This is a genomic window from Pseudomonas sp. LBUM1672 (assembly GCF_059695655.1).
Window position 1 is genome coordinate 1,313,222 of record NZ_CP166781.1, and the last position, 224,162, is coordinate 1,537,383.

The 224,162-nt window shown below is 59.9% G+C and carries 213 protein-coding genes, 4 tRNA genes, 1 pseudogene and 1 riboswitch (2 of these 219 running past the window's edge); of the genes and pseudogenes, 110 read left to right on the top strand and 108 right to left on the bottom strand.

The window, feature by feature from the left end; translation table 11 throughout:
* The 3 genes from ACA053_RS05825 to ACA053_RS05835 all read left to right on the top strand — a co-directional run.
* Window positions 1-138, top strand: partial view of a tRNA-uridine aminocarboxypropyltransferase gene (locus tag ACA053_RS05825; RefSeq protein ID WP_497394716.1) — the end only. 621 nt of this gene lie to the left of the window's left edge; the window shows 138 of its 759 coding nt (coding positions 622-759); its start codon lies beyond the left edge, outside the window; the stop codon is at window positions 136-138.
* A 209-nt stretch (window positions 139-347) separates the two neighbouring features.
* Window positions 348-998 (top strand): response regulator transcription factor ErdR, encoded by a 651-nt coding sequence (erdR, locus tag ACA053_RS05830; protein WP_010462704.1) that lies wholly within the window; start codon window positions 348-350, stop codon window positions 996-998.
* Window positions 999-1,073: 75 nt separating this feature from the next.
* On the top strand, window positions 1,074-1,436 hold the full coding sequence (locus ACA053_RS05835) for a diacylglycerol kinase (protein WP_008010143.1): 363 nt from the start codon (window positions 1,074-1,076) through the stop codon (window positions 1,434-1,436).
* Here ACA053_RS05835 and ACA053_RS05840 read toward each other — a convergent pair.
* Entirely contained in the window at window positions 1,433-2,359 is a 927-nt protein-coding gene (locus tag ACA053_RS05840; RefSeq protein WP_219096809.1) for a LysR family transcriptional regulator, read from the bottom strand. The genes ACA053_RS05835 and ACA053_RS05840 overlap by 4 nt on opposite strands.
* 122 nt (window positions 2,360-2,481) lie before the next feature.
* On the opposite strand from ACA053_RS05840, the gene fpr reads away from it, so the two are divergent.
* On the top strand, window positions 2,482-3,261 hold the full coding sequence (fpr, locus tag ACA053_RS05845; RefSeq protein ID WP_003443014.1) for a ferredoxin-NADP reductase: 780 nt from the start codon (window positions 2,482-2,484) through the stop codon (window positions 3,259-3,261).
* Between the two features lie 132 nt (window positions 3,262-3,393).
* Here fpr and tsaA read toward each other — a convergent pair whose 3' ends face one another.
* From tsaA to rimO, 6 genes are all read right to left on the bottom strand, one after another.
* On the bottom strand, window positions 3,394-4,092 hold the full coding sequence (tsaA, locus tag ACA053_RS05850; RefSeq protein ID WP_497394717.1) for a tRNA (N6-threonylcarbamoyladenosine(37)-N6)-methyltransferase TrmO: 699 nt from the start codon (window positions 4,090-4,092) through the stop codon (window positions 3,394-3,396).
* A 192-nt stretch (window positions 4,093-4,284) separates the two neighbouring features.
* Window positions 4,285-5,055, bottom strand: coding sequence for an SDR family oxidoreductase (locus ACA053_RS05855; protein WP_497394718.1), 771 nt, complete (start codon window positions 5,053-5,055; stop codon window positions 4,285-4,287).
* A 136-nt stretch (window positions 5,056-5,191) separates the two neighbouring features.
* A complete protein-coding gene (locus ACA053_RS05860) occupies window positions 5,192-5,662 on the bottom strand; it encodes a YehS family protein (protein ID WP_497315983.1) in 471 nt (156 codons plus the stop codon).
* Window positions 5,663-5,737: 75 nt separating this feature from the next.
* Complete coding sequence (locus ACA053_RS05865) at window positions 5,738-6,448, bottom strand: rRNA pseudouridine synthase (protein ID WP_497394719.1); 711 nt, start codon at window positions 6,446-6,448, stop codon at window positions 5,738-5,740.
* Window positions 6,449-6,636: 188 nt separating this feature from the next.
* Window positions 6,637-7,110, bottom strand: coding sequence for an acetyltransferase (locus ACA053_RS05870; protein ID WP_497394720.1), 474 nt, complete (start codon window positions 7,108-7,110; stop codon window positions 6,637-6,639).
* 113 nt (window positions 7,111-7,223) lie between these two features.
* Window positions 7,224-8,561, bottom strand: a complete 1,338-nt coding sequence (gene rimO / locus ACA053_RS05875) for a 30S ribosomal protein S12 methylthiotransferase RimO (protein ID WP_007907296.1) — start codon at window positions 8,559-8,561, stop codon at window positions 7,224-7,226.
* Between the two features lie 289 nt (window positions 8,562-8,850).
* Between rimO and ACA053_RS05880 the strand changes: the two genes are divergently transcribed.
* On the top strand, window positions 8,851-10,752 hold the full coding sequence (locus ACA053_RS05880) for a potassium transporter Kup (RefSeq protein WP_497315989.1): 1,902 nt from the start codon (window positions 8,851-8,853) through the stop codon (window positions 10,750-10,752).
* 185 nt (window positions 10,753-10,937) lie between these two features.
* Here ACA053_RS05880 and ACA053_RS05885 read toward each other — a convergent pair whose 3' ends face one another.
* Complete coding sequence (locus ACA053_RS05885; RefSeq protein ID WP_497394721.1) at window positions 10,938-11,261, bottom strand: DUF3077 domain-containing protein; 324 nt, start codon at window positions 11,259-11,261, stop codon at window positions 10,938-10,940.
* A 402-nt stretch (window positions 11,262-11,663) separates the two neighbouring features.
* Here ACA053_RS05885 and ACA053_RS05890 point away from each other — a divergent pair, with 402 nt between their 5' ends.
* The gene (locus ACA053_RS05890) at window positions 11,664-11,954 is read left to right on the top strand and encodes a type II toxin-antitoxin system Phd/YefM family antitoxin (RefSeq protein ID WP_497394722.1); all 291 of its coding nucleotides are present in this window, start codon (window positions 11,664-11,666) and stop codon (window positions 11,952-11,954) included.
* Between the two features lie 230 nt (window positions 11,955-12,184).
* On the opposite strand, the gene ACA053_RS05895 is transcribed toward ACA053_RS05890, so the two are convergent.
* The 4 genes from ACA053_RS05895 to ACA053_RS05910 form a co-directional block, all read right to left on the bottom strand.
* On the bottom strand, window positions 12,185-13,480 hold the full coding sequence (locus ACA053_RS05895; protein ID WP_497394723.1) for a virulence factor family protein: 1,296 nt from the start codon (window positions 13,478-13,480) through the stop codon (window positions 12,185-12,187).
* Window positions 13,480-16,122, bottom strand: a complete 2,643-nt coding sequence (gene mprF, locus ACA053_RS05900; RefSeq protein WP_497394724.1) for a bifunctional lysylphosphatidylglycerol flippase/synthetase MprF — start codon at window positions 16,120-16,122, stop codon at window positions 13,480-13,482. Before mprF ends, ACA053_RS05895 begins: the two co-directional genes overlap by 1 nt.
* A 278-nt stretch (window positions 16,123-16,400) precedes the next feature.
* A tRNA-Met gene (locus tag ACA053_RS05905) sits at window positions 16,401-16,477 on the bottom strand.
* Between the two features lie 207 nt (window positions 16,478-16,684).
* Window positions 16,685-16,761: transfer RNA gene (locus ACA053_RS05910), tRNA-Met, on the bottom strand.
* Between the two features lie 301 nt (window positions 16,762-17,062).
* Between ACA053_RS05910 and dinB the strand changes: the two genes are divergently transcribed.
* Window positions 17,063-18,124 carry a DNA polymerase IV gene (gene dinB / locus ACA053_RS05915; protein ID WP_109628261.1) on the top strand — a complete coding sequence of 354 codons (1,062 nt, stop codon included), beginning with the start codon at window positions 17,063-17,065 and terminating at the stop codon, window positions 18,122-18,124.
* Window positions 18,125-18,259: 135 nt separating this feature from the next.
* Here dinB and ACA053_RS05920 read toward each other — a convergent pair whose 3' ends face one another.
* The 4 genes from ACA053_RS05920 to ACA053_RS05935 all read right to left on the bottom strand — a co-directional run bounded on the left by ACA053_RS05920 (window position 18,260) and on the right by ACA053_RS05935 (window position 23,034).
* Window positions 18,260-19,213, bottom strand: a complete 954-nt coding sequence (locus ACA053_RS05920; RefSeq protein ID WP_497394725.1) for a hypothetical protein — start codon at window positions 19,211-19,213, stop codon at window positions 18,260-18,262.
* A 17-nt stretch (window positions 19,214-19,230) separates the two neighbouring features.
* Window positions 19,231-20,946: a proline--tRNA ligase gene (locus ACA053_RS05925; RefSeq protein ID WP_109628263.1), complete on the bottom strand. Its 1,716-nt coding sequence runs from the start codon at window positions 20,944-20,946 to the stop codon at window positions 19,231-19,233.
* 130 nt (window positions 20,947-21,076) lie between these two features.
* On the bottom strand, window positions 21,077-22,636 hold the full coding sequence (locus ACA053_RS05930) for an AmpG family muropeptide MFS transporter (RefSeq protein ID WP_109628264.1): 1,560 nt from the start codon (window positions 22,634-22,636) through the stop codon (window positions 21,077-21,079).
* A 44-nt stretch (window positions 22,637-22,680) separates the two neighbouring features.
* Window positions 22,681-23,034 carry an MGMT family protein gene (locus ACA053_RS05935; protein ID WP_109628265.1) on the bottom strand — a complete coding sequence of 118 codons (354 nt, stop codon included), beginning with the start codon at window positions 23,032-23,034 and terminating at the stop codon, window positions 22,681-22,683.
* A gap of 162 nt (window positions 23,035-23,196) precedes the next feature.
* Here ACA053_RS05935 and ACA053_RS05940 point away from each other — a divergent pair, with 162 nt between their 5' ends.
* On the top strand, window positions 23,197-24,204 hold the full coding sequence (locus ACA053_RS05940) for a DUF481 domain-containing protein (protein WP_497316016.1): 1,008 nt from the start codon (window positions 23,197-23,199) through the stop codon (window positions 24,202-24,204).
* A 110-nt stretch (window positions 24,205-24,314) separates the two neighbouring features.
* On the opposite strand, the gene ACA053_RS05945 is transcribed toward ACA053_RS05940, so the two are convergent.
* Window positions 24,315-24,524: a cold-shock protein gene (locus ACA053_RS05945; protein ID WP_002554837.1), complete on the bottom strand. Its 210-nt coding sequence runs from the start codon at window positions 24,522-24,524 to the stop codon at window positions 24,315-24,317.
* Window positions 24,525-24,878: 354 nt separating this feature from the next.
* On the opposite strand from ACA053_RS05945, the gene dcd reads away from it, so the two are divergent.
* Both dcd and ACA053_RS05955 read left to right on the top strand, forming a co-directional pair.
* The gene (gene dcd / locus ACA053_RS05950) at window positions 24,879-25,445 is read left to right on the top strand and encodes a dCTP deaminase (RefSeq protein WP_010462661.1); all 567 of its coding nucleotides are present in this window, start codon (window positions 24,879-24,881) and stop codon (window positions 25,443-25,445) included.
* A 106-nt stretch (window positions 25,446-25,551) separates the two neighbouring features.
* A complete protein-coding gene (locus ACA053_RS05955) occupies window positions 25,552-25,761 on the top strand; it encodes a hypothetical protein (RefSeq protein ID WP_109628267.1) in 210 nt (69 codons plus the stop codon).
* A gap of 57 nt (window positions 25,762-25,818) precedes the next feature.
* On the opposite strand, the gene pdeM is transcribed toward ACA053_RS05955, so the two are convergent.
* From pdeM to ACA053_RS06010, 11 genes are all read right to left on the bottom strand, one after another.
* A complete protein-coding gene (gene pdeM, locus ACA053_RS05960; protein WP_497394726.1) occupies window positions 25,819-26,475 on the bottom strand; it encodes a ligase-associated DNA damage response endonuclease PdeM in 657 nt (218 codons plus the stop codon).
* Window positions 26,475-28,961, bottom strand: a complete 2,487-nt coding sequence (locus ACA053_RS05965; RefSeq protein ID WP_497394727.1) for a ligase-associated DNA damage response DEXH box helicase — start codon at window positions 28,959-28,961, stop codon at window positions 26,475-26,477. The genes pdeM and ACA053_RS05965 overlap by 1 nt, the downstream gene beginning before the upstream one ends.
* 180 nt (window positions 28,962-29,141) lie before the next feature.
* Window positions 29,142-29,906, bottom strand: coding sequence for an ABC transporter ATP-binding protein (locus ACA053_RS05970; protein WP_109628270.1), 765 nt, complete (start codon window positions 29,904-29,906; stop codon window positions 29,142-29,144).
* Window positions 29,907-29,919: 13 nt separating this feature from the next.
* Complete coding sequence (locus ACA053_RS05975) at window positions 29,920-31,038, bottom strand: succinylglutamate desuccinylase/aspartoacylase family protein (protein WP_497394728.1); 1,119 nt, start codon at window positions 31,036-31,038, stop codon at window positions 29,920-29,922.
* A gap of 22 nt (window positions 31,039-31,060) precedes the next feature.
* Entirely contained in the window at window positions 31,061-31,771 is a 711-nt protein-coding gene (locus tag ACA053_RS05980) for an ABC transporter permease (protein WP_109628272.1), read from the bottom strand.
* Window positions 31,768-32,496, bottom strand: a complete 729-nt coding sequence (locus tag ACA053_RS05985) for an ABC transporter permease (protein ID WP_109628273.1) — start codon at window positions 32,494-32,496, stop codon at window positions 31,768-31,770. Before ACA053_RS05985 ends, ACA053_RS05980 begins: the two co-directional genes overlap by 4 nt.
* 56 nt (window positions 32,497-32,552) lie before the next feature.
* Window positions 32,553-33,335, bottom strand: coding sequence for a transporter substrate-binding domain-containing protein (locus ACA053_RS05990; RefSeq protein ID WP_109628274.1), 783 nt, complete (start codon window positions 33,333-33,335; stop codon window positions 32,553-32,555).
* 389 nt (window positions 33,336-33,724) lie between these two features.
* A complete protein-coding gene (locus ACA053_RS05995) occupies window positions 33,725-35,413 on the bottom strand; it encodes an ATP-dependent DNA ligase (RefSeq protein ID WP_497394729.1) in 1,689 nt (562 codons plus the stop codon).
* Window positions 35,410-36,444 carry a ligase-associated DNA damage response exonuclease gene (locus tag ACA053_RS06000; protein WP_497394730.1) on the bottom strand — a complete coding sequence of 345 codons (1,035 nt, stop codon included), beginning with the start codon at window positions 36,442-36,444 and terminating at the stop codon, window positions 35,410-35,412. Before ACA053_RS06000 ends, ACA053_RS05995 begins: the two co-directional genes overlap by 4 nt.
* Before the next feature lie 264 nt (window positions 36,445-36,708).
* A complete protein-coding gene (locus tag ACA053_RS06005) occupies window positions 36,709-39,159 on the bottom strand; it encodes a penicillin acylase family protein (RefSeq protein WP_497394731.1) in 2,451 nt (816 codons plus the stop codon).
* Window positions 39,160-39,443: 284 nt separating this feature from the next.
* Entirely contained in the window at window positions 39,444-40,088 is a 645-nt protein-coding gene (locus ACA053_RS06010; RefSeq protein WP_497394732.1) for a glutathione binding-like protein, read from the bottom strand.
* Between the two features lie 145 nt (window positions 40,089-40,233).
* Between ACA053_RS06010 and ACA053_RS06015 the strand changes: the two genes are divergently transcribed.
* Window positions 40,234-40,791: a cysteine hydrolase family protein gene (locus tag ACA053_RS06015; protein ID WP_497396132.1), complete on the top strand. Its 558-nt coding sequence runs from the start codon at window positions 40,234-40,236 to the stop codon at window positions 40,789-40,791.
* A gap of 181 nt (window positions 40,792-40,972) precedes the next feature.
* Here ACA053_RS06015 and ACA053_RS06020 read toward each other — a convergent pair whose 3' ends face one another.
* The 4 genes from ACA053_RS06020 to ACA053_RS06035 form a co-directional block, all read right to left on the bottom strand.
* Window positions 40,973-41,182 (bottom strand): SEC-C metal-binding domain-containing protein, encoded by a 210-nt coding sequence (locus ACA053_RS06020; protein WP_007906737.1) that lies wholly within the window; start codon window positions 41,180-41,182, stop codon window positions 40,973-40,975.
* Window positions 41,179-41,673: an LEA/WHy family protein gene (locus ACA053_RS06025; protein WP_109628279.1), complete on the bottom strand. Its 495-nt coding sequence runs from the start codon at window positions 41,671-41,673 to the stop codon at window positions 41,179-41,181. The genes ACA053_RS06020 and ACA053_RS06025 overlap by 4 nt, the downstream gene beginning before the upstream one ends.
* Before the next feature lie 157 nt (window positions 41,674-41,830).
* Entirely contained in the window at window positions 41,831-42,307 is a 477-nt protein-coding gene (locus ACA053_RS06030) for a YchJ family protein (RefSeq protein WP_497316032.1), read from the bottom strand.
* A 4-nt stretch (window positions 42,308-42,311) separates the two neighbouring features.
* The gene (locus ACA053_RS06035) at window positions 42,312-42,809 is read right to left on the bottom strand and encodes a DUF6231 family protein (protein ID WP_497316034.1); all 498 of its coding nucleotides are present in this window, start codon (window positions 42,807-42,809) and stop codon (window positions 42,312-42,314) included.
* A gap of 189 nt (window positions 42,810-42,998) precedes the next feature.
* Here ACA053_RS06035 and ACA053_RS06040 point away from each other — a divergent pair, with 189 nt between their 5' ends.
* The 4 genes from ACA053_RS06040 (at window position 42,999) to ACA053_RS06055 (ending at window position 45,675) form a co-directional block, all read left to right on the top strand.
* The gene (locus ACA053_RS06040; RefSeq protein WP_497394733.1) at window positions 42,999-43,694 is read left to right on the top strand and encodes a PA1041 family peptidoglycan-binding anchor lipoprotein; all 696 of its coding nucleotides are present in this window, start codon (window positions 42,999-43,001) and stop codon (window positions 43,692-43,694) included.
* Window positions 43,695-43,784: 90 nt separating this feature from the next.
* Entirely contained in the window at window positions 43,785-44,498 is a 714-nt protein-coding gene (locus ACA053_RS06045; RefSeq protein ID WP_109628283.1) for a PA1041 family peptidoglycan-binding anchor lipoprotein, read from the top strand.
* A gap of 147 nt (window positions 44,499-44,645) precedes the next feature.
* Window positions 44,646-44,924 carry a DUF1145 domain-containing protein gene (locus tag ACA053_RS06050; RefSeq protein WP_497316040.1) on the top strand — a complete coding sequence of 93 codons (279 nt, stop codon included), beginning with the start codon at window positions 44,646-44,648 and terminating at the stop codon, window positions 44,922-44,924.
* The gene (locus ACA053_RS06055) at window positions 44,917-45,675 is read left to right on the top strand and encodes a collagen-like triple helix repeat-containing protein (RefSeq protein WP_109628285.1); all 759 of its coding nucleotides are present in this window, start codon (window positions 44,917-44,919) and stop codon (window positions 45,673-45,675) included. Before ACA053_RS06050 ends, ACA053_RS06055 begins: the two co-directional genes overlap by 8 nt.
* 166 nt (window positions 45,676-45,841) lie before the next feature.
* Here ACA053_RS06055 and ACA053_RS06060 read toward each other — a convergent pair whose 3' ends face one another.
* Window positions 45,842-46,306 (bottom strand): CopD family protein, encoded by a 465-nt coding sequence (locus ACA053_RS06060; protein WP_102594168.1) that lies wholly within the window; start codon window positions 46,304-46,306, stop codon window positions 45,842-45,844.
* Between the two features lie 99 nt (window positions 46,307-46,405).
* On the opposite strand from ACA053_RS06060, the gene dinG reads away from it, so the two are divergent.
* The 5 genes from dinG to pdxH all read left to right on the top strand — a co-directional run bounded on the left by dinG (window position 46,406) and on the right by pdxH (window position 54,426).
* Window positions 46,406-48,550 (top strand): ATP-dependent DNA helicase DinG, encoded by a 2,145-nt coding sequence (dinG, locus tag ACA053_RS06065; RefSeq protein WP_017336806.1) that lies wholly within the window; start codon window positions 46,406-46,408, stop codon window positions 48,548-48,550.
* Window positions 48,551-48,644: 94 nt separating this feature from the next.
* The gene (locus ACA053_RS06070) at window positions 48,645-51,155 is read left to right on the top strand and encodes a beta-galactosidase (protein WP_497394734.1); all 2,511 of its coding nucleotides are present in this window, start codon (window positions 48,645-48,647) and stop codon (window positions 51,153-51,155) included.
* Between the two features lie 215 nt (window positions 51,156-51,370).
* On the top strand, window positions 51,371-52,516 hold the full coding sequence (locus tag ACA053_RS06075; RefSeq protein WP_497394735.1) for a serine hydrolase domain-containing protein: 1,146 nt from the start codon (window positions 51,371-51,373) through the stop codon (window positions 52,514-52,516).
* Between the two features lie 113 nt (window positions 52,517-52,629).
* Window positions 52,630-53,754 (top strand): OmpA family protein, encoded by a 1,125-nt coding sequence (locus ACA053_RS06080; protein ID WP_497394736.1) that lies wholly within the window; start codon window positions 52,630-52,632, stop codon window positions 53,752-53,754.
* A gap of 24 nt (window positions 53,755-53,778) precedes the next feature.
* Complete coding sequence (pdxH, locus tag ACA053_RS06085; protein ID WP_109628291.1) at window positions 53,779-54,426, top strand: pyridoxamine 5'-phosphate oxidase; 648 nt, start codon at window positions 53,779-53,781, stop codon at window positions 54,424-54,426.
* A gap of 5 nt (window positions 54,427-54,431) precedes the next feature.
* Here pdxH and ACA053_RS06090 read toward each other — a convergent pair whose 3' ends face one another.
* Entirely contained in the window at window positions 54,432-54,668 is a 237-nt protein-coding gene (locus ACA053_RS06090; RefSeq protein WP_497316047.1) for a hypothetical protein, read from the bottom strand.
* A gap of 165 nt (window positions 54,669-54,833) precedes the next feature.
* Here ACA053_RS06090 and ACA053_RS06095 point away from each other — a divergent pair, with 165 nt between their 5' ends.
* Entirely contained in the window at window positions 54,834-55,298 is a 465-nt protein-coding gene (locus ACA053_RS06095; protein WP_008056824.1) for an outer membrane lipoprotein, read from the top strand.
* 90 nt (window positions 55,299-55,388) lie between these two features.
* On the opposite strand, the gene ACA053_RS06100 is transcribed toward ACA053_RS06095, so the two are convergent.
* The 3 genes from ACA053_RS06100 to nhaA all read right to left on the bottom strand — a co-directional run bounded on the left by ACA053_RS06100 (window position 55,389) and on the right by nhaA (window position 58,186).
* The gene (locus ACA053_RS06100; protein ID WP_497396134.1) at window positions 55,389-55,694 is read right to left on the bottom strand and encodes a colicin E3-like toxin immunity protein; all 306 of its coding nucleotides are present in this window, start codon (window positions 55,692-55,694) and stop codon (window positions 55,389-55,391) included.
* Complete coding sequence (locus tag ACA053_RS06105; protein ID WP_497394737.1) at window positions 55,651-56,877, bottom strand: S-type pyocin domain-containing protein; 1,227 nt, start codon at window positions 56,875-56,877, stop codon at window positions 55,651-55,653. Before ACA053_RS06105 ends, ACA053_RS06100 begins: the two co-directional genes overlap by 44 nt.
* Before the next feature lie 121 nt (window positions 56,878-56,998).
* Entirely contained in the window at window positions 56,999-58,186 is a 1,188-nt protein-coding gene (gene nhaA / locus ACA053_RS06110; protein WP_497394738.1) for a Na+/H+ antiporter NhaA, read from the bottom strand.
* 247 nt (window positions 58,187-58,433) lie between these two features.
* Here nhaA and ACA053_RS06115 point away from each other — a divergent pair, with 247 nt between their 5' ends.
* The gene (locus tag ACA053_RS06115; RefSeq protein ID WP_497318191.1) at window positions 58,434-59,531 is read left to right on the top strand and encodes a PLP-dependent cysteine synthase family protein; all 1,098 of its coding nucleotides are present in this window, start codon (window positions 58,434-58,436) and stop codon (window positions 59,529-59,531) included.
* Window positions 59,532-59,664: 133 nt separating this feature from the next.
* Here the strand turns inward: ACA053_RS06115 and ACA053_RS06120 are convergent, their stop codons facing one another.
* The 3 genes from ACA053_RS06120 to ACA053_RS06130 form a co-directional block, all read right to left on the bottom strand.
* Window positions 59,665-61,278 (bottom strand): NAD(P)/FAD-dependent oxidoreductase, encoded by a 1,614-nt coding sequence (locus tag ACA053_RS06120; RefSeq protein WP_497316051.1) that lies wholly within the window; start codon window positions 61,276-61,278, stop codon window positions 59,665-59,667.
* A 94-nt stretch (window positions 61,279-61,372) separates the two neighbouring features.
* Window positions 61,373-62,026, bottom strand: a complete 654-nt coding sequence (locus ACA053_RS06125) for a COG3650 family protein (protein ID WP_497394739.1) — start codon at window positions 62,024-62,026, stop codon at window positions 61,373-61,375.
* A 59-nt stretch (window positions 62,027-62,085) separates the two neighbouring features.
* The gene (locus tag ACA053_RS06130; RefSeq protein ID WP_497394740.1) at window positions 62,086-62,685 is read right to left on the bottom strand and encodes a short chain dehydrogenase; all 600 of its coding nucleotides are present in this window, start codon (window positions 62,683-62,685) and stop codon (window positions 62,086-62,088) included.
* Window positions 62,686-62,790: 105 nt separating this feature from the next.
* Here ACA053_RS06130 and ACA053_RS06135 point away from each other — a divergent pair, with 105 nt between their 5' ends.
* Complete coding sequence (locus tag ACA053_RS06135; RefSeq protein WP_109628299.1) at window positions 62,791-63,705, top strand: LysR family transcriptional regulator; 915 nt, start codon at window positions 62,791-62,793, stop codon at window positions 63,703-63,705.
* A gap of 136 nt (window positions 63,706-63,841) precedes the next feature.
* Here the strand turns inward: ACA053_RS06135 and ACA053_RS06140 are convergent, their stop codons facing one another.
* The 9 genes from ACA053_RS06140 to ACA053_RS06180 all read right to left on the bottom strand — a co-directional run bounded on the left by ACA053_RS06140 (window position 63,842) and on the right by ACA053_RS06180 (window position 71,578).
* Window positions 63,842-64,336, bottom strand: a complete 495-nt coding sequence (locus tag ACA053_RS06140; protein WP_497394741.1) for a DoxX family protein — start codon at window positions 64,334-64,336, stop codon at window positions 63,842-63,844.
* Entirely contained in the window at window positions 64,333-65,094 is a 762-nt protein-coding gene (locus tag ACA053_RS06145) for an HvfC/BufC N-terminal domain-containing protein (protein WP_497394742.1), read from the bottom strand. The genes ACA053_RS06140 and ACA053_RS06145 overlap by 4 nt, the downstream gene beginning before the upstream one ends.
* Window positions 65,091-65,945, bottom strand: coding sequence for an MNIO family bufferin maturase (bufB, locus tag ACA053_RS06150; RefSeq protein ID WP_497394743.1), 855 nt, complete (start codon window positions 65,943-65,945; stop codon window positions 65,091-65,093). Before bufB ends, ACA053_RS06145 begins: the two co-directional genes overlap by 4 nt.
* A 26-nt stretch (window positions 65,946-65,971) precedes the next feature.
* The gene (locus tag ACA053_RS06155) at window positions 65,972-66,280 is read right to left on the bottom strand and encodes a BufA1 family periplasmic bufferin-type metallophore (RefSeq protein WP_109628303.1); all 309 of its coding nucleotides are present in this window, start codon (window positions 66,278-66,280) and stop codon (window positions 65,972-65,974) included.
* A gap of 295 nt (window positions 66,281-66,575) precedes the next feature.
* Window positions 66,576-67,277 carry an ABC transporter ATP-binding protein gene (locus tag ACA053_RS06160; protein ID WP_109628304.1) on the bottom strand — a complete coding sequence of 234 codons (702 nt, stop codon included), beginning with the start codon at window positions 67,275-67,277 and terminating at the stop codon, window positions 66,576-66,578.
* Window positions 67,278-68,045 (bottom strand): high-affinity branched-chain amino acid ABC transporter ATP-binding protein LivG, encoded by a 768-nt coding sequence (gene livG / locus ACA053_RS06165; RefSeq protein ID WP_109628305.1) that lies wholly within the window; start codon window positions 68,043-68,045, stop codon window positions 67,278-67,280. It lies immediately after the preceding gene.
* Window positions 68,042-69,298 carry a high-affinity branched-chain amino acid ABC transporter permease LivM gene (locus tag ACA053_RS06170; protein ID WP_010462580.1) on the bottom strand — a complete coding sequence of 419 codons (1,257 nt, stop codon included), beginning with the start codon at window positions 69,296-69,298 and terminating at the stop codon, window positions 68,042-68,044. The genes livG and ACA053_RS06170 overlap by 4 nt, the downstream gene beginning before the upstream one ends.
* Window positions 69,295-70,218: a high-affinity branched-chain amino acid ABC transporter permease LivH gene (gene livH, locus ACA053_RS06175; RefSeq protein ID WP_010462578.1), complete on the bottom strand. Its 924-nt coding sequence runs from the start codon at window positions 70,216-70,218 to the stop codon at window positions 69,295-69,297. The genes ACA053_RS06170 and livH overlap by 4 nt, the downstream gene beginning before the upstream one ends.
* Window positions 70,219-70,450: 232 nt before the next feature.
* Window positions 70,451-71,578 (bottom strand): branched-chain amino acid ABC transporter substrate-binding protein, encoded by a 1,128-nt coding sequence (locus ACA053_RS06180; RefSeq protein ID WP_109628307.1) that lies wholly within the window; start codon window positions 71,576-71,578, stop codon window positions 70,451-70,453.
* A 350-nt stretch (window positions 71,579-71,928) separates the two neighbouring features.
* Here ACA053_RS06180 and ACA053_RS06185 point away from each other — a divergent pair, with 350 nt between their 5' ends.
* Complete coding sequence (locus tag ACA053_RS06185) at window positions 71,929-72,234, top strand: DUF2288 domain-containing protein (protein WP_497394744.1); 306 nt, start codon at window positions 71,929-71,931, stop codon at window positions 72,232-72,234.
* Window positions 72,235-72,537: 303 nt separating this feature from the next.
* Here the strand turns inward: ACA053_RS06185 and ACA053_RS06190 are convergent, their stop codons facing one another.
* On the bottom strand, window positions 72,538-74,733 hold the full coding sequence (locus ACA053_RS06190) for a hypothetical protein (protein ID WP_497394745.1): 2,196 nt from the start codon (window positions 74,731-74,733) through the stop codon (window positions 72,538-72,540).
* Window positions 74,734-74,931: 198 nt separating this feature from the next.
* On the opposite strand from ACA053_RS06190, the gene ACA053_RS06195 reads away from it, so the two are divergent.
* The gene (locus ACA053_RS06195; RefSeq protein ID WP_497316071.1) at window positions 74,932-75,828 is read left to right on the top strand and encodes an NAD(P)-dependent oxidoreductase; all 897 of its coding nucleotides are present in this window, start codon (window positions 74,932-74,934) and stop codon (window positions 75,826-75,828) included.
* Here the strand turns inward: ACA053_RS06195 and ACA053_RS06200 are convergent.
* Together ACA053_RS06200 and ACA053_RS06205 are read right to left on the bottom strand one after the other, a co-directional pair.
* Complete coding sequence (locus tag ACA053_RS06200; RefSeq protein ID WP_497316073.1) at window positions 75,719-78,001, bottom strand: putative bifunctional diguanylate cyclase/phosphodiesterase; 2,283 nt, start codon at window positions 77,999-78,001, stop codon at window positions 75,719-75,721. The two genes, ACA053_RS06195 and ACA053_RS06200, sit on opposite strands and share 110 nt — an antisense overlap.
* Window positions 78,002-78,132: 131 nt before the next feature.
* Entirely contained in the window at window positions 78,133-78,498 is a 366-nt protein-coding gene (locus ACA053_RS06205) for a YkgJ family cysteine cluster protein (RefSeq protein ID WP_109628311.1), read from the bottom strand.
* Between the two features lie 282 nt (window positions 78,499-78,780).
* On the opposite strand from ACA053_RS06205, the gene ACA053_RS06210 reads away from it, so the two are divergent.
* Window positions 78,781-80,130 (top strand): spinster family MFS transporter, encoded by a 1,350-nt coding sequence (locus ACA053_RS06210; protein ID WP_497316077.1) that lies wholly within the window; start codon window positions 78,781-78,783, stop codon window positions 80,128-80,130.
* 172 nt (window positions 80,131-80,302) lie between these two features.
* On the opposite strand, the gene rapA is transcribed toward ACA053_RS06210, so the two are convergent.
* Window positions 80,303-83,149 carry an RNA polymerase-associated protein RapA gene (rapA, locus tag ACA053_RS06215; protein WP_109628313.1) on the bottom strand — a complete coding sequence of 949 codons (2,847 nt, stop codon included), beginning with the start codon at window positions 83,147-83,149 and terminating at the stop codon, window positions 80,303-80,305.
* Between the two features lie 218 nt (window positions 83,150-83,367).
* On the opposite strand from rapA, the gene ACA053_RS06220 reads away from it, so the two are divergent.
* The 3 genes from ACA053_RS06220 to ccoM all read left to right on the top strand — a co-directional run bounded on the left by ACA053_RS06220 (window position 83,368) and on the right by ccoM (window position 84,201).
* A complete protein-coding gene (locus tag ACA053_RS06220) occupies window positions 83,368-83,709 on the top strand; it encodes an aspartate-semialdehyde dehydrogenase (protein WP_497394746.1) in 342 nt (113 codons plus the stop codon).
* Between the two features lie 72 nt (window positions 83,710-83,781).
* Window positions 83,782-83,943, top strand: a complete 162-nt coding sequence (locus tag ACA053_RS06225) for a hypothetical protein (protein WP_178082285.1) — start codon at window positions 83,782-83,784, stop codon at window positions 83,941-83,943.
* A 144-nt stretch (window positions 83,944-84,087) separates the two neighbouring features.
* Window positions 84,088-84,201, top strand: coding sequence for a cytochrome c oxidase subunit CcoM (gene ccoM / locus ACA053_RS06230; RefSeq protein ID WP_010462558.1), 114 nt, complete (start codon window positions 84,088-84,090; stop codon window positions 84,199-84,201).
* 704 nt (window positions 84,202-84,905) lie between these two features.
* Here the strand turns inward: ccoM and ACA053_RS06235 are convergent.
* Both ACA053_RS06235 and ACA053_RS06240 read right to left on the bottom strand, forming a co-directional pair.
* On the bottom strand, window positions 84,906-86,381 hold the full coding sequence (locus ACA053_RS06235) for an inorganic phosphate transporter (RefSeq protein ID WP_497316082.1): 1,476 nt from the start codon (window positions 86,379-86,381) through the stop codon (window positions 84,906-84,908).
* A gap of 377 nt (window positions 86,382-86,758) precedes the next feature.
* The gene (locus tag ACA053_RS06240) at window positions 86,759-86,959 is read right to left on the bottom strand and encodes a hypothetical protein (RefSeq protein ID WP_007935837.1); all 201 of its coding nucleotides are present in this window, start codon (window positions 86,957-86,959) and stop codon (window positions 86,759-86,761) included.
* 681 nt (window positions 86,960-87,640) lie between these two features.
* On the opposite strand from ACA053_RS06240, the gene pcaR reads away from it, so the two are divergent.
* From pcaR to pcaC, 11 genes are all read left to right on the top strand, one after another.
* Window positions 87,641-88,483, top strand: coding sequence for a pca regulon transcriptional regulator PcaR (pcaR, locus tag ACA053_RS06245; RefSeq protein ID WP_010462552.1), 843 nt, complete (start codon window positions 87,641-87,643; stop codon window positions 88,481-88,483).
* A gap of 127 nt (window positions 88,484-88,610) precedes the next feature.
* A complete protein-coding gene (gene pcaK / locus ACA053_RS06250; RefSeq protein ID WP_497394747.1) occupies window positions 88,611-89,957 on the top strand; it encodes a 4-hydroxybenzoate transporter PcaK in 1,347 nt (448 codons plus the stop codon).
* Between the two features lie 270 nt (window positions 89,958-90,227).
* Window positions 90,228-91,085, top strand: a complete 858-nt coding sequence (locus ACA053_RS06255) for a CoA transferase subunit A (protein WP_059407998.1) — start codon at window positions 90,228-90,230, stop codon at window positions 91,083-91,085.
* The gene (locus ACA053_RS06260) at window positions 91,085-91,864 is read left to right on the top strand and encodes a CoA-transferase subunit beta (RefSeq protein ID WP_109628317.1); all 780 of its coding nucleotides are present in this window, start codon (window positions 91,085-91,087) and stop codon (window positions 91,862-91,864) included. Before ACA053_RS06255 ends, ACA053_RS06260 begins: the two co-directional genes overlap by 1 nt.
* Window positions 91,861-93,066, top strand: a complete 1,206-nt coding sequence (gene pcaF, locus ACA053_RS06265; protein ID WP_497394748.1) for a 3-oxoadipyl-CoA thiolase — start codon at window positions 91,861-91,863, stop codon at window positions 93,064-93,066. Before ACA053_RS06260 ends, pcaF begins: the two co-directional genes overlap by 4 nt.
* Before the next feature lie 35 nt (window positions 93,067-93,101).
* Window positions 93,102-93,806 carry a protocatechuate 3,4-dioxygenase subunit beta gene (pcaH, locus tag ACA053_RS06270; protein WP_497316091.1) on the top strand — a complete coding sequence of 235 codons (705 nt, stop codon included), beginning with the start codon at window positions 93,102-93,104 and terminating at the stop codon, window positions 93,804-93,806.
* A gap of 1 nt (window position 93,807) precedes the next feature.
* Entirely contained in the window at window positions 93,808-94,374 is a 567-nt protein-coding gene (pcaG, locus tag ACA053_RS06275; protein WP_497316093.1) for a protocatechuate 3,4-dioxygenase subunit alpha, read from the top strand.
* A 192-nt stretch (window positions 94,375-94,566) separates the two neighbouring features.
* Window positions 94,567-95,871, top strand: a complete 1,305-nt coding sequence (locus ACA053_RS06280; protein ID WP_497394749.1) for an MFS family transporter — start codon at window positions 94,567-94,569, stop codon at window positions 95,869-95,871.
* Window positions 95,872-95,916: 45 nt separating this feature from the next.
* Window positions 95,917-97,281, top strand: a complete 1,365-nt coding sequence (locus ACA053_RS06285; protein WP_497394750.1) for a 3-carboxy-cis,cis-muconate cycloisomerase — start codon at window positions 95,917-95,919, stop codon at window positions 97,279-97,281.
* A gap of 11 nt (window positions 97,282-97,292) precedes the next feature.
* The gene (pcaD, locus tag ACA053_RS06290) at window positions 97,293-98,084 is read left to right on the top strand and encodes a 3-oxoadipate enol-lactonase (protein ID WP_497394751.1); all 792 of its coding nucleotides are present in this window, start codon (window positions 97,293-97,295) and stop codon (window positions 98,082-98,084) included.
* A 10-nt stretch (window positions 98,085-98,094) separates the two neighbouring features.
* Window positions 98,095-98,487, top strand: a complete 393-nt coding sequence (gene pcaC, locus ACA053_RS06295) for a 4-carboxymuconolactone decarboxylase (protein ID WP_497316099.1) — start codon at window positions 98,095-98,097, stop codon at window positions 98,485-98,487.
* A gap of 156 nt (window positions 98,488-98,643) precedes the next feature.
* Here pcaC and ACA053_RS06300 read toward each other — a convergent pair whose 3' ends face one another.
* The 5 genes from ACA053_RS06300 to emhA all read right to left on the bottom strand — a co-directional run bounded on the left by ACA053_RS06300 (window position 98,644) and on the right by emhA (window position 107,232).
* The gene (locus tag ACA053_RS06300) at window positions 98,644-99,459 is read right to left on the bottom strand and encodes a methyltransferase domain-containing protein (RefSeq protein WP_497394752.1); all 816 of its coding nucleotides are present in this window, start codon (window positions 99,457-99,459) and stop codon (window positions 98,644-98,646) included.
* A gap of 301 nt (window positions 99,460-99,760) precedes the next feature.
* The gene (locus ACA053_RS06305) at window positions 99,761-101,020 is read right to left on the bottom strand and encodes an OprD family porin (protein ID WP_497394753.1); all 1,260 of its coding nucleotides are present in this window, start codon (window positions 101,018-101,020) and stop codon (window positions 99,761-99,763) included.
* 444 nt (window positions 101,021-101,464) lie between these two features.
* Window positions 101,465-102,925, bottom strand: a complete 1,461-nt coding sequence (gene emhC, locus ACA053_RS06310; protein WP_497394754.1) for an efflux RND transporter outer membrane subunit EmhC — start codon at window positions 102,923-102,925, stop codon at window positions 101,465-101,467.
* The gene (gene emhB, locus ACA053_RS06315) at window positions 102,922-106,071 is read right to left on the bottom strand and encodes an efflux RND transporter permease subunit EmhB (protein ID WP_497394755.1); all 3,150 of its coding nucleotides are present in this window, start codon (window positions 106,069-106,071) and stop codon (window positions 102,922-102,924) included. Before emhB ends, emhC begins: the two co-directional genes overlap by 4 nt.
* Before the next feature lie 3 nt (window positions 106,072-106,074).
* Window positions 106,075-107,232, bottom strand: a complete 1,158-nt coding sequence (gene emhA, locus ACA053_RS06320; RefSeq protein ID WP_497394756.1) for an efflux RND transporter periplasmic adaptor subunit EmhA — start codon at window positions 107,230-107,232, stop codon at window positions 106,075-106,077.
* A gap of 266 nt (window positions 107,233-107,498) precedes the next feature.
* Here emhA and emhR point away from each other — a divergent pair, with 266 nt between their 5' ends.
* Window positions 107,499-108,131, top strand: coding sequence for an efflux system transcriptional repressor EmhR (gene emhR / locus ACA053_RS06325; protein WP_497316111.1), 633 nt, complete (start codon window positions 107,499-107,501; stop codon window positions 108,129-108,131).
* A gap of 201 nt (window positions 108,132-108,332) precedes the next feature.
* On the opposite strand, the gene ACA053_RS06330 is transcribed toward emhR, so the two are convergent.
* The 5 genes from ACA053_RS06330 to ACA053_RS06350 all read right to left on the bottom strand — a co-directional run bounded on the left by ACA053_RS06330 (window position 108,333) and on the right by ACA053_RS06350 (window position 112,163).
* Window positions 108,333-108,833, bottom strand: a complete 501-nt coding sequence (locus tag ACA053_RS06330) for a hypothetical protein (protein ID WP_497394757.1) — start codon at window positions 108,831-108,833, stop codon at window positions 108,333-108,335.
* Between the two features lie 36 nt (window positions 108,834-108,869).
* Window positions 108,870-109,376 carry a hypothetical protein gene (locus ACA053_RS06335; RefSeq protein WP_497394758.1) on the bottom strand — a complete coding sequence of 169 codons (507 nt, stop codon included), beginning with the start codon at window positions 109,374-109,376 and terminating at the stop codon, window positions 108,870-108,872.
* A 223-nt stretch (window positions 109,377-109,599) separates the two neighbouring features.
* Window positions 109,600-110,649 carry an alkene reductase gene (locus ACA053_RS06340; RefSeq protein WP_109628332.1) on the bottom strand — a complete coding sequence of 350 codons (1,050 nt, stop codon included), beginning with the start codon at window positions 110,647-110,649 and terminating at the stop codon, window positions 109,600-109,602.
* A gap of 23 nt (window positions 110,650-110,672) precedes the next feature.
* Window positions 110,673-111,839: an MFS transporter gene (locus tag ACA053_RS06345; RefSeq protein ID WP_497394759.1), complete on the bottom strand. Its 1,167-nt coding sequence runs from the start codon at window positions 111,837-111,839 to the stop codon at window positions 110,673-110,675.
* A gap of 3 nt (window positions 111,840-111,842) precedes the next feature.
* Window positions 111,843-112,163: an ArsR/SmtB family transcription factor gene (locus tag ACA053_RS06350; RefSeq protein WP_109628334.1), complete on the bottom strand. Its 321-nt coding sequence runs from the start codon at window positions 112,161-112,163 to the stop codon at window positions 111,843-111,845.
* Between the two features lie 171 nt (window positions 112,164-112,334).
* Between ACA053_RS06350 and ACA053_RS06355 the strand changes: the two genes are divergently transcribed.
* The gene (locus ACA053_RS06355) at window positions 112,335-112,913 is read left to right on the top strand and encodes an acyl carrier protein phosphodiesterase (protein WP_497316117.1); all 579 of its coding nucleotides are present in this window, start codon (window positions 112,335-112,337) and stop codon (window positions 112,911-112,913) included.
* A gap of 123 nt (window positions 112,914-113,036) precedes the next feature.
* Here the strand turns inward: ACA053_RS06355 and ACA053_RS06360 are convergent, their stop codons facing one another.
* Entirely contained in the window at window positions 113,037-113,828 is a 792-nt protein-coding gene (locus ACA053_RS06360; protein ID WP_109628336.1) for a lysophospholipid acyltransferase family protein, read from the bottom strand.
* A complete protein-coding gene (gene olsB, locus ACA053_RS06365) occupies window positions 113,828-114,583 on the bottom strand; it encodes an L-ornithine N(alpha)-acyltransferase (protein WP_010462503.1) in 756 nt (251 codons plus the stop codon). The genes ACA053_RS06360 and olsB overlap by 1 nt, the downstream gene beginning before the upstream one ends.
* Window positions 114,584-114,738: 155 nt before the next feature.
* Between olsB and ACA053_RS06370 the strand changes: the two genes are divergently transcribed.
* The 5 genes from ACA053_RS06370 to ACA053_RS06390 all read left to right on the top strand — a co-directional run bounded on the left by ACA053_RS06370 (window position 114,739) and on the right by ACA053_RS06390 (window position 119,095).
* On the top strand, window positions 114,739-115,626 hold the full coding sequence (locus ACA053_RS06370) for an acyl-CoA dehydrogenase middle domain-containing protein (RefSeq protein WP_497394760.1): 888 nt from the start codon (window positions 114,739-114,741) through the stop codon (window positions 115,624-115,626).
* A gap of 157 nt (window positions 115,627-115,783) precedes the next feature.
* Entirely contained in the window at window positions 115,784-116,878 is a 1,095-nt protein-coding gene (locus ACA053_RS06375; protein ID WP_497394761.1) for a serine hydrolase domain-containing protein, read from the top strand.
* Window positions 116,875-117,198, top strand: a complete 324-nt coding sequence (locus tag ACA053_RS06380; RefSeq protein WP_497316127.1) for an amidase — start codon at window positions 116,875-116,877, stop codon at window positions 117,196-117,198. Before ACA053_RS06375 ends, ACA053_RS06380 begins: the two co-directional genes overlap by 4 nt.
* Window positions 117,199-117,345: 147 nt before the next feature.
* Window positions 117,346-117,936: a YceI family protein gene (locus ACA053_RS06385; RefSeq protein ID WP_497316129.1), complete on the top strand. Its 591-nt coding sequence runs from the start codon at window positions 117,346-117,348 to the stop codon at window positions 117,934-117,936.
* Between the two features lies 1 nt (window position 117,937).
* Window positions 117,938-119,095: a phospholipase D-like domain-containing protein gene (locus ACA053_RS06390; protein ID WP_497316131.1), complete on the top strand. Its 1,158-nt coding sequence runs from the start codon at window positions 117,938-117,940 to the stop codon at window positions 119,093-119,095.
* Window positions 119,096-119,227: 132 nt separating this feature from the next.
* Here the strand turns inward: ACA053_RS06390 and bglX are convergent, their stop codons facing one another.
* Window positions 119,228-121,519 (bottom strand): beta-glucosidase BglX, encoded by a 2,292-nt coding sequence (gene bglX / locus ACA053_RS06395; RefSeq protein WP_497394762.1) that lies wholly within the window; start codon window positions 121,517-121,519, stop codon window positions 119,228-119,230.
* A gap of 236 nt (window positions 121,520-121,755) precedes the next feature.
* Here bglX and ACA053_RS06400 point away from each other — a divergent pair, with 236 nt between their 5' ends.
* The 4 genes from ACA053_RS06400 (at window position 121,756) to ACA053_RS06415 (ending at window position 125,316) form a co-directional block, all read left to right on the top strand.
* Complete coding sequence (locus tag ACA053_RS06400) at window positions 121,756-122,367, top strand: LemA family protein (RefSeq protein WP_497316135.1); 612 nt, start codon at window positions 121,756-121,758, stop codon at window positions 122,365-122,367.
* A gap of 43 nt (window positions 122,368-122,410) precedes the next feature.
* Window positions 122,411-123,166 (top strand): TPM domain-containing protein, encoded by a 756-nt coding sequence (locus ACA053_RS06405; RefSeq protein WP_497394763.1) that lies wholly within the window; start codon window positions 122,411-122,413, stop codon window positions 123,164-123,166.
* 28 nt (window positions 123,167-123,194) lie between these two features.
* The gene (locus tag ACA053_RS06410) at window positions 123,195-123,812 is read left to right on the top strand and encodes a TPM domain-containing protein (RefSeq protein WP_109628344.1); all 618 of its coding nucleotides are present in this window, start codon (window positions 123,195-123,197) and stop codon (window positions 123,810-123,812) included.
* A 289-nt stretch (window positions 123,813-124,101) separates the two neighbouring features.
* The gene (locus ACA053_RS06415; protein ID WP_497394764.1) at window positions 124,102-125,316 is read left to right on the top strand and encodes a class I SAM-dependent methyltransferase; all 1,215 of its coding nucleotides are present in this window, start codon (window positions 124,102-124,104) and stop codon (window positions 125,314-125,316) included.
* 69 nt (window positions 125,317-125,385) lie between these two features.
* On the opposite strand, the gene ACA053_RS06420 is transcribed toward ACA053_RS06415, so the two are convergent.
* Window positions 125,386-126,291 carry a DMT family transporter gene (locus ACA053_RS06420; protein ID WP_497394765.1) on the bottom strand — a complete coding sequence of 302 codons (906 nt, stop codon included), beginning with the start codon at window positions 126,289-126,291 and terminating at the stop codon, window positions 125,386-125,388.
* A 340-nt stretch (window positions 126,292-126,631) separates the two neighbouring features.
* Here ACA053_RS06420 and ACA053_RS06425 point away from each other — a divergent pair, with 340 nt between their 5' ends.
* The 3 genes from ACA053_RS06425 to ACA053_RS06435 all read left to right on the top strand — a co-directional run bounded on the left by ACA053_RS06425 (window position 126,632) and on the right by ACA053_RS06435 (window position 128,042).
* Window positions 126,632-127,213 (top strand): DJ-1/PfpI family protein, encoded by a 582-nt coding sequence (locus tag ACA053_RS06425; protein WP_109628347.1) that lies wholly within the window; start codon window positions 126,632-126,634, stop codon window positions 127,211-127,213.
* A 14-nt stretch (window positions 127,214-127,227) separates the two neighbouring features.
* Window positions 127,228-127,533 carry a ribbon-helix-helix domain-containing protein gene (locus tag ACA053_RS06430; RefSeq protein ID WP_008025707.1) on the top strand — a complete coding sequence of 102 codons (306 nt, stop codon included), beginning with the start codon at window positions 127,228-127,230 and terminating at the stop codon, window positions 127,531-127,533.
* A 164-nt stretch (window positions 127,534-127,697) separates the two neighbouring features.
* Window positions 127,698-128,042 carry a YegP family protein gene (locus tag ACA053_RS06435; protein ID WP_109628348.1) on the top strand — a complete coding sequence of 115 codons (345 nt, stop codon included), beginning with the start codon at window positions 127,698-127,700 and terminating at the stop codon, window positions 128,040-128,042.
* A 143-nt stretch (window positions 128,043-128,185) separates the two neighbouring features.
* On the opposite strand, the gene ACA053_RS06440 is transcribed toward ACA053_RS06435, so the two are convergent.
* Both ACA053_RS06440 and ACA053_RS06445 read right to left on the bottom strand, forming a co-directional pair.
* Window positions 128,186-129,073, bottom strand: coding sequence for a dihydrodipicolinate synthase family protein (locus ACA053_RS06440; protein ID WP_497394766.1), 888 nt, complete (start codon window positions 129,071-129,073; stop codon window positions 128,186-128,188).
* A gap of 29 nt (window positions 129,074-129,102) precedes the next feature.
* A complete protein-coding gene (locus ACA053_RS06445) occupies window positions 129,103-129,885 on the bottom strand; it encodes an aldolase (protein WP_497394767.1) in 783 nt (260 codons plus the stop codon).
* A gap of 109 nt (window positions 129,886-129,994) precedes the next feature.
* Here ACA053_RS06445 and ACA053_RS06450 point away from each other — a divergent pair, with 109 nt between their 5' ends.
* Window positions 129,995-130,537 (top strand): helix-turn-helix domain-containing protein, encoded by a 543-nt coding sequence (locus tag ACA053_RS06450; protein ID WP_109628351.1) that lies wholly within the window; start codon window positions 129,995-129,997, stop codon window positions 130,535-130,537.
* Between the two features lie 127 nt (window positions 130,538-130,664).
* On the opposite strand, the gene ACA053_RS06455 is transcribed toward ACA053_RS06450, so the two are convergent.
* Complete coding sequence (locus tag ACA053_RS06455) at window positions 130,665-131,684, bottom strand: DUF4917 family protein (protein ID WP_497394768.1); 1,020 nt, start codon at window positions 131,682-131,684, stop codon at window positions 130,665-130,667.
* 156 nt (window positions 131,685-131,840) lie between these two features.
* Between ACA053_RS06455 and yiaY the strand changes: the two genes are divergently transcribed.
* Window positions 131,841-132,989, top strand: a complete 1,149-nt coding sequence (gene yiaY, locus ACA053_RS06460) for an L-threonine dehydrogenase (RefSeq protein WP_497394769.1) — start codon at window positions 131,841-131,843, stop codon at window positions 132,987-132,989.
* Here the strand turns inward: yiaY and ACA053_RS06465 are convergent.
* Both ACA053_RS06465 and ACA053_RS06470 read right to left on the bottom strand, forming a co-directional pair.
* On the bottom strand, window positions 132,986-134,152 hold the full coding sequence (locus tag ACA053_RS06465) for an MFS transporter (protein ID WP_497394770.1): 1,167 nt from the start codon (window positions 134,150-134,152) through the stop codon (window positions 132,986-132,988). The genes yiaY and ACA053_RS06465 overlap by 4 nt on opposite strands.
* Window positions 134,153-134,170: 18 nt before the next feature.
* Window positions 134,171-135,403: an 8-amino-7-oxononanoate synthase family protein gene (locus ACA053_RS06470; protein WP_497394771.1), complete on the bottom strand. Its 1,233-nt coding sequence runs from the start codon at window positions 135,401-135,403 to the stop codon at window positions 134,171-134,173.
* Between the two features lie 202 nt (window positions 135,404-135,605).
* Here ACA053_RS06470 and ACA053_RS06475 point away from each other — a divergent pair, with 202 nt between their 5' ends.
* The 4 genes from ACA053_RS06475 (at window position 135,606) to ACA053_RS06490 (ending at window position 140,381) form a co-directional block, all read left to right on the top strand.
* A complete protein-coding gene (locus ACA053_RS06475) occupies window positions 135,606-136,514 on the top strand; it encodes a LysR family transcriptional regulator (protein WP_109628356.1) in 909 nt (302 codons plus the stop codon).
* 240 nt (window positions 136,515-136,754) lie between these two features.
* Window positions 136,755-137,948, top strand: a complete 1,194-nt coding sequence (locus tag ACA053_RS06480; protein WP_109628357.1) for a CaiB/BaiF CoA transferase family protein — start codon at window positions 136,755-136,757, stop codon at window positions 137,946-137,948.
* Window positions 137,945-138,883 (top strand): hydroxymethylglutaryl-CoA lyase, encoded by a 939-nt coding sequence (locus ACA053_RS06485; protein ID WP_497316153.1) that lies wholly within the window; start codon window positions 137,945-137,947, stop codon window positions 138,881-138,883. Before ACA053_RS06480 ends, ACA053_RS06485 begins: the two co-directional genes overlap by 4 nt.
* Window positions 138,884-139,049: 166 nt before the next feature.
* Window positions 139,050-140,381: an MFS transporter gene (locus ACA053_RS06490; protein WP_497394772.1), complete on the top strand. Its 1,332-nt coding sequence runs from the start codon at window positions 139,050-139,052 to the stop codon at window positions 140,379-140,381.
* A 120-nt stretch (window positions 140,382-140,501) separates the two neighbouring features.
* Here ACA053_RS06490 and ACA053_RS06495 read toward each other — a convergent pair whose 3' ends face one another.
* Complete coding sequence (locus ACA053_RS06495; RefSeq protein ID WP_497316157.1) at window positions 140,502-140,990, bottom strand: DMT family transporter; 489 nt, start codon at window positions 140,988-140,990, stop codon at window positions 140,502-140,504.
* A 77-nt stretch (window positions 140,991-141,067) separates the two neighbouring features.
* Here ACA053_RS06495 and ACA053_RS06500 point away from each other — a divergent pair, with 77 nt between their 5' ends.
* From ACA053_RS06500 to ACA053_RS06525, 6 genes are all read left to right on the top strand, one after another.
* Entirely contained in the window at window positions 141,068-142,009 is a 942-nt protein-coding gene (locus tag ACA053_RS06500) for a LysR substrate-binding domain-containing protein (protein ID WP_497394773.1), read from the top strand.
* A 10-nt stretch (window positions 142,010-142,019) separates the two neighbouring features.
* Entirely contained in the window at window positions 142,020-142,457 is a 438-nt protein-coding gene (gene fos, locus ACA053_RS06505) for a fosfomycin resistance glutathione transferase (protein WP_497394774.1), read from the top strand.
* A gap of 43 nt (window positions 142,458-142,500) precedes the next feature.
* A complete protein-coding gene (locus ACA053_RS06510) occupies window positions 142,501-143,139 on the top strand; it encodes a LysE family translocator (protein ID WP_010462451.1) in 639 nt (212 codons plus the stop codon).
* A gap of 84 nt (window positions 143,140-143,223) precedes the next feature.
* Window positions 143,224-144,573, top strand: coding sequence for a sensor domain-containing protein (locus ACA053_RS06515; RefSeq protein ID WP_497394775.1), 1,350 nt, complete (start codon window positions 143,224-143,226; stop codon window positions 144,571-144,573).
* Between the two features lie 117 nt (window positions 144,574-144,690).
* Window positions 144,691-144,849 (top strand): KGG domain-containing protein, encoded by a 159-nt coding sequence (locus tag ACA053_RS06520; protein WP_010462447.1) that lies wholly within the window; start codon window positions 144,691-144,693, stop codon window positions 144,847-144,849.
* 75 nt (window positions 144,850-144,924) lie between these two features.
* Entirely contained in the window at window positions 144,925-145,428 is a 504-nt protein-coding gene (locus ACA053_RS06525) for a DUF4142 domain-containing protein (protein ID WP_109628364.1), read from the top strand.
* 67 nt (window positions 145,429-145,495) lie between these two features.
* On the opposite strand, the gene ACA053_RS06530 is transcribed toward ACA053_RS06525, so the two are convergent.
* The 3 genes from ACA053_RS06530 to ACA053_RS06540 form a co-directional block, all read right to left on the bottom strand.
* Entirely contained in the window at window positions 145,496-145,906 is a 411-nt protein-coding gene (locus ACA053_RS06530) for a low affinity iron permease family protein (RefSeq protein ID WP_109628365.1), read from the bottom strand.
* Between the two features lie 262 nt (window positions 145,907-146,168).
* A complete protein-coding gene (locus ACA053_RS06535) occupies window positions 146,169-146,708 on the bottom strand; it encodes an AidA/PixA family protein (RefSeq protein WP_497394776.1) in 540 nt (179 codons plus the stop codon).
* A 124-nt stretch (window positions 146,709-146,832) separates the two neighbouring features.
* Complete coding sequence (locus ACA053_RS06540; RefSeq protein WP_090181110.1) at window positions 146,833-147,336, bottom strand: inclusion body family protein; 504 nt, start codon at window positions 147,334-147,336, stop codon at window positions 146,833-146,835.
* A 394-nt stretch (window positions 147,337-147,730) separates the two neighbouring features.
* On the opposite strand from ACA053_RS06540, the gene tam reads away from it, so the two are divergent.
* Window positions 147,731-148,501, top strand: coding sequence for a trans-aconitate 2-methyltransferase (tam, locus tag ACA053_RS06545; RefSeq protein ID WP_497394777.1), 771 nt, complete (start codon window positions 147,731-147,733; stop codon window positions 148,499-148,501).
* A 261-nt stretch (window positions 148,502-148,762) separates the two neighbouring features.
* Here tam and ACA053_RS06550 read toward each other — a convergent pair whose 3' ends face one another.
* Complete coding sequence (locus tag ACA053_RS06550) at window positions 148,763-149,491, bottom strand: class I SAM-dependent methyltransferase (protein WP_497394778.1); 729 nt, start codon at window positions 149,489-149,491, stop codon at window positions 148,763-148,765.
* A 416-nt stretch (window positions 149,492-149,907) separates the two neighbouring features.
* Complete coding sequence (locus ACA053_RS06555) at window positions 149,908-150,177, bottom strand: short-chain dehydrogenase (protein WP_403098904.1); 270 nt, start codon at window positions 150,175-150,177, stop codon at window positions 149,908-149,910.
* Window positions 150,178-150,297: 120 nt separating this feature from the next.
* Between ACA053_RS06555 and ACA053_RS06560 the strand changes: the two genes are divergently transcribed.
* Together ACA053_RS06560 and ACA053_RS06565 are read left to right on the top strand one after the other, a co-directional pair.
* Window positions 150,298-151,460 (top strand): IS3 family transposase gene (locus ACA053_RS06560; protein WP_497394283.1). Its coding sequence is split into 2 segments (ribosomal slippage): window positions 150,298-150,553 and window positions 150,553-151,460, totalling 1,164 coding nucleotides; the frame shifts between segments, so codons are not numbered across the junction.
* 319 nt (window positions 151,461-151,779) lie between these two features.
* Window positions 151,780-152,043, top strand: coding sequence for a DUF6500 family protein (locus tag ACA053_RS06565; protein ID WP_497394779.1), 264 nt, complete (start codon window positions 151,780-151,782; stop codon window positions 152,041-152,043).
* Between the two features lie 203 nt (window positions 152,044-152,246).
* On the opposite strand, the gene ACA053_RS06570 is transcribed toward ACA053_RS06565, so the two are convergent.
* The 13 genes from ACA053_RS06570 to ACA053_RS06630 form a co-directional block, all read right to left on the bottom strand.
* On the bottom strand, window positions 152,247-153,791 hold the full coding sequence (locus ACA053_RS06570) for a Fic family protein (RefSeq protein ID WP_497394780.1): 1,545 nt from the start codon (window positions 153,789-153,791) through the stop codon (window positions 152,247-152,249).
* A gap of 281 nt (window positions 153,792-154,072) precedes the next feature.
* Window positions 154,073-154,146, bottom strand: a tRNA-Gly gene (locus tag ACA053_RS06575).
* 161 nt (window positions 154,147-154,307) lie between these two features.
* Window positions 154,308-155,192 (bottom strand): alpha/beta fold hydrolase, encoded by an 885-nt coding sequence (locus ACA053_RS06580; RefSeq protein WP_109628374.1) that lies wholly within the window; start codon window positions 155,190-155,192, stop codon window positions 154,308-154,310.
* A 312-nt stretch (window positions 155,193-155,504) separates the two neighbouring features.
* Window positions 155,505-156,197: a pseudouridine synthase gene (locus ACA053_RS06585; RefSeq protein ID WP_497394781.1), complete on the bottom strand. Its 693-nt coding sequence runs from the start codon at window positions 156,195-156,197 to the stop codon at window positions 155,505-155,507.
* A gap of 57 nt (window positions 156,198-156,254) precedes the next feature.
* Window positions 156,255-156,449 (bottom strand): cysteine-rich CWC family protein, encoded by a 195-nt coding sequence (locus ACA053_RS06590; RefSeq protein WP_094468699.1) that lies wholly within the window; start codon window positions 156,447-156,449, stop codon window positions 156,255-156,257.
* 6 nt (window positions 156,450-156,455) lie between these two features.
* Window positions 156,456-157,943 carry a sensor domain-containing diguanylate cyclase gene (locus tag ACA053_RS06595; protein ID WP_497316179.1) on the bottom strand — a complete coding sequence of 496 codons (1,488 nt, stop codon included), beginning with the start codon at window positions 157,941-157,943 and terminating at the stop codon, window positions 156,456-156,458.
* A gap of 191 nt (window positions 157,944-158,134) precedes the next feature.
* Window positions 158,135-159,907, bottom strand: a complete 1,773-nt coding sequence (atzF, locus tag ACA053_RS06600; protein ID WP_497394782.1) for an allophanate hydrolase — start codon at window positions 159,905-159,907, stop codon at window positions 158,135-158,137.
* Between the two features lie 25 nt (window positions 159,908-159,932).
* Window positions 159,933-163,562, bottom strand: a complete 3,630-nt coding sequence (gene uca, locus ACA053_RS06605; RefSeq protein ID WP_497394783.1) for an urea carboxylase — start codon at window positions 163,560-163,562, stop codon at window positions 159,933-159,935.
* Window positions 163,563-163,872: 310 nt separating this feature from the next.
* Entirely contained in the window at window positions 163,873-164,514 is a 642-nt protein-coding gene (locus ACA053_RS06610; protein WP_497316185.1) for an urea amidolyase associated protein UAAP2, read from the bottom strand.
* Window positions 164,515-164,525: 11 nt separating this feature from the next.
* Window positions 164,526-165,251: an urea amidolyase associated protein UAAP1 gene (locus tag ACA053_RS06615; protein ID WP_008036212.1), complete on the bottom strand. Its 726-nt coding sequence runs from the start codon at window positions 165,249-165,251 to the stop codon at window positions 164,526-164,528.
* Window positions 165,252-165,263: 12 nt separating this feature from the next.
* Complete coding sequence (locus ACA053_RS06620; RefSeq protein WP_497394784.1) at window positions 165,264-166,052, bottom strand: ABC transporter ATP-binding protein; 789 nt, start codon at window positions 166,050-166,052, stop codon at window positions 165,264-165,266.
* Window positions 166,049-166,864 carry an ABC transporter permease gene (locus ACA053_RS06625; protein WP_497297815.1) on the bottom strand — a complete coding sequence of 272 codons (816 nt, stop codon included), beginning with the start codon at window positions 166,862-166,864 and terminating at the stop codon, window positions 166,049-166,051. The genes ACA053_RS06620 and ACA053_RS06625 overlap by 4 nt, the downstream gene beginning before the upstream one ends.
* Window positions 166,865-166,879: 15 nt before the next feature.
* Window positions 166,880-167,947, bottom strand: a complete 1,068-nt coding sequence (locus ACA053_RS06630; RefSeq protein ID WP_497316189.1) for a putative urea ABC transporter substrate-binding protein — start codon at window positions 167,945-167,947, stop codon at window positions 166,880-166,882.
* 62 nt (window positions 167,948-168,009) lie between these two features.
* Window positions 168,010-168,110, bottom strand: a riboswitch (guanidine-I (ykkC/yxkD leader).
* Between the two features lie 276 nt (window positions 168,111-168,386).
* On the opposite strand from ACA053_RS06630, the gene ACA053_RS06635 reads away from it, so the two are divergent.
* Together ACA053_RS06635 and ACA053_RS06640 are read left to right on the top strand one after the other, a co-directional pair.
* Window positions 168,387-168,629, top strand: a complete 243-nt coding sequence (locus ACA053_RS06635) for a hypothetical protein (RefSeq protein WP_109628384.1) — start codon at window positions 168,387-168,389, stop codon at window positions 168,627-168,629.
* Between the two features lie 167 nt (window positions 168,630-168,796).
* Complete coding sequence (locus ACA053_RS06640; RefSeq protein WP_497394785.1) at window positions 168,797-169,240, top strand: hypothetical protein; 444 nt, start codon at window positions 168,797-168,799, stop codon at window positions 169,238-169,240.
* A 117-nt stretch (window positions 169,241-169,357) separates the two neighbouring features.
* Here ACA053_RS06640 and dspII read toward each other — a convergent pair whose 3' ends face one another.
* Window positions 169,358-170,470 carry an enoyl-CoA hydratase/isomerase DspII gene (dspII, locus tag ACA053_RS06645; protein ID WP_497394786.1) on the bottom strand — a complete coding sequence of 371 codons (1,113 nt, stop codon included), beginning with the start codon at window positions 170,468-170,470 and terminating at the stop codon, window positions 169,358-169,360.
* 132 nt (window positions 170,471-170,602) lie between these two features.
* Here dspII and ung point away from each other — a divergent pair, with 132 nt between their 5' ends.
* Window positions 170,603-171,295 (top strand): uracil-DNA glycosylase, encoded by a 693-nt coding sequence (gene ung / locus ACA053_RS06650; RefSeq protein ID WP_218495106.1) that lies wholly within the window; start codon window positions 170,603-170,605, stop codon window positions 171,293-171,295.
* Window positions 171,296-171,322: 27 nt separating this feature from the next.
* On the opposite strand, the gene ACA053_RS06655 is transcribed toward ung, so the two are convergent.
* From ACA053_RS06655 to ACA053_RS06670, 4 genes are read right to left on the bottom strand one after another with little or no spacing between them, the layout of a single operon-like run.
* Window positions 171,323-172,363: an AbrB family transcriptional regulator gene (locus tag ACA053_RS06655; protein WP_497316196.1), complete on the bottom strand. Its 1,041-nt coding sequence runs from the start codon at window positions 172,361-172,363 to the stop codon at window positions 171,323-171,325.
* On the bottom strand, window positions 172,356-173,870 hold the full coding sequence (locus ACA053_RS06660) for a tripartite tricarboxylate transporter permease (protein ID WP_497316198.1): 1,515 nt from the start codon (window positions 173,868-173,870) through the stop codon (window positions 172,356-172,358). The genes ACA053_RS06655 and ACA053_RS06660 overlap by 8 nt, the downstream gene beginning before the upstream one ends.
* A gap of 1 nt (window position 173,871) precedes the next feature.
* Window positions 173,872-174,330, bottom strand: coding sequence for a tripartite tricarboxylate transporter TctB family protein (locus ACA053_RS06665; RefSeq protein WP_497394787.1), 459 nt, complete (start codon window positions 174,328-174,330; stop codon window positions 173,872-173,874).
* 60 nt (window positions 174,331-174,390) lie between these two features.
* Window positions 174,391-175,368, bottom strand: coding sequence for a Bug family tripartite tricarboxylate transporter substrate binding protein (locus ACA053_RS06670; RefSeq protein ID WP_109628390.1), 978 nt, complete (start codon window positions 175,366-175,368; stop codon window positions 174,391-174,393).
* Window positions 175,369-175,759: 391 nt separating this feature from the next.
* On the opposite strand from ACA053_RS06670, the gene ACA053_RS06675 reads away from it, so the two are divergent.
* Together ACA053_RS06675 and ACA053_RS06680 are read left to right on the top strand one after the other, a co-directional pair.
* Entirely contained in the window at window positions 175,760-176,431 is a 672-nt protein-coding gene (locus tag ACA053_RS06675) for a response regulator (protein WP_038358340.1), read from the top strand.
* Complete coding sequence (locus ACA053_RS06680) at window positions 176,424-177,812, top strand: sensor histidine kinase (RefSeq protein ID WP_497316202.1); 1,389 nt, start codon at window positions 176,424-176,426, stop codon at window positions 177,810-177,812. Before ACA053_RS06675 ends, ACA053_RS06680 begins: the two co-directional genes overlap by 8 nt.
* A 75-nt stretch (window positions 177,813-177,887) precedes the next feature.
* On the opposite strand, the gene ACA053_RS06685 is transcribed toward ACA053_RS06680, so the two are convergent.
* Window positions 177,888-178,709 carry an HDOD domain-containing protein gene (locus ACA053_RS06685; RefSeq protein ID WP_497316204.1) on the bottom strand — a complete coding sequence of 274 codons (822 nt, stop codon included), beginning with the start codon at window positions 178,707-178,709 and terminating at the stop codon, window positions 177,888-177,890.
* A gap of 35 nt (window positions 178,710-178,744) precedes the next feature.
* Window positions 178,745-179,686, bottom strand: coding sequence for a CAF17-like 4Fe-4S cluster assembly/insertion protein YgfZ (gene ygfZ / locus ACA053_RS06690; protein WP_497394788.1), 942 nt, complete (start codon window positions 179,684-179,686; stop codon window positions 178,745-178,747).
* Between the two features lie 149 nt (window positions 179,687-179,835).
* Here ygfZ and ACA053_RS06695 point away from each other — a divergent pair, with 149 nt between their 5' ends.
* Both ACA053_RS06695 and ACA053_RS06700 read left to right on the top strand, forming a co-directional pair.
* Entirely contained in the window at window positions 179,836-180,090 is a 255-nt protein-coding gene (locus tag ACA053_RS06695) for an FAD assembly factor SdhE (protein WP_007944081.1), read from the top strand.
* A complete protein-coding gene (locus tag ACA053_RS06700) occupies window positions 180,074-180,526 on the top strand; it encodes a protein YgfX (protein ID WP_497394789.1) in 453 nt (150 codons plus the stop codon). Before ACA053_RS06695 ends, ACA053_RS06700 begins: the two co-directional genes overlap by 17 nt.
* Here the strand turns inward: ACA053_RS06700 and nadB are convergent.
* On the bottom strand, window positions 180,495-182,111 hold the full coding sequence (nadB, locus tag ACA053_RS06705; protein ID WP_109628395.1) for an L-aspartate oxidase: 1,617 nt from the start codon (window positions 182,109-182,111) through the stop codon (window positions 180,495-180,497). The two genes, ACA053_RS06700 and nadB, sit on opposite strands and share 32 nt — an antisense overlap.
* A 558-nt stretch (window positions 182,112-182,669) precedes the next feature.
* Here nadB and rpoE point away from each other — a divergent pair.
* From rpoE to ACA053_RS06725, 4 genes are all read left to right on the top strand, one after another.
* A complete protein-coding gene (rpoE, locus tag ACA053_RS06710) occupies window positions 182,670-183,251 on the top strand; it encodes an RNA polymerase sigma factor RpoE/AlgU (RefSeq protein WP_007944079.1) in 582 nt (193 codons plus the stop codon).
* A gap of 30 nt (window positions 183,252-183,281) precedes the next feature.
* Entirely contained in the window at window positions 183,282-183,869 is a 588-nt protein-coding gene (locus ACA053_RS06715) for a sigma-E factor negative regulatory protein (protein ID WP_109628396.1), read from the top strand.
* Between the two features lie 8 nt (window positions 183,870-183,877).
* On the top strand, window positions 183,878-184,834 hold the full coding sequence (locus ACA053_RS06720; protein WP_109628397.1) for a MucB/RseB C-terminal domain-containing protein: 957 nt from the start codon (window positions 183,878-183,880) through the stop codon (window positions 184,832-184,834).
* Window positions 184,835-185,016: 182 nt separating this feature from the next.
* On the top strand, window positions 185,017-186,444 hold the full coding sequence (locus ACA053_RS06725; RefSeq protein WP_109628398.1) for a DegQ family serine endoprotease: 1,428 nt from the start codon (window positions 185,017-185,019) through the stop codon (window positions 186,442-186,444).
* Between the two features lie 79 nt (window positions 186,445-186,523).
* Here ACA053_RS06725 and ACA053_RS06730 read toward each other — a convergent pair whose 3' ends face one another.
* Complete coding sequence (locus ACA053_RS06730; protein ID WP_497394790.1) at window positions 186,524-187,957, bottom strand: M48 family metalloprotease; 1,434 nt, start codon at window positions 187,955-187,957, stop codon at window positions 186,524-186,526.
* A gap of 98 nt (window positions 187,958-188,055) precedes the next feature.
* Between ACA053_RS06730 and ACA053_RS06735 the strand changes: the two genes are divergently transcribed.
* Both ACA053_RS06735 and ACA053_RS06740 read left to right on the top strand, forming a co-directional pair.
* The gene (locus ACA053_RS06735; protein ID WP_007898654.1) at window positions 188,056-188,295 is read left to right on the top strand and encodes a sulfurtransferase TusA family protein; all 240 of its coding nucleotides are present in this window, start codon (window positions 188,056-188,058) and stop codon (window positions 188,293-188,295) included.
* 31 nt (window positions 188,296-188,326) lie between these two features.
* Window positions 188,327-189,397 (top strand): AI-2E family transporter, encoded by a 1,071-nt coding sequence (locus ACA053_RS06740; protein ID WP_109628400.1) that lies wholly within the window; start codon window positions 188,327-188,329, stop codon window positions 189,395-189,397.
* 145 nt (window positions 189,398-189,542) lie between these two features.
* On the opposite strand, the gene ACA053_RS06745 is transcribed toward ACA053_RS06740, so the two are convergent.
* A complete protein-coding gene (locus tag ACA053_RS06745) occupies window positions 189,543-190,016 on the bottom strand; it encodes a peroxiredoxin (protein ID WP_497394791.1) in 474 nt (157 codons plus the stop codon).
* A 10-nt stretch (window positions 190,017-190,026) separates the two neighbouring features.
* Window positions 190,027-190,587 carry a glycine cleavage system transcriptional repressor gene (locus ACA053_RS06750; protein WP_109628402.1) on the bottom strand — a complete coding sequence of 187 codons (561 nt, stop codon included), beginning with the start codon at window positions 190,585-190,587 and terminating at the stop codon, window positions 190,027-190,029.
* 328 nt (window positions 190,588-190,915) lie between these two features.
* Here ACA053_RS06750 and dapA point away from each other — a divergent pair, with 328 nt between their 5' ends.
* The 5 genes from dapA (at window position 190,916) to ACA053_RS06775 (ending at window position 194,605) form a co-directional block, all read left to right on the top strand.
* Window positions 190,916-191,794, top strand: a complete 879-nt coding sequence (dapA, locus tag ACA053_RS06755; RefSeq protein WP_109628404.1) for a 4-hydroxy-tetrahydrodipicolinate synthase — start codon at window positions 190,916-190,918, stop codon at window positions 191,792-191,794.
* Window positions 191,795-191,811: 17 nt separating this feature from the next.
* A complete protein-coding gene (gene bamC / locus ACA053_RS06760; protein ID WP_497316217.1) occupies window positions 191,812-192,927 on the top strand; it encodes an NlpB/DapX family lipoprotein in 1,116 nt (371 codons plus the stop codon).
* Between the two features lie 4 nt (window positions 192,928-192,931).
* Entirely contained in the window at window positions 192,932-193,690 is a 759-nt protein-coding gene (locus ACA053_RS06765) for an MBL fold metallo-hydrolase (RefSeq protein ID WP_008153089.1), read from the top strand.
* 28 nt (window positions 193,691-193,718) lie between these two features.
* On the top strand, window positions 193,719-194,432 hold the full coding sequence (gene purC / locus ACA053_RS06770; protein ID WP_008034929.1) for a phosphoribosylaminoimidazolesuccinocarboxamide synthase: 714 nt from the start codon (window positions 193,719-193,721) through the stop codon (window positions 194,430-194,432).
* A gap of 83 nt (window positions 194,433-194,515) precedes the next feature.
* Window positions 194,516-194,605, top strand: a tRNA-Ser gene (locus ACA053_RS06775).
* 133 nt (window positions 194,606-194,738) lie between these two features.
* On the opposite strand, the gene ACA053_RS06780 is transcribed toward ACA053_RS06775, so the two are convergent.
* Window positions 194,739-195,029 carry a DUF3077 domain-containing protein gene (locus ACA053_RS06780; protein WP_497394792.1) on the bottom strand — a complete coding sequence of 97 codons (291 nt, stop codon included), beginning with the start codon at window positions 195,027-195,029 and terminating at the stop codon, window positions 194,739-194,741.
* A gap of 548 nt (window positions 195,030-195,577) precedes the next feature.
* Between ACA053_RS06780 and ACA053_RS06785 the strand changes: the two genes are divergently transcribed.
* The 3 genes from ACA053_RS06785 (at window position 195,578) to ACA053_RS06795 (ending at window position 196,796) form a co-directional block, all read left to right on the top strand.
* Window positions 195,578-195,901: a hypothetical protein gene (locus ACA053_RS06785; protein WP_497394793.1), complete on the top strand. Its 324-nt coding sequence runs from the start codon at window positions 195,578-195,580 to the stop codon at window positions 195,899-195,901.
* Between the two features lie 248 nt (window positions 195,902-196,149).
* Entirely contained in the window at window positions 196,150-196,515 is a 366-nt protein-coding gene (locus ACA053_RS06790; protein WP_497316221.1) for a hypothetical protein, read from the top strand.
* Between the two features lie 23 nt (window positions 196,516-196,538).
* Window positions 196,539-196,796, top strand: coding sequence for a hypothetical protein (locus ACA053_RS06795; RefSeq protein ID WP_162556185.1), 258 nt, complete (start codon window positions 196,539-196,541; stop codon window positions 196,794-196,796).
* Between the two features lie 145 nt (window positions 196,797-196,941).
* Here ACA053_RS06795 and ACA053_RS06800 read toward each other — a convergent pair whose 3' ends face one another.
* Together ACA053_RS06800 and ACA053_RS06805 are read right to left on the bottom strand one after the other, a co-directional pair.
* The gene (locus ACA053_RS06800; RefSeq protein WP_497318193.1) at window positions 196,942-197,541 is read right to left on the bottom strand and encodes a cupin domain-containing protein; all 600 of its coding nucleotides are present in this window, start codon (window positions 197,539-197,541) and stop codon (window positions 196,942-196,944) included.
* Window positions 197,542-197,608: 67 nt separating this feature from the next.
* Complete coding sequence (locus ACA053_RS06805) at window positions 197,609-199,570, bottom strand: oxidoreductase (RefSeq protein ID WP_497394794.1); 1,962 nt, start codon at window positions 199,568-199,570, stop codon at window positions 197,609-197,611.
* Window positions 199,571-199,840: 270 nt separating this feature from the next.
* Between ACA053_RS06805 and ACA053_RS06810 the strand changes: the two are divergent.
* The 18 genes and pseudogenes from ACA053_RS06810 to ACA053_RS06895 form a co-directional block, all read left to right on the top strand.
* Window positions 199,841-199,999 (top strand): annotated as a pseudogene (locus tag ACA053_RS06810) (ABC transporter substrate-binding protein); the annotation flags it as partial.
* Between the two features lie 84 nt (window positions 200,000-200,083).
* Window positions 200,084-200,863 (top strand): class II aldolase/adducin family protein, encoded by a 780-nt coding sequence (locus ACA053_RS06815; RefSeq protein ID WP_497394795.1) that lies wholly within the window; start codon window positions 200,084-200,086, stop codon window positions 200,861-200,863.
* Window positions 200,864-201,032: 169 nt separating this feature from the next.
* Window positions 201,033-201,680: a TetR family transcriptional regulator C-terminal domain-containing protein gene (locus ACA053_RS06820; RefSeq protein ID WP_109628416.1), complete on the top strand. Its 648-nt coding sequence runs from the start codon at window positions 201,033-201,035 to the stop codon at window positions 201,678-201,680.
* 92 nt (window positions 201,681-201,772) lie between these two features.
* Window positions 201,773-202,489, top strand: a complete 717-nt coding sequence (locus tag ACA053_RS06825; protein ID WP_109628417.1) for a response regulator — start codon at window positions 201,773-201,775, stop codon at window positions 202,487-202,489.
* Window positions 202,490-202,494: 5 nt separating this feature from the next.
* Window positions 202,495-203,268, top strand: coding sequence for a substrate-binding periplasmic protein (locus ACA053_RS06830; RefSeq protein WP_109628418.1), 774 nt, complete (start codon window positions 202,495-202,497; stop codon window positions 203,266-203,268).
* Complete coding sequence (locus ACA053_RS06835) at window positions 203,265-205,529, top strand: ATP-binding protein (RefSeq protein ID WP_497394796.1); 2,265 nt, start codon at window positions 203,265-203,267, stop codon at window positions 205,527-205,529. Before ACA053_RS06830 ends, ACA053_RS06835 begins: the two co-directional genes overlap by 4 nt.
* Window positions 205,530-205,719: 190 nt before the next feature.
* Entirely contained in the window at window positions 205,720-207,132 is a 1,413-nt protein-coding gene (locus ACA053_RS06840; RefSeq protein WP_497394797.1) for an amino acid permease, read from the top strand.
* Between the two features lie 332 nt (window positions 207,133-207,464).
* Window positions 207,465-208,256, top strand: a complete 792-nt coding sequence (locus ACA053_RS06845) for an enoyl-CoA hydratase/isomerase family protein (protein WP_497316234.1) — start codon at window positions 207,465-207,467, stop codon at window positions 208,254-208,256.
* A 52-nt stretch (window positions 208,257-208,308) separates the two neighbouring features.
* Window positions 208,309-209,469 (top strand): acyl-CoA dehydrogenase family protein, encoded by a 1,161-nt coding sequence (locus tag ACA053_RS06850; RefSeq protein WP_497316236.1) that lies wholly within the window; start codon window positions 208,309-208,311, stop codon window positions 209,467-209,469.
* 18 nt (window positions 209,470-209,487) lie between these two features.
* Complete coding sequence (locus ACA053_RS06855; protein WP_497394798.1) at window positions 209,488-211,587, top strand: acetate--CoA ligase family protein; 2,100 nt, start codon at window positions 209,488-209,490, stop codon at window positions 211,585-211,587.
* 10 nt (window positions 211,588-211,597) lie between these two features.
* Entirely contained in the window at window positions 211,598-213,205 is a 1,608-nt protein-coding gene (locus ACA053_RS06860; RefSeq protein WP_497394799.1) for a 5-guanidino-2-oxopentanoate decarboxylase, read from the top strand.
* A gap of 40 nt (window positions 213,206-213,245) precedes the next feature.
* A complete protein-coding gene (locus ACA053_RS06865; RefSeq protein ID WP_497394800.1) occupies window positions 213,246-214,436 on the top strand; it encodes a pyridoxal phosphate-dependent aminotransferase in 1,191 nt (396 codons plus the stop codon).
* Window positions 214,429-215,844 (top strand): aldehyde dehydrogenase family protein, encoded by a 1,416-nt coding sequence (locus ACA053_RS06870; protein ID WP_497394801.1) that lies wholly within the window; start codon window positions 214,429-214,431, stop codon window positions 215,842-215,844. Before ACA053_RS06865 ends, ACA053_RS06870 begins: the two co-directional genes overlap by 8 nt.
* 105 nt (window positions 215,845-215,949) lie before the next feature.
* Complete coding sequence (locus ACA053_RS06875; RefSeq protein WP_497394802.1) at window positions 215,950-217,551, top strand: ABC transporter substrate-binding protein; 1,602 nt, start codon at window positions 215,950-215,952, stop codon at window positions 217,549-217,551.
* Window positions 217,552-217,718: 167 nt separating this feature from the next.
* Window positions 217,719-218,678 carry an ABC transporter permease gene (locus ACA053_RS06880; RefSeq protein ID WP_497394803.1) on the top strand — a complete coding sequence of 320 codons (960 nt, stop codon included), beginning with the start codon at window positions 217,719-217,721 and terminating at the stop codon, window positions 218,676-218,678.
* A 3-nt stretch (window positions 218,679-218,681) separates the two neighbouring features.
* Window positions 218,682-219,509, top strand: coding sequence for an ABC transporter permease (locus ACA053_RS06885; RefSeq protein WP_497394804.1), 828 nt, complete (start codon window positions 218,682-218,684; stop codon window positions 219,507-219,509).
* Between the two features lie 2 nt (window positions 219,510-219,511).
* On the top strand, window positions 219,512-221,167 hold the full coding sequence (locus ACA053_RS06890; protein ID WP_497394805.1) for an ABC transporter ATP-binding protein: 1,656 nt from the start codon (window positions 219,512-219,514) through the stop codon (window positions 221,165-221,167).
* 9 nt (window positions 221,168-221,176) lie between these two features.
* Complete coding sequence (locus tag ACA053_RS06895; protein WP_109628432.1) at window positions 221,177-221,881, top strand: NAD(P)H-dependent oxidoreductase; 705 nt, start codon at window positions 221,177-221,179, stop codon at window positions 221,879-221,881.
* A gap of 191 nt (window positions 221,882-222,072) precedes the next feature.
* Here ACA053_RS06895 and ACA053_RS06900 read toward each other — a convergent pair whose 3' ends face one another.
* A complete protein-coding gene (locus tag ACA053_RS06900; RefSeq protein ID WP_010462174.1) occupies window positions 222,073-222,264 on the bottom strand; it encodes a YegP family protein in 192 nt (63 codons plus the stop codon).
* A gap of 277 nt (window positions 222,265-222,541) precedes the next feature.
* On the opposite strand from ACA053_RS06900, the gene ACA053_RS06905 reads away from it, so the two are divergent.
* Both ACA053_RS06905 and ACA053_RS06910 read left to right on the top strand, forming a co-directional pair.
* Window positions 222,542-223,510 (top strand): glycosyltransferase family 2 protein, encoded by a 969-nt coding sequence (locus ACA053_RS06905; RefSeq protein WP_497394806.1) that lies wholly within the window; start codon window positions 222,542-222,544, stop codon window positions 223,508-223,510.
* 2 nt (window positions 223,511-223,512) lie between these two features.
* Window positions 223,513-224,162, top strand: partial view of a class I SAM-dependent methyltransferase gene (locus ACA053_RS06910; RefSeq protein WP_497394807.1) — the 5' portion only. 61 nt of this gene lie beyond the right edge of the window; only the first 650 of its 711 coding nucleotides appear in the window; it begins with the start codon at window positions 223,513-223,515; the stop codon falls past the right edge of the window.

Sequence of the window (224,162 nt, forward strand, 5' to 3'; positions counted from 1 at the left end):
TCGGCGCTGGACGCTTATTTCGACGTGTTCAGCCAGCATTACTTGGACGCGAAACATCAGTTGGACATGAACGTTGCAACGCCGGCCCACACCGAACTGATGCCTTTCGTGCAGAACGCGGCCACGGTCATCTGCTGATTGTCGCCCATACTGCAAAGAACTGTACCGGCCATGCACCTTGACCACCCCGGTTTCGCTGGGCATGCTTGGCGCCGATTAGGGCGCGGCCAAAGTTTGATACGCCGTATTCTTTGCGTGATAACCACGTAATTGGCGTTGAACGTGCCCTGTTGGTGCAGCTCCGTGGCTGTGCCTTGAGTTGTTAGAAAAACAGGATCATTTGAAAAATGGCCACATACGAAATCCTGATTGCCGATGACCACCCTCTTTTTCGTAGCGCCCTGCATCAAGCGTTGACCCTGGGCCTGGGTCCGGATGTCCGTCTGGTGGAAGTGGCGAGCATTGCCGAGCTGGAAACCCGACTGGACGAAAAGTCTGACTGGGATCTGGTGCTGCTGGACCTCAACATGCCAGGGGCCTACGGTTTTTCCGGGCTGGTGCTGCTCCGCGGTCAGTACCCTCAAATTCCGGTGGTGATGGTATCGGCCCAGGAAGAAGCCTCGATCATGGTGAAGTCCCGTGAATTCGGCGCCAGCGGCTTCATTCCCAAGTCCAGTGACCTGAGTGTCATCCAGAAAGCTGTGCGTGCGGTGCTGGATGGCGATGTGTTCTGGCCGCCTCAGGCATTTGAAGCCGTGAGCGTTTCCGCTGAGGCCAAGGCCGCCAGTGAAGGCCTTGCCAGCCTGACGCCGCAGCAGTTCCGGGTGCTGACCATGGTCTGTGAAGGGTTGCTGAACAAGCAGATTGCCTACGAGTTGAGCGTTTCCGAAGCGACCATCAAGGCGCATGTCACGGCTATATTTCGTAAGCTGAATGTGCGGACTCGCACCCAGGCTGCGTTGCTTCTGCAACAACTTGAGTCAATTTCGAGCCACTAAGAGTTGGCCTGTTCACGCTTTTTTGACTTTGGTTGATCTAGCTTTCCCACTCCTTTTTGGTCAGTTGCCTACTCTATGTCTCCTTTCAAAGGCCAAACCGGCCTCAAACGCATCCTCAACGCATCCGGCTATTCGCTGGACGGCTTGCGCGCAGCCTTCACCGGGGAGGCTGCTTTTCGGCAACTGGTGTTGCTCAACGTCATCCTGATCCCGCTGTCGTTCTTTTTGAACGTCAGCCGTGTCGAACAGGCGTTGCTGATCGCGGTCTGCCTGTTGGCCTTGATCGTCGAGTTGCTGAATTCGGCCGTGGAAGCGGCCATCGACCGCATTTCCCTTGAGCTGCACCCGCTGTCGAAGAATGCCAAGGACATGGGCAGCGCCGCTCAGTTCGTGGCGTTGAGCATGATCGCGCTGGTGTGGGCGGTGATTCTGCTTTAAGCGATGCTGGGCAGCACGATCTCGTCGCTGCGCTGAACCCCGGCGGTGAAGGCGCGGCACAGGTCGAGAAATTCGCGCATCGCCGACGTCTGATATTTCTGTTTGTGCCAGATGAAATAGAACTGCCGCGCCAGGTCCAGATCCGGCGTCTCCACCGGCACCAGGCTGCCGCGGCGGAACGCATCGCGCAGCGCCAAGCGTGAAATGCAGCCAATCCCCAGGCCTGATTCCACGGCGCGCTTGATCGCTTCGGTGTGTTCCAGCTCCAGACGGATATTCAGCGCGCTGCGATGGTGACGCATGGCCTGGTCAAAGGTCAGTCGCGTGCCGGAGCCTTGCTCCCGCAGGATCCACGCCTCGTGACTCAGCTCTTCCATGGTCGCTATGCCGCGTTTGGCCAGCGGATGCTGAGGCGCGCAGAACACCACCAGCTCATCCTCGACCCAGCTCTGCACTTCGATGTCCGGATGGCTGCAATCGCCTTCGATTAGACCCAGATCAATTTCATAGTGCGCGACTTGCTGCACGATATTGGCAGTGTTCTGCACGTGCAGCTTCACCTGGCTTTCCGGGTGGCGCTGCATGAAGCTGCCGATCAGCAAAGTGGCCAGGTAATTGCCGATGGTCAGGGTCGCGCCGACCGCCAGAGAGCCGAAACCGGACTTGCCGTTGAGCAGGTCTTCGATTTCCTTGGCCTGGTCGAGCAGGGCCACCGCTTGCGGCAACAGCTGTTTGCCAAGGGCGTTGAGGCTCAGCCGTTTGCCGGCGCGATCGAACAGCTGACAGCTGCACTGGCGCTCTAGCTCGGTGATCGAGGTGCTCGCCGCCGATTGCGAAAGGTTGAGCGTCAAGGCAGCACGGGATACGCTTTCCTGCTGGGCGACGGCGACGAATACTTGAAGTTGACGGAGAGTAAATCGCATATCTATATAACCGATAACCCTTATCTTAATAATCCATTTAACAGATATTGTCGCTGCCATTAGAATGCGATGCAATTGCGCACATCAGCGGCGCAGGCAAAATCTCCAGGAGTCCCACGTACATGAGCAACATGAACCACGAGCGTGTCCTCAGTGTTCATCACTGGAACGACACTCTGTTCAGCTTCAAGTGCACCCGCGATCCGGGCCTGCGCTTCGAGAACGGTCAGTTCGTGATGATCGGCCTGCAACAGCCCAACGGCCGGCCGCTCATGCGCGCGTACTCGATTGCCAGCCCGAACTGGGAAGAGCATCTCGAGTTCTTCAGCATCAAGGTGCCGGATGGCCCGTTGACTTCCCAGCTGCAGCACCTGAAGGAAGGCGACGAGATCATCATCAGCAAGAAGCCTACCGGCACGCTGGTGCTGGATGACTTGAAGCCTGGCAAACATTTGTACCTGCTCAGCACCGGTACCGGTCTGGCGCCGTTCATGAGCGTCATCCAGGACCCGGAAACCTACGAGCGTTTCGAAAAAGTGATCCTGTGCCATGGCGTGCGCTACGTCAACGAAGTCGCTTACCGCGAATTCATCACCGAGCACCTGCCGCAGAACGAGTTCTTCGGCGAGGCGCTGCGTGACAAGTTGATCTACTACCCGACCGTGACCCGCGAGCCGTTCGAGAACGAAGGCCGCCTGACCGACCTGATGCGCAGCGGCAAGCTGTTCAGCGACATCGGCCTGCCACCGATCAACCCGCAGGACGACCGTGCCATGCTGTGCGGCAGCCCGAGCATGCTCGACGAAACCAGCGAAGTGTTGAACAGCTTCGGCCTGAAAGTTTCGCCGCGGATGCGCGAGCCGGGTGACTACCTGATCGAGCGAGCGTTCGTCGAGAAGTAAGCACAACGCCTGACGGCTTTGCTTTCCCTGTGGGAGCGAGCCTGCTCGCGATAGCGGTGTATCAGTCAGCATTACTGTCGACTGACACACAGCTATCGCGAGCAGGCTCGCTCCCACAGTGGTTTCTGGCATTCAGGCTTTTGCGGGAATGACTTCCAGGACTCGGATCACACCCGTCTCGGGGTAATGCCAGCGCACATCCAGATCCCAGAACTGCGCGCCATATTCCCGTTCAGGCGTGGGAATCTGGTACGCCGGGCGTGGGTCTTGTGCCAGGCATTGCTCGATCAATGCCACCAACGGCTCTTCAAGGCGCTGAGCATGGTCATGAGCCTGTTGCAGCGCCGCATCCGTCCACTGCACGGGAATCAATAGTGGCGCAGCGCTGGCGATGCTATTGGAGGCTGTGTCAATGATGTCTGCGTATGGCACGTAGGGTTTGATATCGAGAATCGGCGTCCCGTCGAGCAGGTCGATCCCCGAGATCCACAGCCGATGGGCTTCAACCTTGTCTAGCTTCACCACAGATTGGCCGATGCCATTGGGTCGATGCGTGGCGCGGGTGGCGAATACGCCCATGGATTTGTTGCCGCCCAGGCGAGGAGGGCGGACCTTCAGGCGTGGCTTTTCTTCCAGGGCCTGATGAAACAGGAACAGCAGCCAGACATGGCTGACCTGCTCCAGACCTTGCACCGCATCGCCCTGATCGAACGGCGCCACCAGTTCCAGCACACCGCGAGCGGCCGGGGCCAGTTGCGGCTGACGCGGGATGGCGAACTTCTCCTTGAAGCAGGAGCGCACGAAGCCGATGGGGGAAACGCTGTAGGTCATGGTTTGGGGTCGAGGCGGCAATGAGGGCGAACATGATAGCCCATGCGCACTCTGTGGCGAGGGAGCTTGCTCCCGCTGGGGTGCGAAGCGCCCCCAAACACCTTCACCGAGTTTCTCCAGGGGAAACTCGGTGCTGTAGGCGGTTGCTTCGCAACCGAGCGGGAGCAAGCTCCCTCGCCACAAAAGCGGGTATCAGAGACTGAACCCGCCATCCAGCGGAATGATATTCCCGGTCATGTATGCCCCAGCCGTACTCGCCAGACTGATCGCCAACGCCGCCATCTCTTCCTCGCGGCCCCAGCGTTTCATCGGAATCAACGCCGTATCCTCCGCCAGCGCCTGCTCATCATTGCCAATGTGCTGGGTCATCTTGCTCGGGAAGCGCCCCGGTGCAATCACGTTGACGTTGATGTGCTGGCTCACCAGCTCCCGCGCGAGAATCCGCGACAGTTGATGCAGGGCAGCCTTGCTCGGGCCGTAGGCATAGGCCTGTTCGCCAAAGGAAGAAATCCCCGCCACCGAACCGATGTTGATGATCCGCGCCGGATTCGCTTCTGAACCGGCCTTGCGCAGCAAAGGCAAGAACTGCTGGATGCAGTTGAACACCGAGGTCACGTTGAGCTGCATGACCTTTTCCCAGCCCTTGACTGGGTAGCTTTCCAGCGGTGCGCCCCACGTGGTGCCGGCGTTGTTCACCAGAATGTCCAGATGAGGAATCTGTTCACCCAGCCGCGTGGCGAGTTGCAACACGCCTTCTTCATTGGCCAGGTTGGCCGCCACGCCGTGGCACGTCCCGAAGGCGCTCAGCTCATCAGCCGTTTGCTGACACGCTTCGGCATCCCGGGCGCAGACGTACACGGTGGCGCCGGCCTCGACAAAAGCCTTGGCGATCATTTTGCCGATACCACGGGTGCCGCCGGTCACCAGAGCGGTGCGGCCTTGCAGGGAAAAGTACGGGTGCATGGCGAATCCTGAGAGCTGAGGGTCAATACACCCTAGTCGTCAGCTGCCAGAAGCGGAGCCACTATTTTTGCGAGGAATGAAGGTCTATACAGCCTGGCCTTGAGCCGCAGGCGTGCAGCTCAAGGACGGCGTGGGCTTACTGCGGGCGAATGCGCAGAGTCAGGCCCTTGAGGAAGTTGCGCAGCAACTGATCGCCGCACGGACGATAGTTGGTGTGGCCGAACTTGCGGAACAGCGCGCTCAGCTCAGGTTTGGACACCGGGAACTCGGACGCCTTGAGGATCGCGTGCATGTCGTCTTCTTTCAGTTCGAAGGCCACGCGCAGTTTCTTCAGGATGATGTTGTTGGTCACCGGCACTTCGATCGGCTGCGGCGGACGGCTTTCGTCCTTGCCGCGCTTGAAGATCACCAGGCCGTCGAGGAAGTGCGCCATGACTTCGTCCGGGCAGCGCACGAAGCCTTCCTCGTCTTCCTCTTTCTTGTCGAGGTAGGTGAGCAGGTCTTCCAGGGACACGTCCATGCCGCCGATCTTGATGATCTCGATGACTTTCTTGTCGCTGATGTCGAGCATGTAGCGCACGCTGCGCAGTACGTCGTTATGAATCATGGTGTGCAATCCTGATATTCAGCAGTGGGCGCCGCATAAACAGCGGCGCCGGAATGTGTGGCGGCGTGAAAAGTCTCAGAACTTCTCTTTGCCGGACAGGTAACGCCATTGCCCCAACGGCACTTTGCCGATGGACACGCCGCCAATGCGGATGCGGCGGATGGCGACGACCTTCAGGCCAACGGCCTGGCAAAACAGGGCGATCACGCCCGGTTGCGGGTTCTTCATCGCAAAACGCAGGCGGTTTTCGTTCTGCCAGCTGGCCTTGACCGGCGGCAGTTCCTTACCTTTGTAGGTCAGGCCGTGGTTCAGGCGGTTGAGGCCGTGAGCCACCATGTCGCCTTCTACCTCGACGACATATTCTTGTTCGATCTTGGCGGAGTCGGCGGTGAGCTTGCGCAGGATCTTCCAGTCCTGGGTGAACACCAGCAGACCGCTGGCGTTGGCCTGCAAGTCGGTGCTGGCGGTCAGGCGCAGGAAGTGGCCCTTGAGCGGACGTTTGCTGAAGCGGTGTTCTTCGCTCAGGGTCTCGGCGCTGATGGTCGCCATCGCGGTTTCCGCGTCCATGCCCACGGGCACGTTCAGCAGGATGGTCACCGGCTCGGGCGCAGTGGCCTTGGCCTCTGGGTCGAGCTCGACTTTCTGGGTGCCGACCTTGAATTGCGGCTCGTCGATGACTTCGCCGTCCACGGTGACCCAGCCGCCCTCGATGAACAGCTCAGCCTCCCGACGGGAACAGCCGACGAGTTCGATGAGGCGTTTGGAGAGACGAATCGGGTCAGTCATGACAGGGCCGTAACAAAAAAGGGGTGGGCATTGTACCTGCGTGGCGCCGGTTAATCCCGGCTCCATTTCAATGCGGTTGCATTTCCTGTGGGAGCTGGCCTGCCAGCGATTGCATCACCTCGGTGTATCTGACGAACCGTAGCGTCTGCATCGCTGGCAGGCCAGCTCCCACAGAGTTCTATGTTGTGTCAGCCATTGCGTGTCTTTTGTTGCGCCTGGCGCAAACGCATGTGCAGCAATGGATACGGCTGCCCCATGCCATCGACCTCCGAACGGCCGATCACCTCGAACCCTTGCTTGAAGTAAAACCCCAAGGCCTGCGGATTCTGCTCGTTGACGTCCAGCTCGTTGGCGTTCATGTGTTCCATGGCGTAACGCAGCAACTGCTTGCCCAAACCCTGACCCCGGTGGGACGGGTCGATGAACAGCATTTCAATCTTGCCAGCGGCCACCCCGGCAAATCCGGTGATGCGCTGGCGCGAGTCCTTGGTGCAGATCAGCATTACCGCGTCGAGGTAGCGGGTCAGCACCAGGTTCTTCAGCAATTCAATGTAGCTGTCCGGCAGAAAGTCGTGGGTGGCGCGCACCGAGGCTTCCCAGACTTGCGTGAGTTCCTGATAGTCGCTCTGTTTCGGCGTGTGGATGACCGAATGTTGGCGCATGGCCGAATGCCCCTTTTACCGTGGAGTGTGCGAGTCCTTTCTCCCACAAAACGATAGACCTAAAAAAGCCCCGCATCTCGTCAAGAGAGCAGGGCTTTTCGTATTTTTTGCGTTTAGATCTGTTCAGCCCACAGGTCGTATTCGTCGGCGTCGGTCACTTTGCACCAGACCTTGTCGCCGGGCTTGAGGTTGCTGCCGTTGTCGATGAACACATTACCGTCGATTTCCGGGGCATCGAAGAAGCAGCGGCCAACGGCGCCTTGCTCGTCGACTTCATCGACCAGCACTTCGATTTCACGGCCGATGCGCATTTGCAGGCGCGCCGAGCTGATGGCCTGTTGGTGCGCCATGAAGCGGTCCCAACGGTCTTGCTTGACGTCGTCCGGCACGATGGCCGCGTCCAGCAGGTTGGCGGGTGCGCCTTCGACCGGCGAGTACTGGAAGCAGCCGACGCGGTCGAGCTGGGCTTCGGTCAGCCAGTTCAGCAGGTATTGGAAGTCTTCTTCGGTCTCGCCCGGGAAGCCGACGATGAAGGTCGAACGGATGATCAGGTCCGGGCAGATCTCGCGCCAGTTCTTGATGCGCGCCAGGGTCTTGTCTTCGAAGGCCGGGCGTTTCATGGCTTTCAGGACTTTCGGGCTGGCGTGCTGGAACGGGATGTCCAGGTACGGCAGGATTTTCCCGGCGGCCATCAGCGGGATCAGCTCGTCGACGTGCGGGTACGGGTAAACGTAGTGCAAGCGAACCCAGACGCCGAGGGTGCTCAGGGCTTCGCAGAGTTCGGTCATGCGGGTTTTCACCGGCGCGCCGTTCCAGAAACCGGTGCGGTATTTCACGTCGACGCCGTAGGCGCTGGTGTCTTGCGAGATCACCAGCAGCTCCTTGACGCCGGCCTTGACCAGGCGCTGGGCTTCGTCGAGCACGTCACCGACCGGACGGCTGACCAGCTTGCCGCGCATCGACGGGATGATGCAGAAGCTGCAACTGTGGTTGCAGCCTTCGGAAATCTTCAGATAGGCGTAGTGGCGCGGGGTCAGCTTGATGCCTTGCGGCGGCACCAGGTCGATCAGCGGGTTGTGATCCTGGCGCGGTGGCACGGCGTCGTGCACGGCGTTGACCACTTGCTCGTACTGCTGCGGCCCGGTCACGGCCAGTACGCTCGGGTGCACCTTGCGGATGTTGCCTTCTTCGACGCCCATGCAGCCGGTCACGATGACCTTGCCGTTTTCCTTGATGGCTTCGCCGATCACTTCCAGGGACTCAGCCTTGGCCGAGTCGATGAAACCGCAAGTGTTGACCACCACGACATCGGCGTCCTCGTAAGTGGACACGACGTCATAGCCTTCCATGCGTAGCTGGGTAAGGATGCGCTCGGAATCGACCAGTGCTTTGGGGCAACCCAGGGATACGAAGCCAACTTTTGGATTGGCCGGCGCAGGAGTGGTGGACATGTCTAACCTCGGTATTTGGGACGCCTCCAGCCGAAGACGGCAAGGCGACAGACGGGCGCTATGTTGCGCCTCTGGTCAAAAAGTGCGCAATTCTAGCGATGAGACGCGCACTTGACCAGCTTTATGCAGGGAAATGCGACGAGTGCTGCGCTATGCTTCGCGCCGTTACGCTTTACCGATTTTTTACAGTCAACAAAACGTCTGTAACGTCATGTAAAACAGCGCATGCTGCGTGGCAAAGCATAGTGCTTCTTATAAGAAGTCCGGGTCTGAGTAGTAGGAGTTTTGGATGGGGCAGGCAAGTAGTCAGGCGGCGGGTGCCGAGCATTCGGCGGCAAAGCCGATCGGCATGCTGGTGGCAGCGGTCGGGGTGGTTTATGGCGATATCGGTACGAGCCCGCTGTACACCCTTAAAGAGGTGTTCTCCGGCCACTATGGGGTACCGGTCAATCATGACGGAGTCTTCGGGATTCTGGCGCTGATTTTCTGGTCGTTGATCTGGGTCGTTTCGATCAAGTACGTGCTGTTCGTGCTGCGTGCCGACAACCAGGGCGAAGGCGGGATCATGGCTTTGACCGCCCTCGCTCGGCGGGCTGCGGCCGGGCATCCGAAGTTGCGCACGTTGTTGGTGGTCTGCGGGCTGATCGGCGCGGCGCTGTTCTATGGCGACAGCATGATCACTCCTGCGATTTCCGTTCTTTCGGCGATTGAGGGGCTGGGGCTGGCGTTTGACGGCATCGACCATTGGGTGGTGCCGCTGTCGTTGGTCGTGCTGGTGGCGCTGTTCCTGATTCAACGTCATGGCACCGCGCGGATCGGCATTCTGTTCGGGCCGATCATGGTGACCTGGTTTGTCGTGCTGGGGGCGCTGGGTGTCTACGGCATCGTGCAGCACCCGGAAGTGTTGCAAGCGATGAACCCGATCTGGGGCGTGCGTTTCTTCATCGTTCACCCGGGCATGGGCGTGGCGATACTTGGCGCGGTGGTGCTGGCGCTGACCGGTGCCGAAGCGCTGTACGCCGACATGGGGCACTTCGGGCGCAAGCCGATTGCTCGGGCGTGGTTCATCCTCGTGCTGCCGGCGCTGGTGCTGAACTACTTTGGCCAGGGCGCCTTGCTGCTCGGTGACCCGGAAGCCGCTCGCAACCCGTTCTACTTATTGGCTCCGAGCTGGGCGCTGATTCCGTTGGTGGGGTTGTCGACCCTGGCCACGGTCATTGCTTCTCAAGCGGTGATTTCCGGTGCGTTCTCCCTGACTCGTCAGGCGATTCAGCTCGGTTACATACCGCGCATGCACATTCAGCACACCTCCAGTGCCGAACAAGGCCAGATCTACATCGGCGCGGTGAACTGGGCGCTGATGGTCGGCGTCATCCTGTTGGTGCTGGGCTTCGAGTCCTCCAGCGCGCTGGCTGCGGCTTACGGGGTGGCCGTGACGGGCACGATGCTGATGACCACCATCCTGGTGTCGGCGGTGATATTGCTGCTGTGGAAATGGCCTCCGGTCCTCGCGGTTCCGCTGTTGCTTGGATTCCTCTTGGTGGACAGTCTGTACTTCGCTGCCAACGTGCCGAAAATCATTCAGGGCGGGGCGTTCCCGGTGATCGCCGGTATCGCGCTGTTTGTGCTGATGACCACCTGGAAGCGCGGCAAGCAACTGCTGGTGGAACGCATGGACGAAGGCGGGCTGCCGCTGCCGATTTTCATCAGCAGTATCGCCGTGCAGCCGCCGCATCGCGTCCAGGGCACCGCCGTGTTCCTCTCCGCGCGCCCGGACGCCGTGCCCCACGCGCTGTTGCACAACCTGCTGCATAACCAGGTGCTGCATGAGCAAGTAGTGCTGCTGACCGTGGTCTACGAAGACATCCCGCGAGTGCCGCCGACGCGGCGTTTCGAGGTTGAATCCTACGGCGAAGGGTTCTTCCGCGTGATCCTGCACTTCGGCTTCGTCGACGAACCGGACGTGCCGCAAGCGCTGAAACTGTGTCATCTCGATGATCTGGACTTCAGCCCGATGCGCACCACCTACTTCCTCAGCCGCGAGACGGTGATCGCCTCCAAACTCGAAGGAATGGCCCGTTGGCGTGAGGCGTTGTTTGCGTTCATGTTGAAGAATGCCAATGGCAATTTGCGGTTCTTTAATCTGCCGCTGAACCGGGTGATTGAGTTGGGTACACAGGTCGAGATGTAAGCCCCCATTGAAAAGCCCCCGTTGCCATGAAGGCAGCGGGGGCTTTTTTGTGCCCGTTGATCCGAGTTCACTGACAATCCCTGTGGGAGCGAGCCTGCTCGCGATAGCGGTCTGTCAGTCGACAACAATGGTGGATGTCAGTCCGCCATCGCGAGCAGGCTCGCTCCCACAGGGGATCTGCGGTGTTACTGGCTTTCGGGCAGGTCTTCTGATTCAGTCTTTGTCCGAGCGGGTCTTGGCGTCAGCACCTTCACCACATCATCAATCACCGCCTTGCCCATCGCCGTCAGGTAATGCGCGGCCCAGGCATGCCGGTCGGTGTCTTTTGCGTAGGCGGCATCCTCGGAAAATGATTTGGCGAGGAACAGCAGATCGGAGGCTTGTGACAATGCAGTAACGATGGGGACGCCGGCGCGGACGTTGAATAACGCCTGATCCGAGCAGTAGATAAGTGGGGTGAAGCCTATGGTTTTTAGTTCTGAAATCGCGGACGAATCTGTTTTTGTCATGTTGTAATTCCTTGGTTTGAGGAGCCGCCACGTTCGTTTCCAAGCGAATGGGTGACAGCTGTACGCAGGTTGGAAAACCGGGAACCAAGGAACCGGCACGCCCAAAGGCGTCCCACGCACAGCCGCCATAACTCAGGATTGCAGGCGTAAAAACTTCCGCATTCATGATAGGGCGCTGGTGCGCTTTTGATTCGACGGGTTTCCAAGCCCGATCGCTGAAAGGTCAGCGACGACCGAAGACTATCCCGTCGAAGAAAAGCACAACAAGGCGGCAAAGTGCCTAAACACAAGATTCGGAGTTTGCCTACAAGGTCCGCGGGCGTCATCTGATATTGCGACACCTTAAGTAAACGATACGTTGAGCTGCGTGTTCAGATTTGCACGATGTGAAGAGAGGTGAGTATGACGGCATCATCAGTGCGTGGTGTCCAAGCAGTATCGACGACTGCAATGGTCAGGGGCTTCAGTACGAGACTCAAGGGGATCTCTGGCCATGCCATTGAGTGCATGGTCATTGTCAAAAATAATCAGCCAGTAGCGGTCATTATCAATGTCGATGCCTATCAGGAAATGCTCGACGAGACTAAGGATCTTCGCGTTGAAGCAGCAGCTGCGGAGCGCTTGACCGGTTTTGATCAGGCCAATGCAATTTGTCACGACGATATGAGGACACGGTACGCCAGGAAAGACTAAGTACCAGTATCGAGGGCGGTAGACGCATCTGCTCAAGCGATACGCAGTTCCTGTGGGAGCGGGCTTGCCCGCGATGACGGCGGCAGGTCCAACATTGATGTGACAGACATACCGCTATCGCGGGCAAGCCCGCTCCCACAGGGATCTGTGGTGCTTGGTTGAATCGGTAAATATGAAAAAGCCCCCGCAACCAAACGGCTACGGGGGCTTTTTCGTGGGCGGGCCTCAGATCACTCCTGAGCCGTCTCACCCTTGGCCTGGCGCTTCTCGATGATGTCCACCAAGCGCTTGGCCAGCGCCGGGTAGTTCTCGTCGAAGTGGTGGCCGCCAGGCAGTTTCATCGCCTCACCCACGGCGGTCTTGTCGGTGCAGCCGCTTTCGTCGACTTCTTCTTCACCGTAGATGCACACCACTTTCTCCGGTGGCAGCTTGGCCATTTCCGGGCCGGTGGCGGCTTCTTTGCCGGCGTTGCCGAGCCAGCCTTCGACTTCGATTTCGAAGCTGCCGGTGCGGGCGAAGGCGAGCAGGATGATGGCGTCGACGCGCTGCTGTTCTGCGGGTTCCAGGCGGTTGTAGATCGCCGGCAGGACGTCGGCGCCGAACGAGTAACCAGTCAGGATGAAGCGCTTGGTGCCCCATTTCTGCCGGTAGTGTTGCATCAGTTCGGCGAGGTCCAGGGCGCTTTGCTCCGGGCTCTTGTGCTGCCAGTAGTAGCGCAGGGTGTCGATGCCGACCACCGGGTAGCCGATCTTGGCCATCTCGCCCGCGACGTCGCGGTCGAGGTCGCGCCAGCCGCCGTCGCCGGAGAGGAACAGGGTGACGGTGTCCTTGGCCTGGCCGGCCGGGACTTCGACCACGGGGATCTGCAGGCCGCCAGCGGCTTTGTCGCCACCGACGAGGAGCTTGCGCAGTTCGTTGTTCAGCACTTGCGGCAGGTTGATGTCGTAGTCGCTGATGCTGGTTTCGGCGTTGGCTTGGTCGCGCACGAAGCCGGCGCTGGTGTCGTCCGGGTTGTCGTTCCAGGCCACCAGCCAGTGACCGTGAGCGGCGCTTTTCGGCAACAGGTGGGTGCAGCCGGGTTTTTCCAGGGCCAGGTCGACGGAGACGGCCTGGGCCTTGTCGTCCTTCTGTTCGGACAACCAGCGCCACGCCAGCACGGCGCCCGGGCCGATGCCGCTGACGAGGGTCGCCGGGCCTTTGAGTTCGCGCAGGCCCGATTGCAGGGCGCGGCTTTGCAGCAGGCAGTCTTTTGGCAGAATGACCTGAACGATCTGTGCCGAAGCGCTGCGGCTCAGGGTCATCAGTTGTTTGTCACTGAGCTTCTGGTCTTCGTTGACCGCCACCAGCACCTGGGCGCGAGGTGTGTTGCCGGGGATGACGCGGGTCATCGCCGCGCCATCGGCCGGGGTCAGCTGTTCGAGGGTCGGTTCGGGTGCCGGGCGTTTCAGGTACCAGTAACCGCCACCGAGAATCAGGGCCAGCACGACCATCGTGCCCAGTACGTACCGCAAGGAGCGTTGAATCATCAGCGTTTCACCAATCCAGTCAAGCCGCCCGCAATCAGGGCAGCAGTATCGGCCAGGGCGACCAGCGGATCGAGTCCGGCGGGCACGGCCATATAACGGGGTTCCCAGTCAGGCTGGAATTTGTCTTTGAAGCGGCGCAAGCCTTGGAAGTTGTAGAGCTGCTCACCACGGCGGAAAACCATCGAGCCCAGACGCTGGGTCAGCGGTGCGCCACGCCGGGGTTGCAACCCCGACAGCGGCACCATGCCCAGGCTGAAGCGCGCGTATCCATGATTTTTATAATGTTGAATCAGGCCGACCATCATGAACTCCATGGTCAGCTTGGGGGCGTCCGGGTGCGCGCGCATCAGGTCGAGGCTGGCCAAGTCGTGGCCGTAGGTCTCGAGCAAGTTGGCGAACGCCACCGGGCGCCCTTCGAAACGAATCACCGCCACGCGAAAATGCTTGAGGTAGTCGTCGCTGAAACGGCCGAGGGAGAAGCCTTTCTCGCGCACGTTCTTGCCGGTCAGCCAGGCATCGGAAATGACCCTGAGCTCATCCATTGGCGCATGGCCCGGCTCAAAGATCTCCAACGACAGGCCATCGCGGGTGCCGCGGTTCCAGGTGTAGCGCAGGTCTTTCATCTCTTTGCCCTTGGCTTCGAGATCAAAGCGCTGCAGATCGACCCGGGCTTCTTCGCCGAGCTTGATCGCGGTCAGGCCGATGTCCATGTAGTAAGGCAGGTTCTCGGCACGGACTTGATAGAACACAGGGCGGGCGTGGTGAAAGTCGCAGAGGTCGCGGAACTGCCAGATCATTTCCGCCCGTTGCTGGGTCGGGCCGATCGGGTCGTACAAGGCCACCAGGCTGCGGCCACGGCGGGCGTACATCAGGAACGCCTCGTCGTTGGGGTGAAACAGCAGCGCCTTGTCACCGGTCAGGGCCAGGCCACCGTCCGGTTGGGCGGAGGCCATCAGGATCTTTACCGCACGGTCCAGCTCGTCAGGCGTCGGCAGATGAATTACCGGGCGCGCGGTGCGCAGCAGCCAAGTCAGCGACACGACCACCAGCAACACGGCGGCGCCCAACAAAGAGCGCAAGCCACGCGGGGCGTCGGCGTCGAGGGTGAACTGCCACCAGAGTTGATGGCTGTACGGAACGTCCTGGTACGCAAACAGCAGCAACCAGATCGAGGCGCCGAGCACGCACAGACTCGACACCAGATACAGCGGCGAGAACGGCAATTCGGTAAGGCGGCTCGGGCGATAGAACGAACGCCGGAAAACCCCGAGCAGGCTCGCCGTCAGCGTCATGAGGCAGGCTTCTTCCCAGTCAAAGCCCTTGAGCAGAGAGAGCAGGGCGCCGACCAGCAATAGAATGGTGGTCAGCATCCACGCGGCGGACAACCGACGACGCAGACCTTGCGCCAGCAGCAGGCACAGCACGCCGACCAGGCTGGCACCGAAGTGCGACGCGTCGACGAGGCGATGGGGAATCAGAAAACCGATGTGTTCCAGGCGCGTGTCGATTTCCGGGGTCACGCCGGAGAACAGCAGCACTACGCCGGACAGGAACACCAGCACCGCCAGAATCGGCGCCGCCAGACCGGACGCGGCGCGCAGGGACTGGCGCGACTGAAACAGGCGCTGGCCTTCATTGATCAGCAGGAACACGCAGGCCACCAGCAGTGGCAGCACGACATAGATCAGGCGATAGAGCAGCAGCGCAGCGGCCAGTGGGGCGGCGCCGAGTGTGTCGGCAAAGGCGGCCAACAGGATGGCTTCAAATACGCCGACCCCGCCCGGCACATGGCTGAGCACGCCGGCGGCCAAAGCCAGCAGGTACACCAGCAGGAACGCACCGAAGGGCGGCGCTTCCGGCAGCAACAGGTAGAGCACAGTCGCGGCGGCGGCCACGTCCAGGGCGGTGATGATCAGTTGCAGGAAGGTCAGGCGGCGGCCGGGGAGACGCAAGGTGCGGCGTCCGACCTTGACCAGCAGGTTGTCCGGGGAGGGTTGTTCCGGAAGGCGGCGGCGATAGATGCCGATGGCCAATACGCTGAAGAGCAGCAACACGGCCGCGGCAACACCCCCCAGCAAACCTTCGGACAATCCCAGTGCCGCCGAGGCGGCAGGCAGGTTGCTGAGGGTTGCGAGGGCGGCCAGCGGTGGCAGGGCGCAGCCGAGCGAGAGGCTGGCGAACAGGGTCATGTGAGCGACTTCTGAAGCGCCCAGGCCATGCCGTGCATATAAGCGGTAGCGGACCGAGCCCCCCGAGAGCATTGAAAGGCCGATGGCGTTGCCGATGGCAAATGCCGTGAAGCCACCCAGCGCCAGGATGCGCGGCGCGAGTGTCACGCCTGCGTAGCGGCTGGCGGACCATTCGTACCCCAGCAAAATGATGAAGCCGATCACGGTCGCAGCCAATGCGCCCAGCAAGGCCGGTTTTGGTACTTCCATAATGGAGTCATGCAAAGCGTACAGATCGAGTTCGCTCAGCAGGTGACGGCAGGCAATCAGCGCGATAGCGAACAACAGCAACGTGAGCGCCAGGCCGATGGGCTGACGGTACTTGCTGACCAGATCCAGCCAGCGCAGACGCTCGGCCTTGATCGGTTGTGTCGCTGTGACGGTGTCTTGTGGATCAGACGAGTTGGCGCGCATCAATCACCTCTTGGATTGTGCGCGACAGGATGGAGGTATCCAGCCAAGTTACCAATCCCTGTAGAAAAAAATAATCACAAATATTAACGCCTCTCACCGGGTGGCGGCGATGGCATGTCATTGGGCGTAGAGGGTTCTGTCTGCGATTCAGCATAGTCTGAACCCGCAGCCAGGGTGATCCCGAACGCTTCACTACACAGTGACAGGTCATTGTTGCGAAAGGACTTTTTCAGCAGATACAAAAAAGGCCACTCTTTCGAGTAGCCTTTTTTGATGTTTGGTTGCGGGAGCCGGATTTGAACCGACGACCTTCGGGTTATGAGCCCGACGAGCTACCAGACTGCTCCATCCCGCGTCTGTGTGGCGGCATTCTATAGAGATACGCCGGTGTGTCAACCGTTAATCTGGAACCGGGTCAAATAAGTGTGAATAAGCGGCGAACGGTCGCAGGGCAGACTTAAGTTTCGGAATCAGAACGATTTCTCACTTCTGGTAGAAAAGAGCGACACAAAACAGACGCGCACAAAAAAGGCCACTCTTTCGAGTAGCCTTTTTTGATGTTTGGTTGCGGGAGCCGGATTTGAACCGACGACCTTCGGGTTATGAGCCCGACGAGCTACCAGACTGCTCCATCCCGCGTCTGTGTGTCGGCATTCTACAGAGGATCGCCGGGCTGTCAACCTTCAATCCTGATAAAACCTCTTCTGGTTCAATCGCTTAGCTTGAAATAAGGGGAGGGCGATCGTCTGCGAGTCAGGTATGGCAAGGCTTGCAGCTCTATCGGGCGGAGCTTTTCGATTGAGAAAATAAATTCACCGGTTACTTTTCCTGCCAGTGGGCAAGAAGATTCAGACTACTGGTGCTATATACAGGTGTCAGTGAGATACTGCCGATCCGACACGCTAATACGCCATTTCTTCACCATGAACACCGCTTTTATATGACCCAGCGAAAAATCATCCACGTCGATTGTGACTGCTTCTACGCTGCCATCGAGATGCGTGACGACCCGCGCCTGGCGGGTAAACCCCTGGCGGTAGGTGGTTCGGCGGATCGACGCGGGGTGATTGCCACTTGCAACTATGAGGCGCGGGCCTACGGCGTGCGCTCGGCGATGTCTTCCGGGCATGCCTTGAAGCTGTGCCCGGACCTGACCATCGTCAAGCCGCGCATGGACGCCTATAGAGAAGCGTCGAAGGAAATTCACACGATCTTTAGCGATTACACCGACCTGATCGAGCCGCTTTCCCTCGACGAGGCTTACCTCGACGTGTCGGACTGTGCACATTTCGGTGGCAGCGCCACGCGCATCGCCCAGGACATTCGCCGCCGAGTCTCCAATCAATTGCACATCACGGTCTCGGCCGGCGTCGCGCCGAACAAGTTTCTGGCCAAGATCGCCAGTGACTGGAAGAAGCCCAACGGTTTGTTTGTGATCACGCCGGATCAGGTCGAGGACTTTGTCAGTGGTTTGCCGGTGAGCAAGCTGCACGGCGTGGGCAAAGTGACCGCCGACAAGCTGGGCAAGCTCGGCATTGTCGATTGCTCGCATTTGCGCGAGTGGGACAAGTTGGCGTTGGTGCGCGAATTCGGCAGTTTTGGCGAGCGACTCTGGAGCCTGGCCCGTGGGATTGATGAGCGCTTGGTGCATAACGACAGCCGTCGGCAGTCGATCAGTGTCGAAAACACCTACGACGTGGACCTGCCGGATCTGGTGAGCTGCCTGGATAAATTACCCGAGCTGCTGGAAACCCTGGCCGGTCGCATGGCGCGGATCGACAGCAGCTACCGGCCGGGCAAGCCGTTCGTCAAAGTGAAATTCCATGACTTTACCCAGACGACGCTGGAACAGGCCGGGGCAGGGCGGGATTTGGGGAGTTATCAGTTGTTGCTGACTCAGGCGTTCAATCGAGGGGGGAAACCGGTGCGGTTGTTGGGGATTGGCGTGCGACTTGAGGATTTGCGGGGCGGGTTTGAGCAGATGGAGTTGTTTGAGCGGTAGTGGCAGGGTTTTGATGCGGCGGTGAATGTCAGGCCGTCATCGCGAGCAGGCTCGCTCCCACATTGGATCTGCTGTGGACACAGAATGTGTGACCGCCTCAAATCCCCTGTGGGAGCGAGCCTGCTCGCGATGCTTTTAATTCGGTCCCGGATCCGCCACCAGTCGCCCGGCATCCTTGGTCAACGACTTGAGGAATTCGGTCTGCAACTCTGGATCGTTGCGGGTCAGTTCGATCAGACTCTGTTCAAGTTCGCTGGCTTCTTCTTCCAGACCCAATTCCGACAAACGCTTGACCCGGTGTACCCACTGGCTCACTTCGTCGTCTTCGAGGTCGTCATAAATCAAGCCGTGCGCTTCGAGCAGCTTGCCGCGCAAGCCACTGCTGACCGCCAGGGACGAGTCGGTGTGCACATCGTCCTGACCGTCTTCGACGCTGATCAACAGTCGGCTCAGATGATTGATGTCATGTTCGGCGAACGGGCTGTCCAGCAGGTTCAGGCGCAGAACACCGTTTTTGTCGGTGCTCAGATCAAACGTTTCTTTGCCCGCTTTCACCACCACCGGACGCTCGCTCCACGGCAGGCTCGAGTATTCGGTGCGCTTGTCGAGCTGGATTTCGTCGATCCCGGCCAGGTTCTGCTGCGCCCGACCGTTGGACTGCACGTTCATGAACGGGTTGAGCCCGGCAAAACCGTAGCTCAGCCAATCCTTGGTGACGCTGTCCGGCAGGTTGCCGAGGGTGAACACGTTGACCACGTTCGCACCGACCCCGCCGACCACCGCCACCGCGCCCAGCGGGATCTCGTAGACCTCCCGCCAGGGTTGGTAAGGCGTGTAGCGATCGTAGTGACGCGTGACTTCGAATTCGGTGACTTCGAAGGTCTTCTGCTCGTGGATTTTCACCCGACGTTGCGGCAACTCAAGCACCTTGGGCTCGCCGACATCGATCTGCAGGCTGTGATCGAGCAATTTACGCTCGACACGCTCCTCGTGCTCGCTGCGTTGCGACATGTGATTGGCGCAGCCGCTGACCAGCAGGGTGCCGCACAGGGCGGCACCACCGAGGCCTAAGGTGTTTCGCTTGAACATGACTTCTCTATCTGGTGTCAGCGGCGGATACGGGCCTGGAGGAAAGACAGTACGTCGGCAACCGGCAGCGCTTGCGCTTCAGGTTCGGTACGGCTCTTGTATTCCAGATTGCCTTCGGCGAGGCCGCGGTCACTGACCACGATCCGGTGAGGAATGCCGATCAGCTCCATGTCCGCGAACTTGATGCCCGGGCTGGTTTTCTTGTCGCGATCGTCCAGCAGCACTTCGAAGCCGGCCGCAGTGAGTTCTGCGTACAGTTTGTCAGTGGCCTCGCGAACCTGTTCGGTCTCGTAGCGCAATGGCACCAGGGCAACCTGGAATGGCGCCAGTGTGTCGCTCCAGATGATCCCGTTCGCGTCGTTGTTCTGCTCGATGGCCGCAGCCACCACGCGGGACACGCCAATGCCGTAGCAACCCATTTCCAGGGTCACCGGCTTGCCGTTCTCGCCCAGCACTTCGCACTTCATCGCCTTGCTGTACTTGTTGCCCAGCTGGAAGATGTGCCCGACTTCGATGCCGCGCTTGATTTCCAGGGTGCCCTTGCCATCCGGGCTTGGGTCGCCGGCGACAACGTTACGCAGGTCGGCAACGGTCGGAACAGGCAGGTCGCGCTCCCAGTTCACGCCGAAGTAGTGTTTGTCGTCGATGTTGGCACCGATGCCGAAGTCGCTCATCAGCTCGACGGAACGGTCGATGATGATTGGCAGCGGCAGGTTCAGCGGGCCGAGGGAACCGGCGCCGGCGCCAATGGCGTCGCGCAGTTCGCTTTCGGACGCCATGACCAGCGGGCTGGCAACGCCAGGCTGGTTGCCGGCCTTGATTTCGTTCAGCTCGTGGTCGCCACGGATGATCAGGGCAATCAGCTTGCCTTGCTCTTCAGCGTGAACCACCAGGGTCTTGATGGTCTTTTCGATCGGCAGGTTGAAGCCTTCGACCAGTTGCGCAATGGTCTTGGCGTTCGGTGTGTCGACCAGGCGCAGCTCTTCGGTCGGCGCGGCGCGTGAGGTCTCGCGCGGCACGGCTTCAGCTTTCTCGATGTTTGCGGCGTAGTCGGAACCGTTGCTGAAGACGATATCGTCTTCGCCGGACTCGGCCAGTACGTGGAACTCGTGGGAGCCGGCGCCGCCGATGGAGCCGTTGTCGGCTTCTACAGGACGGAACTTCAGGCCCAGACGGGTGAACACGTTGCAGTACGCCTGGTGCATGCGGTCGTAGGTGATCTGCAGCGAAGGCTGATCAGCATGGAACGAATAGGCGTCCTTCATGATGAATTCGCGGCCGCGCATCAAACCGAAGCGTGGGCGGATCTCATCACGGAATTTGGTCTGGATCTGGTACAGGTTGATCGGCAGCTGTTTGTAGCTGCTCAACTCGTTGCGCATCAGATCAGTGATGACTTCTTCGTGGGTCGGGCCGGCGCAGAAATCGCGACCGTGACGATCCTTGAAGCGCAGCAATTCAGGGCCGTACTCTTCCCAACGACCGGATTCCTGCCACAGCTCAGCCGGTTGAGTACTCGGCATCAACACTTCGAGAGAGCCGGCGGCGTTCATTTCTTCACGAACGACGGCTTCGACCTTGCGCATCACTCGCAAGCCCATCGGCAGCCAGGTGTACAGGCCCGAGGCGAGTTTGCGGATCATGCCGGCGCGCAGCATCAGCTGATGGCTGATGACGACCGCGTCGGAAGGCGTTTCTTTCTGTGTGGCGAGCAAAAATTGACTGGTGCGCATGGTTGGCCGTTGTCGGTTGCTGATGACGAGAAATGACGGAGCATTGTACGGGCGAGATCCGCTGGCGTACAGGCGTGCGGTCGGCGGTGTGGCACGAGGGCGGGAATCGTCGCGCCCTCTGCGAAATGTCCTACGATTCTTCTGCGACCTGGGTCGGCACCGGTTCGGGTGTCGGCGTCGGACCTGCACGGCGGCTCTCCTGGAACCAGTGCAGGGCGATCAACAGCAGGGTCGGAACACCCAGCAGCGCCGTGATCAGGAAGAAGTTGTGGTAACCGAATTTCTCTACCATGACTCCTGAATAACCGCCGATCAGGCGTGGCAGCAGGAGCATGATCGAGCTGAGCAGGGCGTATTGGGTGGCCGAGAACTTGAGGTTGGTCAGGCTCGACAGGTAGGCGACGAACGCCGATGTCGCCAGGCCCGAGCTGAAGTTGTCCAGGGAAATGGTCAGGATCAGCATGTTCAGGTTGGCGCCCATGTCGGCGAGCATCAGGAACAGCAGGTTGGTGCCGGCCGACGCGATGCCGCCGATCAGCAGGATCGGCAAGATGCCGAAACGCACGATCAGCAGGCCGCCCATGCCGGCGCCGACCAGGGTCATGATCAGGCCGAAGATTTTGCTGACGCTGGCGATCTGATCCTTGGTGAAGCCCTGGTCGATGTAGAACACGTTGGCCATCACCCCCATGACCGTGTCGGACATGCGGTAGGTGGCGATCAACCCGAGCAACAGGAACGCCTGCCAGCGGTACCGCAGAATGAAGTCGTTGATTGGCGTCAGCACCGGCGCCAGGCCGCGGCGTCCCATGGCCGACAGGCACATAAACGTAAGCGTGGTGTAGAGGATGGCCCGCAGGAAGGCGCGGTCTTCGAGCAGCAGGTCGAGCGGGCTCACGCCTTCGAACAGCACGCTGGCGAAATCAGTGTTGTAGAGCTGGGTGAACATGGCGGGCACGGACACCAGCAGCACGATCAGCACGAATACCGACATCAGTTGATGCATGAAGCTGTAGCGACCGGCTTGAAGTTGGGTGCGCAGGGGCACGGGCGGTTCGCGCATGAACAGCGTGGTCAGCAGTGCCGGAACCATCAGGGCGCCAAACAATACGTAGGTGCCGGCCCAGGCCGAATGCTTGTAGTTGAAGCCGGTGGAGCCGAAGCCTTCGGCAAAGAACAGCGCGCCGGCCGTCGCCAGCAATGCGGCGATCCGATAGCCAGACATATAGCTGGCTGCGAGCGCGGCCTGGCGAGTGTCGTCGGCGATTTCCAGGCGATAGGCGTCAACCGCGATGTCTTGCGTCGCCGAGGCGAAGGCAACGACCACGGCGATGGCGATCAGCCAGGACAAATGCTTTTGCGGGTCGCAGAAACCCATCCCGATCAGGCCTAGGATCACCAGAGCCTGGGACAGCACCAGCCAGGAGCGTCGTCGACCGAGCTTGCCGAGGAATGGCAGGCGCCATTGGTCGAGCAACGGGGACCAGACCCATTTAAAGGCATAGGCCAAGCCGATCAGGCTTGCATAACCGATGGTTTCGCGGGCCACACCGGCCTCACGCAGCCAGACGGAAAGCGTCGAAAACACCAGCATGTAAGGCAAGCCGGCGGCGAAACCAAGCAACAACAACACAAGCGTCGAGGGGCTGGCATAGGCGGCGAGCGCGGCGCGCCAGGTTTTAGGGGGCATGGGCTGGAGTCTGCCTCAAGAATTACGGAAACAAAGCGCGCACTCTAACCGCTGTGCTCTACCGGGCGCCAGCCATGGCGCTGAATATCAACACGATTGTTCAGGATACTGACACCTTCGGAGCGCAATCGCGCGCGCTGTTCATCCCCCGAGGGACTGCCCACGGGCAGGCTGATCCGGCCACCGGCCCCCAGTACGCGATGCCACGGCAGTTTAGTGTCGCCGGGCAGTTGGCTTAATGTGCGTCCGACCCAGCGCGCGGCGCGGCCCAATCCGGCTAGCTCGGCCAGTTGACCATAGCTCACCACTTTTCCCTCGGGCACCTGCGCGAGTGTCAAGTAGAGCGCCGTGCGTCGAATTTGCGCCGCACTTTCGGTTTCAACGGTTGGGTCGGTCACGTCCGTGGTTCCTGAAAAGGTCGCCTTACCGTTTGTAGAGTAAGTCGTGGATTGGCAATTGAGAAATGAACTCAATAGAAATAGTCGGGTCAGTCCTTGCTAGGGTCTTATTCTCAGGGATAATGCCGACTTTTTTTCGCAAACTTGAGCCTGTATCTGCTTATGGTGTCCAGAACCCTGCTGTGCCTCGCTGTCCTCAGTGCCTCCACGCCGTTGCTCGCTGATACCGTCTGGTTGAAAAACGGTGACAAATTGAGCGGCAAAATCACGCTGTTCGATGGCGGTAAATTGCTGATCCAGACCGAGTATGCCGGTGCGGTCCCGATCGACTGGAAACAGGTCAAGACCCTGGAAAGCGATCAGGAATTGTTGGTCAAGCAGGATGCCTACACCGGCGAGAAAGCCAAGTCGCTGCATGCGGCAGACGATGGCAAGGTGACGCTGGAAAACGGCGAGGCACCCAAGACGGTCGAGTTGGCCAGTATCCAGCAGATCCTCAAGCCCAAGCCGGTGGTCGAAGACCTGGTGTGGAAGGGGAATATCGACGCGGCGCTGGATTACCAGCGGGCGGAAAAAGATACCGATGACTACGACATCGACTTCAAAACCACTGCGCGCCATGGCAAATGGCGTCATATCGCGGAAGGCGAGTACAACCGCGAATTCCAGGATGACGTGGTCACCACTGATAACTGGCGGGGCGAATACTCGCTCGACCGATTCCTGACCGAGAAGTGGTTCTGGCAGGGTCGCGCGGTCTATAAACGTGACAAGGTTGAAGACCTCTCCCGTCAGCGCACGGTGGGTACCGGTCCGGGTTACCAGTTCTGGGATGACGAACTAGGCGCATTCTCCCTGGGCTCGCTGGTCAACCGTACGGACTATCAGTTCTCCGACGGCAGCAAGGAAAACTTCTATTCCCTGGCGATGAAGTGGGATTACAACCGTTACCTGATCGGCAAGAAGGTTGAGTTCTTCACCAATGGTGAAGTGGGCAAGCCGCTGTCGGGCGTGGCCGATTACGCGCTCGATGCCGAAATGGGCTTGCGCTACAAAGTCACCGAGTGGGCATCGCTTAACCTCAAGGCTGAGCGAGATATCATCAGCGGCACCGACGATGCTGATCTGGACAAGACCCGCTACACCGCAGGGTTTGGCGTGGCCTGGTAAGGCATAAAAAAATCGCAGCCACTGGCTGCGATTTTTTTTGCCTGCAAAACACACAGGCACAAAAAAGCCCCGCTTTTGAGGGCGGGGCTTTTTACTAAAGCAAGTACAAGTTAGATAACTTGAACTTCTTCAGCTTGCATGCCTTTCTGACCGCGGGTAGCGATGAAAGAAACCTGTTGGCCTTCTTTCAGGCTTTTGAAGCCGTCGGATTGGATAGCTTTGAAGTGAACGAACAGGTCGTCACCGGATTGTGGAGTGATGAAGCCGAAGCCTTTTTCATCGTTGAACCACTTAACGGTACCAGTTTGGCGATTAGACATGGTGTAACTCCTTGAACAAAGATAACTGCGACGCAGGAAGAACCCTGGCCGAGACTGAGTGCAAAGAGCAGGAAAAATTCTTGTAGATGGTTGGATCGAAATTCAACATATCGTGTAGAGATTCTCAGTGACACAAGCAGCACAGTGGCGCCACCTTAACCCTTTTTCAGGGACGTGCCAATGCTTCCTGCGAAGGTTTCTCTGTTTTCATGACTGACGGTCCGTTGGATTAAGGCGAAGGCCCAGTTATCACGGGGGATCGGCGAGAATTGTGCCCCGAACTTTGAACCCGGAGCGCGCGCCCGGTAAGATGCCGGACAGAATTTTTCCACCTCGCTATTCAGGACACCTGCCATGAGCATCAAATCGGACAAGTGGATTCGCCGCATGGCGCAAGAGCACGGCATGATCGAGCCGTTCGTCGAGCGCCAGGTGCGCGGCAGCGACGATAACCGTGTGATCTCCTACGGCGTGTCGAGTTACGGCTACGACGTTCGTTGCACGAGTCATTTCAAGGTGTTCACCAACATTAACTCGGCCATTGTTGACCCGAAAAATTTCGATGCCGGCAGCTTCGTCGACATCCATAGCGATGTTTGCATCATCCCGCCGAACTCTTTCGCCCTGGCCAGCACCGTCGAATACTTCCGTATTCCGCGCAACGTATTGACCATCTGCCTGGGTAAAAGCACCTACGCCCGCTGCGGCATCATCGTCAACGTCACCCCGCTTGAGCCTGAGTGGGAGGGGCACGTGACCCTGGAGTTCTCGAACACCACTAACCTGCCGGCGAAAATCTATGCCAACGAAGGCGTGGCGCAGATGCTGTTCCTTGAATCCGACGAAGAGTGCGAAGTGTCCTATAAGGACCGTGGCGGCAAGTATCAGGGCCAACGTGGCGTGACTCTGCCACGCACCTGATCCATTCATCTGGCAGGTCGCGGGAATTCTTCAGCGGGTAGACACTCTATTGGGTGTACTGCCCGGTTCGCGTACAGCGGACGGGGCCATCGCTCAGGAGTGCTTTATGAAGATCGATCCGCAAATAAGTGCCGAACTGGCAAGGCTTGAGCCCAATCAGATTGGCGTGTTGGCCTGGTCCTTGTTGGCACATCCACCTATCAGCATGGCAGGGGGTATCCCCGGCCAGCCTGATCCCGATACGCCCAACGAGCAACCTACCGAGCCCGGTGAGCCCACCCTGCCGGATGAGCCGCCTCCCGCGCCCGTAGCCTGATCTGCCGTATCTGCCGTCGAAAATGAAATGGCCAGTCAGCTGTAGTCCCTGAAGACTTCAGCTGACTGGCCATATTTCGTTGTCGCCGATGACAAAAATCCTGCAGCTGTCGTCCCGATCGACCTGATACCCACCAGTGAACGCGCCAAAAGCCGGAAGCAGGCTGATCTGCTCCCCCAATCTGAAACACGCCAGGCGCAAACGCTGCCGACCTCTGCCGTTCAGCCGATAGACCGGATGCACATGCCCTGCGAGCACATGCCGCTGCGGATGTGGATCGGGCTCATGTTGCAAGGCAAACGGCCCAAGCAACAACGGCTCAGGCACCACGCGTATGTGCAACGAGGCTGGCGGGTCCCCGGCGCGTTTGTCGTGGTTGCCGCGGATCAGCGTCATCGGCAGGTCCGGGTGCCGCGCCCGCCAATCCGCCAGTGCGCTTAACGTGCCGGTGGCATGGGAGCCAGGTCCGTGCAGAAAGTCCCCCAGGAAAATCAGCTGACGGCAGGGCAGAGCGGCCAATAGCCCGTCCAGCACTGCGACATTGCTGGCAGTGGTGCCATGGGGCACTGGCTGACCCAGGCTTCGATACGCCGCCGCTTTACCAAAATGCACGTCGGCGATCAGCAGGGTTTGTTGCGCCGGCCAGTAAATGGCTTTTTCTGGCAGCAGCCACAGTTCTTCACCGGCCAGATGCACTGGATAAGGCGTACTCATCAGGTTTTTCCGGTTTCGGCGGTTTTCTCAAGGTCGGTGACCATGCGACGGATACGGTCCGCGAGTTTTTCCGAACTCATGCTTTCCCGCATGCGCTCAACCAACAGGGGAAACCCCAGCGGTGTTGGACGCTTGATCGGGTGCAGGTCTATCTTCAGTTGATTGATACGCGCCAACGTCTGTTCCAGACGTTGAATATCCAGTTCTTCCCGTAGGACTTCTTCCCCGGCCTGGGCCAGTAACAGATTTCCGGCGTCGTACTGCTTGAACACCTGGAAGAACAGTCCGCTGGAGGCTTGAACCTGCCGCGTGCTTTTCGGCGCACCGGGGTAACCGGCAAACACCAGCCCGGCAATTCGCGCGATTTCCCTAAAGCGACGAAGCGCGAGTTCGCCGGCATTCAAACTGGCGAGCACGTCTTTCAACAAATGCTCGGGACTCAACAGTTCGGGGTTCAAAACTTTCGACCAGTCCACAGCCGTGGCGCTGAGCAATTCCAGCCCGTAATCGTTGACCGCGATGGAAAACGTTACCGCCTGCTGCTGGCTGACCCGCCACGCCAGCAAACTCGCCAGCCCCAGATGCACTTGGCGTCCGGCAAAGGGGTAAAGGAACAGGTGCCAACCTTCCCGGGATTTCAGCGCTTCGGCCAGCAACGACTTCGAGGTCGGCAGCCCGGACCAGCGCTGCTGCACTTCCAGCAGTGGACGCAGCGCGCGCATTTCCGGGCCGATGAACTCGCCTTGCTCCGCCGAACTGAAACGCGTGACCACTGCCTGCGCCAGTTCGTTGGAAAGGGGCATCCGCCCGCCATTCCAGCGTGGCACCGCAGCTTTTTTCGCGGTGCTGCGTTTGACGTAAGCGGTCATGTTTTCCACCCGCACCAACTCCAGCAAGCGCCCCGCGAACAGAAAACCGTCGCCCGGTTTGAGCCGCGCAATAAAGCCTTCCTCGACACTGCCCAACTGCTTGCCACCACCACCCTTGCTCCAGAATTTCAACTGGATGCTCGCATCGCTGACGATGGTGCCGATGCTCATGCGATGTCGTCGCGCCAGCCGCGCATCCGGTACGCGCCAGACGCCCTGCTCGTCAGGCTCGACCCGGCGGTAATCCGGGTAGGCTGTCAGAGAAAGTCCGCCATGGCGTACGAACGCCAGCGCCCAGGTCCAATCCTCCATGGTGAGTTCTCGATAGGCCCAGGCACCACGGACTTCTTCATACAACTCATCAGGCACAAACCCACCGCCCAACGCCATGCTGACCAGATGCTGAACCAGCACATCCAGCGGTTTGTGCGGCGACTGGCGAGGCTCGATACGGCGTTGCGCCACGGCGTCTTGAGCCGCCGCCGCTTCGATCAGCTCCAGGCTGTGCGTCGGCACCAGCGTCACCCGTGACACACGGCCCGGCGCATGACCCGAACGCCCGGCCCGCTGCATCAGGCGCGCCACGCCTTTGGCCGAGCCGATTTGCAGCACCCGCTCCACCGGCAGGAAATCCACCCCCAGGTCCAGGCTTGAGGTGCAGACCACCGCTTTGAGCTGACCGTCCTTCAGCGCCCGCTCGACCCAGTCACGGGTGTCCCGCGACAGTGAGCTGTGATGCAAGGCGATCAGCCCGGCCCAATCGGGGCGCGCCTCCAGCAAGGCCTGATACCAGATCTCGGATTGTGCGCGGGTGTTGGTGAACACCAGGCTGCTGGGACTTGAATCAATTTCGGCGACGACCTGCGGCAACATCTTCAAGCCAATGTGCCCAGCCCATGGAAAACGCTCGATGGCCGGCGGCAGCAGCGTGTCGACCCGCAGTTCCTTGGACGTCTGGCCTTGAACACTGATGCCGTCACCCTGAGGGATCAATACCTGTTCGGCGTGGGACTGATTACCCAGCGTCGCGGAAACGCCCCACACGATCAGCTCCGGATTCCACCGACGCAAACGGGCGAGAGCGAGTTGCAGTTGCACGCCACGCTTGTTGCCGAGCAGTTCGTGCCATTCGTCGACCACCACCATGCGCAACGTCGCTAGCGCGGTTTGCGCATCGGCACGGGCGAGCATCAGGGTCAGGCTTTCGGGTGTGGTGATCAGCGTGGTGGGCAGGCGCCGGCTCTGACGCGCACGTTCGCTGCTGCTGGTGTCGCCGGTGCGCAGGCCGACGCTCCACGGGATCTGCAGGTCTTGCAGCGGCGCTTCCAGGGCGCGAGCGGTGTCGGCGGCCAAGGCGCGCATGGGCGTTATCCACAGCACGGTCAGCGGTTCGGACAGCGGTTTGCGTTTGCGAGGGGGGTCTACAGGAGCGATCGACTTGGCGAAGCGATTGAGCGCGGCAAACCAGACTGCATAGGTTTTACCGGCACCGGTGCTGGCGTGGAGCAACCCGGACTCACCGCGTTTAACGGCCGTCCACACTTGCTTCTGGAAGGCGAACGGCTTCCAGTCGCGGGCGCTGAACCAGTATTTTGCGTAGTCGGGGAAGGATCCCATGCCGGCGGTGTGCGCTCTGAAAGTGTTCTTTCAGTGACCGCGGCGGAATGTAACAAGTTTAATTGCTTTGTTTTTTGTGGGAGCGGGCTTGCTCGCGAAAGCGGTGTAACAGACACATCGATGTTGGATGTGCCATCGTCTTCGCGAGCAATCCCGCTCCCACAGGGTCTTTTTGTTCTGTTACTTGAGATTGCCGCTGAGGAACTGCTTTAGCCGCTCGCTCTTTGGATTGCCCAGCACGTCTTCCGGCGCGCCTTCTTCCTCGACCAGGCCCTGATGCAGAAACAACACCTGGCTCGACACCTTGCGGGCGAAGCTCATTTCGTGGGTCACCATGATCATGGTCCGGCCTTCTTCCGCCAGGCCCTGGATCACTCGAAGCACCTCACCCACCAGCTCCGGGTCGAGTGCCGAGGTCGGTTCGTCGAACAGCATGACCTCCGGTTCCATGGCCAATGCCCGCGCAATCGCCACGCGTTGCTGCTGGCCACCGGAAAGAAACGCCGGGTATTGATCCGCTACCCGTGCCGCCAGGCCGACCTTGTCGAGATAACGTCGCGCGCGGTCTTCGGCTTCCTCTTTGCTGCAACCCAGCACCCGGCGCGGGGCCATGGTGATGTTTTCCAGCACGGTCATGTGGCTCCACAGGTTGAAGTGCTGGAACACCATGGCCAGGCGCGTGCGGATTTTTTGCAATTCATCGGGATCGGCCACGTGCATGCCGTGACGATCCTTGATCATGCGGATGTTCTGGCCGTCCAGTGTCATGGCGCCGTCGTTCGGCTGCTCAAGAAAGTTGATGCAGCGCAGAAAGGTACTTTTGCCCGAGCCGCTGGCGCCGATCAGGCTGATGACGTCGCCTGTATTGGCCTTGAGTGAAACGCCTTTGAGCACATGATGATCGCCATAGCTTTTATGCAGGCCTTCAATGGTCAGTTTGTACATGGGGCATGCATCCTCAAGGCGAAAGTAGGTAGCCGCTGCGATAGGCCTCGGTGCCCGCGACGTGCGCGATCACCATGCCGGCAGTGGCCATGCGCCGCAGCGAACGGGCGTACATCAGGCCGGCGGCGGTGCAATGAACGGGGGTGACGCGATCGTTGATCGGGTCGATGATTTCGGCGATCAGTTGCCCGGCCTCGAGGTATTCCCCCGGCAGCGCGGTGAACACCAGCAGGCCGCCCACCGGTGTCGACACCGGCTCGACGCCGGCCAGCGGTGTGGCCGGGTAGGGCAGCTCGGGCAATGGCGCCGCTTCGCCGGCAATGGCGCCGAAGTGAATCAGGTAATCGATCAACGCCTGGCAATCGAGGCTGGCCAACGGGTGATTGACGTCGCCCTGGCCGCGCAATTCGACGGTGACCGAGAGGCTGCCGAGCGGAATGTTGAAATGCTCGCCGAAGCGTTCTTTCAACTGCCACCAGAGCAGGGTGAAGCATTCATCGAACGATTGACCGCCGGAATCGGTGGCCAGCAGGCTCGCTTCAGCGCCGATGTAGCGCGCCAACGGTTCGACCTGGGGCCAGGCTTCAGGGGTGGTGTAAAGGTGGGCGACTGCTTCGAAATCGCAATGCAGATCCAGCACCACGTCCGCATCGCAGGCCAGCCGTTGCAGGGTCAGGCGCTGGGATTGCAGTTGCGTGCCGGCAGTCTGCGCCGCCAAGGCATTGCGCAGGCTGGTGCGGATGAGTTCGAGGTTGTGCTGCGGATCATCGCCAAGCTGGCCTTCGATCTCGTTGCCCACCGCTTCGCTCAAGTCGACGAACCAGCGATTGAAGTTCTGCCCGCTTTCCAGCTCGTAGCGGCCCAGCGGCACGTCCATCAGCACTTGTTCCAGGCCAACCGGATTGGCCACTGGCACCAGCACGATTTTACTGCGCAGGCGGCCGGAGGCTTCAAGTTCCGCCAGACGCTGCTTGAGGTGCCAGGCCACCAGCATGCCGGGCATTTCATCGGCGTGCAGGGACGACTGGATGTAGATCTTGCCTTTGGCCGACGTCGGGCCGAAGTGGAAGCTGTGAATCTGTCGAGCGGTCCCCGGCAGCGGGGCCAGCAAGTCATGTATCTGGTGGCGCATGTTCGTCTCTTTATTCCTGGTCCTAGTGGGTCGGTCCGAGGAACGCCAGCCATCGGCGTTCGGCGAGGCGGAACAGGCCGACCAGCGCAAAGGTAATCGTCAGGTAAATCAGCGCGGCGATGCCGAACGACTGGAAAGTCAGGAAGGTCGCCGAGTTGGCGTCCCGTGCGACTTTCAGGATATCGGGGATGGTCGCGGTGAACGCCACAGTGGTCGAGTGCAGCATCAGAATCACTTCGTTGCTGTAATAAGGCAACGAGCGACGCAGGGCTGATGGCATGATCACGTAGGCATACAGCTTCCAGCCTGTCAGACCGTAGGCCTTGGCCGCTTCGACTTCACCGTGGGCCATGCTGCGGATCGCCCCGGCGAAAATCTCCGTGGTGTAGGCGCAGGTGTTCAGGGCGAAGGCCAGGATCGTGCAGTTCATCGCATCGCGAAAGAACGCATCCAGTACCGGTTGTGCACGTACTGCGGCCAGGCTGTAGATACCGGTGTAGCAAATCAGCAGCTGGATATACAGCGGCGTGCCGCGAAACAGGTAGGTGTAGAACTGCACCGGCCAGCGAATGTAGAAATGCGGCGACACTCGGGCGATGGACAGCGGGATCGACACCAGGAAGCCGATGACGATCGAGGCGGTCAGCAGCCACATGGTCATGGCCAGGCCGGTGATGTTGTAGCCGTCGGTATAAAGGAAGGGTTTCCAGTATTCCTGCAAGAGTTCGATCATCGTACGGCCTCCCGGGAACCGGCGGCGTAGCGGCGTTCGAGCCAGCGCAGGACGAAGTTCGAGGCGCTGGTGATGGCCAGGTAAATCAGCGCGGCAAGCACCAGGAAGTAAAACAGTTGATAGGTGCTTTTACCGGCGTCCTGCGCAGCCTTGACCAAATCGGCGAGGCCGATGATCGATACCAGCGCGGTGGCCTTGAGCATCACCATCCAGTTGTTACCGATACCCGGCAGGGCGAAACGCATCATTTGCGGGAACACCACGATTCGAAAACGCTGGCCGCGTTTGAGGCCATAAGCGGTAGCGGCTTCGACCTGACCCCGAGGCACCGAGAGAATCGCCCCGCGGAAGGTTTCGGTGAAATACGCGCCGTAAATGAAGCCCAGGGTGATGACCCCGGCGCTGAACGGGTTGATCTCGATGTATTCCCATTCCATGAAATCGGTAAACGACGTCAACCAGGTTTGCAGGCTGTAGAAAATCAGCAGCATCAGCACCAGGTCCGGCACGCCGCGAATCAGCGTGGTGTAGATCTGGGCCGGAACCCGCACCAGTTTGACTTTTGACAGTTTGGCGGTGGCGCCGAGCAGGCCGAGCAATACGGCCAGCAGCAGCGACAATGCCGATAATTTGATGGTCATCCAGGTGCCTTCCATCAGCAACGGACCGAAGCCCTTGAGGCTGAAGGCTGAGAGCCCCAGGTTTTGTAATAGGTTTTCGAACATAAATCAGCAACCTGATCGGGTGAAAAAAGCGCCCATCGCGAGATGGGCGCCGGGCATTATTTGCCGCTGTACAGATTCAGATCGCCAAAGTGTTTCTTCTGAATGGTGGCGTAGGTGCCATCGTCGTGTAACGCTTTGATACCTTTATTCAAAAGTTCTTTGAGGTCTTTGTTACCTTTAGAGATACCGATAGCTGTTTTGGACGGCAGCAATTCGCTGTCAACCGGCTTGCTGACTTCGTAGCCTTCACCCTTCGGCGACTTCAAAAAGCCCAGTTCGGCTTGCAGCATGTCCTGGATCGCTGCGTCGAGACGACCCGACATCAGGTCGGAATACACCTGATCCTGGTTCTGATAGGCCTGGGTTTTCACACCGGCCTTGTCCAGCACGGCCTTGGCGTAGGCTTCCTGAATGGTGCCTTGCTCATAACCGACAGTCTTGCCCTTCAGCGAAGCCACGTCTTCGCTCAGGCCGGAACCCTTCTTGAACACGTAAGCGGTTGGACCGGAGAACAGCTCATCGGAGAAGTCGATGACTTTTTCGCGAGCCGGGGTGACGGTCATCGAAGAGATCACACCGTCGAATTTATTGGCCTTCAGGCCCGGAATCATGCCGTCGAAATCGCTTTCGACCCATTTGCACTTGACCTTCAGCTCGGCGCAGATCGCGTTCCCCAGATCGATGTCGAAGCCCACCAGGCTGCCGTCGGCCGCTTTCGACTCAAACGGAGCATAGGAAGGGTCAACGCCAAAACGCAGCTCTTTGTATTCCTTTGCCATGGCGGAACCAGCAGCCATGCACAACGCCAGTGCAGAAAGGGTCAGCAATGCTTTTTTCATTATTCAATCCCTAAGAACCAATATGAGCGCTTGTGGCGCAGAATTATTGTTACTGGAAAGCGTAAGACCTAATGAAAGTAGCAATTTCCGAACCAGAGTCCCGAACAAGCGTTTAAAAGGTGATACAAGAAGTGGCAACAGGGGATTTGTGCACGAAATCGGGCGTCGAAAAATAGCTGCACCAACTTGGTTCGCAATGGCACAAAACTATGTGGGAGTGAGCCTGTGTGGTGAGGGGATTTATCCCCGTTCGGCTGCGCAGCAGTCGTAAAACCAGTGAATGCGGTGTTGCCTGGTACACCGCGGTTGCAGGTTTGGGGGCCGCTTCGCAGCCCAACGGGGATAAATCCCCTCACCACACAAGCTCGCTGCCACAGGGGGAGATTGGGTCAGCCAAGTAAATCTTGCAGCGTTGCGAGGTTGTCTGCTTCTTCCACCGACTTGTCCTGCCGCCACCTCAGCATCCGCGGAAACCGCACGGCAATCCCGCTCTTGTGGCGTTTCGACAGGGCAATACCCTCAAATCCCAGCTCAAACACCAGGCTCGGTTTCACACTGCTCACCGGCCCGAATTTCTCCACTGTGGTCTTGCGCACGATGCTGTCGACCTGACGCATTTCCTCGTCGGTCAGCCCGGAATAGGCTTTGGCGAACGGCACCAGCGTTCGTTCGCTGGCGTCCGGCGGACCGTCCCAGACCGCGAACGTGTAATCACTGTAGAGACTCGCCCTGCGACCATGACCGCGCTGCGCATAAATCAGCACGGCGTCGACGCTGAAGGGGTCGACTTTCCATTTCCACCAGATGCCCATGTCCTTGGTCCGGCCGACGCCATACAGCGCATCCCGGGCCTTGAGCATCATGCCTTCGACGCCTAGGCTGCGGGAGGCTTCGCGTTGTTTGGCGAGGTCAAACCAGTCTTCGCCGGTCAGTACCGGTGAGGTGAGTAACACCGGGTTGTTGCAGGTGCCGACGAGTTGATCGAGTTGCGCGCGGCGTTTGGCCTGAGGCTGACTGCGCCAGTCCTCGCCTTGCCATTCCAGCAGGTCGTAGGCGAGGACCACCACCGGCACTTCTTCGAGAATTTTCTTGTCCAGGGTTTTGCGGCCGATCCGCTGCTGCAACAGGGCGAACGGCATGACCGAGGGAGCGGCCGGCGATTGCGGGTTGAAGACATCGTCAGTATTCGGTCGAGGAGTTTTCCAGGCGACGATTTCACCATCGATCACTGTCCCGTCCGGCAAACCGTGCAACAGGCTGTCGAGTTCGGGAAAGCGCTCGGTCACCAGTTCTTCGCCGCGTGACCAGATCCACAGGCGCCCCTCGCGCTTGACCACTTGAGCGCGGATGCCATCCCACTTCCATTCCACTTGCCACTGGCTCGCCGGGCCGAGCACGGCTTCGAACTGCTCGACCGGTTGTGACAGGGCGTGGGCCAGAAAAAACGGGTAGGGCTGGCCACCGCGTTGGGCATGTTCGTCGCACGATTGGGCCGCGATCAATTTCAGATAACTGGCCGCGCTCGGCCGATTGGACAGGTCGGTGTAACCGACCAGCCGCTGGGCCACGCGTTTGCTGTCGAGCCCGGCCATGGCGGCCAGGGCACGGGTTACCAGCAGCTTGGAAACCCCGACGCGGAAACTGCCGGTGATGAGTTTGATACAGAGCATCAGGCTATGGCGATCCAGTTGCGCCCAGAGCGCGGGCAGTCGCTCGACGAGGACTTCCGGGGACTCACCGCGCAGTGGCAGCAGCTTGTCTTCGATCCATACCGCCAGCCCGTCGGTGGAGCTGTGCAGGGTTTCGGGCAGGACCAGCGAAATCGTTTCCGCCAGATCGCCGACCGCTTGATAACTCTCTTCGAACAGCCAAGGCTCAAGTCCGGAAAAATCGACCGCCAGCTCACGCAGCACGCGTACCGGCACCAGTTGCCGTGGGCGTCCACCGGACAAGAAGTACACCGCCCACGCGGCGTCTTCGGGGGCGGCCTGGGCGAAGTAGGATTGCATCGCAGCCAGTTTGGCATTGCTTGAAGTGGTAGCGTCGAGTTCGGCATACAGCTCGGCGAATGCCTTCATGACAGCACCTCGGCGGTCTCGGGTTCGACGGCGGCGTTGTCGTCCTCATCGTCGCCATACTCCGTGCTGAAACCCATGGCATCGAGGCCTTGTTCGCGCAGATGACGCACCAACACCCCGACCGAACCGTGGGTGACCATCACCCGTTCGGCGCCGGTCTGTTCGATGGCCCAGAGCAGGCCCGGCCAGTCGGCGTGGTCGGACAATACAAAACCGCGGTCGACACCGCGTCTGCGCCGCGTGCCGCGCAAGCGCATCCAGCCACTGGCGAAGCCATCGCTGTAATCGCCAAACCGGCGCATCCAGGTGCTGGCGCCGGCCGATGGCGGGGCGATGACCAGCGCCTTGCGCATCATCGGGTCGCTTTTCAGGACATCGCCGGCATAGATCGTGGGCGGTATAAAAACGCCGCTGTCGCGATACACCCGATTCAGTGGTTCGACGGCGCCATGCACCAAGATGGGGCCGAGGCTGGCGTCGATGCCGTGGAGAATCCGCTGGGCCTTGCCGAAGGAATAGCAGAACAGCACGCTGGTTTTGTCGACGGCGGCATTGGCCTGCCACCACTGATTGATCTCGGCAAAGACCTGCGCCTGGGGTTGCCAGCGATAGATGGGCAGGCCAAAGGTCGACTCCGTGATGAAGGTATGGCACTTCACCGGTTCGAATGGCGTGCAGGTGCCGTCAGGCTCGATTTTGTAATCCCCGGAGGCCACCCAGACTTCGCCGCCGTATTCCAGGCGCACCTGGGCGGAGCCGAGGACGTGGCCGGCGGGGTGAAAACTCAGGGTGACACCGTGGTGCTGCAAGCGCTCGCCATAGGCCAGGGTTTGCAGGTTGATGTCCTGGCCCAATCGCGCACGCAAAATCCCTTCGCCGGGTGCGGCCGCCAGGTAATGCTGGTTGCCGGTACGGGCGTGGTCGCCGTGAGCATGAGTGATGACCGAACGCTCGACTGGCCGCCACGGGTCGATATAGAAATCGCCGGCGGGGCAGTACAAACCTTCAGGACGCGCGATAACAAGATCCATGTTGTTACCAAAATGGGGGGACTTGTTAGCTATGAGGTTTGCGCGAAGCCAGAAGTTCTATCGAGATTTCAAGGATGAGTAAGATCCCAGTGTGGGGCACCTGTGGCGAGGGGGCTTGCCGGAACGCCGCATCGCCCCGTTCGGCTGCGAAGCAGTCGTAAACCGTTGAATGCGGTTTGACTTTGAAATGCCGGGGCCGCTTCGCGACCCAACGGGGCAAGCCCCCTCGCCACAGGTCGCTCCCACATTGGGTCGGTGGTGACGTTACTTGCCGGGTGTCAGGGTCAATCGAGTTTTGCCATAAACCTTGTCAAAGTTCTGCGGCTGCATCGGCAGGCTCATGTATTGCCCCTTCAGCCATGGATCAATGCTGTCGAGATAATTCGGGCTCGCCGGGTTGCCGGACTGACCGGTGCCGTTCTGCCCCATCAAAGGCTCCGCCTGGCCGAAATCAACGATAAAGCGCATGGCCGGCGCCAGCGTGGTGTTGAAGTCCTGACCCCAGGTGAACGCCGCCGTGTTCAGCGTCGTGTGATCGCCCCCCGCCGCCAATGGACCGCGAACTGTCTGGCCATTGGCATTCTTCCATTCATAGCGGTGCAATTTTCCCCACTGCCAGGCTTTGTGATCGCCGCCCAATTGGCTATCACCGGCGCTGATCGCCGCCGCCAGACTGCGGGCGAGGATCGCCGGCTTGTCTTCTTTCTGCGGCGTGCGCGCGTCATCCCAGAACGGACTGTCTTCACGGCCCAGCAGGTGATCGGCCTGCGCGGCGTAGGACAACTTGCCGTTGGCGATAAAGGCTTTCCACGCCGGGCTGCTTTCCGGGCCCAGTTCGTCGAGGAAAATCTGCTTGGTACTTTCCTGCAGGAACAGCTCGTAGATCGCCGCATCCGCGGAGGTCGGGCTGAGTTTGCCGTCGAAGGCCATCAAGCGGGTCAGCGCCTCGCGAGCCTTGCCGCGCTCGGCCACCGGCAGCGCTTCGATGGCCTGTTTGAGCGGTTGGGCCATGCCCGGGGCTTCAAACATTTTCTTCAGTTTGGCGGCGAACGTCGTGGTCTGGTCGTATTGCATCGCGATCACGCTGCGCGTGTCGTGTTTGCCCACACCCGCCAGTTCGGCCAGGCGTTCGCCACGCTCCGGCGCCGACCAGGAATTGGACAACTGCATGCCGTAGCCATGGGGAATGACCCGCTGGTTGGCGGTGCCGAGCCAGCCTTGGGCCGGGTCCTGGTCATACGGGTGGAGCATCGGGTCGGCGTAACCGTCCCAATCGTAGCGACCTTCCCAGCCCGGCGACGGCAGCAGGCCTTCACCTTCGCGACGGTTCGGGTAACGCCCGGTGACTTGCCAGCCGATGTTGCTGGCGTCGGCGAACACCAGGTTCAAGGCGATGGCGCGGATTTCGCGGCTGGCGTCCGAGGCTTTCTCGACGTTCTGCGCCCGGGACAGGTCGAAAAACGCGTCCAGGGTTTTGTCGTCGGTGAAATTCGGCGTCTGCAAGGCCAGTCCGAAACCGTTGGCCAGTGTCGTGCCTTGAGCGCTGTTGAGCAGTGGACCGTGGCGGGTTTCGTAGACGACTTCGCGAATCGGCCGCTGGCCTTTGACGAAGTAGGTTTCGTTGCGCACGATCGCCGGCTGCCATTTGCCGCCGACCTCATACGTGAGGCCGTTGCCCTGGCGTTTGATTTTTTCCAGGAACAGGTCCTGGTTGTCTCCCATGACCGAGGTCATGCTCCACGCCACTTTGCCGTTGAAACCGCCGAGCACCATGGGCAAACCGGCAATGGTCACGCCGGAAGCCTGGTATTTCGGTGCGCGAATCTGCACGTAGCTGTACCACGAAGGCACGCCCAACGGGCCATGGCTGTCGCTGGCCAGCAGGCTTTTGCCACTGCGGCTGCGTTGCGGGCCGATGGCCCAGTTGTTCGACGAGGTAGCGCCCAGCAGGTTCAGGTCGGACAGTTGCGTGGTGGCTTTGCTGATGTCGGCCAGGCCCGGGATGGCGCCATTGAGCTTGATGCCCTGAAGTTTTTCGGCTTCGCCCTGCGGCAGTTTTTCGTCAGGCGCGGACGGCGTCAGCCAGCCGAGTTTGTCGGTGGTGACGGTTTGGGCCAGCATCAGCGCGGCAATTTCTTCCGGCAGGTTGGCGGACTGGCTGAAGTTCAGCAGGCAGAAAATAAGCGCCGAATCTTCCGGTTTCCAGTATTCAGGCTTGTAGCCGGTGGCGGCGAGGTCGGCCGGCAGCTTGTCGCGGAAACGGAACAGGTAGGCGTTAACGCCGCGCGCATAGACTTCGAAGAAGCGTTTGAGACGCGGCGAAGACGCCTTATATAGCTCGCCGGCGCTTTTCTTCAGATTGACGGCGCGCATGTAGCGGTCGGCGTCCAGCAAATCCGAACCGGACATCTCCGACAAACGACCCTGGGCCAGCAGGCGCAGGGTGACCATTTGCGTGAGGCGGTCGCTGGCGTGGACGTAGCCGAGGGCGAACAGTGCGTCGTGGAAGCTGTTGCTTTCGATCAGCGGCATGCCCATGGCATTGCGGCGCACCGAAACGTTCTGAGCCAGGCCTTTGAGCGGCTGCACGCCGGTGGTTGGCGGGAGGGTGTCCTGGGTGTTCCAGGTCTGACAACCGGTCAGGCTCAAAACACCGGCCACTGCTGCGGCAACGCCGAACCGGGGAAGAAAATGTGTAAGGGCTGGCGAGGCCATGGCAAAGCTCCTGCGGGGTAGAGGCGCAATAAAGGCGCTACGTTAGAGAGCAGGAGGAGGGCGCGCAAGCGGGGTATCAGGTTATTTCGGGATTTGTCCGATAAACACAATCTCCCGGGCGATGCATTACCTGTGGCGAGGGGACTTGTCCCCGTTGGGTCGCGAAGCGGCCCCGGCATTCTTTCAGACAACCACATTGTCAGGTTTTACGACTGCTACGCAGCCGAACGGGGACAAGTCCCCTCGCCACATTGAGTACCTCACCACAGGGGAGTGCGTCGGGGTCAGGGTTTGGGTGGGTTGACTCTGGCCGCCAGGGCATAGGCTTTTACCGTCGCCGGGCGGTTCTGGATGTGGTTGAACCAGCGCAGCACGTTGGGGAAGTCTTCCAGGTTCTGGCTCTGCCACTTGTGGGAAACGATCCACGGGTAAATCGCCATGTCGGCAATGCTGTACTCGTCACCGGCGACAAACTCATTGTTGGCCAGTTGCTTGTCCAGAACCCCGTACAGGCGAGCCGACTCATCAATGTAGCGCTTGATCGCATAAGGGATTTTCTCCGGTGCAAACTGGCTGAAATGATGATTTTGCCCGGCCATCGGCCCCAGACCGCCCATCTGCCAGAACAACCACTGCAGCGCCTGCTGGCGACCGCGCAGGTCTGTGGGCAGGAACTGGCCGGTTTTCTCCGCCAGGTACAGCAAAATGGCCCCCGACTCGAACACCGACAACGGTTCACCGCCATCCACGGGCTCATGGTCGACGATGGCCGGGATTCTATTGTTTGGGGAGATTTTCAGAAAGTGCGGCTGGAACTGCTCGTTCTGGCTGATGTTGATCGGGTGCACGTTGTACGGCAGGCCGGCTTCTTCCAGGAAAATCGAGATTTTGTGGCCGTTGGGGGTGGTCCAGTAATACAGGTCGATCATGCAGTTCTCCACATCAAGAGACGTCGTAGGGTCGGACAGCGACCGCGGGCATCAGGTCGTCCTGTTTGCATTCGATGGCTTGCCTGTAAGAGGAGGTGATGCTGAAGTGCGTGAAATTCAATGACCTCGTGTGAGAAAAGTCGACATGGAGCTCAAGACCAACGCAGCACTGATCATCATCGACCAGCAAAAAGGCATTCTGCAGCCCAGGCTCGGTCCGCGCAATAATCCTCAGGCCGAAGAACGAATCCTCGATTTGCTGAGTCATTGGCGGCGAACCGGGCGGCCGGTGATTCATGTGCAGCACCTGTCCCGCTCACCGGATTCAGTGTTCTGGCCTCAGCAATCGGGTGTAGAGATTCAGGAACGTTTCCAGCCGTTGGCCGGCGAGCAGTTGATTCAGAAGCAGGTGCCGGATGCGTTTTGTGCGACCGGGCTGGAAGCGCGTTTGCGCGAGGCGGGGATTGAGCAGTTGCTCATCGTGGGCGTTGCGACCAACAACTCGGTGGAGTCCACGGCGCGAACAGCCGGGAACCTGGGGTTTGAGGCGTGGGTGGCGGAGGATGCGTGCTTTACGTTCGACAAGGCCGATTATTTTGGCAATGCGCACTCAGCCGAGGAAGTGCACGCGATGTCGCTGGGGAATTTGCACGGGGAATATGCGACGGTGGTCAGCACCGCACAGATTCTGCAGCCTGGCTGAAACCCTGTAGGAGCGAGGCTTGCCCGCGAAAGCGGTGTAACCGACACATTGATAGTGAATGTGCCGACGTCTTCGCGGGCAAGCCTCGCTCCTACAGGGTTATGTGCGCACAGAACCAATGTGGGAGCGAGCTTGCTCGCGATGGCGATTCAACTGGCGAAAAAATTATCCGCCCGAAGCATCAAGCGCCGTGGCACTTCTTGAATTTCTTGCCGTTGCCGCACGGGCAAGGGTCGTTGCGGCCAACGTCTTTCAGGGCGTTGCGCACCGGTTCCTGGTGAGCGTGGCCGCAATTCGGGCCGTGGACATGGCCATGGTCGTGATCATGGTGGTCGTGATGGTCATGATCGTGGTTGCAGTCAGGGCCATGGACATGGGGTTGCTGGGTCATCGGTTTTGCTCCGGAATTAAATCGGCGGGGATTATCACGCCATTGCGCGCCAGGTGCACGTAGTGCGCGATGAATAAACCGGTTTCCATTTCACCTTCCAGCCGATAGGGGATGGGCTGATCGGGTTTTTTCAGCATTTTCACCACGTCCCGCACCTTGGGCCACAGGTTGGTGCGGATCGGCACCTTGAAATAGGCACTGCGTTTGGGGCCGACGGTGAACCAGTGTTCATGCTCGCCTTCGGTCAGCAGCATGTCGCCCAGGTGAATGCGGTATTCGAGGCCGCGCACCGTGAGGTCGCTGTCGTTGGGGTTGTCGACGCGAAAGTGCAGGATGAATTTCTGCTCCATCAACTTGGCCCGGACCACTTCGACCTTGACCAGATGCACTTGCGGATCCGGCAGATCGTCACCGAACCAGGACGCGCAGCCGCCGAGCCCCAGAAAGAGGAGCAGAGTGAACAGATAGAGTGCGAGTCGCCGGGTGATCATGGTGACGTCTCTCCCTTGTAGCAGCTGGCGAAGCCTGCGTTCGGCTGCGCAGCAGTCGTAAATCCTGCTGGCTTGGTCTGCCTGAAACACCGCGTTTACCTGATTCACGACTGCTACGCAGCCGAACGCAGGCTTCGCCAGCTGCTACAGGGTTCGCTCAACTGCCGAAATACCCCGCACAACACTTCTTGAATTTCTGCCCGCTGGCACATGGGCAGGCATCGTTGCGTCCGGCCTTGAGTTGCACGGTGGGGTCGATGAAGTACCAGTGCCCGGCGTTCTGCACGAACGAGGAGCGCTCGCGGTGGCTGTGTTCGCCGCCCCCGTCATGCCAGCGCGCGGTGAAGGTGACGAACGCGTGTTCCGGTTGGCCGCCCAATACCTCGGAGCGTTCCACTTCGAGCCCCAGCCAGGTGCTTTGCGCGCTCCAGTCGCTGATTGACTGACGATCCAGGCCGGCCTGTTGCGCGGGCAGGGTGGTCGCCACCAGATAGTCGATCAGCCCCAGCACATACGCGCTGTAGCGCGAGCGCATCAAGGCTTCGGCGCACGGCGCCGGATGCCCGTCATGGTAATGGCCGCAGCAGGCATCGAGCAGGGTGCCGCTGCCGCAAGGGCAAATGGATGTACTCATTGCGTTACCACCAATATTTCCCGAAGTTTTCCGGATTGGCCCAGAACCGCGAGTTGAGCCAGTCGGGCACCTGTTTATAGTCAAGCAGATCGTAGGTGAACAGCGTCAGCACTTGATCGTCGCGCTGGAAGCGTTCGCTGGCCTGCAAGGCCAGGGAAAAGAAATCCGTCTCCTGCCAGCCGCTGGCCGGCAAATCCGCCAGCACCGCAATCCGGCTGGCGTTCAGGTTACGAATCCCGCCTAACAGATTCAGACCGTCACGCTTTGGCAGGTGTTCAAGGCAATCGACCACTAGCGCCAGGTCAAACCGGCGTGCCGCCAGTTCGGCCGGCAGTGGGCCGGGAGCAGCGAACGCCACGCAGCAATCCGGGTGCGCGAGCTTGAACGCCTCAAGCGCGGGAAACTCGCTGGCGCCGATCAACAACAGGCGTGCGGGGGCGTATCGATCCAGCAAAGCGGCCAACGCCTGCTGGGGCGTGCGCGAAGAAATACCTGCAATCATCAGAAATCCTCAATCAGAGCACCAAGACTAGCCTGCCCGAAGGTCCGGGCCTAGAGCGGGTTTGCGCCAAAATCGGCGAACTGCCGTGAATGCGGGGGGAAACAGCGGTGGCCTATTGCTGGCGGAGATTAAAACTCGGGTCTTTACTCCCTGAATCGGTTCTAAGCCGATCCCTCAGGAGAAAACTAGATGAGCATAGTTCGGACAGCATTACCCTTGGTTCTGCTAACCAGTGTGTTGACTGGTTGTGCAGGTTTGCAGAAAACCGACTGGCCGACCTGTGCGGCGGTCGGCGGTGTCATTGGTGCCGGTCTCGGTGCGACCGAAAGTTCGGCATGGGCGGGGTATGGCGCGCTGCTGGTCGGCGGTACGGCAGCAGCCTATTGCTGGGTTCACGGTGATGGAGACGAAGACGGCGATGGTGTGCCGGATAGTCGCGACAAGTGCCCGGGTACGCCTCCAGGCGTGAAGGTCGATGCCGACGGCTGCCCACCACCGGTGCCTGCGCCAGTGGTCGAAGAGGCCGTGGTGGTCAAGGAAGAAGTCATTGTCATCCGCGATGTTCACTTCCAGTTCGACAAAGCCACACTCACGCCTTCCGACAAAGAGGTACTCAACACCATCGCCACTCGCCTGAAACAGGAAGCCTCCACCGCACAATTGACCGTGACCGGTCACACCGACAGCGTGGGCAGCGATGCCTACAACCAGAAACTGTCGGATCGTCGTGCGCACTCGGTGGTGGAATACCTGATTTCCCAAGGCGTGCCACGCAGCAGCTTCGTGTCTGTGGCCGGTGCCGGTGAAAGCCAGCCGGTTGCCGATAACAAAACTGCAGACGGCCGTGCACTGAACCGCCGCACGGAAATCAAAATCAACCGCTAAGCCCCATCCGCTCCGCGGCTTGTGCAGTCGCGGATGCGGGTCTTTACTCCTGTGTAACCGGTATGGGCCGGTAACACAGGAGCTTTCCATATGAGCGTTCTCACACGGACCGTCTTGCCGGTTCTGCTAATAGGCAGCCTGTTGACCGGTTGCGCAACTCACAGCGATGGCACCGCCCCACTCAATCAACGCACCTGGCCGATCTGCAGCGTCATCGGCGGACTGGTCGGCGGAGGCTTGGGCGCGATTGAAAGTGCCGGTTGGGCAGGCGGTGGAGCAGCGCTCGGTATCTTGACCGGTGGCTTGATCTGTTACGCCCAGGACGGCGATGAGGACGACGACGGCGTTTTCGATCGACGTGATCGTTGCCCAGATACGCCCGCCAATACGCCTGTCGAGCATCATGGTTGCCCACTGCCGCAGTATCCGGTCAGCGTGAAACCGGTCGAACCCGTGCAACCCGAAGTCATCATCCTGCCCGGTGACGTGCTGTTTGCCTTCAACAAGTCTGACCTGAGTCCCTCCGCGCAGAGTCAGCTGGATGCACTGATGAGCAAATTGCAAAACGCCGATGTCGTGAGCATCAAGGTGATCGGCCATACCGACAGTGTGGGGTCGGATGCTTATAACCAGGCGCTCTCGGAGCGTCGTGCCAGCAGCGTGGCGGCCTATCTGTTGAGCCAGGGCCTGGCGCCGGACAAACTCACCAGTGAAGGCAAGGGCGAAAGCCAGCCGGTGGCCGATAACGAAACGGATGAAGGACGCGCGAAAAACCGTCGAGTGGAATTACACATTAATCGCTAAGCCCCGAACTAGAGCCGTCGGACAACATTTTCGGTTGATCCGACGGCCATTCGGCAGCCTTCATGAAGAATTTTCTGTTGCCCTCTGGCTTATCCCTCGCGGAAGCCGTTACTGTGCGCGCAAAGAATAATTCTCAATGGGGGGCGTATGAAGGTGATTTGGGGACTGGGGAAGTTGTTGACCCTGCTGTTCTGGCTGGTGGTGCTGGTCAATTTGCTGATGCCGTTTGTCAATCCGCTGCACCAGTTGGTCGGTCTGGCTGGCGGCGTGTTGGCGTCCCTTCATCTGCTTGAGGCGGTGCTCTGTTTCCGCAGCCTCAGGGGGCGCGCCCACCCTTGGCGTGATCGCTTGAAGATCCTGTTTTTCGGCGTATTCCACCTGCAAACCCTCCCGGCTCCGACCGCATCGAAGGCTTCCCATGCGTAAACTCTGTCTGCTCGCCACACTCATCAGCCCATTGGCCTGCGCTCAGGTGGTCAGTGTCGAAACCAATTCGTTGATGCGCCTGCCCAACACTGCCAGTACCTTGCAGCTTGAACGCCTGGAAGTCGCCGATTACGGGACCTTGTTGATTCCTTCGAACGTGACCGAAGTTACCGTCGGCGAATTGCACCTGGGGCGTGAGGCGCGGATCGCCATCGTTCCAAGTGAACAGGCACTGGAATTGAAAGTCAGCCGTGCCGAGTTGTCGGAAGGCAGCCAGATCACCGCTCGCGGGGCACCGGGGACTTACCTCAAGGCTGCCCGCTCGGGACGCAACCTGAATGTGCAGATCAAGGCGCTGAATGCACCGCAGTTGTTGGTGGACGCTCGCGGTGGCGCGGGCGCGCCAGGTTTTGTCGGCCTCGACGGGGCCAACGGTCAGGCACCGGGTTGCACCTGGGGCCAGGCCGGTCGCGGTGCCGATGGCAGCAATGGCAGTGATGGTCAGCCGGGGGCGCCGGGAGCGCTGGTCAGGCTGGAGGTGCCACGTGATTATCCGGTTGAGCAAATCAAGGTTCACGTGGAAGGTGGTGCCGGCGGCGTTGCGGGGCCTGGTGGTAAACCGGGTGCGGGCGGCAAGGCCAAGGGTTGCTTCGTTTACGAGGCCGATGGCGGCAAAAGCGGCCGACCTGGGGTTGATGGCCAGCCGGGGCCTGCGGGTGCGGCGGGTTCGGTAACCGTACAGCGGTTGTAAGAACGACCGATGTCCTGTGGCGAGGGGACTTGTCCCCGTTCGGCTGCGAAGCAGTCGTAAAACCTGTGAGTGCGATGTATCTGTAGGAATGCAGGGGACCGCTGCGCGCTCCAACGGGGACAAGTCCCCTCGCCACAGAGCCCCTCGCCACAAAGGCTGCGGGGCTTTAGAACATCGGCCGTGCCGCAGCAATCGCGACCAGCACCAACCCGACAATCAAATTGATCCCCACCAACTTGCGAATCTTCCCAAGCGTCGCAGCCCCGGTCGGCCAATCCTGCGCGGCCACCGCCGTGCGCAACTCCGGCAACAGCAACGCCTGAATCCGGATAAACAGCGCGGTCATCACCACGTAAAGCCCCATCATCACCTGCACATACCGCGGCGCAGCCTCAAACCCGGCGTATTGCAGATGAATCATCCCCACGCCGCTGATCGGCAACAGCACCACCGCGACCCAGACCCAGCGGAAAAAACCTTGAAACACTTCCACCCACAGCTTTAACCGCGCGGGACCTTCCAGGGCCTTCATCGCCGCGGGTCGCAAGACCATCCAGGCGAAAAACATGCCGCCCACCCACACCAGGGCGGACAGGACATGCAGGGTGTAAACGATGCCAAAAGGTGTCATTGGGGTACTCCGTTCTGCGCGGGATTAATTAGCGCGGTATGATAGCCGCCGATCCGAACCACTGAAAATTTATCCAGCGTTTTTTGCGCCCGACAATCCATGATCAGCACCGAACTCAAAACCACGATCCAGGGCGCCTACTCGCGTTTTCTTGAAGCCAAGAGCCTCAAGCCGCGCTACGGCCAACGCCTGATGATCGCCGAAATTGCCAAAGTCCTCGGTGACATCGACACCGACGACGAAGGCCGGCGCAGTGGCGACCCCGCAATTGTCGCGGTGGAAGCCGGCACCGGTACCGGTAAAACCGTGGCCTACAGCCTGGCGGCGATCCCCACCGCCAAGGCCGCCGGCAAACGCCTGGTGATCGCCACGGCCACCGTGGCCCTGCAAGAGCAGATCGTCTACAAGGATTTGCCCGACCTGATGCGCAACAGCGGGCTGAATTTCAGCTTCGCGTTGGCCAAGGGCCGCGGGCGCTACATGTGCCTGTCCAAGCTCGACATGTTGCTCCAGGAAGGTCACGCACAAACCGCAACCGCGCAGCTGTTCGAAGAAGAAGGCTTCAAGATCGAAGTCGACGAGGCCAGTCAGAAGCTGTTCACCAGCATGATCGAGAAGCTCGCCGGCAATAAGTGGGACGGTGATCGCGACAGTTGGTCCACCGCCCTCGAAGACGCCGACTGGGCGCGCCTGACCACCGATCACAGCCAGTGCACCAACCGCCATTGCCCGAACTTCGGCCAGTGCGCCTTCTACAAGGCCCGCGAAGGCATGGGCAAGGTTGACGTGATCGTCACCAACCACGACATGGTCCTCGCGGATCTGGCGTTGGGCGGCGGCGCCGTGCTGCCGGACCCGCGCGACACCATCTATGTGTTTGACGAAGGTCACCACCTGCCGGACAAGGCCATCGGCCACTTTGCCCATTACACGCGCCTGCGTTCCACTGCCGACTGGCTGGAAACCACCGCCAAAAACCTCACCAAACTGCTGGCCCAGCATCCTCTGCCGGGTGACCTGGGCAAGTTGATCGAGCAGGTGCCGGAGCTGGCCCGGGAGATCAAGACCCAGCAACAGTTCATGTTCTCTGCCTGCGAACAGGTTGCCGACTTCAAACCCGGCGAAGACGTCGAGGGCCGTGAACGGCCGCGTCATCGCTTCGTCGGCGGGGTGATTCCCGAGCACATGCGCGAAATGGGCGTCGAGTTGAAGAAAGGCTTTGCCCGTCTCACCGACCTGTTCACTCGGCTCACCGAACTGCTCAAGGAAGGCATGGACGGCGAGGTCAACATCGGCATCGCCAGCAACCAGGCCGAAGAGTGGTATCCGCTGTTCGGCAGCCTGTTGTCCCGTTCTTCGGGCAACTGGGAATTGTGGGTCGCGTTTACCGCCGAAGACCCGGAAGACAACCCGCCCATGGCCCGTTGGCTAACCCTGGCGGAAAGTGGCTCGCTGTTCGACATCGAGGTCAACGCCAGCCCGATCCTCGCGGCGGAAATGCTCCGGCGCAACCTGTGGAACGTCGCTTATGGCGCACTGGTGACCTCGGCGACCCTGACCGCGCTCGGTACCTTCGACCGCTTCCGCATGCGCGCCGGTCTGCCGAAAAAAGCCGTGACCGCCGTGGTCCCGAGCCCGTTCCATCACGCCGATGCCGGTGTGCTGCGGGTGCCTGACCTGAAAGCCGACCCGCGTGATGCACCGGCCCACACCGCGGCGATCATTCGCGATTTGCCGCAACTGGTGGAAGGTTCGCGTGGCACCCTGGTGCTGTTCTCCTCGCGCAAACAGATGCAGGACGTGTTCGACGGCCTGGACCGCGACTGGCGCAAGCAAGTGTTCATTCAAGGCAATCTGTCGAAACAGGAAACCCTGAACAAGCACAAGGCCCGCGTCGATGGCGGAGACTCCAGCGTGCTGTTCGGCCTGGCGAGTTTTGCCGAAGGGGTCGACTTGCCCGGTGCGTACTGCGAACACGTAGTGATCGCGAAGATTCCATTCTCGGTGCCGGATGATCCGGTCGAGGCGGCGCTGGCCGAATGGATTGAAGCCCGTGGCGGCAATCCGTTCATGGAAATCTCCGTGCCGGACGCCTCGCTGAAACTGGTCCAGGCCTGCGGTCGCTTGCTGCGTACTGAAGAAGACCGCGGCACCATCACCTTGCTGGATCGGCGCCTGGTCACCCAGCGTTATGGCAAAGCGATCCTCAACGCACTCCCGCCATTCCGTCGCGAAATTTCCTGAAACACCGGTGGGCTTTTTAGCCCGCCGCGTTGTCTATCGTTCAGTCATCACTTTTCCATTGGCCCACTTGGTCGTTAGGGAGAACCACGTTCCTATGATTCGCCGTTCGTTGCCTGCTGTATTCGCCTTGATCTTCGCAGCCCCGTTGCTGGCAGCCCCTGCCGGCCAACAGACGCTGTTCAACTTTGTGCGCCCCGCTGACGTGGTTCAGGTGGCGACTCAGGATGCCAGCCTGCCGCAATCCAACGCGGAGCAAACGGCCGAAGGCGAAGTGTTGCGTCGGGTGACGTTCAACCCGGTGGCGCAACCGACCTTGCGTCTGACCCCGCAAACCGGCGCTTGGGACTGGTCGCAGTCAGGCGTGATGAGCTTGCGCATCCAGAGCGCGATGGACTGGGCCGTGACCCTGTACGTGAAAATCCAGAGCAACGATGGTAAGACCCTGATCAGTCGGGTCGATTTGCCCGCCGGGCCGGCGCAGACCCTGCTGGTGCCGCTGCAAGCGACTTCGCCGCTCAGCCAGGGCATGAAAGCCGGGCCGCCGATGCCGATGACGTTTGACGGCCAACGCGTGTTGCTGGCCAGCAGCGCCGGTGAACTGGATCGCAGCCAGGTGGTGTCGGTGACATTGTCGATGGACCAGCCGAAAGTGGCCCAAAGCATCTTGCTTGAGCGCTTCGGCGTGCAGGACGGTGAAGCGGTGACCAAGGCGGCTTATGGCGGTCTGGTGGACGCCTACGGTCAATCGACCCGGGCCAAATGGCCGGAGAAGGTCAGTAGCGATGAGCAACTGAAAAGCGCCGCCGCCAAGGAGCTGCAACAGACGAACACCTGGCTCGCCGAGCGCCAGAAGTTGTCCCTGGACAAGTTCGGCGGCTGGAGCAAAGGCCCGGCGTTCAAGGCCAGCGGCTTTTTTCGCACTGAAAAGCGTGACGGTCGCTGGTACCTGGTGACCCCGGAAGGACATCCGTTCTATTCGCTCGGGGTCAACACCGTTACCCCGGACGTCAACCAGACCTACATCGCCGGCCGTGAGTGGATGTTCGAATCCCTGCCAAAACCGGAGGAGCCGTTGGCCAGCCATTTTGGCGAAGGCGACAACCGTGGCGGCAACGGCGCCGACCAGGGCCGTGGCTACAACGCCGGGCGCTGGTACGATTTCTATGGCGCTAACTTGCAGCGCCTGTATGGCGCGCCATGCGTGCTGGGCAGCGACACCAAGGCGGGCGTTGCCGAAGCGGCCAAGGCTGACGCGGTCGAGGCCACGGCCGATAAGGCCGCCGAGCAACCTGTCGTGCCTACGACTGCCGAATCCGGCGTCGCCGAAGCCGCCAAGACCGGTGCCGAGGAAGCGACCGTCGCCAAAGCCGTTGAGCAAAAACCTGCTGAGCCCTGCAAAGCAGTGGTAGATGAAAAACGCTGGACCAACCACACCCTGGATCGCTTGCAAGCCTGGGGGTTCAACACCATCGGCAACTGGAGCGCCCCGGCGTTGGCCAATGCTGATCGCGTGCCGTACACCTTGCCGCTGTCGATCGTCGGCGATTACGCCAGCATCAGCACCGGCACCGACTGGTGGGGCGGCATGCCCGATCCGTTTGACCCACGCTTTGCCATGGCCACCGAACGCGCCGTGGCCATCGCTGCCCGCGACCATCGCGACGATCCCTGGCTGATCGGTTACTTCGCCGACAACGAACTGGCCTGGGCCGGTCCCGGCGACGATCCGAAAGCCCGTTACGCATTGGCCTACGGCACGTTAAAAATGACCACCGACGTGCCGGCCAAGCGTGCGTTCCTCAAGCAATTGCGCGACAAGTACCGCAATCAGGCCGGCCTTTCCAAGGCGTGGGGCATCGACTTGCCCGCCTGGGAATTGATGGAAGACCCGGGCTTCGTTCCGCCGCTGCCGAGCGCTGAGTACCCGGAGATCGAGGCCGACTTCAAGTACTTCCAGAAGGTCTTCGCCGATACCTACTTCAAGACCCTCTCCGATTCGCTCAAGTGGCACGCGCCGAACCAGCTGTTGCTGGGCGGTCGCTTCGCCCTCAGCACCCCGGAAGCCGTGGAGTCCTGCGCGCAGTATTGCGACGTGGTGAGTTTCAACATGTACACCCTGAAACCGCAGGACGGCTATGACTTTGCCAAATTGCGCAGCCTGGACAAACCGGTGCTGATCACCGAGTTCAATGTCGGCTCGACGGATCGCGGCCCGTTCTGGGGAGGCGTGACTCAACTGGTCAAAGAAGAAGACCGTGGCCCGGCGTATGCCAACTTCCTCAAACAGGCGCTGATCGAACCTTCGATTGTCGGTGTGCACTGGTTCCAGTACCTCGATCAACCGGTGACAGGCCGCCTGCTGGATGGCGAGAACGGTCACTTTGGCTTGGTGGGCATTACCGATCTGCCGTTCCAGGGCTTCGTCGACAGCGTGCGCAAGAGCAACCTGGCGACCGTCGATCAGTTGGGTAAAGAGGCCGAGAAGGCCAAGGCTGAAGCGGATAAAGCCAGCCATGAGGGCGAGGGCGGCCGGAAAGCTGACGGCGGCAAAGATGCAGGGAAAGGTGCGGACCATGCGGGCGGGCATTCCGCCAACGGCCACTGATCGCCGATATTCCTGTGGCGAGGGAGCTTGCTCCCGCTGGACTGCGCAGCAATCCCTTTTTTGGGCCGCTTCGCAGCCCAGCGGGAGCAAGCCCCCTCGCCACAAAGGTTCTGATTAATTCTATGGGCGGGTACACCGCCCAGCCCACACCTGTTCCCAAATCCCCCAAGGGCTGGAACAATGCGGACCACTTTGTAGAATTCGGGGAGTTGCGGGTGCAGATTCAGGGTCATTACGAGCTTAAGTTCGAAGCCGTACGCGAAGCGTTCGCGGCGTTGTTCGACGATCCTCAGGAACGTGGCGCGGCGTTGTGCATCCGGGTCGGTGGCGAAACCGTACTCGACCTCTGGGCCGGTACTTCCGACAAGGATGGCCTTGAAGCCTGGCACAGCGACACCATCGCCAACCTGTTCTCCTGCACCAAGACCTTCACCGCCGTCACTGCCCTGCAACTGGTGGCCGAAGGCAAGCTGCAACTGGACGCCCCGGTGGCCCGCTACTGGCCCGAATTCGCCGCCGCCGGCAAAGAATCCGTCACCTTGCGTCAATTGCTCTGCCATCAGGCCGGCGTGCCGGCGCTGCGCGAGTTGCTGGCGCCAGAAGCGCTTTACGACTGGCACACCATGGTCGATGCCCTGGCGGCCGAAACGCCGTGGTGGACACCGGGTCAAGGCCACGGTTACGCCGCGATCACCTATGGCTGGCTGGTGGGCGAATTGCTGCGCCGTGCCGACGGTCGTGGGCCAGGCGCATCGATCGTGGCGCGGGTCGCGAAGCCTTTGGGGCTGGATTTCCATGTCGGCTTGGCCGACGAAGAGTTCCACCGCGTGGCGCACATTGCCCGCGGCAAGGGCAACGTTGGCGATGCCGCGGCCCAGCGCTTGCTGCAAGTGACCATGCGCGAGCCGACCGCCATGACCACCCGGGCGTTCACCAACCCGCCGTCGATCATGACCAGCACCAACAAGCCCGAATGGCGCCGGATGCAACAACCGGCTGCCAATGGCCACGGCAACGCCCGTAGCCTCGCGGGTTTCTACGCCGGCCTGCTCGACGGCAGCCTGCTGGAAAGCGAGATGCTCGAGGAGCTGACCCGCGAACACAGCCTTGGCGACGACAAGACTTTATTGACCCGGACCCGTTTTGGCCTGGGTTGCATGCTCGATCAACCGGAGGTTCCGAATGCGACCTATGGCCTCGGCCCACGGGCATTCGGCCATCCGGGCGCTGGCGGCTCCATCGGTTTTGCTGACCCGGAACACGATGTGGCCTTCGGATTTGTGACAAACACCCTGGGGCCGTACGTCTTGATGGATCCGCGCGCGCAAAAGCTTGCACGGGTACTGGCCACTTGTCTGTAAAACGCACTCTCGGGCTCCAGGGCCGGAACCCGAAGGCTTTTATGTTTTCCAAGCGTCTGTTTATCCGGGTCACGCCGGCCTGATTTTTTATGACTTCATTTTGTGGATATCCAATGTCATTCAATAAAACCACCCTTGCCTTGGCCCTGTGTGTTGCTATCACAGGTTGTGCACAGACCCCACAAAGTGATTCGGATGGCAGCAGCTGGTGGCCGTTTGGCTCCTCCGACAAAGTCGCGGCGAAAGAGCCAGCCCCAACTTCTGCTCCAGCCCCTTTGAAACCTGCCGTCGCCGCTCCAGTGGCCAAGGCTGAAAGCTCCAGCCCTTGGTACTGGCCGTTCGGCTCCGATGAAGTGCTCGACAAGAAACCGGAAGTAAAATCCGCAGCCAAGCCAGTCGAAGCTGCCAAACCGGTTGAAGTGGCCAAGGCTGAAGCCGATGCCGGTGGCAAATGGTGGTGGCCGTTCGGTGGTAAAGATCAACCGACCGCCAAAGCCGTACCGATGCCGGATCCTAAAGTCACCCAAGCCTGGCTCGACGATTACGAACCACGCCTGCGTGAAGCGATCAAGGACAGCAACCTGCAACTCGAGCGCCGTGAAAACGTATTGGTCGTGACCGCGCCGGTAGAGGGCTCGTTCAACCCGGACCGTCCAGCGATGCTGCTGCCGGTGACCCTCGGCCCGTTCACTCGCGTCGCGAAAATCCTGGAAGTCGATCCAAAGACCGCCGTATTGGTACTGGGTCACAGCGACACCTCGGGCGCCGCACCGGCCAACGTCAAACTGAGCCAGGAGCGTGCACAATCCGTCGCCGCGATCTTCCGCCTCAGCGGTTTGCAACGTGATCGTCTGATGCTGCGCGGCATGGGCGGTGAAGCCCCTCGTGCAGCCAACGACAGCAATGAAGGTCGAGCCTTGAACCGTCGTGTGGAGTTGCTGGTGACCCCGCAAAACACCATGGTTGCGCTGCTGAGCAAGTACAACATGCCGGCGCCGGCGCCTGTTCGTCTGGTCGCTGCCCAGGACGTCAAACCAGTGGTCAAGCCTGTCACTCCAGCACCTGCAGCGAAAAAAGCGGCTGTACCTGCTGTGAAAAAAGCCCCGGCCAAGAAAGCCGCCAAGGCTCCAGCGAAGAAAACACCGGCTAAAACCGCAACCCCGGCGAAAAAGACTGCCCCGGCAAAAGCCGCCGCCGCTGACAAGAAAGTCGTTGCTGCCGATGCTGTGAAAAAGTAATTCGTTAACCAAAAGGAATGCGCCATGACCCAGGGCCTGGCTGATATGCGTCGCGACTACACCCGTGATGGCCTGACCGAGGCGCAAGCCCCGGCCGAGCCGTTCGGGCTGTTCCATCAATGGTTCGCCGACGCGGTGAAAACCGAGCAACCGCCGGTGGAGGCCAATGCCATGACCCTGGCCACGGTCGATCAGGACGGTCGACCGCATTGCCGCATTCTGCTGCTCAAGGGCCTGGACGAGGAGGGCTTCACCTTCTTCACCAACTACGACAGCGCCAAAGGCCAGCATCTGGCGGCGAACCCGTTCGCCGCCATGACGTTTTTCTGGCCGACCCTGGAGCGTCAGGTGCGCATTGAAGGGCGGGTGGTGAAGGTCACGGCTGAAGAGTCAGACGCCTATTTCCAGGTCCGCCCGCTGGGCAGTCGTCTCGGTGCCTGGGCTTCGCCCCAGAGCCGCGTGATCGCCGATCGTGCTGAACTGGAAGCGCTGCTCAAGAACACCGAGCAACGTTTCAGCGACACTCAACCGCACTGCCCGGAACATTGGGGCGGTTACCGCTTGCTACCCGAGCGCATCGAGTTCTGGCAAGGCCGTCCGAGCCGCCTGCACGATCGCCTCAACTACCGTTTGCAAGGCGCCAACTGGATTCTTGAACGTCTGGCACCTTAAGCAGTCTACCGATGGGGATAGCCTGCCGCAGCGGCTTCAAGCCACTGGGGCAGGTCCCGGCGCTTGATCTTCTGCGCCTGGGCGCGGGCCAGTTGCTCGAGCATGAACGCTTTTTTCTGCTCGTCTTTACCCGCCAGTGCCAACGCCAGATCGCGGTCCATCCAGCGTTTGATCCGCATGTACAGCCACCAGTGGAAGTACAAACCGGCGACAGTGGTGACGACAATGATGAAGTAATCCATGAAAATCCTTGGGTCAGTGGCGCAGATTTTTCAGTTTGCCGCTACTGTGTGGTGAGTCCGAGGCGCCTGTACCGGGCCTGAATGAAACCATTTTTATCCCGGCGATGCCGTGACAGGCGTCAAGCTGCGGAGTTTAATGAATACCTGTCCTTTGGAGTTGATGCTATGCGTAAGTCTGTTCTGCTGGTTGCTTCCTTTTCCACGATGGCGATGTTGCTCACCGGCTGCCAATCCAGTCTGACCGGTGACTCCTACTCCCGTGACGAAGCGCGTCGTGTGCAGACGATTCGCATGGGCACCATCGAAGCGTTGCGCCCGGTGAAAATCGAAGGCACCAAGACCCCTATCGGCGGCGCAGCGGGCGCAGTGGTCGGCGGCGTCGGCGGTAGCGCTATCGGTGGTGGTAAAGGCAGCATCGTCGCTGCTGTCATCGGCGCCGTCGCTGGCGGCCTGCTCGGTTCGGCCACCGAAGAAGGCCTGACCCGCACCCAAGGCGTTGAAATCACCGTCCGCGAAGACGACGGCAGCATGCGCGCTTATGTGCAACAGGTTCAGGAGAACGAAGTGTTCCGTGTAGGCGAGCGGGTGCGGATTGCTACTGTGGATGGCACGAGCCGCGTTTCGCACTAAGCGGGAACGAGCGGTAAAAGAAAACCCCGACCGGGTGACTGGTCGGGGTTTTTTGTGTCTGCTGCCATCGCCGCCAGCGTTATTTTTCGATTACCAATTTTCGCGGTAGTCAAAAGAGATTTGGTAGTCACAATCGGTAATTTCAATCGTGTGGCGAAAGTAAGGTTGGATAGTGGCGACCCATTGGCTAACAACATTAAAACCTCCGTTGTTAATGTTGTTCTCTACAGGGATTCCGAGAGCATTAAGTATTGATTCATCATCGCCCAGATCATCAGAGAACTCTTCGCCTTGAAAATTTTCCGTTTGCTTGTCAAACCATTCCAGCCTTAGTTTTAATCCCATCGTTGTCTCACAAGTATTTTTTAGGAATGTTTCGTTTAGATTGAGCATCATCACGTCGCTCACCTGTTACAGGATCAAACGCTCCCAGGTGGCTGCCATCACTTGCGCGGTACTCTTCCAGCTCGCCATGCATAGAGTCCCACTCATAGATCTTTTTACCTTTCGCATCTGTCCACCTCGGTCTTAACCCCCCACCCCCTAGTACAGGGTTCATTTTCTTGGCTGGTTTAAGGCCAGGAAATGCAATGATTTCTTCTGTCTTCGGTACTGGATGGTAGCTGTGACCTGCATCTGGCAAACCTTTACGAGGAGTACTGAGGACAATATAAACCGGCTTCACCCCCGAATTCGCCGGAAACACAAGAATGAAATCCTTGTAATCAGGCGGATAAACCGGATCGACGATGATGCTGTCAGCCGCTTCCGTCGGTGGATACACCCAAATATGCGGCGCTTGCGGTGCTGCTTCTAAAGCGGGAATGCCAAGGATGTCCGAACCATCTACAGCCGGTGTCCAGATCAGCTCAACCCCATCCCCTAGATCCGCCACCTGCTGACTGTCGCGCAACGTGAACTGCACAACATCAACCATTTCCCAGCCGCGGTTCTTGCCGGTGTAGAAGGCGTAGCCCTTGAGACTGCCATCAGCCTGTTGCTCGACCTGAAGGCGAACGCGGGTGCGGGCCTGTTTCAGGGCGCGCAGTTGATCTTCGGTATAGAGCGCGCTATCGCTCAGGCTCGGGGTCCAGAACAGCGCGACCACCGTGGCCAATGCAGCAGTCCCGGCAGCGCCGATTGCCGCGACCGGAGCAGCGAGCGCCGGAGCACTGAGTGCAAGTCGGCCAATGCCAAGCGAGACGGTACTGCCGCTGATGGTTTCAAGATTCAGCAGCCCGGCATCGTCTGCTTTTCGAGCGCCGAGCCAGGCGATTTCCCCGTAATCCTTGAGGCTGTCGGTGGGCACCATGCCCGAAGGATTCGAATAATCGATGATGGCGTCCGGCAGCTTGCAGGACTTGGCGAAGACGCATCCGGCACGAACGGACTCATCCTTTTTGGCGACGACCTCACGACTGCGCTCGAAGGCATCTTGCCTGGCGAGCATCGCATCGTAAGCGTTTTGTCGGGCGTCCCGCTCGGCCAGTTCGGTGGCCGTCATGAAGCGGTGGGTGACGTGATGTCCGTCGCCGGACGGCGGGTTTTTAACCCTGGGGATATCCTTGTTGCCAGCCACTGATCTTCCTTGCGTTCGTCCATCGACAGCCCCCAAACAAGGGGCTGTGCGACGTTAACGAACAAGGTCAAACGTGGCTGTAGGACGAATCCTGAATGTCGTTAAGAGTGTTCTCTATCACTCAGGATTGCAGCGCGGTGCGCTTGCGGCTCGCTGCCGCCGTCACCGCATAACCGATCAATGCCGCCAGAATCGAACCGGTCAAAATGCCCATCCGGTCCATCCCGGCGTATTCACTGACACCCGGTTCAAAGGCCAGGGAGCCGACAAACAAACTCATGGTGAAACCGATCCCGCAGAGGATCGCCACACCCAGCACCTGGCCCCAGTTGGCGCCTTGGGGCAGGGCGGCGATGCCGATTTTCACGGCCAGCCAGGTCAGGCCGAACACACCAAGTGTTTTGCCCAGCAGCAGGCCCACGGCAATGCCCATCGGCACATGGTGGGTGAAGCTTTCCATGGTCACGCCGCTCAGGGACAAGCCGGCGTTGGCGAAGGCGAACAGCGGCAGGATGCCGTAGGCCACCCACGGGTGCAGGGCGTGTTCGAGGGTCAGCAGCGGTGACGGCTCGGCGTTTTTCGTGCGCAATGGAATGCAGAACGCCAGGGTCACACCGGCCAGTGTCGCGTGGACGCCGCTCTTGAGCACACAGACCCAGAGGATCAAGCCAATGATCATGTACGGCCCGAGCTTGACCACGCCAAGCCGGTTCATCGCGATCAGCGCGACGATGCAGGTTGCGGCCAATGCCAGGGAAAGTGTCGACAGCGTGCCGGAATAGAAGATCGCAATGACGATGATGGCGCCGAGGTCATCGATGATCGCGAGGGTCATCAGGAACAGTTTCAGCGACACCGGCACACGCTTGCCGAGCAGGGCGAGGACGCCGAGGGCGAAGGCGATGTCGGTGGCCATCGGGATCGCCCAGCCATTCAGGGCGGCCGGGTTGTCACGATTCAAAAACCAGTAGAGCAGCGCGGGAACCACCATGCCGCCAATCGCTGCGGCGCCGGGCAGGACGATTTGCGAAGGTTTCGTCAGTTGCCCATCGAGGACTTCGCGCTTCACTTCCAGGCCGATCAGCAGGAAGAACAGGGCCATCAGGCCGTCGTTGATCCACAGCAGCGCCGGTTTGGCGATTTGCAGCGCACCGACCTGCGCCACCACCGGCGTGTCCAGAAAACTGCTGTACAGCCACGACAACGGGGAGTTGTTGATGATCAGGGCCAGGGCTGCAGCGGTGATCAATAACAGACCGCTGGCAGCTTCCAACTGAAAGAAACGCGTGAAAGTGCTACGCAGAGGCAAGGTCGCTCTCCATCGAATAATCAAAAAGGTGGCACACCCTAACCGGTACCGTTAGTTGTTAAAATAAAATTTATATTCTTTTTTGTTATATGCCGTTGCAACGCGAAGGGCAGACACGGACCTGAGCCTAGCAGTTGCCAGACGTATTGGGCCTCAGCTGTATCTGTGCTTCACGTGGGATTTTTCCTAAGCTTATTGGCTGAGCCCTGCGACAAGGCCGACTCTTGTCCGATTCAACGAGAAAACCATCATGAGCGACAACCGACAGTGGGCCCGCGAAGCCATACGGATCATTGAGGCCGACTTCCAGCGCAGCGCCGATACCCACCTGATCCCCTTGCCGCTTCCGGGTTTTCCGGGCATCGAGCTGTATTTCAAGGATGAGTCCAGCCATCCCACCGGCAGCCTCAAGCACCGGCTGGCGCGCTCGTTGTTCCTCTATGCCTTGTGTAACGGCTGGCTCAAACCCGGTGCGCCGGTGATTGAAGCGTCCAGTGGTTCGACGGCGATTTCCGAGGCCTACTTCGCAAGGTTGCTGGGATTGCCGTTCATTGCGGTAATGCCGGCGACCACGTCCAAAGAGAAGATCGCGCAGATCGCTTTCTATGGCGGCAAGAGTCATCTGGTCGACGATCCGACGCAAATCTATGCCGAGTCCGAGCGTCTGGCTCGCGAACACGACGGGCATTTCATTGACCAGTTCACCTACGCCGAACGCGCCACCGACTGGCGGGCGAACAACAACATCGCCGAGTCGATCTTCCAGCAAATGCGTTTCGAACAGCACCCGGAACCGAGCTGGCTGATTTCCAGCCCCGGCACCGGCGGCACCACCGCGACCCTCGGCCGATACGTGCGTTATCGCCAGCATTGCACCCGCGTGCTGTGCGCCGATGCCGAGCGTTCGGTGTTCTTCGATTACTACAAGACGGGCGATGCCACGTTGCGACTGGATCACGGTTCGCGGATTGAAGGCATTGGCCGGCCACGCGTCGAGGCGTCGTTCCTGCCCAAGGTGATTGATGCGATGGTCAAGGTGCCGGATGCGTTGTCGCTGGCGGCCATGCATTACCTGGCGCAGCATTTGGGGCGGCGTGTCGGCGGGTCGAGCGGAACCAACCTGATCGGCGCCTTGATGGCAGCTCAGCAGATGGCGGTAGCGGGGGAGTCGGGGTCGATCGTGGCGATTCTGTGCGACGGCGGCGAGCGTTATGAGACCAGCTATTATGATCAGGACTGGCTCAAGGCCCAGGGTTATGAGTTGAGTGGGTTGATGGATGTTGTGGCGGCGAGTGTGGAGCGCGGTGAGGCTTTGCCAGCCACCGTGCTGCGCGCCAATATCTGACACACCAAAAACCAATGTGGGAGCGGGCTTGCTCGCGAATACGATAGATCAATCAACATCTCTGTTGAATGAGAATCCGCTTCGCGAGCAAGCCCGCTCCCACAGGGTTATTTGGTGTGTCAGGAGATGTCGATCAGGCCTCAAGGCCGAGGATGTCGCGAGCCACGGCTTCGGCAATCCGAATCCCGTCGACACCCGCCGACAGAATCCCGCCTGCATAACCCGCACCTTCACCCGCCGGGAACAGACCTTTCACGTTCAGGCTCTGCATCGACTCGTTACGGGTAATCCGTAATGGTGACGACGTACGTGTCTCGATCCCGGTCAACACCGCGTCATGCAGCGAGTAACCGCGAATCTGCTTCTCGAATGCCGGCAAGGCTTCACGAATGGCTTCGATGGCGAATGCCGGCAGTGCCAGCGCCAGATCACCCAAGGCAACGCCCGGCTTGTAGGACGGTTCAACACTGCCCAACTCGGTGGACGGCTTGCCCGCAATGAAGTCGCCCACCAGTTGCGCTGGTGCTTCGTAGTTGCTGCCACCCAGCACGTAAGCGTGGGATTCCAGGCGTTCCTGCAACTCGATACCCGCCAGCGGGCCGCCCGGGTAGTCGACTTCCGGGGTGATCCCGACGACGATCCCGGAGTTGGCGTTGCGCTCGTTACGCGAGTATTGGCTCATGCCGTTGGTGACCACGCGGCCCGGCTCGGACGTCGCCGCCACCACGGTGCCGCCCGGGCACATGCAGAAGCTGTACACCGAGCGACCGTTCTTGGCGTGGTGCACCAGTTTGTAGTCGGCCGCCCCGAGTTTCGGGTGGCCGGCGTATTTGCCGAGGCGCGCGCGGTCGATCAGCGACTGCGGGTGCTCGATGCGGAAACCCACCGAGAACGGCTTGGCCTCCATGTACACACCACGGCTGTGGAGCATGCGGAAGGTGTCCCGGGCGCTGTGGCCCAAGGCCAGAATCACGTGTTTCGAATGAATCTGTTCGCCGCCATTGAGCTCGACGCCGATCAGTTGGCCGTCCTCGATCAACACGTCGGTGACCCGCTGCTGGAAGCGTACTTCGCCGCCCAGCGCGCGAATCTGCTCACGCATGTTTTCCACAACGCCGGTCAGACGGAACGTACCGATGTGCGGTTTGCTGACGTAGAGGATTTCTTCCGGCGCGCCTGCTTTTACGAACTCATGCAGGACCTTGCGACCGATGAATTTCGGGTCCTTGATCTGACTGTAGAGCTTGCCGTCAGAGAACGTTCCCGCGCCGCCTTCACCAAATTGCACGTTCGACTCGGGGTTGAGCACGCTTTTACGCCACAGGCCCCAGGTGTCTTTGGTGCGCTGGCGGACTTCGGTGCCACGTTCGAGGATGATCGGCTTGAAGCCCATTTGCGCCAGCAGCAGCCCGGCGAAAATCCCGCACGGACCGAAACCCACGACGACAGGACGTTGCTCAAGATCAGCCGGGGCCTGGCCGACCACTTTGTAGCTGACATCCGGCGCTACGTTGACGTTACGGTCATCGGCGAACTTGTGCAGCAATGCGGCCTCATCCTTGGCGGTGAGGTCGATGGTGTAGATGAAGCACAGTTCAGAGGACTTTTTGCGCGCATCGTAGCTGCGCTTGAACAAGGTGAAATCGAGCAGATCATCGCTGGCGATGCCCAGGCGCTGCACGATGGCAGGGCGCAGGTCTTCATCGGGATGGTCGATCGGCAACTTGAGTTCGGTGATTCGTAACATGACAGGATCCGGTTCGCGGGGCGCACAACTGCGCCAAGGCGTTTGAAGGCGGCGATTATAAGCCCCAAACGCCGGTCCCGTGAGGCAAAAACGATCAGTCGTTACGCGAGCCGCCGAAATACCCGCAACCGCGTTGCACCTGGCCATCGATGCGCAGTTCGGCGCTCATGTGCTGGACGCTGCCGGTGCTGCTGTCGACGCAACGTTGCGGCGCAACCCACAGTTCGATGTGCTGGTTATTGGCTTCGGTGCTGAGATTGAAACGGCCATCGCCTAGCTGTTCTTCAACGTACGGCACGGCCAGGGGCGGCTGACCGGCGCGGTCGATGACCATGCCTTTGCCGCTGACCTTGACGTTCCACTCGGGTGAGTGGCCGGCGGCGCGCAGGATCAACAGTTTGAAGTTGGGATCGTCGCAGGCGGTGCCCGAGCGTTCGACGCGGTACAGCTGCTCAAGATCAAGGCGGCTTTCGACGATTCGTCCACGCACGTCGGCAAACAGCTTGCCCTGGGAATCGGCGAGGGTCGCGGCCTCTTGCAGGACGCTGGTGCCGCCGCTGTCATTGACCACATAGCTGCGTTGTTCATTGCACGGCTGGAACAGCAGCTTGCCGTCCGCCGCCGTCAACTGGCCCTGCATGCGGGTCTGGCCCACGTGGGAGGCATTTTCACGCGAGCCCTCCAGCAAACTGCAGGCAGCGAACAACGGAAGCAGGGCAACAAGGACTAAGGAACGGGCAACACGCATCTTTGGCTCTCCAGACAAGTGTCGCCACGTTACGCAGCCTGACCGTTCATCACAAGGGTTTAGCCCACGTGAAAGGTCTGGCCTGTTTGCAGGCCTTCCACACTTTTAGCGTAGGCCAATGCCACATCCGCTGCGGGAACCGGCTTGTAGCCCCGGAAGTACGGCGCGTAACTGCCCATGGCTTCGAGCAGCACGGTCGGGCTGATCGAGTTCACCCGCAAGCCGCGAGGCAGTTCGATGGCCGCTGCACGCACGAAGCTGTCCAGCGCGCCGTTGACCAATGCCGCCGAGGTGCCGCTGCGAATCGGATCGTGGCTGAGCACGCCTGTGGTTAAGGTGAACGAGGCGCCGTCATTGGCGAATTCACGGCCGATCAACAGTAGGTTGACCTGGCCCATCAGCTTGTCTTTGAGGCCCAGCGCAAAGCTTTCTTCGCTCATTTCATCCAGTGGCGCAAAGGTGACATTGCCGGCGGCGCAGACCAGGGCATCGAACTTGCCGGTTTGCTCGAACAGCTTGCGGATCGAGGCGCTGTCGCTGATATCTACATTGAAATCGCCGCTGTTACGGCCGATGCGGATGACTTCATGACGCTGGGACAGCTCCTTGTCGACCGCTGAACCGATGGTGCCGCCTGCGCCTATCAAAAGAATTTTCATCGTGCTGTTCCTCGAAGTGGTTGAACGAGGTTGCAGTCTAGAGTGGTTTTTTCCGTTGATAAGCGCGCTAATAGGCAACCTTTGGTTTTCAAATGGAAACAATCCATGAGCGAGATGGATGATCTGGCGGCGTTTGCGGTGTTGATCGAAGCGGGCAGTTTCACGCTGGCGGCGCAACAATTGGGCTGCAGCAAGGGGCAACTGTCCAAGCGCATCAGCTTGTTGGAAACACGGTTCTGCGTCGTGTTGCTGCAACGCACCACCCGCCGTTTGAGTTTGACGGCGGCCGGCGCGGCACTGTTGCCACAAGCTCAGGCGCTGGTCGTACAAGTCGAGAAGGCGCGTCAGGCATTGGCTCGGTTGAAGGACGATATGGCGGGGCCGGTGCGTATGACGGTGCCAGTTTCGCTGGGGGAAACTTTCTTCGATGGCTTGTTGCTGGAGTTTTCCGGCAAGTACCCCGAAGTGCAGATCGAGCTGGACCTGAGCAACAGCTACCGTGATTTGTCCCGCGACGGTTTTGATCTGGCGGTTCGCGCCGATGTCAGTAATGACGAACGCCTGGTTGCCCGACCGCTGCTGGCCTGGCACGAAATGACCTGCGCCAGCCCGGCCTATCTCGAACAGTACGGCGAGCCGCAGACGCCTCATGCGTTGGCTGAACATCGCTGCCTGCTCAACAGCCATTACAGCGGCCGCGAAGAATGGCTTTATCACCAGCAGCACGAATTGCTACGGGTGCGGGTCTCGGGACCGTTTGCCAGCAATCACTACAGCCTGCTGAAAAAAGCAGCGCTGGCGGGTGCCGGCATTGCGCGGTTGCCTTCTTACCTGCTGCAAGCGGAATTGGCTGACGGACGCTTGCGCTGGCTCCTGCGCGATTATCAGACGCGGAGCATGCCGATGTACCTGGTGCATCCGTATCAGGGCGGCCTGCCGAAACGCACGCAAGTGCTGGCGGACTATCTCATCGACTGGTTCAAGCGCAGCGGCGAGGCGTTGGCGCGTCTTCAGCAATAGCAACCCACCCCTTCAAGTCTAAACATACAAGCGAGCCTGCTCGCGATAGCAGTCTATCAGTCAACATTGATGGCGAATGACACGCCGCTATCGCGAGCAGGCTCGCTCCCACAGGGGACTTCATCGTTCTCGCGTTCTAGCGAGCGTAACGCTTGGCGATCAGGTGATCGATCGACAATTTCCCCGGCCCGGTCGCCATCAGGTACAACAACACCGCCGCCCAGGTGCCGTGGGTTGGGTAGGCATCGGGGTACACGAACAGCTGAATGGTCAGGGTCATGCCCAGCAATGCCAGTGCGGAAAACCGAGTGGCGAAGCCGATCAGGATCAGCATCGGGAAAAAATGTTCGGCGAAGGCGGCCAGGTGCGCTGCCAGTTCCGGCGACAGCAGCGGCACGTGGTACTCGCTCTGGAACAACGGAATGGTCGAGTCCGCCAGATGTGGCACGCCAAGCTGGAAGGAGCCGTCAAACAGGTCGATGGCCAAGCCTTCGACCTTGGTTTGCCCGGACTTCCAGAACACTGCTGCGATGGAAAAGCGCGCGATAAAAGCGATCAGGCTGTGGGGAATCATCTCCAGCAGCGCGATGGCGCGGGCGATGGGGTTCTGCGATTCAGTCCGGATGTTCATGGCGATACCTTGTTGTCATGCAAGTAAGTGATGGCGTTGCGGCTGATCAGCAACGCCAGGGTTTGGCTGAGGTCAAAGGCGGGGGCGGCTTCCAGCGCCTGCATCAGTGACCGGCCGTTTTGCAGGTTCTGGATGAACGCACTGGCACCCTCATCGATGGCGAATACTTCAACGTCCAGGCCATTGCGCAGCACCAGCGCGTGTTGTCCCTGGTGCAGATCAATCCCCGCCAGCGTCGCTTCCTGTTGATGCGCAGCCCAGATCGCGACCACCGCGAAAGCTGAATTCAACAGGTTGATAGAGGGGTGAAGTTGGACAGTGAGCTCGCTCAGGGCTTGCGGATCGGCGAGCGCTGCCGCGATCTGTTCGTGACCCAATGGCTGCGCATCGGCGGCGTGATAGGCCATGACTCGCAGGCGCTCCAACCGAGCGACATCGGCCAGATAAGGCACGCTGTCGGCGGGCGCAAAGCCTTCGATGAAGGCTGCGAAATCATGACCGTAGCCATTCATCAAAGGGCTGCGGGGCGGGGTGTTTTGCACATAGATCCCGGCCATGGCCCGGAAGAACGCCTCTGCGACCAATTGCACAACCACGGGGTAACTGTCCGCGAGCGCGTTGATCAGCGAGCCCTGCACATTGTTGCGATACACCGCGAAACGGCTGGAGGGATCGGCGCCATTTGGGCTGAATAATCCGTCGGGGCAGGGCTGCTCCGGATCGAGCAGGGCGGCCGCGAACTCGGCGTGATTGCTCATGGCCGAACCTCGGCGCACTGCAACAACTCGTCAGCCTGACGTGCTTCGGCGTGCAACACGCTGAAGGCCGGCAGCTGATTGTCGCGTTCGATCAGCGTCGCCATCGGGCCGACACGCTCCAGCACTTGCACGTACAGCGCCCAAACGGCGTTGTCGATGGGCGCGCCGTGATCGTCGATCAGCAGGCGGTCACCGAGGCTGTCGGTGTCTTCGGCAAATCCGGCCAGATGAATCTCACCGACGGCGTGAAGAGGCAGGGCGTCGATGTAGGCCACAGGATCGCGTTGATGATTGATGCTCGACACATAGACGTTGTTCACGTCCAGCAACAACCCGCAACCGGTGCGGCGAATGACTTCGCTGATGAAGTCGGCCTCATCGATCGTCGAGCGCTTGAACGCCAGGTACGTCGCCGGATTTTCCAGCAGCATTGGGCGTTTGAGCGTGGTTTGCATCTGGTCGATATGTTCGCAGACGCGGTTCAGCGTGGCGTTGTCATAGGCCAGCGGCAGCAGGTCATTGAGGAATACCGGGCCATGGCTGGACCAGGCCAGGTGTTCGGAAAAGGAGTGGGGTTGATAGCGCTCGATCAGCTCGGCAAGGCGTTGCAGGTGTTGAATGTCCAGCGGACCTTCGGCACCGATGGACAGCCCGACGCCATGTAGCGACAGCGGATACTGCTCGCGGATCAACCCCAGGTAGTGATGAAACGGGCCGCCGGCCACCATGTAGTTTTCGGCGTGGACTTCGAAGAACCCGATGTCCGGTTGCGAACCGAGCACTTCGCGCAAGTGCCCGGTCTTGAGCCCCAGCCCGGCGCGGGGTGGGAGCCCGAACGTTGATTGGTTCATGGTCGACACTCAGGCTGGGAGGCGGATCAGGCTTTGGCTTTGAAGGCTTCCATTTGACCGAAACCGGTCGGCGAGGTCTTGCTTTCGGTGGTGGCGCAGGTGCCTTTAGGAACCAGTTTCCAGGCGTTTGGCTGGTAGTCGGTTTTCGCGGTGCCTGCGCAGGTGGTGCCCGCGCCAGCAGCGCAATCGTTATGACCTTTCATGGCCACGCCGAAGCATTTTTCCATGTTGCTGTTGTCGGCGGCCTGGACGGTGGAGACAGCGGCCATGCTCAGCGCAGAACCCAGGGCCAGAACGAGGGCGGTAGCGGACAGGGTGCGGGTGGTAGCAGTCATGATGTTTCTCCGTTGTTTGAGTTTTGGTAAGCCGCGTTTGTGCTGGCTTACCCCTCTAGAGAAAGGTCATCGTGATGCGTTACAGCCCAATGCAAACTTTTTTAAAAAACCTCAAAACACCACAATCCCTGTGGGAGCGAGCTTGCTCGCGATAGCGGTGGGTCATCCAACATCTTTGGTGAATGTGATATCGCATCGCGAGCAGGCTCGCTCCCACAGGGGATTTTCATCGTTAGCGAGTTTGTGTCCGGCAAAAAAAACGGCCCGAAGGCCGTTTTTTGTTTACCGCAAAGACTCAACCACCCAGATACGCTTCGCGCACTTTCGGATCAGTCAGCAGGGCTTCCCCGGTGCCGGTCATCACCACCCGGCCGTTCTCCAGAACGTAGGCGCGGTCGGCGATTTTCAGCGCCTGGTTGGCGTTCTGCTCTACCAGGAACACGGTCACGCCATCCTTGCGCAACTGTTCGATGATGTCGAAGATCTGCTGGATGATGATCGGTGCCAGGCCCAACGATGGCTCGTCGAGCAGCAGCAGTTTGGGTTTGCTCATCAGCGCACGGCCGATGGCGAGCATTTGCTGCTCGCCGCCGGACATGGTGCCGCCACGTTGGGCAAAGCGTTCTTTCAGGCGTGGGAAAAGTTCGAGAACCTTGTCCATCTGTTCCTGATAGTCGCCCTTGTTGGTAAAGAATCCGCCCATGGACAGGTTCTCTTCCACTGTCAGACGGGCAAACACCCGACGACCTTCCGGCACGACCGCAATGCTTTTACGCATGATCTGCGACGAGTCCTGGCCGACGAGCTCTTCACCCATGTAGCGGATGCTGCCGCTGTGGGCTTGCGGCGAACCGCAGAGGGTCATCAGCAAGGTCGACTTGCCGGCACCGTTGGCGCCGATCAGGGTCACGATCTCGCCCTGGCGGACTTCGACGTTGACGCTGTGCAGCGCCTGGATCTTGCCGTAGAAGGTGGAAACGTTTTCGAATTGCAGCATTTACGCTTCCCCCAGGTAGGCTTTGATCACTTCAGGATTGTCGCGGATCTGTTCCGGCGTACCGTCGGCCAGAGGCGTGCCCTGGTTGATCACGACGATGTGGTCGGAAATGCTCATGACCAGTTTCATGTCATGTTCGATCAGCAGCACGGTGACGTTGTGCTCTTCACGCAGCATGCTGATCAGCGCCTTGAGGTCCTCGGTTTCCTTCGGGTTCAGGCCGGCGGCCGGTTCGTCGAGCATGAGGATCCGCGGACGGGTCATCATGCAGCGGGCGATTTCCAGACGACGTTGCTGACCGTAGGCCAGAGTGCCGGCCGGACGGTTGGCGAATTGCGTGAGGTTGACCTTGTCCAGCCAGAACTCGGCGAACTCCATGGCCTCGCGTTCGCTTTTGCGGAACCCCGGGGTCTTGAACAGGCCGGACAGGAAGTTGGTGTTCAGGTGACGGTGCTGCGCGATCAAGAGGTTCTCGACCGCGGTCATGTCCTTGAACAACCGCACGTTCTGGAAGGTCCGCACCACGCCTTTGAGGGCAATCTTGTGGCCCGGCAGGCCTTCGATCGGCTCTCCGTCCAGCAGGATGCTGCCGCCGCTCGGTTTGTAGAAACCGGTCAGGCAGTTGAACACCGTGGTCTTGCCGGCGCCGTTAGGGCCGATCAATGCAACCACCTGTTTTTCCTTCACGGTCAGGGCCACGCCGTTGACCGCCAGCAAGCCGCCGAAGCGCATGCTCAGATTTTCGACTTTAAGGATCTCGCGGCTCATTTGCGCAGCTCCATGTGAGGACGTTGCATGGGCAGCAGGCCTTGAGGACGCCAGATCATCATCAGCACCATCAAGGCGCCGAACATCAACATGCGGTACTCACTGAACTCACGCATCATTTCCGGCAACAGGATCATCACCACGGCGGCCAGGATCACTCCCAACTGCGAGCCCATGCCACCCAATACGACGATGGCGAGAATGATCGCCGACTCGATGAAGGTGAAGGACTCCGGCGTCACCAGTCCCTGACGGGCAGCGAAGAAACTGCCGGCGAAACCTGCGAAGGCGGCGCCCAAGGTGAAGGCGGAAAGCTTGATGACCGTAGGATTCAGACCCAGCGCACGGCAGGCGATCTCGTCTTCACGCAACGCTTCCCACGCACGGCCGATCGGCATGCGCAGCAAACGGTTGATCACGAACAGCGCAGCCAGGGCCAGCAACAGTGCAACCAGGTACAGGAAAATCACCTTGTTGATCGAGTTATAGGCCAGGCCGAAGTACTCGTGGAACGTCTGCATGCCTTCTGCCGCTTTGCGCTCGAAGGTGAGCCCGAAGAACGTCGGCTTCTCGATGTTGCTGATGCCGTTCGGGCCACCAGTGATATCGGTGAGGTTACGCAGGAACAGACGGATGATTTCACCGAAGCCCAGGGTCACGATCGCCAGGTAGTCGCCGCGCAGACGCAGTACCGGGAAGCCGAGCAGGAAACCGAAAGTGGCCGCCATCAGGCCGGCGATCGGCAGACAGATCCAGAAGCCCAGACCCAGATAGTGCGACAGCAATGCATAGCTGTACGCCCCGACGGCATAGAAGCCGACGTAACCCAGGTCGAGCAGGCCGGCCAGGCCGACCACGATGTTCAGGCCGAGGCCGAGCATCACGTAGATCAGCACCAGCGTGGCGATATCCACCGCACCGCGAGAGCCGAAGAACGGCCAGACCAGGGCACCGGCGATCAGCGCAATGATGATCCAGCGTTGGGTGGTCGGCAGGGTCAGGAAGTTACTGGCCTTGGCCGGAATCAGCGGCATGTTTGGCGAGGAACGCCAGGCCGAACTGATCTGCTGGTCAAACAGCACCCGCAGGAACATCAGCACCGAGCACACCGCGATAGTGATCAGTGTGGCGCTGCTGGTGCCGTGCACTTCGAGGTGGATGCCGACGATGGTCAGTTTCAGACCCAGTACCGGGTAGGCCACGGCCCACACCAGCAAAGCACTGAACAGTGCCTGTTTAAGATTCCTAGTCATACTTTTTCAACCTCCGGACGGCCAAGGATGCCGGTCGGCCGGAACAACAGAACCAGAACCAACAAGCCGAAAGCCACGACGTCCTTGTACTGGTCGCCGAAGATATCGGCACCAAAGGCTTCCGCCACCCCTAATACCAGCCCGCCGAGCATGGCTCCCGGGATGCTGCCGATACCGCCCAGTACCGCTGCGGTGAACGCCTTGAGTCCAACGAGGAACCCGGCGTTCGGGTTGATCACACCGTATTGCATGCTCAACAAGACGGCCGCGATGGCCGCCAATGCGGCACCGATGACGAAGGTCAGGGCGATGATGTTGTTGGTATTGATGCCCAGCAAGTTGGCCATCTTGATGTCTTCGGCACAGGCGCGGCAGGCACGTCCGAGACGAGAGCGGGAGATGAACATTGTCAAGCCGAGCATGGCGACGAAGGTCACCACGAATACCACGATTTGCATGTAGGAAATCAGCACTTCATGTGCGCCACCTGGCCCGAAGGTGAAGCTGCCGGGGATCAGGTTGGCTATGGATTTGTCCTTGGAGTCTTGCGCCAGCAGAACCGTGTTCTGCAGGAAGATCGACATGCCGATGGCGGAAATCAGCGGGATCAGACGGTTGCTGCCGCGCAAAGGGCGGTAGGCGACGCGTTCGATGCTGTAACCGTAGGCACTGGTCACGACGATGGTCGCGATGAAAGCAGCGGTAATCAACAGCGGAACGCTGTCGAGTCCCAGCATGGCCAACCCGGCGATGGCGATGAACGCCACGTAGGAGCCGATCATGTACACCTCGCCGTGGGCGAAGTTGATCATTCCAATGATGCCGTAAACCATCGTATAGCCGATGGCGATCAGAGCATACGTACTGCCAATGGTCAGGCCATTAACCAGCTGTTGGAGGAAGTGATAGATGTCAGGCATTACAGCGCTCCTAAAAACCTGATACGCATTTCACTGGTGGAGTCATTTTCCCGCTCGAGCCCCGTGGATCTGCATCCACTTCGAATTCGAGGTTTGCCAGCGAACCGCTGATGACGGTTTTGAGATTTTCAGGTGGGGAGACTGGCGGATCACGCCAGCGCGGCCCAATACGTTCGTAAAACAAAGCCCACGGCACGCCGTGGGCTTTATTGGCAGTCAGTCAGGCAACGCCTTACTGAGGCTTGGCTTCAGTTTTAGGTTTGCCGAAGTGCCACTCGTAAACCACAAATTTGAAGTCCTTCAGGTCGCCTTTGTCGTCGAAGCTCAGGTCGCCGGTTGGCGTCTTGAAGGTGCCTTTGTGGATGGCTTCAGCCACTTTGGCAGTGTCTTCGGACTTGGCGGCCTTGATGCCTTCGGCAATCACTTCCACAGCCGAGTAGGCCGGGAACACGAACGGACCGCTCGGGTCTTCTTTCTTCGCTTTGAACGCATCAGCCAGGGCGATGTTGGCCGGATCTTGGTCGAAGGATTTCGGCAGCGTCACCAGCAGACCTTCCGAAGCCTTCTGAGCGATCTGCGAGATCGAGTCGTTACCCACGCCTTCCGGACCCATGAACTTGGCTTTCAGGCCTTTTTCATCTGCCTGGCGCAGGATCAGACCCAACTCAGGGTGGTAGCCACCGTAGTAAACGAAGTCGACGTTGGCTTGCTTGAGTTTCTGGATGATCGACGAGAAGTCCTTGTCGCCGGCGTTGATGCCTTCGAACACGGCAACCTTGGTGCCTTTTTTCTCGAGGGTTTGTTTAACGGCGGTGGCGATGCCTTCACCGTATTGCTGTTTGTCGTGCAGGACAGCAACGATTTTCGGTTTTACGTGATCGGCGATGTAGTTACCGGCGGCAGGGCCTTGGGCGCTGTCCAGACCGATGGTGCGGAACACCATTTTGTAACCACGGGCGGTGATGTCCGGGCTGGTGGCAGCCGGGGTGATCATAATCACGCCTTCGTCTTCGTAAATGTCCGAAGCCGGTTGAGTGGAGCTGGAGCACAGGTGACCGACCACGAACTTGACGCCGTCGTTGACGACTTTGTTCGCGACCGCTACCGCTTGTTTTGGATCACAGGCGTCATCGTATTCAACGGCTTCGAGTTTCTTGCCGTCTACACCGCCTTTGGCGTTGATCTGTTCGATGGCCATTTTGGCGCCACTGAACTGCATGTCGCCGTATTGGGCTACAGGGCCGGTTTTAGGGCCGGCGATGCCGATCTTGATGGTGTCAGCTGCGAACGAATGGCTGGCAACCCCGGCCAGAACCATAGCGGCAAACAGTTTGGAAATCTGCTTAGTAGCCTTAGTCATAGTGCTCCACTCTTACTGTTGTAGTTTTTATAGTCCTGGCGCCGTAGCAGCAGAACCGGGTCAGATATCTTCGATATCCTCCGGAAAATGCCCCCGGCAACTGTACCGGTACAGTGTAGAGCGCCAATTGTTAGCCTGGGAAGCTGGCGCCGGGGGGCAAACCCTGAGGGTGTCGCTTTATTGAAAGAAAAAGACAGAATCACGGCGGGATGTTAGCTGGCTAATTGCTTGATTCAGCAGCATTCCCTGGCTTTCCTGCTCTTTTCATTCGGTAACTCAATTGCATCCGGGTTTTTCTGCCAGACCACCGACGTTATCATTCGCGTCGATTTCTTTTCCGGACAGCGCCCATGAATCAAGAACCTAGCACCCTCTATGCCAAGCTGCTTGGTGAAACCGCATCTATTACCTGGAAAGAGTTGGAGCCCTTCTTCGCCAAGGGTGCCCTATTGTGGGTCAACCCTGGCCTGGATTTGATCGCCGCAGCAGAGGCAGTGGCGACGGATGAAGGCGAGAAAGTGGCTGCCTGGCTGGCCGCTGACAAGATCGCCAAGCTCTCTGAAACGCGGGCGCTGGATCTTTTTGAGCGCGACCCGGAGTTGTGGGCCGTGGTGGTTTCGCCGTGGATTCTGATCCAGGAAAGGGCGACGAGCTGACTATCTGCACTTTATTGGTGCGTCGTGCGATCGACTAAAAGTGTGTAGGTGAGTAGCGTGATGGCACGTTGCCGTAGAGAAAGGCCACAGAAGCGTCTTGGCGAGGGTGACGTAAACGTAACGGGAACAGTTTATTGAGCAGCCGTTGGGCTGCTTAATTGTTTCTGGATGTTGGTATTTATAGTGAATTGGACGCCGCCATCGCGGGCAAGCCCGCTCCCACAGTGTCCGTGTCGTGCACAAAATCCATGAACGCCACTGAACCTGTGGGAGCGGGCTTGCCCGCGATGTAGTCGACGCAGATCAGAACGTCTTGCCGGTATGGTTATTCAGCGAAATAACCTTGGTCTTGCCAATCCGGTGACGGTAGATCTCGCGCAGGTACTTGATCGCCTTCTTCACGCAATCGCGCGACAGGCGAATGTCGTTGATCGAGACAAACTTGTCTTTGTCGTTGATCAGCTCGCGGTACTTCTTCTCGTACATCGGTTTGATCGCGTACCAGTTGGTGTCGAGGATCTTCGCCGGGTTTTCGAACTCGTTGAGCAAGTCGTCGATCAGGTCTTCGTCGAAGTCTTCATTGATGATGAAGTCCAGGATCGAGTTATCCAGCGTGTCGTCGAAGCGGTACGGGTTCTTCGCGAAACAGCGCTTGATGAACGCGACGATCAGCGTCAGGAAGTCGTCCGACAGGCACGGGCTCTTGGCGATCAACGTGGTCAGCGACAAGTTGGCCGAGGCGCCGATTACCAGGGCATAACGCTTGAGCGTAGTGTTCGGGAACAGGCTGTTGAGGTGAGTCTTCAACCGGTTCAGGTCCATGTAGGACAGCTTGTAGTCTTTGGGCAGCGAGACAATCGATACCACCGACGAGCAGTTCTTGAAGAAGTGCAGGTCGTGCAACGCGGCTGCGTCATAACCGGAGTTCTTGTATTGCTCCAGCGACGCCCGATATCGCTTGGATTCGATCGGCAACAGGCTGATGCCTTCGATGGCCTGGGTGACCTTGTTGAAGTGCGGCAGGTCGATGGAGCGGAAGAACAGGTCATCAATGTTCAGGCGCTGCGGTTCTTTTTCAAACACCTTGAACTTGTCGCTGCTCGGCGGCGGCGTTTCCGGTACCACGGATTCGGCGTAGGCAATCGCCACCGGGCCGGCCAGGCTCATGAACAGGTCGTTGGCGTCGAGGCGAATGGTTTCGCCGATATCGATGCCAGCGCGACGGAAATAGTTCTGGTCGTAGTCAGTCGTGACCGCCTGCGCCGTCAGAATGTTGAAGATCTGCTGCGAGATGTACTGGTTGGCGTGCTTTTCCATCGCGTTGACGTCGATGTTCTGGATGTTGCCGTCATCGCTTTCTTCGGCATAACGCATGATGTCGTTGGAGATCAGCATCATGGCGTTCCATGGGCGGATACGGCCCATGACGCTGGCTTCGCTGCTGTCTTCGTTGGCGAAGTTGTAGGAAAAGTCCCACTCTTCCGACAGGTATTTGCACAGCAGGCGACCGGCGTTGATGTGCAGCGCCTCGGACATTTCGCTGCGGTGATCGGAAATGTTCGGCAGCACGCAGATGCCGCTGGTGAAGATCGGCTCAAAGACAAAGGAGTGACCGCTCTTGCCGTCGTGTTCATCCATCGGCTTGGTGTCGAACGTCTTATTCATGTACGAGTGCTGCTGGGCCAGGCCGAATTCCGAGGCCATGCCCGAACCGGTACCGCCGCCGGCACTGAAGATCGAGAAGTACAGGCGCGACTGGTTGGCCTTGATCCCGCAGCTGTCGATCAGGTACGAGTGAATCATCTTCCAGTCCGGGCTGGAGAAACGCTGGGTGTCCTTGTTCAGGATGATCTTGGCCAGGTATTGGCCGAGGATCGGCGCGTTACCGGCGCCACCGGCGTGGACTTCCGACAAGTCCATGATCTTCATTTTGCTGTAGTCGCGCAGGAAACCGCTTTTTTCGCCTTTGCGCGAGAAGCGGATGCGACCGGCGATGTCTTTGTCCAGGTCGCCGAGCATCACCAGCGGCTCGACCAGGAACACCGGTTTGGTGGCCTTGTTCGTTCCCAGGCGCAGGTTGTTGCGGATCCACTGCGCCGGGCTGTAACCCTTTTCGGCGTAACGTTTGTCCGGCGACAGACGGTCTTCGTTGTTGAATTCGTTGAGGTAAAACTTGCGGGCGTTGTACACCAGCTCCGCGACGTCCAGCGCAATGTTCGATCCGCAACGTCCCAGGCCGATCAGGCACACCGAAGGGAATTCCTGTTCGTTGTGCTGTTCGTTGTCGCCTTCCAGGTGCGGTGGGCGCGGAAATACCATGTCGCGCAGGCCATCGAGGTTGTCGAGGATGCGGTCGGTGTTGGTTTCGGTGAAATACAGGTATTGCTGACTGGCCAGCGAACGTGACGGGATCAATGGCTTCGACGATGAGGGGCTGTTTGCCGCAGGGCTCAGTGTCAGATCGGAAACCGCAGTGGCCGGATTATTTTTAGAAGTCATTGGGCGCCATGTACCTGGGCTGGTTGGCTCGGCGACACGGTGTCGTCGAACCTTCACGGAATAGGAACTCGCGGCTTTATTCAGCGCGTATTTTGCCCAAGCGACAGGGACAAAGCCTGAGCGTCGCTCGGGGGAATCCTTTCCTTAGTCATGATGAATCGGCCAATATTCGGCGATCTTTAATCAAAAGAAGGCTAAATGATGTCAACGCTACCTTCGTTGAGTTTTGCTGGAATCGGCCTGATGGGCTTGCCCATGTGCCGTCGCCTGTTGGCGGCGGGGTATCCGCTGACGGTCTGGAATCGCAATCCGGCCAAGTGCGCTCCGCTGGTTGAAGCTGGCGCCCGGCAGGTGTCGACAGCGGCCGAATTGGCTCGGCATGCCGACGTGGTGATGCTGTGCCTGGCGGACACGGCGGTGGTGCGCGAGGTGGTTTTCGGCCCGGCCGGCATTGCCGAGGGCGCTAAAGGTGGCCAGTTGCTGGTGGACTTTTCCAGTCTGGAACCGACCGCGACGCGGGAAATGGCCTCGGCGCTCGTCAGCCAATGCGGCATGCGCTGGCTCGACGCGCCGGTGTCCGGCGGAGTCGTCGGTGCCGAGGCCGGCAGCCTGGCGATTATGGTCGGCGGCGAAGCGCCAGACCTGGAGCGAGTCAGACCGGTGCTGCTGAACCTCGGTCAACGGGTAACTCACATGGGCGGTGTCGGCGCCGGGCAAGTGACCAAGGCCTGCAATCAGATGATCGTTGCCTGCAATGCGCTGGTGATTGCGGAAGTGGTGGCGTTGGCCGAGCGCTCCGGGGTCGACGCCCGCCTGATCGCCGAGGCACTGGCGGGAGGCTTCGCTGATTCAAAACCGTTGCAGATCCTCGCTCCGCAAATGGCCGAGAGCCGTTTCGAGCCGGTGAAGTGGCACGTGCGCACGCTGCTCAAAGACCTCGACACTGCGGTGCAATTCTCCCGCGAACAAGGTTCAGCCACGCCGATCAGCGGATTGGCCGCACAACTGATGCGCCTGCATGGGGGGCAGGGCTTTTTGGAAAAGGATCCGTCGACGTTAGTGCAGTTGTACCGCACGCCAGGCTCAAAGAACTGACACTGCGTGAGTGTTTGCGCTGATTGATTTCGTCCAGTACCGCAGGCAGCTCGGCCAGAGGCACCGGACGGCTGAACAGGTGGCCCTGAACCAGGTCGCAGCCCTGGCGTTCGAGAAAATCATATTGCTCGGACGTCTCGACGCCCTCGCTGACGACCTGCAAATGCAGGGTGTGGGCCATGATGATAATGGCGTTGACGATTTCCATGTCCTGGGTGGCCTTGGGGACGTCCTGAATGAACGAGCGGTCGATTTTCAGTGTGTTCAGCGGCAGGCGCTTGAGGTAGGCCAGGGATGAATAGCCGGTGCCGAAGTCGTCGATCGACAGCGACACACCGAGTGAACGGATCTGCTTCAGCAGCACCAGGGTGTTGGCGAGGTTGCCCATCAGCGCGTTTTCGGTCACTTCCAGTTCCAGCCGTTGTGGCGCCACCCCGGCGATGCGCAGGGCGTTTTCGATTTCATCGGCCAGTTCTTCACGGGCAAGGTTCAGCGGCGAGCAGTTCACGGCAATCTTGAGTTCGTCGCGCCCCTGACGGGACAGTTCTGCAAGGTCCCCGCAGGCCCTGAGCAATACCCAGTTGTCCAGTTCAGCGATCAGGCCGTTGGCCTCGGCAATGGCAATGAATCGATCCGGTGCCAACAGCCCGTGAACCGGGTGTTGCCAGCGAATCCGCGCTTCGAGTTTGGTGACTTGGCCGATTTTCAGGTCGTAGATCGGTTGGTAATACAGAGTCAAGCCGTCTTCATTGCGCAGGGCGTGCCGCAGTTCTTCTTCTAGCTGCAGCTCCAGCGAGGCGCGGGTTTTCATGTGCGGACTGAAAAAATGCAGCCCGTTGCGTCCGCTGCCTTTGGATTGATAAAGCGCCAGATCGGCGTTTTTCAGCAGTTCCTCGCAGGTTGTACCGTCCTGAGGAAACACGCTGATGCCGATGCTGGTGGTCATGACCATGCTGCGCCCGGCCAGCTCGATGGGGTCTTTCATTTTCAGCATGATGCGCTGGGCCATTTGCTGCGCTTCTTCACGGTCACGCAGGTCGATGAGGATGCAGAACTCGTCCCCGCCAAAGCGCGCCACCACATCGTCGTGGCTGTGTGCCGAATCCTTGATGTGGCCGGCCAGGACCTTGAGCAATTCGTCGCCGGCATCATGGCCCAGGCTGTCGTTGATCCGCTTGAAGTGGTCGATGTCGAGGAACATCACCGCCAGCATTCCGCCTTCCTTGGTCTTCTCCAGCAGTTTTTCGACGAAAATCTGGTTGAAGCCACGACGATTGATCAGGTTGGTCAGTGCGTCGGAGTGCGCCACCTGTTGCAGCGACAAGCGCGCCTGATCCAGTTGGCCGAGCAAGGTGTTGACCCGCTGCAGGTCGCCTTCCTTGTGTTGCAGCTTCTTGTCGGCGAGTGCCGCGCTGATACTGCTGCCAATGATCAGTAACGTCATCATCGCCACCGTCAATCCCAGCTGCAGGTGGTTGTTGTCGCCGGGCAGCGGCTGGGCGCTATCGATGGGCAGCACCAGGCTGAGTGCTGCCATGCCAGTGAAATGCATGCTGACGATGCCGGCCCCTAGCACCAGGCTGGCGGTGTATTTGAGCAGTTGATGAGCCACGCCGCTGCCTTCGCGCAGGTGACGGGAAATCACCAGGGCCGCCAGGCTGGCGCCAATCGCGATCACGATGGAGAGGACGAACAGGGTGGGGTCGTAATAAGCCGTCGCATTCGACTGCATGGCGGCCATGCCCACGTAGTGCATGGTCGCGATACCCAGGCCGATCCACACTGCGGCCCGCAGGGTTTGCCAGAAACTCACATGAGGATGGCTGAGGGTATGCATCGCCAGCCACGAGGCCGTCAGTGCAAATAACAGCGAAATCAGGGTGATGGGCAGCTGGTAACTTATTTCGATCGGCGCCTGGAACGCCAGCATGCTGATGAAGTGCATGGCCCAGATACCGCCCGCCAGACATCCGGCACCGACCCAGCGCCAGAGTCGTTGGGACGCGGGTTTTTCGGCATGGCCGACCCGTTCGGTAATGTCCAGCGTGGCGAAGCCGGTCGCACAGGCGACCACGTAAGCGAGCAACACCAGAAAGGGGTTATGGACGCAATTGAGTATGACCTGGCCGGTCTCTGGCAGTTGGTTCGTAAAATATAAAGCAGGCCACTCCATCGGACGCCCCGTATTTATCCAGCCGACACCATTAACCCTGGCGAATGTGTTGGAGTATAGAGGTCATACAAAGAGTGCAAACGGTAGTGGCACATTGCTTCTGATGATTTTGAAATTACGGGCGTCAGGAATCAGGCGATCTGCTCATAAGGGAACTCGAATTCCGGTTGCAGGGCCGGCAATCCGAACGCTGCCCGTGCCGCATCGCAATCCACGTTCGCCTCGCCATTGGCCCAAGAGGCGTCGAATTCCCGACAGGTGCTGGAACGCTTGTCGTAAATCGAGCACTGCACAGTGCTGCCGACTTCGCCAACCAGCCCGATGCAGCGAGTGGGTTTGCAGTCCGTGCCCAGCATGGCCACCCGGCTGGGGCTGATGGGCGCGACCAGCTCGTCGGGCACCGTTCCCCCCGCCGAGGTGCATTCACCCCAGAAAAAAGACACGCGAAAATGAGAACAGCAGGCACCGCAATTCAGACACGGACTGGCTTCGGACATGGGCGATAATCAAAGAGGGATGGGGGGGATTGGTGGGGCAGGCAAGGCCGCTATTCTAGGCTTCGCGCAGGACTTGGGAAGGGGGTGAAAAAGTATTTTTTATGCGACCAATGGCGGTGAAACACCCACCTCATTCGCACCGCAAATCCAATGTGGGAACGGGTGTTGCGCCATGGGTTGGTATCAGCATTACGAATAATTACAGACAGCTCTGGCGGGCGTGACTAGATTGGAGGCTCCGGGGACAGCGAGGCCCCAATAACAATAAAAGAGACGGACCCCATGCAGAACTCGACCCAAGCGGCGAATGCCTGGCGCATTCTGTTCCTGCTGTTCCTGGCCAACCTGTTCAACTTTTTCGATCGCACCATCCCGGCCATCATCATTGAGCCGATCCGCATGGAATGGCACCTCAGCGACTTTCAGCTGGGGATCATCGGTACTGCATTCACCATCGTTTACGCCATTGCCGGCCTGCCTCTTGGGCGTATGGCCGATACCGGTTCGCGCAGCAAGCTGATGGGCTGGGGCCTGGCGGCGTGGAGCGGGCTGACGGCGGTCAACGGGCTGGTGGGCAGTTTCTGGGCGTTCCTGATCGTGCGCATGGGTGTCGGCATCGGCGAAGCCAGTTACGCGCCGGCCGCCAACTCGCTGATCGGCGACCTGTTTCCGGCTCATCGTCGCGCCCGGGCGATGGGCATTTTCATGCTCGGCCTGCCGCTGGGCTTGTTGCTGGCTTTCTTCACCATTGGTGCAATGGTCAAGGCGTTTGACAGCTGGCGGGCGCCGTTCTTTATTGCGGCGGTGCCGGGGCTGATCCTGGCGATCTTCATGTTCTTCATCAAGGAGCCGAAACGCGGCGCCGCGGAGAGCGTGCAAGTCTCCCAGGAACGCATCGACCGGCCGATCCGTCGCGTGCTGGCGGTGCCGACCTTCCTGTGGCTGGTGATGGCGGGGCTGTGTTTCAACTTTGCCACCTATGCCTGCAACTCGTTTCTGGTGCCGATGCTGCAACGTTACTTCCTGATGCCGTTGCAGGAAGCGGCGGTGGCGACCGGGGTGATCGTCGGCGTGACCGGGTTGTTCGGGTTGACGCTCGGCGGCTGGGTCGCCGACAAGATTCACCAGCGGGTGGCCAATGGGCGGCTGCTGTTTGCCGCGTTCAGCCTGAGCATTTCGACCGTTTGTACCGCGTGGGCGTTACATGCCGGGCGGATCGAAATCGGCGTGTTCGTCGCGGTGTTCAGTCTGGGCTGGCTGTTCGCATACAACTTCTATACCTGCGTTTACACGGCGATTCAGGACGTGGTCGAACCACGCTTGCGGGCCACGGCGATGGCGTTGTTCTTTGCCGGGTTGTACTTGCTGGGTGGTGGTTTGGGGCCGGTAGTGGTGGGTGGTTTGTCCGACCACTTCGCACACACAGCGATGGCCGCGGCCGGCGCCGAGCAGATGACCGAGGCGTTCAAGGCTGTCGGGCTGCATGACGCGATGTATTTGATCCCCGTGGCGCTGTTTTTCACCATGGTGTTTCTGTTCCTGGCTTCGCGGTGTTTTGTTCGGGATGCCAAGCGGATGAAGGACGGGTTGGTCGCTGTGGGTGAACCTGATGTTGCAGTGGCGACTGCATAATCGCTATCGCCAGCAGGCTGGCTCCCACATTGGATCTACAGCGTTAACAAATCCCCTGTGGGAGCTAGCCTGCTAGCGATGCGGCCATCAGCATCACTGCATCAAATTTCAGGCAATAAAAAAGGCCCGCATCACTGCGGGCCTTCTTGTTTTCAGCGGTGGAGCAGGGGGGTTAACCCGCCACCAGCACCCGAATCGCTTCCAGTCGCAGCGCAGCCTTGTCGAGCATGGCCAAACCTTGCTCGCGCTGTTGGCGCAGGGCAACCAGCTCACTGTCGCGCACTGTCGGGTTGACCGCTTGCAGTGCGGTCAAACGCGCCAGCTCTTCGTCGGTATCCGCTGCCAGACGACGCTTCGCCTCGGCAACGCGCTCGGCGTGACGCGGGAAGATTTTCTCTTCGCCGGCGTTGATCCGTGGCGTCAGTTGATCGCGCTGAGCCTGGATGAACTTGTTGGCGCTGGCACGGGGCACGCTTTCCAACTGGTCGTTCAAGGTCTCGAACGACACCCGGGCCGACAGGTCATTGCCAGTGGTGTCGAGCAGGCAGCGCAGAGCGGCCGGCGGCAGGTAGCGGCCCAGTTGCAGTGAGCGCGGCGCAACCACTTCGCTGACGTAGAGCAGTTCCAGCAACACGGTGCCAGGTTTCAGCGCCTTGTTCTTGATCAGCGCCACGGCGGTGTTGCCCATTGAGCCGGACAGGACCAGGTCCATGCCGCCCTGCACCATCGGATGTTCCCAAGTGATGAACTGCATGTCTTCGCGAGACAGCGCCTGGTTACGGTCGTAGGTGATGGTCACGCCTTCGTCGTCGCCCAGCGGGAAACTGGCGTCGAGCATTTTTTCGCTCGGCTTGAGGATCAGGGCGTTTTCCGAATGGTCTTCGCTGTCGATGCCGAAAGCGTCGAACAGGGTTTCCATGTAGATCGGCAGGGCGAACTGATCGTCCTGCTCGAGGATGTCCTCGACCAGTGCATCACCTTCGCCAGCACCGCCGGAGTTGAGTTCCAGCAAGCGGTCACGGCCGGTGTGCAGCTCGGCTTCCAGACGCTCACGCTCGGCGCGGGCTTCGTCGATCAGCGCTTGCCACTCGCCGTCATCGGCGTTTTCCAGCAGTGGCAACAGACGCGAGCCGAACTGATGCTGCAAGGCGTTGCCGGTCGGGCAGGTGTTGAGGAAAGCGTTCAGTGCTTCGTGGTACCACTGGAACAGGCGCTCTTGCGGGCTGGTTTCCAGGTACGGCACGTGCAGTTCGATGATGTGCTTCTGGCCGATCCGGTCCAGACGACCGATCCGCTGTTCCAGCAGGTCCGGGTGCGACGGCAGATCGAACAGCACCAAGTGGTGCGAGAACTGGAAGTTGCGACCCTCACTGCCGATTTCCGAACAGATCAGCACTTGCGCACCAAATTCTTCGTCGGCGAAATAGGCGGCGGCGCGGTCACGCTCAAGGATGTTCATGCCTTCGTGGAAGACCGTGGCAGGAATGCCGGAACGCACGCGCAGGGCGTCTTCCAGGTCCATGGCGGTTTCGGCGTGGGCGCAGATCACCAGAACTTTGGTGCGCTTGAGCATTTTCAGCTGATCGATCAGCCACTCGACGCGCGGGTCGAATTTCCACCAGCGTTCTTCTTCGTTGGCGTCCGGCTGGGCCTGAAAGCTGACTTCCGGGTACAGCTCGGCGTGATCGCCCAGCGGCAGTTCGAGGTATTCATCCGGGCACGGCAGCGGGTACGGGTGCAGTTTGCGCTCCGGGAAACCCTGCACGGCAGCGCGGGTGTTACGGAACAGCACGCGGCCGGTGCCGTGGCGGTCCAGCAGTTCGCGCACCAGACGGGCGCTGGCCTCGATGTCGCCATCGTTCACGGCGGCCAGCAGCGCTTCGCCTTCGTTGCCGAGGAAACCGTGGATGGTCTTGTGTGCTTCCGGCGACAGGCGCCCCTTGTCCAGCAGCTCCTGAACGGCTTCGGCCACCGGGCGATAGTTTTCGCTCTCGGCGCGGAAGGCGTGCAGGTCATGGAAACGGTTCGGGTCAAGCAGGCGCAGGCGCGCGAAGTGGCTGTCCTGGCCCAGTTGTTCCGGGGTGGCGGTCAGCAGCAGCACGCCGGGAATGACTTCGGCGAGTTGCTCGACCAGCGTGTATTCAGGGCTGGCCTTCTCTTCGTGCCACACCAGGTGGTGCGCTTCGTCGACCACCAGCAGGTCCCAGCCGGCAGCGAACAGCGCGTCCTGGGCTTTCTCGTCGTCCACCAGCCACTCAAGCGCAACCAGCGCGAGTTGGGTGTCTTCGAACGGGTTGGCAGCATCGCTTTCGATGAAGCGTTCTTCGTCGAACAGCGCGACTTGCAGGTTGAAGCGGCGGCGCATCTCGACCAGCCACTGGTGCTGCAGGTTCTCCGGCACCAGGATCAGTACGCGGTTGGCGCGGCCCGAGAGCAGTTGGCGATGGATCACCAGGCCGGCTTCGATGGTTTTGCCCAAGCCCACTTCGTCGGCCAGCAGTACTCGCGGCGCAATGCGGTCGGCGACTTCACGGGCGATGTGCAGCTGGTGCGCGATCGGTTGCGCACGCACGCCGCCCAAGCCCCAGAGCGAGGATTGCAACTGGCGGCTGGTGTGTTCCAGGGTGTTGTAGCGCAGGGAGAACCACGCCAGTGGGTCGATCTGCCCGGCGAACAGACGGTCGCTGGCCAGACGGAACTGAATGAAGTTCGACAGCTGGGTTTCCGGCAGGGTAACCACTTCGTTTTGCGCGTTGAGGCCGTGGTAGACCAGCAGGCCGTCGACGTCGTCGACTTCCTGGACGGTCAGTTTCCAGCCTTCGAAGTGAGTGATGGAGTCGCCCGGCGAGAAACGCACGCGGGTGAGGGGCGCATTCCGTAGCGCGTACTGGCGAGTCTCGCCAGTGGCCGGATAGAGCACGGTCAACAAGCGGCCGTCCTGTGCCAGAACGGTGCCTAAACCCAGCTCGGCTTCGCTGTCACTGATCCAGCGTTGCCCCGGTTGATACTGCTGCGCCATGCTGCCTGACTCCCACCTTGAAAAAGCGGGCTATCTTAACGGAATGAGGGCTTCAGGGCCAAAGGACTCTCATAAAAACTCGCAGTCTTACGTTAGTCCAACGATGCGATGCTTGCCGGTCGGGGCACCAATCGGTGCCAAACCGGTCACAGTTTGCGACCGATGGCTCAAGTCGCCATCCCCGCAGCCGACAGCCTGCTGACAGGAGACTGATAATTATGCTGCCACCGATGCTCCCCTTGAGTGCCGTGCCGATCACGTCACAGCAGGACCCGATCCGCCAGCGCCCGGATATTCCGCCTGTCGTGCCGGTGCAGGAAAGCTCCAATGAAAGCACCGTTGACCTGAAACAACGCGATCCCGAGGAAGCGGCTTTTCAGTTGCGCGAGGAACAGCGGCGCAAGCAGGAGCGGGAACGGCGTCGACGTGAGGCTGATGAGGATCCGGAGGAGCATCTGGCGATTCCCGGGACCGAATTGAATGCTGACAACACCGTACCGGTGGCGCCGTTGATGGAAGATCAGCCGCGTCAGGGGTTGTGGGTCGATATTGAGATTTGAGGGGGTGGCTGGTCAGCGCTGCCGTCAGACCTCATTATTACGACAAACCTGCCATTCGATGTATTGAGCACCATGAGCCAAGACGACAAGCTGATTGATCTTAATTCTGAACGCGCCAAGCGGGTTCATGACCTTAATGAAAAGCGTCTGAATGAAGTGCGCCAGGCGTTTGAACAGGCGATGCCGTTGGGTAAAGCCAAGAAGAAATCGAAGAACAAGCCGAAAAAGCGTTGAATCACCCTGCATCGGTTGATGCAGGTCAGTTATTTCCCCTCCTTTACGCCCTGTCTCGGGCGACATTGATCCTGGTCAACTTTCTCTTCTGCCTGATTGGTTAACTTAGCCCTATCGCAACAGGGCAAGTGCAGGAGAGCCGTCATGTTTTTCGACAACGTGGTGATCGCCGGAGTGCTGACAGTCGGCCTCATGGTTCTGTTTTTTGCAGGGTTTGGGTTTTTTATCTGGAAAGATTCGCATAAGCGTAAGCCGTAGTTCTTTCTGGATGTAATGAGCACGCAAGGCATTTTGGGCAACTTCGGTTGCCCTTTTTTTTGCCCACGCTTTTTACTGATGTATGAAGTTCAAAATGTGAGGGCTGACTTGCCTGCGATGGCGGCCTGATAGCCGACCTATCTTTCTCAGGTGTACATATCCATTCCTGCGGTAACGGCTGCTTATGGTTTCGCTTTTACAGCGACTCCCTTTGGCAAACGCCCCAAAGGAAGCAAAGGTCTTCGCCCCAACGTCCGGCCCCTCGCCTGGGCTCGGCGTTCCTTCGCTCCGGCATTCATCTGGGGGCATCGCCTCCGGTTGGCTTCGCTTCAACCTCCTCTCGATGTGTGCGGCTTCGCTGCACGGCGCTCCGCGCCCACCCCCAGATGAACGCCTCCACTCAGCCTCCCGACGGGGCGGGTAGATCAAGATCAAGAGCTGCAGGCGAGCTAACGCTCGGCCTGATGAGTGGTGAGAAGCGAGCGGTACACGCCGATTCCTGTGGGAGCTGGCTTGCCTGCGATGGCGGCCTGACAGCCGACCAATTTCTTGCAGATGTACACCGTCCCACTGTAGGAGCGGGCTTGCTCGCGAAGGTGTCCTCTGGGCCAACCAATCTCTTTCAACAGACCGGCAATGCCAAAGTTCAGACCATAAAAAAGGCGCGAACCTCACGGAACGCGCCTCTTTGTCGCAGCAATGTATCAGCTGCCCAGTGCCTTCGACGCCAGCCAGAACAGGCCGGCCGACAAGGCCACTGTCGCTGGCAGGGTCAGGACCCAAGCCAGCAGGATGGTCCGCACAGTGCCGCCTTGCAGGCCGCTTTTGTTGGCAACCATGGTGCCGGCGACGCCTGAGGACAGGACGTGGGTAGTCGAGACCGGCAGGCTGAAGATGTTGGCCATGCCGATCAGGCTCGCGGTAGTGATCTGTGCCGACATGCCTTGGGAGTAAGTCATGCCCTGCTTGCCGATCTTCTCGCCGATGGTCAGCACTACGCGCTTCCAGCCGACCATAGTACCCAGGCCGAGGGCCAGGGCGACCGCCAGAATCACCCAGAACGGGGCGTATTCGGTGGTGGTGGTCAGGTCTTTGCGCAGTTTGTCCAGGTCAGCCTTTTCACGGGCAGCGAGGCCAGGCAGCTTGCCGACTTTCTTCGCCGTATCGTCCAGGCAGAGCAGGTAGCGACGCACTTCGATGCGGTTTTCCGGCGACAGCGAGTGGTAATCCGCTACACCTTTAAGGGTGCCGAGGAGGGCGGTGATGGTCGGTTCGGTCTGTTGCGGGTTGCAACGGAATTTCTCCGGCAGATCGCCTTCAACGCTTTTGCCCAGGGCCAGGTATTCGCCCAGAGTGTCAGCGTTGCGCTTGTAGAACTGGCTCAGGTGCAGGGTTGCATCGCGGGTCCGTTCGATCTGGTAGGTCGTGCTGCCCAGGTCGAGTACGAACTGTGCTGGAACGATGCCGATCAGCACCAGCATGATCAGGCCGATACCTTTCTGACCATCGTTGGAGCCGTGCACGAAGCTCACGGCCATAGCCGAGATGACCAGCACCAGGCGGTTCCAGAACGGCGGGTGTTTCTTGTCATCGATCTTGCGGCGCTGTTCCGGTGTCTTGTGCATCTTCGACAGGGGGCGCCACCACTTGAGGCCGATCAAAATCAGCGCTGCGACCAGGAAACCCGCCATCGGCGAGAACACCAGCGAAGCACCGATATCGATCGCCTTCTGCCAGTTCACGCCATCGGCCAACGGAATGTCGTTGATCAACGCGTTGGCCAGGCCGACACCGAGGATCGAACCGATCAGCGTATGGGAACTGGAGGCCGGGATACCGAAGTACCAGGTGCCCAGGTTCCAGGTGATGGCGGCGGCGAGCAGCGAGAACACCATGGCCAGCCCGTGACCGGTGTTCACATTGATCAGCAGTTCTACCGGCAGCAGGTGGACAATGGCATACGCCACGCCGACACCGCCCAGCAGCACGCCGAGAAAGTTGAATACACCGGAAAAGAACACCGCCAGATGAGGCGGCATGGCTTTGGTGTAGATAACGGTGGCCACCGCGTTAGCGGTGTCATGAAAGCCGTTGATGAACTCGAAGGCGAGGACAAAGGCCAGGGCGAGCAAGAGGCTCACAAGCACCCAAGCATCCAGTCCGCTGAATAAATCGATCATGAAGGTTTTCTGACCCGGTCATAAGGGGGCGCGATTATGCCAGAAAAGACTGCTAATCGATGCACTAGGTGCTCATCGGTAACATTCTTCAATGAATTAGTTTGTGACGATAGCTTATCCCCGAGGTTTTTACCGGGTTTTGCAAGTCATTGAATTCAGATGAAAAGGCCGCAGCCACAAGGGTTTCGCTCGTGAAGTCGAGAGGCTTGAACACTTGTGTGAAAAATCTGAAAAGAGGGTCAGGCATGTGCCCTTTGCCTCATCCGCAGGGTGAGGTGGCCGCTGCCCGCTTGTAGCGGGCGCGAAAGGCATCATCAGAACACCGCGCTTTTAACGGGTGCCGATGCAGACCCTTGGAAGGATTCAGGCCGAGGAGGTCATGGCTCTTCGGCTTTGAGTTCCTTTTCCATCTTCTGCAATTCCTGGGTGAATGCCTGATCCTGAACGGTGGCGCGTTTACGCCAAGGCTTGCGTTCGGGTTCGGGCTGAGCGGCGTAGGTGGTGACTTCCCCGCCGTAAACTTCCTTGTAACGTTGTTCCTGGCGCTCAAGTTCCGCGCGCAGTTCGTCTTTCGTCACAGTGCTACCTGTATGAGTTGAGATAAATTCTGGTGAAACGCGCTGCAGGAATCTATTGACCACACTCATCGAAAGGTCAATGCCTGACAAAGGCATCGTTTTTACGGCGGGTGAACAATACTTCCATGTTGCAGGCGGCCACGGCACCAGAGAAAAACAGCTGACGTAGCATCAGTTACCTGTTCCAGCGAGCGCGTTGGCGGAGCATATGAAATGAGCGTCGAGCGCTTGCTGCAGACAGCGACGATAGGATACCGGGCTGCCGAGTGACGGAACTGGCACGTAAAAACCGCTTCGCCACTGAGGTGCATTATAGCGGTCGATCCGAAGAACACTATCTCTTGAGAGTTAAAAGTAGTTCCAGCTGTGTGATTGTTTTGTTACTCGCAACTTTCAGCGGCAACTAGGGGGGCGGTGATGTCACATTGCAACGATGTCTTTCTGGCGCCATAAAGTCGAACAAGTTTGCCCCTTACATCAGCCCTCTAAATCAGCGAAGAATAAAAGCATATAGAGGGCTCTGCGCAAATCAGTGTGCGCAGGTAGTCGTCTCCCCAGTGAGGTCGATTGCGATTATCGGTCGATGGTTCGATAATCGCCCAATCTTGAGGCCTGTGGCTTGTGTGCAGGACCCGAAGCCGCATGTAATAGCTGCTGATCCGTGTAGGAAAAGGACCAGAAATGAACGATCAAATGCGCAATTCCTTCGCTTCAGTGGCGCCGCCGATCGTGGCCTCGCCCGCGAAGCGAATCCAGGCCCTGACCGGTGACCCGGATTTCATGACATCCCTGGCCCGCGGCCTGGCGGTGGTTCAAGCGTTCCAGGAGCGCAAACGACACCTGACCATTGCCCAGATCAGTCACCGTACGGAAATTCCCCGCGCCGCTGTGCGACGTTGCCTGCACACCCTGATAAAACTCGGCTATGCCACCACTGACGGTCGCACCTATTCGCTGCTGCCCAAAGTGCTGACGCTCGGCCATGCCTATTTGTCCTCGACGCCTCTGGCGGTGTCCGCCCAGCCGTATCTGGACCGCATGAGTGAGCAGCTTCACGAGGCCTGCAACATGGCCACGCTGGAAGGTGACGACATTTTGTACATCGCTCGCTCGGCGACCACCCAGCGCCTGATTTCCGTCGACTTGTCGGTGGGCGGACGGTTGCCGGCGTATTGCACGTCCATGGGCAGAATCCTTCTTGCGGCGCTGGACGACACCTCGCTGCGCGAATACCTCGACCATGCAGAGTTCCAGGCCAAGACCAGCCGAACCTTGCACACCCCCGAAGCGCTACTCGAATGCCTGCAGGAAGTGCGGCAGCAGGGCTGGTGCATCGTCGATCAGGAACTGGAGCAAGGCCTGCGCTCGATTGCCGTTCCGGTGTACGACGCCTCCGGCCAGGTGGTCGCGGCGCTCAACGTCAGCACCCACGCCGGGCGGGTCAGCCGCAACGAGCTGGAGCAACGTTTCTTGCCTGGCCTGCTGAGTGCCAGCCGCGACCTCAGTGCCCAGTTGTTTGCCTAAGCTGTTCGATAAACGCACAGAGTCGCGTTTATCGAATTGACGCTGTTTCCCCAGGATCATTACTGTCGCGGCAGCGCCAGCCTAGGCTGGCACCTGTCCGACTGCGTTCTTGCGTGGAATAAAAATAATGAACCAGCCTCAGTCTGCTGTAGGAAACTGCCTCGACGTGCAGTCCTTCATCAATGCTCAACCCATTTCGCGCTACCAGTGGCGAGTGGTGATCCTGTGTTTCCTGATTGTTTTCCTCGATGGCCTCGACACCGCGGCCATGGGCTTCATCGCGCCTGCCTTGTCGCAGGATTGGGGCATCGACCGCGCCAGTCTCGGCCCGGTGATGAGTGCAGCGCTGATCGGCATGGTCTTCGGCGCACTGGGTTCCGGTCCCTTGGCTGACCGCTTTGGGCGAAAAGTCGTACTGGTCGGCGCAGTTTTGTTGTTTGGGGCCTTCAGCTTGGCGTCGGCGTACAGCACCAATGTCGATCAATTGCTGGTGCTGCGCTTCCTCACCGGCCTGGGCCTCGGCGCCGGGATGCCGAACGCCACCACGCTGTTGTCGGAATACACCCCGGAGCGAAAAAAATCCCTGCTGGTGACCAGCATGTTCTGCGGTTTCAACCTCGGCATGGCCGGTGGCGGGTTTATCTCGGCCAAGCTGATTCCTGCCTTTGGCTGGCACAGTCTGCTGCTGATCGGCGGGATCCTGCCGCTGATCCTCGCCGTCGTCTTGCTGTTCTGGCTGCCGGAGTCGGCACGTTACCTGGTCGTGCGAAACCGTGGCACCGACAAAGTGCGCAAGACCCTCGCACCGATCGATCCGGTCGTCGTCGCCCAGGCGTCGAGCTTCAGCGTGCCGGAACAGAAAACCGTGAAGGCGCGCAACGTGTTTGCCCTGATCTTCAACGGCACCTATAGCACCGGCACTTTGTTGTTGTGGCTGACCTACTTCATGGGCCTGGTGATCGTTTACCTGCTGACCAGTTGGCTGCCGACGCTGATGCGTGACAGCGGCGCGAGCATGGAGCAGGCGGCGTTCATTGGTGCGTTGTTCCAGTTTGGCGGTGTGCTGAGCGCAGTGGGCGTGGGCTGGGCGATGGACCGGTTCAATCCGCACAAGGTCATCGGCATTTTCTACTTGATGGCCGGGGTGTTTGCCTACGCGGTAGGGCAGAGCCTGGGCAACATCACGATTCTGGCGACCTTGGTGCTGGTGGCCGGGATGTGCGTCAACGGTGCGCAATCGGCGATGCCGTCGCTGGCGGCGCGGTTTTATCCGACTCAAGGGCGTGCGACCGGGGTCTCGTGGATGCTGGGGATTGGCCGGTTCGGCGCGATCCTCGGGGCGTGGATGGGCGCAACGTTGCTGGGGTTGGGCTGGAATTTTGAACAGGTGCTGACGGCGCTGGTGATTCCGGCGGCGCTGGCGACCACGGCGGTGGTGATCAAGGGCGTGGTCAGTCATGCGGATGCGACCTGACAGCCTGATCCAGATTCTTTGGCGCGTTTGAGGGCCTCTTCGCGGGCAAGCCCGCTCCCACAAGGATTGCGCATCTACCAGTGGGAGAGGGCTTGCCCGCGATGCTTTTTGGGATCGGTAGCGAGACAACAATCTGTTCGATAAACGAACACTCAGTCGATTATCGGATTGTTTGGCGTTTTGCACAGGCTTAACCTTCAGTCATTCCGGCGCTGAACCTCGCGCCTTTTTCATCCACTGTCGGTTCATAACAAAACGGGAGCCTGCCCCATGGCTGAAATCCTTTCGCTGCACGACGCGGTGAAGCAATTCGTCAACGACGGCGACACCGTCGCGCTCGAAGGCTTTACTCACCTGATCCCTACGGCGGCGGGTCATGAAATCATTCGTCAGGGCAAGAAAGATCTGACGCTGGTGCGGATGACGCCTGACCTGATCTACGACCAGTTGATCGGCGCCGGTTGTGCTCGCAAGCTGATTTTCTCCTGGGGCGGCAACCCGGGTGTCGGTTCGTTGCACCGTCTGCGTGACGCCGTAGAGAAACAGTGGCCGCATGCGCTGGAAATCGAAGAACACAGCCACGCCGACCTGGCCAATGCCTACGTCGCTGGCGCCTCCGGCCTACCGTTCGCGGTGCTGCGTGCCTACGCCGGTTCCGACCTGCCGAAGGTCAACCCGCTGATCAAAACTGTTACCTGCCCGTTTACCGGCGAAGTGTTGGCTGCGGTGCCATCGGTGCGCCCGGACATCACCGTGATTCACGCGCAGAAAGCCGACCGCAAAGGCAACGTGCTGCTGTGGGGCATTCTCGGCGTGCAGAAAGAAGCGGCGTTGGCCGCCAAGCGCTGCATCGTTACCGTCGAAGAAATCGTCGACGACCTCAATGCACCGATGAATTCCTGCGTGTTGCCGACCTGGGCCTTGAGCGCGGTGTGCCACGTCCCTGGCGGCGCGCATCCGTCCTACGCCCACGGTTACAACGAGCGTGACAACCGTTTCTACCAGGCTTGGGACCCGATTGCCCGCGACCGTGACACCTTCACCGCGTGGATCAACGAATACATCCATGGCTGCGCTGACTTCAGCGAGTTCCAGGCCAAGCTGGCCGCTGCTTCGGAGGCCAAGTAATGACTTACACCACCAATGAAATGATGACCGTCGCCGCGGCCCGCCGCCTGAAAAACGGTTCGGTGTGCTTCGTCGGCATCGGCCTGCCGTCGAAAGCTGCCAACCTGGCGCGCCTGACGTCTTCGCCGGATGTGGTCCTGATCTACGAATCGGGTCCGATCGGTGCCAAGCCGAGCGTACTGCCGCTGTCGATCGGCGACGGTGAACTGGCGGAAACCGCTGACACCGTCGTTCCGACCGGTGAGATTTTTCGCTACTGGTTGCAGGGCGGGCGCATCGACGTCGGTTTTCTCGGCGCTGCGCAGGTCGACCGCTTCGGCAACATCAACACCACCGTAGTCGGCGATTATCACGCACCGAAAGTGCGCCTGCCGGGTGCCGGTGGCGCGCCAGAAATTGCTGGCTCGGCGAAAAGCGTGCTGATCATTCTCAAGCAGTCGGCGCGTTCCTTCGTCGACAAACTCGACTTCATCACCTCGGTCGGACACGGCGAGGGCGGTGATTCGCGCAAGCGTCTCGGCCTGCCGGGTGCCGGTCCGGTCGGCATCATTACTGACCTGTGCATCATGGAGCCGGAAGCGGACACCCATGAATTCGTGGTCACCGCGCTGCACCCCGGCGTGACCCGCGAGCAAGTGATTGCCGCCACCGGTTGGGCGATTCGTTTCGCAGACACGGTTGAAAATACCGCCGAGCCCACCGACGTTGAATTGAAGGCGCTCAGGGATCTGGAAGCCCGCACCGCCGCCGCCCACGGCCAAGCACCCGGAGAAGCGTGATGCGTGACGTTTATATCTGCGATGCCATTCGCACCCCCATCGGCCGTTTTGGCGGTGGCCTGTCGGCGGTTCGTGCTGACGACCTCGCCGCTGTGCCGATCAAGGCCTTGATGGAGCGCAACCCGTCGGTGGACTGGAACGCCGTGGACGAGGTATTCCTCGGCTGCGCCAACCAGGCCGGCGAAGACAACCGCAACGTCGCACGCATGGCGCTGCTGCTGGCCGGGCTGCCGGAAAGCATTCCCGGCGTCACGCTCAATCGCCTGTGCGCGTCGGGTATGGATGCCATTGGCACCGCATTCCGCGCCATCGCCAGTGGCGAAATGGAGCTGGCGATTGCCGGTGGCGTCGAGTCGATGTCCCGCGCACCGTTCGTGATGGGCAAGGCCGATGCGGCGTTCTCGCGCAACATGAAGCTGGAAGACACCACCATCGGCTGGCGTTTCATCAACCCGTTGATGAAAGCCCAATACGGTGTCGATGCGATGCCGCAAACCGCTGACAACGTGGCGGACGACTACGAAGTTTCCCGCGAGGATCAGGACGCTTTCGCCCTGCGCAGTCAGCAGCGCACGGCCGCCGCGCAAGCTGCAGGATTTTTCGCTGAAGAAATCGTTGAAGTGCGGATTGCCCACAAGAAAGGGGAAACCGTCGTCAGCCAGGATGAGCATCCTCGCGCCGACACCACCCTGGAAACCCTGGCCAAACTGAAACCGGTCAATGGCCCTGATAAAACCGTCACCGCCGGCAATGCTTCCGGTGTGAACGACGGTGCGGCGGCGCTGATTCTGGCCTCCGCCGAAGCGGTGAAAAAACACGGCCTGACTGCTCGCGCCAAAGTGCTGGGCATGGCGAGCGCCGGTGTTGCACCTCGGGTAATGGGCATCGGCCCGGTGCCGGCGGTGCGCAAACTGACTGAGCGCCTCGGTCTGGCGGTCAGTGATTTCGACGTGATCGAACTCAATGAAGCCTTCGCCAGTCAGGGGTTGGCAGTATTGCGCGAGCTGGGGCTGGCGGACGACGCGGCCCAGGTCAACCCGAACGGTGGCGCCATTGCCTTGGGCCATCCGTTGGGCATGAGCGGTGCGCGTCTGGTCCTGACCGCGTTGCATCAGCTTGAAAAAACCGGTGGCAAGAAAGGTCTGGCGACTATGTGCGTCGGTGTCGGCCAGGGTCTGGCCTTGGCCATCGAACGCGTCTGACGCCCGGCAGACTAATAAGAACAGAGGAAAGCGAAATGACTGACAAGCCTGGTTACCGTCGCCCACAGGAAGGCACCCAGCCGGAGTACCTGCACCCGACTTATCAATCCACCAACCGTCGCGCGCCGTCCAAGCCGTTGGTGTTTTTGCCTCATTCGTTGTCGGAAATCACCGGCCCGACCATCGGCGCCGAGCGTGTCAACGAGAAGGACAACGACCTGACCGGCCAGCATCAGGGCGAACCGTTGGGTGAGCGCATCATCATTCACGGCCGCGTGCTGGATGAAGACGGCTTGCCTGTCCCGGGGATTCTGGTGGAGATCTGGCAGGCCAATGCCGCCGGTCGCTATAACCATGCCCGCGACCTGCACGATGCGCCGCTGGACCCGAACTTCACCGGCACCGGCCGCACCGTGACCGACGCCGATGGCTGGTACCAGTTCCAGACCATCAAGCCCGGCGCTTACCCATGGGGCAATCACCACAATGCGTGGCGCCCGGCGCACATCCATTTCTCGCTGTTCGGGCCTAGCATACTGACGCGCCTGGTTACCCAGATGTATTTCCCGGGCGACCCGTTGCTGGCTTATGACCCGATCTACAACTGCGTGCCCGATACCCGCGCCAAAGAGCGTTTGATCGCGACGTTCGATCTGGAAAAAACCATCCCTTCCTATGCCCTCGGTTATCGCTGGGACATCGTCTTGCGCGGCCGCGAAGCCACGCCGATGGAGAAATAAGATGACGCTGAACGCGACCACGTCCCACACCGTCGGGCCGTATTACCACATCGGCCTGACCTGGCTGAACCGCGAAGACCTGACCGTCGAACAAACCCTCGGCGAGCGCGTGTCAATCACCGGGCAAGTCGTCGATGGCAACGGCGACTTCGTCAACGACGCGATGCTGGAAGTCTGGCAGGCCAACGCTGCCGGCAAGTACGACCACCCCGAAGACGACCAGGCCAAACCCCTGGACCCGAACTTCGAAGGCTTCGGCCGGGTGCCGGTGGATGCCGAAGGGCGTTTTCGTTTCACCACCATTAAGCCAGGCACCGTGGAAGGCCTGAAGGGCTCGACCCAGGCGCCGCACCTGGTGGTGCTGGTGTTTGCTCGCGGGCTGGTGAAGCACTTGCTGACACGGATTTACTTTGAGGGCGAACCGGCGAACGTCGAGGATCCGCTGCTGGAGTGTGTGCCGGCTGAACGCCGCAGTACCTTGCTGGCGAAGCAGGATGCGTCCGGTGTGTATCAATGGAATGTAGTCCTGCAAGGCACCGATGCCGAGACGGTGTTCTTCGATTATTGAGTAACAACACAAAAACCTGTGGGAGCGGGCTTGCCCGCGATGACTGAGTCACATCCAGCATCAAAGGTGACTGACCCAACGCTATCGCGGGCAAGCCCGCTCCCACAGGGATTGGTGTTGCTGATCTATCTGTGGAACGGGACTGTTGCAAAGTGTGTCTAGACTGTCATGGTCCCCAAAGAGTGAAAATCAATGACAACCCCCACCGCTATTCCAGCGCATTACACCGGCGAAGAGCGCAGCAAGCGCATCTTCGCGATTGTCGGTGCCTCGTCCGGCAACCTCGTTGAATGGTTCGACTTCTACGTCTACGCCTTTTGCGCGATATACTTCGCGCCGGCCTTTTTTCCGTCCGATAACCCGACTGTGCAGCTGGTCAACACGGCTGGCGTGTTCGCGGCCGGGTTTCTGATGCGACCGATTGGCGGCTGGATTTTCGGCCGTGTCGCGGACAAGCACGGGCGCAAGAATTCGATGCTGATCTCGATTCTGATGATGTGCTTCGGCTCGTTGCTCATCGCCTGCCTGCCGACCTACAAGGACATCGGCGTCTGGGCGCCGATCATGCTGTTGTTCGCCCGCTTGCTGCAGGGCCTGTCGGTGGGCGGGGAGTACGGCACCACCGCGACCTACATGAGCGAAGTCGCCCTCAAGGGCCAGCGCGGTTTCTTCGCCTCGTTCCAGTACGTGACGCTGATCGGCGGGCAGTTGCTGGCGGTGTCGCTGGTGGTGGTCCTGCAGCAGTTCCTCACCGAAGATGACCTGCGTGCCTACGGCTGGCGGATTCCGTTTGTGGTTGGTGCAGTGGCCGCATTGATCTCGCTGTTCCTGCGTCGCTCGCTCAAGGAAACCACCAGCAAGGAAATGCGCGACAACAAGGATGCCGGCAGCATCCGCGCGTTGTTCCGCGACCATAAAGCCGCTTTTATTACCGTGCTCGGATACACCGCCGGTGGCTCGCTGATTTTCTACACTTTCACCACGTACATGCAGAAGTACCTGGTGAACACCGCCGGCATGCACGCCAAGACCGCGAGCTACATCATGACTGGCGCGCTGTTCCTTTATATGTGCATGCAGCCGCTGTTCGGCATGCTCGCGGACAAGATCGGCCGCCGTAATTCGATGCTGTGGTTCGGCGCCCTCGGGACGCTGTGCACCGTGCCGATCCTGCTGAGCCTGAAAAGTGTCAGCAGTCCGTTCCTCGCCTTTGTGCTGATTACCGTGGCGCTGGCGATTGTCAGTTTCTACACCTCGATCAGTGGTCTGGTAAAAGCCGAAATGTTCCCGCCGGAAGTGCGCGCACTGGGTGTCGGCCTGGCGTATGCGGTGGCCAACGCGGTCTTCGGTGGCTCGGCGGAATACGTGGCCCTGAGTCTGAAAGCCGTGGGCATGGAAAACTCCTTCTACTGGTACGTGACGGTGATGATGGCGGTGGCGTTCCTGTTCAGCCTGCGCCTGCCGAAACAGGCCAAGTATTTGCACCACGACCTTTGATCCATCCGCGTGGGCCCGACCGGCCCGCGCTTTCAGGAACTGTTTATGAACCAGCGACCGGGCAATCAACTGTTCGATGCCTATTTCACCGCCCGCGACATGCGAGAAGTGTTCTGCGATCAGGGCCGGGTTCAGGCCATGCTCGATTTCGAATCGGCACTGGCCCGGGCCGAGGCGCGGGTGGGCTTGATTCCGCAATCGGTTGTCGCATCGATTGAAGCGGCTTGTGTCGCAGGGCATTACGACTTTGCTGCGCTCGGCGAGGCGATTGCCACGGCGGGCAATTCGGCGATTCCGCTGGTCAAGGCGTTGGGTAAACAGATCGCGACCACCGATGCTGAAGCCGAGCGCTATGTGCATCTGGGCGCGACCAGTCAGGACGTGATGGACACGGGACTGGTGTTGCAACTGCGCCGCGCGCTGGAACTGATCGAAAGCGATCTGGCGCAACTGGGTGAAACGCTGGCGACCCAGGCGCTGCGCTTCGTTGCCACGCCGCTGGCCGGGCGCACTTGGTTGCAACACGCAACGCCCGTCACCCTCGGCATGAAAATCGCCGGTTGGCTGGGCGCTGTGACCCGCAGTCGGCAACGTCTGCAAGAACTCAAACCACGCCTGCTGGTGCTGCAATTCGGCGGCGCCTCCGGAACCCTTGCGGCCCTCGGCGAGCAGGCGATGCCAATTGCCGAAGCCTTGGCCGGTGAGCTGCAACTGACATTGCCGGATCAACCCTGGCACACCCAGCGTGATCGCCTGGTGGAGTTCGGCGCGGTGCTCGGTTTGATCGCCGGCAGCCTCGGCAAACTTGGTCGCGACATCAGTTTGTTGATGCAGACCGAAGCCGGCGAAGTGTTCGAGCCGTCGGCACCGGGCAAGGGCGGTTCCTCGACCATGCCGCACAAGCGCAACCCCGTCGGCGCCGCGGTGCTGATCGGTGCGGCGACCCGGGTTCCCGGTTTGCTCTCGACTCTGTTCAGCGCCATGCCGCAGGAACACGAGCGCAGCCTGGGCCTGTGGCATGCCGAATGGGAAACCCTGCCGGAGATTTGCTGCCTGGTGTCCGGCAGCCTCAAACAAGCGTTGCTGGTGGCGGACGGACTGGAAGTCGACGCCGATCGTATGGCCCGCAACCTCGACCTGACCCAAGGCCTGGTGCTGGCCGAAGCGGTGAGCATCGTCCTCGCGCAACGGGTAGGGCGCGATACCGCGCACCATCTGCTGGAGCAATGCTGCAAACGTGCGGTGGCCGAGCAACGGCACTTGCGAGCGGTACTCGGCGACGAGCCGCAAGTGACTGCCGAGCTGTCTGACATTGAACTCGATCGTCTGCTGGACCCCGCCCATTACCTCGGTCAGGCCCATGCCTGGGTCGAGCGAGCGGTGGCTGAACATTCTGCGTTGACTGCCTGAAGGAGATTGCTGTGGCTTTCGTACAACTCGCCGAGGGCGAACTGAACTATCAAACAGACGGGCCGGACGATGCGCCGGTGCTGGTGTTGTCCAATTCGCTGGGCACCGACCTGCACATGTGGGACGCGCAAATCGCCGCATTCTCCGAGCATTTGCGCGTGTTGCGTTTCGACACCCGGGGTCACGGCCAATCGCTGGTCACTCCGGGGCCTTACAGCATCGAGCAACTGGGCCGCGACGTGCTGGCGCTGCTGGATGCGCTGCACATCGAGCGTGCGCATTTTTGCGGTCTGTCCATGGGTGGTTTGATCGGCCAGTGGCTGGGCATCAACGCCGGCGAGCGGCTGAACAAACTGGTGGTGTGCAACACCGCCGCGAAAATCGGCGATCCTTCGGTGTGGAACCCACGGATTGAAACCGTGCTGCGGGACGGTCCGGCCGCGATGGTCGCCTTGCGCGATGCATCGATTGCGCGCTGGTTTACCCCTGACTTTGCCGAGGCCAATCCGGCTGCCGCGAAGCGTATTACCGACATGCTCGCGGCCACTTCGCCGCAAGGCTATGCCGCCAATTGCGCGGCCGTGCGCGATGCCGACTTCCGCGATCAGCTGTCCGCGATAAAGGTGCCGCTGCTGGTCATCGCCGGCACTGAAGACGCAGTGACGCCGCCGTCCGGTGGGCACTTTATCCAGGAGCATGTGCAGGGCGCCGAGTACGCCGAGTTCTACGCCGCACACCTGTCCAACGTCCAGGCCGGTGCAGCGTTCAGTGACCGGGTCCTGACGTTTTTGTCAGCTGATTAAGGGGATTGTTGTGGACGAGAAACAACGTTACGACGAGGGCCTGGAAGTCCGTCGCTCGGTGCTTGGCGATGCGCATGTCGACCGCAGCCTGAATGCGCTGACCGAGTTCAACTCGGAGTTCCAGGAAATGATCACCCGCCACGCCTGGGGCGACATCTGGACCCGCCCAGGCCTGCCGCGCCATACCCGCAGCCTGATCACCATCGCCATGCTGATCGGCATGAACCGCAACGAAGAACTCAAACTGCACCTGCGCGCCGCCGCCAACAACGGCGTAACCCGCGGAGAGATCAAGGAAGTGATCATGCAGAGCGCGATCTACTGCGGCATCCCGGCGGCCAATGCGACGTTTCATTTGGCGGAGTCGGTTTGGGATGAGCTTGGCGTCGAATCCCGGGAGTGATCTTCGGGTTTTGTATTGCTTGAGCTGACGCCATCGCGAGCAGGCTCGCTCCCACATTTGATCGGCGTGAACGCAAATTATGCATTCACTGAAGATCTCCTGTGGGAGCGAGCCTGCTCGCGATAGCGGTGGGTCAGCCTGCATCAATTTCGAAATTTAAACGGTCGCGACAATGAAAATCCGCTTGAACGGAAACAACGTGCGCCCATCGCTCTCATGGGGGTAATGCGCATGCACTCGCATCATGAAGTGATAGATGAACCGCGCCTGTTCCTCGTCCTTCAACCCCTGCATCACCGTCCGCAAGGCCGAGACCTTGATCCAGTCATAAATCGGCGACTTGCCGTCCACGACCTGCAACTGCGAGGTTTCCCAGATATCCAGTGTCCGGGTAATCGGTGAGAGCAACCGGTGGTAATTTTCCAGCGACAGCAACGGCCGCGCCGCCATCCTCTCGCGCAGTTGCGGGGAGCCGAGCGGTTTGCCGTCGGAGCCACCATCGTTGAGGGTGTCGAGCACCAGTTGATACCACACCGCATCCCGCCAGTCGGGCATGTGCGCCGCCAGACAACCACCCGGGTTGAGATAACCGAGCAAGCGCGGCAGAAGCTGTTCGTGATCGTCGATGAAATGCAGCACTGCGGCGGCAAAGAGCAGGTCGGCGGGTTGCTCCGGCTGCCAGTTCTGTAGATCGCACTGCTTCCACAGCGCCTTGATCGGCAAGCATTGCGCCTCCTGAAGCATCTTCTCCGAACTGTCGATGCCCATCAGGTGCGCAGGGGGCCAGCGTTTGGCCAAAGCTTGCGTCGCAATGCCGGTCCCGCAGCCGAGGTCGTAGATGCGTTTGGGGTTTTCAAGGTCGACGCGGTCGAGTAACTCGATCACCGGCCGTTGTCGAAGCCGGGAGAATTGCTGGTAGGCCTTGGCATCCCAGTCGCTTTTGACGGGAGCCGATTTGAGTGGCGTGATCATGAGGTGGTCCTCTGGTGATCAGGTGGTGTCTTCCGATGACAGCCTGGCTCAAGTCTTGCGGACCAACATCAACAGATAACGGAAGTGGGAAGGGTTGAGTTCGCCTGACTCCTGTCAGGTTTTTTCACTGTAATGGATCGTTGGTAAAGCGCCAGGCTAGCTGACAGGCGGCCGGCTAGATGCCGCGCTATCGTTCTTCGCGGGCAAGCCTTGCTCCTGCTGAAATCGAGTTGGCCGCCAATGTTGCAGCCAACCCGTGACCTGTAGGAGCAAGGCTTGCCCGCGAAGGTGCCCTTGAGACTTACAACAAACTGATCGGATAGCTGACGATCAACCGGTTCTCATCGAACTCGTTATTGCTGAAGTCCCGGCGCATCGTCGAGTTGCGCCATTTGACGTTCAGGTCCTTGAGCGCGCCGCTCTGTACGGTGTAGCCCAGTTCGCTTTCGCGGCCCCATTCCTTGCCGTCGGTGATGGTGCCGGTGTGCACGTTGTCGCCGCTGATGTAGCGGTTCATCAGGGTCAGGCCGGGGATGCCGAGGGCGACGAAGTTGTAGTCGTGGCGCAGCTGCCAGGATTTTTCCTTGGCGTTGTCGTAGCTGGCGTTGTAGCTGTCGTTGGCCAGGGTGCCGCCGCTGGTGCCGTTGACCCGCATCCAGGCGCTGTCGCCGGTGAGTTTTTGCAGGCCGACGTAAAAGGTGTGACCGCCGTATTTGGCCGAGAACAGGCCTGACCAGGTCTTGTTGTCCAGGTCGCCGGCCCGGGCGCTGCCGTCTTCCTGGCCATAGAAGAAACCGAGGTTGGCGCCCAGGGTCCAGTCGCCGATGGGCTGGCTGTGGATCAGGTTCACGTATTGCTGGCTGTAGATGTCCTTGAGTTCGGCATTCCACAGGCCGATCTGGGTGCGCTTGTCGTTGAAGGCGTATTCACCGCCCTGGAAGTTGAAGCGGTCAGAGGTGAAGGTCGGTTTTCCGGTCATCGACATATCGTTCATGCTGCTGTCGTCGCGCGGGCTGTTGGCGCGGAACTGGCCGCCATAGAGCGTCAGGCCGGCGATTTCTTTCGAGGTGATCTGGCCGCCACGGAAGGTTTGCGGCAGGGAGCGACCGTCGTCCGAGCGCAGGATCGGCAGCACCGGCATCCATTCGCCCACCTTGATTTCGGTCTGCGACAGCCTGGCCTTGAATGCCACGTTGGTGCGCCCGAAGTTGTCCGCCGGGCGACCGTCATGATCCAGCGGCAGCAACTGCGTCCCGCCTGTGCCTTTGCCGCCATCGAGCTTCACCGAGTACAGCCCCAGCACGTCCATGCCGAAGCCGACGGTGCCCTGAGTGAAGCCGGATTTGGCGTCGAGAATGAAGCTTTGCGTCCATTCCTCAGCCTTGCCCTGGGCCTTGGTCGGGTTGGTGAAATTGCGGTTGATGTAGAAGTTGCGCAGGTTCAGGTTGACCTTGGCGCCTTCGACAAAACCCGATTCCTCGGCCATGGCGGGCAGGGCCGCGCTGGCCAGGGCGATGGCAATCAGGCTGGGGAAATAATACTGCGCGGTGGAAGGCGTCATGGGCTCGGGTCTCTCTAATTGTTAGGGATGAAACGGGGCACTGCCGCAACGTCGGGGGTTGCAGACAAAGGAGTCGATTTCGTGAAAAACGGGAGCGGAATCAGCCGGACAGGGCAGGGCGCGGGGGCATGGTGTCGAACCTGATGTTATTGGTCTTGTGCGACGAATGGTGCGGGGAATGGACTGGATGGTTCAATCGGGAAAAGCGGGTTTTGGGCGGTTATCGAACGCATGTTGGTTTGAGGTTCTGCGTCGTATGTGCCTGCCTCATCGCGAGCAGGCTCGCTCCCACAATGGTCATTCTGTGTGCATGCGATTGTTGGCAAATACAGATCCCCTGTAGGAGCGAGTCTGCTCGCGAAGGGGCCAGCCCTGACAACACACCTTTTCCAGCCGCCAACAAAAAGCCCACCAAAAGGTGGGCTTGATGTTTTCACAGCGCTATCAGAACAACTTCATCTTCGGCGCTTCTTCTTTCTGTGGTTCGACTTTCGCCGTCTGCTCGTTCCAGCCACCACCCAATGCCTTGTACAGATTGACCGCACTGACCAGCTGCGCCAGACGATCAGTGATCAGCACCTGTTGCGCACTGAACAGCTGACGCTGGGCGTCGAGGAAGGTCAGGTTGCTGTCGACACCGATACGGTAGCGACGCTCGGCCAGACGGTAGTAGTCCTGGTTGGCGGTGACGAAATCACGCTGCGCCTGCAACTGATCGGTGTAGGTCTGGCGGGCAGCCAGGCCGTCGGCGACTTCCTGGAAGGCCGTTTGAATGGACTTCTCGTAGTTCGCCACGCCGATGTCTTTCTGGATTTTCGAGTAATCCAGGCTGGCGCGCAGGCTGCCGGCGTTGAAGATCGGCAGGTTGATCTGCGGCGAGAACAACCAGGTGCCCGAACCGCCTTTGAACAGACCGGACAGGTCCGGGCTCAAGGTCCCGGCGTTGGCCGTCAGGCTGATGCTCGGGAAGAACGCCGCCCGTGCCGCGCCGATGTTGGCGTTGGCCGCTTTCAGGTTGTACTCGGCCTGGAGGATATCCGGACGACGTTGCAGCAAGTCCGATGGCAGACCGGCCGGCACGTCGCTCAGCAGGTCGTCAGCCAGTGGCTTGGCGGCTTGCAGATTGGCCGGGATGCCAGTGCCGAGCAGCAGCACCAGGCTGTTTTCATCCTGCGCGACCTGACGGGTGTACTTGGCCAGTTGTGCCCGGGCGTTTTCCACCGAGGTACGCGACTGGGCCAGGTCCAGGGCCGAGGCGACCCCGACTTCGTTGCTGCGCGAGGTGAGCTTGTAGCTCTCCTCGAATGCACCAAGGGTGTCCTGAGTCAGTTTCAGCAGTTCCTTGTCCGCCTGCCAGGTCAGGTAGGCGTTGGCCACGCTGGCCACCAGGCTGATTTGCGTGCTGCGACGACCTTCTTCGGTAGCGAAGTACTGCTGCAGGGCTTCTTCGCTCAGGCTGCGAACCCGACCGAACAGGTCGAGTTCATAAGCGCTGATCCCGACCGTAGCCGAATAGGAACTGGTGATACCCGCTTCGCCGGTCTGCGAAGCACGTGCCGGTAGGCGCTGACGGCTGCCGGTGCCATTGGCCGAAACCGCCGGGAACAGATCGGCACGCTGGATGCGGTATTGAGCCGCGAACGCGTCGATGTTCAGGGCCGCAACACGCAGGTCACGGTTGTTTTCCAGGGCGACCTGGATCAGCTGTTGCAGTGCCGGGTCATGGAAAAACTGCTTCCAGCCCTGTTCGGCGGCGGCCTGTGCAGGCGCCTGGGCCGACGAGTACGCCGGGCCCTGCGGGTATTGCGCTGCCACCGGTGCATCAGGCTGCTGATAATCGGGGATCAGCGAGCAGCCGCTCAGCACGAAGGCGGCAACTGCGATGGAGAGTAGCGACTTGCTCATTGGCCAGCCTCTTTAGAAGGTTCAATTGCATCGTCCTGATCGGCTTTTTTGCGCTGGCCAATCGACGACACGGTGACGAAGAACAGTGGGACCCAGAAGATCGCCAGGACCGTGGCGGTGATCATACCGCCAATAACGCCCGTACCGATCGCATGCTGGCTACCTGAACCTGCGCCCGTGGAAATCGCCAGCGGTACCACACCGAGGACGAAGGCCAGCGAGGTCATGATGATCGGTCGCAAACGCATCCGGCATGCTTCGATTGCCGCTTCACGCAGGCTACGCCCTTGCTCATGCAGTTCCTTGGCGAACTCGACGATCAGAATGGCGTTTTTCGCTGCCAGACCGATGGTTGTCAACAGACCCACCTGGAAGTAAACGTCGTTGGAGAGCCCCCGCAGGCTAGTGGCCAACAGTGCACCGATGATCCCCAAAGGCACCACCAGCATCACCGCGATCGGAATCGACCAGCTTTCGTACAGCGCCGCCAGGCAGAGGAACACCATCAGCAGCGACAACGCGTACAGCGCGGGCGCTTGTGAGCCGGACAGTCGCTCTTCGTACGACAGGCCCGTCCAGGAAATACCGACACCGGCCGGCAGTTTCTTCGCCAGGGCTTCGACCTCCGCCATGGCTTCACCGGTGGAGTAGCCCGGAGCCGGAGCACCGAGGATTTCCATGGCTTCTACGCCGTTGTAACGCGAAAGCTTCGGCGCGCCGTAGATCCACTCGCCCTTGGCGAAGGCCGAGAAGGGCACCATGGTGCCTGCGGCGTTACGCACATACCATTTCTTGATGTCTTCCGGGCTCATGCGCGAATTGGGCTGACCTTGCACGTAGACTTTCTTCACCCGACCACGGTCGATGAAGTCGTTGACGTAGCTACTGCCCAAGGCAATCGACAGGGTGCTGTTGATGTCGGAGAGGGTCAGGCCCAGGGCGCTGGCCTTCTCGTCATCGATTTCCAACTGGTATTGCGGCTCGTCGTTCAAGCCGTTCGGACGCACCTGATAGAGCACCTTGCTCTGCGCCGCCATGCCGAGGAACTGGTTGCGAGCTTCCATCAACTTTTCGTGACCGATACCGGCACGGTCTTGCAGGAACACGTCGAAACCGGTGGCGTTACCCAACTCCAGTACCGCCGGTGGCGCGAAGGCGAACACCATCGCATCGCGGAAGGTGAAGAAGTGCTGCTGGGCGCGGGCGGCGAGTTTGAACACGCTGTTTTCCGCATCCCGCTGATCCCACGGCTTGAGCATGATGAACGCGAGGCCCGAGCTTTGGCCACGACCGGCGAAGTTGAAGCCGTTGACCGTAAAGACCGAGGCTACAGCGCTCGATTCCTTATCCAGCAGGTAGGAGCGCATCTCATCGATCACCACCTGCGTGCGCTCGGCGCTGGAGCCGGCCGGGGTTTGCACCTGGGCAAACAGCACGCCCTGGTCTTCTTCCGGCAGGAACGCCGTTGGAATGCGGGTGAACAGCCAGATCATGCCGACGACAATGATCAGGTAGGCCAGCAGGTACGGCGCTTTGTGCGTGAGCATGTTGCCGACGCCACGCTCGTAGCTTTTGACACCACGGTCAAAGCTGCGGTTGAACCAGCCGAAGAAGCCGCGTTTCGGTGTGCCGTGCTCGCCTTTCGGAATCGCCTTGAGCATGGTGGCGCAAAGGGCCGGGGTGAAGATCAGTGCGACCAACACGGACAGCGCCATGGCCGAGACGATGGTGATCGAGAACTGCTTGTAGATCACGCCCGTGGAGCCGCTGAAGAACGCCATCGGCAACAGTACCGCCGACAGCACCAGGGCGATACCGACCAACGCACCCTGGATCTGCCCCATGGATTTCTTGGTGGCCTCCTTGGGTGACAAGCCTTCTTCGCTCATGACCCGTTCGACGTTTTCCACCACGACAATGGCATCGTCCACCAGCAAGCCGATGGCCAGCACCATACCGAACATGGTCAGGGTGTTGATGCTGAAACCGAACGCCGCGAGGATGCCGAACGTACCCAGCAATACCACGGGCACAGTCATCGTGGTGATGACGGTGGCGCGGAAGTTTTGCAGGAACAGGAACATCACCAGGAACACCAGCACGATCGCTTCGACCAGGGTTTCAACCACACCCTTGATCGACTCGGTGACCACCGGGGTGGTGTCGTACGGGAAGACCACTTCCATGCCTTGCGGGAAGAACGGCTTGAGCGTGTTGATGGTGTTGCGCAGCGCTTTCGCGGTGTCGAGGGCGTTGGCACCGTTGGCCAGTTTCACCGCCAGACCGGAGGCCGGAGCACCGTTGAACTGAGCGTTGATGCTGTAGTTCTCACCACCCAGACCTACGTCGGCGACATCGGACAGACGCACTTGCGAACCGTCCTTGTTGACCTTGAGCAGGATCTTGTTGAACTGCTCGGCGGTCTGCAGACGGGTCTTGCCGATGATGGTGGCGTTCAACTGCTGGCCAGGCGCAGCCGGCAGGCCGCCCAGTTGACCGGAGGACACCTGGATGTTCTGCGCGGCGATAGCCGCTTTCACGTCCACGGGCGTCAGGTTGAAGTTGTTCAGCTTGGCCGGGTCGAGCCAGACACGCATCGCGTACTGGGAACCGAAGACCTGGAAGTCACCGACACCGGCGGTCCGCGAGATCGGGTCCTGCATGTTCGACACGATGTAGTTGGACAGGTCGTCCTTGGTCATGCTGCCGTCGCGCGACACCACGCCGATCACCAACAGGAAGTTCTTCACGGCCTTGGTCACGCGGATACCCTGTTGCTGCACTTCTTGCGGCAGCAGCGGGGTGGCCAGGTTCAGTTTGTTCTGGACCTGAACCTGCGCGGTATCGGAGTTGGTGCCTTGCTCGAAAGTCGCGGTAATGGTCATGCTGCCGTCGGAGTTACTTTCCGAGGAGACATAACGCAGGTTATCGATACCGTTGAGCTGTTGTTCGATGACCTGAACCACGGTGTCCTGCACGGTTTGTGCGGACGCGCCTGGGTAGGTCACCTGGATCGCAATGGCCGGAGGCGCAATGCTCGGGTATTGGTTGATCGGGAGTTTGAGAATCGAGAGTGCCCCGACCAGCATGATCACCAGGGCAATTACCCAGGCGAAAATCGGACGGTCGATAAAAAATTTCGACATGGTTTACTCCCCTTTGCCGCTGGAAGCCTTGTCAGCTGCCTGTGCGGGGGCCGGGTTCTTTGCGCCAACGTTAGTCGCTTCACTGGCTTTGACTTCAATGCCAGGTTTGACGAATTGCAGTCCTTCGGTGATCAGGCGATCGCCGGCTTTCAGACCGTCTTCGATCAGCCATTGGCTGCCGACGGTGCGGCTGGCCTTGAGCTGACGCAGTTCGACCTTGTTGTCAGCGCCCACGACCAGTGCGGTCGGTGTGCCTTTGAGGTCGCGGGTCACGCCTTGTTGCGGCGCCAGAATCGCGGCGGCGTTCACGCCGGATTTGAGCTGGGCGTGCACGAACATGCCTGGAAGCAGCGTGTGATCCGGGTTCGGGAACACGGCACGCAAGGTCACGGAGCCGGTGGTCTGGTCAACCGAGACTTCGGAGAACTCAAGCTTGCCTTCCTGCTTGTACTCGCTGCCGTCTTCGAGGGTCAGCTTGACCGCCGCTGACGTGTCGCCAGCCTTTTGCAGGCGACCGCTTTCCAGTTCGCGACGCAGCTCAAGCAGCTCGACGGACGACTGGGTGACGTCGACGTAAATCGGGTCGAGTTGCTGGATCACCGCCATGGCGTCGGCCTGGCCGTTGCTGACCAGCGCGCCCTCGGTCACGTTCGAGCGGCCGATGCGACCGGAGATCGGTGCGTAGACCTTGGTGTAACGCACGTTGATCTGAGCGGATTGCAGGGAGGCTTCCGATTGCAAACGATTGGCCAGCGCCGTGTCGTATTCCTGACGGCTGACGGCCTGCTCGTTGACCAGCTGCTTATAGCGGTCGGAGATCGACTTGGTCTGTTGAAGGTTGGCTTCGGCGCTTTTGAGCGTAGCTTCATAAACGGCCGGATCGATCTGATACAGCTGCTGACCGGCCTTGACGTCGCCGCCTTCCTTGAACAGACGCTTGAGAATGATGCCGTTGACCTGTGGGCGAACTTCGGCAATGCGGAACGCACTGGTGCGCCCCGGAAGCTCGGACGTCAGGGTAAAGGCTTGAGGTTGCAGGGTAACCACGCCGACCTGAGGAGGCGGTGCGGCGGGTGCCGCTTCTTCCTTTTTGCATCCGCTGAGCAGTGATGCGAGGGCGACGGCGGCGACCAGAGCGGTAACAGCTGGCTTGAATTGCATGAAAATCCTCGGGTCAGGCGCGCAAGAAACGCACAAGAAATGTGGAAGGGTAAAAAATGAGTGCCGGGTGGATAAGTAGCTTGCTAAGGAATATACTTACGTTCATGGTTGTTTGTAAACACCTTGACTGCGTATCCACCCTGTTACCAACGCCCGTCAAAGGTTCGAATTGTAAGCCGGGGGACGAGACCCGAGAGCGCTCGCCCCACTTTTGTTCAGCGGCTGTTCAGACATCGCTGAAGCACCCTGATTGAGGTTTTACTGCCATGGTCCGTCGTACCAAAGAGGAAGCTCAAGAAACCCGCAGCCAGATTCTGGAAGCAGCAGAGAAAGCCTTTTATGAAAGGGGCGTGGCGCGTACGACGCTGGCGGACATCGCGACCCTGGCCGGCGTGACTCGCGGAGCCATCTACTGGCATTTCAGCAACAAGGCGGACCTGGTGCAGGCGATGCTGGATAGCTTGAAAGAGCCGCTGGATGAAATGGCCAGGGCCAGTGAAAGCGAAGATGAACTCGATCCGCTGGGCTGCATGCGCAAACTGCTGATTCATTTGTTTCATCAAGTTGCCCTGGACCCGAAAACCCGACGCATCAATGAGATTTTGTTTCATAAGTGCGAATTCACCGATGAAATGTGCGACCTGCGTCAGCAACGTCGTGAGGTCAGCCTCGATTGCAATGTGCGAATCGCCCTGGCCCTGAGTAATGCGGTGAATCGGGGGCAAATGCCCGAGGACCTCGACACGGCCCGTGCGGCCATCAGCCTGCACGCCTACATCGATGGCATGCTTTACCAATGGCTATTGGCCCCCGACAGTTTTCAACTGCACACCGAGGCCGAGCGTTGGGTCAATGCAGGGTTGGACATGCTGCGTTTGAGCCCCAGCCTGCGCAAATGAAACAAAATGCTTAATTGGATCCGGTTGTGTCAACCATTAAGGCGAGCTTTGATCCTTCAAGGCTCGCCTCGATGCACAGGGGTGCTTTTATATACGTACGCTCGCCAGGATGAAAGGTAGCGAGCTACGTATTTTGTAGGGATTTTGTGTCGAGTGTGTGAACGGCTGTAAGCATCACGGCACCCCAAGCCGCCCATCAGGTCATTTGTTGAACGTTAAAACAACGGTGTAGCTGAACGGGGGCTTGGACAGACGTTCGGAAATATAGCTATTGCAGCTATATCCCGAGGTGCCCCGTCCCGAGCTTGTTTGTTCCCACGCCGGTTTGTAGCTGGGCTCCAGTGCCCCAAAGCCAACCGGAGCATTCATCAACGTTTTTAAACGGCATCGAAATCCATTAACTTCATAGTCGATGAAATTACTGATGGGCGCGACTTTTTTTCGAGAGGGTTGCCAGCCGGACTGATCATAAGTAAAAGCACGCTGGTATGGGATGTCCAGCGATTCCTCGGTGCCCGGGCCGATGTTAAAGCTGGTCAGGGGGGCGCTAAGTTCTGCCTCGAGTCCTCCGTGCTGTTTTAACTTTAATGTGCCGAATGTATTGTTGATGATTTTTATCGTTACTACGGTATCTGCCAAGCTATAGGAAAAAGGAGCGCAGGTTGCTAATAGTGCAAATATCAGTTTTTTTACCATGTTCATAATTTTTTTGGCCAGGGTGAATATGAATTAAATGAGTTATTCAAGGCTGAACTGAATGCTGTAGCTATAGGGGAGAGTACTGATGACTTCGAAGATGTCTGTCGTACAATCCGCCGGTTCGACACCGATGGACTTCCCGTTGCCGGACCAATGAGCAGGTTTCAGAAGGTCGGTCACCTTGATGGTGGCGGTGAACTGGCATTCCTTTTTTCCTGAGGCATAGGCAAACGTTTCGGTGAGTATTCTAGGGTTATCACGGGTAATTGATCTGAAAGGTTCCGGATAGTGCGTGGGAAAATTCAGTACCGCGTTAATGGGCACCGTGAAATCAGAAATCGCATTGCCTCGGTCGGTTTGCTTCTGCGATGGCCGAGACAGCGTTAATTCTTCCGATGTCAGGTTTTTAATATAGTAGTGAATGGTCGTGTCGTTGATGTTGTCGGATTCATCAATGGTTTGATAATCCCCGTACTTGGCGAAGCCGTAGGGGGTAAACGCAAACGTTGTAAAGATGATCAGTGCAGTCTTTGCATAGTTGTGCACGATGAGCGCTCCTTGTCTCAGTTGATGTTTTTACAAAAGTTGTTTCTCTGCTCTTGTTTTATTAATGTAAAGGCGCTGTCGAAAGTGAGCCAGCGCAAATGTATTGGCGGTTGTTTCGCTGAGAAGAGTTTGTTGTTCTTAAGGGGGGCATAGGCTTGTTGTTTTTCGTTGATAAAAAAAGCCCCGGCTCTTTCGAGTCGGGGCTTTTTGCTGTTAATAAAAATTACATTACCGGATAGTCGATATATCCCACCGGGCCCTTGGCGTAGAACAGCTCTGGACGCGCTTCGTTAAGCGGCGCATCAGCCTTCAAGCGTGCCGGCAGGTCCGGGTTGGCAATGAACGGCACGCCGAAGGCGACCGCATCGGCCTTGCCGCTGGCCAGCCAGGCGTTGGCGCTGTCCTTGGTGAAACGTTCGTTGACGATGTACGGGCCGCCGAAGGCTTCCTTGAGTTGTGGGCCCAGGCTGTCGCCGGCTTCTTTCTCGCGGGAGCAGATAAAGGCGATGCCACGTTTGCCCAGTTCGCGAGCGACGTAGGTGAACGTCTCGGCCAGGTTGTCGTCGCCCATGTCATGGGAGTCGGCACGCGGAGCCAGGTGCACACCGACGCGGCCGGCGCCCCAGACTTCGATCGCGGCGTCGGTCACTTCCAGCAACAGGCGTGCACGGTTTTCCAGGGAGCCACCGTACTGGTCGGTGCGCTGGTTGGTGCTGCTTTGCAGGAACTGATCGAGCAGGTAACCGTTGGCGCCGTGGATTTCCACGCCGTCGAAACCAGCGGCCTTGGCGTTCTCGGCACCGGTGCGGTAGGCGTCGACGATGTCGGCGATTTCAGCGGTTTCCAGAGCACGCGGCGTCGGGTAGTCGGCCAATGGGCGAACCAGGCTGACATGACCCTTAGGCTGGATGGCGCTCGGCGCGACCGGCGCTTCACCGTTCAGGTACGACTCGTGGGAAACCCGGCCGACGTGCCACAGTTGCAGGAAGATCTTGCCGCCGGCGCCGTGAATCGCTTTGGTCACGTTGGACCAGCCACGCACCTGATCGTTGGACCAGATGCCCGGGGTGTCCGGGTAGCCGACGCCCATTGGCGTGACCGATGTGGCCTCGCTGAGAATCAGGCCGGCCGAGGCGCGTTGTACGTAATATTCAGCCATCAGCGCGTTTGGCACACGGCCTTCGTCGGCGCGGCAGCGGGTCAGTGGCGCCATGATAATGCGGTTGGCCAGCTCGATGTCGCCCAGTTTGATCGGATCGAAAATAGTCGTCATTTCAGTACAACCCTCGTGAGGTATCAGTTAGTCGCAGGGGCCAGTTCGGGATTACCGCGCTGACGGAAAGTAATCAGGGTCACCAGCAGGGCGAGTACCGCCAGTGCTGCTGCCGCGAGTGGCACGCTGGTCAGGCCGAAACCGTGGGCGATGACGCTGCCGCCGACCCAGGCGCCCAAGGCGTTGCCGATGTTGAAAGCGCCGATGTTCAGGGTCGACACCAGGTTCGGTGCGGCCTTGCCGTAGGTCACCACGTTCACTTGCAGGGCAGGCACGGCGGCGAAACACGCGGTGGCCCAAAGGAACAAAGTGATTTCGGCAGGAATCAGCGCGATGCTGGTCCAGGTCAGTACGGTCGAGATCACGGCCATCGAGATGAAGACGCCGATCAGCGTCGCGGCCAGGCCTTTGTCGGCCAGCTTGCCGCCGATGATGTTGCCGACCGTCAGGCCCAGGCCGATGAGCATCAGGGTCCAGGTCACGCCTTTGGGCGATACGCCGGTGACATCGCCGAGCAGCGGAGCGACGTAAGTGAACAGGGTGAATACCGACGCCGCGAACAACGCCGTCATGCTCAGGGACAACCAGATCCCGGCGCCTTTGAGGGCGCGCAGTTCGGCGCGCATGTCGAGTTTCTCTTCATCGCGCTTGGCCGGCAGGAAGCGGATCAGGCCAATCAGCGCGATCACACCAATCACGGTCACTGCCCAGAAGGTCGAGCGCCAGCCGGCTTCCTGACCGAGCGCGGTGCCCAGCGGAACGCCGAGTACGTTGGCCAGGGTCAGGCCGGTGAACATCAAGGCCACGGCGGATGCGCGTTTGTTCGCCGGAACGAGTCCTGCCGCCACCACCGAACCGATACCGAAGAACGCACCATGGCAAAGGGCCGTGACCACACGGGCAAACATCAGCACGTTGTAATCGGTGGCCATGGCACAGAGCAGGTTGCCGATGATGAAAATGCCCATCAACGCTACCAGTGCAGCCTTGCGCGGTAATCTGGAGGTGGCCAGTGCCATGAATGGCGCACCGATGGCCACGCCCAGGGCGTAACCGGTCACCAGCCAGCCAGCGCCGGGGATCGACACGCCGAGGTCCGCCGCCACATCGGGCAGCAAGCCCATGATGACGAACTCGGTGGTGCCGATGGCGAAGGCGCTCAAGGCCAGAATGAGTAGCGAGAGGGGCATTGTTCAGTTCCTTGTCGGAGCGCTGAGCTCCTTGACGATGGCGTCGAGGAACGCCTGAATCACGTCCTCGTTGCGTTTGAAAAAGTGCCATTGACCGGCTTTCTGGCTGCTGATCAGTCCCGCACGTTGCAAGTTCGCCAGATGGGCGGACACGGTCGACTGCGACAGGCCGCAGCGTTGATCGATCTGTCCGGCGCAAATGCCGTACTCGTGGTTGTGGATCTGTTCCGGGAACTGGGTCTTGGGGTCTTTCAGCCAGATGAGGATGTCTCGGCGTACTGGGTGTGCCAGGGCTTTTATTATTTCGTCGAGGTCGATGGTCATGGGTTTGGGCTCGTGATGAGTAAAACGCTATATCGCGATGAGGCGAACTTTAAATCGCTACTTCGCGATATACCAATATGATTTTGGTCTGACGACCGCATAAATTGGTATATCGGGTTATAACGATACGTTGAGTGTCAACATACAAAGGGGCAGTGCTAAGCTGCGCTCATGAACTATCTCGCACATCTTCACCTCGGTGGCCAGCGCCCCGGTCAATTGCTCGGCAGTTTGTATGGCGATTTCGTCAAGGGACGGCTGCAAGGGCAGTTCGACCCGGAGATCGAAGCGGCCATCCAGTTGCATCGCAGCATCGACGTATTTACCGACCGCCACCCGTTGGTGGATATCTCGTTGTCGCGGTTTTCCATCACACGCCGGCGTTACGCCGGGATCGTGCTCGACGTGTTTTTCGACCACTGCCTGGCGCGGAACTGGACGCTCTACTCGGACCAGCCGCTGGAGCGATTCACCTCGGATGTCTATCGGGTGCTGTCCGCCGAGGCGCAATTGCCGGAACGGCTGGCGATGATTGCGCCGCACATGGTGGCGAATGACTGGTTGGGTTCTTATCAGGAGTTTGGAGTGCTGGAGCAGGTGCTGCGGGGGATTTCGCGGCGGTTGACCCGGCCTGAGGAATTGGCGGGGGCGATGCAGGAATTGCGGGGTTTGTATGAGCCGTTGAGTGATGACTTTCGGTTGTTTTATCCGCAGCTGCAGGATTTCGCGCAAAACTACCCAACACCATAACCCTCTGTGGGAGCGGGCTTGCCCGCGATTGCGGTCTGTCATTCAACATCATCGCTGAATGGTAAGCCGTCATCGCGGGCAAGCCCGCTCCCACAAGGATTGGCGTTTGTTCAGGGATTTGTGTCAGGCCGCGATTGCAGGCCGCAGCGGTTCCGGTTGCGCCTGAGGTATCGCCCCAAACAACGCCTTCTGCACCGACTGCTGTGCCTCGAACGCCAGCGCCGCACGCTCACGACCTTCGCAAGCAATCGGCTTGAGCACTTTGATTTCCACTTCCCCGCGATCATTGGCAAACAAGCGCATCAAGTGCGACAGCAAATCATCATCGCCAATGAACGGCGCCAGGGAATCGAGTTCACCGTCACGCAGATAACGAATCGCCACCGGCTGCAGCTTCACTTCGGAATCAATCGCCGCTGACAGCAAGCGGCCATGAAAGGTACGTAACGAACGCCCATTGGTGGTGGTGCCTTCCGGGAACATCAACAGCGGATGTTCCTGCGCCAGGTGGCGCGTCATCTGTTTGCGAATCAGCTGGCTGTCACCCGAGCCACGACGGATAAACAGGCTGCCGGCCTTGGCCGCCAACCAACCAGCCACCGGCCAGGTGCGTACTTCGGCCTTGGACAGAAACGACATCGGCGTGAGCATGCCCAGCAACGGAATGTCGGTCCAGGACACGTGATTGCTGACCCACAGCATCGGCTCCTTCGGCAGTTCCCCGTGAACCGTCACGCGAAAGGGCAGGGCGTTGCTCAACCGCGCCATGAAAAACCGCGACCAGCGCTGGCGGCGGACCATCGAATGAGCAATGCCCAGACGCTCGAACAGCCCGAACACGCTGGCCATGCTCAAACCCAGTGCGACCACGATCAGCACTCGCGCAATCCGCGCGTACACCCGCAACCGGCTCATCAGACTGCCGCCTTGAAGTGTTTGGCATAACGCGGGCAGAGTTCGTCGCGCTTGAGCAGGATGAACACGTCGGCGACCTGGAAGTCTTCATCCCAGCACGGCTCGCCGCAGATCTTCGCGCCAAGACGCATGTAGGCCTTGAGCAGCGGCGGCATTTCGGCGATCACGTTGGACGGGAGGTCCAAAACCGGCAACGGCTTTTTCGGCTCGGCTCGCAGGTGTTCGGTGCACAGGTAACGTTCACGCAGGCGCTGCATGATCGCGTGGGCCTGAATCCCGCCGTCCTGCATCGGAATGCTCGCGCAACCCATCAAGTAGCTGTAGCCGCCCTGATTCAGCACCTCGGCCAGTTCGCCCCAGAGCACCGCGATGGTGCCGCCGTTGCGATAAGCCGGGTCGACGCAGGTGCGGCCGATTTCCAGGATCGGGCCCTTCAAATGGACCAGGCCATGCAGGCTGAATTCTTCTTCACTGTAGAACTTGCCCAGACTGCTGGCCGCCGTGTGGTCGAGCAAACGGGTGGTCGCCACCAGGCGCCCGGTGTTCAAGTCACGCACGCCGATGTGGGCGCAATGAACATCATAGTCGTCCATGTCCAGACCCAGCTCCGCGCCTTTGAGCTTGGCGTTGAACTCGCCGCTGAAGACGTTGAAGCGCAAGGCCTGGGCTTCCTGCAAGGCCTCGGCGCCCACCAGGCGTTCGGCTTGCAGGCGGCGTTCATTGCCGGTGTCGCTGATGCGGGCGATCTGAGTCATTGGGAATCTCCGTGCGGGCTGTTCACCCGTCTTGGGTTGCAAGCCGATCGACTTTCTTTATGCAGTCGTGTTGTGCAAAGTCAGGCTATGTAGCCCCGGTGTCATCGCCATGAAGCTTTGGTGATGCTTATATGACAGCCCACAAGGAGCCTCTTATGCCCTGGCAAAACCTGTTGAATCGCCGCGATCGCCTGCCCGTCAACCCGGACCTGGCGGAGGGTTTCGCGACCTTGTTGCACACGTTGGGCACGGTCTCGCCCTTCGAACTGGCGGTGGTCGGCGGGCGGCTGATGGCGACGCCGGGGCTGGCGTTTCTGGTGGGGTATCAGGCGGCGTTGCGCATGCTCTGGCCAAGCGCGCCCCTGAGCCTCGGCGCGTTGTGTGCCACCGAACAGCGCAGCCTGCGGGTGGCGGAGATGCAGACGCGTCTGAGCGATTTGCGCGTAAGTGGGCGCAAAGATTTCGTCACCGCTGGCGATGCGGCCGACTGGCTGCTGGTTGCTGCGCGCAGTGAAGGGCCCGGCGAAACTCCGCGCTTGAGTCTGGCGGTGGTCTATCCCGATGAACCCGGCGTGCGCCTGGAAAAACTCCCGGCCATCGCGCTGATGCCGGACATCAGCCACGGTCGGTTGTTTCTCGACAACGCCCAGTGCGAATTGCTGGCCGGGGATGGCTGGGATGCCTATGTCAAACCGTTCCGCACGCTGGAAGACATTTATGTACTGAGCGCAATGACGGCGTGGCTGTATGGGGTGGGTCAGGACAGTGACTGGCCGCAAGCCCTGCAATTGCGGTTGCTGGCGCTGTTGGCCGGGTGCGCGGAAGTCAGCCGGCAAGCGCCGAACAATCTGGCCGGGCATGTGCTGCTGGGGGGATTGTTTGCGCAATTCGAGGGGCTCAAGGCTGAGGTGAACCAGGCACTGGTCGATGGCCCGCAGCATTGGGCGGCGATGTGGCAGCGCGATCAGAGTGTGATGGACCTGGCGGCGGGGGCGCGGGGGAAGCGGTTGGCTAAAGCACTCGCGGGATCTTCATTGAGTTGACTGGCCCCTTCGCGAGCAAGCCCGCTCCCACATTTTTAAATGCGTTCCCCTGTGGGAGCGGGCTTGCTCGCGAAGACGGCCTGACAGGCGGCACAAACTCCAAAACTGTCATCAACCTCGACTAGGCTCTGCAGGTTCATTCCTCCGAGCCCCCGCCATGTTCAAAGGCTTGCCCCTGATTTTCATGCTGCTGCTCAGCTCCACGGCCCACGCCGAACACTGGCCTGCCGAGCAATGGTCAACGGCTCCGACGGTCTCGGGGCCAGCAGTTCAAGCCCTGGAAACTTACGCCTTCCCGCCCCGCGACGACGCTACCCGACAAGGCGTCCGCACCGACGCCTTGCTGGTAATCCGCGACGGCCAATTGATCTACGAACGCTACGCCGGCCCGACCACGGCCGACACTCCACACTTGACCTGGTCCATGAGCAAAAGCCTGATGGCCACGGTCCTCGGAGTCGCCTACGGCGAAGGCCTGTTCAAGCTCCAGGACCCGGCGCTGAAGTTTTATCCGCCACTTGCAAAACACCCGGCGATCACCCTGGCCGACCTGCTGCACTGGGCTTCAGGCCTGGACTGGCAGGAAGACTACGAATACGCCCCGTTGAAGTCCTCGGTAGTGGCGATGCTCTACACCCGAGGTCATCACGACATGGCGGCATTTACCGCCGACCACAACGAATACGCGCGGCCCGGCCAGGCCTTTCGCTATTCCAGCGGTGACAGCAACCTGTTGTCCGCGGCGCTGAAAAACATCGTCGGTCCGGCGCGTTATCCGGACTATCCATGGACGGCGCTGTTCGAGCCGTTAGGCATTCGCCACGCCGTCTGGGAAACCGACGCCACAGGCACCTTCGTCGCTTCCTCATACGCCTACCTCACCGCCCGGGACCTGGCGCGAGTTGGTCTTCTGATGGCGCGCGACGGTCGCTGGGGGGATCGGCAACTGCTGCCCAAAGACTGGGTCACCTTCAACCGCGAACCCTTCGCCCACTATCAAGCCAATCAGGACGATGCGGTTCCCGGCGGCCATTGGTGGCTCAATAGCGCGGTGGAGGGCGCCGTCCGACCCTGGCCGGATGCCCCCGCCGATACCTTTGCCGGCCTGGGCCATTGGGGACAGGCGCTGTACGTGATTCCCAGTGAAAACCTGGTCATCGTGCGCTACGGCGATGATCGCGATGAGCGTTACCAGCACAACGAATTGCTCAAGCTTGCGCTCAAGGCCTTTGCCGGGGCGGTGCAGCCATGAACAACTTCATTCGTCACCGGCCGTTCAGCACGTTGTGGCTGGTACTGCTGGTCGCCTTGCTCGGCTGGGTCTGGCAGGAGCGCGTGGCGTTGTGGGCGTTCCCCGACATCATCAGCGCCTACACTGCCAAAGAGTATTGTTCGTGCCGGTACGTGATGGGTAACCAGGCGGAGTACTGCCACAGCTATGTAAAACAGTGGCTGCCCACCAGCGGTTTTATTGATGATGCCGCCAGCAAACGCGTGACCGTCAGCGGTATGGGCCGCAGCAACAGCGTGCAATGGATTGGCGAACGCCAAGGCTGTCGCCTGCAACCCTGAATGCGCCGATGTTCCTTTTGGCGAGTGGGCTGTTGTGGCGAGGGGGCAAGCCCCCTCGCCACAATGGCCGGTGTCAGTGATGGACAGTTTGCATCTGGCTCGCGGGCGGTTAAGGTTCGCTCAGGTTTATTTCCCCCACGAGTCTTTATGTTCAAGCGGTCCCTTTCCAAAACCCTGGCCTTCCTGCTGCTGGCCGGCGCTTCGTTGTCGGCCCAAGCCAATTGGTACCTCGACGGCGAGTCCTCGCGGCTGTCGTTCATCAGCACCAAAAACGCCAACATCTCCGAAGTGCAGCGCTTCCTGGTGTTGCACGGCAAGGTCAGTCCCAAAGGCCTGGCCGAGGTGGAAGTCGAGATGGAGTCGGTGAACAGCGGCATCCCGCTGCGTGACGAACGCATGCGCAAGGAGCTGTTCGAGATCCAGACCTTTCCCGAAGCGCTGATTACCACGCAGATCGATCTGCGCCCGATCAACGACCTCGCGCCCGGTGCCCAGTTGGAGCTGCGTTTGCCGCTGACCGTCAACCTCCACGGTAAAACTCACGAATACAATGCCGAACTGCTGGCGACCCGTCTCGATGATCGACGCTTCCAGGTGGTGACCCTCGAGCCGCTGATCATCAATGCCGAAGACTTCGATCTGGCTCCGGGCCTGGAAAGTTTGCGCAAGGTCGCCGGTTTGTCGGCCATCAGTCTGTCGGTGCCGGTGGGTGCTGTGCTGATTTTCACGGCGCGCTGACATGGCCGGTGCGATCTTCCCCTGGCGTGCAGGCAACCATTTCGAACTGCTGATCGACGGCCCGGAGTTTTTCCCGCGCATGTTGGTTGCGATTGCTCGCGCCGAAGAACAGGTCGAACTGGAGTTGTATCTGGTGGAGGCGGGGGCCTGCGCCGAAGCGATGGTGCAGGCGTTGGTTCAGGCCGCCGAGCGTGGTGTACGCGTGCGCTGCCTGTTCGATGATTACGGCAGCCTCGCGTTCACCCTGACTTTGCGTCAGCGTTTGACGGCGGCGGGTGTGGAGCTGCGTTTCTACAACCGCCTGAGCTGGCGGCGCTGGGTCGGCAACTTCTACCGCGATCACCGCAAACTGTTGCTGGTCGATCAGAGCCTGGCGGTGGTCGGCGGCACGGGCGTCACGGATGAGTTCTGGACGCCGGGTGAAGACACCAGCGAATGGCATGAAGTGATGGTGGAAATCACCGGCCCCTTGGTCATCGACTGGCAGTTGCTGTTCGACCGGCAATGGATCGCCAACCGCCACCGCCGCGCCTGGAAACCCGCATCGCACTTCGGTTTGCCGCGTCTGCCACGGGTGCCGTCCACGGGCGAGGGCATGGGCCGGGTGGCCTATGCCGACGCCCGCCAGCACCGCGACATCCTGCAATCGCTGATTCGTGCGCTCAACAGCGGCCAGCGCCGGATCTGGTTGGCCACACCGTATTTTTTGCCGACCTGGAAAGTCCGCCGCTCATTGCGCAGGGCCGCGGCTCGTGGCGTCGATGTGCGTCTGCTGCTGACCGGGCCGCGCACCGATCACCCGTCGGTGCGCTACGCCGGGCACCGCTACTACCCGCGACTGCTCAAGGCCGGGGTGAAAGTCTTCGAATACCAGCCGTGTTTCCTGCACCTGAAAATGGTCTTGATCGATGATTGGGTGAGCATCGGTTCGTGCAATTTCGATCACTGGAATCTGCGATTCAATCTGGAAGCCAACCTCGAGGCGCTGGACCCGGGGTTGACGGCGGCAGTGGTGGCGAGTTTCGAGAAGGACTTTGCGCAGAGTCTGGAGGTCAGCCTGGAGGAATGGCAACGCCGGCCGCTGTGGCGGCGGGTCAAGCAACGGGTTTGGGGATGGGTGGATCGGCTGGTGGTGAACCTGCTGGATCGACGGGGATAGCCGTCACACCAAAAACCACTGTGGGAGCGGGCTTGCCCGCGATGAGGCCATAACATCCAACATTTATGTTGACTGTTACACCGTCATCGCGGGCAAGCCCGCTCCCACAGGTACTTCATATGGCTTTAAGGGTTACAGCAATTCAAAGCTCTGCTGCGTCACGTCCTGGGAGTCCAGGCCAATCTGCACGTTGAACTTGCCAGGCTCTGCCGCGTATTTGAGCTGGGCATTGAAGAACTTCAGGTCGTCTTCGGTGATGGTGAAGTGCACGACTTTCTGTTCGCCAGCCTTCAGCGTGATTTTCTGGAAGTTCTTCAGTTCCTTGACGGGGCGGATGATCGAGCCGGTCACGTCCTGGATGTACAGCTGCACCACGGTTTCGCCGTCACGCTTGCCGGTGTTTTTCACCATCACGCTGGCGTCGAGCCTGCCGGTCTTGTTCAGTGTGGTCGACGACAAGGCCATGTCGCTCAGGCTGAAATCGGTGTAGCTCAGACCGAAACCAAACGGGAACAGCGGGCCGGTGGTGTCATCGAAATACTGCGAGGTGTAGTTGCCCGGTTTGCCCGGCGTGAACGGCCGGCCAATGCTCAGGTGGTTGTAGTAGGTCGGAATCTGGCCCACCGAACGCGGGAAGGTGATTGGCAGTTTGCCCGACGGGTTGTAGTCGCCGAACAGCACGTCGGCGATGGCGTTGCCGCCTTCGGTGCCGCTGAACCAGGTTTCCAGAATCGCGTCAGCCTGTTCCTTCTCTTCGAGAATCGACAGCGGGCGGCCGTTCATCAGTACCAGCACCAGCGGTTTGCCGGTGGCTTTCAGGGCCTTGATCAAGTCGCGCTGGTTGGACGGGATGTTCAGGTCGGTACGGCTGGACGATTCGTGGGACATGCCACGGGATTCGCCGACAGCGGCAACAACGACATCAGCATCCTTGGCGGCCTTCACCGCTTCATCGATCAGCACTTGGGCCGAACGCGGATCATCCACCACTTCCGGGGCATCGAAGTTGAGGAAGTTCAGGTAATCCAGGACTTTCTTGTCGCTGGTGATGTTGGCGCCACGGGCGTAGATCAGCGTCGATTTGTCTGCCACGGCAGCGTTCATGCCGTCGAACAAGGTGACCGATTGCGCCGGACGGCCAGCGGCGGCCCAACTGCCCATCATGTCGATCGGCGCCTTGGCCAGCGGACCGACCAGGGCGATTTTCGCGGTTTTCTTCAACGGCAGGGTTTCGCCCTGGTTCTTCAGCAACACCAGGCTGCGGCGCGCCACATCACGGGCCTCGGCGCGGTGCAGACGGCTTTCGGCGTAGGTGTCGGCCGGATCGTCTTCAGCCTTGCCGATGCGCAGGTACGGGTCTTTGAACAGGCCCATGTCGTACTTCGCGGCGAGCACTTCACGCACGGCGTTATCGATGTCTTTTTGTTCGATCTCGCCGGCCTTCAACAGCCCCGGCAGCTCTTTGCCATACAGGGTGTCGTTCATGCTCATGTCGATGCCGGCCTTGATCGCCAGCTTCGCGGCTTCGCGACCGTCAGCGGCAACTCCGTGCTTGATCAGCTCGAAAATCGCCCCGTGGTCGCTGACCGCCAGGCCCTTGAAGCCCCATTCCTTGCGCAACAGATCGTTCATCAGCCAGGTGTTGGCGGTGGCGGGCACGCCGTTGATCGAGTTCAGCGCGACCATGACGCCACCCGCGCCCGCGTCGATGGCGGCGCGGTAGGGTGGCAGGTAATCCTGGTACATTTTGACCGGGCTCATGTCGACGATGTTGTAGTCGCGACCGCCCTCGACCGCGCCGTACAAGGCGAAATGCTTGACGCTCGCCATGATGCTGTCGGCCGCGTTCGCGCCGGTGCCCTGGAAGGCCCGGACCATGACGCCGGCAATGCGCGACACCAGGTACGTGTCTTCGCCGAAGCCTTCGGAGGTGCGGCCCCAACGAGGGTCACGGGAAACATCGACCATTGGCGCGAAGGTAATGTCGAGGCTGTCTGCCGCGGCTTCCTTGGCGGCGATGCGCCCGGACAGGCCGATGGCGTCCATGTCCCAGCTTGAAGCCAGGGCAATTGGAATCGGGAAAATCGTGCGGTGACCGTGGATCACGTCATAGGCGAAGAACATCGGGATCTTCAACCGGCTGCGCATGGCCGCGTCCTGCATCGGACGGTTTTCCGGGCGCGTGATCGAGTTGAACGTGCCGCCGATGTTGCCCGCGGCGATTTCCTTGCGGATCATCTCCCGAGGCATTTCCGGGCCGATGCTGATCAGGCGCAGCTGGCCGATCTTTTCATCGAGGGTCATTTGCTTCATCAGGTTAGTGATGAAAGAGTCCTTGTTCTCCAGAGGTGCGGGCGTCGTGGCGGCCAATACGGTATGACTGGCCAGGCTGACGAACAGGCCCAGCAAACACAGCTTCTTCATGAATGGTTTCTCAAAAGCCTAAACGGCAGTGAATACAGGCCGGTCAGCCAAAATTTAGGGAGCGACTATTGTTGTTCAGGTAAATGCAGCACACTTCTGCAGTGTTTTAGCGCTGGGGCATCTTTTAGCCCATCGGCGCGATGCAATCCAGTGGCGGCGGCAGATTATGCCCCAAGACACCGCTCAGAAGGTTGCTGGTTGTTTTTCAATGGAATGTGCAAGGGAGCGTCAACCAGATGAATGTACGACACCACTATCGGTCGAGCCTGCAGGTTGCAGCCTTGATGTTGCTCACCACGCTGCTGGCGGGCTGCGGCATCAACAACATTCCGGCCCTGGATGAACAGGCCAAGGCCGCCTGGGGCCAGGTGCAGAACCAGTACCAGCGCCGCGCCGACCTGATCCCCAACCTGGTGGAGACCGTCAAGGGCTACGCCAAACATGAAGAAGAAACCCTGACCGCGGTGATCGAAGCCCGGGCCAAGGCGACCTCGATCCAGGTCGATGCCAGCACCCTGGACAATCCCGAGAAGCTCAAGCAGTTCCAGCAGGCGCAGGATCAGCTGACCGGTGCCTTGAGCCGTTTGATGGTGGTGTCCGAGCGTTACCCGGACCTCAAGGCCAACCAGAATTTCCTCGCGTTGCAATCGCAGCTCGAAGGCACCGAGAACCGCATCGCCGTGGCGCGTCGCGATTTCATCCTCGCGGTGCAGAAGTACAACACCGAAATCCGCACATTCCCGGGTCGCCTGTGGCACACCGTGATGTACAGCGATTTGCCGATCCGCGAAACCTTCGAGGCCACCAGCCCCGGCGCCGAAAAAGCACCTGAAGTGAAGTTCCAGTAAGCACCGGGACGGGTTCGACGCATCACCACGGATGAGGTTGCCAATGCGCGTGTTGAAAGTGGGCCTGTTGCTGTTGCTGTGGGTGTTTACCCTGGCAGCCCAGGCCGAGTTGAAGTTTCCGCCACTGACCGGACGGGTGGTCGATAACGCCCAGATGATCGAGCCGTCGGTGCGCGAGCAGCTGACGCAACAACTCCAGGCCCATGAAACAGCCACCGGCGAGCAGTTGGTGGTGGTGACGGTGCCGGACCTGCAGGGCACCGACATTGCGGATTTCGGTTATCAACTGGGACGCCACTGGGGCATCGGCCAGAAGGACAAAAACACCGGCGCGCTGCTGATCATCGCGCGTGATGATCGTAAATTGCGCATCGAAGTCGGTTACGGCCTGGAAGATCGCCTGACCGATGCGCAGAGTTCGGTAATCATCAACCAGGTGATCACGCCGGCGTTTAAAACCGGCAACTTCAGCAAAGGCATCAGCGACGGGGTCGCCGCGATGCTGGTGGTGTTGGGCGGCAATTCGCTGGACGAGCCGTCGACGGTCTATGAGCCGCGCGGGGATGAGGGCGACGATTTCTTTTCGCGTCATCCGGGCGTGTTCGTGTTCCTGGTGATGCTGTTCATCCTGACGATTTTCGTCTGCCAGATGCTCGGGATCCTGCCCAGCGGTGGTGGCGGTGGCCGAGGCCGCTCGGGCGGCGGTTTTGGCGGTGGAGGTTTTGGCGGCGGTGGAGGCGGGGGCTTCAGCGGCGGTGGTGGCAGTTTCGGGGGCGGCGGTTCGTCGGGCGGCTGGTGAGAATAATAATGAGCGAGCACTGTTAAACATGGCATTACTGACTGAACACGAACAACGCAAAGTCGCCGAGGCGATAGCCCGGGTCGAGCGCGACACCGACGCCGAACTGGTGACCGTGCTCGCGGCCCGCGCCGACGACTATGCGTACATCCCGCTGCTCTGGGCCAGCCTGCTGGCGCTGGTGGTGCCGGGTGTCGTGCATTACCTGACGGGCTGGCTGACCATGCACAGTCTGCTGCTGGTGCAATGGATCAGTTTCATCGTGCTGTGCCTGGTGTTCCGGATTCCGAAAGTGACCACCCACCTGATCCCGCGCTCGGTGCGTCACTGGCGTGCGTCAAACCTGGCGCGCCGACAGTTCCTGGAGCAAAACCTGCACCACACGGTGGGGAGCACCGGCATGCTGATTTTCGTCTGCGAGGCTGAGCGCTATGTGGAGATTCTGGTGGATGAAGGGATTTCCAAACGGCTGGACAACAAGAACTGGGACGCGATTGTTGCGGCGTTTACGCAACAGGTGAAACAGGGCCAGACGTTGCAGGGGTTTGTGACCTGTGTGGAGGCGTGCGGCGAGTTGCTCAAGGTGCATGTGCCGGTGACGCATGTGAGGAATGAATTGCCGAATCGGTTGGTGGTGTTGGGCTGACGTCCTTTTCAGTCTGGAGACGGATGCGCTTCTGTGGCAAGGGAGCTTTTGTGGCGAGGGGACTTGTCCCCGTTCGGCTGCGAAGCAGTCGTAAAAACTGAGAACGCGGTCTGACTGGTGATCGAAGGGGGCCGCTTCGCGACCCAACGGGGACAAGTCCCCTCGCCACAGGGAACTCGACTTGCCTCACGATTTGCACCGTTCGGTAAATAACTGCGTGTCCCGAACGACCATCCCCCCTAAAATACCCGCCATTCCCCGATTCGCTCCGCCCGAGGCCGTTTTTTCCATGTCTGTCACCGCCACTCCCGCCAGCCTCGCGCCGGATTACCACGCCCAGTTCATCGACCTGCTGCAAACCAGCCTTGACGCCAACGGCTTCATCAAGCTGGTCCTGGCCAAGTACGTCGGCACCGAAGCGGATTTGCAGCGGCTGATCATCAAACAACTGACGGTCAAGGATCAGCCCTGCCTGTCCTTCGTCTACCGCTATAAAACCCGCGACATCACCAAGAACCTGCCGCTTGCCGAAGGCGTGACGACCATCGCCGCGCTGTTGCCGGCCTCGTTCAAAAATGCGCATTTACTGTCGTTGACTGACGAAGCCCAGCTCGAATACAGCAAAAAGGGCAAGTCTTCGCTGTTCAAGAGCAAACCTCAGCAATTGCGTGAAGTGCCGTCTGCCGAACATAACCGTGAGAAAAACCGCTTCCTCGACCTGAGCCGGCCGTTCCTCGCCGACCTCGGTGTGACGAACAGCAAGCACGAGCTGATCCCGGCGATGTCGCGCAAGTGGAAGCAGATCAACAAGTTCATCGAAGTGTTCAGCCATGCGCTGACGACCTCGCCGTTGGCGCTGGACAAACCGGTGCAGGTGGCGGATTTCGGCTCGGGCAAGGGTTACCTGACCTTCGCGATCCACGACTACCTGCGCAACACCTTGAAGGCCGAAGGCGTGGTGACCGGCGTCGAGCTGCGCGAAGAAATGGTCAGCCTGTGCAATGCCGCCGCCGCCAAGCTTGAGCATCCGGGGTTGGTGTTCAAGTGCGGTGACGTACGCAGCGTCGCGCCGAGCGAGCTGGACGTGATGATCGCGCTGCACGCCTGCGACGTCGCCACCGACTATGCGATCCACACTGGTATCCGTTCCGGCGCCTCGATCATCATGTGCTCGCCGTGCTGCCACAAACAGATTCGCCTGCAAATCCAGAGCCCGGCGCTGCTCAAGCCGATGCTGCAATACGGTCTGCATCTGGGCCAGCAAGCGGAAATGGTCACCGACAGCTTGCGTGCGCTGTTCCTGGAAGCCTGTGGTTATGAAACCAAAGTGTTCGAGTTCATCTCACTGGACCACACCAACAAGAACAAGATGATTCTGGCGGTAAAACGCGTCGAGCCGGTGGACCCGGCCCAGTTGTTGGTGAAGATCCAGGAGCTGAAGGATTTCTATCACATCACCGAACATTGCCTCGAAACCCTGCTCAGGGCCGACGGCTACCTCTGATCCCCAGCGATCCTGTGGGAGCTAGCCTGCTAGCGATGGCGGCTCTACATTCAGCATAAATGTTGAATATTACGGCCCCTTCGCGAGCAAGCCCGCTCCCACATGGGGTTTGATGGCGGTCTTGCGTCCGAGCATCACCGTCACGATCACCCCGGCCGCAAACAGCCAGGTGATGGGCTCGATGTGTTCACCGAAGAACAACGCCGAAAACGCGATGGTGAAGAAGATCTGCAACAGTTGGATTTGACTGACTCGGGCAATGCCGCCCATGGCCAACCCGGCGTACCAGGCAAAGAACCCGATGAACTGTGAAAACAGCGAAACGTAACCAAACGCCCACCAGGTCTTGGCCGAAATTTCGCCCTGATGTTGCAGCGCCAAATACACCACCGGCCCGATCAGCAGCGGCGTCGACAACACCAGCGCCCAGCAGATCACCTGCCAGCCGCCCATCTCCTTGGCCAACCGGCCGCCCTCGGCATAACCCAGACCGCCCACGGCAATCGCGCCGAGCATCAGCAAATCACCGGCCTGAATGCTGCCGGCCCCGCTGATCAGCGCATAACCGAGCACCAACGCACTGCCCAACGCGGCGCAGGCCCAGAAGGCTTTTGACGGACGCTCATGGGACAGCCACGCGGCGTACAGCGCGACGCACAGCGGTTGCAACCCGTTGACCAGCGCCCCGTGGGAGGCCGGCAGGGTTTGCATTGCCCAGGCTGACAACACCGGGAAGCCGAGGATCACGCCCGCGATCACCAGTGTCAGGCCTTTGATCTGTTTCCAGGTCGGCCATTTTTCCCGGCGCCACAGCAACAACATCGCCGCCGGCACCGCTGCAAACAGCGCCCGGCCCAGGCCGTTGAGCAGCGGATGAATTTCCTGCACGACGATCCGCGTGAAGGGCAGGGTGAGGCTGAAGATCACAACGCCGAGCAGGCCGAGGGCCATGCCGGTGTTTTCGCGCGAGGACATGATGGGGGACCAGAATCCAGGGTGATTGGAGGTGTATTCATCTAGCCATAACTCAATGGTTTTGGCGCTTACAGCTGGGAACAGAAATATCCGTACAGTTGAGCGCGATTCTTGTGGCGAGGGAGCTTGCTCCCGTTCGGCTGCGCAGCAGTCGTAAAACCTGGAGACCTGATTCTCCGGGAAGAATGCAGGGGGCCGCTTCGCAGCCCAGCGGGAGCAAGCTCCCTCGCCACAAAGGCCAAACTCAAACCTACATTGTCAGTAGTAGGTGGTTATTACCCGACCTCGCAGATAAGGACTACCTTGAATACTCCTACGTATTTCCCAGAGGAGTCCTCCCATGGCTGCCAAGAAAATTCTGATGCTGGTCGGCGATTACGTCGAAGACTACGAAGTGATGGTGCCGTTTCAGGCGCTGCTGATGGTCGGCCACAAGGTACACGCCGTTTGCCCGGATAAATCCGCCGGTCAGACAGTACGCACAGCCATTCACGACTTCGAAGGCGATCAGACCTACAGCGAAAAACCCGGCCACCTGTTTGCCCTGAACTTCGACTTCGCCAAGGTCGCTGAATCCGACTACGACGCGCTGCTGATCCCCGGCGGTCGGGCGCCGGAATACCTGCGCCTGAACGAAAAAGTCCTGGAACTGGTGCGGGCGTTCGACAAGGCTGGCAAGCCGATCGCTGCCGTGTGCCACGGCGCGCAATTGCTGGCGGCCGCGGGGATTCTCGAAGGTCGCGAGTGCAGCGCTTATCCTGCCTGCGCGCCGGAAGTGCGTCTGGCCGGCGGTACGTTCATCGATATCCCGGTGACGGAAGGTCACGTACAAGGCAATCTGGCCACTGCCCCGGCCTGGCCGGCGCATCCGAGCTGGCTCGCCGGTTTCCTCGGGTTGCTGGGCACCAAAATCACGCTGTAACGAGGGACTTTTCCATGTGCGAGCTCTACGTCAAAGCCGATCCGATTCTCTACGAGTCGCGCTCCCGCTCGCTGCGCATCTGCGGGGTGGTCACCACCTTGCGGCTGGAGAATCAGTTCTGGGACATCCTCAGCGAAATCGCCGAAGTCGATGGCATGACCACTAACCAGTTGATCGCCAAGCTGTATGAAGAGGTGATGGACTACCGTGGCGAAGTGGTGAATTTCGCCTCGTTTTTGCGGGTCAGTTGTACGCGGTATTTGAGTCAGCGACGGGTGCAGGCGCCGGAGTTGTCGGTGGTGCGGGCGGTGGTGAAATAGCGTAGACCGTGTCGACCCCTTCGCGAGCAAGCCCGCTCCCACAAGGATCACACTGAACCTGTGGGAGCGGGCTTGACCGCGATGGGGCCCTGACAGGCGACAGATATCACAGGCTGGTCTTTACTCTGAAGCGCGAAACCTCTCAATCGCCAAGGAGAAAGAGCATGTCTGGATGGTACGAAGTAAGCAAAAGCAGCAACGGTCAGTTCAAGTTTGTACTGAAGGCCGCCAACGCCGAAACCATTCTGACCAGCGAGCTGTACACCACTCGCAGCGCTGCCGACAACGGCATTGCTTCGGTGCAGAAGAACAGCCCGCTGGATGAGCGCTACGAAAAGAAAACCACCAAGGATGGCCATCCTTACTTCAACCTCAAGGCCGGTAACCACGAGATTATCGGTAGCAGCGAGACCTATTCTTCCGCTGGCGCGATGGATAAAGGCATCGCCAGCGTCAAGGCCAACGGGCCAACCACCGTGATCAAGGACAAGACCTTGCCGGTACTGTGACCACACCTTTCAAACCCAAAACAAATCCACTGTGGGAGCTAGCCTGCTAGCGATGGCTGCTTAACATTCGACGAAGATGTTGAATGTCTGGCCGCTATCGCTAGCAGGCTAGCTCCCACATTGGTTTTTTGTGAACTTCGAGATCAGCGCAAGGCTTTCAACAAGGTTTGTAGCTGGTCAACTCCAGCCTCACCAAGCGGAGATACCGGCAACCGCGGATCACCCACTTCCAGCCCGGTCGCCCGCAGCCCGGCCTTGATCGTCGCCGGCAACCCGCCCTTGAGAATGAAGTCCAGCACCGGCAACTGGCGATAGAACAACTCACGCGCCTTGCCCAGGTCGTTGGCCAAAACCGCTTCGTACAAATCGAGATTGAGCTGCGGAATCAGGTTCGGCGCAGCTGTGCACCAGCCTTTCGCACCCGCCGCAAACGCTTCCAGCGCCAACGGATTGCAGCCGTTGTAGAACGGCACCTGACCGTCGCCCAGCAGTTGCAGCTTGTGCATGCGCTGGATGTCGCCGGTGCTCTCCTTGACCATGGTCACGTTCTCCACGGTGTTGACGATCCGCAGGATCAGGTCCACCGACATGTCGGTGCCGCTGGTGGCCGGGTTGTTGTAGAGCATGATCGGTACGCCAATGCTCTCGCCGATGGCGCGGTAGTGGGCGAGGATTTCCGCTTCGCTGAGTTTCCAGTAGGACGTCGGCAGCACCATCACCACATCAGCCCCGTGGGCTTCGGCGAAACGCGCACGGCGCACGGCTTTGGCGGTGGTCAGGTCGGACACGCTGACGATGGTCGGTACGCGCTTGGCCACATGCTTGATGCTGAACTCACTGACCTGATCCCACTCCGCGTCGCTCAGGTAAGCGCCTTCGCCGGTGCTGCCCAGCGGCGCGATGGCGTGGACGCCGCCGTCGATCAAGCGGTCGATGGAACGCCCGAGCGCGTCGAGATCCACGCCTTCGCCATTAGCGGTGAACGGGGTGATGGTGTAGCCAATGATGCCGTGAATGGTAGGGGTCGACATGCTGTGTCTCCTTCAGAAAATGATCGGGTTCAGTTCAGGCAATCGGCGTGTTGACGCAGGTTCTGCCGGGCGTAGTAGTTGAACGCGGCGCCGTGGCGCTTGGGTTTCGAGATCCAGTCATGGGCTTCGCGGCCCAGTTCCGGCAGGATCGGCTTGATCGTCCCGGCGCTCATCGCCAGTAGTTGCAACTTCGCCGCACGCTCGATCAATTGAGCGATGACACAGGCTTCTTCGATGGTGGTGCCGGTGGACAATTGGCCGTGGTGCGACAGCAGGATGGTCCGTTTGTCGCCCAGTGCGCCGGCGATCAAATCACCTTCTTCGTTGCCCACCGGCACACCCGGCCATCCTTCGAGGAACGCGCAATCGTCGTAGAGCGGGCAGAGGTCCATGTGGGAAATCTGCAGCGGCACTTCGAGCATCGACAGCGCCGCGACGTGGGTCGGGTGCGTGTGGATGATGCAGTTCACGTCCGGCCGGGCGCGGTACACCCAACTGTGGAAACGGTTGGCCGGGTTGGGCATGCCGTGGCCTTCAAGCACTTCCAGGTCTTCGTTGACCAGCAGCAGATTGCTCGCGGTGATCTCGTCGAAACCCAGGCCCAGTTGTTGAGTGTAGTAAGTGCCCGGTTGAGGGCCACGGGCGGTGATTTGCCCGGCCAGGCCGGAGTCGTGACCATTTTCGAACAGTATCCGGCAGGTCAGGGCCAGCTTTTGCCGGTCGGTCCACGTATTATCCGCCAGGGTGTTTTGCATCTGGGTCAACGCTTGCTTGACCAGTTGCTCTTTGGGTAGTGCTAAGGTCTTGGCCATATCGGTGTCCTTGAGTGGTTTCATGCAAATGACACAACAAAGGCTATATGACACTTTGTGTCATTGGCAAGGACATATCGTCGGCTCCTTGATGGATTAATTGTTCTTCATGTCTATCCGTTTGAAATTACTGAGAAAAAAACTTGGTGTGACGCTGGAGGCCTTGGCCGAAAAGTCCGGCATGACCAAGAGCTACCTGTCGAAAGTCGAGCGCGGGCTGAATACGCCGTCGATCGCGGCTGCCCTGAAACTGGCCAAGGCGCTGAACGTGAAGGTCGAGGAGTTGTTCTCCGAAGACAACATCAGCCTCGACAGCTACAGCCTGGTGCGCAGCGACGAACGCCAATCCCTGGCAGCCAACGATGAAAGCCCCGGCTACGCGGTGCTGGCCCATCAGGTCAGCGAGCGCAGCCTGCTGCCGTTCATGATTTACCCGCCGAGCGAATTCGCGGATAAAACCTTCAAGGAACACTTGGGGGAAGAGTTTCTGTTCGTCCACGAAGGGCAGGTGGAAGTGGACTTCATGAACGAGCGCGTGCTGCTCAATCGCGGGGACGCACTGCACTTCAATGCGCAGAAACCGCACCGGATCCGGTCAGTGGGGGAGGTGCAGGCGCAGTTGTTGGTGGTGGTGCATAGCGCCGAAGAATAAGTTGACTGGGCTGACATCATCGCGGGCAAGCCCGCTCCCACAGGGACTGGGGTGTCCACAAAATATGTGAACACCGCTAATCCTTGTGGGAGCGGGCTTGCCCGCGATGACGTCAGCTGCGTCGCCGCTAAACCTCAACCGGTACGGTCAGCTTCGGACTGCCAAGCGCATGCGTCTTCGAATCAAAAAACCGCAACTCTGACCCTGTCCCTTCAAACACCTTCGCGTAATGCCGCTTCTGATGCTGGATAAACGCCTTGCTGCGCGGGTAAATCGAGATCGCCACCACCTTCGGTTGCGCCTGGCGCAACGCGTGGATGATGTGGCTGTCCTGCTCACCCAAGGCATGCCCGAACAGGCACAACCCGTCGCCATGGCTCAATAACTGGTCGTAGCAAAACGACAGGTAATCCGAGCTGCGAATGGTCTTGAGTTTGTCCTGCGTTGGCCCTTCGTTGACGAACAGCGGCACATCATCCAGCGTCTTGATGGTGTTGTTGATCGCAAAACTGCCCAGCAACGTGCCCTCGGTCGACATCAGTTTGCGCGCCGTGCCATCCTGATTGCGCACCAGGTGCAGGCCGCCGTGCAGGTACAGTAAACGGGTTTTATCGGTCGTCGTGGCGCTCAAATCAAAACCCGGTTCGGCACCCTGGAACAGGTCGGTGATTGCGTCTGGCTGGTGCTGGATCGCCCAGTAGTTGATCAAGTCGTAATTGGTGGTGAACACCGTCCGGTAACGGCCCAGTTCCTGACTGATGGTCGCCAGGGTCGAAGGCACCACCAGCCTCCAGGGGATGTGCACCGCGTGGACCGTGTTGATCAGCGCTTCCTTGATCGCGTAGTAGCGATTGCGCGGCGCGGCGGAGCTGACGGCCAGGGCCTTGTTGACCCGGCTGGTGGTTTTCAGCGCGCTCAGCACCTGCTCGAAGCTGCGCGTCTGCATGGCGTCGAACACGCTCAGCTCGGACTGGCTCAGGGGTTTTTCTTCGACGGTGCGGGCGTTTTCGAACAGCGAGTCATAGCCGAAGTCGTCCCACACCGCGCGGCTGGCGCCGTTACCCACCAATAGGCCGCTGAACGAGGCGGTGGCGCGCAAGGCGTTCCAGTCTTCAAGTTGGGCATCAACATCCTGGAAATCGGTCATTGCGGTTCAAAGTCTCAAAGCAAGTGGTCTGATGGGCGGCGACTTTATCACGACGCAGACTTGAGCCAGATCAAGTTACTGCGTAGCCGATAGGTCGATCCTGTGCGCATCCGCCGGATCGGCACCACCGATTCGGCCCAGCCAGGAGAATCGCTCATGAGCAGCACGTTTTTCATTCCCGCCGTTAACATCATGGGCAACGGATGCCTGGACGAAGCCATGTCCGCCATTGGCAAGTACGGCTTTCGCAAGGCGCTGATCGTCACCGACACTGGGCTGGCCAAGGCCGGCGTGGCGAAGATGATTGCCGAGAAGCTGGCGATGCAAGACATCGACTCGGTGATCTTCGACGGCGCCAAACCGAACCCGAGCATGGCCAACGTCGAGCGCGGCCTGGGCCTGCTCAAGGAAAGTCGTTGTGATTTCGTGGTGTCGCTCGGCGGCGGTTCGCCCCATGACTGCGCCAAGGGCATCGCATTGTGTGCGACCAACGGCGGGCAGATCCGTGACTATGAAGGCGTCGACCGGTCCACCAAACCACAGTTGCCGCTGATCGCGATCAACACCACCGCCGGCACCGCCAGCGAGATGACCCGTTTTTGCATCATCACCGACGAATCGCGCCACGTGAAAATGGCCATCGTCGACCGCAACGTCACACCGTTGCTGTCGGTCAACGACCCCGTGCTGATGGTCGCCATGCCCAAGGGCCTGACCGCTGCCACCGGCATGGACGCGCTGACTCACGCTATCGAAGCCTACGTGTCCACTGCGGCCGACCCGATCACCGATGCCTGCGCACTGAAGGCGATCACGTTGATCAGCAGCAACCTGCGCCTGGCCGTGCGCGACGGCAGCGACATGGCCGCACGGGAAAACATGGCCTACGCGCAGTTCCTCGCCGGCATGGCGTTCAACAACGCCTCCCTGGGTTATGTCCACGCAATGGCTCACCAGTTGGGCGGGTTCTACGACTTGCCTCATGGCGTGTGCAACGCGGTATTGCTGCCACACGTACAAAGTTTCAATGCGCTGGTGTGCGCGCCGCGCCTGACGGATGTGGCCCACGCGATGGGTGCCGATACCCGTGGCCTAAGCCCGGAAGAAGGTGCTCAAGCGGCCATCCTGGCGATCCGCAGCCTGTCCAGAGACGTGGACATTCCCGCCGGTTTGCGTGAACTCGGCGCCAAGCTCAACGACATCCCGATACTCGCCACCAACGCGCTGAAAGACGCTTGCGGCCTGACCAATCCGCGGGTGGCGGATCAGCGCCAGATCGAGGAGATTTTCCGCAACGCGTTCTAACCGGTTTGACGACCGCGCGCGAGCATCACGCAGAGCATCGCGCCCAAAGCCAGCAGGGTGCAAAACAGGGACAGTGGCCACGCCTGCTGGCTTGCGATCAGGCTGGCAATCGCGCCAATCATGGCGGCCATCAGCTGGTGAATGAAACCGCTCAACGCCATCGCATAAGCCCCGCCGACCGGCGAGCCGTCATTGGCCAGGGCCAGGCTGATCGGGTAGTTCAAAGACTGCCCGAACACCGCAAAGCAGTAAGGCAACCAGAACAGCAGCGCAACGGATGTGCCTGCAAGACTGCCCAGCAACATCACCGCGCAGCCGCCCAACACCAACCCCACACCTGCCGTCATCAGCCAGCGTCGACCGGTGCGAAGCACGAAGGCATTCACCCCCAACGCACCCAGAAAATACGCCGCACTGATCGGCCAGCCCAACAGCCCGTATTCCACGGCCGACCAGTTGAACGGGCCTTGCAGAATCAGCGGTGCCGCCGTGTTGAACGCGATGATCACGCCATAACCGAGGCCACCGGCGAGTGCCGGCAGCAGAAAGGCTCGATCACGCAAAATGCGCCCGTAACTCGGCCAGGTGGACGACAGAACATTGTCTTCAGCCAGCAGCGCAAACGTGACCCGCGACACGACCAGCGCCATCAACAGGCTCACGCCACCCAGCAGATAGAAAATCGCCGACCAGCCTAGCGCCACCTGAATGATCGATCCCAGGTACTGGCCGATGCCCAGCGCCACCACAAAAGAAATCGATATCCAGGACAGCGCCTTGGCCAGCAAGTCGCCACGGAAACTGTCGCGGATCAGCACCCGCGCCATGACCGAAATTCCGCTGGCGCCAATCCCCTGCACCAGTCGCCATAACAGGAACGATTCAAGTGTCTGACTCAAGGGCAGGGCCAGGTTTGCCAACCCGTAGATCCCGAGTGCCGTGAGCAACACCGGTTTGCGGCCAAGGCGCTGACCCAGGCTGCCCCAGAACAGCATCGGCAGCGCCATGCCGATCAGGTACACCGCCAAGCCCCAGGACACCTGCGAAGCCTCGGCGGACAGATCCCGGGCAATGTCCGGCAGCGCCGGCAGGTAAATGCTCATGCCCAGTTGGGCGAGAAACACCGTGCTGCAGGTGACGAGGAGGGTGGTGCTGCTCTTCATTGAATCTTCCTTGGGGTTCTAGCCAATGTCCCTGGCGTGGGTACGTAAAAGCTCGGTGACGAGGTTGCAAAAGTGTCGGATCAGCGTCGGTTCCATGTCAGCGCGCAGCGTGATTCTGATAGCGGCCTTGCCTTGTGCGACCACAGGGAAAAAGACGGCAGAGGTAAAGAAACCAAGATTGGCCAGTTCGATGGCGATGCTGTTGGCCAGCGCTGCTTCACCGCAGCGGATCAGTCGAATCGCCATGTTGCTGGCGTGTTGTTCGGTGCGTATCAGGCTGTCAAAGAGTCGGATATTACTCTGGAGTTTTTCCTGCAGCGCGGCAAATTCCGGTGTGCGGTGAAGCTCGATGGAGGCTCTGCCTGCACCGATCGCGGCGCTGTTGAGGCTTTGCGACCAATTACTGGGGCCTCCGTAACGCGCAATGAGTTTCCTTTGCCGTTCACTGCCCAGCATCACCAATCCGCCGCTGGCACCGAACGACTTGGCCAGCGACGCAACGATCAGGCAGTGATCATCCAGGACAGGCAGTCTTGGACGCACGAGTCCGACGCCGAACCTGCCTACGGCGGAGAGGGCGTGGGAATCGTCCAGATAGAGAAACAGCCCATAACGGTCTTTCAGGTACAAAAGGCTGTCCATGTCAGTGACCCCGCCCATGCTGTAAGCCCCGTCGGCCACGTAGGCGACTTTGGGGTGTTTTTTACACAGGTCTTCGAGGTAATCCATGTCGTTGTGCGGGCAGGTCACCACTCGGGTTTCGTCCGCGCACGCGGCTTTCAGGTGGTTCATCGAGTAATGCGCCAGTCTGTCGAACGCCATGACGGGAGGACGGTTTTGCGTGAACTCGCCGCTGGCCAGCAACGGAAGGATCCCGGCGCTCGCCGCGCTACACGACAGGGTGCTCAGGCATGGGGCGCCGAACAACTCGGACAGCTCGGTTTCGTACTGCTCCAGGACCGCCAGTTTGCAACGGTTCTTCGAATTGGCGATGCGCAGCGTGCCGATTTCCCACAAGGTGTTCATGGCGCCGTCAAGCAGGGCGGGATGGTGGTCCAGTCCAAGATAAGAGGTGGTGCAGAAGTGATGAAACGCCCGTCCGTACTGGTCCACCAACCGGTTTGCGCTTTTGACCTCGACATTCAGGCCTGCGACTTTTCCGTTTTCAGCCGTTTCCCAATCGTGATCGGCCAACGAGATGACTTTTCGGTAGTTGGTGAAGGTGTTTGTCGCATGAGTGGTCTGGTCCATATGAACGTGTCTTTCCTTGAGTGATGTAGCCGTCCGTGTGTGTTTCCAGACTTTACAGAGTGCGGCGGGGGCATTGAATCGGCCGTTTCCTGTTCGGTTGAGTGTTACAAGAGATTTATGTGTAGGGCGATGGCCTGTGATGTTGTGGGCCAAAACCGGGCTATCCTGCCGGCTCAGCCGAACTGAAGTCATCGAGCCCTCCATGCTGCAAAAAAGCCTGATCCGCCGCCTCGACCTGATCACCCTCCAGCTGTTTGTCGCCGTCCATGAAGAAGGCACCCTGACCCGTGCCGCAACGCGCGAAGCCATCGCGGTGTCGGCGGCCAGCAAGCGGCTGATGGAGTTGGAAGAGGCGCTGGGCATCAGTCTGTTCGTGCGCCAGGCCAAAGGCATGACCCTCACGCCAGCCGGTGAAACCCTGCTGCACCATGCCCGGCAGATGTTGTTCAACGTCGAGAAAATGGGCATGGAACTGGGCGAGCACAGCCACGGCGTGCGCGGTTATGTGCGGATGCTCGCCAACTTGTCGGCGATCATTCAGTTCTTGCCCGAAGACCTGCGGGGTTTTTCCGAGCGCCATCCCCAGGTCAAGACCGACCTCGAAGAACGGCCCAGCAGTGGGGTGATTCAGGGCGTGCTCGATGGCGTAGCGGACCTCGGGATCTGTTCCAGTGACAGCGACGTCAAAGGCCTGCACAGCGTGCTGTATCGCCAGGATAAACTGGTGGTGTTGATGCTGCCCGATCATCCGTTGGCGAGTCGTTCCAGCCTGGCCTTTGCCGATACGCTAGAGAGCGATTACGTCGGACTGCACTCTGCCAGTTCGATCAACATGCGCACCCACGCGGCGGCGCGCAAGGCCGGCAAAGTGCTGCGGTTGCGGATTCATGTGCCGGGTTTTGATGCGATGTGCCGGATGGTCCAGGCCAACATGGGCATCGGTATCCTGCCGCAAAAGGCCTATGAACTGTTTGGACGGGCGTTGGGGTTACATGCGGTGCCGTTGACGGATGACTGGTCGGATCGGGCGCTCATTTTGGTGGTGCGTGATGAAGCAGCGTTGTCGCCGGTGAGCCGGATGTTGTTTGAGCAGTTGCGTGGGGTTGTCTGACGGTTCTCGATCGGCTGGGCCGGCCCCTTCGCGAGCAAGCCCGCTCCCACAGGGATTTGTGTCACGTCGCAGATCAACGGTGGGAGCGGGCTTGCTCGCGAAGACTGACCTGAGGCCGCGGTCATTTCCGGGAGCGTTCGCGTTTCGCGAACGAACGTTGCCAACTGAAGGTTGGATTCATCGCCCCCGGGTCCTCTAGCCTTGGCTCATATTCCAAGAACAACATAGAGGTACCCCGCGATGACTGCCCCCTTGAGTGCAATCAAAGTGATCGAGATCGGCACGCTGATCGCCGCGCCGTTCGCCGCGCGCATGCTCGCCGAGTTCGGCGCCGAAGTGATCAAGATCGAAGCCATGGGCCAGGGCGACCCGCTGCGCAAATGGCGCAAGCTGCACGAAGGCACCTCGCTCTGGTGGTACCTGCAATCGCGCAACAAGAAGTCCCTGGCGCTCAATCTGAAATCCGCCGAAGGCATCGAACTGGTCAAGCAACTGGCGACCAGCGCCGACGTACTGATCGAAAACCTGCGGCCAGGCGCCCTGGAAAAACTCGGTCTGGGCTGGGACGTGTTGCACGCCCTCAACCCCAACCTGACGCTGGTGCGCATTTCCGGTTATGGCCAGACCGGCCCGTACCGCGACCGTCCGGGTTTCGGCGCGATCGGCGAGGCCATGGGCGGAATCCGCTACACCACCGGCAATCCCGATTCACCCCCGGCGCGGGTCGGTGTCAGCCTCGGCGATTCCCTGGCGTCGCTGCACGCGGTGATCGGTGCCTTGATGTCGCTGCTGCGGGTCAAGACCGGGCAGGGCGGTGGACAAGTGGTCGATGTGTCCCTGGCTGAAAGCGTGTTCAACGTCATGGAAAGCCTGGTGCCGGAATACGACATGCTCGGCCATGTACGTGAGCGCAGCGGCGGCGCTTTACCGGGCATTGCACCATCCAACACTTACCTGACGGCCGACGGTGCCTATGTGGTGATCGCCGGCAACAGCGACCCGATCTACAAGCGTCTGATGGAAGTGGTCGGTCGTCGCGACCTGGCCGACGCGCCGGAGTTTGCTCATAACGACGGTCGTGCATTGAAAAGTAATGTGCTCGATGCGGCGATCACTCATTGGACCAGCAGCCTGCCGATCGACGAAGTCCTGTCGGCGCTGGAAGCCGCTGAAGTGCCGGCCGGGCGCATCTATTCCGTGGCCGACATCGTCGCCGATCCGCACTATCAGGCGCGGGACATGCTGCTCAGCGCCGACCTGCCTGGCGGCGCCACGGTGAAGATGCCGGGCATCGTGCCGAAAATGTCCGAGACCCCCGGCGGCGTGAACTGGTCCGGGCCGAGTCTGGGCCAGCACACCGACGGCATTCTCGCGGGGCTGGGCCTTACGGCGCTGGACATCGAACGGCTGAAAGCCGAAGGGGTGGTGCAATGATCACTGATTTTTCCGAGACCCTGATCGTTCAGGAAGTCTCCCCCCGCGACGGCTTGCAGATCGAGCCGACCTGGGTCGAAACCGTCGACAAAATTGCGCTGATCGATCAGCTTTCGCTGGCCGGTTTCAGCCGCATCGAGGCCGGCTCGTTCGTGTCGCCCAAGGCCATTCCGGCACTGCGCGATGGCGAATTGGTGTTCAAGGGCATCACCCGGCAACCGGGGGTGATCTACGTCGCGTTGATCCCCAACCTCAAAGGCGCACAACGGGCGCTGGCAACCAGGGCCGACGAGCTGAACCTGGTGATGTCCGCCAGCCAGACCCACAACCTGGCCAACATGCGCATGCGTTGCGAAGACTCGTTGGCGGCGTTCGGCGAGATCGTGCAATACGTTGGTGGCACGTCGGTGCGACTCAACGGCAGCATCGCCACCACTTTCGGTTGTCCGTTTGAAGGCAAGATCGATGAGGATCGCGTGCTGCAAATCGTCGAGGCCTACCAGGAGCTTGGAATCCAGGGCATTACCCTGGCCGACACCACCGGCATGGCCAATCCGCGCCAGGTTGATCGCTTGGTACGACGGGTGTTGCAGCGGGTTTCGCCTGCTGATCTGACCCTGCATTTCCACAACACCCGAGGCCTCGGTTTGTGCAACGTGCTGGCCGCTTACGAGGCCGGCGCCCGACGCTTCGACGCAGCCCTCGGTGGCCTCGGCGGCTGCCCGTTCGCCCCGGGCGCCTCGGGCAATATCTGCACTGAAGACCTGGTCAACCTGTGCGATGAAATCGGCATTCACACCGGCATTGATCTGCCGCTGTTGTTGAAGTTGTCCCGAGGATTGCCGGCGCTGCTGGGCCACGAAGTGCCTGGTCAGCTGGCCAAGGCCGGACGCAACTGTGATTTGCACCCGACCCCGTCCTTACTCACCAAATAATCACTGTAGGAGCGAGGCTTGCCCGCGAAGGCGATCTGCCATTCAGCAGCGGTGAGACCTGACACATCGCCTTCGCGGGCAAGCCTCGCTCCTACAGAAAGCAGCATCTCAACCAGACAACAAAAACAATCGGACACCCAAGGGAAGTCCGCCTGGAGAAAGCACCATGAGCCTCAATGTACTGGAGGCGGGCGCGAGCCCGTCCGTTAACCACGACGAAGAGAAAGCCCTGGTCAGCAAGGTCGCCTGGCGCCTGATGCCGCTGATCATGGTCTGCTACCTGTTCGCCTTTTTCGACCGCATCAACATCAGCTTCGCCAAGTTCCAGCTGCAGGCCGACTTGAGCCTCAGCGACACCGCTTACGGCCTCGGTGCCGGGCTGTTCGTGGTCGGTTACGTGATCTTCGAAGTGCCGAGCAATATGATGCTGTACAAGGTCGGCGCCCGGCGCTGGATCGCCCGGATCATGATGTCCTGGGGCCTCGCCACCGCCGCGATGGTCTTCGTCAACAGCGAATGGCAGTTCTACGCGCTGCGCTTCGTGATCGGCGCGATGGAAGCCGGTTTTGCCCCCGGCGTGCTGTATTACCTGACGCTGTGGTTCCCGCAGCACTATCGCGGTCGCATCACCTCGATGCTGTTCCTGTCGTCGGCATTTGCCGGTCTGGTCGGTGCACCGTTCTCCGGGTTGGTGCTGCAACACCTCGACGGCTTTATGGACATGCGCGGCTGGCACTGGCTGTTCCTGCTGGGCGGCGTGCCCTGCATTGGCCTTGGTTTGCTGGTGCTAACCTTGCTCAAGGACCGCATCGAAGACGCCCACTGGCTGACGCCGTCGGAGAAAACCCTGCTGGCCAGCCGCATTGCGCACCATGAACCGCACAAGAGCGGCGGCTCGCTGCTCGCCGCGTTGCGGATCCCGGGATTCCTGACCTTGGGGCTGATCTACTTCCTGATTCAGGTGGCGTCCTACGGCTTGAATTTCTGGGCGCCGCAACTGATCCGCAGTGCCGGCACCGAGAGCCCGGTGATGATCGGCTTGCTGACCGCCATTCCTTACATCTGCGGCGCCATCAGCATGGTGGTGATCGGGCGGCTGTCCGACTCGACCGGGGAGCGGCGCAAGTTTGTCGCGGGGCTGGTGGCGGTGGGTGCGGTAGGTTTCTTCTGCGCCGGGATCTTCGCCAACCACACGACCTTCCTGATTGTCGCGCTGGGCTTGCTTGGTGCCGGGATCATCGCGTCCATCCCAAGCTTCTGGACCCTGCCGCCAAAACTGCTGGCCGGTGCTGGCGCCGGGGCTGCTGGCGGGATCGCGGTGATCAACACCCTCGGCCAGTTCGGCGGCATCGTCAGCCCGGTCATGGTCGGGCGGATCAAGGACCTGACTGGCAGCACTACCCCGGCGCTGTATGTCATTGCTGTCTGCGCGTTGATCGCCGTTGCGCTGCTGCTGTGGGGGTTGCCGCAGAAGCTGCGCACGCTCGACAAGTTCTGAATCTGCGGTGCTGTTCAGGCCGCCTTCGCGAGCAAGCCCGCTCCCACACTCGATCTGTGCCACGCCGCCGATCAACTGTGGGAGCGGGCTTGCTCGCGAAGGCGGCCTGACAGTCCCCGCTCAACCCGCCGCCACCAACCCCTTCGCCGATGTGGCACTGAACTGAATCAACGCCACCCCCGCTATCAACAAAACTGCCCCCAACACCCGCGGCAAGGTCATCTGCCGCTCCACCAGCCCAAAAAGCCCAAAGTGATCCAGCACCAGTGAAGCCACCACCTGTCCCGCCAGCGCCAACGCAATAAATCCCGACGCCCCAAGCTTGGGCAGCAGCATCAGCGCCAACGAAATAAAACACACCCCGAACGCACCACCGGCCCACATCCACAACGGCGCCTTGCTGATGAACGCCATTGACGGCAGCGGCAAGCGCAACGCCAACATGATCGGCAACAACACCACGATACTCACCAGCAACGACGCGAGCGTCGCCCACAACGGATGACCCAACCCACGCGTGAGGTTGGCGTTGATCGCACTCTGAAACGGCACCACTGCCCCGGCCACCACGGCCAGCAGCAACAGCCCGGCCCAATGCAACGTACTCATGCTCATTCTCCAACAGGTTTTACTGGACTCTAGAGTATTCGTCGCGCAGATTTAAATTCCAAATTGTTATCCAGAACATGCATGAGATGAATGATCTTCGGCGTATCGACCTCAACTTGCTGGTAATCCTCGACGCCTTGCTCAGCGAGCAGCACGTCACCCGGGCAGCCGAGCGCTTGCACCTGAGCCAACCGGCGGTCAGTCATGCCCTGGCGAGGTTGCGCGACTTGCTGGGCGATCCTCTTCTGGTGCGTGCGGGCGCCACGCTCGTACCCACCCCGCGAGCCCTGGAGTTGATCGCGCCTTTGGCCGAAGCACTCGCTCAAGTGCAATCCCTGCTGGCGCCAAACGCCTTCGACCCGGCCACGGCCAAGCGTACGTTTCGTCTGGCGATGTCCGACTATGGCGCCGCCATCGTCCTGCCGGGGCTGATTCGGACGTTGCGCCGGGAAGCGCCGGGCATCGACCTCCAAATCAGCCACGCCAGCCGCGAAGGCATGCTCGACGCGGTACTCAACGGTGACATAGACGTCGCGGCGGGTGTCTTTCCAGAACTGCCGAACGAGCTGCGCAGCACCCCGCTGTTCGAAGAGCACTACGCCTGCCTCGTGGACCGCAACAGCTTGCCTGCCAATGGTGTGCTCGACCTGCCGACCTACCTTGCGCGGCCACACGTCCTGCTGGAAATGCGCGGCAGCGGCACCCCGGAAATCGAACGCGCCCTGACGGCTTTGCGGGAACGCCGTCGCGTCGCGATCAGCCTGCCGCACTGGAGCGTCGCCCCGGAATTCATCAGCGGCACGGATTTGATTCTTACCGTTGCTTCCCGTGGGCTGCGCGAGATTGATGAGCGCTCGTTGATCGTGGTTGCGCCGCCGTTTCATATTCCGTCGTTTACGTTTGTGTTGGTCTGGCACAAGCGGCGGGGCGGGGATCAGGCGTTGAACTGGTTGAATGGGCGGATTGGGGAGGGGATAGTGCGAAGCGACCTTACCACCGGCTCATCAATTAACCGTTGAGGTGAACAAATTGCTGACAGGCCTCAACCACCTGACCCTCGCCGTCACCGACCTGAACCGCAGCGTGGCGTTCTATCGAGACCTGCTGCAACTGCGCCTCGAAGCTTCTTGGGACACGGGCGCCTATCTCTCGTTGCCGGGTTTGTGGCTGTGCCTGTCCGTTGATCCGCTGCGCAACTCGGACCCCGCCGCCGACTACAGCCATTACGCGTTCACCATCAGCGCGATGGATTTCCCCGTGTTCGTCGAACACCTGCGATTCGCCAACGTACAAGAATGGCGCGACAACCGCAGTGAAGGCGCGTCCTTCTATTTCCTCGACCCGGACGGCCACAAGCTCGAAGCCCACGTCGGGGACCTGGCGTCCCGGCTGGCAGCCTGCCGCGAGCGTCCGTACGCGGGAATGAAGTTCTTCGACGATCAGTCAGTCGTTATTCCCGGGACCTGATATAGACTTGCGCCCATTCACCGAATAGTTAAAAGGTTTTCCAATGACCCCATCGCTGCTAATGGCCGTTCTCGCCTCGGGTTTTATCTACGGCATCACGCCGGGGCCGGGTGTGTTGGCGGTGTTTGGCATCGGTGCGGCGCGTGGACGGCGGGCTGGGGCAGGGTTTCTCTGTGGGCATTTGTTGGGGGACGTGGTCTGGTGCAGCACGGCGCTGATCGCCATCGTCGGCGCACGGGAAATCGGCAGTACGGCGTTCGATGTGTTGGGCGTGCTCAGCGGTCTGTACCTGTTTTGGCTCGGCTTGCGCGCGATACGGGCGAAGCGCAGCAGCGCCGACGCACCTCAAGGCCCGGCTCGCCAGCCCTTTTGGCACGGCATTCTGTTCGGCCTGACCAATCCGAAGGCTTACCCCGTGGCGGTGGCGACGTTCACGGCGCTGTTGTCGAGTCGTGCGGAGTTGTTGCACTGGTCAATGTTGCCGTGGTTGATTGTCTTGAGCTTTGTCGGTGGCCTCATGGCCTACGCTATCCTCATTGGCATTGTCGGTGCCCGGCAGGTTCGCACCTTGTATCAGCGCCATGAACTGGCAATCACCCGGTTATGCGGGGTGATGTTTATCGGTTTCGCCATCAATGCCCTCGCTCATGCACTGCCAGGGCTGGTGACGAACAAGGCTTGAGGTTGAGCGCACGGATGCGTCAGCTGTACTGAACGGTCAGGGAGGGTTCTTTTTGCTGCATTGTCCGGACACGCTCATCGCACCATGGCAACCAGAAATTCCGCGCCGTTGGCGAGCTACATCGATCTGTTGCTGGACGCCGTCTGTGCGGTGGATAAACAAGGTCGCTTCGTATTTGTCAGTGCGGCGTGTGAGCGTATTTTCGGTTACACCGCGGACGAACTGATCGGCCGACCGATGATTGACATGGTGCATCCCGCCGATCGCCAGCGCACCCTCGACGCCGCGCGCGAGATCATGGGCGGCGATCCCAAACTCAACTTCGAAAACCGCTACCTGCGCAAGGACGGCGCGGTGGTGCATATCCTGTGGTCGGCGCGCTGGTCTGAGGTCGATCAGTTGCGCATTGCCGTGGCCCGGGACATTACCGAACGTAAGCAGGCCGAGTCCCGACAAGCGGCGTTGTACGCAATCTCCGAAGCGGCCCACGCGGCGGAAGATTTGCTGGCGTTGTTCAAGCGCATCCACTTGATCATCGGCGAGTGGCTGCCGGCGCTGAATTTCTCCGTGGCGCTGTATGACGAGCACTGTGCGCAGCTGAATTTCCCGTATCACGTCAACGACCATGAACTGCAACCTGAGCAGCCCGGCACCATCACCGGCCGCCTCTGCGCCGAAGTGATCCGCAGCGGCCTGCCGATGTTGCTGACCCCGGACCAGGACAACCCGCCAGAAGGGTTCGAGGTGCTGGTCGCCGGGCCGGATGCACCTTGCTGGCTGGGTGTGCCATTGAGTTCGCAAAACGGCACCATCGGCGCGCTGATCGTCAAAAGTGTGCCGGGTGGCGAGCGCTACACCGAGCAAGACAAGGAATTGCTGCAATACGTCTGCGCTCAGGTCGCCACCGCGATCGAGCGCAAGCAATTGCACGCCCGCCTGCAACGCATGGCCCAATACGACCAACTGACTCAACTGCCCAACCGAGCGTTGCTGCGCGACCGGCTCAAAGACTCACTGGCGCTGGCTCGCACGGATTCCGGACGGATGGCATTGCTGTACGTCGACCTCGACCGCTTCAAGGAGGTCAACGACACCCACGGCCATGCGGTCGGCGACATGCTGTTGCAAGCGGTGGCCAATCGGCTCAAGGGCTGTGTGCGCGAGACCGACACGGTGGCGCGCATTGGTGGGGATGAGTTCGTGGTGTTGTTGCACAGCATTCACGCCTCGGAAGACGCTGACAACGTCGCGGGAAAAATCCGTCAGGTGCTGGCGCAACCCCTGCGTCTGGACGGGCACAACGTGAATATTCAGCCGAGTATCGGCGTCGCGCATTACCCCGAGCATGGCACCGAAGAAAAGCAGCTTTTCCGGCATGCCGATGAGGCCATGTACGCGGCCAAGCGCCGAAATCACCAGCGCCTCGGTGTCTGAAAAACCGGCCACCGTTCGTCGCAGCGATTTCATTTTTTCTAAACCTTTGTGGCGATCGAAATTCAGATTCTATGCGGGCTCCTGCTCGCCGCGATCATCACCAAGAGGTAGAGAATCATGCCTAACTCAAGAAACTCGAACTCGGGAAACTTCGCCAATGATCGAACGAAGGCGTCTGAAGCCGGTCGCAAAGGTGGGAAAACTACCACTACGACTGTCGATAAAGACCCTGCGAAACCCGATATGGGCCGCAAAGGCGGTCAGAAATCGAAATAGTCGGTGAAGGTAGTTTTGATTGAGAGGCGGGGGCGAAAGCTCCCGCTTGAATTTTTTCAGAAGGAGGGCGCGACCATGAGCCGGATGGCCACCCGATTACGCACTGCCAGTTTTGTCACGTTGCTGGGCCTGTTTGCCAACAGTGCCTTCGCCCAGTCGCCCGCCGAATTCATCAACGACGCCTCGGCCAAAGGCATGGCCGACATCGAAGCCAGTCGCCTGGCGCACCAGAAATCCGAATCCAAAGAGGTCAAGGACTACACCATCGTGGTTATCAACGACCGAACGACCGCCAACCAGCATCTGGCGAAAATCGCCAAGCAGCTGGATTTGCCGGTGGCTCCTCGGGAAGAAGTGGTCGACAAGGCCAAAGCGTTGATGCCGGAAGTGAAGGACGGTACCTCCTTTGACCAGGCTTATACCGCCAGTCAGGTGAAGACGACCCAGGAAGCCATCGAGCAGCTTCAACAAGTCGCTCAGACCACCGACGTCCCGGAAATCAAAGCCTTCGCTGAGGAAACCTTACCCAAACTGCAGAACCACCTGGAAATGGCCAGAGCGTTGCAGGCCAGTCGTTAGACCAAGCGATTAACGGTGTTGGACGCAAACGGCGCGTGATTCACATCACGCGCCGTTTTGTTTGTGCTCAGCACTCATTCAAATCCTGTTTGCGCTTGCTCGAAGCTGCCAGCCCTGCCAGGCCATGCACTTCTTTTTCGCCCATGGCGCGATAGTGTTTACGCAGCGCCTCCAGTTGCTTGAGGTCCAGTGCCTCAAGCCCCAGCATCGCGTTCTGCGCTTCCTTGTTTACCCGCAGCAACTCATCGATTTTCAGGTGCAGGATGTCGGTGTCGCGGTTCTGCGTGTTCTGGATCAGGAACACCATCAGGAACGTGATGATTGTTGTGGATGTGTTGATGATCAGCTGCCAGGTATCGTTGTAATCAAAAATCGGCCCGCTCAACCCCCACAGCGCAATCAGAATCAAAGCCCCCATAAACGTCTTGGGGCTGCCGGCCCACAGGGCGAGCTTCTGCGAGATCTTTGCGAATTTCATTGCCGTGTTCCTTATAAGGATGCGCCTGATTTTCAGACAGCGACGGCGGGTTGAAAATTCTACTTACATTTGGTCTCGACGAAGTTTTGTAGCAGCTGGCGAAGCCTGCGTTCGGCTGCGCAGCAGTCGTGAAATCAAACAGTGCGGTGTTTCAGGAAGACCGCAAACTCAGGTTTTACGACTGCTGCGCAGCCGAACGCAGGCTTCGCCAGCTGCTACAGATCGCGTCGATTTATATGACAGGCAAAATCCTGATACTGGATCAGTCCGTCAACTTCACATCAACCGCCCAGCGGAAGTACCCCAGCGCTTCGCAGCTTTTATCAATCAGCATAAAGTCCAGCTCGCACGCCTCAACCCCAGCGGCCAACTGTGTGCACTGCCAATAATGATCATCGGCCGTATGGCTGCCCGGTTCGGTCGGGTTTTCAGGATCGGGTGCAGGCACGGTCAGGTTTTCCTTAACCACCAATTCAGGCGTCGAAAGTACGCCGGCATCGCCAACAGACATCCCGTAAAACACCACGCTGTGCTCAGCGAGCAAACTGACGGTTCTGCTGCGGATACGGAAAGCCGATCCTGTGCCGAAGGTTAGCGTAATAGAGCTGTCATTTATTGTACTTTGTGGTATCGGAGATCCGTTGATGGAAAAGATGAAGCCATCTGCAATCAACGTCGGGTTTTCCGGCTCAAGACTGGGTTCTGGATAGCGTAAAAGCAGCGACTCGGCATCGACAACCAGCAACACATTGTGGGCAGTCGCGATACTGGATGAAGGGGATTTGATCGGTTCGGAAGTCATCATGGATTCCTTTCATGATGTTTATGCACAACGGCAGCCGCTTCGGTTCATGCAAGACATCCCGTTCCTGTCGAGGCGGCAACGAACTCGGCAGGCCCCTCGTTGCCAAGGGGCCAGACCATCGTCAGTTACGGATGGTAATGAACGGATCCCACGAGCAGCAACCAACGATCTTGCAGTCGCGATCCACGATCAGGAAGTGGAAGTGGTAGGTCACGCTGCCGCACGACAGGGTTTCCGAAGACCAGTAATGGTTATCGACTTTCTGGCAGCTCGGCACCGACGGGTTGCTGGTGTTGGGAACGGCGACGCAGGCGGTAGCCTTGCGTGGCGTGGGGGTGGAGATCAATTCATTGCCGACGTTGCCAATGAATTTGTAGAAAATCACTGCCGTCTCAAAGCTCTGCGACAGGCTGGTTTCACGCCAGCGAATCAGGTCACCCACCTGAGCTTTCAAATTCAGTTCGCCACCGGCCTGGCCATTGATCACGTTGTCGCGGTTGGTCACCATGTACACATGATTGACGTCGATCAGCGTCGGCGAGGCGGGATTTTTGCTGATGTTCGGGTAGTTTTTCAGAATGGTTTCAGTGTCGATTGAAACAAGTACATCCGTGACTCGAGACATAGTAACGCTCCATTTTCATAGTGAATGCCTGGCATCTTTCCAGGCACAACAACGCTTGCTTGCCTTGCGGCCGTTGCGAAAACACTACGGGCGGAACCCACCGATCACGGGAGATAAATTGGCCTTGCTCCTGCGTGCAAATTGATAAGTCGGGTTCCTTCCGACAGGCCGCGATTAGGACTATAGATGCGAAACATAGGCTGTCAAAATTGATTGGCCTGTCGCTCGACGAACGGTCGATATAGTTATGACCTCCGATGATTTGGCGATAAAAAACCGCTCACTCAAAACCTCTTGCGCCATAGGTCGGATAGGGCAGGGCGCGCCGGTCGAGGTATCGTAGCGAACCGGTTGTGCGCCGCTGGCCACAACAACGCACGGACAGGAGAACGCAATGAGTTGGTCCGCCAAACAATACGTCGCTTTTGAAGATGAACGCACCCGCCCGGCCCGTGATTTGCTCGCGGCGATTCCGCCCGTGGACGCGCGTTCGGCCATCGACATCGGTTGCGGCCCCGGCAATTCGACCGAGTTGCTGGTGGAGCGCTTCGCCAATGCCGTTGTGCGTGGCCTGGACAGTTCGACCGATATGATTGAGGCCGCCCGCAAGCGCTTGCCACAGCTGCAATTCGACACGACTGACATCGATACCTGGAACGAGCCGGGGCCGTTCGATGTGATTTTCGCCAACGCGGTGTTGCAGTGGGTGCCCGACCACGCGACGTTACTGCCATCGCTGGCCGCCCGACTGACCCAAGGCGGCAGCCTGGCCATTCAGATGCCCGACAACCTCAACGAGCCGTCCCATCGGCTGATGCGCGAAGTCGCTGCAGATGGGCCGTGGGCCAGCAAGTTGGCGGACGCCGCCGGGCAACGCACGGACATGGCGAGCGCCAGCGATTACTTCTCGATGCTGCGACCGCACTGTGCGCGAATCGACGTGTGGCGCACCACCTACCATCACCCGCTCGCGGGCGGTGCGTCGGGCGTGGTCGAGTGGTTCAAGGGCAGCGGCTTGCGGCCGTTTCTCGAACCGCTGAATGACGCGGAAAAGGCGCAATACCTCAAGCAGTATCACGCCGCCATCGAGCGGGCTTATCCGGCGTTGAGTGATGGTTCGGTGCTGTTGCCGTTCCCGCGGTTGTTTATCGTTGCGACTCGCTAGCGCAGAAAGGGACAGATCACGCCGAACGTTATCTGTCCCTTTGCCGGGCACTCAAGTACTCAAAAATAAAAGAAGCAAAGCCGAACAACCCAATCATCGAAATGATCATGATCCCCAACTCCGAATTGTCCATGTTGATCTCTAGGTGAACGGTGAGCCGGCAGAATAAGGCATCCTTGGACACGCCCAACGCGGCGATACGTTGTCTTTACCGGGTATCGGGAATTCATACGCAAAAATTACGATGCCCCGGCGTGACCCTCAGCGCTGCACGCTGACCAGCAACATCATCGGCCGCTCCCGCTCTTCGGCCAGGGCCGGTTGTGCCGCCACCTCGGCATCGCTCGGGCCCCATTCGTTGACCTGTCGGATGCTGAAACCTGCGCCAATCAGCGTATTCAGCAACGTGCCTATGGTGCGGTGCTGTTTGATCACGCCTTCGGCCAACCAGTTGGTCACCCGTTCGCCTTCCCGTTGATAGCTGTCCAGCGGCCAGCGCTTGTTCCCTTCGCTATCAATCAGCCAGCCCGGATTGCGCGGCGCCATGAAGATTGGGTGCTCGATGGAAAATACGAAACGTGAACCGGGTTTCAGGGCCTCATGGATTTTGGTGAACAGACCTGTGAGATCCTTGATGTAGTGCAGCGCCAGAGAGCTGTAGGCGAGGTCAAAACTGGCTGCGGGCAGGTCGAGTTGTTCCAGATCGGCGCGGGCGTATTGGATATTGGTTTGCGACGTCGTCCTGCGTGCCTGCTCCAGCATTTTTTCCGAGACGTCCAGACCGAGCACGCTATCGGCGCCGTGTTCACTGGCCCAGCGGCAGAACCAGCCGTAACCGCAGCCGAGATCGACCACCTTCAGGCCTTTCATGGGAGGCAGCATTGCGTTGAGCGCAGGCCATTCGGGAGCTGAATCGAAGCCGCCGATGGAGCGAGCCATCTGGCTGTAGCGCTGGAAAAACTCCGGGTCGTCGTAGATGTTTTGAGTCATGTTTGGAAGGCTCTGTTGAGATCGTTCATAGGCGGCACTTGGCGTGCGGCCGATTGGGTTCCCTCGGAGAGTGATGGCGCGTGTTCGTCGATGGCCGCGCAAGGGAGAGGGGAGTTGAAGATAGGGAGATGCTAGCGGGTTGGGCGATGAGGGGAAACGGGTTGAGCGTTGGGGATTTGTAAGCGAGGTCCATCAGATAAAAAATGGCAGTTCGGTTAATGCCGATTAGTTAAGGAACGACACAAACTGTAGCAGCTGGCGAAGCCTGCGTTCGGCTGCGAAGCAGTCGTGAAATCGGACAATGTGGTATTTCAGAAGGACCTCGCGCTCAGGTTTTACGACTGCTGCGCAGCCGAACGCAGGCTTCGCCAGCTGCTACAAATTGAGGACACCCCGAAAGGCGCCCCCAAATCACGTCAAGACGGTTCTGCATCCATACGTCGAGCAATGACATCCAGCACATCACAACCGTCGCGCAAGGGCACGCAACAGAGCAATGCAAAGTCGCTGAGGATGACCGCATCGGTGGTAATGTCGCCTCGCATTGCGAGATTTTCGAGAATCTGCGTCACGGCCCTGATTCTGTAACTGGCGGTGCTGAGCAGTGAATGCAGCGGTTGGGTGGTGTTGACGTAGAGCGAGGGAAGGTCGTCGGCGTTGCTGGTTAAAGCCATGTATTCGTTCATGAGTAGAGCTCCATTGGGTTAAGAGGTCTACCACTCAATCGTCGCCAAACGAAAAGTGTAGTGGTCTAATGAAACCGGACACCCATTTAGGCGAGAATGCTCGCCAGATCGAGGTGTCAGATGACCAAACAACGCCGTTCCTTTTCCGCTGAGTTCAAACGCGAGGCTGCCGACCTCGTGCTCAAGCAAAACTACAGCTACATCGAAGCCAGCCGTTCACTCGGCGTCGGCGAGTCGGCCCTGCGCCGTTGGGTTGACCAGGTTCAGAAGGAACGCCAAGGCGTTACTCCGCAGAGCAAAGCGCTGACATCAGAGCAGCAGAAAATCCAGGAGCTGGAAGCCCGGATCGCCCGCCTTGAACGGGAGAAATCGATACTAAAAAAGGCTACCGCGCTCTTGATGTCGGAAGATCACGAGCGTACGCGCTGATCAATCAGCTGAGCGTCCACGAGCCGGTTGATTGGCTGTGCCAAGTGTTTGAAATCAACCGCTCAAGTTACTACGCCCACCGCCTCAAGCGTCGAACGCCTGATGTCGAACGGCTTCGGCTACGCAGCCGGGTGAGCGAGTTGTTTTCGCAAAGTCGCAGTGCTGCCGGCAGCCGTAGCATTCTCTCGTTGATGCGTGACGATGGTGAGCAACTCGGTCGGTTCAAAGTACGCAGCTTGATGCGTGAGCTTGACCTCGTGAGCAAACAGCCAGGGTCTCATGCTTATAAACGGGCGACGGTTGAGCGGTTGGATATCCCGAACATCTTGAATCGGGAGTTCGATGTCCCGGCACCCAACCAAGTGTGGTGCGGCGACATCACCTACATTTGGGCTCAGGGGAAATGGCATTATCTGGCTGTCGTGATGGATCTTTGCGCGCGCCGGGTGGTGGGCTGGGCGTTGTCGGAAAAGCCGGACGCCGAGCTGGCTATCAAGGCGCTGGATATGGCCTACGAACAACGAGGAAGGCCTCGGGGCCTGCTGTTTCACTCTGATCAAGGGTCGCAGTATGCGAGTCGTTTATTTCGCCAGCGACTGTGGCGTTATCGAATGCGTCAGAGCATGAGTCGTCGGGGAAATTGCTGGGACAACGCGCCGATGGAGCGCGTGTTCCGCAGCTTGAAAACAGAATGGATACCGACCACGGGCTACAGGACTGCTCAAGAAGCCCAACGCGATATCAGTGATTTCTTGATGCATCGGTACAACTGGATTCGGCCCCATCAATTCAACGATGGACTGGCGCCAGCTCGGGCCGAAGAAAAACTTAACGTCGTGTCCGGGATTAGTTGACCACTACAAAGGGTGGCAGCTGTACGCAGGTTGGCGAACCGGACAATGGACAACCCGGCAGACCCGAAGGTCTCCCGCGCACAGCCACCAAAAAGCAGGCAGCCAAGTGCTTTAAAGCGATCCGAAAACTGCTCGGAAGCTTTTGTTCATTGGATCGAGTCGCCAAACCCGAAGCGCCATTTTGGCGCCGGCTTGACTATAGGCCTCGATGCAAATGGACAGCAATGCGCAAGTCTACGGACAATTCCCACCGTCGTGTAGGACCTTGCCTTTCTGAAAGTCGGCTTCGCTCGAAGCCCCAGAAGATGAGCAATCGGTATTGAATTTGGCCGCGACCGAGACCATTAACGGATTGAGAGAAACGATGCGAGAAAGCTTGAGGCAAAAGATGATCGAGGTCTGCAACAAGAAAATGGAGCAGAAGGGGCCGACTGTCGGGCTCTCGTTCTATGCTTTCTTTGCAAACAAAAATGATGATCCAGTGCTTTTAATGGAAGCCGCCCAGTGGTGGATCGCTGAGCACAAGCTCGACCATTTTGAAAAGGCCGTAAAAATAAAGCAGATGGTAGAGCGGAAGGACTAGGAGTACTGGCGCAGTCTGTCCCGTCCTGTCAATGATTTACGCCTGGGTGAGTGATTTACGTGGGTGACGGATTTATTTATCAACGGGTTCGGCTTATCGACCTGTACGTCGCCACGCTCGATCTGGTGCAACCTGGCTTTGTCGAGGCGCGGCCATAAGGTGTCGGTCGACCGCCATATGATTCTGCTGGTATCCACCAAAAATCACACCTCACCAGTCCCCATCGCCCGATCCTCAAACGCAGAACGCACCGCCTCCACGACACGTTCAGCCATGCCCTCATCTTCAAGCTGCGGGTACCCCTTCTTTAGCTTGCCGGACACTACCCAGCCATTCTCCTTGATGGAGCGGATGATGCGGTTCGCATCCTGGTTCGGCATCTCAAGTACCTCTTTCAGCTGCTCTTGAGCTCGCTGAAAGATCACCAGTACTCTGGCTTCATCCGCCATTTCCTTTCGAATCGTGTGTTCGATGACGCGTGCGGTGTACAGGACGTGCTCGGTCAGATCGGGATATCGCCAGGCAAAACACGCGTCCTCGTATTCATCGAAAATGAAGTTGCTGGGAGTACCATCCTCGTAGGTCACGAGTTCGCCGAATCGGTAGGCCGTCGCGTAACGTCGCATAAATGGTCGCGAGAACACTTCGAGCGTTCGATCGTAGCCGGCCCGGAAGTCGATCGAACTGGTGATGGTGGCCGACACCGGCAGGATCACGCCGTCGGGCACTGCTTTATCCCGAATCAGGGTGTCGTTGATCAGGAAGCGATGAATCCGGCCGTTGCCATCGCGCATGGGATGGATGTACACGAAGCCAAATGCCAACACAGCGGCACGTGCCAGTGACTCCGCGCCACGCGTTACGACCTCGAACTCGTTGAGTCCTGCCAGTAGCTGCGCAAGATCTGCGGAGTGGGGGGCGATGTAATGCACGATGTCCTCGCGCATCGTGGCCTGACCCACAAACACAGGAGAGCGGCGCAAGCCCAGTCCGATGGCATCACGCCCCAGAATGTCGGCTTGCAGAGCGTGCAGGCTGGCGTTACTCAACGGGTTTTCGATATGACCGCAGTGTTGGGCAATGACATGGGCAAACCGCTGGATGCGATCTGTCTGATCGGCTTCCTTTTCGATGAGAAAACTTGCGCGCGATTCCTTGAATGTCAGCCAACTGGCTGTACGCATCAGGATGTCGGCACCAAAGACTTGATCCAACTCATCCAAAGCCGCGCGTAAATCGAACTGCAACGCTTCCTGCACTGCCGCCGTACGACGAACCAAAGGGCAGAACTCAGCCGTCCCCGGCAGGTTGTTGTTGATTCGCCAGCGTCGTGTTCGCAGTGACTCGCAACGAGTCAGGTATTTTTCGGGCGAAAGTGCATCGACATAGGGGCCATTGGTCACGTCAGGCACATCCAGACGTTCCCCTGTCAGCCATTCGTAAAGGAACCCGGTGCGCCGTGCGTACTGGCCGAAAGGCTCTCGTCGACACCAGTCTTCAATAGGTTGCGGGCCTGTTGCCGCAAACAGGCGAGCGAAGAACTCAAGATGAATCTCTTCGTATTTGAGACCGAATTCGAAATGTCCTGCGAAATCGTCTGCGGGCCGGTAGCTTGCCGGATACCGGTTCTCCACGTTCCCGTCACTTTCGCGGCTGAGACGAGCAGTGCCGATTTCAGACTCGACACGCAGTGGCTGTGCAAGTGCGATGTCGTAGCGATCGGTGAGTGCTTTGAAACCGACTGGCATTTGACGAATTCCTTAACGGGGTAATGAAAACGCTAATAAAACACCAATATTTCGCGAAAGCGTTAATTTTCTACGATGCGAAAATACTAATCCTGTGTGAATTTTGATACTAAAACTGTCATTCCCCAAAAAAACGTTAACGAATCTCAGCTTAGTCGTAACTGCCCCAAGGGCAAAAGGCAATTCCACCAAACCCCAGACGCAAAAAAACCGGCCATCAAGGCCGGTTTTTTATTTACCTGCATCCCCCGTCAAAAAACAACGTGAGACAAAAATTCGATTGGAGCGGGTGAAGGGAATCGAACCCTCGTTATCAGCTTGGGAAGCTGGAGTAATGCCATTATACGACACCCGCTCAGAGCGGCTGACTTTGTACCAGATGTGCGCGTGGAAATGAAGTTTTTCTTTGCGCGCGATGCGTTTAGCGCAGGTGAAACGGTCTATCACGGGCAAGCCTCGTGCCTACAGGAATGCATTCAACACTGTAGGGCGAAGCTTGCTCGCGATGACTCAGTTTCAGATGGCCAATGCATGTTGGTCCTGGACGTAGTGGTAACGCGGTCGGCTGGCGTGTTGCGCCGGTTTCAGGAAGCCCAGCAATGCGTCGCGGCTGTCTCGGCAGGCAGCTTTGTGCTCCATGTCGAGAAAGTGGCCGGTAGCCTGCAAGGTGCTGAAGGTGGCGTTTTGCACGTGGTTGGCGAACAACCGGGCGCCATCGGCGGCGGTGTATTCGTCCCATTCGCCGTTCATGAACAGCACGGGTACGTTGATTTTTTCTGCGGCCTTGAGGAAGCACTGGCGATCGCTGTGGAGCAGGTCGCTGATGTGGAAGTGCATCTGCCCGTATTCATGCTCGGCGAGCGAGCTGACGTGGCGATAGTTGAAACGTTTGAACAGTGTCGGCAAGTGTTTGCCGATGGTGCTGTTCACCAGGTTGCCGACCCGATCGCCATCCCGGCTGCCGAGGTAGTCGATGCCGCGCTCGAGGTAGTCGAGCATGTGCGCGTTGATCTCCGGGGAGAACGAGCTGATCACGGCTTTTTCGATGCGCCGTGGCTGCTGGGCCAGGGCGACCAGGGTCGCGGCGCCACCCCAGGAAAACGACAGCACGTGTTCGGCGGCGAAGTGGTCGATCAGCTCCAGGAGGATCTGCCCTTCGACTTCCTTGGTCAGCAATTTCTCATGCAGGTTGTGGGCTTTTGACTTGCCCGCGTAGGGCTGGTCGTAGCAGACCACATTGAACTGCGGGTGAAGATTTTTCACGGTTTGTGCAAACGACGCAGTCGTGGCCATCGAGCCGTTGACCAGGATGATGGTCTTCTCTGCGGCGTCTGCGCGATAGAACTCCGTGTAAACCCGATACTGACCCTGTATATCCAGCACAGCGATTTCTGGCCTCATGTCATCAGACTCCAAGCAAGCGGGTATGCGCGCAAATGAGATTGCACGAGCTTTGTGACAGGTAGGCATACGCCTGAAATTTGGAGGCCCATGTCGATCCGTTACAGCAGGTCGACGGGTATTGTTATTGGCGGGCAGTCTGCCGGTCTGAGGCGGAACCTGAGGGTTCTCTAACCGGCAAAAAGTTTCTTAGAAGTATGTTGTGACTCGTCGGTCACATTTCGGCCGACGTCCTGATTCAAGCAGGGGTCACGTCATCGCGCAAGTGTCATTCGTAAATTGTTCGACAACTTCTGCTGAGCGGTAGGCTGCTTAGATCAAATGGATCTCTTCGGTGCGCAATGCGCGGTACTCGCCCGGTTTTAGCGCGTTATCGAGCACCAGCGGGCCCATGCTTTCGCGGTGCAGGCGCAGCACCTTGTTGTCGAAGTGGCCGAACATCCGCTTCACCTGGTGATAACGGCCCTCGACGATGCTCAGTCGCGCTGACTTCGGGCCGAGCACGACCAGCTCGGCAGGTTGTGTGGTGAGGTCTTCGAACGCGAAGTACAGGCCTTCGGTGAATTTCAGTGCGTATTCCGGGCCAATCTCCTGCTCGGTCTCGACGTAATAGACCTTGGGCAGTTTGGTCTGCGGTTGGGTCAGGCGCCGTGACCAGCTGCCGTCGTTAGTGATCAGCATCAGGCCGGTGGTGTTGAAATCCAGGCGCCCGGCGATGTGCAGGTCATCGCTGTCCGGCTCATGGATCAGGTCAAGTACGGTCGGGTGCTCCGGGTCGCGGGTGGCGCTGACGCAGCCCGGCGGCTTGTGCAGCATGAAATAACGTGCAGGTTTGCCGACTTGCAGCACTTCGTCATCGACCTCGACGCGACTGAACTCGAGCACCTCGGCATGCGGGTCGCTGACGACTTTTCCGTCAACCCGAACGCGCTTTTCCACCAGCAACAGGCGCACCTGCTTACGGTTGAAGCGCGGCAGGTTGCTGAGGAAACGGTCAACGCGCATGGCTGGGGATCAGTTGGAGAAGGGCCGCGTATCTTACGTGATCAGCCGGGCGGTTGCTTACAACTGCGCCTCGACTTCGGCGCAACGCGGGCACAAGCAGGACTTGTCGCGCAGTTCGGCCGGCAGCGCTTCGAGCACCGCCGGATCGATACTGACGCCAAAACACCAACACGCTTGATCGACAGTGCGCGGGTCGGCCAGGGTGCAGGCGTTGGAGGCGCCGCAGGCGGGGCATTGGTCAGGCTTGTTCATGCAGGATTATTCATAACTGGAGTGGGGCATTTCCACGCAGGTTCGGTTACGGCCGGCCTGTTTGGCGCGGTACATCGCATGATCGGCCCGAGACAGCAGGGTGTGCAAGGTTTCATCGACCTGCAAGGTGGTAAGGCCGATGCTGACTGTCAGCTGCAGTTCCTTGCCGTCGTAGGCATAGCGCTGTTGCTCGACATGTTGACGAATTTTCTCGGCGATCATCAGACCGGTCTCACCGTCGGTGTCCTTGAGCAGCACGATGAACTCTTCACCACCCCAGCGGCAAACGATGTCGGAGTGCCGCAGGCAACTCTGCAGATCCCGCGCGAAGCCGATCAGCACCTGATCGCCGGCCAAGTGACCGTAGGTGTCGTTCAAGACCTTGAAGTGGTCCAGATCCAGCAATAACGCGGTCAGCGGCTTGGGCTCGCGCTGGGCTTCGAGCATGGCTTGCGCCGCCAGCAGGTCGAAGCCCCGGCGGTTCGGCAGTTCGGTCAGGCTATCAAGCGTCGCTTGCGCCTGGATCTTGCCCTGGTAACGCTTGATCACCCGGTTGAGCAGAACCAGCACGATCAGCGTGACGAACAGGCAAATCAGCAGATTGAGGTACAGCGACTGGCGGATTTCACTGAGAGCGCCGTCTTCGCGCTTGTCGACGAACAGGTACCAGTTCAGCTCCGGAATGAAACGCACGTTGAGGAAATGTCCCTGGCCATGGACGGAATATTCGTAGCTGCCGCTGTGGGGTTTTGGCAGCTGGCTGACCAGGCCTTTCATGCTGTCGAGTTCGCCGAGTTTCTGGCCGATGTGTGCGCCTTGCGGGCCGCCCTCGGCGCCGGTGAGCACCAGGCGGCCGAAGTTGTCGACGAAATACACGCTGCGCTGGTAGCGCTGCTGATATTTGTCGATCAGCTTGATCACCGCATCGACTGTCAGACCCACGCCCGCGGCGCCGATGAAGCGGTTGTTGTAGTCGTAGACCTTGTAGTTGATGAAGAAGGTCAGGTTGTCCTTGTTGGCCAGGTCCGGGTCGACGTTGATCTCGTAGGGATCGGCCATGTCGCGGACGCGGAAATACCAGGCATCGCGGGGTTCAGTGGACTTGACCTGTTTGAGCACGCCCTTGGCGTGGTAGTAAGTGAGGCTGGTGTTGGAGACGAAAAATGCCGTGTAGGCGCCGTAGTGGGTCATGACCTCGTTGAGGTAACGGGTCATTTTCTCGGGATCTTGCTCGCCGTTTACCACCCAGTCACGCATGAACGTGTCGCGGGACATCATCGAGGAAATCAGGATCGGTCTGACAAGGTCTTTCTGGATTTCCGAGTAGACCGTGTCCGATGTCAGCGGCAGTTCGGTGTTGACGATGCTGTCGCGGATGGACGCTCGCGAGGCGTAGTAACTGAGGAACGAAGTCGCCAGAAAGCCTGCGCCCAGCAACGCGATGAGCGTGAGGACCAACGAACGTTGCGAATACAGCGGCGAGTGAAGCGGCATGACGATTCCGTTGGCAGTGACCCGATGGCAGGCATTCTAATGGCACTGCTGGGAAATGACTCCTGCATTTGCAGGGTGAATCGGTAAGGATTAGGGGCTGTGGCGCATGGACCGACGCCTTTTCGGGCACGCCCGCTCCCACAGGGATAACGCGGCCCTTGTGGGAGCGGGCTTGCCCGCGAATCGAGAAATCACTGCAGATCTGTCAGATATGCACGCCATCCCCCGAAATGGCTGATATTGACCGCCCCCTCCAACCCATACCCCTCACAAATAAACCCACTTTCCCAACACCCGTCCGCCAGTTGCACCTTGCCCAACCCCAGCGGCGCCGGTATGCCGGTCAGAAACGAGCCCAACTCGCTGCTCGGCAACTCCCACACCTCCACCGCAATCGCCACGCCGCCATCCTTCACCCGCACCATCCCCGGACGAAACGGCGGGCCACCGGCCAACGCATACAGCTGATAGTCCGGCGAACTGAACGTCGTCTCGATCAACCGAGCCCCGCGTTTCTTCAGTTGCCAGTTCAATGCCAACCCATCCAGATGCGCGCCGCACACCACCAGTCGTGCGCGATCATTACGGGCGACAGTCGTCGGTGCAGGCTCAGCCGAACGGCGCTGCAAAGCATCCGCCACACCCAACAAATACTGATCGGTAAACGCCCGACCAAACACCGTCACGCCCCACGGCAAACCATTGCCCATAAATCCGCTCGGCACCGCGACGGCCGCGTAATCCAGCAGGTTCATGAAGTTGGTGTAGTAACCCAGTTCTGAATTGCGCAACACCGGTTCGGCGTCCAGTTCCGCCAACGTAACGGGGCGGCCGATAGTGGGCGTAACGACACAATCAAGGTTTTCCAGCGCCTGGTCGCACAGCGCCTTCAGGGCTTGCAGCCGATACTGGGCACGGAACGCCTGCACGCCCGTCACCGCCGGTGCCTTGGCCAGCACCGTGCGAATCACCGGCAACACGGCTTCGGGATTCTGCTCCATCAACTCGCCGGCCACGCTGTAGCGTTCCGCCACCCACGGGCCTTCATAGAGCAACCGCGCCGCTTCGAGGAACGGCGTCAGATCCAGTTCCACCGCTTCACCCCCCAAGGCCTTGAGTCGATCGATGGCATCACCGAACAACAAAGGCCCTTCAGGGCAGCCGAAGAATTCCAGATCCTGCGCACGCGGCACACCGAAACGGAACGGCCGCGGCGTGCCGAACGCCGAGCCATCATTCCACAGCGGGTTGCGGCGGCTGTATTCATCTCGCGGATCGAGGTGTGCGGTGAGCGCCAGCAATTGACTGGCTTCCCGAGCCGTCGCGGTAAACGTTGTCACGCAATCCAATGTGCGACAGGCCGGCACCACACCCGCCGTGGAGATCAATCCTTTGGTGGCTTTCAACCCAACCAGATTGTTCAGCGCCGCGGGTACACGTCCCGATCCCGCCGTATCCGTACCCAACGAAAAACTCGCCACACCCAGCGCCACCGCCAGCGAAGATCCGGCACTGGACCCGCCCGACGGATACTCCGGCAATACGCTGTTCGGGCACGCGCCATACGGCGAGCGGCTGCCATTCAACCCGGTAGCGAACTGATCAAGATTGGTCTTGCCCAAAGGGATCGCGCCCAGCGCCAGCAACTGCTCGACGATGGTCGCCGACCGCTGCGGCACATAAGCAAACGCTGGACACGCCGCCGTGGTGGGAATGCCCGCCAGGTCGATATTGTCCTTGATCGCGAACGGCACGCCGTACAGTGGCAGGCTGTCGAGGTCGCGACCGTCGAGCGCGGCGAGGTACGGCTCCAGTTCTTCAACACTGAGCAAGTGGATGAACAGGTGATAGTCCGGGTTCAGCGCCGCGGCTTTGTCACGCAGGCCCAGCAGCAATTGACGGGGCGTGATGTTGCCGAGGCGATAGGCGCTGCGCAGGGCGTCGAGTTGCAGATTGATGTTCATCGGGTTAATCCTTTTTCAAATGGGTTCAGTCGAGTTCCAGCACCACGACGCGCTGTCCGGCACGCACCGCCGAACCCGGTTGCACGCGAATCTCGCGCACCACGCCGGCCATGGGTGCGAGCAGCGGAATTTCCATCTTCATCGACTCCAGAATCACCAGCACATCCCCGGCGGCGACGCGGCTGCCGGTCTCGACCTGAACCTGCCAGAGGTTGCCGGCGATGTGGCTGTCGACGCTCATTTCACCGCTGGCGAGCGGTGCGTCTTCGGTCACTTCCGGATCCGGTTCTTCGCTGTCGAAATGTGCCTGGCCGCTGGCGATCCAGCGTTCGCGTTCAGCGTTGAACGCACCTTGCTGCTGATCGCGAAACGCGGCGATGGTCTCGGCTTCTTTTGTCAGAAAGGCCTGGTAATCCGCGAGGTTCAGTTGACTGTGCTCGATGTTCAGATCGAAACGCCCGAGCGGGAAATCGCGGCGGATGCGCAACAGTTCATCGGCGCTCACGGGGTAGAAACGGATCTGGTCGAAAAAGCGCAGCAGCCACGGTTTGCCGTCGAACGCGGCGACTTCGCGGTAGCGGTTCCACATCTGCAACGTGCGTCCGACAAACTGATAACCGCCGGGACCTTCCATGCCGTACACGCACATATAGGCGCCACCGATGCCCACCGAGTTTTCCGCGGTCCAGGTGCGGGCCGGGTTGTACTTGGTGGTGACCAGGCGATGGCGCGGATCGAGCGGGGTGGCGACCGGTGCGCCGAGGTAAACGTCACCGAGGCCCATTACCAGATAGCTGGCGTCGAACACCGTGCGCTGCACTTCGTCGAGGTTCGGCAGGTCGTTGATGCGGCGGATGAACTCCAGATTGCTCGGGCACCACGGTGCGTCCTTGCGCACGGTGGTCATGTATTTCTCGATCGCCAACTGGCAGGCCGGATCGTCCCAGGACAGCGGTAAATGCACGATGCGCGATGGCACTTGCAGGTCTTTGGCGGCGCACACGGCGTCCCATTCGCCGGCGATGATGCCGAGCAGATCGGCCAAGGGAAGTTGCTCGGGTTGGTAGTGCACTTGCAGCGAGCGGATGCCCGGGGTGAGGTCGATCACACCGTGGAGGTGTTTGCTTTCCAGGGCTTGCATCAGGGCGTGGGCGCGAAAGCGCAGGACGAGGTCAAGTTCAGGTGCGCCGATTTCCAGCAGCAGGTGAGTGTCCCCCGACAACCTCGCAACCAGACGCGTATCGTCCTGACCCAAATCCAACACCACCGGCGACACCAGACCCTGTGGGAGCTGGCCTGCCAGCGATGAAGCTGATGCGGTGTCTGCTCGGTCCCCATCGCTGGCAAGCCAGCTCCCACAAGGGGTATTCCATTTCAAGGCGAGATTTCGGGCGGTTTTGATGTCGACCGGTGAGAACTGGACTTTGTCCCCAGCCTTCAGCTGCCCAAGCTGCCAAAGATCCGCCTCAATCACCGTCACCGGGCAAACAAACCCGCCCAGACTCGGACCATCCGGCCCCAGAATCACCGGCATGTCCCCGGTAAAATCCACCGCCCCAATGGCATATGGATTGTCATGAATATTCGACGGATGCAGCCCTGCCTCACCCCCATCGGCCCGCACCCATTCCGGCTTCGGCCCGATCAATCGCACGCCGGTACGGCTGGAGTTGAAATGCACTTCCCACTGGGTCGCGAAGAAAGTGCCGATGTAATTCTCGGTGAAGTATTCCGGTGCGCCATGCGGCCCGTAGATCACCCGGATCTGCCGCACAGCAGACAACTCGGTGACGCGGTCCAGTTGCTGACCGACGCTGCGGTCGATCAATGCAGGCACATGCAACACATCACCCGCCCGCAACGCACGACCGCCATGCCCACCAAACTGACCCAGCGTGAACGTGCTTTTGCTGCCCAGGTAATCCGGCACTTGCAAGCCGCCGCGCAGGCTCAGATAGCTGCGAGCACCGGCCCCGGCAATCGTGCCGAGGCATAATGTGGCGCCGGCCGGAATCAGCAGCGCCGTGTTCATCGCGACGGTTTCACCGTTCAATGCCAGTGGAATGACCGCCCCGGTGACCGCGACCACCGCATCGCAATTGAAGCGCAGCAACGGTCCGCTCATGGTGATTTCCAGCGCCGCCGCGCCTTCGTCATTCCCCAGCAAAAGATTGGCCAGACGCAAAGCGCGACTGTCCATCGGCCCCGACGGCGGCACGCCCACCGCCCAGTAACCGAGACGGCCGGGATAGTCCTGAACGCTGGTCTGAGTACCGGCGCTGAGCACTTCAAAGGTGTTGGCCTGATACACCAGACCTTCCAGGCAACGGGTCCACGGCTGACCGCTGGCGAACGGCGCATCGAGCAGAATTTGCCGCAGGTAATCGCGATTGGTTTCCACGCCGTAGAGCAGACTGTCGCCCAACGCCTGATGCAGATCGGCAGCGGCCTCTTCACGGGTCGGCGCCCAGCAGATGACCTTGGCGATCATCGGATCGAAGTATGGCGGAATCTCGCAACCGGCCTCGACCCAGCTGTCGATGCGCAGGTGTTGGCCATCGGCGGCAGGGAAGTTCACGGCGGTCAGCAAGCCTGGGCTCGGCTGGAAATCACGACCCGGGTCTTCGGCATACAGCCGTGCCTGAATCGCATGGCCGTCGGCTTTCAAGTCTCGGCTCAAGTCGCTCAATGGCGGCAAATCACCGGCTGCCAGTTCCACCATCCAGCGCACCAGGTCGACGCCCCACACTTGCTCGGTGACGCCGTGTTCCACCTGCAAACGGGTGTTCACTTCCAGGAAGTAGAACCGTTGGTCTTCGCTGTCGAAGACAAATTCCACAGTGCCGGCGCTGCGGTATTTCACCGCTTTCGCCAGTTTGATTGCCGCCGCGCAGAGTTCTTCGGCCATGCCGTTGGGCAGGTTCGGCGCGGGTGTTTCTTCGAGGACTTTCTGATTGCGCCGCTGTACGGAGCAGTCGCGCACGCCGAGGGCAATCACTTCGCCGCGACCGTCGCCGAACACCTGAACTTCCAGGTGGCGGGCGCGCTGGATGTACTTCTCGATGAACACACCGGCGTCGCTGAAGTTGTTCTGGCCGAGGCGTTTCACCGCTTCGAAGGATTCGCTCAATTCCGCCGCACTGCGGCATACGCGCATGCCGATGCCGCCACCGCCAGCGGTACTTTTGAGCATCACCGGGTAGCCGACCTGATCGCCCGCAATCAGCGCCGCGTCGAGGCTGTCGAGCAGTTCGGTGCCTTCGAGCATCGGCACGCCATGTTGCTTGGCCAGGGCGCGCGCGGTGTGCTTGAGGCCGAACACGCGCAGTTGCTCTGGCGTGGGGCCGATGAAGGCGATGTCGGCGGCTTCGCAGGCCTCGGCGAACGCGGCGTTTTCCGAAAGGAAGCCGTAGCCGGGATGGATCGCCGTGGCGCCGGTGGCTTTGGCGATGGCGAGGATTTTCTCGACCGCCAGGTAGGTGCCAGCGGCCGCGCCTTCACCGAGGCTGTGGGCTTCATCGGCTTGCAGGATGTGCAGGCTCGCGGCATCCGCTTCGGAGTAAACGGCAACGCCCTTGACCTGCACTTCACGCAGAGTGCGCAGGATGCGGCAGGCGATGGCGCCACGGTTGGCAATCAGGACTTTTTCGAACATGGCATAGACCCCGGAGGGGATGCGGGCCGTCCCGCAGTTTTTCGATGAGCGCCGGGGTCGTCCCCGACGGCAAAATCACAACTCTTCAGAACACCACTGAACCTGTGGGAGCGGGCTGTGGCGAGGGGATTTATCCCCGTTGGGCTGCGCAGCAGTCCCGTTTTTTAGGGGCGCTTCGCGCCCCAACGGGGATAAATCCCCTCGCCACAGCTCGCTCCCACATTTGGATTGGGGTGTTTTTACTTTTTGAGGCACTGCCCGGAACGTGCCTGGCACAGGGCGAACAACCATTTACGCAACCGCGCTAATTTCAGTTCCATACCAAAAGCTCCGCAGGGGTCGGGTTGTAGGCATTGCACGGGTTGTTCAGTTGCGGGCAGTTGGAGATCAGCACGATCACGTCCATCTCGGCCCGCAGGTCGACGTACTTGCCAGGTGCCGAAATGCCGTCTTCAAAGGTCAGCCCGCCATCGGCGGTGACCGGCACGTTCATGAAGAAGTTGATGTTCGGCCCGATGTCACCCTTGCCCAGTCGCCCGTCGTGGACGCACGCCCGCAGGTAGTTGTCGCGGCAGCTGTGCATGTAGCGTTTCTCCAACGCGTAACGCACGGTGTTGCTCTCTTGCGCGCAGGCGCCGCCGAGGGTGTCGTGACGCCCGCAAGTGTCGGCGACGATGGTCAGCATCGGTTTGCCGAGGTTGGAGTACAGCACGCTGCCGGTGCTCAGGTAGACGCTGTTCTGCCGGCGCAACGTACGCTGCACGTCGTAACGCTCCTTGGGATTGGCGACGCTGTAGAACAAGGTATCGACGGCCTGATTGCCTTCCAGGTCGAGGATGCGCAACGTCTGGCCAGCCTTGACCTCCATCAGCCACGGTTCGCCGGCCGGGATGGTGGCGCGGTAGATCGCGGTTTCAGGAGACTGTTGTGCGGTAGCGATTGCAAGTGACATGGCAGCGATCCTCAGGCGAACAGGCGGTCGGTGTTGATGAAGCCGCGCTCGTTTTCCGGGCGCGAGGTGCGGCAGTGTTCGGCGACGCTGGCGTCGGCGTTCATCCAGCTCAACTTCAAGGGCTTGGGGGCGTATTCAGGTGATGGGTCCATCGGGTGTTGCAACGCAGTGAGGACCACCAGCGTGTCCATCGGCGCGTACAACTCGATGTAGTCGCCAGCCTTCGAGTTGCCTTCGACGAAGTGGAAACGCCCGGCCTCATCGACGTTCACGCGGCTGAAAAGGTTGAGCGTCATCAGCAAGTCGGACAGGCCCAAACCCCACTTGCCCAGTTCCACCAACAGGTTGTCGGTGCCGTTGCGGAAGAAGCCGTTGCGCAGCTCCTGATAACGACCGGCGCCGTATTTTTCCGCGACTTCTTCAGCGCAGAGCACGCCGCCGAGGCTGTCGCTCCAACCGCAGGTGTCGGCGGTGATCGCCGCCAGCACGCGGCCCATGTCCGAGTACAGGCAGTGGCCAGTGGTGAGCTTGGCGGTGTGTTGGCATTTGAGGCTGTCGGGGAGGTTCAGGCGCTCGGTTTTTTCATTGGCATTGAGCAAAGTCAGGCTGACGTTGGCGCCGCCGCGCAGGTCGGTCAGACGCAGCAATTGGCCGCGTTTCAAGACGAACGAACGATGGCCGCCGCCGGGGAGCATTTCTTCGGCGAAGGGCGGGAACAGTTGAGTCGAATCAGTCATTTCAAAATTCCTCTAAGCGATACGAAGCGTGCCCGCCAGTTCAGCCGGCAAGGCGTCGACGGCGGCGCGATTGACGCGGCGGTCGCTGTTCAAAGGGATGTCGTAGGTGATGCGCGCGCCATAGGCGCCGGGGGCGTGCGGGTCGACGCGGACCTTGTCGAACACCAGCAAACGGGTGCCGAGACTGAACCCTTCGGACAGGTCATGGGTGACCATGAACACCGTCAGTTGCGTCTCGCGCCACAGCTCCAGCAGCAAGGCGTGCATGTCTTTGCGGATGCCCGGATCGAGCGCGCCGAACGGTTCATCGAGCAGCAACACCCGGGGTTTCATGATCAGCGCCTGGGCGATGGCCAGCCGTTGTTGCATGCCGCCGGAGAGCTGCGCCGGGTACTTGTTCAGCGAGTGGCCGAGGCCGACTTTGTGCAATAACACCGAGGCTTGTTCGCGGGCGTCTTTTTTAGCGCTGCCGAACAAGCGCCCGAGCAGCGGCGAACGCGGCAGTTCGAGGCCGAGGGCGACGTTGTCCAGCACGGTCAGGTGCGGGAACACCGAGTAACGCTGGAACACCACGCCACGGCTCGAATCAGGCTCACCGGCCAGCGTCTGGCCATCCAGCAGAATCTCGCCGCGACTGGCGCGCTCCTGACCGAGTAGCAGTCGAAGGAAGGTGGATTTGCCACAACCCGATGCGCCGACCAGGGTGCAGAACTCACCCTCGTTGACGTTCAGGTTCAAACCTTCGAGCACCACCTGATCGGCGTATTGCTGCCAGACGTTTTTTACCGTGATGAAGCTCATGCGCGGGCTCCTTCATACCAGGGGAACGCACGCTGAGTCAGGCGCTTCAGGCCCCAATCCATCAGCCAGGCGAGGAGGGTGATCCACACCACGTACGGCAGAATCACGTCCATCGCCAGGTAACGGCGCACCAGGAAAATCCGGTAGCCGAGGCCGTCGGTAGAGGCGATGGCTTCGGCAGCGATCAGGAACAACCACGCCGAACCCAGCATCAACCGCAGCGAGATCAGCAGCCGTGGTAACAATTGCGGTAGCACCACGCGCAACATCAGCGTCCAGGTTGACGCGCCGAGGGTCTGGGCCTTGATCAGCAACTCGACCGGAATTTCCCGGGCACGCTGTTCCAGATCACGAGCGAGGCACGGGGTGATGCCGATCACGATCAGCATCACTTTCGACAATTCCCCCAGCCCGAAGACGATGAACAGAATTGGCAGAATCGCCAGTGGCGGCACCATCGACAGTACGGTCAGCAACGGTGACAACGGCGCGCCAAACAGCGGCAACGTCCCGGCGGCGATGCCCAGGCACAGCCCGGCCAACGCGCTGATACCGAGGCCGATGGCCAGGCGTCGCAGACTGGACGCGGTGTCTTGCCACAACAGGTATTCACCGGTGCGCGTGTCGGCAGTGAAGGCCAGGCGTTTTACCGCGTCGGTCATCTGCACGGCACTAGGCAGCAGCTTGTCGTTGGGGTTATCCATCAGCCGCTCGGCCGAGCCCATGAAGTAGGCGAACAGCACCAGGGCGAACGGCAGGATCACCAACAGCAGGCGACTCGGGCGATCCGGGTGGCGATTGATCAGGCGCATGGCCAGTCCTCCGGTTTACAGCTTGGCGTCAGCGGCCATCTGCACGTAGGTCGGGTCGAAGCGCAGCTTGAGGTTGGTCTTGTCGCCGCTGGTCACGCCATTGGCGAAGGCCATGCCGACCGCGCTGGTGTCCTTGGCGCCTTCACCGAGCAAGCCGTGCTGGAACGAAAACTCGGCGACTTTGCGCATGGTTTCCGGCAGCTGCTTGCTGGTGGAGAAGTCCAGGGCTTCCTTGGGCGTAGCGAACAATTTGGTGGTGTCGAGTTGCGCCTGGAAACCGGCCAGGTCGGTGCCCGAAGCTTTGGCCATGTGTTCCAGCGCAGTTTTGCTGGCGGCGTTTTTCGCGTTCATCAACGCGACCACTTCGAACCAGGCGCCGGTCAGCGCTTTGCCCAGGGCCGGGTTGTCTTTGAGGGTGGCGCTGTTGACCACCATCATGTCCATGATTTCGCCGGGGATCTGGCTGGAGTTGAAGACTTCGGTCACCCCGGGCTTGGCCTTGATGTCCGAAAGCATCGGGTTCCAGGTGGTGACGGCGTTGACCTGATCGGTGTTAAAGGCGGCCGAGATATCGGCGTCAGAGGTGTTCACCACTTTGAGGTCTTTCTCGGTGAGATCGACTGAATCCAGCGCCCGCGCCAGCAGGTAGTGCGAGACCGACAGCTCGACCAGATTGACGTCCATGCCCTTGAGGTCGGTGACTTTCTTGCCGTCGCCCTTGAGCACGACACCGTCGTTGCCGTTGGAGAAGTCGCTGACGATCAGCGCGGTGCTGTCGACGCCGCCTGCCGCCGGGATGGTCAGCGCGTCCATGTTGGTCATGGTGCAACCGTCGAACTGGCCGGCCGTGTACTGGTTGATGGATTCGACGTAATCGTTGAGCTGCACGACATCGATCTTGATGCCGTACTTCTTCGCCCATTTGTCGACGATGCCTTGGCTGCCGGCGTATTCCCACGGCATCCAGCCGGCGTAAATGGTCCAGCAGACGCTGAAGTGGTCTTTCTGGGCGGCCTGGGACGAGACGCTCACGAGGGCCGCGAAAGCAGCGGCGAGGAGGGCGGGTAAACGAAGCTTGAGCATGGGTGGTTCTCCAGTTGATCAAGGGCGGGCAGGAGTCAACGCGGCACCGCGAACGGTGGCTTGTCTCCCGGGCTTTTGTCCCGCCGTGTAACCTCAACTGGAGGTCGCCAACTCTCGGACCAGCCACTCGCCTTAGCGAGCCGGAACCCTAGTCAGCCATTGCAAATTGTGGTGCCGCGAACCTGTGATGACTCCTGCACGGGTTTGCTAAAGCGAGAGCCGTGCCAAGTTGGCTTGAGGGCTCTAGCGTGGGGAGTTACGCGAGTAGTCCGTTGGGGCAGGGAGGTCGGGCTGCCTTGTGATGGTGCGCGGGTGCACCGCAATGGATCGGACTGGCCGCTGATCCGAAGGTCCGCGCTGCTCGGCACTCGGCGCAATGTTGCCAGTCAAAAGGGGTGTCAGCCGGCCTGTTCCGGTTGTGGTCTTTCAGGAGGCCGCCATGTTTCGTCGACTGTTGTTCGGTGTCGTTCTCGGTCTGGGCTTGTCCGGCTGCTATTACTACGCCGGAGGCTACGATGTTTATTCCGCGCCCTATTACTACCCCGGCTATTCCCCTTATTCCTACTATTACGGTCCCCGCTATTACTACGGCCCACGCTTTTACGGCGGCTATCGCTACTTCTATTGGGGCGGGCACGGATCACGTCATCACGGGGGTGGATATCGTCATGGCCACCATTAATCGGCGGGTGAATAGATGAAAAACCTTTCATCGGCGACTTGTTTCAATCTGTTTCAAGAACGCACCAGATTTCGAAATCGATGTCTGATCTTTCGACAGTCACCGAATAATTGACTGTCGCCTGCCAGCGTCGCTGGTGTGGCTCACTCGCGGTCCAGGAGGCCGCCATGCTCTGTCGAAAACAGCTCCGCCGAATTCTTCTGATTGCAGTAGTGGGATTGTCTCTTGGTGCGTGCGTACCCTATTCCGATGGAGGAGGCAGCTACTACAGTTCCGAGGTCTATACCTCGCCAGCGCCCGCCTATTATTCCGGTGGCGGCCCTTATTATTCAGGTGGCGGCGGTTACTACACGCCGCCACGCCGGTACTACGCGCCACCGGCACGGTATTACCAACCAACACCGCGCTATTACCATCAGCCGCGGGTTTATCAACCGGCACCGCGTTATTACCAGTCGCAACGGGGCGACTACCGGGCCCATGGTTGGGACGGGCGGAACCGCGGCGGTTGGAGCAACGACAACCGTGGCCATGGCGGGCGCAACAATCACGGTGGGAGAGGCGACCATAATGGTCGCGGCGATCACGATGGCCGAGGTGGTCGCCGGTAATATGAGCTAAACGCAATACCTGTGTGGGAGCGGGCTTGCTCGCGAAGGCGGTGTGTCAGACGGCAATAATGCTGATTGACACTCCCTCTTCGCGAGCAAGCCCGCTCCCACATTCGTTTAGTATTCCGACAAATCAGCCAGCGGATGCCGGCCTTCCCAGACCTTGTGGAAGTGCGCTTCCACCACCGCATCCGGCACTGTGTTGACGTCCTGCCAGTGCCAATGAGGTTTCTGATCCTTGTCGATCAACCGCGCCCGCACCCCCTCGCTGAACTCAGGATGACGGCAGCAGTTGAGGCTTATCGTGTATTCCATTTGAAAGACCTCTGCCAGCGACATGTGCCGGGCGCGGGCGATCTGTTCCCACACCAGATGCGCAGTCAGGGGCGAGCCCTCGGTCATGGTCTTCGCCGCGCGGCTGAACAGCAGATCCGTATGGTCACGCAGATGGCTGATGGCTTTCCAGGCGCAGCGCACATCGGCAACGTCCAGCAGTTCATCGATTTGCTGGCGTCGCGGCAGCCACTGCGCTTCGGGCATTTGCGCGACGGCTTCCTGCTGCAAGGCCTTGAGCAGACTGTTGAGCTGCATCGGCGTCTGTTCCTGCCAGTTCAATTGCAGCAAGCCTTCGATCAGCTCTTCTTGCTGTTCATCGAGCAGAAAACGGTCGGCCAGGTCCAGGTCGATCGCATCGCGACCGTTCATGTGTGCGCCGGTCAGTCCAAGAAACAACCCAAGCTTGCCGGGCAGCCGTGAGAGAAACCAACTGGCGCCGACATCGGGATAAAGACCGATACTGATCTCCGGCATCGCCAGACGGCTGCTCGGCGTGACAATTCGGATGCTCGCGCCTTGCAGCAGCCCCATGCCACCACCGAGCACATAACCATGGCCCCAGCAGATCAGCGGTTTGGGGAAGGTGTGCAGATTGAAGTCCAGGCGATATTCCGCCGCAAAGAAGTGCGCGGCCAAGGGTGGCACTTCCCCCGGGTGAGCGCGACAGGCTTCCACCAGGCTGCGCACTTCGCCGCCAGCGCAAAAGGCCTTGGCGCCATTGCCGCGCAACAAAACACAGACGATTTGCGGATCCTTGGCCCAGGCGTCCATCTGATCGCGCAGGGCGTTGATCATGGGCAGGGAAAGCGCGTTGAGCGACTTTTCGGCATCCAGGCTGGCGATGCCGATGCGCGCGCCGTCGATGCCGGTGAGTTCTTCGAAGTGCAGATTCATCGTGACCTCGATAGGGAATTTGAGCGTTCAGTATGATCGCTGTACAGGAAAGTGCCGGATCTGCGTCAGATCAATTGACAAGCGCGATGGGCTTTCCTAGGGTTCGCCCCATTGTTTTTGCCGGATGTAACCATGACTGCTGACGACCGTATCAAACTCGAACCGGGCTGGAAGGAGGCGCTACGTGCCGAATTCGACCAGCCCTACATGGCAGAGTTGCGTAATTTCCTGCAACAGGAGCGCGCGGCGGGCAAGGAGATCTATCCTCCTGGACCGATGATTTTCAACGCACTTAACTCCACGCCGCTGGACAAGGTCAAGGTCGTCATACTCGGCCAGGACCCGTATCACGGCCCGGGACAGGCTCATGGGTTGTGCTTCTCAGTGCAACCGGGTGTACCGGCGCCGCCGTCGCTAGTGAACATCTATAAAGAGTTGAAGCGCGACCTGAACATCGACATCCCCAGTCATGGCTACCTGCAGAGCTGGGCTGAGCAGGGCGTATTGATGCTCAATACCACGATGACGGTGGAGCGGGCCAATGCCAATGCGCACAAGGACAAGGGCTGGCAGTTTTTCACGGATCGGATCATTGAAGTGGTCAGCCAGCAGCAACCGCATCTTGTGTTCATGCTGTGGGGCGCCCATGCCCAGAGCAAGCAGAAACTGATCGATGCCACCAAACACCTGGTGCTGACCTCGGTGCATCCGTCACCGTTGTCCGCCTATCGCGGATTTCTGGGTTGCGGGCATTTCAGCCGGACCAACAAGTTTCTTGAGCAGAATGGCGAGACGCCGATCGAGTGGCGGTTGCCGCCAGTCTAAAAAAGCTTCGCGGTCTAATGTTGCGAGTCAGGGTTGTTCCGGCTCGCGATTCCAATACCTGAACAACGGCTCCGCCAGAAACAACACAAACAACAACCGCATCACCTGCATCGCCGTCACCAGCGGCACCGATAACTGCAGGGTCTCCGCCGTCAGGCTCATCTCCGCAATGCCGCCGGGCATCATGCCCAACGTCAGCGAACGCAAATCCAGATGCGTCAGCGCACTCAATCCCAGTGCCGCCGCCGTGGCGATCAACATGGTCAGCACCGTGCCGATCAAGGTCCGCCCCATAAAGGAAGGCGCCCGACGGAAAAACTGCCGATTGAAGTGACAGCCCAAGCCGCTGCCGATCAGCCATTGGCCGATCTGGCTGCCGCCATTGGGCAAGCCGATGTGCAAATCCCAACCAATGCTTACCGCCGCACTCACCAGCAACGGCCCGAACAGCCACGGATTGGGTTGACGAAGACGTTCCCAGAGCCAGGCTGCCAGCGCACCTGCCGGGAATAGAAGGGCCAGCCACCACCAATTCACGGTACTTGGGTGCAAGACTGGTGCGCCGTAACCCAACAAGTATTTGAAGGCTGCTGGCACGCACAGCACCACCACCAGCACCCGCAAACTTTGCCCCGCCGCCACGCGACTGAGCACCGCGCCATTACGTGCGCCGAGGTTGACCATCTCCCCGGAGCCGCCGGGCATACTGGAAAAGAACGCGGTGGCGCGATCCTCCCCGGTGCGCCGCATCAACCAGACCCCGACCACGGCGGACAGGCTGGTGATCAACGCACCGAAGAAGATCAAGCCGAAGTGACTCAACACCTGCTCCATCACCACCGGGGTGAAGTGCAGGCCGATACCGATGCCGACCACCCACTGGCCGCACTTGCGGCCGCCAGGGATTTCCGCCAATTGCCAGGGTGTCAGGCAGCGCACCAGGATGATCGCCAGCAACGAGCCGACCATCCACGGCAGCGGCCAGCCGACCAGACTGGCGAGGTAACCGCCCAGCGCGCCGACCAGCGGCGTACCCCACCAGGCGTTGAAGGGTGTTCGATCAGACATCAGCGATAACGCGCCGCGCAACCGAACGTTTGCGCCAAATCCGCAGCAGCGGCATCAGCAACATGATGGCTGTCAGCACCCAGCAACCGAAGGTGATCGGGCTCGACCAGAGGATTTCCAGCGCACCGTTGGAGATCGACAGCGCACGACGCAGGTTCTGTTCCATCAATCCACCGAGGATGAAGCCCAGCAGCACGGGTGACAACGGGAAGTCCAGCTTGCGCAGGATGTAACCGAAGATGCCAATGCCGATCATCAGGAACAGGTCGAAGGTGGTGGCGTGCACCGCGTAGACGCCGATCCCGGTAATGATCGCGATCACCGGCACCAGCGCCCAGTTCGGCACGGCGAGGATGCGGGTGAAGATGCGGATCATCGGGATGTTGAGGATCACCAGCATGACGTTGGCGACGAACAGCGAGGCGATCAGGCCCCAGACGATGTCCGGTTGTTGCTGGAACAACAGCGGGCCGGGGGTGATGTTGTACAGCGACAGCGCGCCGATCATCACCGCTGTGGTCCCCGAACCTGGAACGCCGAGGGTCAGCATGGGCACCAGCGCGCCGCAGGCTGCACCGCCGATGGCGGTTTCCGGTGCAGCGAGGCCGCGCATGTCACCTTGGCCGAACGTGCCTTTGTCGCCGGCGATGCGTTTTTCGGTCATGTAGGCCACGGCGCTGGCGAGGGTGGCGCCGGCGCCCGGCAACACGCCCATGATGAAGCCCAACAAGCCGCAACGGATGTTCACCACGAACACCGCCGACGCTTCCTTGAAGTTGAACATCATCCGGCCGGTGGCTTTCACCGCTTCCTGGCCACGATGGGTTTTTTCCAGCAGCAAGAGAATTTCACTGATCGAGAACAGGCCCAACACCAGAACGACGAACTGAATGCCGTCAGTCAAATGGATGTTGTCTCCGGTAAAACGGTACACGCCGCTGTTGGCGTCGATGCCAACGGTCGACAGAAAAAGACCGATCAGCGCGGCAATGAACGTCTTCAACGGACGATCGCCGGCCATGCCGCCAAGGCAGACAATCGCGAACACCATCAACACGAAATATTCTGCCGGACCGAAGGCAATCGCCCATTTCGCCAGCAATGGCGCGAACAGCACCATGCCGCAGGTGGCGATGAACGCACCGATGAACGAACTCCACGCCGACAACGACAGCGCCACACCGGCCAGGCCTTTGCGGGCCATCGGGTAGCCGTCGAGAGTCGTCATGACAGTGGAGGCTTCGCCCGGGATGTTCAGCAGGATCGAGCTGATCCGCCCGCCGTATTCGCAACCCAGATATACCGCCGCCAACAGGATCAGGGCCGACTCCGGCGGCAGGCCCAGGGCGAACGCGATCGGGATCAACAACGCCACGCCATTGATCGGGCCCAGGCCGGGCAGCAGGCCGACAACGGTACCGATCAGGGTGCCGCAGAGCGCGGTCACCAGGTTATACGGGCTCAGTGCGACGCCGAAGCCCTGACCCAAATAGCCAAGAGTATCCATATCAGTTCTCCAGAACGCCGAGTATGCCCAAGGGCAGTGGCACGTCCATCAACTTGTCGAACAGCAGGTAAAGACCGATGGCCATCAGGCTGATGATCACCGCGCTCGGTAGCCAGCGACCGCCATACAGGCGAGCCATGGGGACGCCGATCAGAATGCTGGCGACGATGAAACCAAGGGGTTCGAAGGTGCCGGCGAACACCAGCAACAACACTACACAGATGCCGATCTTGATCAGCGTTTCACGGTCCAGTTTCGGGTCGTCGTCGCTGTGGATGATCGGCGTCGGCCGAAACACCATGTACAGCAAGCCGAGCCCCATCAAACCGAGCATCAGTAGCGGAAACGCGCGAGGGCCCACCGGTTCGTAGGAAAAAGCCGCCTGATACGGCCAGGCCATCAGTGCCAGGCCGACACAGGCCAGCAACAGCACCGAAGCAAAAATGCGTTGTAAGAGCATGGGGAACTCCTGGGCCGCAGCCCCCAACAGTCAGGGGCCGCAGCCGCTAGAAAGAGGCGATCACTGGATCAGGCCGAACTCTTTGGCCAGCACTTTGTAGTCGGCAACCTGCTTTTTCACGTAGGTGTCCAGCTCCGGGCCGGTCATGGCGAACGGGAAGAGCTCGCGTTGATCGCGCAGCTTGGCGAAGTCTTCGGACGCCAGCAGTTTGTCGAAGGCCTCTTTCCACCAGGCGTAGTCTTCGTCGCTGACCTTTGGCCCGAGGTAGAAACCACGAACCACCGGCCAGACGATGTCGTAGCCTTGCTCTTTGGCGGTCGGGATGTCTTTCATTTCCGGCTCGTCCAGGCGCTTCTCGGAGAACACGGCCAGTAGGCGCATGTCACCACTCTGGATGTGCGGCATGGAGTCGGAGATGTCGGTGCTGCCGACCTGGATGTGGCCGCCGAGCAGGGCGGTGGCGATTTCACCGCCGCCTTCAAGGGCGACGTAACGCAGGTCGCGCGGGTTGATACCGGCGGCCTTGGCGATCAGCGCGGTTTGCATCCAGTCCTGGCTGCCGACGGTGCCGCCGGAGCCGATCACCACTTTGCTTGGATCTTTCTTCAGTGCTTGCACGAGATCGTCGAGGGACTTGTAGGGCGAATCGCTTTTCACTGCGATGGCGCCATAGCTGGTGCCGACGGCGGCCAGCCAGCGAACGTTGGTTTCATCGAAACGACCGAACTTGCCTTGGGCCAGGTTCAGCAGCGAACCGCTGGACCACGCCACCAGCGTACCGGCATCCGCCGGACGTTGAGCGACCACCGCGTTGTACGCCACCGCGCCGACACCGCCGGGCATGTAGGTCACGCGCATCGGTTTGGTCAGCAGTTTTTCGTTCACCAGCGCGCTTTGCGCCAGTTTGCAGGTCAGGTCGAAACCGCCACCCGGTGAGGCCGGGGCGATGCATTCAGGGCGTTTTGGCTCGGCCATCAGTTGGCCGGCGAACAGCATGCAGCTGGCGGCGAGGGCGAAACGGCGCAGTGATCGATTCATTGTTGTCTCCACGGGAGTTTTTGTTTTTGGGGATGTTTCAGGTGCGGCGGTTTCGCGCCATGCAGCCGGTATCGGCGCTGACAAGCGTGAACGATGGGGATTGAAAAAACGGGCGGGGCGGGTATACCTGAAGCTGTCTGGCCAGCATGGTGCAGTACCTCGTTATTGTTCTTATTGGCGAAAACGCATCAAGGCGTTTTTCGGGAGCTACATTTCAAAGCACGATCGGCTGGTCCGCAGTCGAAACCATCCGTGGGCCGACTCTAACGGGCCAACCTTTCACTAACCTTTCAATTGGCTTTCACAGTTTTCAGGCTTCACAGCAGCGGATGCGGCTGTAAACTCCGCGCCAAAGAATGGCGTCGACCATCCCTGAATGAGGTAAAGATCCATGCGTGTTCTGCTCGTCGAAGACCATCTGCAGCTCGCCGAAAGCGTCGCCCAGGCGCTCAAGAGCACCGGGCTGACCGTGGATGTGCTGCACGACGGCGTGGCGGCCGACCTGGCCTTGAGCAGCGAGGAGTACGCGGTGGCGATCCTTGATGTCGGCCTGCCGCGCATGGATGGATTCGAAGTGCTGGCGCGCCTGCGAGCCCGGGGCAAGAACCTGCCGGTGCTGATGCTGACCGCCCGCAGCGACGTCAAGGACCGGGTTCACGGGCTCAACCTCGGCGCCGACGATTACTTGGCCAAGCCGTTCGAACTGACCGAACTCGAAGCCCGGGTCAAAGCCTTGTTGCGGCGCAGTGTGCTGGGCGGTGAGCGTCAGCAGCGCTGTGGCGTGCTGGCCTATGACCTGGACACTCGGCGCTTCACCCTCGGTGAAGAATTGCTGACCCTGACCTCCCGCGAACAGGCGGTCCTCGAAGCGTTGATCGCCCGGCCGGGTCGGGTGATGAGCAAAGAGCAGCTGGCTTCTCAGGTGTTTGGCCTGGATGAAGAAGCCAGCCCGGATGCCATCGAAATCTACGTCCACCGCCTGCGCAAGAAACTCGACGGCCAACCGGTCGCCATCGTGACCTTCCGCGGTCTCGGCTATTTGCTGGAAAGCCGCGATGCATAAGCCCAGCAGCCTGCGCTGGCGGTTGCTGTGGAACCTCGCGCTGTTGTTGGTGGTGTTAATGCTGGCCAGTGGTTTGAGCGCGTACTGGAATGGTCGCGAAGCTGCTGACACGGCGTATGACCGGACTCTGCTGGCGTCGGCGAGGACCATCGCCGCCGGCGTATCCCAGCGCGATGGCAGTCTCAGTGCCGATGTGCCTTACGTGGCCCTCGATACGTTTGCATACGACAGCGCCGGGCGGATTTTCTACCTGGTCAACGACATCAATCAGAAGCTGATTTCCGGTTACGAAAACCTGCCGCCACCGCCCCCGGGAACGCCGCGTACCGATGACTATCCGGCACTGGCGAGCTTCTATAACGCTCAATACCGTGGGCAGAACGTACGCGTGGTGAGCCTGCTCAAACCCGTGAGCGAACCGAACATGAACGGCATGGCGGAAATCCGCGTGGCGGAGACCGACGAAGCGCGGGTCGCGATGGCCCGCAGTCTGGCAGCGGACACGTTGCTGCGTTTGGGCATGCTGGCGGTCGGTGCGTTGTTGATGGTGTGGTTTGCGGTCAGCGCGGCGTTGCGTCCGCTGGAGCGCTTGCGCACGGCGGTGGAGGAGCGTCAGTCGGATGATTTGCGGCCATTGCCACTGGTGGAAGTGCAGCATGAATTGTGGCCGCTGGTGCGCGCACTCAATCACTTTACCGAGCGTCTGCGTGGGCAGTTCGAGCGACAGGCGCAGTTCATCGCCGATGCTGCCCATGAACTGCGTACGCCGTTGGCGGCGCTCAAGGCGCGACTGGAACTGGGCTTGCGTTCAAACGAGCCGCAAACCTGGCGCAGCACCCTGGAAACCGCTGCCCAAGGCACCGACCGTCTGACTCACCTGGCCAATCAATTGCTTTCGCTGGCGCGAGTAGAAAACGGGGCTCGGGCGATTGCCGAGGGCGGCGCGCAGTTGTTGGACCTGAGTCAGTTGGCGCGCGAACTGGGCATGGCCATGGCGCCGTTGGCCCATGCGCGCGGCGTAGCCTTGGCGCTGGAAGCGGACGAGCCGGTGTGGCTGCGCGGCGAGCCGACGCTGTTGAACGAATTGCTGAGCAATCTGGTGGACAACGCCCTCGCTCACACGCCGCCGGGCGGCAATGTGATTTTGCGAGTCACGGCGCCGGCGGTGCTGGAGGTCGAGGACGACGGACCGGGGATTCCCATCGATGAGCGGGATCGGGTGTTCGAGCGCTTTTACCGGCGTAATCAGCAGGTCGCTGGCTCGGGGTTGGGGTTGGCGATTGTCGGTGAGATCTGTCGCGCGCACCTGGCGCAGATCAGCCTGCACGATGGTGAGTCGGCGGGGTTGAAGGTGCGGGTGAGTTTTATTGCGGGGGAGTGAATATTTTACCTGCGGCGAGGGGGCTTGCTGTGGCGAGGGAGCAAGCTCCCTCGCCACAGTCGCTTGTGTTCATGATCAATAAAACATCGATCGTGATTCTTCCAGATCGCGGCACATCGCCTCGCTCTCCGGATCGATCCCCAATTTCTTGAAGGCCGGTACGTTAAACACATCAAAGCGGGCGAGCGGATGGTCGGTGTCCTTGTGGCAATACAGGCTGGCCACCTGAACCAGATCGACATAATCGACCCGCTCCGACTGGCGTTCGAAATCCAGGTACAGCCCCGGCAACTGCACCAGCATTTCCGGGAATTCCCAGACCCTGAGCAGCTTGTCACCAATCAAGGGATGAATGCGGTCGATGACATGGTTGAGGCTGACCGGGTCGGACAGCAGTTCGTAGTGGTCTTCGGCATAGGTCAGAATCGGCAGCACGCCAATCTGATGAACCAGTCCGCCGAGGGCGGCCTGATCAGGCTTGAGTTGCGTGTAACTGCGGCACAGCGCATAGCTGACGCCAGCGATTTCCAGGCTTTTACGCCAGACCTCGCGCATTTTCTGTGCCACCACCTCAGAGCGGGCATGGAAAATCTGTTCCATCACCAGACCGATCGCCAGGTTACTGCTGTAGTTGACGCCCAGCCGCGTGATCGCCGTGTGCAGGTCAGTCACTTCCTGAGTCGCGCGCAGCAACGGGCTATTGACCACTTTGATCAAGCGCGCCGACAGCGCCGTATCACGGCCGATCACTTTGCTCAGGGTGCTGACACTGACTTCCGGATCTTCAGCGGCCTTGCGAATCTGCAGGGCCACTTCCGGTAACGTTGGCAGAACCAGGTCATCGTTATCGATGGCCTCAACCAAATCCTGTTGGACCTTATCCGCCAGCTCGCTCATTTCTTTTCTCTAGGGTGTTGCAACAAGTGCTGCGGTTAACGCTGGATTTCGCGATCGCGATCCAGTTGATAAGGCAGGTCTAGCAGGTGCAGGGCCGGCCCTTCGAGAGCGCCCAGATGAATGTCGCCACCTTCTGCTGCTTCGGCTTGCAGTACGGCCAGGAGTTCAATGTTTTGCCCGGCGTTGGCGGCCAGCACCACTTCGCCGATCGAACTGCCGTGGGACGGGGAGAACAGTGGCGTGCCGGGCTCGGGCAAATCGCTGGCATCCAGGCTCAGGCGATACAAGCGGCGCTTGAGTTTGCCCAGGTACTGCATGCGCGCGACGATTTCCTGGCCGGTGTAGCAACCCTTTTTGAAACTTACGCCGCCGACGGCTTGCAGGTTGAGCATCTGCGGGATGAACAACTCGCGGGTGCTCGGCATGACCTGGCCGATCCCAGCGCGGATCTGGCCCAGCAGCCATTGATTCAGAGTGCCTTCGGCCAGCATAACGGACAGCTTGCCCTTGGTGGCATCTGCCTGATCGGCAGCGACCCACAGTTCGGCGCGATCCGGCGAGACGCGAATGGCAATCAGACCTTCATGGCGCGCGACGCTGTCGGTGTCTGCCGGCAACTCAAGTCCCAGGCTACTCAGTGCGACATCGCCATGATCGAGGCCGAAGCGGACCCAGGCGGCGCTTTCATCGGTCAGTTTGGACTTGGAGAACACGGCATACTTTTTCAGGTCCGCCAACTGCGGTTCGAGCAGTTCGGTGGCCATCGCCAGCAGAACGCCGTCGCCTTCCAGCGCGATGCGGAAACTCGACTGCATCCGGCCTTTCTGCGTGCAGCGGGCGCCGAGGCTGGCCTGGGTGTCGCTCAGGTAATTGAGGTTGCAGGTCAATTGGCCTTGCAGGAATTTGCTGGCGTCCGCGCCGCGGACTGCAAGAACGCCTTCATGGGACAGGGTGCAGAAAAAAGCAGAATCGGCCATGGGTCATCGCAGGGTAAAGAGTCTGGGGGACATCATAAGGGGGCGCTCTCGAAATGGGTAGTTCACAAAGGATCGATGGCGCCCGACCAAAGCCGAGTGTTCGACCGGGCTCGGGGCTGTATACTTGCCGCCTATTTGAGGAGCGCTCCATGGTCGAAGATGTTGAACTGAATCGCCTCTACTGGCACAGCCGCCGCGGCATGCTCGAGCTTGACGTATTGCTGGTGCCGTTCGTGAAAGAGGTCTACCCGCACCTCAACGACGTCGACCGCGATTGCTACCGCAAGTTGCTCGAATGCGAAGATCAGGACATGTTCGGCTGGTTCATGGAACGCGCCGAATCGGAAGATCCGGAGCTTCAGCGCATGGTCCGCATGATCCTGGATCGTGTCCAGCCCAAGTAATGCGTTCGAATGCCGCTGGCATGCCTCGCGGCAGTTGCTGGCGGCGTATCTTGTGGCCCAGCTGTTCGCGCTGGGTTCGTTGTTTCTTCTCTCGATTCCAGTCTGGGCGCTTTTGCTCGGCATTACGCTGTGCGTGGTTCACGGCGTTTGGCTGCTGCCGCGACAGATTTTGCTGACGCATCCACGGGCATACCGCGGCTTGCGTCGCGATGCCGATGGCTGGCAGTTGTGGAATCAGGCCTCAGGTTGGCAACCCGTGCAGCTGCGGCCGGACAGCCTGGCGTTGCCGTTGGTCGTGGTGCTGCGTTTTCGACTGCCAGGAGAGCGACGGGTCAGATCGATCTGCGTTCCCCGGGATTCGCAGGCGGCGGATGTGCACCGACGCCTGCGCGTGAGGCTCACATTCAGTCGGCGTAGGTGGGCGGCACCAGAATAGTGTCCAGCGCGACCGGCAGCATGTCCGGATAGTCGAGGGTGTAATGCAGGCCACGACTTTCCTTGCGCTCCATGGCGGACTGGATCATCAGCTCCGCCACCTGGGCCAGGTTGCGCAGCTCGATCAAGTCCCGACTGACTTTATAGTTGCTGTAGAACTCGTCGATTTCGTCCAGCAACAGCCGCACGCGGTGCTGCGCGCGTTGCAAGCGCTTGTTGGTGCGCACGATGCCAACGTAGTCCCACATGAACCGCCGCAGTTCATCCCAGTTGTGCGCAATGATCACGTCTTCATCGGAATCGGTGACCTGGCTGGCATCCCAGACGGGCAGGGCGATCGGAATCGAAACCTGCGGCAACTGTTCAAGAATGTCCGCCGCCGCCGAACGGGCGTAGACGAAACACTCCAGCAGCGAGTTGCTGGCCATGCGGTTGGCGCCGTGCAGGCCGGTGAAACTGGTTTCGCCAATGGCATACAGCCCCGGCACGTCGGTGCGACCATTCTGATCGACCATCACCCCGCCGCAGGTGTAGTGCGCCGCCGGAACCACGGGAATCGGTTGCTTGGTGATGTCGATGGAAAACTCGAGGCAGCGTTCATACACCGTCGGGAAGTGGGTCTTGATGAACGCTTCGGGCTTGTGGCTGATGTCCAGATAGACACAGTCGACACCCAGGCGCTTCATCTCATGGTCGATGGCACGGGCGACGATGTCCCGGGGCGCGAGTTCGGCACGCGGGTCGAAGCGCTGCATGAAGCGTTCGCCGTTGGGCAGCTTCAGGTGCGCACCTTCGCCACGCAAGGCTTCGGTGATCAGGAAACTCTTGGCTTGCGGGTGATAAAGACAGGTCGGGTGGAACTGGTTGAATTCCAGATTCGCCACCCGGCAGCCCGAACGCCACGCCATGGCGATGCCGTCACCGCAGGCTCCATCGGGGTTGCTGGTATAGAGGTAGACCTTGGCCGCGCCACCGGAGGCGAGGATCACGAATCGTGCACCGTAGGTGTCGACTTCGCCAGTGCCGCGATTCAGCACGTAAGCGCCGAGGCAGCGATCGCCTTCGAGGCCCAGGCGTTTTTCGGTGATCAGATCGATGGCGACCCGCTGCTCAAGCAGCTCGATATTGGGTCTCAGTCTGGCCTGGGCGAGCAAAGTTCTGAAGATCGCTGCGCCCGTGGCATCGGCGGCATGAATGATGCGTCGATGGCTGTGACCGCCTTCGCGGGTCAGATGAAACTCGAATCCACCGTCTTCGGTGCCGGATTGTTCATCGCGGGTAAACGGTACGCCTTGGTCGATCAGCCACTGGATGGCTTCTTTACTGTGCTCGACGGTAAAGCGCACGGCGTCTTCGTGGCAGAGTCCACCGCCGGCATTGAGGGTGTCATCGACGTGGGATTCGACAGTATCGGTATCATCCAGAACGGCAGCGACGCCGCCCTGGGCCCAAAACGTCGAGCCGTTGGCGAGGTCGCCTTTGCTCAGTACGGCGATGCGCAAATGACTGGGCAAGGTCAGCGCAAGGCTCAAACCGGCAGCGCCGCTGCCAATGACCAGAACATCGTGTTGAAACTGTTGGCTCATTTCAGGATTCCGCTCAAAGCGACCCGGGTCGGGGTTGGCGCAAGACTCCTGGAACGGCGAGTCAAGGCAGCCACACAGCCCACTAGTATATAGAGGGGGGGAGCGGCACAATACCCGAGCGCATATGGCATTGTGAAACTACTGTGACGGAAAATACCCGACGCTTCGTCGGATGTTTTTTCGGCCGGTTCGGTGACTAGGCGACTGTATCAACGATTTAACAGTCTTTTTCTATTCACGGTTGCACAATGTCCCTTTCGTCCGGCTATAAATATTTGGAACTTTTGCCAAAGGCCCAAGATCAATAGACGGTGCCTGAAAAGAAGGACAGTGTCGGTTTCAGGACGGGGCTCGTGGTTTGGCCCTGGCCAGTGAATCCGACAACAAGATTATTCGCGCAGCCGGGTCATGCCGAGCTGCGCTTTTCGTGCGTGCCAAATCAGAGCCCGCAGGAAACTTGCTTGGAGGGGGAGAACTTTTGCGAAAAGCCCGAGTCTATGTTTGCAAGTCTGGTCGTTTAGTTATGCAAGCCTCCTCCGAGCTTATCGAGGAGTGTTCATGCTAACCCAGGAAGAGGATCAGCAGCTCGTCGAGCGCGTTCAGCGCGGCGACAAGCGAGCTTTCGATCTGCTAGTGCTGAAATACCAGCACAAAATTCTCGGGTTGATCGTGCGTTTCGTGCACGACACCCATGAAGCCCAGGATGTGGCACAGGAAGCCTTTATCAAGGCCTACCGCGCACTTGGAAACTTTCGCGGAGACAGCGCGTTTTATACGTGGCTTTACCGCATCGCCATCAACACGGCGAAGAATTATCTGGTTTCACGCGGCCGTCGGCCGCCGGATAGCGATGTCAGTTCCGAAGATGCAGAGTTCTACGATGGCGATCATGGCCTCAAGGATCTCGAGTCGCCAGAGCGCGCATTGCTGCGGGATGAGATCGAAGGCACCGTCCATCGAACCATTCAGCAACTGCCAGAAGATTTGCGTACGGCGTTAACTTTACGTGAATTCGATGGTCTGAGTTACGAGGACATTGCGGCCGTCATGCAATGTCCGGTGGGTACCGTGCGCTCCCGGATTTTCCGCGCTCGGGAGGCCATCGATAAAGCCCTGCAGCCGTTGTTGCAGGAAAACTGAGACAGCGGCGATAGCCAAGAGAGGAACGCCATGAGTCGTGAAGCCCTGCAGGAATCGCTGTCCGCAGTGATGGATAACGAAGCGGACGAACTGGAATTGCGTCGGGTATTGAATGCCTTTGACGATGTTGAAACCCGTGAAACATGGGCTCGTTATCAGATCGCTCGGGCAGTTATGCACAAGGATCTGCTGCTTCCACGTCTGGACATCGCCGCGGCAGTTTCTGCTGCTTTGGCCGACGAAGCCGTACCGGCAAAAACTTCCCGTGGTCCATGGCGCAGCCTGGGTCGTCTGGCTGTCGCTGCTTCGGTGACCGTTGCCGTATTGGCAGGTGTGCGTCTGTACAACCAGGACGAGATCGCGGGTGTCGAACTTGCTCAGCAATCCACTCAACCGGGTCTGGCCGTTCCTCAGGTCAAGGGTCCAGCTGTGTTGGCAGGCTACAATGAGAGTTCGGAAGCCACTGGCCCTATGGCCAACGGCGTATTGCAAGGTCAACCAGGCTGGCACGATCAGCGTCTGCCAGGCTACTTGCGCCAACATGCTCAACAAGCTGCATTGAAAGGTACTGAGAGCGCTCTGCCTTACGCTCGTGCAGCAAGCCTGGAAAACCGTTAAGGAGGATCATGCGCGCCATACCTCTACTTTCGCTTCTGCTCGGTGGCTGGTTTGTTGTTCCAGCCCACGCCGATGAAGCCCAGGACTGGTTAACCCGTCTTGGTCAGGCCGAGCAACAGCAAAGCTTCCACGGCACTTTCGTTTACGAGCGTAACGGTAGTTTTTCTACCCATAACATCTGGCACCGTGTCCAGGATGGCAAGGTCCGCGAGCGTTTACTCCAGCTCGACGGCTCCGCACAGGAAGTCGTGCGCATTGATGGGCATACTCAATGCGTCAGCGGCACCCTGATAGCAGGGCTCGGGGATTCTCCCAACTCCGCTGCTCGTGCACTCGATCCACAAAAGTTAAAGAATTGGTATGAGCTTGCCGTCATTGGCAAGTCGCGTGTGGCTGGGCGTGCGGCAGTGATTGTTTCACTGAAGCCACGTGATCAGCATCGCTACGGTTTTGAACTTCACCTCGATAAAGAAACCGGCTTGCCGCTGAAGTCATTGCTGCTCAATGACAAAGGGCAGTTGCTGGAGCGTTTCCAGTTCACCCAGTTGAATACTGCCAGCGTGCCATCAGACACCGACTTGCAGGCAGGTGAAGATTGCAAGCCTGTCAACCTCGACGGTGACAAGGCTTCTGCGGTCAAGGCTGCCCAGGTTTGGCATTCGGATTGGCTTCCCCCCGGTTTCGAGTTGATCAGCAGTAGCTCCCGCAAGGATCCAGAGACCAAAACCCAGGTCAACAGTCTGATGTACGACGACGGTCTGGCGAGGTTCTCGGTATTCCTCGAGCCACTGAACGGTGCCACCCTCACTGACACCCGCACCCAGTTAGGCCCTACCGTTGCTGTTTCTCGACGCTTGACGACGCCTCAAGGCGAGATGATGGTGACTGTTGTCGGTGAAATTCCAATTGGTACTGCTGAACGGATTGCGCTGTCCATGCGCTCTGATGCCACTGCAACCAAATAGTGAGCTGATATCGAAATGTTTGGTGAACATTTCAATTTGCAAGAAAACCTGAATTTTTCTATAGGTCAGAGCCTCACGGCTCTGGCCTTGTTTTGTTGTTCCCGGAACAAAAATACCGGCGTATCTTTCCCGGTGTTCCTTGCTCCATATCGCTTAACCATGCTCGTCGTAACGGGAGCCGTATGTCGATACCACGCTTGAAGTCTTATCTTTCCATTTTTGCCACCGTGTTGGTGCTCGGTCAGGCGGTCACTGCTCAAGCAGTCGAATTGCCGGACTTCACCCAACTGGTCGAGCAAGCCTCACCCGCGGTGGTGAACATCAGTACCACGCAAAAGCTGCCGGACCGCAGAGTGTCCAGCCAGATGCCCGACCTTGAGGGCTTGCCACCAGCGTTGCGCGAGTTCTTCGAGCGGGGTATGCCGCAGCAGCCACGCTCGCCTCGCGGTGATCGCCAGCGTGAAGCACAGTCCTTGGGTTCGGGCTTTATCATTTCGCCAGACGGCTACATCCTGACCAACAACCACGTGATCGCCGATGCCGACGAAATTCTGGTTCGTCTCTCCGACCGCAGTGAATTGAAAGCCAAGCTGGTCGGTACCGATCCACGTTCCGACGTGGCGTTGCTGAAAATCGAAGGCAAGGATCTGCCAGTCCTGAAACTGGGCAAGTCCCAGGACCTGAAGGCCGGCCAGTGGGTCGTAGCGATCGGTTCGCCGTTCGGTTTCGACCATACCGTGACCCAAGGTATCGTCAGTGCCGTCGGTCGTAGCCTGCCGAACGAAAACTATGTGCCTTTCATCCAGACCGACGTGCCCATCAATCCGGGTAACTCAGGAGGACCGCTGTTCAACCTGGCCGGTGAAGTGGTCGGGATCAACTCGCAGATCTACACCCGTTCCGGTGGCTTCATGGGCGTATCGTTCGCGATCCCTATCGATGTGGCCATGGACGTTTCCAATCAGTTGAAAAGCGGCGGTAAAGTCAGCCGTGGCTGGTTGGGGGTCGTGATCCAGGAAGTGAACAAGGATCTGGCCGAGTCGTTCGGTCTTGAAAAGCCGGCCGGTGCGCTGGTGGCCCAGATCCAGGAAGACGGCCCGGCTGCCAAAGGTGATCTGCAAGTCGGCGACGTGATCCTGACCATGAACGGTCAACCGATCGTCATGTCTGCCGATCTGCCGCACCTGGTGGGCGCACTGAAAGAAGGCGAGAAGGCCAAACTTGAAGTGATTCGCGACGGCAAGCGCAAGAATGTCGAGCTGACGGTTGGCGCGATTCCTGACGAAGGTAAAGAGCTGGACTCGAAACTCAAGTCCGGTGTCGAAACCAATAGCAATCGTCTGGGCGTTGCCGTCGCTGATCTGACTGCCGAGCAGAAGAAAACCTACGATCTCAAAGGTGGTGTGGTGATCAAGGAAGTTCAGGACGGTCCTGCATCGCTCATCGGCTTGCAGCCAAATGATGTGATCACTCACCTGAACAACCAGGCAATCAACGACAGCAAGGAGTTCGCTGAAATCGCCAAGGCACTGCCGAAGAATCGTTCGGTGTCCATGCGGGTTCTGCGTCAAGGTCGTGCCAGCTTCATCACCTTCAAACTGGCTGAATAAACCGGTTGTCGGCTGAATAAGAAACCGCCTCGAAAGAGGCGGTTTTTTTGTGTCTGCGGTTTGTGTTCCGCAAGCAGGGTCAGCCCATCATGTCCTTGACCATGCGCTCCTGCTCCATCAGCTCACGCTGGCGGGCGTCGATACGCGATGACAGCGGGAAGTTGGTGCCAGCCTTGCGCTTGGCGAAGTCCAGTTGCTGAATGGCCTGACGATAGTCGCCAACTAGGGCGAAGTACTCCGCGCGAGCCTGATGCAGGCCGATAATGTTGCCCGACAGACCGCGCGTCTCTGCAACCTGGTACCACACGTCCGGATCGTCCGGGCGCGACTTGAGCAATCCTTCGAGCGCCTTCTCGGCATCGGCGGTGCGGTTCTGTTTGAGCAACAGATCGACACGCACCTGATTCAGCGGATAGTTGCCAGGGTACTGGGTCAGCATCCGGTCAACTCGCGTTTGAGCATCAGGCAGACGATTGTTGGTGATGTCCAGATCGACCTGCGCCAGGTTGTAGATGATCTCGTTCGGTGATTTGGCCAGCAGCAACTTGAGGTTCTCACGCGCTTCATTCAACTGGCCGCCCTTGATCTGGGCGATCGCCAGGCCATACCGAGCGACGTCGCTATTCGGGTTCTCGTCGAGTTGCGCGCGGAAACGCTTGGCACCCAGGCCCGGGGTTTCTTCATAGACCAACTGAACGCGTGCGCGAATCAGCTGATAGCGCATGGTGTCTTCGATGCCGCCCTGTTTCGCCTGTTCGGCGCGGTTGCGGGTGTCGGCGATCCGCGATTCGGTTACCGGGTGAGTCAGCAGGAATTCCGGCGGCTTGGCGTCGAAGCGGTATTGGCGCATCAGTCGCTCGAACATGGTCGGCATCGAACGCGGGTCGTAACCGGCCTTTTCCAGATTGAGGATGCCGATGCGGTCGGCTTCCTGTTCGTTCTGGCGCGAGAAGCGTCGTTGTTCCTGAATCGCCGCCGCCTGAGTGCCGGCAATCGCCGCGATCCCGGCGTCGCCGGCCCCGGCAGCCGCAATGACGATCCCGGCCAGCAGTGCAGCCATCATCGGCACTTGCATGCGCTGTTGCGCTTCAACACCACGGGCAAAGTGACGCTGCGACAAGTGAGCCAATTCGTGCGCCAGTACCGAAGCGTATTCGCCCTCGGTCTGCGCGTTGAGAAACAGACCGCCGTTGACCCCGACAATCCCACCCGGCGCCGCAAAGGCGTTGAGCTGCGGGCTGTTGATCAGGATGAACTCCAGGCGCCGGTCATTGACCTGGCTGGTTTCCACCAGCCGGTAAACGCTGGATTCGACGTAATCCTTGAGCTGCGGATCGTTGAGCTGCGAGACCTGACTGCGCAATAGCGCCAGCCATGCACGGCCCAACTGGTATTCCTGTTGCGGCGAGACAATGGCAGAACTGGCGTCGCCGAGTGACGGCAGGTCGTCGGCGAAGCCCGGTGAGGCGAGCAGGCAAGCGAGCGTCAGCAGGGTAGGGCGCAAAAAAGTCATGCACAAAGCCTTAGTCGACAAAGACCTTACTGTAGCCGGACACTTGGCTTGGGACCAGATATTCTAGGCAACTCCATCCCCTGACCCGGAGCGCTGTAATGACCGACGCTGTAACCCATGACGCCGAACTGGATGCCAGTGGCCTGAATTGCCCATTGCCGTTGCTCAAAGCCAAGCTGGAGCTCAATCGATTGGCCAGTGGCGCGGTGCTCAAGGTGATCGCCACCGATGCGGGCTCCCAGCGCGACTTTCGCACCTTTGCCCGATTAGCCGGTCATACGCTGCTTCGCGAAGAAGATGAGGCGGGTGTTTACCGCTACTGGTTGAAAAAAGCCTGAAACCTGCTGCGTTCATTTCTAAGGATTATTGATGTTCAAGGTGTTACGCGACTGGATTCAGCGCTACTTTTCCGATGAAGAAGCCGTGGTGCTGGCCGTGCTGCTGTTTCTGGCCTTTACCGCTGTGCTCACGTTGGGTGGCATGCTCGCACCGGTGCTCGCGGGGATGGTGCTGGCGTACCTGATGCAAGGCCTGGTCGTGACCCTCGAACGCCTGCGCATGCCGGGCGGGGTGGCAGTGGGGCTGGTCTTCGCCTTGTTCATGGGCGTTTTGCTGGTGTTTATCATTGTCGTAGTGCCGTTGCTCTGGCATCAGTTAATCACGCTGTTCAACGAACTGCCTGGCATGCTCGCCAAGTGGCAATCGCTGCTGTTGCTGCTGCCTGAGCGTTACCCGCATCTGGTCTCGGACGAGCAGGTGTTGCAGGCCATCGAAGTGGCACGCGGCGAGATCGGCAAGTTTGGTCAATGGGCGCTGACGTTCTCGCTGTCGAGCCTGCCGTTGCTGGTGAACATCATGATTTACCTCGTCCTGGTACCGATCCTGGTGTTCTTCTTCCTCAAGGACCGGGAAATGATCGGTCAGTGGGTGCGCGGTTATCTGCCGCGTGAGCGGGCGCTGATTACCCGTGTTGCCCACGAGATGAACCGGCAGATTGCCAACTACATTCGCGGCAAGGTCATCGAGATTTTCATCTGCGGTGGTGTGACGTACATCGGTTTCGTCGTCCTGGGGCTCAACTACGCAGCGCTGCTGGCATTGCTGGTGGGGGTGTCGGTGGTGGTCCCGTATGTCGGGGCGGTCGTGGTGACCGTGCCGGTCCTGCTGATTGCGCTGTTTCAGTGGGGCTGGAGCGATCAGTTCATTTACTTGATGGCGGTCTACGGGATTATCCAGACGCTGGACGGTAACGTGCTGGTGCCGCTGCTGTTTTCGGAAGCGGTGAATTTGCACCCGGTGGCAATTATTTGCGCGGTGCTGTTGTTTGGCGGGTTGTGGGGATTTTGGGGAGTCTTCTTTGCGATTCCGCTGGCGACGCTGTTCAAGGCGGTGCTGGATGCCTGGCCGCGGAAGGAGCCGGTGGTGGCGCCGCTGCTTTAACGGATAACCCAGATTTTTTAGAAAGGCTAAGGGCCTCTTCGCGAGCAAGCCCGCTCCCACATTTAACCGTGTTCTTCCTGTAAGAATGCGATTGAATGTGGGAGCGGGCTTGCCCGCGAAGGCGTCATAACAGGCGCCGATAAACTTAGGCCTTGTTCAACGCCTGTGCCGCCGCCAACACCGCATCCACATGCCCCGGCACTTTCACGCCGCGCCATTCCTGGCGCAGCACGCCGTCCTTATCAATCAGGAATGTGCTGCGATCAACGCCCATGTATTCCTTGCCATACAGCTTCTTCAGCTTGATCACATCAAACAACTGGCACAGCGCTTCTTCCTTGTCGCTGATCAGCTCGAAGGTGAACGCTTGCTTGGCCTTGAAGTTCTCGTGGGATTTGAGGCTGTCGCGCGAAACGCCGAAGACTTCGGTGTTAGCCGCTTTAAAGGCATCAAGCTGATCGCGAAAGCCCTGGCCCTGAGTGGTGCAGCCCGGTGTGCTGTCCTTCGGATAGAAATAAATCACCACTTGCTTGCCTTTAAGGCCCGCGAGGCTGACGGTCTGTCCATTGGTGGCGGGTGCTTCGAAGTCGGTAACCGGTTGGTCGATGGCAACGGCCATGAAAGCTTCCTTACATTGGGTTTTGTGGGCGCCACGGTTCGATCAGTGCGTCCAGGTTCAGCGCGTCGGCGAAATCCAGGAACTGATCGCGCAGCCAGCTGATCTGCACGCCGGCCGGCAAGGTCACGGTAAATGTGGCGTTGAGCATGGTGCCGCCGGTTTGCGGCGCCTGATAGGTATCGCAGGTCAGGTTTTCCAGCTCGACGTTGTGGTCCATGAAGAACTGGCACAGCTCGTTGATGATGTCCGAGCGATAGGCCGAGCTGACATAGGCGACGTAAGGCAGGGCCTGGGGACGATTCTCCAGCGCCGCGCTACGCACCACATTTACGGTGAATGCGTGCTTCTTGGCGAGGCCCGACAGGCTGCCTTCCAGGCGTGCAAGGGCGTCCCAGCTGCCGGAGATCTCGAGGATCAACGCGCTGCACTCGCCATGACGGGTCAGGCGAGAGGTGACCACGGCGCAGCGGTTTTCATGGCTGGCGCGGCACAGGACGTTAGTCAGCTCCATGGGGTTGGCGCCGAGGGCACTGATGACAAGGAATTGTTCGCGAACTGTGGGGGTGGACATGCAGCATTCCTAAAGCGATGAGCGGTCGATACTTTTACGGGCTTTTACTACCGGGGGCGAGCCTGCGGATGCGAATTCAGAAAACCCGGGCCGAAGGTTGCAACGTGCTCCATCAAGGCAGGAGCGAGGGGTGGCAACGCTGGATCGGGGCTTGTGATGCCGAAAATGGAGGCTGAAACCCGGCGTACGAGCTTGTCAGTACCGATCAAAGTCTGAAGGGTAGCGAAAAGCAGCGCCAAGGGGAATGGCAGCAGCGCAGTACTTTGCTTGTACAAGCATCTTGGCGCCAGTACCATTACCGCTCTCTTTTTCCGGCAGGAGCGGTTGCATGATTGCGGGCAGTATGGTGGCACTGGTCACACCCATGGATGCACAAGGTCGTCTCGACTGGGACAGCCTGAGCAAACTGGTGGACTTTCACCTGCAGAACGGCACCCACGCGATCGTGGCGGTCGGCACTACAGGTGAATCGGCCACCCTCGACGTGAACGAGCACATCGAAGTGATTCGTTACGTGGTGAAGCAGGTGGCAGGGCGCATTCCGGTGATCGCCGGGACCGGCGCCAACTCGACGCGCGAAGCGATCGAGCTGACCACCAACGCGAAGACCGCCGGCGCCGATGCTTGCCTGCTGGTCACGCCGTACTACAACAAGCCGACGCAGGAAGGCTTGTACCAGCACTTCAAGGCCATCGCCGAAGCCGTCGACATCCCGCAGATTCTTTATAACGTGCCCGGCCGCACGGCGTGCGACATGCTGGCTGAAACCGTGATCCGCCTGTCGACCGTGAAAAACATCATCGGCATCAAGGAAGCCACCGGCGACCTGACCCGTGCCAAGGCCATCATCGACGGCGTGAGCAAAGACTTCCTGGTGATCTCGGGTGACGACGCCACTGCAGTCGAGCTGATCCTGCTCGGCGGCAAGGGCAACATCTCTGTGACCGCCAACGTTGCTCCGCGTGAAATGAGTGACCTTTGCAACGCGGCCCTGAAAGGCGACGCCGTCACGGCCCGAGCGATTCACGAAAAGCTGATGCCGCTCAATAAAACCCTGTTTATCGAATCCAACCCTATCCCCGTGAAATGGGCACTGCATGAAATGGGCTTGATGCCGGACGGTATCCGTCTGCCGCTCACCTGGCTCAGCGCTGCCTGTCACGAACCGCTGCGGCAGGCCATGCGCCAGTCCGGCGTACTGGTTTAATTGAGGAAGCACTACGCATGAAGCGATTGGCCGGACTTTCCGCACTTGCCTTGATTATCTCCAGCACCAGTGGCTGCGGATGGGTCTGGGGCCCGGAAGGTTATTTCCGTGACCGTGGTAGCGATTACCTGGAAGCGCAACAGACTGCACCTATGCAATTGCCACCGGACGTCAGCACTTCAAAGCGTCTGGACCCGTTGCTGCCGATCCCGCGCAACGTGGCCGATGACTCCGCGAAGGGCGAGTACATCGTGCCGCGTCCGCAGCCGTTGACGGCTGGGGCCGACGCCAGCGCCTACTCCCTGCAGAAGACCGGTGATTCGCGCTGGATCGTCGCCCAGAACCCACCGGCCGAAGTCTGGCCAGTGGCTGTGCAGTTCTTTCAGGACAACGGTTTCCGTCTGGACGACCAGAAGCCGCAGACCGGCGAATTCACCACCACCTGGCAGCATTCCGACGAACTGTCGGCCGCGATGGCCAAGCGCCTGAGCGCCGCCGGTGTCAGCACCGACAGCGAAACCCGCGTTCGGGTGCGTATCGAGCCGGGCGTGCAGCGCAACACCAGTGAAGTCTACGTGGTCAGTGCCGAGCGTCCTGCCGGTAGCACCGCCGACGTGGCCTTCACCAACCGTTCGGTCAACACTGGCCTGGACGCGGCACTGGTCGACGACATGCTCGCAAGCATGAGCCGCATCTCGGAGAAGGGCGGTTCGGTCTCCATGCTGGCTTCGCGTGATTTTGATACGCCAAGTCGCGTCAGCCTGAGCGAAGACGGCAGCGGCAACCCGGTTCTGAACGTCGGCAACGATCTGGATCGTGCTTGGTCGAGCGTCGGTCGTGCGCTGGAGCAGGGCGAATGGCGCGTTGAAGACATCAACCGCAGCCTGGGCCTTTACTACATCAACCTCTCCGAAAAAGCCGAGAAGAAAGACGAGAAGCCTGGCTTCTTCAGCGGCCTGTTCGGCAGCGCGCCGAGCAAGGAAGAAGTTGAAGCCCGTGCCGAGCGTTATCAGGTTCGCCTGAGCAAGGTTGGCGAGAACGTTCAGGTCACCGTCGAGAAAAACATCAACACCGTAGCGCCAGCAGAAGTGGCGCGCAAAGTGTTGAGCGTGATTCAGGACAACTTGGGCTGATCACATGCGTTTTGCCGTTCTCGGCAGCGGTAGCCAAGGGAACGGCACGCTGATAGCCAGCGCTGACACGTATGTATTGGTGGATTGTGGTTTCTCCCTGCGGGAAACCGAAAAACGCCTGCTGCGCCTGGGTGTGAACCCTGCGCAGTTGAGCGCGATACTCGTGACCCACGAACATGCCGACCACGTGCATGGAGTGGGTTTGCTGTCTCGGCGCTACAATCTGCCTGTCTACCTCAGTCGCGGGACCCTGCGCGGGATGCGCAAACCGATTGAACCGGCTGGCCTTCTGGCTGGCGGTGAGCAATTGCAGATCGGCGCACTGAGCATCGGCGTCATTGCCGTGGCCCACGATGCACAGGAACCGACGCAATATGTGTTCAGCGACGGTGAGCGGCGCTTCGGCCTGCTGACTGACCTGGGCTCCTATTGCAACAAGGTGCTGGACGGCTATCGGGACCTCGATGCATTGATGATCGAGTCCAACCATTGCCGTGACATGCTGGCTCGCGGTCACTACCCGTACTTCCTGAAGCAGCGGGTGGGCGGTGAACTGGGACATTTGAACAACCACCAGGCGGCATTCCTGGTGTCTGAGTTGGGCTGGCAAGGCCTGCAACACCTGGTCCTGGCCCATCTGAGCAGCAAGAACAACCTGCCGCAGCTGGCCCGGCAATGTTTTGTCGACACCCTCGGGTGCGACCCGGACTGGCTGCAACTGGCCGATCAAGATTCAGGGCTCGACTGGCGACACATCGCCTAGCCCACCTACTTAGCAAGCGGAGCCCATCATGGAAAAACGTGAAGAACTCTACCGCGGCAAAGCCAAATCGGTTTTCAAGACCGACGACGCTGACCGCTTGATCCTGCTGTTTCGCAACGACACCTCGGCGTTCGACGGCAAGCGCATTGAGCAGCTCGACCGCAAAGGCATGGTGAACAACAAGTTCAACGCCTTCATCATGCAGAAACTCGAAGCCGCCGGCGTGCCGACCCAATTCGACAAACTGCTGGGCGACAACGAATGCCTGGTGAAAAAACTCGACATGATCCCGGTCGAGTGCGTCGTGCGTAACTACGCCGCCGGCAGCCTGGTCAAGCGCCTGGGCGTCGAAGAAGGCATGAAGCTCAACCCTTACACCTTCGAACTGTTCCTGAAGGACGACGCCAAGGGCGATCCGTTCATCAACGAATCCCACGTCGTGGCCTTCGGTTGGGGCACCGCCGAGCAACTGGTTCGCATGAAAGAACTGTCGCTCAAGGTCAACGAAGTCCTGAGTAAACTGTTCGACGACGCCGGCCTGCTGCTGGTCGACTTCAAACTCGAATTCGGCGTCTTCTCCGACGGCTCCATCGTTCTGGGCGACGAATTCAGCCCGGACGGCTGCCGCCTGTGGGACAAGGCCACCGGCAAGAAAATGGACAAGGACCGCTTCCGTCAGGGGCTCGGTGACGTCATCGAAGCCTACGAAGAAGTCGCCAATCGTCTGGGCGTACCGCTTTAACCGACGCAAGCATCTGAAAGCACGGAAAAATTTCGCTTAGGGGGTTCGCTTCCGGCGAAAGTGTTGTTATGATGCGCGCCGTTGGAGAGATGCCAGAGTGGCCGAATGGGACGGATTCGAAATCCGTTGTACCTTCACCGGTACCTAGGGTTCGAATCCCTATCTCTCCGCCATTATTGAATAAGACTAAGCCCCTGAAATCGTTGAAGATTTCAGGGGCTTTTTCGTTTCTGGCGTTTGGTTTAGGGCATTTGAAACGGTGAAGGCCCCGAGAGCTCGGGGCCGATTATTCAGAATGGTTAGCCGCTATTTCTCGGTCTTCTTACCCTTGCTGGTTGGCTTCGGCGAAACCGCTTTCACCACGTCGTCAATCAGCGCTTTACCCATCGCCGTCAAATAGTGCGCGGCCCAGGCATGACGGTCTGTGTCCCTAGAGTACGCAGCGTCCTCTGTGAGCGCCTTGGCCAAGAACAAGAAATCAGAAGCCTGTGCCAATGCAATGCTGACGGGCACGCCCGCGCTGACATGGAACAGGGCATTGTCTGAGCAGTAGATGGGGGTGAAGCCGATTGTTTTTACTTCTGTTGGTTCGGTCATTGATCACCTCCATAGACGCAAAGGTGAATAGGTGACGGACAGCACTGCGCAGAAGGCAGGTGCGTGAGAAGACGTATCTCGGACGGATTTAATTTGTTCATTATCAGTTCCCTTGATTTGAAGAACTGCCACTTCGCTGTCTCAAAAGCGTGGGTGGCAGCGGTGCGTGGTGTGAGACCCGGCAATCAAGGTAACCGGTAGGCCCGAAAGCCTCCCACGCACAGCCGCCATAAAACCTAATCGCTGACGAAAAAAAACGCCGTAATAGGTTCTGTGGCGCTTTGCGCCTTGATTGTCCCCGGGGTCTCACGCCCGGTCGCTGAATGTGCAGCGCCGTCTGGAGAGTATCCCGACAAAGATAGGAGCAACAAGGCGGTAGCTTGCTGAAAAGCACAGTAACGCGCTTCCTTACGCAACTCTCGGATTTTGCCTACAACTTCATCGAGAGTCACCCGGATATTCTGCACCGACCCCACTCCGACATGGCGCATCCCGCTCATTAGCTATCATGCAATAAAGAGCTAAATCACCGGATCGCGGGGAAGAGCATGAACAGATGGCGGCGGCTTTGGTTGATTATCAAGCTGATAGCAGCTGTTGCGGCCTGCGTGGCCGTTGCTGTTCAGGCTTTTCTATACATGCTGGAAAGCTCCGATGCCGTGCAGATTCACCCTTTGAGCATACTGGTTGTCGGGCTGATCTTTGGCTTCATAACTTTCGGGCTGCTTTCACTGATTGAAAGGGGTGTGTCGGGATTGGTGGCCCAGATCATTTCCAAACCTCATGCCGAACCTCAGAGCGATGCCGGTGCAGCGTCGGAACGGCCATTGACCTTTCCAACTGAAGACCCCACTCATCTAAGAAACCTGTGACGCTGACGCTCGTCAGCTTCGAAATAGAATCGCGTGGAAAGGTCTCACAACCATAATTCCGGGCTGACACAAACAAGCGAATCGTCCTACTTCGTACGCGGATACGTCCGAGATTGATCGAAGGTATATTCGTTTTTCAGCGAAGACATCAGTCATGACTTCGTGGTCGAGCAGGTGGCTGGACGTTACGCACCATCTTCTGGTTGATCGGTTAATCGATGATTTATTCCCTCAAGGAGGAGGTAGCGATGTACAGCGGCAGTGAAGAAGGTTTTCAGGGCGATGATCAGACCGGGGTGTCACGAGGCAAGCCAATGCCTGGGGATCTTTATCTGGATACCGGGCGGTTGGCCAATATTTTCAAAGCGCGAATAAAGAATACCGAGTGCCCGTTCTGTGAACATGATGAGTGGGAGTTGCCACTCCAGGTAGGGGCGACGGGTGTAGGGTTGCCTTGGGCGTGTGGCAAAGAGTATTTACGCTCTGGCACGCCGGCGGTGATGCTTAACTGCACTTACTGCGGATTCATTCGCCTGCATTCGCTCAGTGTGCTGGCAGATATCGTCGTCGAAGACGGCAGCAAAACCGTTGCGCTGGAGGTCTGCGATGAGTGAACCTTTTGTGCTGGTAAACCTTGATGAGCATTACCCTGACCGCTTTTCGAGCAACAAAAGAAGTGGCGGGGAAGAACATGGACGAAGACCACCAGGTCCTCCAGGAGAAAACCCATTGGAACCGCGAGTATCCAAACTTGAAACGCATATCGAATGCGTCCGGCGCGACCTCGGTGACCTTCGCACTGATTTTCGTGAGCAGCGGCAAGAAGCTCGAACGGATTTTCGGGAGCACCGCAAAGAAGCTCGAACGGATTTTCGTTTACTGTTCGGCGCGTTGATCACCACGGCGCTGGGCTTGGCAGCCATGATGGGAAAAGGGTTCGGGTGGTTGTAAACGAACGAACAAAAAACCGGCCAGACGCCGGTTTTTTGCAGTGGTCGAGCCACCTGAATCTTTCAAGTACCGAGACGGCGGCCGAATCCTCAAAACGAAGGCGGCGTTATCACCCAAATCACCACAGCGTCCACCTCTCCAGGGTTCCCGTACCGATGGGGCTCCTGGCTCGAAAAGCTGAAACTGTCCCCCTCATTCAGCTGGAAATGCCGCTCCCCAACCCACAGCTCAAAACTCCCCGACAGCAAGTACCCAGCCTCTTCCCCTTCATGGCTATAGCTCTGCTGGCTGTAAGTCCCGGGCGGAAACCGTGAATGCAGCATCTCCAGTTGCCGATTGGGCTGCGGTGTCAGCAGCTGATCCACAATCCCGTCCTCATAGTGGACGCTCATCCGAGTGTGCTTGCGCACCACAACGCCGTTATCTTCAGGCGCCGTATTGCCCTCGCTGGCAAAGAACCACTGAATGGTCACACCCAGGCTACGAGCAATATTGAACAGCGCAGGAATCGACGGATAAGCCAGATTCCGCTCCAGCTGGCTGATATACCCCGCCGTCAGCTCGCTCATCTGCGCCAGTTCCGTCAGGGTCATGCCCCGGCGCTTACGCAACCCACGAATCCGAGTGCCGAGAAAATGCGGTGCTGCCGTGGCGCTGTCCTGTGTGGGCGCGCTGCTGGCAGGCGGCATCTTGCTGCTGTTGCTCATGGCGTGCTCCAAACCGGGGATTCTAAAAGCCCCGGAGTATAAAACAGCCTCAAAGCGTCCAGGCGACTTTCAAACCCTCGTAGATGGCTTCTTCGGCGGTGCGCGGAGCGAGGCAGTCGCCGATGCGGCGAAATTCCACCAAGCCTTGCAGTTCGGCGCCGAGAGTATCAACGGGTTGATGGCCCTGGCAGAGCACCAGTGTGTCGATGTCTTCGAAGAGCATCGGTTCGCCGCTGGCGGTGTGTTGCAGGTAGACGGTGTTGTCGTCGCAGCCGTACAGGCGGGCGTAAGGGGTGATCGGGATGCCGAGTTTGTGCAGCTCGCCGGCCAGTTGATCGCGCACGTACAGCGGCAGGTTTTCCCCGCAATGGGTGCCGTTGACGGCGAGTTGCACCTGGTGCCCGGCGCGTACCAGGCGTTCGGCGATGCCGGGGCCGATCCAGTCGGCGCGCCAGTCGACGACCACCACGGAGCGGCCGATTTGCACTTCATCGCGCAGCACTTGCCAGGCATCCACGACCTGCAATTCGCCGCCACGCTCGAAGGCTGGCCAATACGGTTCGGCGCCCGTAGCGACGATCACCATGTCCGGGCGTTCGCGTTCGACCAACGCTCGATCGACCCGGGTGTTGCGCACGACGCGCACGCCGGCCAGTTCCATTTCCCGCTGCAGATTGGTGCTCGCGCCACCGAATTCAGCGCGTCGAGGCAGCAATTGCGCCAGCAGAACCTGACCGCCGAGTTGCGAGCTGGCTTCGTAGAGGGTCACGTCATGTCCGCGCTGGGCGGCGACGGCGGCGGCTTTCATCCCGGCCGGGCCGCCGCCGGCGATCATGATGCGTTTGCGTTGGGCGGTTGGTTGCCGCTGGCCGAAGATCAATTCGCGTCCGGTTTCCGGGTGCTGGATGCAGGAAATCGGCAAGCCTTTGTGGAAGTGCCCGATGCACGCCTGGTTGCAGGCAATACAGGCGCGCACATCCTCGACGTGGCCGGTGTCGGTTTTGTTGGGCATTTGCGGGTCGCAGATCAGCGCGCGGGTCATGCCGCACACATCGGCCTGGCCGCGAGCGAGGATCAGTTCGGCTTCCTGCGGTTGGTTGATGCGCCCGGTGACGAACAGTGGAATCGACAGCCCGGCCTTGAAGGTTCCGGCTTCCTTGGCCAGATAAGCGGCTTCGATCGCCATCGGCGGCACGATATGCACCGCACCACCCAACGACGCCGAGGTGCCGGCGACGATGTGCACGTAATCCAGAAGCGGTTGCAGGGATTGCACGGCGGCCAGGGATTCATCCTCGGTCAGACCTTCGGGATCGCGTTCATCGGCGGAGATGCGCAAGCCGATGATGAAGTATTCATCAGTGTTCGCGCGCACGGCAGCGATCACTTCGCGCAGGAAACGCAGGCGCTGTTCCAGCTCGCCGTTGTAGCCATCGGTGCGACGGTTGACCCGCGGATTGATGAATTGCGCCGGCAGGTAACCGTGGCTGGCGACCACTTCCACACCATCGATTCCGGCCTGATACAGGCGTCGGGCCGCTGCCCCGTAACCGGAGACAATCTCATCGATCATCGCTTGATCCAGCGCCCGAGGCATCACCCGAAACCGCTCGTTGGGCACCGCCGACGGCGAGTAAGCGACAGCGAGCAAGCCATCGCTGGATTCCATGATTTCCCGACCCGGATGGAAAATCTGCGACAGCACCACGGTGCCGTGAGCGTGGCAACTGTCAGCGATTTTTCGATAGCCCTCGATGCAAGCGTCGTCGGTGGCCATCAGCACGTGTGAGGTGTACCGCGCGCTGTCATGCACACCGGCCACTTGCAACACGATCAGCCCGACACCACCCTCGGCCCGCGCGGTGTGATAGGCGATCAGTTGCTCGTTGACCAGGTTGTCGGTGGGCATCGAGGTGTCGTGACCGCTGGACATGATGCGGTTTTTCAGGCGTTTGCCGCGCAGCTGCAAGGGTTCGAACAGATGCGCAAAAGCAGGGGACGAGGTCGGCATGGGACGGGTACTCCAGGCAGGCTGAAGCCGAAAGGCCGGGTTTTCGGCGTTGTTATTATTTGCCTATAGAAATTTACCTGTAGTAAAAAATCAACTTGTTTTTTTACTATGGCTCGCAGTAGATTCATTTGGCGCCCAGACCTGGGGCGAACCTCACAACAATAAAAAAGGGTCACGTGGACGTTATTCGCGTAGCACCTGCAAGAGGAACCACTGATGAAATCGAATACGCTCAAGCACGGTTTTTATCCCTTGTTGCTCTCCCTGGCCATGGGCCTTGGCAGCGCTCAGGCAGCGCCGGACAGGGTAGTGGGTTACGGCGGCGCCGGCCAGAAAGCCCAGGATGTGGCGTTTTTCCAGCCGTTCAGCGTCGCGGATCAGAGCAAGCTGATCCAGAGTGAATACAACGGTGAGATGGCCCGGATCAAAGCAAGTAATCCGTAAGCGGCTGGACGTTTCACCGCGTCCGGCCTTACTGTTTTGCGCAGTCGATCAGCCTGGAGAACCACAACAATGAACGAGATCGCCAACCACCTGCGCAGCGCGACGGAACAGCGTCTGCGCGAAGAGCTGGCCGCGTGTTACCGATTGATCGCGCACTTTCGCATGACCGATCTGATTTTCACCCACATCTCGGTGCGCCTGCCGGGGCCTGAACATCACTTTCTGATCAATCCGTACGGGCTGATGTTCGATGAAATCACCGCGTCCAATCTGGTGAAAATCGGTCTTGATGGTCGTGCCGTAGAGCCGTCGCCGTACCCGGTGAATCCGGCGGGATTTGTGATTCACAGCGCCATCCACGGTGCACGTGGAGATGCGCAGTGCGTGCTGCACACCCACACCCGATCCGGTTGCGCGGTCGCGGCGTTGAAATGCGGGTTGTTGCCGGTGAATCAGATTTCCATGGAGTTCTATGGTCGGGTTGCCTATCACGACTATGAGGGTGTGGCGCTGGACAAGAGCGAGCAGCAGCGTCTGGTGCAGGACCTTGGCGACAAACCGGTGCTGATGCTGCGCAATCACGGTTTGTTGACCGTTGGCGAGACCGTGAGCCAGGCCTTCTTGCGCATGTATTACTTGGAAAAAGCGTGTGAAATCCAGCTCGCCGCGCAGGCGGCGGGTGAGCTGGTTTTGCCGCCGAGCGAGGTATGCGAACACACCGAGCGTCAGTTCAATGATCCAGGCCGGCCGCTGGACGAAGGCGAGTTGAGCGACCCGGATGCCATGCAGTTGGCCTGGGCGGCGCTGTTGCGATTGCTTGAGCGGGTGGCACCGGGCTATCGGGACTGACCTGGGTTTTTGAATGGATGGGCTGACGCCATCGCGAGCAGGCTCACTCCCACAGGGTTTCTATGGCGTGCAACTGACTAGAGACTTGCCACCCTCTTGCTGTACAGTCGTTCAGCCCGCGGATTGTCTAGCCGCGCCCTAAATGATTGATCCACGGAGAGTGTCGCGCATGAGTCAGGAAGCCCGTTTTTCCCGCATGGAGCCGGAGTTGCGCAAGGCCAACCTGATCGAAGCCACGCTGGTTTGCCTCAAGCGCCACGGCTTCCAAGGCGCGTCGATCCGCAAGATTTCCGCCGAGGCCGGTGTCTCGGTCGGGTTGATCAGCCATCATTATTCCGGCAAGGATGAACTGGTGGCCGAGGCCTACCGGGCGATTACCGGTCGGGTCATGAGTTTGCTGCGCGAGGCGATGGAGCACGCAGCGCCCAACGCCCGCGAACGCTTGTCGGCGTTCTTTCGCGGGTCGTTCTCCGCCGAACTGCTCGACCCGCAGCTGATCGATGCCTGGCTGGCCTTCTGGGGCGCGGTGCGCACGGCGGAGTCGATCAACCTCGCGCACGAGCATTCCTACGGTGAGTACCGCGGCATCTTGCGCAAGGTCCTGACCGAGCTGGCGCAGGAGGAGGGCTGGGAAAACTTCGACGCCGATCTGGCCGCCATCAGCCTCAGCGCGTTGCTCGACGGTTTGTGGCTGGAGTCGGGCCTCAACCCCGGCACCTTTACCCCGGAGCAAGGCATTCAGATTTGCGAAGCCTGGGTCGATGGATTGCAGGCCGGCGGTCGCCAACGGTTTTGCGTCCAGACGACGGGCTGTTGATCGGTCGTTCAGCTGTCGATACTCTCTGGCGCCAAGGCAACAAAACACTCTAATAAGAAACACGCCTTCGGGCATACGCGGGACACCTAGCGATGACTCCTCGGGTACTGATCGTCGATGACGATCCGCTGATTCGCGAACTGCTGCATGCCTACCTGTCCCAGGAAGGTTATGAAGTCCACTGCGCGGCCACGGCGGAGCTGGCCGAAACCTTTCTGGCGACTCAGACGGTTGATCTGGTGATGCTCGATATCCGCCTGCCGGGCAAGGATGGCCTGACCCTGACACGGGAGCTGCGGGTCCGTTCGGAAGTCGGGATCATTCTGATCACCGGGCGCAACGATGAAATCGACCGCATCGTCGGCCTCGAATGCGGCGCCGATGACTACGTGATCAAACCCCTCAACCCACGCGAGCTGGTGTCCCGGGCGAAAAACCTGATCCGCCGGGTTCGTCACGCGCAGGAGCCCCAACCGGTAGCGGCCATCGCGAAACCGGTCAAGCAATTCGCCGACTGGGCGCTGGACACCGATCGGCGACGGCTGATCGACCCCTCCGGCAGCGAAACCCTGCTGACCCACGGCGAATACCAGTTGCTCAGCGTGTTCCTGCGCAACAGCGGCCACACCTTGAGCCGCGATCAATTGATGGACCAGATCCGCAACCGCGAGTGGGTGCCCAATGATCGCTCCATCGACGTGCTGGTCGGACGCTTGCGGCGCAAGTTGCACGACGACCCGGCCGAGCCGCAACTGATCATCACCATCCATGGCGCCGGTTACCTGTTCACCGCCAGCGTGGCGGCCTGAGTTTTATGTGGCGGGTGTTTGCGTTGCTGCTGGCGCTGGTCGCGGACAGCGCGATGGCGGCGGAAAAGATTCGCTACTGCGACTATCCGGTGTACCCGCCGATTTCCTGGAGCGACGGCAAACAGGTGCGCGGCCTGGCCCCGAGCGTGGTGAAAAACCTGTTCGAAAAACTCGGCTACGAAGTGGAAATCATCGTGCTCGGCAACTGGAAACGCTGCCTGCTCGACGCCGCCGAAGGTCGGGTCGATGTAGTGTTGGCCTACAACACCGCGCAACGCGAGCAGAGCATGATTTTTTCCACGGTGCCGGTGCTGCGTGAAGAGGTCGCGTTGTTCATCAATCGCCAGCGTCCGGTGAAATTCGAGCGTCTGGAGGACCTGGCCAATTACCGTGGCGGGCTGTTGTTCGGTGAAAGTTACGGCGTGGAATTCGACCGCCTGGTCGCACAACACCAGAACATCGAATGGGTCTCTGACAGCCGCCAGAACTTCGGCAAACTGATTCGCGGGCGCATCGACTTCATCACCTCGGAGCGACGCACCGGCGAGCTGTACGTCGAAAATCTGCCGGGCGCACAAGACATCGTCGCATTGCCCACGTCTTTGAGCGTGGACTACCTGCGGATTGCAGTATCACGCCATTCTCCTCTGGCCAGCCGCATGCCGGACATCGATGCGCAACTCCAGCGCATGGTCGATGCCGGAGAGGTCGACCGTTTGCTCAACGAAAGCGAAGTCACCTACCGCGACATGATCAACCTGCCGGCGAATTCGAAATGATCCGCGCTCGGCCCGGTGGACTGTTGCGGCGTCTGCTGCTGTTCATTCTGTTGTTCAGCCTGTGCTTCACCGTGCTGGCGAGTACCGTGCAGTTGTACTTCGAATACCGCCGCGAAATGCGCGACATCGACTCACGCATGGAACTGATCCGCGCCGGTTATCTGGCCAGTCTGGAGCGCAGTCTCTGGGATTTGAACCAGGAGCAATTGAATGTGCAGTTGCGCGGCCTGGTGGATTTCTCCGACGTGGCGCGAGTGCATCTGACCAGCCCTGATTTCGATCTGCTGCATGGCAGCGCGGACCCGGTCGGGCCGCTGCGCATCGAGCGTTTTCAACTGGAGTATCAGCCGCCGTCCGGGCCGTTGCGGCATTTGGGGCAGTTGGAAGTCAGCACCGACCTGGGCGCCGTGCATCAACGTTTGTACGCCACCGGTTTGACCAGCCTGCTGTGGATGAGCGTGTTTTTGTGCGGGCTGGCGGTGACGCTGTCGGGACTGTTTTATCGGCTGGTCACGCGGCACCTGCAAGTCATGGCCGGTTTTGCCCGACGCATCGCTGCCGGTGACTGGCACGAACCCTTGCAACTGGACAAACGCCGCAGCGCTGATGAGGACGAAATCGATACCGTGGCCCATGCGCTGGACGACATGCGCCGGGCGATTCTCAGCGACATTGACCGCCGGGAAAGCGATCGACTGGCCCTGCAAGACAACCGCGATGAACTACTGCGAAGGGTCGAACGCCGCACCGCCAGTCTGATGCGCGCCAAGGACGAAGCCGAAGCGGCCAACCTCGCCAAGTCGCGCTTTCTGGCGACCATGAGCCACGAGTTGCGCACACCGCTGAACGGCATTCTCGGCATGGCTGAATTACTGCGCGACGCCAACCTGAATGCGCGCGACGGCAAACGTCTGGATGCGCTGTCGAAGGCCGGCGAAGGGTTGTTGTCGATTCTCAACGAAGTGCTGTATTTCGCTCGACTGGAGGAGGGCGTCAGCCACCCGGAACCGGTCGACTTTTCCCTTCGGCGGTTGCTCGACGAGGTGCTGACGCTGCTGGAACCGCGCGCGCTGAGCAACGACACGACGCTGCACTGCCGGATCGATCCGCAGGTCGCCGACCGGCACCATGGCGCCGAACAATTCTTGCGTCAGGTGTTGAGCAACTTGCTGGCCAACGCGATCAAGTTCACCGAAGGCGGTCAGGTCAAAGTGGACGTTGCGCTTCTGGCTCCAGTCCCCGAACAAACCGGGCAACGCCTGCGCGTGAGCGTGACGGACAACGGCATCGGCATCGCTCCGGCGGTGCAGGAGAAGATATTCGAACGCTTCACTCAAGCCAGCGAGGAAGTGGCGCAACGCTTCGGCGGCACCGGGCTCGGATTAGCCATTTGCAAACATCTGGTGCAGCAGTTGGGCGGGCAGATCGGCGTTGAAAGTGACGTCGGGCGGGGTAGTTGTTTCTGGTTTGAGCTGACGTTGCAGCCGGCGTCTACCGGGATTGCCGAACTGCCAATGCACCACGAGCCCGGCCAGTCGATGAAGATTCTGGTGGTCGAGGACGTGGCGCTGAACCGCGAAGTGGTCAGCGGTTTGTTGCACCGGGACGGGCATCAGGTCTGGCTCGCCGAAGACGGCGAGCAGGCGTTGACGCAATGCGTCGGGGAGACGTTCGATTTGATCCTGCTCGATGTGCACCTGCCGGGCATCAGCGGCGTCGAGTTGTGCACACTGATCCGCCGTACCGAAGGCCCGAACCGCCACTGCCGAATCTTCGCCCTGACCGCCAGCGTGCAGCCGGCGCTGGTGCGCGGTTATCTGGATGCCGGGATGGACGGCATTCTCGCCAAACCGCTGAAGCTTGAGAGCCTGCGTCAGGCACTGGCCGGGCATCCACCCGCACCCGCGCCGCCGCTTGATGATGAGGCGATGGACTGGCCGCTGCTGGACACTCATCGCACCTTGCTCGGTGAGCAGAAACTCCAAGGCTTGCTGGCGGTGTTGCGTGATTCCATCAGCCAGCATCGCGAAGCGCTCACGGAAGCGTTCGAGGCCGACGATTGCACCGAAGTCGCTCATCTGGCGCATCGCCTGGCCGGCAGCAGCGACTCATTGGGCTTTCGGGCATTGGCCACTGTGCTGCGTGCGCTGGAAGAGGCCGCCCTGGCCAACGACGAGTCAAGGTTGCGGACATTGGCGCCGCAGGTTCATGCGCACTTGCAGCGTTCGCAACAGACGCTGGCCGAGTTGCTGCACCACTGACGTACAAGTTCGTTACGACTTTTTACAACTTCGATCTTTACGGTCAACGGGAGCTTACATGGCCTTCCAATAATCGAGGCAACCGCCACAGCGCGGTCTTCGAAGCTTATTGGAGATAATAATAATGAACTGCCGTAAAGCTGATCCCTCCTCGCGCCCCGCGCACCTTGCTGATTATTGAGGTGCGGACATGAGCGAATCTACCGAACGTAAAGGCATCCAACTGACCCGCGCTTTAAAGAGCCGGCACATTTTCATGTTGTCCCTGGGCGGCGTGATCGGCACCGGGCTGTTCATGGGTTCCGGGGTGACGATCAACCAGGGCGGGCCGGTGGGGGCGATTCTGGCTTATCTGGTCGCCGGCTTTCTGATGTACCTGGTGATGGTGTGCCTGGGCGAACTGTCCGTGCAAATGCCGGTGTCCGGCTCGTTTCAAACTCACGCTACCAAATTCATCGGACCGGCCACCGGCTTCATGATCGGCTGGGTGTACTGGATGAGTTGGGCGACCACCGTGGGCCTGGAGTTCACGGCGGCAGGCATGCTGATGGAGCGCTGGTTCCCGACCATTCCGATCTGGTACTGGTCGGCGCTGTTCGTGGTGGTGTTGTTCGGCCTGAATGCGCTGGCGACGCGCGCTTTTGGTGAGGCGGAATACTGGTTTTCCGGGATCAAGGTCGCGGCGATCCTTGGGTTTATCGTGGTCGGCGTGCTGGTGATTTTCGGCGCGATCCCGCTGACCAGCGGCGCACCGGCGCCGATGATGAGCAACCTGATTGGCGACTCGCTGTTTCCCAACGGCTTGTCGGCGGTGTTCGCGGTGATGATGACCGTCGTCTACGCCTTCCAGGGCTGCGAGATCATGGGCGTGGCCGCCGGCGAAACCGATCAGCCGGAAAAAAGCATCCCGCGCGCCGTTCGAAACGTGGTGTTTCGCGTGCTGATTTTCTATGTGCTGGCGATCGTGGTGCTGTCGGCAATCGTACCGTGGCAGCAGGCCGGGTTGATGGAAAGTCCGTTCGTGCAGGTGTTCGACATGGTCGGGATTCCTTATGCGGCTGACCTGATGAACTTCGTAATCCTCACCGCGATTCTGTCGGTGGGCAACTCCGGCCTGTATGCCTCGACGCGCATTCTGTGGGCGATGTCGAAGACCGGCATGGCGCCGAAAAGTCTGTCGCCGTTGAGCAAACGCGGCGTGCCGTTGCGGGCGCTGAGCATCACCTTGTGCTTTGCGCTGGTGTCGTTGATGACCAGTTTCGTCGCGGCGGACACGCTGTTCATGGTGCTGATGGCCGTGAGCGGCATGTCGGGCACGGTGACGTGGATCGTGATTGCGCTGGCGCAGTACAAGTTCCGCAAGGCCTACCTGCGCGATGGCGGCAAGCTCAGCGATCTGAAGTACCGCGCGCCGTGGTTCCCGCTGCTGCCGCTGACGTGTATCGCGTTGTGCTGTTCGCTGTTTGTGTTCCTGGCGCTGGATGAGACGCAGCGGCCTTCGTTGTATTGGGGGTTTGGATTTATCGCTGTGTGTTATGGCGCGTATTTCCTGATTCACCGCAAGCGTGAAGCAGTGTTGGCGCCGAGCTTACCGACCGTTTAAATCTTTGATTCAAAGCGCATTCCTCGTGGGAGCGAGCCTGCTCGCGATAGCGGTCGATCAGTCAGCAGAGATGTTGAATGTGAAGCCCTCATCGCGAGCAGGCTCACTCCCACCGTTGTTTGCGGCGGGCTGTAGGCAGTTGTTCAAAGTTGTAACAGCGCAGTCGTCGTTTGGCTGGATATCAGAACTTAAACCAACAAAATCAACTACTTAATAAGTAATCGCAGCTGTTACAGCCCATTCCTTCGCCAATTGCCGTCTTACTGAACACTCGTTTAGTATGGCCTCAAGTCGCATCACCTCATGCCAAACACAATAATTCGAGGATTCGCATGACTAATCACTCTTCTCTGCTCAGCCAGGTCGAAGCCGGCGTGGCCTGGATCACGCTCGATCGCCCCGATCAGCGCAACGCGCTGGACATCCCAACCCTGAAAAACCTGCACGCCTTGCTCGATGAGTTCAACGCCGATCCCGCCGTTCGAGTCGTGGTGCTGACCGGCAGCGGCCGCAGTTTCTGCGCCGGTGCCGACCTCGCTGAGTGGGCCGAAGCCGAAGCCCGTGGCGCCCTAGAAAGCTATGGCTGGACCGAAACCGCCCACGCACTGATGAGCCGTTTGTACAGCCTCGAAAAACCAACCATCGCCGCCATCAACGGCACCGCCGTCGGCGCCGGGATGGACCTGACGCTGTGCTGCGACCTGCGCATCGCCGCGCAATCGGCACGCTTCAAGGCCGGCTACACCAGCATGGCCTACTCGCCGGACGCCGGTGCCAGTTGGCATCTGCCGCGCCTGATCGGCACCGAGCAAGCCAAGCGCCTGCTGTTCCTCGACGAGTTGTGGGGCGCCGACCGTGCCTTGGCCGCCGGTCTTGTCGGCGAAGTCTGCGCCGATGATCAACTGCACGACGTGACCACTGAGTTGGCCACGCGCCTGGCCAACGGCCCGACGTTCGCTTTCGCCCAGACCAAAAAACTCATGCGCGAAGGCGCCCAGCGCAGCCTGCCGGAGCAACTGCAAGCCGAGCTCGCCGCCGGCCTGCTCTGCGGTCGCAGCAAAGACGGCGCCGAAGCCTTGCGCGCCGCCATCGAAAAACGCCCGGCACGTTTCAGCGGCCAATAGATCTGCCGGCTTGCCCGAACACCTACTCAGCACATGAACAACAGGTAGCCCCATGAATTTCCAACTGACCCAAGAACAAGAAATGTTGGTGGACGCGGTACGCAGCTTTGTCGCCAAGGAACTGCTGCCTCATGAGGAAGCGGTCGACCGCGCCGACGAAGTCTCCCCCGAATTGGCGGCACAGATTCGCGGCAAGGCCATCGCGGCGGGTTTCTATGCCTTCAACATGCCGGAAGAAGTCGGCGGTGGCGGCCTCGATTACCTGTCCCAGGCGCTGATCGAGCGTGAACTGTCCAAGGTCTCCTGGGCGCTGCATGTGTTCGTCGCGCGGCCGTCGAAAATCCTCATGGCCTGCACCGGTGATCAGATCAATGACTACCTGCTGCCGTGCATCCAGGGCGAGAAGATCGATTGCTTCGCCCTGACCGAACCGGGCGCCGGTTCCGACGCCAACGCGATCAAGACCCGCGCCGTGCGCGATGGCGATGACTTCATTCTCAATGGCAGCAAGCACTTTATCAGCCACGCCGGCCACGCCGATTTCGCCATCGTTTTCGCCGTCACCGACACCTACGAACACAACGGCAAGCAGCGCAACGCCGTGACCTCCTTCCTGGTCGACCGCGACACGCCGGGCATGACCATCCGCCGTGGTCCCAAGTGCGTGAGCAACCGCGGTTACCACACCTTTGAAATGTTCTTCGACGACTGCCGCGTCCCCGCCAACAAAGTGCTGGGCGAAGTGGGCAAGGGCTGGGACGTGGCCAACGCCTGGCTAACCGCCGGGCGGGTAATGGTCGCCGCCAACTGCGTTGGCCAGGCGCAACGCGCGCTCGACGTGTCGCTGCAATGGGCGGCGGATCGCAAGCAATTCGGCCAGCCGATCGGCACCTATCAAGGCATCTCGTTCAAGCTCGCCGACATGGTCACGCAGATCCGCGCCGCCGAGCTGCTGACCCTGCACACCGCCTGGAAAATGGATCAAGGCAGCATGACCGATGGCGAGGCCGGCATGGCCAAACTGTTTGCCAGTGAAGTGCTCGGCAAGGTCGCCGACGAGGCGGTGCAGATCTTTGGCGGCATGGGCCTGATGGATGAATGCCCGGTGGAACGCATCTGGCGCAACGCGCGGATCGAGCGCGTCTGGGAAGGCACTTCGGAGATCCAGCGCCACATCATTTCCCGCGAATTGCTGCGGCCGCTGCTGCGCTGACCGGTCCGGAGAACTTCTATGTCGCAGACGATTCGTGACAACCTCAAACGCATGCTCGCGCCGCGCCACGTGGCGTTTGTCGGCGGCCGCAGCATGGCTCGCGCGCTCAAGCGTTGCGCCGAAGGCGGCTACCTTGGCGAGATGTGGCTGGTCAATCCGCAGAATGACAGCCTTGAAGGCGTGCCGTGTGTGCGCAGCATCGCCGAACTGCCGTGCGGCCCGGACGCGGTGTTCATCGCGACCAACCGCGAGCTGACTCTGACCTGCGTTGCCGAGCTGGCCGCCAAGGGTGCGGGCGGTGCGATCTGCTACGCCTCCGGGTTCGCCGAAACCGGCGCCGAAGGCCAGGCCTTGCAGCAACAATTGCTCAAGGCCGCCGGCAACATGGCCTTGCTCGGCCCCAACTGCTACGGCTTGCTCGACTACCTGCACAGCTCCGCGCTGTGGCCGGTGGCCCATGGCGGCAAACCGGTGGAGAAGGGCGTCGCCGTCCTGACCCAGAGCGGCAACTTTGCCTACAACGTGTCCATGAGCGACCGCTCGCTGCCGGTGGCCTACATGGCCTCGGTGGGCAATCAGGCGCAACTGGGCATCGCCGAACTGATGGACGTGTTGCTCGACGAGCCGCGCGTCACCGCCATTGGCTTGCACCTCGAAGGCCTGAAAAACGTACCGGGTTTTGCCCGCGCTGCGCACAAGGCATTGGAGAAGGGCATCCCGATCATCGCCCTGAAAACCGGCGTGTCGCAGATCGGTGCCGAGCTGGCGCTCAGCCACACCAGCTCTCTGTCCGGTTCCGATGCGCTGTACGACAGTCTGTTTGCGCGCCTCGGCGTGATCCGCGTCAGTGGCCCGGTGAGTTTTGTCGAAACCCTGAAAGCGGCGGCGTGCGGCAAGCTGCCGGCGGGCAACAGCCTGATCGCGCTGGCCTGTTCGGGAGGTGACGCCGGGCTGATTGCCGACTACGCCGAACGCAACGACCTGAGCTTGCCGACACTCGATGAAGGTCAGCGCGGCGAGCTGGCGCACGTGCTGCCGAGCTACGCCAACCTGGTCAATCCGCTGGATTTCACCACGGCAATCTGGGGCGACGGCGAAGCCTTGAACCGCATGCTCGACAGCGCCCTGCGCACCGAAGCCGATGCGGCGATGCTGGTGCTCGATTACCCGTCGGAATTCACCGGCGAACGCAAGGAATGCGACCTGCTGCTGGAGCTGTATTGCGCCGCCCTGGTCCGCCACGGCAAGACCGGTTTTGTCACCTCGGCCTTCCCGGAACTGCTGCCGGCCCACGCCCGTGAGCGCCTGCATGCCCAAGGCGTGGCGGCGTTGCAAGGCGTCGAAGACGGGCTCGCCGCGTGGGGCCGAATTGCTGGCTATCAACGCAACCGTCAAGCGTTGCTGGCGCTCGGTGAATCGGCGCTGGTGCCGCACTGCCCGCTGGCGCTGGAAGGCGAAGGTCGCTTGCTCAATGAGTGGGATTCGAAAAAAGCGTTGCGCGCCTTCGGCCTGCAAACGCCCAACGGCGTATTGAGCACCCCGGACGAGGCATTGAGCGACGCCAACGCGCTGGGTTACCCGCTGGTATTGAAAGCGGTCAGTGCCCGACTGCCGCACAAAACCGAAGCCGGCGCCGTGGCGTTGAACCTCAAGGACGCCGCCGCCCTCAGCATCGCACTGGAAAAAATGCGCGCGAGCATTGCCGATTACGCGCCGCAGGTGCCGTTCGATCAAGTGCTGCTGGAACCGATGGCCAAGCCACCGTTGGCCGAATTGATCGTCGGCATCAAACGCGAAAACGACTTTGGCCTGGCGCTGGTCATCGGTGCTGGCGGGGTTCTGGTGGAGTTGCTCAAGGACAGTCGCAGCCTGTTGCTGCCGACCACCGACGGCGCCATTTGCCAAGCGTTGTTGAGCCTGCGCAGTGCCCCGTTGTTGCAGGGTTTTCGTGGGCGCGAAGCGGCGGATCTGGACGCGCTGGTGGCGGCGATTCGTGCGGTGGCCGATTACGCCTGCGAGAACGCCGGGCAGTTGCTGGAACTCGATGTGAACCCATTGTTGGTCGGTGCCCACGGCACGACTGCGGTCGATGCGTTGATTCGCCTCGGCCACGAATGAGGAAGTGAACATGCAAAGCACAACATTGACCGGCGGCCAGGCCTTGGTGCGCCTGCTGGCCAACTACGGCGTCGATACCGTGTTCGGTATCCCCGGCGTACACACGCTGGAGTTGTATCGCGGCTTGCCCGGCAGCGGCATTCGTCACGTGCTGACGCGTCACGAGCAGGGCGCCAGTTTCATGGCCGACGGCTACGCGCGGGTCAGCGGCAAACCGGGCGTGTGCTTCATCATCACCGGGCCCGGCGTGACCAACGCCGCGACCGGCATCGGCCAGGCGTATGCCGACTCGATCCCGATGCTGGTGATTTCCAGCGTCAACCACACCGCCAGCCTCGGTAAAGGCTGGGGGTGCCTGCACGAAACCCAGGACCAGCGCGCAATCACCGCGCCGATCACCGCGTTCTCGGCGGTGGCGCTCAGCGCTGAGGACCTGCCTGAATTGATCGCCCGTGCCTACGCGGTATTCGACAGCGAGCGTCCGCGCCCGGTGCACATCTCGGTGCCGCTCGACGTGTTGTCGGCAAAAGTCAGCCGCGACTGGAGCAATGAAGTGGTGCGTCGCCCAAGCCGTGGCGTACCGGCCGCCACGGCGCTGGATCAGGCCGTGGCCAAGCTGCAAAACGCCAAGCGGCCGATGATCATCGCCGGCGGCGGTGCATTGAATGCGCAGCTGGAACTGCATGAACTCAGTTCCCGACTCGCCGCGCCGTTGTTCACCAGCGTGGCTGGCAAAGGCCTGTTGGCGCCGGATGCACCGCTCAATGCCGGCTCGACCCTGTGCGTGGAGCCGGGGTGGCAACTCATCGCCGAGGCCGACGTGGTGCTGGCGGTCGGCACCGAAATGGCCGACACCGATTTCTGGCGCGAGCGTCTGCCGCTGAATGCCGAGCTGCTGCGCGTCGACATCGACCCACGCAAGTTCAACGATTTCTACCCGTGTGCGGTGGCGCTGCAAGGCGATGCGCAACACACCCTCGCGGCTTTGCTGGAGCGTCTGCCAACCGGCAAACGTGATGCCAGTGCCGCGATCGCGTCCGTTGCTGCACTGCGTGAAGCGGTGCAAAACAGCCACGGCCCGTTGCAGTCGATCCACCAGGCAATTCTCGAACGTATCGCCGCCGAGCTGCCGGACGATGCCTTCATTAGCACTGACATGACCCAACTGGCCTACACCGGCAACTACGCCTTCAACAGCCTGGCGCCGCGCAGTTGGTTGCATCCGACCGGTTACGGCACGCTGGGTTATGGCTTGCCGGCGGGCATCGGCGCCAAGTTCGGCGCGCCGCAGCGGCCTGGTCTGGTGCTGGTCGGCGACGGCGGTTTTCTCTACACCGCGCAAGAACTGGCCACTGCCGTCGAAGAGCTGGACAGCCCGCTGGTGGTGTTGCTCTGGAACAACGACGCGCTGGGGCAGATTCGCGACGACATGATCGGGCTGGATATCGAGCCGATTGGCGTGCTGCCGCGCAACCCGGATTTTTCCGCCCTCGGCCGCGCGTTTGGCTGCACGGTGAGCGAGCCGCAGAGCCTGGCCGAACTGCAAACCGATTTGCGCCACGGCTTCAAGCGCAACGGTGTGACGCTGATCGAACTCAAGCATGCGTGCGCGCTCTGACGGCCATTTTTTTACAGGGCTTTTTTTAGGGGATGGGGACATGCGCTTTTCCGATCTGACTCAACGTATCGCTGGTGACGGCGCCGCCGCCTGGGACATTCATTACCGCGCACTGGCGCTGCAAGAGAAGGGTGAAGACATCCTGCTGCTGTCAGTCGGTGACCCGGATTTCGACACGCCGCTGCCGATTGTCCAGGCCGCCATCGACAGCCTGTTGTCTGGCAACACTCACTACGCCGACGTGCGCGGTAAACGCGCGTTGCGTGAAAGCATCGCTAAACACTACGGAAAACGTAGCGGCCAGCAGGTCTCGGCGGATCAGGTCACCGTGCTCGCCGGGGCGCAATGCGCGTTGTTCTGCGTGGCTCAGTGCGTGCTGAATCCGGGTGATGAAGTAATCGTCGCCGAGCCGATGTACGTGACCTATGAAGCGGTGTTCGGTGCCTGTGGCGCGGTGGTGATTCCGGTGCCGGTGCGGTCTGAAAACGGTTTTCGGGTGTTGCCCGAAGACGTCGCCGCCCGCATCACGCCGCGCACTCGGGCGCTGGCGCTGAACAGTCCACACAACCCGTCGGGTGCCAGTTTGTCGCGCAGCACCTGGCAGGCGCTTGCCGATTTGTGCATCGCCCACGACCTCTGGCTGATTTCCGATGAGGTCTACAGCGAGTTGCTGTTCGACGGCGAACACATCAGCCCGGCGAGTTTGCCGGGCATGGCCGAGCGCACCGCGACGCTCAACAGCCTGTCGAAATCCCACGCCATGACCGGCTGGCGCATCGGCTGGTCGATCGCGCCACCGGCGCTGGCCGCGCACCTGGAAAACCTCGCGCTGTGCATGCTCTACGGGTTGCCGGATTTCGTGCAGGACGCCGCCGTCGTCGCGCTGGAAAGCAACCTGCCGGAACTGGAAGCAATGCGCGAAGCCTATCGCCAGCGTCGGGATCTGGTCTGCGAATGCCTGGCCGACTGCCCCGGCGTGCGTGCCTTGAAACCCGATGGCGGGATGTTCGTGATGGTCGATGTCCGCGACACCGGGCTCAGCGCCCAGGCGTTTGCCGACCGCTTGCTCGACCGTCATGGCGTGTCGGTGCTGGCCGGTGAAGCCTTCGGCCCGAGCGCTGCCGGGCACATTCGTCTGGGGTTGGTGCTGGGTGCGGAACCGTTGCGTGACGCCTGCCAGCGAATCACCCGATGCGCCACTGAACTGATGGAAGACCCAGTCTATGCATAACCACAAAACGCTGTTTATCGATGGTCGCTGGCAGACCCCGTCGGGGCAGGGCATCGCCGAAGTGATCAACCCGGCCACTGAGGAAGTCGCAGGTTCGGTGCCGCTGGGCGATGAACTCGATGTTGACAACGCGGTGGCCGCGGCGCGTCGCGCGTTCGGTCCTTGGTCACGGACGCCTTCAAGCGTTCGCGCCGGATACATCCGCGCGCTCGCCGAGCAGTTGCGCACGCGGGCCGACGAGATGGCCGCGGTCATCACCACTGAGTTGGGGATGCCGGTGCAATGGTGCCGTTCGGTGCAGGTCGACGGCCCCATCATCGGCCTGGAGCAATACGTCGAACTCGCCGGTTTGATGGACGAAGTACGCGAGGTCGGCAATTCACTGGTGATTCGCGAAGCCGTCGGCGTGTGTGCCTTCATCAACCCGTGGAACTACCCGCTGCATCAACTGATCGGCAAGCTCGCACCGGCGCTGGCCGCCGGTTGCACCGTGGTGGTCAAGCCGAGTCAGGAAACCCCGCTGCACGCGTTTTTGCTGGCGCAGATGATCGAAGCGATCGGCTTGCCCGCCGGGGTCTTCAACCTGGTCAGCGGTCCGGGTTCGAAGGTCGGCGAAGCGCTGGCCAAACACCCGGACGTGGACATGGTCTCGTTCACCGGATCCACCGGCGCCGGGGTGCGCGTGGCGCAAGCGGCGGCGCCTTCGGTGAAGCGCGTGTGCCTGGAACTGGGCGGCAAGTCGCCGCTGTTGATTGCCGAGGATGCCGATCTGGCTGCCGCTGTGCGCTACGGCGTGCAGGACGTGATGATCAATTCCGGGCAAACCTGCACCGCGTTGACCCGCATGTTGCTGCCCGCCAGCCGTTACACCGAAGCGGTGGAACTGGCCATCGCCGAAACCCAAAGCCTGCGCATGGGTGATCCGCTGGACCCGCAGAGTTTCCTCGGGCCGATGTGTTCGGCAGCGCAGCGTCGCACTGTGCATGACTACATTCAGATTGGTCAGCAGGACGGCGCGCGGCTGGTGTATGGCGGCGATGCAACGCACGCATTCGAGCGCGGTTACTACGTCAGTCCGACGCTGTTCGCCGATGTCGACAACCGCATGCGCATCGCCCAGGAAGAAATCTTCGGGCCGGTGCTGTGCCTGATTCCTTACGCCGATGAAGCGCAAGGGATTCAGATCGCCAACGATTCGCCGTTCGGTCTGTCCAGCGGTGTCTGGGCCGGCAGCACCGAGCGTGCCTTGCAACTGGGCCGTCAACTGCGGGCGGGCCAGTGTTTCCTCAATGGCGCCGCGTTCAATTATCAGGCGCCGTTCGGTGGCTACAAACAGTCGGGCAATGGCCGTGAATGGGGAGAAGAAGGGCTCAACGAGTTTGTCGAAGTGAAGGCGATCCAGGTGTGACCGTTGACGATTCAAACGATCTGCGCACCGGGCCCTGGCCCGGTGCCTTGCGTGGCTTCAAACCGGTAATTCATTACTAACTTGCTTGTGATCAGGGGCAATGCAATGAGCGATAACAAAAACAACATTACTCAAGCGAACCATGAATTCAGTTTTCCGCGTCGGGACTTCCTCAAATACAGCGCCGCGGCGGCTGTCGTCGCCGGGGCGTTCTCCATGGGTTTGCCGATGGGCGCCTTCGCCCAGGAAGCCACGCCCAAACCGGGTGGCGTGTTGCGCCTTGGCCTGGCGGGCGGCAGCACCACCGACTCCAAAGACCCCGGCTCCTGGAGCGACACCTTCACCTTCGTCGGCTTCTCGGCGGTCTATAACACCCTGACCGAAATCGCCGTGGACGGCACCGCCATACCGGAACTGGCCGAGAGCTGGACTTCGACGCCAGACGCGCGCATCTGGACTTTCAAGTTGCGTCAGGGCGTGACCTTCCACAACGGCAAGACCCTGACGGCGGAAGACGTCGTCGCGTCGATCCAGCATCACCTCGGCGAGAAATCCACGTCAGCGGCGAAAACCGTGTTGGGCGACGTCGCCAAGGTCAGCGCCCAAGGCACTGACAGCGTGGTGTTCGAACTGAAGTCGGGCAACGCCGATTTCGCCTATGTGGTCGCCGATTACCATCTGGTGATCATGCCGGCCAAGGACGGTGTGCCGGACTGGCAGGCCGGCATCGGCACCGGCGGCTATCGCCTCAAGGACTTCGAACCGGGTGTGCGCATGGCCCTGGAACGCAGCCCCGATTACTGGAAAGCGGGCCGGGCGCACTTCGCCAGCGCCGAGCTGATTGCGATTTCCGATGGCGCGGCGCGAATCAACGCGCTGGTCACCGGGCAGGTCGATGTGATCAACAAGGTCGACTTGAAAACCGTTGCCTTGCTCAAGCGCAATCCGAACCTGGTGATCGAAGAAACCAAAGGCGCGCAGCACTACACCTTCCCGATGTTGTGCGACAGCCAGCAGTTCCAGGACAGCAACATCCGCCTGGCGATGAAACACGCGATCAATCGCGAAACGCTGTTGGCTTCGGTGTTGTATGGCTATGGACTGGTGGGCAACGACCACCCCATCCAGCCTGGCAGCCGCTTTATCAACACGGCGCTGGAGCAACGCGCTTACGACCCGGACAAGGCGCGTTTCTACCTGCGTCAGGCCGGTGTCGACTCGCTCAAGGTTCGTCTGCAAGCGTCTGACGCGGCGTACAGCGGCGCGGTGGATGCCTCGGTGTTGTTCAAGGAGCAGGCGCGTCAGGCCGGGATCGATATCGACGTGGTTCGTGAGCCGGCGGATGGCTTCTTCTCCAATGTCTGGATGAAGCAACCGTTCACCACGTCCTTTTGGTACAGCAGCCTGACCGCCGACCGGATGTTCAGCATCGGCTACGCCAAGGGCGCCGCGTGGAATGAAACCCATTGGGACAACCCGCGCTTCAACCAACTGCTGAACGCCGCCCGCGGCGAGATGAACGACCCGTTGCGCCGCGAGATGTACAACGAAATGCAGGCGCTGTGCCGGGACGATGGCGGGGCGATTGTGCCGTTGTTTGCCAGTTCGGTGGCGGCGCGCTCGAACCGCGTCGTGCACGGCGGCCAGACCGCGCCTTACGGCGAGCTGGATGGGTTGCGCGTCATCGAGCGGTGGTGGCAGGCGTAAGGGAATCTTCAAACCAGTGAAGATCCAGTGTGGGAGCGAGCCTGCTCGCGATGGCGGTGAGACATTCAACATCGATGTTGGATGTGCCGGCCTCATCGCGAGCAGGCTCGCTCCCACAGTGGAAGTTCGCAGTTTTTGCAAGCGTGCCCATTTCAAGGACCTGCATGATGAATAGTATTTTCAAGCTGTTGGCGCAGCGTTTGGCATTGGGGTTGTTATCGCTCTTCGCGGTATCGGTGATTATCTTCCTCGCCGTCGGCATGCTCCCGGGCGATATCGCCCAGGCCATGCTCGGCCAATCTGCCACCCCGGAAACCGTCGCGGCGTTCCGCACGCAATTGGGCCTGGACCTGCCACCGCTAACCCGCTTCGGTCTCTGGATCGGGCACCTGCTGCAAGGGGACCTCGGGGTTTCGCTGGCCAACCAGCGGCCGATCGCCGACCTGGTCGCTACACGCCTGGGCAACACCTTCAGCCTGGCGGCGCTGGCGGCATTGGTGTCGGTGCCGCTCGCGTTGTTGCTGGGGATGCTCGCGGCGCTGTATCGCAACAGTTGGTTCGACCGCTTGCTCAATACCAGCGCCCTCAGCGCCGTATCGTTTCCAGAGTTCTTCGTCGCCTACCTCCTGATCCTGGTGTTCGCGGTGAAGCTCAACTGGTTCCCGAGCATTTCCAACCTGGCTCCGGACGCTTCGTTTGGCACCGTGCTGGAACGCTCGGTGCTGCCGGTCGCGACCCTGAGCCTGGTGGTTATCGCGCAGATGATGCGCATGACCCGCGCCTCGCTGATCAACTTGCTGGCCAGCCCGTACATCGAAATGGCCCGGCTCAAGGGCATCAGCCAGTCGCGCATCATCTTCCGCCACGCCTTGCCCAACGCCCTGGCGCCGATCGTCAACGTGGTGGCGCTGAACCTCGCGTACCTGGTGGTCGGCGTGGTGGTGGTCGAGGTGGTGTTCGTCTACCCGGGCCTCGGCCAATTGCTGGTGGACTCGGTGGCCAAGCGCGACATCCCGGTGGTCCAGGCCTGCAGCCTGATTTTCGCGGCGACCTACATCCTGCTCAACACCACGGCGGATGTGCTTTCCATCGCCAGCAACCCACGCCTGATGCATCCGAAGGGGTAGAACATGAGCTTGTTCAAACAATTGGTCCGGGCGCCGCTGAGTGCCCAGTTCGGACTGCTGGTGATCATTCTGTACATCCTCGTGGCGCTGTTCGCCCCGTTACTGGCGCCGTATGGCGAAACGCAAGTGGTCGGTGAGGGCTTCGCTCCGTGGAGTGGCCAGTTTCTGCTGGGAACCGATAACCTCGGGCGCGACATGTTCAGCCGCCTGGTCTACGGCGCGCGCAACACCTTGGGCATCGCGTTCCTGACCACGGTGCTGGCGTTCCTGCTCGGCGGCCTGAGCGGTTTGATCGCGGCGATCAAGGGCGGCTGGGTCGATCAGGGCTTGTCGCGGGTCGTCGATATCCTGATGGCGATTCCGCAGCTGATTTTCGCCTTGCTGATCCTCAGCGTGGTCGGCACCACCGCGACGTCGCTGGTGCTCGTCATCGCGCTGCTGGACGCAACCCGAGTGTTTCGTCTTTCGCGGGCCGTGGCGATGAACGTGGTGGTGCAAGACTTCGTCGAAGCCGCACGCCTGCGCGGAGAAGGCCTGTGGTGGCTGGTCACCCGCGAAGTGTTGCCCAACGCTGCCGCGCCGCTGATTGCCGAATTCGGCCTGCGCTTCTGTTTCGTGTTTTTGTTCATCAGCGCGCTGTCGTTTCTTGGCCTGGGCATTCAACCGCCCACCGCCGATTGGGGCAGCATGGTCCGCGACAATGCGGTGCTGATTACTTTCGGCGACGTCAGCCCCTTGCTGCCCGCCCTGGCGGTGGCGTTGATCACGGTCAGCGTCAACTTCGTCGTCGACTGGATGCTGCATAAATCCAGCGGCCTCAAGGAGTGCTGAACATGACCGCGATCACAAACGAAAAGCCGCTGCTGGACATCCGCGACCTGCACATCGAAGGTCATTACGAAGACGCCTGGCACCCGCTGATCAAAGGCATTGATCTGACCCTGCAACGCGGGGAAGTGCTGGGGCTGATCGGCGAATCGGGGGCCGGCAAGTCGACCCTCGGCCTCGCCGCCATGGGCTACACCCGCGACGGCTGCCGGATCACCGGCGGCTCGGTGCAGTTCGACGGCATCGACCTGCTGCACGCCAAACCCGAAGCGCTGCGCAAACTGCGTGGCCTGCGAATCGCCTACGTGGCACAAAGTGCTGCGGCGTCGTTCAATCCGGCCCATCGCCTGATTGATCAGCACGTAGAAACGGCGGTGAAAAACGGTGGCATGAGCCGCGCCCAGGCGATGACGGAAGCGGTGGAGCTGTATCGGGTGCTGCGTTTGCCGAACCCGGAACAGATCGGCCAGCGCTATCCGCATCAGGTGTCCGGCGGGCAGTTGCAACGGGTCATGACCGCGATGGCCATGGCGTGCCATCCGGACCTCATCATCTTCGACGAACCGACCACCGCCCTCGACGTCACCACGCAGATTGAAGTGCTGGCCGCCATTCGCGATGCAGTAGCGACGTACGGCAGCGCCGCGATCTACATCAGTCACGACCTGGCGGTGGTCGCGCAAATGGCCGACCGGATCATGGTGCTGCGCCACGGCAAACTGGTGGAGGAGGCCGAAACCCGCCAGATGCTTGGCGATCCGCAAGAGGATTACACCAAGTCCCTGTGGGCGGTGCGCAGCTTTCGCACCGAGCCCAAGCCGTGCCCGCAGCAGGAAAAACCGCTGCTGGAATTACGCAAAAGCTGCGCCAGTTACGGTCATCAACCGGTGCTGCACGATGTCTCGCTGAAGCTGTATCGCGGCCAGACCCTGGCGGTGATCGGGGAGTCCGGCAGCGGCAAAAGTTCGACCGCGCGCTTGATCACCGGCCTGCTGCCGCCGACGTCGGGTCAGGTGCTGTATGACGGCGAGGCGCTGCCGGCGGACTTTCGTCGGCGCAGCAAGGAGCAACTGCGGCGCATCCAGATGATCTACCAGATCCCGGATACAGCACTGAACCCGCGTCAGCGCATCGTCGACATCATTGGTCGGCCGCTGACGTTTTATCTGGGGCTCAAGGGCAAGGCGATGCGCGCGCGGGTGGCCGAGTTGCTGGAAATGATCGAGCTTGATCCGGCGACCTTCATGGAGCGCCAACCCCGCGAACTGTCCGGTGGTCAGAAGCAACGCGTGTGCATCGCCCGGGCATTGGCGGCTGATCCGCAGTTGATCATTTGCGACGAAGTGACCTCGGCGCTGGATCAACTGGTGGCCGAAGGCGTGCTGAAACTGCTCAACCGGATTCAGCAGCAACTGGGCGTCGCTTATCTGTTCATCACCCACGATGTCGCCACCGTCCGGGCGATTGCCGATGAGGTGCTGGTGATGCAACAGGGCAGGGTGGTCGACCACGGTTCGCGCAGCGCCATTTTTACCCCGCCGCATCAGGATTACACCGGCCTGCTGTTTTCATCCGAACCGCAAATGGACCCCGACTGGCTCGACCGGTTGCTGGCCACGCGCGCGTTATCGTCCTCCGATTCAAAACCTGTAAACGTTTAGGGAATTGCCATGAAAGTTCTGATTGTCCACGCTCACCCGGAGCCGAAATCCTTTACCGCCGCCCTGCGTGACCAGGCGGTGGCGACACTCGAGGCCCAGGGGCATGAGGTCCAGGTCAGCGACCTGTATGCGATGAACTGGAACCCTGTGGCCAGCGCCGATGATTTTTCTTCGCGGGAGAACCCCGAATACCTGGTGTATGCGCTGGAACAACGATTGGGGGTGAAGAGCCAGTCGCTGGCGCCGGACATCCAGCAAGAACTCGACAAGCTGTTGTGGGCCGACTTGCTGATTCTGAACTTCCCGATTTTCTGGTTCTCGGCTCCGGCGATGCTCAAGGGCTGGATTGATCGGGTGCTGGTGTCGGGGATCTGCTACGGCGGCAAACGCTTTTACGACCAGGGCGGATTGAGCGGCAAAAAGGCGCTGGTGACGGTCACCTTGGGTGGCCGCGAGCATATGTTCGGTGACGGCGCGATCCACGGTCCGCTGGAGGATATGTTGCAGCCGATCCTGCGCGGTACGCTGGCTTATGTCGGGTTTGATGTGCTGGAACCCTTTGTGGCGTGGCATGTGCCGTACATCAGCGATGAAGCGCGCAAGGACTTCCTGCAGAGTTATCAGCAGCGTCTGGAGCATCTGAGTGATGATCAGCCGATGCAGTTTCCGCGGTTGTCGCAGTTTGATGAGGCGTTGTATCCATTGCCTGGCTAAAAGGGGCGTTGTCCAAGAGTTTGATGGGGCTCTTTCGGGCCCCTTCGCGAGCAAGCCCGCTCCCACATTGGATCTGTGGCGATCACAAATCCCCTGTGGGAGCGGGCTTGCTCGCGAAGGGGCCAGTCATATCAACCCAAAATACCGAAGCTGTTCACAGCACCTGAACAGTTTCGGCATTGGTTTTTGGTTTAAATCTCCTTCACCGGCGTCTCACCCTCAACCCCTTTGATCAACCCGATGGCATGCAGGCAATCCGCCTTGTTCACATACGACTCGCCACTGGCGATCGTCTCGTGATTCCCCGCCCTCAAGCGCCAGCGCCATTGTCCTTTCCCGGTGCTCGGCGTGCCTTTGGATTGCCTGTAAATCTCGAAATACATTCTGCTCGCTCCATGCGATGGGTAATTGCGACAACCTGTGTGACGCATCGGGGGCAAGCCTAGCGGAGCTGGGTTTTTTGACCATCAGGCATTTGTTTCCAATAGTTTGAGGGCATTTCCTACAGCCGAATTGGCCGTGAGTGGATGGCCAAAATCCCCGCAGTTTCGCCCTTGCATCACCTCCCTCGGTCCTGCTTAATACGACACGGCTCATGGCGTCGGGCAGCTGTCGGCGACCTCGGATTGTAGAAAAATCACTATAAAAAAGAGCAATCAATTGACTCATCAGCACGGAACGCAACTGAACGGGCATTTGCAGCTTTCGCTCGTGATCCCGGTGTTCAATGAAGCGGCGACCATCGATTTGTTCATCGCACGGATCACTGACGTCTTCAAGGAAGAGACGCTAGTTGGTCTGGAAATGGTCTTCGTCAACGACGGCAGCACCGACACCACGCTCGACCTGCTGCTGGAGCGTCAACAGACTGATTCGCGCCTGCGCATCGTCGACTTGAGCCGCAATTTCGGCAAGGAAGCGGCTCTGACCGCCGGTTTGCAGACCGCCACTGGCCAGGTGGTGGTGCCGATCGATGTCGATTTGCAGGACCCGCCCGAAGTCATTCTCGACATGATCGCCCTTTGGCGTGAAGGCTATGAAGTGGTGCTGGGCCATCGTGTAAGCCGCAAGACCGACACCTGGGCCAAGCAGACCTCGGCCAACTGGTTCTACCGCCTGCACAACAAAATCGCCGAGCAACACCTGCCGGAAAACGTCGGCGATTTTCGCCTGATGGACCGTTGTGTGGTGGATGCCTTGCAGACGCTGCCCGAGTCCCGGCGCTTCATGAAAGGCCTGTTTGCCTGGGTCGGCTTTCGCACCACCCACGTGAACTACGAGCGCTTGGAACGGGTGGCAGGAGCGACCAAGTTCAACGGTTGGCGCTTGTGGAATTTCGCGCTGGAAGGCATCACCAGTTTCAGCACGGAACCGCTGCGCATCTGGACGTATCTGGGGCTGGTCGTCTCGCTGATCTCTTTCTCGTTCGCCATTTTTATCATCCTGCGCACCCTGATCTCCGGTGTCGATCTGCCGGGTTATGCCTCGCTGATGGTCGCCGTCACGTTTCTGGGCGGCCTGCAATTGATCGGCATCGGTGTGCTAGGTGAATACCTCGGCCGGACGTACATCGAGTCAAAACGCCGCCCGGTGTATCTGGTGCGCCGCGTCTATGACCCAAAGGACTGACCATGGATCTCAAGGAAACCGACATCCTCGGTTCGAGCATTGACCAACATTGGTATTACGCCTCCAAAGCTGCGGCCACGACGCGAATGCTGGGCCACACGCCGTTCAAAAAGATTCTCGACGTGGGCGCAGGCTCCGGGTTCTTTTCCCACCATTTGCTGACGCATTCAGCGGCCGGTGAAGCGTGGTGCGTCGACATCAGTTACGACGCCGATTCGGACGCCACCACCGCCGGTAAACCGGTGCATTACCGTCGCGACATCGACGCGGTGGACGCCGACCTGGTGCTGCTGATGGATGTGCTGGAACATGTCGATGACGATGTCGGGTTACTCAAGGCCTACGTCGATAAAGTGCCCTCCGGCAGCCGTTTCCTGATGACGGTGCCGGCGTTCCGGTTTCTCTGGAGCGGGCACGATGAGTTCCTTGAACACAAGCGCCGCTATACCTTGCCGCAGCTGGAGACGGTGGCTCGGGAGGCCGGTTTGACCGTGAAGCAGGGCGCTTACTACTTCGGCCTCGTGTTCCCGATTGCCGCCACCCTGCGCTTGCTGCCCAAAGGGGCACAACAGTTGCCACCGCGCTCGCAACTCAAGCAGCACCATCCGCTGGTGAATACGATCTTGAAGTCGCTGTGCAGTGTTGAACTGCC

What these genes read in the sequence shown, in the direction of transcription:
- ACA053_RS06735 (WP_007898654.1), top strand. Translation starts at nt 188,056, where the DNA reads ATGACCGACGCTGTAACCCATGACGCCGAACTGGATGCCAGTGGCCTG.
- ACA053_RS06195 (WP_497316071.1), top strand. Translation starts at nt 74,932, where the DNA reads ATGATGTCAACGCTACCTTCGTTGAGTTTTGCTGGAATCGGCCTGATG.
- pcaG (WP_497316093.1), top strand. Translation starts at nt 93,808, where the DNA reads ATGACGCTGAACGCGACCACGTCCCACACCGTCGGGCCGTATTACCAC.
- ACA053_RS06555 (WP_403098904.1), bottom strand. Translation starts at nt 150,177, where the DNA reads ATGAACGAATACATGGCTTTAACCAGCAACGCCGACGACCTTCCCTCG.
- ACA053_RS06410 (WP_109628344.1), top strand. Translation starts at nt 123,195, where the DNA reads ATGGCATTACTGACTGAACACGAACAACGCAAAGTCGCCGAGGCGATA.
- ACA053_RS06225 (WP_178082285.1), top strand. Translation starts at nt 83,782, where the DNA reads ATGAGCCAAGACGACAAGCTGATTGATCTTAATTCTGAACGCGCCAAG.
- ACA053_RS06235 (WP_497316082.1), bottom strand. Translation starts at nt 86,381, where the DNA reads ATGATCGATTTATTCAGCGGACTGGATGCTTGGGTGCTTGTGAGCCTC.
- ACA053_RS06525 (WP_109628364.1), top strand. Translation starts at nt 144,925, where the DNA reads ATGAGCCGGATGGCCACCCGATTACGCACTGCCAGTTTTGTCACGTTG.
- dinG (WP_017336806.1), top strand. Translation starts at nt 46,406, where the DNA reads ATGATCAGCACCGAACTCAAAACCACGATCCAGGGCGCCTACTCGCGT.
- ACA053_RS06080 (WP_497394736.1), top strand. Translation starts at nt 52,630, where the DNA reads ATGTCATTCAATAAAACCACCCTTGCCTTGGCCCTGTGTGTTGCTATC.
- ACA053_RS06785 (WP_497394793.1), top strand. Translation starts at nt 195,578, where the DNA reads ATGAACAGATGGCGGCGGCTTTGGTTGATTATCAAGCTGATAGCAGCT.
- ACA053_RS05880 (WP_497315989.1), top strand. Translation starts at nt 8,851, where the DNA reads ATGGGGCAGGCAAGTAGTCAGGCGGCGGGTGCCGAGCATTCGGCGGCA.
- ACA053_RS06070 (WP_497394734.1), top strand. Translation starts at nt 48,645, where the DNA reads ATGATTCGCCGTTCGTTGCCTGCTGTATTCGCCTTGATCTTCGCAGCC.
- ACA053_RS06805 (WP_497394794.1), bottom strand. Translation starts at nt 199,570, where the DNA reads ATGCCGACCTCGTCCCCTGCTTTTGCGCATCTGTTCGAACCCTTGCAG.
- ACA053_RS06390 (WP_497316131.1), top strand. Translation starts at nt 117,938, where the DNA reads ATGGCCGGTGCGATCTTCCCCTGGCGTGCAGGCAACCATTTCGAACTG.
- ACA053_RS05970 (WP_109628270.1), bottom strand. Translation starts at nt 29,906, where the DNA reads ATGTACAAACTGACCATTGAAGGCCTGCATAAAAGCTATGGCGATCAT.
- ACA053_RS06180 (WP_109628307.1), bottom strand. Translation starts at nt 71,578, where the DNA reads ATGACTAAGGCTACTAAGCAGATTTCCAAACTGTTTGCCGCTATGGTT.
- ACA053_RS06015 (WP_497396132.1), top strand. Translation starts at nt 40,234, where the DNA reads ATGGAGCTCAAGACCAACGCAGCACTGATCATCATCGACCAGCAAAAA.
- ACA053_RS06405 (WP_497394763.1), top strand. Translation starts at nt 122,411, where the DNA reads ATGCGCGTGTTGAAAGTGGGCCTGTTGCTGTTGCTGTGGGTGTTTACC.
- ACA053_RS06090 (WP_497316047.1), bottom strand. Translation starts at nt 54,668, where the DNA reads ATGGATTACTTCATCATTGTCGTCACCACTGTCGCCGGTTTGTACTTC.
- ACA053_RS06490 (WP_497394772.1), top strand. Translation starts at nt 139,050, where the DNA reads ATGAGCCTCAATGTACTGGAGGCGGGCGCGAGCCCGTCCGTTAACCAC.
- ACA053_RS06585 (WP_497394781.1), bottom strand. Translation starts at nt 156,197, where the DNA reads ATGCGCGTTGACCGTTTCCTCAGCAACCTGCCGCGCTTCAACCGTAAG.
- ACA053_RS06640 (WP_497394785.1), top strand. Translation starts at nt 168,797, where the DNA reads ATGCTCTGTCGAAAACAGCTCCGCCGAATTCTTCTGATTGCAGTAGTG.
- ACA053_RS06750 (WP_109628402.1), bottom strand. Translation starts at nt 190,587, where the DNA reads ATGTCCACCCCCACAGTTCGCGAACAATTCCTTGTCATCAGTGCCCTC.
- ACA053_RS06495 (WP_497316157.1), bottom strand. Translation starts at nt 140,990, where the DNA reads ATGAGTACGTTGCATTGGGCCGGGCTGTTGCTGCTGGCCGTGGTGGCC.
- ACA053_RS06885 (WP_497394804.1), top strand. Translation starts at nt 218,682, where the DNA reads ATGAGCTTGTTCAAACAATTGGTCCGGGCGCCGCTGAGTGCCCAGTTC.
- ACA053_RS06010 (WP_497394732.1), bottom strand. Translation starts at nt 40,088, where the DNA reads ATGATCGACCTGTATTACTGGACCACCCCCAACGGCCACAAAATCTCG.
- ACA053_RS06445 (WP_497394767.1), bottom strand. Translation starts at nt 129,885, where the DNA reads ATGGCCAAGACCTTAGCACTACCCAAAGAGCAACTGGTCAAGCAAGCG.
- ACA053_RS06480 (WP_109628357.1), top strand. Translation starts at nt 136,755, where the DNA reads ATGACTGCCCCCTTGAGTGCAATCAAAGTGATCGAGATCGGCACGCTG.
- ACA053_RS06045 (WP_109628283.1), top strand. Translation starts at nt 43,785, where the DNA reads ATGAGCGTTCTCACACGGACCGTCTTGCCGGTTCTGCTAATAGGCAGC.
- ACA053_RS05940 (WP_497316016.1), top strand. Translation starts at nt 23,197, where the DNA reads ATGGTGTCCAGAACCCTGCTGTGCCTCGCTGTCCTCAGTGCCTCCACG.
- pcaK (WP_497394747.1), top strand. Translation starts at nt 88,611, where the DNA reads ATGAACCAGCCTCAGTCTGCTGTAGGAAACTGCCTCGACGTGCAGTCC.
- livH (WP_010462578.1), bottom strand. Translation starts at nt 70,218, where the DNA reads ATGCCTGACATCTATCACTTCCTCCAACAGCTGGTTAATGGCCTGACC.
- ACA053_RS06440 (WP_497394766.1), bottom strand. Translation starts at nt 129,073, where the DNA reads ATGTCGACCCCTACCATTCACGGCATCATTGGCTACACCATCACCCCG.
- ACA053_RS06860 (WP_497394799.1), top strand. Translation starts at nt 211,598, where the DNA reads ATGCAAAGCACAACATTGACCGGCGGCCAGGCCTTGGTGCGCCTGCTG.
- ACA053_RS06130 (WP_497394740.1), bottom strand. Translation starts at nt 62,685, where the DNA reads ATGAAAATTCTTTTGATAGGCGCAGGCGGCACCATCGGTTCAGCGGTC.
- ACA053_RS05895 (WP_497394723.1), bottom strand. Translation starts at nt 13,480, where the DNA reads ATGATTCAACGCTCCTTGCGGTACGTACTGGGCACGATGGTCGTGCTG.
- ACA053_RS06360 (WP_109628336.1), bottom strand. Translation starts at nt 113,828, where the DNA reads ATGAGCCGGTTGCGGGTGTACGCGCGGATTGCGCGAGTGCTGATCGTG.
- emhR (WP_497316111.1), top strand. Translation starts at nt 107,499, where the DNA reads ATGGTCCGTCGTACCAAAGAGGAAGCTCAAGAAACCCGCAGCCAGATT.
- ACA053_RS06135 (WP_109628299.1), top strand. Translation starts at nt 62,791, where the DNA reads ATGAGCGAGATGGATGATCTGGCGGCGTTTGCGGTGTTGATCGAAGCG.
- ACA053_RS06510 (WP_010462451.1), top strand. Translation starts at nt 142,501, where the DNA reads ATGACCCCATCGCTGCTAATGGCCGTTCTCGCCTCGGGTTTTATCTAC.
- ACA053_RS05840 (WP_219096809.1), bottom strand. Translation starts at nt 2,359, where the DNA reads ATGCGATTTACTCTCCGTCAACTTCAAGTATTCGTCGCCGTCGCCCAG.
- ACA053_RS06730 (WP_497394790.1), bottom strand. Translation starts at nt 187,957, where the DNA reads ATGACTTTTTTGCGCCCTACCCTGCTGACGCTCGCTTGCCTGCTCGCC.
- yiaY (WP_497394769.1), top strand. Translation starts at nt 131,841, where the DNA reads ATGAGCAGCACGTTTTTCATTCCCGCCGTTAACATCATGGGCAACGGA.
- ACA053_RS05870 (WP_497394720.1), bottom strand. Translation starts at nt 7,110, where the DNA reads ATGCGCCAACATTCGGTCATCCACACGCCGAAACAGAGCGACTATCAG.
- ACA053_RS06790 (WP_497316221.1), top strand. Translation starts at nt 196,150, where the DNA reads ATGTACAGCGGCAGTGAAGAAGGTTTTCAGGGCGATGATCAGACCGGG.
- ACA053_RS06330 (WP_497394757.1), bottom strand. Translation starts at nt 108,833, where the DNA reads ATGAACATGGTAAAAAAACTGATATTTGCACTATTAGCAACCTGCGCT.
- ACA053_RS06450 (WP_109628351.1), top strand. Translation starts at nt 129,995, where the DNA reads ATGTCTATCCGTTTGAAATTACTGAGAAAAAAACTTGGTGTGACGCTG.
- ACA053_RS06835 (WP_497394796.1), top strand. Translation starts at nt 203,265, where the DNA reads ATGATCCGCGCTCGGCCCGGTGGACTGTTGCGGCGTCTGCTGCTGTTC.
- ACA053_RS05925 (WP_109628263.1), bottom strand. Translation starts at nt 20,946, where the DNA reads ATGCGCACCAGTCAATTTTTGCTCGCCACACAGAAAGAAACGCCTTCC.
- ACA053_RS06535 (WP_497394776.1), bottom strand. Translation starts at nt 146,708, where the DNA reads ATGACTTCCGAACCGATCAAATCCCCTTCATCCAGTATCGCGACTGCC.
- dinB (WP_109628261.1), top strand. Translation starts at nt 17,063, where the DNA reads ATGACCCAGCGAAAAATCATCCACGTCGATTGTGACTGCTTCTACGCT.
- ACA053_RS06815 (WP_497394795.1), top strand. Translation starts at nt 200,084, where the DNA reads ATGAACGAGATCGCCAACCACCTGCGCAGCGCGACGGAACAGCGTCTG.
- ACA053_RS06540 (WP_090181110.1), bottom strand. Translation starts at nt 147,336, where the DNA reads ATGTCTCGAGTCACGGATGTACTTGTTTCAATCGACACTGAAACCATT.
- ACA053_RS06035 (WP_497316034.1), bottom strand. Translation starts at nt 42,809, where the DNA reads ATGATTGCAGGTATTTCTTCGCGCACGCCCCAGCAGGCGTTGGCCGCT.
- rimO (WP_007907296.1), bottom strand. Translation starts at nt 8,561, where the DNA reads ATGTCCACCACTCCTGCGCCGGCCAATCCAAAAGTTGGCTTCGTATCC.
- ACA053_RS06055 (WP_109628285.1), top strand. Translation starts at nt 44,917, where the DNA reads ATGCGTAAACTCTGTCTGCTCGCCACACTCATCAGCCCATTGGCCTGC.
- ACA053_RS06530 (WP_109628365.1), bottom strand. Translation starts at nt 145,906, where the DNA reads ATGAAATTCGCAAAGATCTCGCAGAAGCTCGCCCTGTGGGCCGGCAGC.
- ACA053_RS06850 (WP_497316236.1), top strand. Translation starts at nt 208,309, where the DNA reads ATGAATTTCCAACTGACCCAAGAACAAGAAATGTTGGTGGACGCGGTA.
- ACA053_RS06000 (WP_497394730.1), bottom strand. Translation starts at nt 36,444, where the DNA reads ATGGATCTTGTTATCGCGCGTCCTGAAGGTTTGTACTGCCCCGCCGGC.
- ACA053_RS06720 (WP_109628397.1), top strand. Translation starts at nt 183,878, where the DNA reads ATGCGCGCCATACCTCTACTTTCGCTTCTGCTCGGTGGCTGGTTTGTT.
- ACA053_RS06100 (WP_497396134.1), bottom strand. Translation starts at nt 55,694, where the DNA reads ATGATGCTCAATCTAAACGAAACATTCCTAAAAAATACTTGTGAGACA.
- livG (WP_109628305.1), bottom strand. Translation starts at nt 68,045, where the DNA reads ATGAGCCGCGAGATCCTTAAAGTCGAAAATCTGAGCATGCGCTTCGGC.
- ACA053_RS06840 (WP_497394797.1), top strand. Translation starts at nt 205,720, where the DNA reads ATGAGCGAATCTACCGAACGTAAAGGCATCCAACTGACCCGCGCTTTA.
- ACA053_RS06615 (WP_008036212.1), bottom strand. Translation starts at nt 165,251, where the DNA reads ATGACTGATTCGACTCAACTGTTCCCGCCCTTCGCCGAAGAAATGCTC.
- ACA053_RS06745 (WP_497394791.1), bottom strand. Translation starts at nt 190,016, where the DNA reads ATGGCCGTTGCCATCGACCAACCGGTTACCGACTTCGAAGCACCCGCC.
- emhC (WP_497394754.1), bottom strand. Translation starts at nt 102,925, where the DNA reads ATGAGCAAGTCGCTACTCTCCATCGCAGTTGCCGCCTTCGTGCTGAGC.
- ACA053_RS06095 (WP_008056824.1), top strand. Translation starts at nt 54,834, where the DNA reads ATGCGTAAGTCTGTTCTGCTGGTTGCTTCCTTTTCCACGATGGCGATG.
- ung (WP_218495106.1), top strand. Translation starts at nt 170,603, where the DNA reads ATGACTGCTGACGACCGTATCAAACTCGAACCGGGCTGGAAGGAGGCG.
- ACA053_RS06515 (WP_497394775.1), top strand. Translation starts at nt 143,224, where the DNA reads ATGGCAACCAGAAATTCCGCGCCGTTGGCGAGCTACATCGATCTGTTG.
- ACA053_RS06655 (WP_497316196.1), bottom strand. Translation starts at nt 172,363, where the DNA reads ATGTCTGATCGAACACCCTTCAACGCCTGGTGGGGTACGCCGCTGGTC.
- ACA053_RS06595 (WP_497316179.1), bottom strand. Translation starts at nt 157,943, where the DNA reads ATGCCGCTTCACTCGCCGCTGTATTCGCAACGTTCGTTGGTCCTCACG.
- ACA053_RS05965 (WP_497394727.1), bottom strand. Translation starts at nt 28,961, where the DNA reads ATGGGATCCTTCCCCGACTACGCAAAATACTGGTTCAGCGCCCGCGAC.
- ACA053_RS06620 (WP_497394784.1), bottom strand. Translation starts at nt 166,052, where the DNA reads ATGAGCTTCATCACGGTAAAAAACGTCTGGCAGCAATACGCCGATCAG.
- ACA053_RS05860 (WP_497315983.1), bottom strand. Translation starts at nt 5,662, where the DNA reads ATGATTCATAACGACGTACTGCGCAGCGTGCGCTACATGCTCGACATC.
- ACA053_RS06830 (WP_109628418.1), top strand. Translation starts at nt 202,495, where the DNA reads ATGTGGCGGGTGTTTGCGTTGCTGCTGGCGCTGGTCGCGGACAGCGCG.
- ACA053_RS06675 (WP_038358340.1), top strand. Translation starts at nt 175,760, where the DNA reads ATGCGTGTTCTGCTCGTCGAAGACCATCTGCAGCTCGCCGAAAGCGTC.
- ACA053_RS06570 (WP_497394780.1), bottom strand. Translation starts at nt 153,791, where the DNA reads ATGCCAGTCGGTTTCAAAGCACTCACCGATCGCTACGACATCGCACTT.
- ACA053_RS06280 (WP_497394749.1), top strand. Translation starts at nt 94,567, where the DNA reads ATGACAACCCCCACCGCTATTCCAGCGCATTACACCGGCGAAGAGCGC.
- ACA053_RS06625 (WP_497297815.1), bottom strand. Translation starts at nt 166,864, where the DNA reads ATGCGCCTGATCAATCGCCACCCGGATCGCCCGAGTCGCCTGCTGTTG.
- ACA053_RS06125 (WP_497394739.1), bottom strand. Translation starts at nt 62,026, where the DNA reads ATGCGTGTTGCCCGTTCCTTAGTCCTTGTTGCCCTGCTTCCGTTGTTC.
- nadB (WP_109628395.1), bottom strand. Translation starts at nt 182,111, where the DNA reads ATGAGCCAACAGTTTCAACACGATGTTCTGGTCATTGGCAGCGGCGCT.
- pcaH (WP_497316091.1), top strand. Translation starts at nt 93,102, where the DNA reads ATGACTGACAAGCCTGGTTACCGTCGCCCACAGGAAGGCACCCAGCCG.
- ACA053_RS06210 (WP_497316077.1), top strand. Translation starts at nt 78,781, where the DNA reads ATGCAGAACTCGACCCAAGCGGCGAATGCCTGGCGCATTCTGTTCCTG.
- ACA053_RS06825 (WP_109628417.1), top strand. Translation starts at nt 201,773, where the DNA reads ATGACTCCTCGGGTACTGATCGTCGATGACGATCCGCTGATTCGCGAA.
- bglX (WP_497394762.1), bottom strand. Translation starts at nt 121,519, where the DNA reads ATGAAGAAGCTGTGTTTGCTGGGCCTGTTCGTCAGCCTGGCCAGTCAT.
- ACA053_RS05985 (WP_109628273.1), bottom strand. Translation starts at nt 32,496, where the DNA reads ATGTTCGAAAACCTATTACAAAACCTGGGGCTCTCAGCCTTCAGCCTC.
- ACA053_RS06370 (WP_497394760.1), top strand. Translation starts at nt 114,739, where the DNA reads ATGCCCTGGCAAAACCTGTTGAATCGCCGCGATCGCCTGCCCGTCAAC.
- bufB (WP_497394743.1), bottom strand. Translation starts at nt 65,945, where the DNA reads ATGAACCAATCAACGTTCGGGCTCCCACCCCGCGCCGGGCTGGGGCTC.
- emhB (WP_497394755.1), bottom strand. Translation starts at nt 106,071, where the DNA reads ATGTCGAAATTTTTTATCGACCGTCCGATTTTCGCCTGGGTAATTGCC.
- ACA053_RS06200 (WP_497316073.1), bottom strand. Translation starts at nt 78,001, where the DNA reads ATGGAGTGGCCTGCTTTATATTTTACGAACCAACTGCCAGAGACCGGC.
- ACA053_RS06780 (WP_497394792.1), bottom strand. Translation starts at nt 195,029, where the DNA reads ATGACCGAACCAACAGAAGTAAAAACAATCGGCTTCACCCCCATCTAC.
- ACA053_RS06880 (WP_497394803.1), top strand. Translation starts at nt 217,719, where the DNA reads ATGAATAGTATTTTCAAGCTGTTGGCGCAGCGTTTGGCATTGGGGTTG.
- ACA053_RS06300 (WP_497394752.1), bottom strand. Translation starts at nt 99,459, where the DNA reads ATGATCACGCCACTCAAATCGGCTCCCGTCAAAAGCGACTGGGATGCC.
- ACA053_RS06285 (WP_497394750.1), top strand. Translation starts at nt 95,917, where the DNA reads ATGAACCAGCGACCGGGCAATCAACTGTTCGATGCCTATTTCACCGCC.
- ACA053_RS06385 (WP_497316129.1), top strand. Translation starts at nt 117,346, where the DNA reads ATGTTCAAGCGGTCCCTTTCCAAAACCCTGGCCTTCCTGCTGCTGGCC.
- dspII (WP_497394786.1), bottom strand. Translation starts at nt 170,470, where the DNA reads ATGAATCTGCACTTCGAAGAACTCACCGGCATCGACGGCGCGCGCATC.
- ACA053_RS05835 (WP_008010143.1), top strand. Translation starts at nt 1,074, where the DNA reads ATGTCTCCTTTCAAAGGCCAAACCGGCCTCAAACGCATCCTCAACGCA.
- ACA053_RS06670 (WP_109628390.1), bottom strand. Translation starts at nt 175,368, where the DNA reads ATGAATCGATCACTGCGCCGTTTCGCCCTCGCCGCCAGCTGCATGCTG.
- ygfZ (WP_497394788.1), bottom strand. Translation starts at nt 179,686, where the DNA reads ATGGCCGATTCTGCTTTTTTCTGCACCCTGTCCCATGAAGGCGTTCTT.
- ACA053_RS06155 (WP_109628303.1), bottom strand. Translation starts at nt 66,280, where the DNA reads ATGACTGCTACCACCCGCACCCTGTCCGCTACCGCCCTCGTTCTGGCC.
- ACA053_RS05955 (WP_109628267.1), top strand. Translation starts at nt 25,552, where the DNA reads ATGAAGATCGATCCGCAAATAAGTGCCGAACTGGCAAGGCTTGAGCCC.
- ACA053_RS06140 (WP_497394741.1), bottom strand. Translation starts at nt 64,336, where the DNA reads ATGAACATCCGGACTGAATCGCAGAACCCCATCGCCCGCGCCATCGCG.
- uca (WP_497394783.1), bottom strand. Translation starts at nt 163,562, where the DNA reads ATGTTCGAAAAAGTCCTGATTGCCAACCGTGGCGCCATCGCCTGCCGC.
- ACA053_RS06475 (WP_109628356.1), top strand. Translation starts at nt 135,606, where the DNA reads ATGCTGCAAAAAAGCCTGATCCGCCGCCTCGACCTGATCACCCTCCAG.
- ACA053_RS06260 (WP_109628317.1), top strand. Translation starts at nt 91,085, where the DNA reads ATGACTTACACCACCAATGAAATGATGACCGTCGCCGCGGCCCGCCGC.
- bamC (WP_497316217.1), top strand. Translation starts at nt 191,812, where the DNA reads ATGAAGCGATTGGCCGGACTTTCCGCACTTGCCTTGATTATCTCCAGC.
- ACA053_RS06550 (WP_497394778.1), bottom strand. Translation starts at nt 149,491, where the DNA reads ATGACTCAAAACATCTACGACGACCCGGAGTTTTTCCAGCGCTACAGC.
- ACA053_RS06020 (WP_007906737.1), bottom strand. Translation starts at nt 41,182, where the DNA reads ATGACCCAGCAACCCCATGTCCATGGCCCTGACTGCAACCACGATCAT.
- ACA053_RS06865 (WP_497394800.1), top strand. Translation starts at nt 213,246, where the DNA reads ATGCGCTTTTCCGATCTGACTCAACGTATCGCTGGTGACGGCGCCGCC.
- tam (WP_497394777.1), top strand. Translation starts at nt 147,731, where the DNA reads ATGAGTTGGTCCGCCAAACAATACGTCGCTTTTGAAGATGAACGCACC.
- ACA053_RS06765 (WP_008153089.1), top strand. Translation starts at nt 192,932, where the DNA reads ATGCGTTTTGCCGTTCTCGGCAGCGGTAGCCAAGGGAACGGCACGCTG.
- ACA053_RS06345 (WP_497394759.1), bottom strand. Translation starts at nt 111,839, where the DNA reads ATGCCCCTCTCGCTACTCATTCTGGCCTTGAGCGCCTTCGCCATCGGC.
- pdeM (WP_497394726.1), bottom strand. Translation starts at nt 26,475, where the DNA reads ATGAGTACGCCTTATCCAGTGCATCTGGCCGGTGAAGAACTGTGGCTG.
- rapA (WP_109628313.1), bottom strand. Translation starts at nt 83,149, where the DNA reads ATGGCGCAGCAGTATCAACCGGGGCAACGCTGGATCAGTGACAGCGAA.
- ACA053_RS06660 (WP_497316198.1), bottom strand. Translation starts at nt 173,870, where the DNA reads ATGGATACTCTTGGCTATTTGGGTCAGGGCTTCGGCGTCGCACTGAGC.
- rpoE (WP_007944079.1), top strand. Translation starts at nt 182,670, where the DNA reads ATGCTAACCCAGGAAGAGGATCAGCAGCTCGTCGAGCGCGTTCAGCGC.
- ACA053_RS06845 (WP_497316234.1), top strand. Translation starts at nt 207,465, where the DNA reads ATGACTAATCACTCTTCTCTGCTCAGCCAGGTCGAAGCCGGCGTGGCC.
- ACA053_RS05980 (WP_109628272.1), bottom strand. Translation starts at nt 31,771, where the DNA reads ATGATCGAACTCTTGCAGGAATACTGGAAACCCTTCCTTTATACCGAC.
- ACA053_RS06400 (WP_497316135.1), top strand. Translation starts at nt 121,756, where the DNA reads ATGAATGTACGACACCACTATCGGTCGAGCCTGCAGGTTGCAGCCTTG.
- ACA053_RS06855 (WP_497394798.1), top strand. Translation starts at nt 209,488, where the DNA reads ATGTCGCAGACGATTCGTGACAACCTCAAACGCATGCTCGCGCCGCGC.
- ACA053_RS06610 (WP_497316185.1), bottom strand. Translation starts at nt 164,514, where the DNA reads ATGTCACTTGCAATCGCTACCGCACAACAGTCTCCTGAAACCGCGATC.
- ACA053_RS05890 (WP_497394722.1), top strand. Translation starts at nt 11,664, where the DNA reads ATGACGGCATCATCAGTGCGTGGTGTCCAAGCAGTATCGACGACTGCA.
- ACA053_RS06800 (WP_497318193.1), bottom strand. Translation starts at nt 197,541, where the DNA reads ATGCCGCCTGCCAGCAGCGCGCCCACACAGGACAGCGCCACGGCAGCA.
- ACA053_RS06500 (WP_497394773.1), top strand. Translation starts at nt 141,068, where the DNA reads ATGCATGAGATGAATGATCTTCGGCGTATCGACCTCAACTTGCTGGTA.
- ACA053_RS06375 (WP_497394761.1), top strand. Translation starts at nt 115,784, where the DNA reads ATGTTCAAAGGCTTGCCCCTGATTTTCATGCTGCTGCTCAGCTCCACG.
- ccoM (WP_010462558.1), top strand. Translation starts at nt 84,088, where the DNA reads ATGTTTTTCGACAACGTGGTGATCGCCGGAGTGCTGACAGTCGGCCTC.
- ACA053_RS06350 (WP_109628334.1), bottom strand. Translation starts at nt 112,163, where the DNA reads ATGACCATCGACCTCGACGAAATAATAAAAGCCCTGGCACACCCAGTA.
- ACA053_RS06635 (WP_109628384.1), top strand. Translation starts at nt 168,387, where the DNA reads ATGTTTCGTCGACTGTTGTTCGGTGTCGTTCTCGGTCTGGGCTTGTCC.
- ACA053_RS06415 (WP_497394764.1), top strand. Translation starts at nt 124,102, where the DNA reads ATGTCTGTCACCGCCACTCCCGCCAGCCTCGCGCCGGATTACCACGCC.
- ACA053_RS05945 (WP_002554837.1), bottom strand. Translation starts at nt 24,524, where the DNA reads ATGTCTAATCGCCAAACTGGTACCGTTAAGTGGTTCAACGATGAAAAA.
- ACA053_RS06190 (WP_497394745.1), bottom strand. Translation starts at nt 74,733, where the DNA reads ATGACTTCTAAAAATAATCCGGCCACTGCGGTTTCCGATCTGACACTG.
- ACA053_RS06050 (WP_497316040.1), top strand. Translation starts at nt 44,646, where the DNA reads ATGAAGGTGATTTGGGGACTGGGGAAGTTGTTGACCCTGCTGTTCTGG.
- ACA053_RS06520 (WP_010462447.1), top strand. Translation starts at nt 144,691, where the DNA reads ATGCCTAACTCAAGAAACTCGAACTCGGGAAACTTCGCCAATGATCGA.
- ACA053_RS06060 (WP_102594168.1), bottom strand. Translation starts at nt 46,306, where the DNA reads ATGACACCTTTTGGCATCGTTTACACCCTGCATGTCCTGTCCGCCCTG.
- dcd (WP_010462661.1), top strand. Translation starts at nt 24,879, where the DNA reads ATGAGCATCAAATCGGACAAGTGGATTCGCCGCATGGCGCAAGAGCAC.
- ACA053_RS06890 (WP_497394805.1), top strand. Translation starts at nt 219,512, where the DNA reads ATGACCGCGATCACAAACGAAAAGCCGCTGCTGGACATCCGCGACCTG.
- ACA053_RS06795 (WP_162556185.1), top strand. Translation starts at nt 196,539, where the DNA reads ATGAGCATTACCCTGACCGCTTTTCGAGCAACAAAAGAAGTGGCGGGG.
- ACA053_RS06680 (WP_497316202.1), top strand. Translation starts at nt 176,424, where the DNA reads ATGCATAAGCCCAGCAGCCTGCGCTGGCGGTTGCTGTGGAACCTCGCG.
- ACA053_RS06220 (WP_497394746.1), top strand. Translation starts at nt 83,368, where the DNA reads ATGCTGCCACCGATGCTCCCCTTGAGTGCCGTGCCGATCACGTCACAG.
- ACA053_RS06040 (WP_497394733.1), top strand. Translation starts at nt 42,999, where the DNA reads ATGAGCATAGTTCGGACAGCATTACCCTTGGTTCTGCTAACCAGTGTG.
- ACA053_RS06465 (WP_497394770.1), bottom strand. Translation starts at nt 134,152, where the DNA reads ATGAAGAGCAGCACCACCCTCCTCGTCACCTGCAGCACGGTGTTTCTC.
- emhA (WP_497394756.1), bottom strand. Translation starts at nt 107,232, where the DNA reads ATGCAATTCAAGCCAGCTGTTACCGCTCTGGTCGCCGCCGTCGCCCTC.
- ACA053_RS06380 (WP_497316127.1), top strand. Translation starts at nt 116,875, where the DNA reads ATGAACAACTTCATTCGTCACCGGCCGTTCAGCACGTTGTGGCTGGTA.
- ACA053_RS06305 (WP_497394753.1), bottom strand. Translation starts at nt 101,020, where the DNA reads ATGACGCCTTCCACCGCGCAGTATTATTTCCCCAGCCTGATTGCCATC.
- ACA053_RS06160 (WP_109628304.1), bottom strand. Translation starts at nt 67,277, where the DNA reads ATGCTGCAATTCGAAAACGTTTCCACCTTCTACGGCAAGATCCAGGCG.
- ACA053_RS06420 (WP_497394765.1), bottom strand. Translation starts at nt 126,291, where the DNA reads ATGTCCTCGCGCGAAAACACCGGCATGGCCCTCGGCCTGCTCGGCGTT.
- ACA053_RS06005 (WP_497394731.1), bottom strand. Translation starts at nt 39,159, where the DNA reads ATGGCCTCGCCAGCCCTTACACATTTTCTTCCCCGGTTCGGCGTTGCC.
- ACA053_RS06255 (WP_059407998.1), top strand. Translation starts at nt 90,228, where the DNA reads ATGGCTGAAATCCTTTCGCTGCACGACGCGGTGAAGCAATTCGTCAAC.
- ACA053_RS06340 (WP_109628332.1), bottom strand. Translation starts at nt 110,649, where the DNA reads ATGACGACTATTTTCGATCCGATCAAACTGGGCGACATCGAGCTGGCC.
- ACA053_RS06145 (WP_497394742.1), bottom strand. Translation starts at nt 65,094, where the DNA reads ATGAGCAATCACGCCGAGTTCGCGGCCGCCCTGCTCGATCCGGAGCAG.
- ACA053_RS06205 (WP_109628311.1), bottom strand. Translation starts at nt 78,498, where the DNA reads ATGTCCGAAGCCAGTCCGTGTCTGAATTGCGGTGCCTGCTGTTCTCAT.
- ACA053_RS06470 (WP_497394771.1), bottom strand. Translation starts at nt 135,403, where the DNA reads ATGGACCAGACCACTCATGCGACAAACACCTTCACCAACTACCGAAAA.
- ACA053_RS06895 (WP_109628432.1), top strand. Translation starts at nt 221,177, where the DNA reads ATGAAAGTTCTGATTGTCCACGCTCACCCGGAGCCGAAATCCTTTACC.
- pcaR (WP_010462552.1), top strand. Translation starts at nt 87,641, where the DNA reads ATGAACGATCAAATGCGCAATTCCTTCGCTTCAGTGGCGCCGCCGATC.
- ACA053_RS06430 (WP_008025707.1), top strand. Translation starts at nt 127,228, where the DNA reads ATGTGCGAGCTCTACGTCAAAGCCGATCCGATTCTCTACGAGTCGCGC.
- ACA053_RS06870 (WP_497394801.1), top strand. Translation starts at nt 214,429, where the DNA reads ATGCATAACCACAAAACGCTGTTTATCGATGGTCGCTGGCAGACCCCG.
- dapA (WP_109628404.1), top strand. Translation starts at nt 190,916, where the DNA reads ATGATTGCGGGCAGTATGGTGGCACTGGTCACACCCATGGATGCACAA.
- ACA053_RS06820 (WP_109628416.1), top strand. Translation starts at nt 201,033, where the DNA reads ATGAGTCAGGAAGCCCGTTTTTCCCGCATGGAGCCGGAGTTGCGCAAG.
- ACA053_RS06715 (WP_109628396.1), top strand. Translation starts at nt 183,282, where the DNA reads ATGAGTCGTGAAGCCCTGCAGGAATCGCTGTCCGCAGTGATGGATAAC.
- ACA053_RS06455 (WP_497394768.1), bottom strand. Translation starts at nt 131,684, where the DNA reads ATGACCGATTTCCAGGATGTTGATGCCCAACTTGAAGACTGGAACGCC.
- ACA053_RS06485 (WP_497316153.1), top strand. Translation starts at nt 137,945, where the DNA reads ATGATCACTGATTTTTCCGAGACCCTGATCGTTCAGGAAGTCTCCCCC.
- olsB (WP_010462503.1), bottom strand. Translation starts at nt 114,583, where the DNA reads ATGACTCAGATCGCCCGCATCAGCGACACCGGCAATGAACGCCGCCTG.
- ACA053_RS06695 (WP_007944081.1), top strand. Translation starts at nt 179,836, where the DNA reads ATGGTCGAAGATGTTGAACTGAATCGCCTCTACTGGCACAGCCGCCGC.
- ACA053_RS05995 (WP_497394729.1), bottom strand. Translation starts at nt 35,413, where the DNA reads ATGAAGGCATTCGCCGAGCTGTATGCCGAACTCGACGCTACCACTTCA.
- ACA053_RS06725 (WP_109628398.1), top strand. Translation starts at nt 185,017, where the DNA reads ATGTCGATACCACGCTTGAAGTCTTATCTTTCCATTTTTGCCACCGTG.
- ACA053_RS06025 (WP_109628279.1), bottom strand. Translation starts at nt 41,673, where the DNA reads ATGATCACCCGGCGACTCGCACTCTATCTGTTCACTCTGCTCCTCTTT.
- atzF (WP_497394782.1), bottom strand. Translation starts at nt 159,907, where the DNA reads ATGAACATCAATCTGCAACTCGACGCCCTGCGCAGCGCCTATCGCCTC.
- ACA053_RS06685 (WP_497316204.1), bottom strand. Translation starts at nt 178,709, where the DNA reads ATGAGCGAGCTGGCGGATAAGGTCCAACAGGATTTGGTTGAGGCCATC.
- ACA053_RS06665 (WP_497394787.1), bottom strand. Translation starts at nt 174,330, where the DNA reads ATGCTCTTACAACGCATTTTTGCTTCGGTGCTGTTGCTGGCCTGTGTC.
- ACA053_RS06580 (WP_109628374.1), bottom strand. Translation starts at nt 155,192, where the DNA reads ATGAGGCCAGAAATCGCTGTGCTGGATATACAGGGTCAGTATCGGGTT.
- erdR (WP_010462704.1), top strand. Translation starts at nt 348, where the DNA reads ATGGCCACATACGAAATCCTGATTGCCGATGACCACCCTCTTTTTCGT.
- ACA053_RS05990 (WP_109628274.1), bottom strand. Translation starts at nt 33,335, where the DNA reads ATGAAAAAAGCATTGCTGACCCTTTCTGCACTGGCGTTGTGCATGGCT.
- pdxH (WP_109628291.1), top strand. Translation starts at nt 53,779, where the DNA reads ATGACCCAGGGCCTGGCTGATATGCGTCGCGACTACACCCGTGATGGC.
- fpr (WP_003443014.1), top strand. Translation starts at nt 2,482, where the DNA reads ATGAGCAACATGAACCACGAGCGTGTCCTCAGTGTTCATCACTGGAAC.
- tsaA (WP_497394717.1), bottom strand. Translation starts at nt 4,092, where the DNA reads ATGACCTACAGCGTTTCCCCCATCGGCTTCGTGCGCTCCTGCTTCAAG.
- ACA053_RS06170 (WP_010462580.1), bottom strand. Translation starts at nt 69,298, where the DNA reads ATGACTAGGAATCTTAAACAGGCACTGTTCAGTGCTTTGCTGGTGTGG.
- ACA053_RS05920 (WP_497394725.1), bottom strand. Translation starts at nt 19,213, where the DNA reads ATGTTCAAGCGAAACACCTTAGGCCTCGGTGGTGCCGCCCTGTGCGGC.
- ACA053_RS06875 (WP_497394802.1), top strand. Translation starts at nt 215,950, where the DNA reads ATGAGCGATAACAAAAACAACATTACTCAAGCGAACCATGAATTCAGT.
- ACA053_RS06740 (WP_109628400.1), top strand. Translation starts at nt 188,327, where the DNA reads ATGTTCAAGGTGTTACGCGACTGGATTCAGCGCTACTTTTCCGATGAA.
- ACA053_RS05885 (WP_497394721.1), bottom strand. Translation starts at nt 11,261, where the DNA reads ATGACAAAAACAGATTCGTCCGCGATTTCAGAACTAAAAACCATAGGC.
- ACA053_RS06030 (WP_497316032.1), bottom strand. Translation starts at nt 42,307, where the DNA reads ATGAGTACATCCATTTGCCCTTGCGGCAGCGGCACCCTGCTCGATGCC.
- ACA053_RS06120 (WP_497316051.1), bottom strand. Translation starts at nt 61,278, where the DNA reads ATGTTACGAATCACCGAACTCAAGTTGCCGATCGACCATCCCGATGAA.
- ACA053_RS05930 (WP_109628264.1), bottom strand. Translation starts at nt 22,636, where the DNA reads ATGCCCCCTAAAACCTGGCGCGCCGCGCTCGCCGCCTATGCCAGCCCC.
- mprF (WP_497394724.1), bottom strand. Translation starts at nt 16,122, where the DNA reads ATGCGCGCCAACTCGTCTGATCCACAAGACACCGTCACAGCGACACAA.
- ACA053_RS06630 (WP_497316189.1), bottom strand. Translation starts at nt 167,947, where the DNA reads ATGCTCAAGCTTCGTTTACCCGCCCTCCTCGCCGCTGCTTTCGCGGCC.
- ACA053_RS06355 (WP_497316117.1), top strand. Translation starts at nt 112,335, where the DNA reads ATGAACTATCTCGCACATCTTCACCTCGGTGGCCAGCGCCCCGGTCAA.
- ACA053_RS06590 (WP_094468699.1), bottom strand. Translation starts at nt 156,449, where the DNA reads ATGAACAAGCCTGACCAATGCCCCGCCTGCGGCGCCTCCAACGCCTGC.
- ACA053_RS06185 (WP_497394744.1), top strand. Translation starts at nt 71,929, where the DNA reads ATGAATCAAGAACCTAGCACCCTCTATGCCAAGCTGCTTGGTGAAACC.
- ACA053_RS06425 (WP_109628347.1), top strand. Translation starts at nt 126,632, where the DNA reads ATGGCTGCCAAGAAAATTCTGATGCTGGTCGGCGATTACGTCGAAGAC.
- purC (WP_008034929.1), top strand. Translation starts at nt 193,719, where the DNA reads ATGGAAAAACGTGAAGAACTCTACCGCGGCAAAGCCAAATCGGTTTTC.
- ACA053_RS05975 (WP_497394728.1), bottom strand. Translation starts at nt 31,038, where the DNA reads ATGCGCCACCAGATACATGACTTGCTGGCCCCGCTGCCGGGGACCGCT.
- ACA053_RS06900 (WP_010462174.1), bottom strand. Translation starts at nt 222,264, where the DNA reads ATGTATTTCGAGATTTACAGGCAATCCAAAGGCACGCCGAGCACCGGG.
- ACA053_RS05865 (WP_497394719.1), bottom strand. Translation starts at nt 6,448, where the DNA reads ATGACTGACCCGATTCGTCTCTCCAAACGCCTCATCGAACTCGTCGGC.
- ACA053_RS06435 (WP_109628348.1), top strand. Translation starts at nt 127,698, where the DNA reads ATGTCTGGATGGTACGAAGTAAGCAAAAGCAGCAACGGTCAGTTCAAG.
- ACA053_RS05855 (WP_497394718.1), bottom strand. Translation starts at nt 5,055, where the DNA reads ATGCACCCGTACTTTTCCCTGCAAGGCCGCACCGCTCTGGTGACCGGC.